This window comes from Streptomyces sp. A2-16, from assembly GCF_018128905.1.
Taxonomy (GTDB): Bacteria; Actinomycetota; Actinomycetes; order Streptomycetales; family Streptomycetaceae; genus Streptomyces.
This window is the reverse complement of record NZ_CP063808.1, coordinates 6,490,984-6,720,587: the sequence shown is the minus strand read 5'-3', so window position 1 is coordinate 6,720,587 and position 229,604 is coordinate 6,490,984. Positions and strand designations below refer to the sequence as shown.

Here is a 229,604-nt window from a genome sequence, read left to right as displayed (position 1 = left end):
AGCTGAAGGCGCATCTCGACTTCCTCGCCGAGGCGGAGAAGCGCGACCACCGCAAGCTGGGCTCCGAGCTCGACCTGTTCTCGATCCCCGAGCAGATCGGCTCCGGCCTCGCCGTCTTCCACCCCAAGGGCGGCATCATCCGCCGGGTCATGGAGGACTACTCGCGCCGCCGCCACGAGGAGGAGGGCTACGAGTTCGTCTACACCCCGCACGCGACGAAGGGGAAGCTCTTCGAGCAGTCCGGGCACCTGGACTGGTACGCCGACGGCATGTACCCGCCCATGCAGCTCGACGAGGGCGTGGACTACTACCTCAAGCCCATGAACTGCCCGATGCACAACCTGATCTTCGACGCGCGCGGTCGCTCGTACCGTGAACTGCCGCTGCGCCTCTTCGAGTTCGGGACCGTGTACCGGTACGAGAAGTCGGGCGTCGTGCACGGCCTCACGCGCGCGCGTGGCTTCACGCAGGACGACGCGCACATCTACTGCACCCGCGAGCAGATGTCGGAGGAGCTCGACAAGACGCTCACCTTCGTCCTCGGCCTGCTGCGGGACTACGGTCTGACCGACTTCTACCTGGAGCTGTCCACCAAGGACCCGGAGAAGTTCGTCGGCTCCGACGAGGTCTGGGAGGAGGCGACCGAGACCCTGCGCCAGGTCGCCGAGAAGCAGGGGCTGCCCCTGGTCCCGGACCCGGGTGGCGCCGCCTTCTACGGCCCGAAGATCTCCGTCCAGACCAAGGACGCCATCGGCCGCACCTGGCAGATGTCGACGATCCAGCTGGACTTCAACCTGCCGGAGCGCTTCGAGCTGGAGTACACCTCGCCCGACGGCTCCAAGCAGCGTCCGGTCATGATCCACCGCGCGCTGTTCGGCTCCATCGAGCGGTTCTTCGCGGTGCTCCTGGAGCACTACGCGGGCGCGTTCCCGGCGTGGCTGGCCCCGGTCCAGGCGGTCGGCATCCCGATCGGGGACACGCACGTGGAGTACCTCGAGAAGTTCGCGGCCGCGGCCAAGAAGCAGGGGCTGCGCGTCGAGGTCGACTCCTCGTCCGACCGGATGCAGAAGAAGATCCGCAACGCCCAGAAGCAGAAGGTGCCCTTCATGGTCATCGCGGGCGACGAGGACATGGCGGGCGGCTCGGTGTCCTTCCGCTACCGCGACGGCTCGCAGGAGAACGGCATCCCGTTCGACGAGGCCATCGCGAAGATCGTCAAGGTCGTGGAGGAGCGGGCGCAGGTCTGATCTCCGGTACGGCGGGGCCCTCGGGGAGTTCAGCTGCCCGGGGGCCTCTCGTCGTCCTCGCGCGCGAAGACCTGGAGCAGCCAGGAGGCGAAGGTGCCGGTCACGGCGGCGAGCAGGGCGAGTCCGATCACCATCACGCCGACCGCGATCAGGCGTCCCATGGGGGTGACCGGGGTGACATCGCCGTAGCCGACGGTGGTGAGGGTGGCGCAGGTCCACCAGACGGCGGGCCCGAACGTGGGCATGGTCGTACCGGGGGCGTCGCGTTCCTGTTGGTACACGGCGAGGGCGCCGGCGAAGCCCAGCAGAAAGGTCGACAGACCGGAGTAGGCGATCACGCGTGCGTGCAGGGCCAGACGGGGACGTCCGTGCCGGCGCTGCACGGCCTCGTACACCTTCACGATCCTGAGCGGGCGCAGCAGCGGCAGGAGGAGCACCGCGGTGTCCAGCAGATGCGTCCGAACGAAGCGCAGCCGCTGCCCGCTGAGGTACCAGCGCACCGCGTAGTCCACGGCGAACAGCGCCCAGGCGGCCAGGATCACCGCCAGACAGAGGTCGAGCACGGCTTCCGGGAGATGCCGGGCCAGGACTCTCACCGCGTAGGCGGCGAGGAAGACCAAGGCGGCGACGGCGAGGGGGATCTCGGTGCGCTGCTCCCATTGGACCAGACGGTCAGGGCGGTCGGCGCCGCGGCGGGGGGCGGGTCCGGTGTGGTCGGGCTGGTGGTGGGCGGTCCGTCGGTCGGGCACGGGGACCTCGGTGCGGTCGGGCCGACGACGGGCGGCGTCGCGGGCCCGGGCCTCACCGCTGCCGTCGGGCTCGTGACCGTCGCTGCCGGGGCGTGTGCCGCTGTCGTCGTCCACCCGTCCAGCTTGGCCCGGGCTGCTTTTCCCACAACCCCGCCGACACGGCGCGAACGGGCGAAGTCATATGCTGCACTGCATGACGAGTGAGCCGGAGCAGCAGTTGGGAGTGGGGACGCAGGACGCGTTCCAGCGTCTGTGGACCCCCCACCGGATGGCCTACATCCAGGGCGAGAACAAGCCGACCGGCCCCGGTGCCGACGACGGTTGCCCCTTCTGCTCGATTCCGGCCAAGTCCGACGAGGACGGCCTGATCGTCCGGCGCGGCCGGCTGGTCTACGCGGTGCTCAACCTCTACCCGTACACCGGCGGCCATCTGATGGTCGTGCCCTACCGTCACGTGGCCGACTACACCGACCTCACCGAGCCGGAGACCGCCGAGCTCGCCGCCCTGACCAAGCAGGCGATGACGGCCCTGCGGACGGCGTCGGGGGCGCACGGCTTCAACATCGGCATGAACCAGGGGACGGTCGCAGGCGCCGGCATCGCCGCCCACCTCCACCAGCACATCGTCCCCCGCTGGGGCGGTGACACGAACTTCATGCCGGTCGTCGGCCACACGAAGGTGCTGCCGCAGCTGCTGGGTGACACACGGAAGATGCTGTCGGAGGCATGGCCGACGGTTTGATCTCCGCGGGATGCGGCCCTGCATGCCGAAGGTGGGTCCGGGGGCGCGGCACCCAGCAGGGCGCGGCACCCGGACCCACCCGTACGTCGATCCGGCCGAACCGCCGGAGGCCTACGCGTCGTAGACGTCCGCCTTCCGCGGTGACACATCCTGGACCTGCGTGCTCAGGAAGCCCGCCCGCGTGCCGAACTTCTCGGTGTCCACGCCGTTCTCCGACAGGACCCGGATCGCCGCGGAGTGCACGACCCGCAGGACCGGAGTGGCGGCGCGCAGCGCGTCGTCGGCCATGAAGCGGTGCCGCCACGGCTTGTCCGCCCAGGCGTGCCGCAGACCGAACGGCTCGGGCAGGGCGAGCGAGCCGCCGAGCCAGTTGAGCAGCGGCGGATACCAGGTCAGGGGCGCCCGCGCGGTCAGACGCACCACCTCGTCGGCGTCGACCAGCGGCAGCTTGATCTTCTTGGTCTCCCAGAAGCGCAGCTGCTTGGCGACCTCCTTCTCCTTGGCCGCGGGCTTCGAGGTGAACAGCCCGTGCACCGGGCCCAGCGCGTGCCCGGTGACCTCGATGCGCAGCGTCTCGTGCAGCACGGTCACCGTGATCAGCATGGTGAGGACCAGCTGCCCCTCCCACAGCGTCCACTGCACGCCCAGGTAGTGCCGGTCACCGCCGCCGAACTGCTGCTTGTTGCAGATGTCCTGTATCGCGTGCGTCTTGACCTGGTACGCGTCCACGTCCGTGCCCCCGGGCCGGGACACTTCCTTGGAACCCTCCGCGATCGGGGTGACGACCCAGTGGCGTATGGACGGCTTGGGGAAACCGCCGGTGTTGATCGTGTTGCGTTCCAGCATGCGCAGCTGGTCGTGGATGGAGCGGATGACGTCCCAGCTGCGGAAGGGGTGGATCTCCCGGGTGGGGTCGGCCGACACCAGGTCCTCGGCCAGCTGCCAGCTGCCCCACCGGGTGCCCATGCCGAGTATCCCCTTGGGGCCGGCGTAGAAGACGGAGTTGGACTGCTGCTCGGCGCTGAGCGTGGCCAGGGCCTGGCGCAACTGCTCGGCCGCGGTCTCGCCGGGGTTGCTCGGCACGGCCTCGGGCACCTTGGCGCCCACGCTGCTGCCGGCCAGCAGACTGGACCACCGCTCCCGCAGATCCCGCGCGGTGCGCTCGCAGATCTGCTTGGCCCAGAACCAGCCGACCACGGGCAGGACGACGCACGCGCGTGCGTACAGGCCCCAGAACCCGCCGAAGGGCATCTTGACGAGGAAGAGCACGGCGAGCGCGCCCATCGCGACCAGCAGCGCGGTGGCGAGCGCGCCTGCCTGCTTGTCCTCGCGCTTGGCGATGGTGGTGCGCAGGGTGAAGACCAGCAGCCAGACCAGGAGGCCGGGCAGGAACAGCACACCGCACAGCACCATGACGGCGGTCAGCCAGTTGTCCCGGTCCCGGCGGATGTTGTTCGCCGCGAGACAGTGCTCGACCACGACCTGCGGCTCCGCGCCGAAGGACTGGATGAGCGGCTTGCGGCCCTTGCCGAGCATGCGGGTGATCACGGCCGTGGAGAAGGCCTCGCCCAGGTTGGGTCGGAAGATCTTCGCCCACTTGCGGCCGCCCTTGACGGCCGACGCGTGCCACTCGTTGTTGGCCTTGAGGATCTCCTCCACCGGATTGTCCCGATAGGCCGCCGAGGCCAGGGCGAACGTCGCCGTCTGCGCCTCGTCGCCCGTACGCGGCACTTGCGGACCGAAGATGTCCGCGTAACCGCCGTCAACGGTCATTCCCGCCCCCGATCGCCGCCGGACTCACCCACTGCGGCCTTCCCGACTTCCTTGCTTCGCACACCTGTTGATCAGGTCATCAGCGTATCCGTACGCACGGACATTAATCGGCGGACGGCCGAAGCCGCCCGCCGATTCGGAGGGGAGCCTTCCACAAACGTCACCAACGGGGCTCAGGACGCCACTTGCGCGGCGCCCGGCCCCAACTACGAGGCGACCCGCGCCTCTTCACGGATCCTCTCGGCGATCTGCGACGGCATGGGTTCGTGCCGGGCGTAGGAACGGCTGAAACGGGCGGTGCCGTGCGACAGGGACCTGAGGTCCACCGCGTACCGTCCGATCTCGATCTCGGGCACCTCGGCCCTGATGAGCGTGCGCCCGCCGTTGGTCTGCTCGGTGCCGAGCACCCGGCCGCGCCGCCCGGACAGGTCGCTCATCACGGGGCCCACGTAGTCGTCGCCGACCAGCACGGACACCTCGGCGACCGGCTCCAGCAGATGGATCTTCGCGTCCGCCGCCGCCTCCCTGAGGGCCAGCGCCCCGGCCGTCTGGAACGCGGCGTCCGAGGAGTCCACGGAGTGCGCCTTGCCGTCCAGCAGCGTCACCCGCACGTCGACGAGCTGATGGCCGGAGGCGACCCCCTTGGCGGCCTGCGCGCGTATGCCCTTCTCGACGGACGGGATGAACTGCCGCGGTACCGCCCCGCCGACGACCTTGTCGACGAACTCGATGCCCGAGCCGCCGGGCAGCGGCTCCACCTCGATCTCGCAGATGGCGAACTGCCCGTGCCCGCCGGACTGCTTCACATGCCGCCCACGCCCGGCCGACCTGTCCGCGAACGTCTCCCGCAGCGAGACCCGGTGCGGTACGAGGTCCACCTGCACGCCGTAGCGGTTGCGCAGCCGCTCCAGCGCCACGTCGGCGTGAGCCTCGCCCAGGCACCACAGGACGACCTGGTGGGTGTCCTGGTTCTGTTCGAGCCGCATGGTCGGGTCCTCGGCGACCAGCCGGGACAGACCCTGCGAGAGCTTGTCCTCGTCCGCCTTGCTGTGCGCCTCGATGGCCAGCGGCAGCAGCGGGTCGGGCATCTCCCACGGCTCCATGAGCAGCGGGTCGTCCTTGGCGGAGAGAGTGTCGCCGGTCTCCGCGCGGCTGAGCTTGGCCACGCACGCGAGGTCGCCCGCGATGCAGTGCGAGAGCTGGCGCTGCTGCTTGCCGAAGGGCGCGGACAGCGCGCCGATGCGCTCGTCGACGTCGTGGTCCTCGTGCCCGCGGTCGGCGAGCCCGTGCCCGGAGACATGGACCGTCTCGTCGGGGCGCAGGGTCCCGGAGAAGACCCGCACCAGCGAGATCCGGCCGACGTACGGGTCGGACGCGGTCTTCACGACCTCCGCGACCAGCGGCCCCTCGGTGTCGCACGCCTTGATCTCGCGCGGCTTGCCGTCGATGGTGGTCACCCCGGGTGTGGGGTGCTCGAACGGAGTCGGGAAGCCGCCCGTGATCAGTTCCAGCAGCTCGACCGTGCCGAGCCCCTGCTTGGCGCCGTCGGCCGCCGGGGCGGCGGCCAGGACCGGATGGAACACACCGCGCGCGACGGCCCGTTCCAGGTCCTCCACGAGCGTCTTGAAGTCGATCTCCTCGCCGCTCAGATAGCGGTCCATGAGGGTCTCGTCCTCGCTCTCCGAGATGATCCCCTCGATCAGCCGGTTACGGGCCTCCTCGATCCCCGGCAGCAGGTCCTCGCCCGGTTCGGACTCCTTGCGCTCGCCCGACGAGTAGTCGAACACCTTCTGCGACAGCAGCCCGGTCAGCCCGGTCACGGGCGCGTGCCCGTCGGGTCCTTGCGGGCCGTGCAGCGGCAGGTAGAGCGGGAGCACGGCGTCGGGATCGTCGCCGCCGAAGGTCTCCGCGCAGATCCGCGTCATCTCCTCGAAGTCCGCCCGCGCGGCCTCCAGATGCGTGACGACGATCGCCCGGGGCATCCCGACGGCCGCGCACTCCTCCCACACCATGCGCGTGGAGCCGTCCACCCCGTCCGAGGCCGAGACGACGAAAAGGGCCGCGTCCGCCGCTCGCAGACCGGCCCTGAGTTCCCCGACGAAGTCGGCGTATCCGGGGGTGTCCAGAATATTGATCTTGTACCCGTCCCATTCGACGGGCACCAGGGAGAGCTGTACCGAGCGTTGCTGCCGGTGCTCGATCTCGTCGTAGTCCGAGACGGTGCCGCCGTCCTCCACGCGGCCCGCCCGGTTCACTGCTCCCGCCGTCAGCGCGAGAGCTTCCACCAATGTCGTCTTGCCCGAACCGGAGTGGCCGACCAGCACCACATTCCGTACGGACGCGGGGTGGTCGGCCGCTGTTGCCCTGCCGGCGGCTCCGGGGTGTGCGTTCGCCTTGTCGCCCATGGCCTTGCCTCCCGTGCACGGTGAGGTCTCTGTGGGCGCGGACGTATGGACCCGCGTGCGGTGCGGCTCCGGTGACGCCCGCGGTTCTTCGAGCTTTCCACTCCCGTCACGGTGCGTCCATACAAAGGACGCGATCGCGCCGTGACCCGGATGCCGCGACCCCGTGACACGGGCTCCGGGTGCCCGCCCGTCGCCCACGCGCGCGCGTGGCTACGATGGGCCAGCCGGTGGCCAGCAGGGGCCGCGCGGCGACACCGACCCTCGGGAAGGCCATGCTGAACAAGTACGCGCGTGCATTCTTCACGCGTGTCCTCACGCCGTTCGCCACGTTTCTGATCAGAAGGGGCGTCAGCCCCGACACGGTCACGCTTCTCGGCACCGCCGGGGTCGTCGCGGGCGCGCTGGTCTTCTACCCCATGGGCGAGTTCTTCTGGGGCACGGTCGTGATCACGCTGTTCGTGTTCTCCGACCTCGTCGACGGCAACATGGCCCGCCAGCTGGGCCGCACCAGCCGCTGGGGCGCCTTCCTGGACTCCACGCTCGACCGGGTCGCCGACGGCGCGATCTTCGGCGGCTTCGCCCTCTGGTACGCCGGTGGCGGCGACGACATCACCCTGTGCGCGGTCTCCATCTTCTGCCTGGCCAGCGGCCAGGTGGTGTCGTACACCAAGGCCCGTGGCGAGTCGATCGGGCTGCCGGTCGCCGTCAACGGCCTCGTCGAGCGCGCCGAGCGCCTGGTGATCGCCCTGACGCTGGCGGGCCTCGCGGGCCTGCACAAGTTCGGCGTGCCCGGCATCCAGTACCTGCTGCCGGTCGCCCTGTGGGTCGTCGCCGTCGGGAGCCTGATCACGCTGATCCAGCGGGTCGTCACGGTCCGCAGGGAGTCCGCGGAGGCCGAGGAGGCCGCCGCCCGGTCCGGCGCCGCCGACGCGGACGCCATCGACGCGGACGCCGCCGAGCAGGACGTCGTCACGAAGGACGACTCCGGGCCGGCCGGCACCGAGCCGGACCCCGTCGAGGGGAAGCCGCAGGCGCAAGGGAGCGAGGCCGCGAAGTGAGCGCCCAGGAGCGGCTGACGGACGCGCTGTACGGCCTCGGCTGGGGCGTGGTCAAGAAGCTCCCCGAGCCGGTCGCCGTCCGCCTCGGCAGGAGCATCGCCGACCTGGCCTGGAAACAGCGCGGCAAGGGCGTCCTGCGGCTGGAGAGCAACTACGCGCGCGTGGTGCCCGACGCGAGCCCCGAGCGCCTCGCCGAGCTCTCGCGCGCGGGCATGCGGTCGTACCTGCGCTACTGGATGGAGTCCTTCCGGCTGCCCGCCTGGAGCGAGGAGCGCATCAAGGCCGGTTTCTGCCCCAAGGACCTGCACCATCTCACCGACGGGCTCGCCGCCGGCAAGGGTGTCGTCCTCGCGCTGCCGCACATGGCCAACTGGGACCTCGCCGGCGCCTGGGTCACCACCAAGCTGGAGACGCCGTTCACCACGGTCGCCGAACGGCTCAAGCCGGAGACGCTGTACGACCGTTTCGTCGCCTACCGCGAGGGCCTCGGCATGGAGGTCCTCCCGCACAGCGGCGGCACCGCGTTCGGCACCCTGGCCCGTCGGCTGCGCGACGGCGGCCTGGTCTGCCTGGTCGCCGAGCGGGACCTGTCCTCCTCCGGCGTCGAGGTCCGGTTCTTCGGCGAGGCCACCCGCATCCCCGCGGGCCCGGCCCTGCTGGCCCAGCAGACGGGCGCGCTGCTGCTGCCGGTGACACTCTGGTACGACGACTCGCCCGTCATGCAGGGCAGGGTGCATCCACCGGTCGAGGTGCCCGAGACAGGTACCCGGGCCGAAAAGACGTCTGTCATGGCACAGGCGCTGGCCGATGCCTTCGCCACCGGGATCGCCGACCATCCGGAGGACTGGCACATGCTGCAGCGTCTGTGGCTCAAGGACCTCGAACCGCGCCCGTCGGACGGGGCCCGATCGTGAGAATCGGCATCGTCTGCCCGTACTCCTGGGATGTGCCGGGTGGCGTCCAGTTCCACATCCGCGATCTCGCCGAGTACTTCATCCGCCTCGGCCACGAGGTGTCCGTCCTCGCCCCGGCCGACGACGACACCCCGCTGCCGCCCTACGTCGTCTCGGCCGGGCGTGCGGTCCCGGTGCCGTACAACGGCTCGGTGGCCCGGCTGAGCTTCGGCTTCCTGTCGGCGGCACGGGTGCGCCGCTGGCTGCACGACGGCGAGTTCGACGTGGTCCACATCCATGAGCCGTCCTCGCCGTCGCTCGGCCTGCTGACCTGCTGGGCCGCCCAGGGCCCGATCGTCGCCACCTTCCACACCTCGAACCCGCGCTCCCGGGTCATGGTCGCCGCGTACTCGATCCTCCAGGCCGCCCTGGAGAAGATCAGTGCCCGGATCGCCGTCAGCGAGTACGCGCGCCGCACGCTCGTCGAGCATCTGGGCGGCGACGCGGTGGTGATCCCCAACGGCGTGGACGTCGACTTCTTCGCCAAGGCCGAGCCGAAGCCCGAGTGGCAGGGCGGCACGATCGGCTTCATGGGCCGCATCGACGAGCCCCGCAAGGGCCTGCCGGTGCTGATGAAGGCCCTGCCGAAGATCCTCGCCGAGTGCCCGCAGACCCGGCTCCTGGTCGCCGGGCGCGGCGACGAGGAGGAGGCCGTGGAGTCCCTCCCCGAGGAGCTGCGTGCGCGCGTGGAGTTCCTCGGCATGGTCAGCGACGAGGACAAGGCCCGCTTCCTGCGCAGCGTCGACCTGTACGTCGCCCCCAACACCGGCGGCGAGAGCTTCGGGATCATCCTCGTCGAGGCCATGTCGGCGGGGGCCCCGGTGCTGGCCTCGGACCTGGACGCCTTCGCCCAGGTTTTGGACCAGGGCGCCGCGGGCGAGCTCTTCGCCAACGAGGACGCGGACGCGCTCGCGCAGGCGGCGGTACGGCTGCTCCGAGACCCGGCGCGACTGGCGGAGCTGCGTGAACGCGGCAGCGCGCACGTCCGCCGGTTCGACTGGTCGACTGTCGGGGCCGACATCCTGTCCGTCTACGAGACGGTGACGGCAGGCGCGGCGGCGGTGGCGGCGGCGGACGAGGACCGGGGGCCGGGGCTGCGGGCCCGGCTGGGGCTGGCGCGGGACTGAGCGCGGCGGCGGCCTGATCGGCGGGGCGTGGGACTGAGTAGGGCGGCGGTCTGTCCGGCGGGGCGTGGGACTGAGTATGGCGGCGGTCTGTCCGGCGGGGCGTGGGACTGAGTACGGCGGCGGTCTGTCCGGCGGGGCGTGGGACTGAGTACGGCGGTGGCCCAGATCGGCGAGGCGCGGGAAGGCGGGCCGTCGGTGGGGTGCCCCGCCCGCGTCCGCCGGCTCCGTCCGAGCAGCGCCGCCCCCCGTTCCTTACGCGCACTCGCCCTTGTCCGAGCAGCGCCGCCCACCCGTTGCTCACGCGTACGCGCCCCTGCCCGAGCATCGCCGCAACCACCCGGCACGGGTCCCCGCCCCGCCCCGATAGCCTTGCTGCCCGTGACTCCCACCCTCATCTGGATTCTCGTCGCGCTCGTCGCGATCGGGCTGTATCTGAGCTGGACCGCGGGCCGTCTCGACCGGCTGCACGCGAGGATCGACGCCACGCGCGCGGGCCTGGACGCGCAGTTGCTGCGCCGGGCCTCCGTGGCCCAGGAACTGGCCACCTCAGGTGTGCTGGACCCGGCCGCGTCGATCGTGCTCTACGAGGCCGCGCACGCCGCCCGGCAGGCCGAGGAGGAGCAGCGGGAGTTCGCCGAGAGCGAGCTGAGCCAGGCCCTGAGGGCCGTGTTCGCCGAACCGGCCCAGGTGGAGGCGATCCGCGAGGCGCCCGGGGGAGAGGCGGCCGCCCACGAGCTCACCGAGGCGGTACGCCGGGTGCCCATGGCCCGCCGCTTCCACAACGACGCCGTCGGCGCCGCCCGCCGGCTGCGCCAGCACCGCAAGGTCCGCTGGTTCCGCCTGGCCGGCCACGCCCCCTTCCCGATGGCCTTCGAGATGGACGACGAACCGCCCGCCGCACTGGTGGACCGGGCCGCGTAGGCCGACGCAGGATGGTGGACCGGGCCGCGTAGGCCGACGCAGGACGGGCCGCGCAAGGACGAGAACGGCAAAACGATCCACCGGCTCCCTATTGGCCCTTGCTGTGGCCTGGTCCGGTGGCGTTTCCTCGGGGCTGCAGTAATCCCTTTTCACTTCAGCGAGGTCAACCCGTGTCCAGCACCGAGAACCAGGCTCCCGAGACCGGCACCGCGCGCGTGAAGCGCGGAATGGCGGAGCAGCTCAAGGGCGGCGTGATCATGGACGTCGTCACGCCGGAGCAGGCGAAGATCGCGGAGGACGCGGGCGCCGTCGCCGTCATGGCCCTGGAGCGGGTCCCGGCCGACATCCGCAAGGACGGCGGCGTGGCCCGGATGTCCGACCCGGACATGATCGAGGGCATCATCGAGGCCGTCTCGATCCCGGTCATGGCCAAGTCCCGCATCGGCCACTTCGTCGAGGCCCAGGTCCTGCAGTCCCTCGGCGTCGACTACATCGACGAGTCCGAGGTCCTCACCCCCGCCGACGAGGTCAACCACTCCGACAAGTGGTCCTTCACCACCCCGTTCGTCTGCGGTGCCACCAACCTGGGCGAGGCCCTGCGCCGCATCGCCGAGGGCGCGGCCATGATCCGCTCCAAGGGCGAGGCCGGCACCGGCAACGTCGTCGAGGCCGTCCGCCACCTGCGCCAGATCAAGAACGAGATCGCCAAGCTGCGCGGCTTCGACAACCACGAGCTCTACGCCGCCGCCAAGGACCTGCGCGCCCCGTACGAGCTGGTCAAGGAGGTCGCCGAGCTCGGCAAGCTCCCGGTGGTCCTCTTCTCCGCCGGTGGTGTCGCCACCCCCGCCGACGCCGCTCTCATGCGCCAGCTCGGCGCCGAGGGCGTCTTCGTCGGCTCCGGCATCTTCAAGTCCGGCGACCCGGCCAAGCGTGCCGCCGCCATCGTGAAGGCCACCACCTTCTACGACGACCCGAAGATCATCGCGGACGCGTCCCGCAACCTCGGCGAGGCCATGGTCGGCATCAACTGCGACACCCTCCCCGAGACCGAGCGCTACGCCAACCGCGGCTGGTAACCACTCATGAGCACTCCTGTCATAGGCGTCCTGGCCCTCCAGGGCGACGTCCGGGAGCACCTCGTCGCCCTGGCCGCGGCCGACGCCGTGGCCAGGCCGGTGCGGCGCCCCGACGAACTCGCCGAGGTGGACGGCCTCGTCATCCCCGGCGGCGAGTCCACCACCATCTCCAAGCTGGCCGTCCTGTTCGGCGTGATGGAGCCGCTTCGCGCGCGCGTGCGGGACGGCATGCCCGTCTACGGCACCTGCGCGGGGCTGATCATGCTGGCCGACAAGATCCTCGACCCGCGCTCGGGCCAGGAGACCATCGGCGGCATCGACATGATCGTGCGCCGCAACGCCTTCGGACGCCAGAACGAGTCCTTCGAGGCGGCGGTCGACGTCAAGGGAGTCCCGGGCGACCCGGTGGAGGGTGTCTTCATCCGCGCCCCCTGGGTGGAGTCCGTCGGGGCCGAGGCCGAGGTGCTCGCCGAGCACGACGGCCACATCGTCGCGGTCCGCCAGGGCAACGCGCTCGCCACCTCGTTCCATCCGGAACTGACCGGCGACCACCGCGTGCACTCTCTCTTTGTCGACATGGTGCGCGCGTACCGTACGCGGGAGTCCTTGTAGGATCTCAGGCGTTGGTTGCAGAGATGGGTTACGCGAAGGAGACAGGCAGATGTCCGGCCACTCTAAATGGGCCACGACGAAGCACAAGAAGGCCGTGATCGATGCCAAGCGCGGCAAGCTCTTCGCGAAGCTGATCAAGAACATCGAGGTCGCGGCGCGCATGGGCGGCGTGGACCTGGACGGCAATCCGACGCTGTACGACGCCGTGCAGAAGGCGAAGAAGTCCTCTGTCCCGAACAAGAACATCGACTCCGCGATCAAGCGTGGCGGTGGTCTCGAGGCCGGCGGCGCCGACTACGAGACGATCATGTACGAGGGCTACGGCCCGAACGGCGTCGCGGTGCTCATCGAGTGCCTGACCGACAACCGCAATCGCGCCGCCTCCGACGTGCGTGTCGCCATGACCCGCAACGGCGGCAACATGGCCGACCCCGGTTCGGTGTCGTACCTCTTCAACCGCAAGGGCGTCGTCATCGTCCCCAAGGGCGAGCTCTCCGAGGACGACGTCCTCGGTGCCGTCCTGGACGCGGGCGCCGAGGAGGTCAACGACCTGGGCGAGTCCTTCGAGGTGCTCAGCGAGGCCACTGACCTGGTCGCCGTCCGCACCGCCCTCCAGGACGCCGGGATCGACTACGACTCCGCCGAGGCCAACTTCGTCCCGACCATGCAGGTCGAGCTGGACGAGGAGGGCGCCCGGAAGATCTTCAGGCTGATCGACGCTCTCGAGGACAGCGACGACGTGCAGAACGTCTTCGCCAACTTCGACGTCAGCGACGAGGTCATGGAGAAGGTCGACGCGTAGCGCTGCCGCGAACGGAGCGGATCCGGCGGGCCGGTGGGACACACCCCACCGGCCCGCCGCCGTTGTCGGTGGCAGCAGATAGCCTGCACAAACAGGCGATCGAAGGAGGGGGAGCGTGCGCGTACTCGGGGTGGACCCCGGACTGACGCGGTGCGGTGTCGGTGTGGTCGAGGGGGTCGCGGGCCGGCCGCTCACGATGATCGGCGTCGGGGTCGTACGCACGCCCGCGGACGCCGAGTTGGGGCAGCGGCTCGTCGCCGTCGAGCAGGGCATCGAGCAGTGGCTGGACGAGCACCGGCCCGAATACGTCGCCGTGGAGCGGGTGTTCAGCCAGCACAACGTTCGGACCGTGATGGGCACCGCTCAGGCCAGTGCCGTGGCCATGCTGTGCGCCGCCCGCCGCGGCATCCCCGTCGCCCTGCACACCCCCAGCGAGGTCAAGGCCGCCGTCACCGGCAGCGGCCGCGCCGACAAGGCCCAGGTCGGGGCCATGGTCACCCGCCTGCTGCGGCTCGACGCCCCGCCCAAACCGGCCGACGCCGCCGACGCCCTCGCCCTCGCCATCTGCCACATCTGGCGCGCCCCCGCCCAGAACAGACTCCAGCAGGCCGTCGCCCTGCACACCGCCGGCGCACGGACCACAGCACGGAAAGGCCGTACGGCATGATCGCCTTTGTGAGCGGCACGATCGCCGCCCTCGCTCCCGACGCCGCCGTGGTCGAGATCGGCGGGGTCGGCATGGCGGTGCAGTGCACGCCGAACACGCTCTCGACCCTCCGCCTCGGCCAGCCGGCCAAGCTCGCCACCTCCCTGGTCGTGCGCGAGGACTCCCTCACCCTCTACGGCTTCGTCGACGACGACGAGCGCCAGGTCTTCGAACTGCTCCAGACCGCCAGCGGAGTCGGCCCGCGCCTTGCCCAGGCCATGCTGGCCGTGCACGCGCCGGACGCACTGCGCCGGGCGGTGGCCACGGGCGACGAGAAGGCACTCATCGCCGTGCCCGGCATCGGCAAGAAGGGCGCCCAGAAGCTGCTCCTGGAGCTCAAGGACCGGCTGGGCGAACCGATCGGCGCCCCCGCGATCGGCGCACCGGTCACCCAGGGCTGGCGCGACCAACTGCACGCCGCGCTGATCGGCCTCGGATACGCCACGCGCGAGGCCGACGAGGCGGTCACCGCCGTGACCCCGCAGGCGGAGGCGGCCGAGGGCACGCCCCAGGTCGGCCAACTGCTGAAGGCGGCCCTCCAGACCCTGAACCGCGCCCGCTGACCCACCCGACATTGAGGCACACCACATGAACTGGGACGACACCACCGACGAGACCGCCGCCGAGCGGCTCGTCGGTGCGTCCGCCGACCGCGAGGACCAGGCCGTCGAGGCCGCCCTGCGCCCCAAGGACCTGGACGAGTTCATCGGCCAGGAGAAGGTCCGCGAACAGCTCGACCTGGTCCTGCGGGCCGCACGCGCGCGAGGCGCCACCGCCGACCACGTGCTGCTCTCCGGAGCCCCCGGCCTCGGCAAGACCACCCTCTCGATGATCATCGCGGCCGAGATGGGTGCCCCGATCCGCATCACCAGCGGCCCCGCCATCCAGCACGCCGGCGACCTCGCGGCGATCCTCTCCTCCCTCCAGGAGGGCGAGGTCCTCTTCCTCGACGAGATCCACCGCATGTCGCGGCCCGCCGAGGAGATGCTCTACATGGCGATGGAGGACTTCCGCGTCGACGTCATCGTCGGCAAGGGCCCCGGCGCCACCGCCATCCCGCTGGAGCTGCCCCCGTTCACCCTGGTCGGCGCCACCACGCGCGCGGGCCTGCTGCCGCCCCCGCTGCGCGACCGCTTCGGCTTCACCGCCCACATGGAGTTCTACGAACCCGCCGAGCTGGAGCGCGTCATCCACCGCTCGGCCAACCTCCTCGACGTCGAGATCGGCTCCGACGGCGCCGCCGAGATCGCGGGACGCTCCCGCGGCACGCCCCGTATCGCCAACCGCCTGCTGCGCCGGGTGCGCGACTACGCCCAGGTCAAGGCCGACGGAATCATCACCCGCGACATCGCCGCGGCAGCCCTCAAGGTCTACGAGGTCGACGCCCGCGGCCTCGACCGCCTCGACCGCGGAGTCCTGGAGGCCCTGCTCAAGCTGTTCGCCGGCGGCCCGGTCGGCCTGTCCACGCTCGCGGTCGCGGTGGGGGAGGAGCGGGAGACCGTCGAGGAGGTGGCCGAGCCCTTCCTCGTACGGGAGGGGCTCCTCGCCCGCACCCCGCGCGGACGCGTCGCCACTCCCGCCGCATGGGCCCACCTCGGCCTCACCCCGCCCCGCTCGGCGTCCACAGGAAACGGACAACAGGACCTGTTCGGGACGTGATGCCTTTGTGACGGCCAAGCATTGGCCGGGTCCGGAACCCAGGTGCGATGCTGAGCGTTGTTCCATGCGCGCGGACTCGCTTAGACTCCGCCGATGCCGCCTTTGTCGGCGGCGTACACACCCCCAACCATCAGGCCGCTCACCATCGCGGTCGCGTGAAGGAAGTTCCGACCCGTGAGTCTCGTGACCCTCCTCCCGTTCATCGTGCTCATCGGGGCCATGTTCCTGATGACCCGGTCGGCCAAGAAGAAGCAGCAGCAGGCCGCCAACATGCGGAACGACATGCAGCCCGGCAGCGGCGTCCGCACGATCGGGGGTATGTACGCCACGGTCAAGGAGGTCAACGACGACACCGTCCTCCTCGACGCGGGCCCGGGCGTGGAACTGCTCTTCGCGAAGAACGCCATCGGTGCCGTCCTGACGGACGACGAGTACAACCGCATCGTCCACGGCATCGAGCACGACCTGAAGTCCGACTCCGACGTCGTCCCGGACGACGCCTCCTCTCTTGCTGGTCCCACCGACACCGACGAGTCCGCCGACGAAGCTGCCGCCGCCTCCGACGAGAAGTCCGTCGACCTCGGTAAGAAGGACACGGCCGAGGAGCCCGCCGTCGACGCGCCCGCCAAGGCCGACGCCGAGACCGAGGCCCCCGAGGCGAAGTCGGACGACGAGCCGAAGAAGACCGACGGCGACTCCGGCGCGAAGTAGTCGCACTCCAGGGCGCGCGGACCAGCTCCGCGCGCCCCGGACCTGCGCGGCTCGCACGGGATCCCGACACCAGTCATGGCCGCCCGCCCGCCGATCCGGCGCGAGAGCGGCCCGAGAGGGAGTACGAGAAGGTGGCAGCACCTAAAAGGGGCCGGAGCGCGAGTGCCCAGAGCAAGCCAGGGCGCACGCTGGCCCTGATCCTGATCGCCATGGTGGCGCTGACCGGGGGAATGTTCCTCTCCGGGCACACCACCCCCCGTCTCGGCATCGACCTTGCCGGCGGTACCAGCATCACGCTGGGGGCGAAGGCCGACCAGGGGTCGGCGATCAACAAGGCCAACATGGACACCGCGGTCGACATCATGAACCGCCGTGTCAACGGCCTGGGCGTCTCCGAGGCGGAGGTGCAGACCCAGGGTGATCGCAACATCATCGTGAACATCCCCAAGGGCACCAACTCCAAGGAAGCCCGCGACCAGGTCGGCACCACCGCCAAGCTGTACTTCCGCCCGGTCCTGGCCCAGGAGGCCACCGGCAGCGCCGCGGCCACCTCGCCGAGCCCGTCCGCCAGCGGCTCCTCGAGCGCCTCGCCGAGCCCCTCCGCGAGCAAGTCCGGCTCCTCCGGCGAGAAGGCGACCTCGTCGTCCTCCCCGTCGGCCTCCGCCACCTCGCAGGGCCGTGCGGTCACCGACGCGCTGAAGGCCGACTCCACGCCGTCCGCCTCGGCGAGCGCGTCGAGCCCCGCGTCCCCGTCGGCCTCCGCGAGCACCGGCGCCTCCACCGGCGACGCCAAGCTCCAGGCCGCCTATGCCGCCCTGGACTGCTCGAAGAAGGCGCAGCGCAACACCGCGGGCGAAGGCGCCAAGCCGGGCGAGACCACCGTCGGCTGCGGCGAGATCTCCGGCGTCTGGTACAAGTACCTGCTCGGCCCGGCCGCCGTCGACGGCACCGAGGTCAAGAAGGCCCAGGCGGTCTTCGACACGCAGACCGCCGCCGGCTGGCAGGTCACCATGACCTTCAACAGCAAGGGCGCCAAGAAGTTCGCCGACGTCACCGGCAAGCTTGCGCAGAACACCCAGCCGCAGAACGAGTTCGGCATCGTCCTCGACGGCCAGGTCGTCTCCAGCCCCTACGTCAGCTCCTCGATCACCGGCGGCAACGCGCAGATCTCCGGCAGCTTCACCCAGGAAGAGGCCCAGAACCTCGCCAACATGCTGTCGTACGGCGCCCTCCCGCTCTCCTTCCAGGAGGAGAGCGTGACCACGGTGACCGCGGCACTCGGCGGTGACCAGCTGCGCGCCGGTCTCCTGGCCGGTGCCATCGGCCTCCTTCTGGTCGTCGTCTACCTGGTGGCCTACTACCGGGGCCTGTCGCTCGTCGCGATGGCCTCGCTGCTCGCCTCCGGCATCCTCACCTACGTGATCATGTCCCTGCTCGGCCCGACGATCGGCTTCGCGCTGAACCTGCCGGCCGTGTGCGGAGCCATCGTCGCCATCGGTATCACCGCGGACTCGTTCATCGTGTACTTCGAACGCATCCGGGACGAGATCCGCGAGGGCCGCTCGCTGCGCCCGGCGGTGGAGCGGGCCTGGCCGCGTGCCCGGCGCACCATCCTGGTCTCCGACTTCGTGTCGTTCCTCGCCGCCGCGGTCCTGTTCGTCGTGACCGTCGGCAAGGTCCAGGGCTTCGCGTTCACGCTGGGCCTGACCACCGTGCTCGACGTCGTCGTGGTCTTCTTCTTCACCAAGCCCCTGATGACGCTCCTCGCCCGCCGGAAGTTCTTCGCGAACGGCAGCAAGTGGTCCGGCCTCGACCCGAAGAGCCTGGGCGCACAACCGCCGCTGCGGCGCACCCGCCGTCCCGCCCCCGCCCAGACGAAGGAGGCGTGAGCATGTCGAAGCTCGGCAATCTCGGCGCCCGACTGCACCGTGGCGAGATCAGCTACGACTTCATCGGTCACCGCAAGCTCTGGTACAGCATCTCGATCCTGATCACCATCACGGCGATCGTCGGCCTCGCGGTACGCGGCCTGAACATGGGCATCGACTTCCAGGGCGGCGCGGTCTTCACCACGCAGAAGACCAGCGTCTCCGTCTCCCAGGCCGAGGACTACGCGAAGGAGGCCTCCGGCCACGACGCGGTCGTCCAGAAGCTCGGCAACGGCACGCTGCGCATCCAGATCGCCGGCATGGACACCCAGCAGTCCGACCGGATCAAGACGGATCTGGCCAAGGACTTCAAGGTCGACCCGGAGACCATCGCCGCCGACCTGGTCGGACCGAGCTGGGGCGACCAGATCGCCAACAAGGCCTGGCAGGGTCTGGCGATCTTCATGGTCCTCGTCGTGATCTATCTGGCGATCGCCTTCGAGTGGCGCATGGCCATCGCGGCGCTCGTCGCACTGATCCACGACATCACCATCACCGTCGGCATCTACGCCCTCGTCGGCTTCGAGGTCACGCCGGGCACGGTGATCGGTCTGCTGACCATCCTCGGTTACTCGCTCTACGACACGGTGGTCGTCTTCGACTCCCTCAAGGAGCAGACGAAGGACATCACCAAGCAGAGCCGCTGGACCTACAGCGACATCGCCAACCGCTCGATCAACGGCACCCTGGTCCGCTCGATCAACACCACGGTGGTCGCGCTGCTGCCGGTGGCGGGCCTGCTGTTCATCGGTGGCGGCTTCCTCGGCGCGGGCACGCTCAACGACATCTCGCTGTCGCTGTTCGTCGGTCTCGCCGCCGGTGCGTACTCCTCGATCTTCATCGCCACGCCGCTCGTCGCCGACCTCAAGGAGCGCGAGCCGGCGATGAAGGCCCTCAAGAAGCGGGTCCTCGCCAAGCGCGCGCAGGCCCCCGTCGAGGAGGAGCACATCGAGAGCCGGGGCGAGCAGATGGACGACGGTGAGCCGGAGGACGCCGCCCACGCGGTCGTCGGCCCGCGCACCCAGCCCGCCTCCCGTGGCCGTGGCCGCGGCCGTCCCTCGGGGAAGCGCCGATGAGGGAACTCGTGGACATCACGGCGCTGCTGCTCAGCCGTATCCGTGATGTGGCCGACTACCCGGAGCCGGGCGTGATGTTCAAGGACATCACCCCGCTCCTGGCGGACCCGGCGGCGTTCTCGGCGCTCACCGACGCGCTGGCCGCGGTCGCCGCGGACACCGGTGCCACGAAGGTCGTCGGTCTTGAGGCCCGGGGCTTCATCCTCGGTGCCCCGGTCGCCGTCCGCGCGGGGCTCGGCTTCATCCCGGTACGCAAGGCGGGCAAGCTCCCCGGGGCGACCCTCAGCCAGGCCTACGACCTGGAGTACGGCTCGGCGGAGATCGAGGTGCACGCGGAGGACCTGTCCGCCGACGACCGCATCCTGATCGTCGACGACGTCCTGGCCACCGGCGGCACCGCCGAGGCCTCGATCGAGCTGATCCGCCGCGCGGGCGCCGAGGTCGCGGGCCTCGCGGTCCTGATGGAGCTGGGCTTCCTGGGCGGCCGGGCCCGCCTGGAGCCGGCCCTGGCGGGAGCCCCGCTGGAAGCGCTGCTGGTGGTCTGAGCGCCGACCGCACCGCGCACCATCTCGAGACGGCCGTCCCGGAACCCCGGGGTGGCCGTCTCGTGCGCAGGGAGCGAGAGGGGCCGCCCCGAACGCCCGGAATGCCGACGGCAGCCCCTCGCGTTGCAGAGCTGTACGTCTCTCACATCGGTCCGAAGGCGATCCCGGGGCGCGGGATCGCTACCATGGGTTCTCCGGAGCCTGACCTGGGGACCCGGATCGCGCACGAGGAGTCCTCTTGCCAGACGAGGCCCAGCCACTGACCGCCGCCAAGCCCGAGCCCGGCTCGGCGCCCGCGGCGAAGCCCGCGCCGGACGCGAAGACCGCGACGAACGACGCCCGCGGGCCGGTCGAGCACGCCCAGTCCGCGCCCGTCGACAAGCCGGCCGAGTCGGCCCGGCCCAAGCCGGCCCCGGCCGAGGACCCCGCACAGTCGGCCCCCGCGCCCCGCCCGAACGCGGGCCAGCCCGCCCGCACCGGCTCCTCCAACCGCGTCCGCGCCCGTCTCGCCCGCCTCGGCGTGCAGCGCTCCAACCCGTACAACCCGGTCCTGGAGCCGTTGCTGCGGATCGTGCGCAGCAACGACCCGAAGATCGAGACCGCGACCCTGCGCAAGATCGAGACGGCCTACCAGGTCGCCGAGCGCTGGCACCGCGGCCAGAAGCGCAAGAGCGGCGACCCGTACATCACGCACCCCCTCGCCGTGACCACGATCCTCGCCGAGCTCGGCATGGACCCCGCCACCCTCATGGCCGGTCTCCTGCACGACACCGTCGAGGACACCGAGTACGGCCTCGACCAGCTCCGCCGCGACTTCGGCGACTCGGTCGCCCTGCTCGTCGACGGCGTCACCAAGCTGGACAAGGTCAAGTTCGGCGAGGCCGCGCAGGCCGAGACCGTGCGCAAGATGGTCGTCGCCATGGCCAAGGACCCCCGCGTCCTGGTCATCAAGCTCGCCGACCGGCTGCACAACATGCGCACCATGCGCTACCTCAAGCGCGAGAAGCAGGAGAAGAAGGCGCGCGAGACCCTCGAGATCTACGCGCCGCTCGCCCACCGCCTCGGCATGAACACCATCAAGTGGGAGCTGGAGGACCTCGCCTTCGCGATCCTCTACCCCAAGATGTACGACGAGATCGTACGACTGGTGGCCGAGCGGGCACCGAAGCGTGACGAGTACCTGGCCATAGTGACCGACGAGGTGCAGTCCGACCTGCGCGCGGCCCGGATCAAGGCCACCGTCACCGGCCGCCCGAAGCACTACTACAGCGTCTACCAGAAGATGATCGTCCGCGGTCGCGACTTCGCGGAGATCTACGACCTGGTCGGCATCCGCGTCCTGGTGGACACCGTCCGCGACTGCTACGCGGCGCTGGGCACCGTCCACGCCCGCTGGAACCCGGTTCCGGGGCGGTTCAAGGACTACATCGCGATGCCCAAGTTCAACATGTACCAGTCGCTGCACACCACGGTCATCGGGCCCAACGGCAAGCCGGTCGAGCTCCAGATCCGGACCTTCGACATGCACCGCCGCGCCGAGTACGGCATCGCCGCGCACTGGAAGTACAAGCAGGAGGCCGTCGCCGGCACCTCCAAGGTCCGCTCGGACCAGCCGAGGACCACCGGCAAGGACGACCACCTCAACGACATGGCGTGGCTGCGCCAGCTCCTCGACTGGCAGAAGGAGACCGAGGACCCCGGCGAGTTCCTGGAGTCCCTGCGCTTCGACCTCTCGCGCAACGAGGTCTTCGTCTTCACGCCCAAGGGCGACGTCATAGCGCTGCCGGCCGGGGCCACCCCGGTGGACTTCTCCTACGCGGTGCACACCGAGGTGGGCCACCGCACCATAGGAGCCCGCGTCAACGGCCGTCTCGTACCGCTGGAGTCGACCCTCGACAACGGCGACCTCGTCGAGGTCTTCACCTCCAAGGCGCCCGGCGCCGGACCGTCCCGGGACTGGCTGAACTTCGTCAAGTCGCCGCGGGCGCGCAACAAGATCCGCGCCTGGTTCTCCAAGGAGCGCCGCGACGAGGCGATCGAGCAGGGCAAGGACGCCATCGTCCGCGCGATGCGCAAGCAGAACCTGCCGATCCAGCGCATCCTCACCGGCGACTCCCTCGTCACGCTCGCGCACGAGATGCGGTACTCCGACATCTCCGCCCTGTACGCGGCGATCGGCGAGGGCCATGTCTCCGCGCAGAACATCGTGCAGAAGCTGGTCCAGGCGCTCGGCGGCGAGGAGGCGGCCACCGAGGAGATCGACGAGTCGGTCCCGCCGACCCGCGGCCGCAGCCGCAAGCGGCGCTCCAGCGCCGACCCGGGTGTCATCGTCAAGGGCGTCGAGGACGTGTGGGTCAAGCTGGCCCGCTGCTGCACCCCCGTCCCCGGCGACCCGATCATCGGCTTCGTCACCCGCGGTAGTGGCGTATCGGTTCACCGCAGCGACTGCGTGAACGTGGAGTCACTGTCCCGCGAGCCCGAGCGCATCCTCGAGGTCGAGTGGGCGCCCACGCAGTCCTCGGTCTTCCTGGTCGCCATCCAGGTCGAGGCCCTGGACCGCTCCCGGCTGCTCTCCGACGTCACCCGCGTCCTGTCCGACCAGCACGTCAACATCCTCTCCGCGGCCGTCCAGACCTCCCGCGACCGCGTCGCCACCTCCCGCTTCACCTTCGAGATGGGCGACCCGAAGCACCTGGGCCACGTCCTGAAGGCGGTCCGGGGCGTGGAGGGCGTGTACGACGTGTACCGCGTGACGTCGGCGCGGAACCGCACCTAGACAGTCGTACGACGAGAAGGGCCCCGTACGTCGCGTACGGGGCCCTTCTCGTCGTGGCAGAGGCTGATCAGCCGCCGAACTCCTGCAGGCCCTTCAAGGCCTGGTCCAGGAGCGCCTGGCGCCCCTCCAGCTCGCGCTCCAGCTTGTCGGCCCTGGCGTTGTTGCCCTGGGCGCGGGCCTGCTCGATCTGGCCCTTGAGCTTGTCCACGGCGGCCTGGAGCTGGCCGGTCAGACCCGCGGCACGCGCGCGTGCCTCCGGGTTCGTCCGGCGCCACTCGGTCTCCTCGGCCTCCTGGAGGGCGCGCTCGACGGTGTGCATCCGGCCCTCGACCTTCGGCCGGGCGTCCCGCGGGACGTGACCGATGGCCTCCCAGCGCTCGTTGATCGTGCGGAACGCGGCACGGGCGCTCTTCAGGTCGCCGATCGGAAGGAGCTTCTCGGCCTCCTCGGCCAGCTCCTCCTTCAGCTTGAGGTTCTCGGTCTGCTCGGCGTCGCGCTCGGCGAAGACCGAGCTGCGGGCCGCGAAGAACACGTCCTGGGCGCCGCGGAAGCGGTTCCACAGGTCGTCCTCGTGCTCGCGCTGGGCGCGGCCCGCGGCCTTCCACTCCGCCATCAGCTCGCGGTAGCGCGCGGCCGTGGGACCCCAGTCCGTCGACCCGGACAGCGCCTCGGCCTCGCCGACCAGCCGCTCCTTGGTCTTGCGGGCCTCCTCGCGCTGCGCGTCCAGCGACGCGAAGTGGGCCTTGCGGCGCTTGGAGAACGCCGAGCGGGCGTGCGAGAAGCGGTGCCACAGCTCGTCGTCCGACTTGCGGTCCAGGCGCGGCAGACCCTTCCAGGTGTCCACCAGGGCGCGCAGCCGCTCACCGGCGGCCCGCCACTGGTCGGACTGGGCCAGCTCCTCCGCCTCGACGACCAGCGCCTCCTTGGCGTGCCGGGCCTCGTCGGACTGCTTCGCGCGCTGCTGCTTGCGCTCCTCGCGGCGCTTGTCGACGGTCTCCACGAGCTTGTCCAACCGCACCTTGAGCGCGTCCAGGTCGCCGACCGCGTGATGCGCGTCGACCTGCTCGCGGATGTGGTCGATGGCTGCCTGAGCGTCCTTCGCCGACAGGTCGGTGGTCTTCACTCGCTTCTCGAGGAGGCCGATCTCGACAACCAGGCCCTCGTACTTGCGCTCGAAGTAGGCCAGGGCTTCCTCGGGGGAGCCGGCCTGCCAGGAACCGACGACCTGCTCGCCGTCGGCCGTACGCACGTACACGGTCCCCGTCTCGTCGACGCGGCCCCACGGGTCGCTGCTCACAGCGCCTCCTCCACATGATGCCTGCGGAAGGCTTCAGCGCCCCCGGGCATCGTCCACAGTTTCGTCACGGCCAACATAGGCGACCGGCGGGTTGCCTGTCCGCATCCCGCGCGACCGAAATTTCGCAGTTGGCGGTCAGGATTTGGTGACGGTTGCCTTGTTGATCACGACGGTCGCGTTCGGCGCGCCGTCGCCCGCTCCGGTGCTCTCACCGGCCGCGGCGATCTTCTTCAGCACCTTCATACCGGATTCCGAGATGGTGCCGAACGGGGTGTAGCTCGGGGGGAGCTGGCTGTCCTGGTAGACGAGGAAGAACTGGCTGCCGCCGGTGTGCGCCTGACCGGTGTTCGCCATCGCGACGGTGCCCGCCGGGTAGACGTTGCTCTTGAGGCTCTTGTCCTTCAGGTTCTCGTCCGGGATGGTGTAGCCCGGTCCGCCGCTGCCGGAGCCCGTCGGGTCGCCGCACTGCAGGACGTAGATGCCGTTGGTGGTGAGCCGGTGGCACTTGGTGTGGTCGAAGAAGCCCTTGCCCGCGAGGAAGTCGAACGAGTTCACGGTGTGCGGGGCCGCCGACGCCTTCAGCGCGATGTCGATCTTGCCGCACGTCGTCGCGAGGTCCAGGGTGTACTTGGCCGACTTGTCGATGGACATCGCCGGCTCCTTCTTCCAGGTCTCCGTCTTGACCTTGCCGGCGGCGGGCTTCGCGCACGGGTCCGGCGCCTTCTTGGTCGCCTCGGCGCTCGGGGTGGCCTCCGCGCTCGCGTTGGCCTTGTCGTCGTCCTTCATGACCCCGGACGTGTAGAGCGCCAGGCTGCCCACCAGGATCACGCCGAGCACCGATGCGATCACAGAGTTGCGTACACGGGCCTTGCGGCGCGCGGCCGTGCGCCGCTGCTGCTGCCGCAAGAACTTCTCCCGCGCGAGCTGCCGCTTCCGCTGTTCCTGGGTGACCACGGGGTTCTCTCCTCATGCGTCTCGTCCGCCGACCGGTACGCATGCGTCCTATGAGCCGACCGCCTGCGTGTGCCCCGTACCGTATATGGGTTCGCTGAGGAATCGGCAGCGCCGGTAGGCTCTGACCACTGGGGCAGCCGCCCGGAAGACCGCCCGTACCCACACAAACCGAGGACGATCGTGCTCATTGCCGGGTTCCCCGCCGGGGCCTGGGGGACGAACTGTTATCTCGTCGCCCCCGCCGCCGGTGAGGAGTGCGTGATCATCGACCCGGGCCACCAGGCCGCCGAAGGAGTCGAAGAGGCGCTCAGGAAGCATCGGCTCAAGCCCGTCGCCGTCGTCCTCACCCACGGCCACATCGATCATGTGGCCTCGGTCGTCCCGGTGTGCGGCGCGCACGACGTGCCCGCCTGGATCCACCCCGAGGACCGGTACATGATGACCGACCCCTCGATGGGTCTCGGGCGCTCGATCGGCATGCCGCTGATGGGCGAGATCACCGTGGGCGAGCCGGACGACGTCAGGGTGCTGACCGACGGCACGAAGCTGGAGCTGGCGGGCCTGGAGCTGTCCGTCGCGCACGCGCCGGGCCATACCAAGGGGTCGGTGACCTTCCGGATGCCCGAGACCGCGGAGATCCCCTCCGTGTTCTTCTCCGGGGATCTGCTCTTCGCCGGCTCCATCGGACGCACCGACCTGCCCGGCGGTGACATGGCCGAGATGCTCGACTCGCTGGCCCGTGTGTGCCTGCCGCTCGACGACTCGACCGTGGTGCTGTCCGGCCACGGCCCCCAGACGACCATCGGCCAGGAGCGCGCCACCAACCCGTATCTGCGGGACGTGGCCGCCGGCCAGGGAGAGGGTTCGCACACCTCTCCCCGACGAGGAATGTGACGAGAGACTTCCGTGAGCACCTTTCAGGCCCCCAAGGGCACGTACGACCTGCTGCCCCCCGACTCGGCCAAGTACCTCGCCGTCCGTGAGGCGATCGCCGCTCCGCTGCGCAACTCCGGCTACGGCTACATCGAGACGCCCGGTTTCGAGAGCGTCGAGCTGTTCGCGCGCGGGGTCGGCGAGTCCACCGACATCGTGACCAAGGAGATGTACGCCTTCGAGACCAAGGGCGGCACCAAGCTCGCCCTGCGCCCCGAGGGCACCGCCTCCGTGCTGCGCGCGGCACTGGAGGCCAACCTGCACAAGGCCGGCAACCTGCCGGTCAAGCTCTGGTACTCCGGCTCGTACTACCGCTACGAGCGCCCCCAGAAGGGCCGTTACCGCCACTTCTCCCAGGTCGGCGCCGAGGCGATCGGCGCGGAGGACCCGGCTCTCGACGCGGAGCTGATCATCCTGGCCGACCAGGCGTACCGCTCGCTGGGCCTCAGGAACTTCCGCATCCTGCTCAACAGCCTGGGCGACAAGGAGTGCCGGCCGGTGTACCGGGCCGCCCTCCAGGACTTCCTGCGCGGCCTCGACCTCGACGAGGACACCCTGCGCCGGGCCGACATCAACCCGCTGCGCGTCCTCGACGACAAGCGCGAGTCGGTGCAGAAGCAGCTCGGGGACGCGCCGCTGCTGCGCGACTACCTGTGTGACGCCTGCAAGGCGTACCACGAGGAGGTCCGTGAGCTGATCACCGCGGCGGGCGTGACCTTCGAGGACGACCCGAAGCTGGTGCGCGGCCTCGACTACTACACCCGTACGACCTTCGAGTTCGTCCACGACGGTCTGGGCTCCCAGTCCGCGGTGGGCGGCGGCGGCCGCTACGACGGTCTCTCCGAGATGATCGGCGGCCCCGCGCTGCCGTCCGTCGGCTGGGCGCTCGGCGTCGACCGCACGGTCCTCGCCCTGGAGGCGGAGGGCGTCGAGCTCGAACTCCCCTCCACGACCAGTGTGTTCGCGGTCCCGTTGGGGGAGGAGGCCCGCCGGATCCTGTTCACCAAGGTCACCGAGCTGCGCAAGGTGGGCATCGCGGCGGACTTCTCCTACGGGTCCAAGGGCCTCAAGGGCGCCATGAAGAACGCCAACCGCAGCGGCGCCCGCTACACGATCGTGGCCGGTGAACGCGACCTCGCCGAGGGCGTCGTACAGCTCAAGGACATGCAGTCCGGCGAGCAGTCGGCGATCGGGGTCAACGAGATCGTGGCGGAGCTGGAGTCGCGGCTCGGTTAGGGAGCGGGCGGGCAAACGCCTGGCGATGTTCTCGAACGAGCGTGTGTCGCGTTCGTAGGCTCCGCGCAGGAGACTCTTCCGGTCGCGGGGCCGAGACCACGACGTGCGCAGGGTGAGACCCGCTCTCGTCCCGGCCGTGCTCCGGCTCCGGGCCGGGCAGTACGCCGAGGCGGAGGCCGCGGCCCGTGCCGTGGCCGCGGACCGTCCCGCGGACGCCCCACTGGCGCTCGCCGTCGCCGCGCTGTCGGGGGCGCCCAAGGCCGTCATGCCGAGGCCCTCGTCGAGTACGACGCGCTGCTGCCGGTCTTCGGCAGGGACTTCGGGGCCGAGCACCCGCAGACCCTGTTGCTGCGCTCGAACCGTGCCCAGACGCTCATCGCGCTCGGCAGGCACGCCGAGTGCGAGGCGGAGTGCGCGGCCGTCGCCCGGGCCGCGGACCGGGTCAGGGGACCGGAGCGGCCGCGCATGACGGCCGCCGCCCGCAACGGACAGATCTACGCCGTCAACGCGCAGGGCCGCCACCCGGAGGCCGAGCGGCTCGCCCGTGAGGCCCTCGACGCCCACCGCACCGCGGACCGGTTCACCCTGGCCCTGCGGCTGGGACCGGCGCGCAGCCTGAACGGCCAGGCCCGTCACGAGGAGGCGCTCGCCGAGGCGGAGCGTGCCGGCAAGCTGAGCCGGCGCCTGCCCGAGGAGCAGCGCCGCGCGGAGACCGGCGCCGTCGAACTGGCCATGGCGGGCGCCCTCCTGGGGCTGGGCCGTGACACGGAGGCCCGTTCCCGGGCCGTGGTCGCCCACGACGCCTGCGTGGCCGCCTTCGGTCCCGGGTACTGCCGCACCGCCGAGGCCCGCGCGCTGCTCGACCGCATCGGCGGCGCCTGACGGCACGCGTCACTGGTCGAGCAGCCCGTGCCGCATGGCGCTGGTCACGGCGGCCGTCCGGTCGTCGACGCCCAACTTGGCGAAGACGCGCAGCAGATGGGTCTTCACCGTCGACTCGCCGATGTACAGCCTGCGGCCGATCTCCGCGTTCGTGCAGCCCTCCGCCACCAGCCGCAGCACCGCCGTCTCGCGCTCCGAGAGCCGCGGCCGTTCCGGCCGGGTGCGCAGCCGGTCGACCAGACGGGCGGCGACCGTCGGGGCCAGGACCGTCTCGCCGCGCGCGGCGGCCCGCACCGACTCCGCCAGTTCGGCCCGGGGAAGGTCCTTGAGGAGATAACCGGCGGCTCCCGCCTCCACGGCCCGCAGGATGTCCCGGTCCGTCTCGTACGTCGTCAGCACGATCACCCGGCAGGGCAGGCCGGCCTCCGTCATCCGAACGATCGACTCGACGCCCGAGCCACCCGGCATCCGCAGGTCCATCAGCACGATGTCGGGTCGCAGTTCCGCCGCCAGCGCCTCCGCCTGCGGTCCGCTGGACGCGTCGGCGACCACCTCCAGGTCCGGTTCCGCGGTCAGCATGGCCCGCAGACCCTCCCGTACGACGGGATGGTCGTCGGCCAGGACGATCCGGATCATGAACAGCTCCTCGGGGGAGGTACGGGCAGACGGACGGTGACCGTGGTGCCGCCGCCGGGCACGCTGTCCACCCGGACCGTCCCGCCTGCCTCGGCGGCGCGGGCGCGGAGCCCCGCCAGACCGTAGCCGTCACGGACGGTCCCGGGATCGAAGCCCCGGCCGTCGTCCCGTACGGACAGGGTGAGGCTCTCGTCGCCGTAGGCGAGGCCGATCCCCACCGTCACCGAACTCCCTGCGTGCTTACGGCAGTTCGTGAGCGCCTCCTGGCACGAGCGCAGGGCGACGACCTCGGGTCCCGCGGGCAGCGGACGGACCGGACCGGTCACGTCGAGCTTCGCCGAGTGGCGTGCCGCCAGCCGGCCCAGCGCGTCCGGCAGCGAGGAGCCGTCCAGATCGGCGGGGGTGCCGTCGGCCACCAGGGCCCGTGCCTCGGCGAGGTTCAGCCGGGCCGTCTCGTCCATCAGGGCCAGATGACGGCGGGCCTGCGGCACATCGTGGTCGAGCTCGGCCTCGACGGCCTGGACCAGCATCAGCAGGCTGGTGAAACCCTGCGCCAGGGTGTCGTGGATCTCCCGGGCCATCCGCTCCCGCTCGGCCAGCGCCCCGTGCGCCGCCGACAGCCGCGCGACCTCGTGCCGGCTCGAGTCCAACTCGGCGATCAGGGCCGCCCGTTCCTGGCTCTGCTCGATGATCCGGACGACATAGCTGCCGACGGCCACCGAGAAGACCAGGGTGACGACGGCGAACAGGCCGTTGTAGAAGACGTCCTGGTCGCTCGGCCACCACACCAGGGCCCAGCCCACCACGGGCACGACATTGATCACGGCCACGGCGGTCAGCGCCCAGCGCATCCGCAGGGTCATGAAGCACTGGGGCACGAGGGCGAAGGTCATCAGCCGGGTCTCGCCGACCAGGATCGCCGACGGCAGGAACAGCGCCATCATCGCGCCGAGGTAGGTGAGGGCCTCGCGCGCGTCGGGCGGATCCTGTCTCAGCAGGGGACGCCCGACCCGGACGAAGAGCGGGACCAGCGGCACCAGCAGCGCCGCCGCGATCACCCGGACCGGCCACCCGGGGTGTCCCGTGCCCAGCACGAAGACCAGGGTGGCCAGCCAGATCAGCGCGAAGTAGGTGTCCCAGAGCCGGAAGGAACGGTCCCAGGAGTACGCGCCCCCGGCGTCCGCCGGACCGTTCACCCGTCGCGCCGGTGCTTCCACCGGAATGTCAGCAGACACAGCAGCAATCCTCCGACGCACCACGCCCCCAGCACCAGGGCGGTGCGCCCGAACTCCCAGCCGCCCGCCTGCTCCAGGACCTGCGCCGAGTCCGGCAGGAACACCCCGCGCAGCCCCTGGCACATCCACTTCAGCGGGAACAGGGCGCCGATGTTCAGCATCCAGTCGGGGATCGTGTCGATCGAGATGTACACCCCGGAGATGAACTGCAGGACCAGGAAGGGCAGGACGACCACGGAGCTCGCGCTCTTGCCGGACCTGGGCACCGAGCTGATCGCGATGCCGAGCAGCGCGCACGCCGTGAGCCCGAGCACGAAGATCCAGGCGAAGGCGAACCACCGGCCGGCGTCCGACGGCAGCTCGACGTCGTACAGCGTGGTTCCGACGAGCAGCAGGATCGCCGTCTCCAGGACGCCGGTGACCAGAACCAGCCAGATCTTGCCGAGGAAGTACGCGGCCGGCGGCATCGGCGTGCCGCGCAGCCGGCGCAGCACCTTCTCGTCCCGCTCGACGGCGATCAGGACACCCAGCGACTGGAAGCTCGTCGACATGATGCCCGCGGCCATCATCGCCGGGACGTACAGCTGCGAGGCCTTGATGCCCGCACCCTCCACGTCGTCGCTGAAGATCGACGCGAACAAGAACAGCAGGACCATCGGGAAGGCGAAGGTGAACACCACCTGGTCGCGCTGGCGGAAGAACTGCCTCATCTCCAGGGCGCCCCGCCGCAGCCCGAGCCCCCAGACACCGGGCAGCCGCGTCGCGGGGGCATCGGTCCGGGACCGTACGGCGGTCGAGGTCATCGCGCGTCCTCCTGTCCGGTGAGCCGGAGGTAGACGTCCTCCAGCGTGGGGCGGCCGACCCGGAGCCCCGGGATCTCGCCGTCGAAGCGGCGCATCAGCTCGGCGACCGTCCTGGTCGGGGTGTCCGAGTGCTCCGCGCACGGGGCGCCGTCCGGCCCGGTCCACTCGACGGTGGCGCCGGTGCCGTACCGCTCCCGGAGCGCGGCCGGTTCGTCCACGGCGACGACCCTGCCCCGGCAGATCACGGCCAGCCGGTCGGCGAGCGCCTCGGCCTCCTCCAGGTAGTGCGTGGTGAGCAGGATGGTCGTGCCCTCGACGGACAGCTTGCGGATCAGGTCCCAGAACCGGCGCCGGGCCGCCGGGTCGAAACCGGTCGTCGGCTCGTCCAGGAGCAGCAGCTCGGGACCGCCGATCACGCCGAGCGCCACGTCGAGCCGCCGGCGCTGACCGCCGGACAGGGCCTTGATCCGGCTGCCCGCCCTGGCCTCCAGGCCCACCAGTGCGATGACCTCCTCGGGGTCCCGCGGCCGCGGGTAGTAGCGGGCGAAATGCCGGACGGTCTCCGCGACCGTCAACTCGGCGGGGGCGGATTCGTCCTGCCAGACGATTCCCACACGGGATCGCCACGCGCGCGTGGCGTGCGCGGGGTCCGAACCGAGCACGGACACCTCGCCCGCGTCCCGGTCCCGGTTGCCCTGGAGGATCTCCACCGTGGTGCTCTTGCCCGCGCCGTTGGGTCCGAGCAGGCCGAAGACCTCGCCCCGGCGGATGCCGAGATCGATCCCGTCGACCGCGGTCACGCCGCCGTACCGCTTGCGCAGTCCTCGAACGTCCACCGCGAGTTCGTTCGCGTGTGTGGTCATGTCGACGAGCCTCGGCCGGAACCGAACGCTCAGGGACGACCGTGCGTACTTCCTTATGTCCACCGAACGGTGGACAAGCCCCCGCGTGCGGCACAATGGCCCCTGCCCGAAGAAGGTCCAACTCTCAAGCAGACGGATCGGCGTGATGAGCAAGACCACAGTGAAAGACGTCTCCACGGAGCCCGAGCCCTCGTCGGCGAGGTCCGACGCCGCGCCCCGGACGGTGGGCGGCAGCCGTGCCTTCGCGCTGCTGATGGTGATCACCGGTGCCGCCGGACTGCTCGCCGCTTGGGTCATCACGATCGACAAGTTCAAGATCCTCGAGGGCAAGGTCAGCGGCAAGACGTTCACGCCGAGCTGCTCCCTCAACCCGATCGTCTCCTGCGGCAGCGTGATGGAGAGCAAGCAGGCCGCCGCCTTCGGGTTCCCCAACCCGATGCTGGGCCTGGTCGCCTACGGCATCGTGATCTGCGTCGGCATGAGCCTGCTGGCCCGCGCCACCTTCCCGCGCTGGTACTGGCTCACCTTCAACTTCGGCACGCTCTTCGGCGTGGTCTTCGTCACCTGGCTCCAGTTCCAGTCGCTGTACCGGATCAACGCGCTGTGCCTGTGGTGCTCGCTGGCCTGGGTCGCGACGATCACGATGTTCTGGTACGTGACCTCGTTCAACGTCCGCAACGACCTGCTGCCGTCCCCGGGCTGGCTCAAGCGCTTCCTCTCCGAGTTCACCTGGGTCCTGCCGGTCACGCACTGCGGCATCATCGCGATGCTGATCCTGACCCGCTGGGGCGACAAGCTCTGGGCCTGACCGACGGCCGGCGGCGTTGTCAGTGCGGTGACATAGGGTTTTGAGCGTGGAGCCCGATCTGTTCACCGCGGCGGCGGAAGAGCGCCAGGAGAAGGACCCGGCCGGCAGCCCCCTGGCGGTCCGGATGCGCCCGCGCACCCTCGACGAGGTGGTGGGCCAGCAGCACCTGCTCAAGCCGGGCTCACCGCTGCGCCGACTGGTCGGCGAGGGCAGCGGCGGCCCCGCCGGACCCTCCTCGGTGATCCTCTGGGGCCCGCCCGGCACCGGCAAGACGACTCTGGCCTACGTCGTCTCCAAGGCGACGAACAAGCGCTTCGTGGAGCTCTCCGCGATCACCGCCGGCGTCAAGGAGGTCCGCGCGGTCATCGAGGGCGCACGCCGCGCCACCGGCGGCTTCGGCAAGGAGACCGTCCTCTTCCTCGACGAGATCCACCGCTTCAGCAAGGCCCAGCAGGACTCCCTGCTTCCCGCAGTCGAGAACCGCTGGGTGACCCTGATCGCGGCGACCACCGAGAACCCGTACTTCTCGATCATCTCCCCGCTGCTGTCCCGGTCGCTGCTGCTCACCCTCGAACCCCTCACCGACGACGACCTCAGAGGGCTCCTGAGGCGGGCGCTGAGCGACGAGCGCGGTCTCAGGGACGCCGTCGCCCTCCCCGAGGACACCGAGGACCACCTCCTGCGGATCGCCGGAGGTGACGCCCGCCGCGCCCTGACCGCCCTGGAGGCCGCGGCCGGAGCCGCGCTCGACAAGGGCGAGCCGGAGATCTCCCTCACCACACTGGAGGAGACGGTCGACCGCGCGGCCGTGAAGTACGACCGCGACGGCGACCAGCACTACGACGTGGCCAGCGCCCTCATCAAGTCCATCAGGGGCTCCGACGTGGACGCGGCCCTGCACTACCTGGCCCGCATGATCGAGGCCGGCGAGGACCCCCGCTTCATCGCCCGCCGCCTGATGATCTCCGCCAGCGAGGACATCGGCCTCGCGGACCCCAACGCCCTGCCCACAGCCGTGGCCGCCGCCCAGGCCGTCGCCATGATCGGCTTCCCCGAGGCCGCCCTGACGCTGAGCCACGCCACCATCGCGCTCGCCCTGGCCCCGAAGTCCAACGCCGCGACCACGGCGATCGGCGCCGCCATGGAGGACGTACGCAAGGGACTGGCCGGTCCCGTGCCGCCGCACCTGCGCGACGGGCACTACAAGGGCGCCGCCAAGCTCGGGCACGCCCAGGGGTACGTCTACCCGCACGACCTGCCCGAGGGCATCGCCGAGCAGCAGTACGCCCCGGACGCCATCAAGGACCGCGAGTACTACGAACCCACCCGGCACGGCGCCGAGGCCCGGTACGCGGACGCGGTGGAGTGGACCAGGAAGCACCTCGGTCGGAAGCGGTCCTGAGCACCCTGTAGAATCCCTCGAAGTGCTGTGTCCCGTGCAGTCAGAACGGGACGGTCAGCCGGAACCCCCAGTGGGTTCCAGGAGCGTCGCGCACCGTTCGAATGGTGTCGCGGGCAGCCCACCACCACTCACCGCACGGTGAGACCGGTCGGTGGGCCACTCGCGTGCTGCACGTATGTGCCCAGACCAGGGGAGCGGCTGCCCATCGGGCCCTTTCGAGGACCCGGCGGGTTTCCCCGGCTGCGGATGCGACCTCCCATAACTCTGACGAGCCGAACACTGAGAAATGAGAGATTGTGGCGAACCAGTCCCGCCCCAAGGTCAAGAAGTCGCGTGCCCTCGGCATCGCGCTGACCCCGAAGGCCGTCAAGTACTTCGAGGCCCGTCCCTACCCCCCGGGTGAGCACGGCCGTGGCCGCAAGCAGAACTCGGACTACAAGGTCCGTCTGCTCGAGAAGCAGCGTCTGCGTGCGCAGTACGACGTGTCCGAGCGCCAGCTCGTCCGCGCCTACGAGCGTGCCTCCAAGGTTCAGGGCAAGACCGGTGAGGCCCTGATCATCGAGCTCGAGCGTCGTCTCGACGCGCTGGTCCTGCGTTCGGGCATCGCCCGCACGATCTACCAGGCCCGCCAGATGGTCGTCCACGGCCACATCGAGGTCAACGGTCAGAAGGTCGACAAGCCGTCCTTCCGCGTCCGTCCCGACGACGTCGTGATGGTCCGCGAGCGCAGCCGCGAGAAGACCCTCTTCTCGATCGCCCGTGAGGGCGGCTTCGCCCCCGACGGCGAGACCCCGCGCTACCTCCAGGTGAACCTCCGCGCCCTGGCCTTCCGCCTGGACCGCGAGCCGAACCGCAAGGAGATCCCGGTGATCTGCGACGAGCAGCTCGTCGTCGAGTACTACGCCCGCTGATCACCGGCAGGCCGTAGCACCCGCACCACCTCAGCCCGCCGTCTCCCCGCCCTTCCGGGTGGGCGAGGCGGCGGGCTGCTGCATGCCGGGGCCCGCTTCGGCGGGCCGCGCGGAACCCCGCGGCGCCGGCAGCCCGTCGACCGGACGCGCGCGGCCCAGTGCCCGGCACACCGCCGCGTCCCGGCCGAGCGCCCGGCCCTGCCGTACGCCCTCCTCGTACCGTTCGTCGCCCAGCCGCTCCCGGACCGTCGCCTCGCACAGTTCGTGCGGGGCGTTGTAGTAGGCCGAACCGAACAGGGGCAGGCCCACCGACGGCCACAGCGAGGCCGCCGCGCCCTGGAGGACGGCGGCCTCGACCGCGTCGCCCTGGGTCACCGTGACCAGGGCGAGGAGCTCGATCGACAGGACCGAACCGAGCAGGTCGTGGAAGGCGTGCGCGCAGGCCAGACAGTCGGTGAGCAACTCACGCGCGCGTGCCGCGTCGCCCTCGCTCCAGGCCGCGTACGCCAGGACGTACAGGGCGTACGACCGCGCCCACCGCTCGCCGTGGTCCTCGCACACCCGGCGCACGTCCTCGCACAGCCGCACCGCGTCCGGCAGATCGCCCAGGAAGGCACGGGCCATCGCCAGCTCGACCTGACCCATCAGCACATTGCTGTTGAGCTCGCCGATCTCCTGGTAGCGCGCCAGCGACGAGCCCAGCAGGGCCTGCGCACGGGGCATGTCGTCCGAGACGAGCGCCAGACAGCCGGTGCGGTGCTCGGCGTACGCCGCCGCTGTCGGGTTCGCCGACCGCTCCGCCTCCTCCCGGCACTCCTGGAGCGCCGCCAGCGCGGGCACCGTGTCGCCCTGGAGGATCGCCACATAGCCGAGGACCCACAGGGCCTTGAGGCGTGCGTGCTCATGGCCCGGCTCCAGTTCGACGCTGCGCTCCAGCCAGTGCCGGCCCTCCGAGAGCCGGCCGCAGCCCACCCAGCAGAACCACAGGGAGCCCGCGAGATGCTGGCCCAGCTCCGCCCCGTCGGGCTCGGTCAGGCAGTACTCCAGGGCGCAGCGCAGGTTCGGCAGCTCGGCCTCGATCCGCGCGGCCACCTCGTTCTGGCGCGGCGAGAACCAGTCCAGTTCGCACCAGGTCGCCAGGCCCACGTACCAGTCGCGGTGCCGCCTGCGCAGCCGTACCGAGTCACCGGTCGCCTCCAGCCACTCGGCGCCGTAGGCCCGGACCGTGTCGAGCATCCGGTAGCGCACGCCGGTCGCCGTCTCCTCGCGGGCCACCACCGACTGGGCGAGCAGCGCGGACAGCACGTCGAGCACGTCGTCGGAGTGCAGACCGCCGCCGCTGCACACGTACTCGGCGGCCTCCAGGTCGAACTGCCCGGCGAACACCGACAGCCGCGACCACAGCAACCGCTCCTCGGACGTGCACAGTTCATGGCTCCAGCCGATCGCCGTGCGCAGCGTCCGGTGCCGGGGGAGAGCGTCCCGGCCGCCGCCCGTCAGCAACCGGAACCGGTCGTCGAGCCGCTCCAGCAGCTGGGCGGGGGCCAGCGCCCCCAGCCGCCCCGCGGCCAGCTCGATCGCCAGCGGGATGCCGTCGAGGCGCCGGCACAGCTCCCGTACGTGCGGATCGTCCCCGGCCGTCACCCCCTGCCGCCCGGCCCGCTCCGCGAACAGCTCCACGGCCTCGTCCTCGCCCAGCGGGCCCAGTGCGAGGACCTGCTCGCCGGCGACGGCCAGCGGCCGTCGTCCCACAGCGAGCACGGAAAGACCCGGCAACTGTTCCAGCAGGTCCACGACCAGGGCGGCGCAGGCGTCCACCAGATGCTCGAAACCGTCGAGGACCAGCAGGAGTCGACGTCCGGTCAGATGGGCCAGGAGCGTCTCGCGCGGCGCCCGCACGGTGTGGTCCGTCAGGCCCAGCGTCTCCACGACCGCGTAGTCGAGGAACTCCGGATCGCGGACGGCGGCCAGCTCGACACGCCACACCCCGTCGGGCGGCGCGCACCGGGCGCCCGCCACGCGCGCCGCGAGCCTCGACTTCCCGATGCCGCCGGGGCCCGTCACCGTCACCAGCCGCGAGGTGTCGAGCGAGCGTGCCAGCCCCGAGAGCTCCGCGCGCCGGCCGACGAAGCCGTCGAGCTCCAGCGGGATGTTGCCGTTCGCCTCGGTGCCGTCGGGCTGATGACTGTGCATGGAACACGGAGCGTACTTAAGTGTGTTCACTCCGTACAATCGTCAAGGACAACTCGGGTGCGGGCGAGGGGTAATCCGGTGCGGAGCGCCGTCCCCGGCGCGATAGGCTCGGCGGAGACTTTTTCCATAGACAGCACGTTTCAGGGAGCGGGTGCACACAGTGTCCGGTGGAGAGGTTGCCGGGATCCTGGTGGCCGTCTTCTGGGCGATCCTGGTCTCCTTCCTCGCCGTCGCGCTGGCGAGGCTGGCCCAGACGCTCAAGGCGACCACCAAGCTCGTCGCGGACGTGACCGACCAGGCCGTCCCGCTGCTGGCCGACGCCTCCACCGCGGTGCGCTCCGCGCAGACCCAGATCGAGCGCGTCGACGCGATCGCCTCGGACGTCCAGGAGGTCACGTCCAACGCCTCCGCGCTGTCCACCACCGTCGCCTCCACCTTCGGTGGCCCCCTGGTCAAGGTCGCGGCCTTCGGCTACGGCGTGCGCCGCGCGATGGGCGGGCGCAAGGACGACGTGCCCGCGAAATCCTCCCGGCGTACCGTGATCGTGGGCCGGGCGGTTTCCCGGGGCCGAGGCAAGAAGGACTGAGGCTCAAGAGATGTTCCGCCGTACTTTCTGGTTCTCCACGGGCGTGGCCGCGGGTGTCTGGGCCACCACCAAGGTGAATCGCAAGCTGAAGCAGCTGACTCCCGAGAACCTCGCCGTCACGGCGGCCAACAAGGCGATCGAGACGGGCGGCCGACTCAGGGACCGCGCGGTCGGCTTCGCGCTCGACGTCCGCGACAACATGGCCCAGCGGGAGGCCGAGCTGACGGACGCCCTGGGTATCCGGGAGGATCCCGAGCTTCCCGCCCCCAGGCGCATCGCCGCCATCGAGAACACGACGCACACCACGCATTCGTACAACCGGAATGAGGACCACTGATGGAGTCGGCCGAGATTCGCCGCCGCTGGCTGAGCTTCTACGAGGAGCGCGGTCACACCGTCGTCCCTTCGGCGTCGCTCATCGCGGACGACCCGACTCTGCTCCTGGTCCCCGCCGGCATGGTGCCCTTCAAGCCTTACTTCCTCGGTGAGGTCAAGCCGCCGTGGGCGCGCGCCACCAGCGTGCAGAAGTGCGTGCGCACCCCCGACATCGAAGAGGTCGGCAAGACCACCCGGCACGGCACCTTCTTCCAGATGTGCGGCAACTTCTCCTTCGGCGACTACTTCAAGGAAGGCGCCATCAAGTACGCCTGGGAGCTGCTCACCAGCCCCCAGGACAAGGGCGGTTACGGCCTGGAGCCGGAGAAGCTCTGGATCACCGTGTACCTGGAGGACGACGAGGCCGAGCGCATCTGGCACGAGGTCGTCGGGGTGCCGAAGGAGCGCATCCAGCGCCTCGGCATGAAGGACAACTACTGGTCCATGGGCGTCCCCGGACCCTGCGGCCCCTGTTCCGAGATCAACTACGACCGCGGCCCCGAGTTCGGCGTCGAGGGCGGCCCCGCCGTCAACGACGAGCGGTACGTGGAGATCTGGAACCTCGTCTTCATGCAGTACGAGCGCGGCGAGGGCATCGGCAAGGACAACTTCGAGATCCTCGGCGAGCTCCCCAGCAAGAACATCGACACCGGCCTCGGACTCGAGCGCCTGGCGATGATCCTGCAGGGCGTGCAGAACATGTACGAGATCGACACCTCCATGGCCGTCATCAAGAAGGCCACCGAGCTGACCGGTGTCGCGTACGGCGACGCCCACGACTCCGACGTCTCCCTGCGCGTGGTCACCGACCACATGCGCACGTCCGTCATGCTCATCGGCGACGGCGTCACCCCGGGCAACGAGGGCCGCGGTTACGTCCTGCGCCGCATCATGCGCCGCGCGATCCGCAACATGCGCCTGCTCGGTGCCACCGGGCCGGTCGTGCTCGACCTGATCGACACCGTGATCGCCATGATGGGCCAGCAGTACCCCGAGCTCGTCACCGACCGCGAGCGCATCGAGAAGGTCGCCGTCGCCGAGGAGAACGCGTTCCTCAAGACGCTCAAGGCCGGCACCAACATCCTCGACACCGCGGTCACCGAGACCAAGCAGGCCGGTGGCAAGGTCCTCGCCGGTGACAAGGCGTTCCTGCTCCACGACACCTGGGGCTTCCCGATCGACCTCACCCTCGAGATGGCCGCCGAGCAGGGCCTCTCCGTGGACGAGGACGGCTTCCGCCGCCTGATGAAGGAGCAGCGGGAGCGCGCCAAGGCCGACGCCCAGGCCAAGAAGACCGGCCACGCCGGTGCCGGTGCCTACCGGGAGATCGCCGACAAGGTCGGCGAGACCGACTTCATCGGCTACAGCGACACCGAGGGCGAGTCCACGATCGTCGGCATCCTCGTCGACGGCACCTCCTCCCCGGCCGCCACCGAGGGCGACGAGGTCGAGATCGTCCTGGACCGCACCCCGTTCTACGCCGAGGGCGGCGGCCAGATCGGCGACACCGGGAAGATCAAGGTCGACTCCGGTGCCGTCATCGAGATCCGCGACTGCCAGAAGCCGGTCCCGGGCGTCTACGTCCACAAGGGCGTCGTCCAGTTCGGCGAGGTCACCGTCGGTGCCAAGGCGCACGCCTCCATCGACAGCCGCCGCCGCACCGCCATCGCCCGCGCCCACTCGGCCACCCACCTCACCCACCAGGCGCTGCGGGACGCGCTCGGCCCGACGGCCGCCCAGGCCGGTTCCGAGAACCAGCCCGGCCGTTTCCGCTTCGACTTCGGTTCCCCGTCCGCCGTACCCACGGCCGTGATGACCGACGTCGAGCAGAAGATCAACGAGGTGCTCGCCCGCGACCTCGACGTCCGTGCCGACGTCATGGGCATCGACGAGGCCAAGAAGCAGGGCGCCATCGCCGAGTTCGGCGAGAAGTACGGCGAGCGGGTCCGGGTCGTCACCATCGGCGACTTCTCCAAGGAGCTGTGCGGCGGCACCCATGTGCACAACACCTCGCAGCTCGGCCTGGTCAAGCTGCTCGGCGAGTCGTCGATCGGCTCCGGTGTCCGCCGTATCGAGGCGCTCGTCGGTGTCGACGCCTACAACTTCCTCGCCCGTGAGCACACGGTCGTCGCCCAGCTCCAGGAGCTGATCAAGGGCCGCCCGGAGGAGCTCCCGGAGAAGGTCTCCGCCATGCTCGGCAAGCTGAAGGACGCCGAGAAGGAGATCGAGAAGTTCCGCGCCGAGAAGGTCCTGCAGGCCGCGGCCGGTCTCGCCGAGTCCGCCAAGGACATCCGCGGCATCGCCGTCGTCACCGGGCAGGTCCCGGACGGCACCACCGCCGACGACCTGCGCAAGCTGGTCCTCGACGTGCGCGGCCGCATCCAGGGCGGCCGGGCCGCGGTCGTGGCCCTCTTCACGGTCAACAACGGCAAGCCGCTCACGGTCATCGCCACCAACGAGGCCGCCCGCGAGCGCGGTCTCAAGGCCGGTGACCTGGTCCGCACCGCGGCCAAGACCCTCGGCGGCGGCGGTGGCGGCAAGCCGGACGTCGCCCAGGGCGGCGGCCAGAACCCGGCCGCGATCGGTGAGGCCGTGGACGCCGTGGAGCGCACGGTCGGGGAGACGGCCAAGTAATGCGCCGAGGCCGCAGGCTCGCGATCGACGTCGGGGACGCCCGTATCGGGGTCGCCTCGTGCGACCCCGACGGGATCCTCGCCACCCCGGTGGAGACGGTCCCGGGCCGGGACGTCCCGGCAGCTCAGCGCCGGCTGAAGCAGCTGGTCGAGGAGTACGAACCGATCGAGGTCGTCGTCGGTCTCCCTCGCTCCCTCAAGGGGGGCGAGGGCCCGGCCGCCGTGAAGGTCCGCGGTTTCGTCCAGGAGCTCGCCCGGGGGATCGCGCCCGTTCCGGTCAGGCTCGTCGACGAGCGGATGACCACGGTGACGGCCAGTCAGGGACTGCGCGCATCCGGAGTGAAATCCAAAAAGGGCAGATCGGTCATCGACCAGGCAGCGGCCGTGATCATTCTTCAGCAGGCCCTGGAATCCGAACGGGTGTCAGGTAAAGCACCCGGCGAGGGCGTCGAAGTGGTCATCTGATCGCGATACGGTAACGTTCCGCGCGATGCGGCGACATTCGAACAGTCACCGCACAGAAAGAGGCGGAGCGGTAGCCGAATCGTGGAAGCAGGTGACCGCCGCCTCGCGGCTCTAGGGGATCGATGACTGAGTATGGCCGGGGCCAAGGCTCCGAACCGTGGCATCCGGAGGACCCGTTGTACGGGGACGACGGATGGGGTGGACAGCAGGCCCCTGCGGGTCAGCAGTCCCCCTACGGCGGCCAGCCGCAGCACTATCCGCAGCAGCCGCAGCAGCAGGCCCAGTACGACAACGGTGGCTGGGGCGACGGCCAGCAGGCAGCCTACGGTCAGGCGCAGCAGCAGTACCCGCAGCAGCACGACGGCCAGTACGACCAGCACCAGCAGTACAACCACCAGTACGACCAGCAGCAGTACGGCCAGCAGCAGTACGACCAGCAGGCCTATCAGGGCCAGCCGCAGCAGCCGTACGACCAGGGCGGCTGGGCGGCCGGCGCCCAGGGGCAGGTTCCCTACCCTGCCGACCCCTCGGATCCCTACGGTCAGCAGGCCGGCGCGTACGGCGCCGAGCAGCAGGACTACTACGGCAGCCCCGACGCCTACCCGCCGCCGGAGCCGCCGAGCCGTCGGAGCGCCGAACCGGAGGCACGGACCGACTGGGATCCCGGCCCCGACCAGGGCGAACACGCCTTCTTCGCGGGCGGTGACGACGAACCGGACGAGTCGGACGACCCGGAGAGCGGCCGCGGTGACCGGCGGGGCCGGGGCGGCAAAGGGACCAAGAAGCGCAAGAGCGGCTGCGCCTGTCTGGTGGTCCTGCTGGTGTTCGGCGGCGGTACCGCGGGCGTCGGTTACTTCGGGTATCAGTTCTACCAAAATCGTTTCGGCGCGGCTCCGGACTATGCCGGGGACGGCACGAGCGAGATGGTCACCGTCCAGGTCCCCAAGGGCGCGGGCGGCTATGCGATCGGCCGGCTGCTGAAGGACGCGGGCGTCGTGAAGAGCGTCGACGCCTTCGTGTCCGCCCAGGAGCAGAACCCCAAGGGCAAGGCGATCCAGGCCGGTGCCTATCTCCTGAAGAAGGAGATGTCCGCCGAGAGCGCCGTCGTGATGATGCTCGACCCGAAGAGCCAGAACAATGTGCTGGTCGCTCCGGGTGTGCGGAACATCGTCGTCTACAAGAGGATCGACGAGAAACTCGATCTCGCTTCCGGTGCCACGCAGAAGGTCGCCGAGCAGAAGTACAAGAGCCTCGGGCTGCCGAGCTGGGCGAACGACAACGAGGACATCAAGGACCCGCTGGAGGGCTTCCTCTATCCGGGCACCTATCCGGCGGCGAAGGGCATGAAGCCCGAGACGGTGCTGAAGGAAATGGTCACCCAGGCCGCCTCGCAGTACGGCAAGTACGACCTGGAGGCGAAGGCCAAGGCGCTCAAGCTGGACAACCCGCTGCAGGTCATCACGGTCGCGAGCCTCGTCCAGGCCGAGGGGAAGACCGAGGAGGACTACCGCAAGATGGCGGAGGTGGTCTACAACCGCCTCAATCTCGCGAATCCCGAGACCTACGGCCTGCTCCAGTTCGACTCGACCTTCAATTACCTGAAGAACGAGAGCAACATCCACATCGGCGAGTCGGAGATCAAGAGCAACAAGGACCCGTACAACACGTACACGAACAAGGGTCTGCCGCCCGGTCCGATCGACAATCCGGGCGATGTCGCGCTGAAGGCGGCACTGAATCCGACCGACCAGGGCTGGTACTACTTCGTCGCCACCGACGGTGTGAAGACCACCGAATTCGCCAAGACGCACGCTGAATTCCTGAGGCTCAAGGACAAGTTCGATGCAAGCACGGGCAGTTGACGCCCGCCGGGCCGCCGTCCTCGGCAAGCCCATCACCCACTCCCTGTCACCGGTCCTGCACCGGGCCGCCTACCAGGAGCTGGGACTCACAGGCTGGTCGTACGACCGCTTCGAACTCGACGAGGCCGCCCTGCCCGGGTTCGTCGAGGGGCTCGGCCCCGAGTGGGCCGGACTGTCGGTGACCATGCCGCTCAAGCGGGCGGTCATCCCGCTGCTCGACGAGATCAGTGAGACGGCCGCCTCGGTGGAGGCGGTCAACACGGTCGTGTGCACCGAGGACGGCCGCCGCGTCGGCGACAACACCGACATCCCGGGGATGGTCGCCGCCCTCGGGGAGCGGGGCATCGAGCAGGTCGACTCGGCGGCCGTCCTCGGCGCCGGCGCCACCGCCTCCTCCGCGCTCGCCGCGCTCGCCCGGATCTGCACCGGCGAGGTCGTCGCCTACGTCCGAAGCGAGGCCCGGGCCGCCGAGATGCGGCAGTGGGGCGAGCGCCTCGACGTCGAGCTCCGCACCGCCGACTGGGCCGACGCCGCCGAGGCCCTGCGCGCCCCCCTGGTGATCGCCACCACCCCCGCAGGAGCCACGGACACGCTCGCCCACGCCGTACCGGAGCGCCCCACGGTCCTGTTCGACGTGCTCTACGACCCCTGGCCGACCGAACTGGCCGCCCGCTGGTCGATGACCGGCGGGGCCGTGGTCGGCGGCCTTGACCTGCTGGTGCACCAGGCGGTGCTCCAGGTCGAGCAGATGACGGGCCTCGGCCCCGCACCTGTGGAGGCCATGCGGAAGGCGGGGGAGCACGCGCTGGCGGCCCGCTGACGTCCGTCTGCTGGACCTGTGACCGGTCGTCGCCGCAGGACGTGGGAGGATCGGAGGTGGCCGGCCGGGGCCGCGCACCTGGTCGCGCCGTTGCCGTACGCGAGGACGCGCGTAAGCAGGGCAGTACCAGGGCGCGAGCACTGAGGAGCACCGTTGAGCAGGTTGCGCTGGCTGACCGCGGGGGAGTCCCATGGTCCCGCACTCGTGGCGACGCTGGAGGGGCTTCCCGCCGGTGTGCCGATCACCACGGAGCTGGTGGCGGATCATCTGGCGAGGCGTCGGCTGGGTTATGGCCGCGGTGCCCGGATGAAGTTCGAGCAGGACCAGGTCACGTTCCTCGGCGGTGTCCGCCACGGTCTCAGCCTCGGTTCCCCGGTCGCGATCATGGTGGGCAACACCGAGTGGCCGAAGTGGGAGCAGGTCATGTCGGCCGACCCCGTCGACCCGGAGATCCTGGCCGGCCTCGCGCGCAATGCGCCCCTGACCCGTCCGCGCCCCGGCCACGCCGACCTCGCGGGCATGCAGAAGTACGGCTTCGACGAGGCCCGGCCGATCCTGGAGCGTGCCTCTGCGCGGGAGACGGCGGCCCGGGTGGCGCTGGGCGCGGTGGCCCGCTCGTACCTCAAGGAGACGACCGGCATCGAGATCGTCTCGCACGTCGTCGAGCTGTGCTCTGTGAAGGCCCCGGCCGGGGTGTACCCGACCCCGGCGGACGTCGAGAAGCTGGACGCGGACCCGCTGCGCTGCCTGGACGCGGACACCTCGAAGGCGATGGTGGCCGAGGTCGACCAGGCCCACAAGGACGGCGACACCCTCGGTGGTGTGGTGGAGATCCTGGCCTACGGCGTGCCGGTGGGCCTCGGCTCCCACGTGCACTGGGACCGCAAGCTGGACGCCCGGCTCGCCGGTGCGCTCATGGGCATCCAGGCGATCAAGGGTGTCGAGCTGGGTGACGGTTTCGAGCTGGCGCGGGTGCCGGGCTCGAAGGCGCACGACGAGATCGTGAACACCCCCGAGGGCATCCGCCGCGTCTCCGGCCGCTCGGGCGGGACCGAGGGCGGTCTGTCCACGGGTGAGCTGCTGCGGGTGCGGGCGGCGATGAAGCCCATCGCGACCGTGCCGCGCGCCCTGCAGACCGTCGACGTGACCACCGGTGAGGCCACGCAGGCACACCACCAGCGCTCCGACGTCTCCGCGGTCCCCGCCGCCGGCATCGTCGCCGAGGCCATGGTCGCGCTCGTCCTGGCGGACGCGGTGGCGGAGAAGTTCGGCGGCGACTCGGTGCCCGAGACCCGCCGCAACGTGCGCTCGTACCTCGAGAACCTGGCCATCCGATGAGCCCTCTGGTGGTGCTCGTCGGTCCGATGGGTGTGGGCAAGTCGACGGTCGGGCAACTGCTGGCCGACCGGCTCGGCACGGGCTACCGGGACACCGACGAGGACATCGTCGCCGAGCAGGGCCGCACGATCGCGGAGATCTTCGTCGACGAGGGCGAGCCGGTCTTCCGGGCCATCGAGAAGGCCGCGGTGGCGCGGGCGCTCGCCGAGCACGACGGCGTCCTGGCGCTGGGCGGCGGCTCGATCCTGGACGCGGACACCCGCGCCCTGCTGGCCGGGCAGCAGGTGGTGTACCTGTCGATGGACGTCGAGGAGGCGGTCAAGCGCACCGGCCTGAACGCCGCGCGGCCGCTGCTCGCGGTCAACCCGCGCAAGCAGTGGCGCGAGCTGATGGAGGCCAGGCGCTCGCTGTACGAGTCGATCGCCACGGCGGTCGTGGCAACCGACGGCCGTACGCCCGAAGAAGTCACCCAAATCGCGCTGGACGCACTGGAGTTGAAGGAAGTATGAGCGAGGCAGTGACGCGCATCCAGGTCGGCGGCACCGCGGGAAGCGAGCCCTACGAGGTCCTGGTGGGACGTCAACTCCTGGGCGAGCTCGGCGCGTTGGTCGGGGAGAAGGCGCAGCGGGTCGCTGTCATCCACCCCGAGGCGCTCGCGGACACCGGGGACGCGCTGCGCGCCGACCTCGCCGAGCAGGGCTTCGAGGCCGTCGCCATCCAGGTCCCGAACGCGGAGGAGGCCAAGACCGCCGAGGTCGCCGCCTACTGCTGGAAGGCGCTCGGCCAGTCCGGCTTCACCCGCTCCGACGTCGTGGTTGGCGTCGGCGGCGGCGCGACCACCGACCTCGCCGGTTTCGTGGCCGCGACCTGGCTGCGCGGGGTGCGCTGGATCGCCATCCCGACCACCGTGCTCGCCATGGTCGACGCGGCCGTCGGTGGCAAGACGGGCATCAACACCGCTGAGGGCAAGAACCTCGTCGGCGCCTTCCACCCGCCGGCCGGAGTCCTGTGCGACCTGGCCGCGCTGGACTCGCTGCCCGTCAACGACTACGTCTCCGGGCTCGCCGAGATCATCAAGGCCGGGTTCATCGCCGACCCGGCGATCCTGGAGCTCATCGAGTCCGACCCCGAGGCCGCGCGCACTCCGGCGGGCCCGCACACCGCCGAGCTCATCGAGCGCTCGATCCGGGTCAAGGCCGAGGTGGTCTCCTCCGACCTCAAGGAGTCGGGCCTCAGGGAGATCCTCAACTACGGCCACACGCTCGCCCATGCCATCGAGAAGAACGAACGGTACAAGTGGCGGCACGGCGCCGCGGTGGCCGTGGGCATGCACTTCGCCGCCGAACTGGGCCGTCTGGCGGGCCGGTTGGACGATGCGACCGCCGACCGCCACCGCACGGTCCTGGAGTCGGTCGGACTGCCGCTGCACTACCGCTACGACCAGTGGCCAAAGCTCCTGGAGACCATGAAGGTCGACAAGAAGTCCCGCGGCAACCTGCTGCGGTTCATCGTCCTGGACGGACTGGGCAAGCCCACCGTCCTGGAGGGCCCGGACCCGGCGGTCCTGCTCGCCGCGTACGGCGAGGTCGGCCAGTAAGTCCCGCGACGGGCGTTCCGCCGGATTCGCCTTGCGGCAGGGGCACTTCGGGGCGCCCCCGGTCGTTTCACCAAACGCGGGCCGGGGGCGGTACCGTTCGGTGGCGAGCGGGGTGTGCACCACCCCGTAACCAGCGCCGATCAGCCTGACGCGAGTGAGCCGGAGGGGCGCGTCGGAGACGAGAGGACGAGCGGGCGGCGGGCCTTCGGGCCGCGCGCGGTCGGACTCCCGGCACCGACGCTGGCGTCCCGGAGGCGAGCGAGCCGAAAAAGACGAGACGGAGTGGCACCGGATGCAGCACGCAGTGGGTTCTCCGCTGCCGCCGCCCCACCAGCCGGGGCACGGATCGGCCGAAGGCTGGTCGCCGGCCGCACACCACCCGGGACCGCATCACCCGGGTGCGCACCAGGGCTCTGCCCCGGTGCCCCCACCGCCCCCGGCACCGGGCTTCACCCCGGCTCCGGTACCGCAGACGCCACCGCACTCCCAGATACCGCCGGCGCCGCAGCACTCCCCGGTCCCACCCGCGCCGCCGCATTCACCGGGGCCGGTGCCTGACACCACCGGCCATGTGCCGCTGCCGCCCGGCGCCCCCGTGGGCGCCCCCAGCAGCCCGCCCGCCGCCACGCCCGACCCCGCGGGCACCACCCTCGCGGTGCTGCTCATCGGTCCGGCGGGCGCCGGAAAGACGAGCGTCGCCAAGTACTGGGCCGACCATCGCCGGGTCCCCACCGCCCACATCAGCCTCGACGACGTGCGCGAGTGGGTCCGCTCGGGCTTCGCCGACCCGCAGTCCGGCTGGAACGACCACTCCGAGGCGCAGTACCGCCTCGCCCGCCGCACCTGCGGCTTCGCCGCCCGCAACTTCCTTGCCAACGGCATCTCCTGCATCCTCGACGACGCGGTCTTCCCGGACCGGCCGGTGGTCGGCCTCGGCGGCTGGAAGCGGCACGTGGGCCCCGGGCTGCTGCCGGTGGTGCTGCTGCCGGGCCTGGAGATCGTCCTGGAGCGCAACGCGGAACGGTCCGGCAACCGCCGTCTGACGGACGAAGAGGTCGCGCGGATCCACGGCCGGATGGCGGGGTGGTACGGCTCGGGCCTGCCGATCATCGACAACAGTCAGATGGACGTACCGCAGACGGCGAGGGTCCTGGACGACGTGCTGGCGAGGTCGATCGCAAGCCCGCCGAGCTGGTAGCGGGGGCGGACCCGGACCCACGCAGGGGCCTGGGGAACTGCGCGACCAGCCCCACCGGGCCCGGAGACGACGACCGGCCCCCGCCGAGCCTTGTAGACAACGACCAGTCCCCACCGGGCCCGGAGACGACAACCAGCCCCCGCCGAGCCTGTAGACGACGACCGGCCCCCACTCGGCCTCTCCCGAACGGCGCCGCACCGAGATGACTCCTACGCTCGAGTCATGTCAGAGGTGTACGCCACCCGCAGAGCCCGCTTGCGCGACCGCTGCCAGGCCGGCGGCAGCCAATCCGCGCTGATCTCCCGCCCGGCCAACGTCCGCTACCTCGCGGGAGCGGCTTCGCGGGGCAGCGCCCTGCTGCTCGGCAGGACCGAGGACCTGCTGGTGTGCACCAGCCCCCCGGACGAACGTCCCGGCATCGGCCGCCCCGACGAGTTCCTGCGCGTCCACACCCTCCCCGGTGCCGCCGGCGACCCCGCGGTGGCCGCGGCGGACCTCGCCGCCGAGCAGGGCGCCGACTCGCTCGCCGTGGAGGAACAGCACCTCACGGTCGCCCGGCACCGGGCGATCCGCTCCGTCGCCCCACGCCTGCGCCTCGCCGACCTCGGTGGTGCGGTCGAACAGCTCCGCGTCATCAAGGACGAGGAGGAGATCTCCAGCCTGCGCATCGGCGCCGAGATCGCCGACCAGGCCCTGGGCGAACTCCTGGAGTCCATCCTCGTCGGCCGCACCGAGCGACACCTCGCCCTCGAACTGGAGCGGCGCCTGGTCGACCACGGCGCCGACGGCCCGGCCTTCACCACCTCCGTCGGCACCGGCCCGAACTCCGGCCGCCGCGGCCACCGACCCACCGACCGCCGCGTCGAGGAGGGCGACTTCCTCTCCGTCTGCCTGGGCGCGAACTACCGCGGCTACCGCTGCGAGATCGGCCGGACCTTCGTCATCGGGACGTCCCCCGCCGACTGGCAGATCGAGCTGTACGACCTCGTCTTCGCCGCTCAGCGGGCCGGACGCGAGGCGCTGGCACCCGGCGCCGCCTACCGTGACGTGGACCGGGCGGCCCGCCAGGTACTGGAGTCCGCGGGGCACCACGAAGGCCTCCCGGCCCTCACCGGACACGGTGTCGGACTGGAAATCGACGAGGACCCGCAGTTGGCCCCCGCGGCCATGGGTAAACTGGACGCTTGCGTGCCGGTCACCGTCGAACCGGGGGTCCACCTCCCGGGACGGGGCGGCGTCCGGATCGATGACACGCTCGTCGTACGCCCCGAGGCGGACGGCGGACCCGAGCTACTCACCATCACGACCAAGGAGCTGCTCGCCCTCTAGACAAGGTGCGTGCGCCGGGGTCGTCCACGTCAGTCCAGGAGATTCCGCAACCGTGGCTTCCACGAACGACCTCAAGAACGGCCTGGTGCTCAAGCTCGAAGGCGGCCAGCTCTGGTCCGTCGTCGAGTTCCAGCACGTCAAGCCCGGCAAGGGCCCCGCATTCGTGCGCACCAAGCTCAAGAACGTGCTGTCCGGCAAGGTCGTCGACAAGACGTTCAACGCCGGCGTCAAGGTCGAGACGGCCACTGTCGACAAGCGCGACATGCAGTTCTCGTACATGGACGGCGAGTACTTCGTCTTCATGGATATGGAGACCTACGACCAGCTGATGATCGACCGCAAGACGGTCGCCGACGCCGCGAACTTCCTCATCGAGGGCTTCACCGCGACCGTCGCGCAGCACGAGGGCGAGGTGCTCTTCGTCGAGCTGCCTGCCGCCGTCGAGCTGACCATCCAGGAGACCGAGCCGGGCGTCCAGGGCGACCGCTCCACGGGCGGCACCAAGCCCGCCACCCTGGAGACCGGTCACCAGATCCAGGTCCCGCTCTTCATCACCACCGGTGAGAAGATCAAGGTCGACACCCGCACGAGCGACTACCTCGGCCGGGTGAACAGCTAACCGTGGCTGCCCGCAACACGGCCCGCAAGCGCGCCTTCCAGATCCTCTTCGAGGGCGACCAGCGCGGCGTCGATGTCCAGACGGTCCTCGCGGACTGGATCCGGCTCTCCCGGGACGACACCCGGCAGCCGCCGGTGAGCGAGTACACGATGCAGCTGGTCGAGGGCTACGCGCAGCACGCGAAGCGCATCGACGAGCTGATCGCGCAGTACTCGGTCGGCTGGACGCTGGACCGTATGCCGGTCGTCGACCGCAACCTCCTGCGTCTGGGCGCCTACGAGCTGATCTGGGCCGACGAGACGCCGGACGCGGTGGTGCTCGACGAGATGGTGCAGCTGGCCAAGGAGTTCTCCACGGACGAGTCGCCCTCGTTCGTGAACGGCCTGCTGGGCCGGCTCAAGGACCTGAAGCCGTCGCTGCGCCGGGACGAGGCCTAGAACCGCGCCGCCACGAGGCGTCGGACTGTGCCGCGACGAGGCGCGAGACCGTGCCGCGACGAGGCGTACGAGACGTGAAACGCCTGAGGGCCCGCAGCGAGACCGCAGCGGGCCCTCAGGCGTATCCGGTACGGCTGGGACCCGCAGTGGTCGCAGAACGCCGCCGGGGTGGCCGGAACCGTGAAGTTCCGGCCACCCCGGCGGCACGTTTCTGCTGAGGCTGGGAGCGGCTCAGCTCTCCTCGTGGGACACCGCGCGACGCGCGTCGGCGTCCAGCACACCCCAGCTGATCAGCTGCTCGGTGAGGACCGAGGGCGACTGGTCGTAGATGACGGCGAGTGTGCGCAGGTCGTCCTGGCGGATCGAGAGCACCTTGCCGTTGTAGTCGCCGCGCTGGGACTGGATCGTCGCGGCGTAGCGCTGGAGGGGACCTGCCTTCTCGGCCGGGACATGGGCCAGCCGCTCCAGGTCCAGGACCAGCTTCGGCGGGGGCTCGGCGGCCCCGCCCGGAGTGGTGCCGGGCAGGAGTTCCTGCACCGGAACGCCGTAGAAATCCGCCAACTCGGCAAGGCGCTGCACGGTCACCGCGCGGTCGCCGCGCTCGTACGAACCGACCACGACCGCCTTCCAGCGTCCCTGGGACTTCTCCTCGACACCGTGGAGGGAAAGGCCCTGCTGGGTGCGGATGGCCCGAAGCTTGGCCCCGAGCTGTTTGGCGTATTCGCTGGACATATAGCTCCCCGGACACTGGATCGACGCGGCCGCAGTGGTTTCGAGCCGCGCGTCTGGTAACTCACTGTGAGGTTACGCAGCGTGACTCTTCTGCGTCAAGCCGAATGGTCCACACCGACTCTTCCGCGAGAGTGGTGGCCGATTGGGCCAAGGGGGTGATCGGGGGGCTCGTATCGGCCTGCTACGGTGGATGGCGCAAATCCGACGTCCTTTAAGGTCCGTCCCGTGAGGCGGAGAAGGAGGTCCGTTTCTTATGGACAAGCAGGACAATTCCGCCAGCCCCGCGTCCGATGCCCGGCCCGTTCTCGAGGGCCCCGACATCGCACGCGTACTGACCCGCATCGCCCACGAGATCGTCGAACGCGCCAAGGGCGCCGACGACGTGGTGCTCCTCGGCATCCCCACCCGGGGCGTCTTCCTCGCCCAACGGCTCGCCGTGAAGCTCGAGGAGATCACCGACCGCAAGATCCCGGTCGGCTCGCTCGACATCACCATGTACCGCGACGACCTGCGCATGCACCCGCCGCGTGCGCTGGCCCGCACCGAGATCCCCGGTGACGGCATCGACGGCCGCCTGGTCGTCCTCGTCGACGACGTGCTCTTCTCCGGCCGCACCATCCGCGCCGCCCTGGACGCCCTGAACGACATCGGGCGCCCCCGCGCGGTGCAGCTCGCGGTCCTCGTCGACAGAGGGCACCGCGAACTGCCCATTCGCGCCGACTACGTCGGCAAGAACCTCCCCACGTCGTTGCGGGAGACGGTCAAGGTCCAGCTCGCCGAGGAGGACGGTCGCGACACCGTGCTGCTCGGCGTGAAGCAGACCCAGTAGCGAGCCCCGGGGCACGTCCTTCCTCGGCGTGCCCGAGCTTGCCCGGAATCTCCCTCTGAACTGCCTTACGGAGCCTGACAGATGCAGCGTCATCTCATCTCGGCCGCCGACCTCACCCGCGACGACGCCGTCCTGATCCTCGACACCGCCGAGGAGATGGCCCGGGTCGCCGACCGGCCGATCAAGAAGCTGCCGACCCTGCGCGGCCGCACGATCGTCAACCTCTTCTTCGAGGACTCCACGCGCACGCGTATCTCCTTCGAAGCCGCCGAGAAGCGCCTCTCGGCGGACGTCATCAACTTCACCGCCAAGGGCTCCAGCGTGTCCAAGGGCGAGTCCCTCAAGGACACCGCCCAGACCCTGGAGGCCATGGGCGTCGACGCCGTCGTCATCCGGCACGGAGCCTCGGGGGCGCCGTACCGCCTCGCCAACTCCGGCTGGATCGACGCGGCCGTCATCAATGCCGGTGACGGCACCCACCAGCACCCGACCCAGGCCCTGCTCGACGCGTTCACCATGCGCCGCCGGCTGGTCGGGCGGGACGCCGGGATCGGCCAGGACCTCGCAGGCAAGCGCATCACGATCGTCGGGGACGTCCTGCACAGCCGGGTCGCCCGCTCCAACGTCGACCTGCTGCACACCCTCGGCGCCGAGGTCACCCTCGTCGCCCCGCCCACCCTGGTGCCGGTCGGCGTCGAGACCTGGCCCTGCGAGGTCTCGTACGACCTGGACAGCACGCTGTCCAAGGCGGACGCGGTGATGATGCTGCGCGTCCAGCGCGAGCGCATGAACGCCGCGTTCTTCCCGACCGAGCGCGAGTACTCGCGCCGCTACGGCCTGGACGGCGACCGCATGGCCCGGATGCCGGAGCACGCCATCGTGATGCACCCCGGCCCGATGGTCCGCGGCATGGAGATCACCGCCGAGGTCGCCGACTCCGACCGCTGCACCGTCGTCGAGCAGGTCGCAAACGGAGTCTCCATCCGGATGGCCGTCCTGTATCTGCTGCTCGGGGGAAACGAGCCCGCCGTCAGCCACACCCGTATCGAGGAGAAGTAAGTCACATGAGCAAGATCCTGATCCGCGGTGCGAAGGTCCTCGGCGGCGAGCCGCAGGACGTGCTGATCGACGGCTCGGTCATCGAGGCGGTCGGTACGGGGCTCCCGACGGAGGGCGCCGAGGTCGTCGAGGCCGTCGGCAAGGTGCTGCTGCCCGGCCTGGTCGACCTGCACACCCATCTGCGCGAGCCGGGCCGCGAGGACTCCGAGACGGTTCTCACCGGCACCCGCGCGGCGGCGAGCGGCGGCTACACGGCCGTGTTCGCCATGGCCAACACCTTCCCGGTCGCCGACACCGCCGGTGTCGTCGAGCAGGTCTACCGGCTAGGCCAGGAGCACGGTTACTGCGACGTGCAGCCCATCGGCGCCGTGACCGTCGGCCTGGAGGGCAGGAAGCTCGCCGAGCTCGGCGCCATGCACGAGTCGGCCGCCGGCGTGACCGTCTTCTCCGACGACGGCAAGTGCGTAGACGACGCCGTGATCATGCGCCGCGCCCTGGAGTACGTGAAGGCATTCGGCGGGGTCGTCGCCCAGCACGCCCAGGAGCCGCGGCTGACCGAGGGCGCCCAGATGAACGAGGGCATCGTCTCGGCCGAGCTGGGGCTCGGGGGCTGGCCCGCGGTTGCCGAGGAATCGATCATCGCCCGGGACGTCCTGCTCGCCGAGCACGTCGGTTCCCGCGTCCACATCTGCCACCTGTCGACCGCCGGGTCCGTCGAGATCGTCCGCTGGGCCAAGTCCCGCGGCATCGACGTCACCGCCGAGGTCACCCCGCACCACCTGCTCCTCACCGACGAGCTGGTGCGGACGTACAACCCGGTCTACAAGGTGAACCCGCCGCTGCGCACCGAGCGGGACGTGCTCGCCCTGCGCGAGGCCCTGGCCGACGGCACCATCGACATCGTCGCCACCGACCACGCCCCGCACCCGCACGAGGACAAGGACTGCGAGTGGGCCGCGGCCGCCATGGGCATGGTCGGCCTGGAGACCGCGCTGTCAGTGGTGCAGGAGACCATGGTGGACACCGGGCTCCTCGACTGGGCCGGGGTCGCCCAGCGCATGTCCGTCACCCCCGCCCGCATCGGGCAGGCCGCCGGACACGGGCGTCCCGTCTCGGCTGGTGAGCCCGCCAACCTCACGCTGGTCGACACGGAATACCGTGGCTCCGTGGACCCCGCGGGCTTCGCCTCGCGCAGCCGCAACACTCCCTACGAGGGGCGTGAGCTGCCGGGCCGTGTCACGCACACGTGGCTCCGGGGCAAGGCCACGCTCGTCGACGGGAAGCTCACGTGACATCTGAAATCCTGCTGGCCGCCGGTCTCGCAGCCGAGAAGAAGTCCGCCGAGGTCACCGACTGGGCCGCCCGCGTCGGCTGGCTCGTCGGCCTCGCCCTCTTCGTCGCGCTCGTCTACTGGCTGATGCGCGAGGGCTGGAAGTGGCGCGGCACGCTCCAGGGCGACCTGCCCGAGCTGCCCGCCGCGCCGGACGACCCCGGCCCGGCGAGACTGGGCATGAGCGGCCGCTACCACGGCTCCACCACCGCGGGTCAGTGGCTCGACCGGATCGTGGCGCACGGCCTCGGCACCCGCAGCCGGGTCGAGCTCACGCTGACGGACGCGGGACTGGACGTCGTACGCCCCGGCGCGAGGGACTTCTTCATCCCGCGCGAGGCCCTGCGCGAGGCCGTGCTCGGCAAGGGCATCGCCGGAAAGGTCCTGACCGAGGGCGGGCTCCTCGTGGTGACCTGGGCGCACGGCGAGCGGCTGATCGACTCGGGCTTCCGCTCGGACCACGCGGCCGAGCACACCGAGTGGGTCGACGCCATTAACTCCATGATCAACAAGACGGAAACGGAAGGCGCACGATGACGACCTCCACGAAGGGGAACGCCTCGCAGAGGAAAGAGGTGTCTCCCGCGGTACTCGTCCTGGAGGACGGCCGGATCTTCCGCGGCCGTGCCTACGGGGCCGTGGGGGAGACCTTCGGCGAGGCCGTGTTCTCCACCGGCATGACCGGCTACCAGGAGACCCTGACCGACCCCTCGTACGACCGCCAGATCGTCGTCGCGACCGCCCCGCAGATCGGCAACACCGGCTGGAACGACGAGGACGACGAGTCCCGCCGCATCTGGGTCTCCGGCTACGTCGTGCGCGACCCCGCGCGCGTGCCGTCCAACTGGCGGGCCAAGCGCTCCCTGGACGACGAGCTGGTCGCGCAGGGCATCGTCGGGATCTCCGGCATCGACACCCGCGCCCTCACCCGCCATCTGCGCGAGCGCGGCTCCATGCGCGCCGGGATCTTCTCCGGCGAGGCGATCGCGGTCGAGCCCGAGCTCGTCGCGCGCGTGCAGGCCCAGCCGCACATGAAGGGCGCCTCGCTGTACGAGGAGGTCGCCACCAAGGAGGCGTACGTCGTCCCCGCGGTCGGCGAGAAGAAGTTCACCGTCGCCGCGATCGACCTCGGCATCAAGGGCATGACCCCGCACCGCATGGCCGAGCGCGGCATCGAGGTGCACGTCCTGCCCGCCACCGCGAGTGTCGAGGAGGTCTACGCCGTGAATCCGGACGGCGTGTTCTTCTCCAACGGCCCGGGCGACCCGGCCACCGCCGACGGCCCCGTCGCGCTGATGAGCGCCGTGCTGGAGCGCAGGACGCCCCTGTTCGGCATCTGCTTCGGCAACCAGATCCTGGGCCGCGCCCTCGGCTTCGGCACCTACAAGCTGAAGTACGGCCACCGGGGCATCAACCAGCCCGTGCAGGACCGCACGACCGGCAAGGTCGAGGTCACCGCGCACAACCACGGGTTCGCCGTGGACGCGCCGCTCGACAAGGTCAGCGAGACGAAGTTCGGCCGCGTCGAGGTCTCCCACGTGTGCCTGAACGACAACGTCGTGGAGGGCCTCCAGCTGCTCGACCAGCCGGGCTTCTCCGTCCAGTACCACCCCGAAGCGGCAGCCGGCCCGCACGACGCCGCCTACCTGTTCGACCGCTTCACGTCTTTGATGAGCACAGTCATGGAGGGCCAGCGTGCCTAAGCGCACCGATATCCAGTCCGTCCTGGTCATCGGCTCCGGCCCGATCGTCATCGGCCAGGCCGCCGAGTTCGACTACTCCGGCACCCAGGCGTGCCGGGTCCTCAAGGCCGAGGGCCTGCGCGTCATCCTGGTCAACTCCAACCCGGCGACGATCATGACCGACCCGGAGATCGCCGACGCCACCTATGTCGAGCCGATCACCCCGGAGTTCGTCGAGAAGATCATCGCCAAGGAGCGCCCCGACGCCCTGCTGCCCACCCTGGGCGGCCAGACGGCCCTCAACACCGCGATCTCGCTGCATGAGGCCGGCACCCTCGACAAGTACGGCGTCGAGCTGATCGGCGCCAACGTCGAGGCGATCAACAAGGGTGAGGACCGCGACCTCTTCAAGGACGTCGTCGAGGAGGTCCGCAAGAAGATCGGGCACGGCGAGTCCGCCCGCTCGGTCATCTGCCACTCCATGGACGACGTCCTGGGCGGCGTCGAGACGCTCGGCGGCTACCCGGTCGTCGTCCGCCCCTCCTTCACCATGGGCGGCGCCGGCTCCGGCTTCGCGCACGACGAGGAGGAGCTGCGCCGCATCGCCGGCCAGGGCCTCACGCTCTCCCCGACCACCGAGGTGCTCCTGGAGGAGTCCATCCTCGGCTGGAAGGAGTACGAACTGGAGCTGATGCGCGACAAGCACGACAACGTCGTGGTCGTCTGCTCCATCGAGAACTTCGACCCCATGGGCGTGCACACCGGCGACTCGATCACCGTCGCGCCCGCCATGACGCTCACCGACCGCGAGTACCAGGTCCTGCGCGACGTCGGCATCGCGATCATCCGCGAGGTCGGCGTCGACACCGGCGGCTGCAACATCCAGTTCGCGGTGAACCCCGAGGACGGTCGTGTGATCGTCATCGAGATGAACCCGCGCGTGTCGCGCTCCTCGGCGCTGGCCTCCAAGGCGACCGGCTTCCCGATCGCCAAGATCGCCGCGAAGCTCGCCGTCGGCTACACGCTCGACGAGATCCCCAACGACATCACCGAGCAGACCCCGGCCTCCTTCGAGCCGACCCTCGACTACGTCGTGGTCAAGGCCCCGCGGTTCGCCTTCGAGAAGTTCCCGTCCGCCGACTCCACCCTCACGACCACCATGAAGTCGGTCGGCGAGGCCATGGCGATCGGCCGCAACTTCACCGAGGCCTTCCAGAAGGCGCTGCGCTCGCTGGAGAAGAAGGGCAGCCAGTTCACCTTCGTGGGCGAGCCCGGCGACAAGACCGCGCTCCTGGAGGAGTCCGTACGGCCCACCGACGGCCGCATCAACGCCGTCATGCAGGCCATCCGCGCGGGCGCCACCCCCGAGGAGGTCTTCGCGTACACGAAGATCGACCCCTGGTTCGTCGACCAGCTCTTCCTGATCAAGGAGACCGCGGACGAGCTGGCCGGGGCGTCCGAGCTGACCCGCGAGCTGCTCGCCGAGGCCAAGCGGCACGGCTTCTCCGACCAGCAGATCGGCGAGATCCGCGGCCTGCGCGAGGACGTGGTGCGCGAGGTCCGGCACGCGCTCGGCGTGCGCCCCGTCTACAAGACCGTCGACACCTGCGCGGCCGAGTTCGCCGCGAAGACGCCGTACTTCTACTCCTCCTACGACGAGGAGAACGAGGTCGCGCCCCGGACCAAGCCCGCGGTCATCATCCTGGGTTCCGGTCCCAACCGCATCGGCCAGGGCATCGAGTTCGACTACTCCTGCGTGCACGCCTCCTTCGCGCTGTCGGACGCCGGGTACGAGACGGTGATGGTCAACTGCAACCCGGAGACCGTCTCCACCGACTACGACACCTCCGACCGGCTGTACTTCGAGCCGCTCACGCTGGAGGACGTCCTGGAGATCGTCCACGCGGAGCAGCAGGCGGGGCCGATCGCGGGCGTCATCGTGCAGCTCGGCGGCCAGACCCCGCTGGGCCTGGCACAGGCGCTCAAGGACAACGGCGTGCCGATCGTGGGCACCTCGCCCGAGGCCATCCACGCCGCCGAGGACCGCGGTGCCTTCGGCCGCGTCCTCGCCGAGGCGGGCCTGCCGGCCCCCAAGCACGGCACCGCGACCACCTTCGCCGGCGCCAAGGCCATCGCGGACGAGATCGGCTACCCGGTCCTCGTACGGCCCTCCTACGTCCTCGGCGGCCGCGGCATGGAGATCGTCTACGACGAGACCCGCCTGGAGTCCTACATCGCCGAGTCGACCGAGATCAGCCCCTCGCGGCCGGTCCTCGTCGACCGCTTCCTGGACGACGCCATCGAGATCGACGTCGACGCGCTCTACGATGGCGAGGAGCTCTACCTCGGCGGCGTGATGGAGCACATCGAGGAGGCCGGCATCCACTCCGGCGACTCGGCGTGCGCGCTCCCGCCGATCACGCTCGGCGGCTTCGACATCAAGCGCCTGCGGGCCTCCACGGAGGCCATCGCGAAGGGCGTCGGGGTCCGCGGGCTCATCAACATCCAGTTCGCGATGGCCGGCGACATCCTCTACGTCCTGGAGGCCAACCCGCGCGCGTCCCGCACCGTCCCCTTCACCTCGAAGGCGACCGCGGTGCCGCTCGCCAAGGCCGCCGCCCGGATCTCGCTGGGCGCGACCGTCGCCGAACTGCGCGCCGAGGGCCTGCTCCCGGCCAACGGCGACGGCGGCGAGCTGCCGCTGGACGCGCCGATCTCCGTCAAGGAGGCCGTCATGCCGTGGTCGCGGTTCCGCGACATCCACGGCCGCGGCGTCGACACGGTCCTCGGCCCGGAGATGCGCTCCACCGGCGAGGTCATGGGCATCGACTCGGTCTTCGGCACGGCGTACGCCAAGTCGCAGGCGGGCGCCTACGGCCCGCTGCCCACCAAGGGCCGCGCGTTCATCTCGGTCGCCAACCGCGACAAGCGCTCGATGATCTTCCCGGCCCGTGAGCTGGTCGCGCACGGCTTCGAGCTGCTCGCCACCTCCGGCACCGCCGAGGTCCTCAAGCGCAACGGCATCAACGCCACCGTCGTGCGCAAGCAGTCCGAGGGCACCGGCCCGAAGGGCGAGAAGACCATCGTCCAGCTCATCCACGACGGCGAGGTCGACCTCATCGTCAACACCCCCTACGGCACCGGCGGCCGCCTCGACGGCTACGAGATCCGTACGGCGGCCGTGGCGCGGTCGGTCCCGTGCCTCACGACGGTTCAGGCGCTCGCCGCCGCCGTCCAGGGCATCGACGCACTCAACCACGGTGACGTGGGTGTGCGTTCACTCCAGGAACACGCGCAGCACCTGACCGCGGCCCGCGACTAGCAGCCCTGAGGGGGACACCGGAAACGGTGTCCCCCTCTTCGTGAAGACCCCCATGTCTTCGTGAGGACACCATGTACAAGATCTTCTTCAATCTCGTCTTCCAGCGCATGGACCCCGAGAAGGCCCACTACCTGGCCTTCCGCTGGATCCGGCTCGCCGTCCGCGTCCCCGTGCTGCGCACCTTCGTCGCGGCCGCCCTCGCACCCCGCCACAAGGAGCTGCGCACCGAGGCCCTCGGGCTGCGCATGCACGGCCCCTTCGGCCTCGCCGCGGGCTTCGACAAGAACGCCGTCGCCATCGACGGCATGGCGATGCTGGGCTTCGACCACATCGAGATCGGCACGGTGACGGGGGAGGCCCAGCCGGGCAACCCCAAGAAGCGGCTCTTCCGCCTCGTGCAGGACCGCGCGCTGATCAACCGTATGGGCTTCAACAACGAGGGCTCGCTGGCCGTGGCGGCCCGCCTGGCCTCCCGTGAGCCCGTCTTCAAGACCGTCGTGGGCGTGAACATCGGCAAGACCAAGGTCGTCCCGGAGGACGAGGCCGTCGCCGACTACGTGAAGTCCGCGGAGCGGCTCGCGCCCTTCGCCGACTACCTCGTCGTCAACGTGTCGTCGCCCAACACGCCCGGTCTGCGCAACCTCCAGGCCGTCGACCAGCTGCGTCCGCTGCTGACCGCGGTCCGCGAGGCCGCCGACCGGATCGTCGCGAACCGCCGGGTCCCGCTCCTCGTCAAGATCGCTCCCGACCTGGCCGACGAGGACGTCGACGCGGTCGCCGACCTGGCCGTCGAACTCGGCCTGGACGGCATCATCGCCACCAACACCACCGTCGCGCGCGACGGCCTGCGGTCGGAGGCCTCGCTGGTGAAGGAGACCGGCGGCCTCTCCGGCGCACCCCTCAAGGAGCGCTCCCTGGAGGTCCTCAGGCGCCTGTACGCGCGCGTGGGCGACCGGATCACCCTGGTGGGCGTCGGGGGCGTCGAGAACGCCGAGGACGCCTGGCAGCGCATCCTGGCGGGCGCCACGCTGGTCCAGGGCTACAGCGCCTTCGTCTACGAGGGTCCTTTCTGGGCCCGGGCCATCCACAAGGGCCTCGCCGCGCGCCTGCGCACGAGTCCGTACGCCACCCTCGCCGACGCGGTCGGCGCCGACGTGAGGAAGACGGCATGACCTCGTACGAGCCTTTCGGCGCCCGGCTGCGCCGTGCCATGGACGAGCGCGGGCCGTTGTGCGTCGGGATCGACCCGCACGCCTCGCTGCTCACCGAGTGGGGTCTGGACGACGGTGTGGCCGGCCTGGAGCGCTTCAGCCGGACCGTCGTCGAAGCGCTGTCCGACCGGGTCGCCGTGTTCAAGCCGCAGAGCGCGTTCTTCGAGCGCTTCGGCTCGCGCGGGGTCGCCGTGCTGGAGAAGACCGTCGAGGAGGCCCGCGCGGCCGGTGCGCTGGTCCTCATGGATGCCAAGCGGGGTGACATCGGCTCGACCATGGCCGCGTACGCGGAGGCGTTCCTGCGCAAGGACTCGCCGCTCTTCTCGGACGCGCTGACCGTGTCGCCGTACCTCGGCTACGGCTCGCTCTCACCGGCGATCGCGCTGGCGCGCGAGAGCGGCGCGGGCCTGTTCGTGCTCGCCCTGACCTCCAACCCGGAGGGCGGCGAGGTCCAGCACGCCGTCCGCGCGGACGGCCGGAACATCGGCGCGACCATGCTGGCCCATCTGGCCGCCGAGAACACCGGGGAGGAGCCCCTGGGGTCCTTCGGCGCCGTCGTAGGGGCCACCCTGGGCGATCTGTCGTCGTACGACCTGGACATCAACGGTCCGCTCCTCGCGCCCGGCGTCGGCGCGCAGGGAGCCACTCCGGCCGATCTTCCCCGGGTCTTCGGCAGCGCGATCCGCAATGTCGTTCCGAACGTCAGCCGGGGAGTGCTGCGGCACGGTCCGGACATCGGTGCGCTGCGAGCGTCCGCGGACCGGTTCGCGGAGGAGATCCGGTCCGCGCTGCCGACGGATTGAGCCGGCCGTCGGAGGACCGGCCGGCGCGTTCGCAACGGTCGTCGCGGATGTTCGACGCCGCCGTTCGAGTCCTCCGACGCGGGGTTCGAGGCCCGCTTGAGTCTGAATACATCCTCAAATCCGGGGCAGTATGTCAGAAATGTCCGGCCTGACGGAGGCTGACCAGGACTTTTCCGCTGTTCTCGCTGACTCTGGCGGACTTGGCCGCTAGTCTCCGACGCAGAGTCAACGGGCGAGCGTGTTGCTCGTGGCTCCCCAGGTGTGGGGCGACTAGGTTCCTCACCGGTCCGTATCCGACAGTTCGACATCCGAGGTGACGTAGGCGTGGCTCTTCCGCCCCTTACCCCTGAACAGCGCGCAGCCGCGCTCGAAAAGGCCGCCGCGGCTCGCCGGGAGCGGGCCGAGGTCAAGAATCGACTCAAGCACTCCGGCGCCTCTCTCCACGAGGTCATCAAGCAGGGCCAGGAGAACGACGTCATCGGCAAGATGAAGGTCTCCGCCCTGCTCGAGTCCCTGCCGGGCGTGGGCAAGGTCCGCGCCAAGCAGATCATGGAGCGACTCGGTATCTCCGAGAGCCGTCGTGTACGCGGCCTCGGCTCCAACCAGATCGCTTCGCTGGAGCGTGAGTTCGGCAGCACCGGTTCCTGAACCGGGTCACTCCGGGAAGGGGAGTCCCGGGCACTCCGGGATTGCTGGAATAATCGCTGCATGGCTGCAACATTCCGGGGGACGACCCCCGAGCCCCCGGACGTACGTCCGCGGCTGACCGTGCTCTCCGGCCCCTCAGGGGTCGGCAAGAGCACGGTCGTCGCCCATATGCGCAAGGAACATCCCGAGGTCTGGCTCTCGGTGTCGGCGACGACCCGCAAGCCCCGCCCCGGCGAGAAGCACGGCGTCCAGTACTTCTTCGTCACCGACGAGGAGATGGACAAGCTGATCGCCAACGGCGAGCTGCTGGAGTGGGCGGAGTTCGCCGGCAACCGCTACGGCACGCCGCGTGCGGCCGTGCTGGAGCGGCTGGAGGCGGGTGAGCCCGTCCTGCTGGAGATCGACCTCCAGGGTGCCCGGCAGGTCCGTGAGTCCATGACGGACGCCCAGCTGGTGTTCCTGGCTCCTCCCTCCTGGGAGGAGCTGGTGCGCAGACTCACCGGACGGGGCACCGAGCCGCCCGAGGTGATCGAGCGCCGCCTGGAGGCGGCGAAGATCGAGCTGGCGGCTGAACCCGAGTTCGATGTGACCTTGGTCAACACCTCCGTCGAGGACGTGGCGCGCGAGCTGCTAGCCTTGATGGATGTTGTGTGATCGTGCCTGCTCATCGAGGCTTGATCATCCGCACTGATTCTTTCCCATCCATCGGAAGGTAGAGCGTGTCCTCTTCCATCTCCGCGCCCGAGGGCATCATCAACCCGCCGATCGACGAGCTCCTCGAGGCCACCGACTCGAAGTACAGCCTCGTGATCTACGCGGCCAAGCGGGCCCGCCAGATCAACGCGTACTACTCGCAGCTCGGCGAGGGTCTGCTTGAGTACGTCGGTCCGCTGGTGGACACCCACGTCCACGAGAAGCCGCTCTCGATCGCCCTGCGCGAGATCAACGCGGGTCTGCTGACGTCCGAGGCCGTCGAGGGCCCGGCGCAGTAGTACGTTCAGATTGCAGTTGGCTTTTCCACAGGCCCGGCAGCGCGACTGTCGGGCCTGTGGTGTGTCATGGAGTCGTTGCTTCGAGGAAGGGGAGACCTGGTGGACAAGCCGAAGGTCGTGCTGGGGGTCAGCGGCGGCATCGCCGCGTACAAGGCCTGCGAGCTGCTGAGACGGCTCACGGAGTCCGGCCACGACGTCCGCGTCGTCCCCACCGCCTCCGCGCTGCACTTCGTCGGCGCGGCCACCTGGTCCGCCCTGTCCGGCCATCCTGTCTCCACCGAGGTCTGGGACGACGTCCACGAGGTCCCGCACGTCCGCATCGGACAGCACGCCGACCTGGTGATCGTGGCTCCGGCGACCGCCGACATGCTCGCCAAGGCGGCGCACGGCCTGGCGGACGACCTGCTCACCAACACCCTGCTCACGGCCCGCTGCCCGGTCGTCTTCGCGCCCGCCATGCACACCGAGATGTGGGAACACCCGGCCACCCAGGAGAACGTGGCGACGCTTCGGCGCCGCGGCGCCCTCGTGATCGAACCGGCCGTCGGCCGGCTGACCGGCGTCGACACCGGCAAGGGACGGCTGCCGGACCCCGCCGAGATCTTCGAGGTCTGCCGGCGCGTACTGGCCCGCGGTGCCACCGAGCCCGACCTCCGGGGCCGGCACGTCGTCGTCAGCGCCGGCGGCACCCGCGAGCCCCTCGACCCGGTCCGCTTCCTGGGCAACCGCTCCTCCGGCAAGCAGGGCTACGCCCTCGCCCGCACCGCCGCCGCGCGCGGCGCCCGGGTCACGCTGATCGCGGCGAACACCGGCATGCCCGACCCGGCCGGCGTGGACGTGGTCCCGGTGGGGACGGCCGTACAGCTGCGCGAAGCGGTTCTGAAGGCGGCGGCCGACGCCGACGCGGTCGTCATGGCGGCGGCGGTCGCGGACTTCCGGCCCCAGACGTACGCGGCCGGAAAGATCAAGAAGAAGGACGGCCAGGACCCCGAGCCCATCGTCCTGGTGCGGAATCCGGACATCCTCGCCGAGATCTCGGCCGAGCGCGCCCGCCCCGGCCAGGTGATCGTCGGCTTCGCCGCCGAGACCGACGACGTGCTGGCCAACGGCCGCACGAAACTGGAACGCAAGGGCTGCGACCTCCTCGTCGTCAACGAGGTGGGCGAGCGCAAGACCTTCGGGTCCGAGGAGAACGAAGCGGTGGTGCTGGGCGCCGACGGCAGCGAGACGCCGGTGCCGCACGGACCGAAGGAGTTCCTGGCCGAAACCGTGTGGGACCTGGTGGTGAGACGCCTGCACTGAAGGTTTCATTCGCTTCTCGGTCCCAGGAACCTCCGGCGCCCAGGCGTGGCGCCCCTGGCCAAGTCCGCTCGGAATTGGGCACAATGCGGGTGCCGCAGGTCACAGCCCTCCCGAGAGGCGAGACAGGGGGGCCGCTGACCGAGCACGACCGATAAACTGTTCTCGGACGACGCCGGGCGCAGCCCCCGAGCTCGTCCGCCAATGATCAGCCAGCAGCCGCTGCAACCCCAGGGAGCGTTGTGTCCCGTCGCTTGTTCACCTCGGAGTCCGTGACCGAGGGCCACCCCGACAAGATCGCTGACCAGATCAGTGACACCATCCTCGACGCGCTCCTCAAGGAGGACCCGACCTCCCGGGTCGCGGTCGAGACGCTGATCACCACCGGTCTGGTGCACGTGGCCGGTGAGGTCACCACCAAGACCTACGCGCCGATCGCCCAACTGGTGCGCGACAAGATCCTGGAGATCGGTTACGACTCCTCCAAGAAGGGCTTCGACGGCGCCTCCTGCGGTGTCTCGGTCTCCATCGGCGCGCAGTCCCCGGACATCGCGCAGGGCGTCGACACGGCGTACGAGAACCGGGTCGAGGGCGACGAGGACGAGCTGGACCGCCAGGGCGCGGGCGACCAGGGTCTGATGTTCGGCTACGCGACCGACGAGACCCCCACCCTGATGCCGCTGCCGATCTTCCTGGCGCACCGTCTGGCGAAGCGCCTGTCGGAGGTCCGCAAGAACGGCACCATCCCCTACCTGCGTCCGGACGGCAAGACGCAGGTCACCATCGAGTACGACGGCGACAAGGCCGTCCGGCTCGACACCGTCGTGGTCTCCTCGCAGCACGCCTCGGACATCGACCTGGACTCCCTGCTGGCTCCGGACATCCGTGAGTTCGTGGTGGAGCCGGAGCTGAAGGCGCTCCTGGACGAGGGCATCAAGCTGGACACCGACAGCTACCGCCTGCTCGTCAACCCGACCGGCCGTTTCGAGATCGGCGGCCCGATGGGCGACGCGGGTCTGACCGGCCGCAAGATCATCATTGACACGTACGGCGGCTACGCCCGCCACGGCGGCGGTGCGTTCTCCGGCAAGGACCCGTCCAAGGTGGACCGGTCGGCCGCGTACGCGATGCGCTGGGTCGCCAAGAACGTGGTCGCCGCGGGTCTGGCCTCCCGCTGCGAGGTCCAGGTGGCCTACGCGATCGGCAAGGCCGAGCCGGTGGGTCTGTTCGTGGAGACCTTCGGCACCGCGAAGATCGACACCGAGAAGATCGAGAAGGCGATCGACGAGGTCTTCGACCTCCGCCCGGCCGCCATCATCCGCGATCTCGACCTGCTGCGCCCGATCTACTCCCTGACGGCGGCGTACGGCCACTTCGGCCGTGAGCTCCCGGAGTTCACCTGGGAGAAGACGGACCGCGTGGACGCCCTGCGCAAGGCCGCGGGTCTGTAGGTCCGCTTCCGCTCCGTACGAGGCCCGGTCCCCCGAGGGGGCCGGGCCTCGGGCTTGCCCGGAGACCTGCTGGAGCGCGACGGTCGCGGCCGTCTGTCAGTGGGGTCTGGTACCAATGATGCTGTGAGCAGCGAGGATGAGGCGGCACAGCGCTCGGGGGAGGCCGGGGCGCCGGAGCAGCTTGCGCTCATTCGGGAGAGCGTGCGCAAGGCCAAGGTGCCGCGGGCCAAGCCCCGGACCTGGCGAGGGGCCGCGCTGGCCAAGGAGCTGCCGGTCGCGCGGGTGCTGGTCGACAAGGGCGTGCTCCACCTCGACCGGTACTTCGACTACGCCGTGCCCGAGGAACTGGACGCGGACGCGCAGCCGGGGGTGCGGGTGCGGGTGCGGTTCGGGGCCGGGCGCGGGCGGGTCAGGGAAGGACGGCGTGAGGGCGGCGGGCTGATCGACGGGTTCCTGGTCGAGCGGCTCGCCGAGTCGGACTACTCAGGACCGCTGGCCGCGCTCGCCCAGGTCGTCTCGCCCGAACCGGTGCTCAGCGAGGAACTCCTGGGGCTCGCACGGGCCGTCGCCGACCGGTACGCGGGAAGCCTGGCGGATGTGCTGCAGCTCGCCGTCCCGCCGCGCAGCGCTCGGGCCGAGCAGCGGCCCTCTCCCGAGCCGTTGCCGCCCCCCGCGCCACCGGAGACGGGATCCTGGGGCCGGTACGAGCGTGGGGGCGCGTTCCTGGAGTCGCTGGCCTCGGGAGGCGCGCCGCGCGCGGTGTGGAACGCCCTGCCCGGGCCGCAGTGGAGCGAGGAGCTCGCGCGGGCGGTTGCCGCGACCCTGGCCTCCGGGCGGGGGGCGCTCGTCGTCGTGCCGGACGGGCGGGCCGTCGCCCGGGTCGACGCCGCTCTGACGTCGGTCCTGGGGGAGGGGCGGCACGCGGTCCTGACCGCGGATGCCGGGCCCGAGAAGCGGTACCGGGAGTGGCTGGCCGTACGGCGGGGGGCCGTGCGGGCCGTCGTCGGGACGCGGGCCGCCATGTTCGCGCCGGTGCGGGACCTGGGACTCGTCGCGCTCTGGGACGACGGCGACGACAGCCACAGTGAGCCGCACGCCCCGCAGCCGCATGCGCGCGAGGTGCTGCTGTTGCGGGCCGCGCAGGACAAGTGCGCTTTTCTGCTGGGGAATTGGAGCTGCACCGTGGAGGCCGCGCAGCTCGTGGAGAGCGGGTGGGCGCGGCCGCTCGTGGCGTCCCGGGAGCAGGTGCGGGCCGTCGCCCCGCTGGTGCGGACCGTCGGGGACCAGGATCTCGCGCGGGACGAGGCCGCGCGGGCGGCCCGGCTGCCGACGCTCGCCTGGCAGGCCGTAAGGGAGGGCTTGCGGCACGGGCCGGTGCTCGTGCAGGTCCCGCGACGCGGGTACGTGCCGCGGATGGCCTGCGCCAACTGCCGGGAGCCCGCGCGGTGTCGGCACTGTGCCGGGCCGTTGGAGGGGCAGGAGTCCGCGGCGGCGCTGCGGTGCGGGTGGTGCGGGCGCGAGGAGGGGGCCTGGCACTGTCCGGAGTGCGGGGGATTCCGGTTGCGGGCGCAGGTGGTGGGGGCGCGGCGCACCGCGGAGGAGCTGGGGCGGGCGTTTCCCGCCGTTCCGGTGCGGACGTCCGGGCGTGAGCATGTGCTGGACACCGTGCCTGCGGCGCCGGCGCTGGTGGTGAGCACCCCGGGGGCGGAGCCGGTCGCCGAGGGCGGGTACGCGGCCGCGCTGTTGCTGGACGGATGGGCCATGCTCGGGCGGCCGGATCTACGGGCCGGGGAGGACGCGCTGCGGCGGTGGATCGCGGCGTCGGCGCTGGTGCGGGCACAGGGGGCGGGGGGCACGGTGGTCGTGGTCGCCGAGCCCACGTTGCGGCCCGTGCAGGCGTTGGTGCGGTGGGATCCCGTGGGGCATGCCGTGCGAGAGCTGGGGGAGCGTGCGGAGTTGGGGTTTCCGCCGGTGTCCCGGATGGCGGCGGTGTCGGGGGTCGGGGAGGCGCTCGCCGAGTTCCTGGCGGCTGTGGAACTGCCCGGTGAGGCCGAGGTGTTGGGACCTGTGCCGGTGCCGGTGACGACGCCGGGAGGGCCTCGGAGGACGGGGGTGCCACCGGTCGGCGAGCGGTGGGAGCGGGTGCTGGTGCGGGTCCCGCCGGGGAAGGGCGCCGCGTTGGCCTCCTCGCTCAAGGCCGCGCAGGCCTCCCGGATGGCTCGGGGCGGAGGGAGCGGGAGCGAGGGGGCGATCTGGGTGCGGATCGATCCGCCGGACATCGGGTGACGGCTGAGGGGTGGGCCGGGCCGTCGGAGGTCGAATGGTGGTCGGGGCGAGGCGGGTTGCTGCGCTGATGGTCGGGCCGGAGTGGGGCGGGTTGCTGCGCTGATGGTCGGGCCGGAGTGGGGCGGGTTGCTGCGCTGATGGTCGGGCCGGAGTGGGGCGGGTTGCTGCGCTGATGGTCGGGCCGGAGTGGGGCGGGTTGCTCCGCCGATGGTCGGTTCGGGGCCTGGCGGGTTGCTCCGGGCCCCGGCCCTCGGCGCGCTGGTCGAGTCGGGCGGCAACGCCCTGCGGGCCGCGCGGGGCGGCGGGGGCGGGGCTCGGTGGTCCGGTGCGCGGTGGTCCGGTGCGCGGTGGTCCGGTGCGCGGTGGTCCCGCGGTGGAGCCGTGGACCTCGCGATACGTGGTCGTGGTCGTGTCCGGTGGACGTGGTGCAGGGGGTCGGGACATGCGTCTGCCCTCCCGGTCGGGGTGGGAGGGCAGAGAGAGGAGACGCGGGTCAGCCGTTGCGGGGGCCGGGGAATGCTGTGGGTCTTGCCTCGTCGCGCAGGGCGGAGCTGCCCGCGGTGGGCTGGGTCGGCATGGAGCGGGCCGCGGGGACCGTGGGGACCGCCGGCACCGAGGGGATACCGGTGTTGACGCCGACCGCGCGGGTTCCCGACGGCTCCGTGGCGCGCTCGGCGTCGGCTGTCGCCTGGGCCGCGGCGCGGCGGGCGCCGTACCGACGGTGGACCGCCTGCTTGGTGACGCCGAGGGCGGAGCCCACCGCGTCCCACGAGAAGCCGAGCGAGCGGTCGAAGTCGACCGCGGCCGTCACCAGGGTCTCGACGCTGTCCCGCAGTTCCTGCGCGAGACGGACCGTGGGGGCGGGGGCGCGTCCGTAGACGACGAAGCCCGTGGAGGGACCGGAGCGGCGCGGGCGGTAGACGTTGCCCAGCTGGGCGGTCAGCGTGCGCAGTGCGTCCACCTGCCGGCGGACCCGCTCGATGTCCCGCACCAGCAAGTGCAGGCTGGCCCGAGCCTGGGCGTCGTGGGTTGCGTGGTCGGCCATGAACAAGCCTCTCGAACCGGCGTTGAAAAGGATGGGGCCGCGATCGCGGCCCGTTGTGGTCAACTCTTTCTTGACCAACGCGTCTACGCTCCGCTGGTCACGCAGTGGGGGCGTAACGGCATATGCGTGCGCCGGGGGTGGGGGGTTCGCGCCTTGACCGGGAGGCGGCCTCGCCCTGGGGCCGCTCCGCTCCGGGCTGCTCCGGCCGTGCGGTGGTGCTGCCTCGCCATAGACTTGTGTGCTGCCCGTCGTCACCCGTCCGAGAGGCCCTGTCCACCCATGAAGCTCGTCTTCGCCGGTACCCCCGAGGTCGCCGTTCCCGCTCTGGACGCTCTCATCGCCTCCGGGCGGCACGAGGTCGCCGCCGTCGTCACCCGGCCGGACGCGCCGGCCGGGCGGGGGCGCAGGCTGGTCGCGAGCCCGGTGGCGGAACGGGCCGAGGAGGCGGGGATCGAGGTGCTCAAGCCCGTCAAGCCGCGCGACCCGGAGTTCCTCGAGCGGCTCCGCGAGATCGCCCCGGACTGTTGTCCCGTCGTCGCCTACGGCGCCCTCCTGCCGCGCGTGGCCCTCGACGTCCCCGCCCACGGCTGGGTCAACCTGCACTTCTCGCTGCTGCCGGCCTGGCGTGGGGCCGCTCCCGTGCAGCACTCCATCATGGCGGGGGACGAGATTACGGGCGCCTCGACCTTCCTCATCGAGGAGGGACTGGACTCCGGGCCCGTCTACGGCACCGTCACCGAGGAGATCCGGCACACCGACACCAGCGGTGACCTGCTGACCCGGCTCGCCTTCGCCGGCGCGGGGCTGCTCGCCGCGACCATGGACGGCATCGCCGACGGCACGCTGAAGGCCGTACCTCAGCCGACCGAGGGCATCACCGTCGCCCCGAAGATCACCGTCGAGGACGCGCGGGTCGACTGGGCCGCGCCCGCGCTGCGGGTGGACCGGGTCGTCCGGGGCTGCCACCCGGCGCCCGGAGCCTGGACGACCTTCCGCGGTGAGCGACTCAAGCTCATCCAGGTCCAGTCGGTTCACGGCCGGACGGACCTCGCCCCCGGCGCGCTCGCCGTCGGCAAGAACAGCGTCCACGTCGGTACCGGGTCGCACGCCGTGGAGCTGCTCTGGGTGCAGGCGCAGGGGAAGAAGCCGATGAAGGCCGCGGACTGGGCGCGGGGTGTCAGGATCTCGGACGGCGAGACCGTCGGCACGTGAGGCGGACCGGCTGCGCGGGTCCGCCGGCGGCCGGTGAGGTGGGTTCCCGGGGTGCCGGTCCCGCGCCCTGATGCGGGGACGGCCGCAGTCGGTGCGGTGGTGGCCCCGAGCGTCCCTGGGAGGGAGCCCGGACCGCCGTTCAGCACGTCGGGTGGGTGCCCGTCCGCGGAGCGGCTCTCGGCGGGCTGTGCAGGGCGCGTACGCGGTTGGAGGGCACGCCTCTCGCGTGCCTGACGGCAGGGCTCGGCCCTCGTGACCGCGGCAGCCGGGCTCGACCTTCGTGACCGCGGCAGCCGGGCACACTCCTGGCGCCCCTCACGGCGGGACCCGTCCTCGCGCCCTTACGAAAGGGCCCCGCCCTCGTGTGCGGCCCGCTTGCCCGCGACGGCACCCTCGGTACGTGAGGTCCGCCTCGGGATCACCCCGGCCCCCTCGGAGGGGCCCCTGGGCTTCGGCGGACGTACGCTTGGGGCCTGTCCAGACCTTGAACCCGGAGCACCTTTTTCGTGAGCGACCAGCCCCGTCGGCCCCACAAACCCGGCAAGCCCTACCGTCGGCCCCAGAAGGACCCCGTCCGCATCCTCGCCTTCGAGGCGCTGCGGGCCGTGGACGAGCGGGACGCGTACGCCAACCTCGTCCTGCCGCCGCTGCTCAGGAAGGCGCGGGAGAAGGGCGGCTTCGAGGCGCGCGACGCGGCGCTGGTTACCGAGCTCGTGTACGGGACACTGCGGCGGCAGGGGACGTACGACGCGATCATCGCCGAGTGCGTGGACCGGCCGCTGCGCGAGGTGGATCCGCCGGTGCTCGACGTGCTGAGCCTCGGGGCGCATCAGCTGCTCGGCACCCGCATCCCGACGCACGCCGCCGTGTCCGCCTCCGTCGAACTCGCGCGGGTCGTGCTCGGGGACGGACGGGCCAAGTTCGTCAACGCCGTGCTGCGCAAGGTCGCGCAGGACGATCTCGACGGCTGGCTCGCGAAGGTGGCGCCGCCCTACGACGACGACCCCGAGGACCATCTCGCCGTCGTGCACTCGCACCCCCGCTGGGTCGTGTCCGCGCTGTGGGACTCCCTCGGCGGCGGACGGGCCGGCATCGAGCGGCTGCTGGAGGCCGACAACGAGCGGCCCGAGGTGACCCTCGTCGCCCGTCCCGGTCGTGCCACCGCAGAGGAGCTGCTGCGCGAGGAGTCCGCCGTGGCGGGGCGCTGGTCGCCGTACGCCGTACGGCTGTCCGAGGGTGGCGAGCCCGGGGCCGTGGACGCCGTACGGGAAGGCCGGGCCGGGGTGCAGGACGAGGGCAGTCAGCTCGTCGCGCTGGCCCTCGCGAACGCACCCCTCGAGGGGCGGGACGAGAAGTGGCTCGACGGGTGCGCGGGGCCGGGCGGCAAGGCCGCCCTGCTCGCCGCGCTCGCCGCCGGGCGCGGGGCGATGCTGCTCGCCTCCGAGAAGCAGCCGCATCGGGCCGGGCTCGTCGCCAAGGCGCTCGCCGGGAACCCGGGGCCGTATCAGGTGATCGCCGCGGACGGGACCAGGCCGCCGTGGCAGCCGGAGAGTTTCGACCGGGTGCTGATGGACGTGCCGTGCACGGGGCTCGGGGCGTTGCGGCGGCGGCCGGAGGCCCGGTGGCGGCGCCGGCCTGAGGACCTGGAGGGGTTCGGGCCGTTGCAGCGGGCCTTGCTGAGCACGGCCTTGGATTCCGTCCGGGTGGGCGGGATCGTCGGGTACGCCACGTGTTCGCCGCACCTCGCGGAGACCCGGGCGGTCGTGGAGGACGTGCTCAAGCAGTGGCCGGCCGCCGAACTCGTCGACGCGCGGCCGTTGTTCCCCGGTGTGCCGGAGCTCGGGGAGGGTCCGGACGTGCAGTTGTGGCCGCATCTGCACGGGACCGATGCGATGTATCTGGCGTTGATCCGTCGGACCGGGTGACTGGTCGTTCGTCCGACGGGGACTAGTCGTTCGTCCGAGAGGCCGTCGTGGCCGGTCGCGCGGTTCCCCGCGCCTCCGGGTCGGGCTCCTCGGCCTTGGCCAGGCTGTGCGGCCACCACACCTTGGAGCCCACGTCCAGGAACAGGGACGTGACCAGGACCGAGCGGACGATGAACGTGTCCAGCAGGACCCCCAGCGCCACCGCGAAGCCGATCTCCGCGAAGGCGACCATCGGGAGGGTGCCGAGGGCGGCGAAGGTGCCGGCCAGGACCAGTCCGGCGGAGGTGATGACCGCGCCGGTCGCGGCCAGGCCGGTGATCACGCCCGGCCGGGTGCCCTGACGGGCCGCCTCCTCGCGGATACGGGTGGTCAGGAAGATGTTGTAGTCGATGCCGAGGGCGACCAGGAAGACGAAGACGAACAGCGGGAAGTCCGTCGACTCGCCCGCGTAGTCGAACACGTGGCGGAAGGCCAGCGCGCTGAGGCCCAGGGCTCCCGCGAAGGACAGGATCACCGTCCCGATCAGCAGCAGCGGGGCGACCAGGGCGCGCAGCAGGGCGCACAGGATCAGCGTCACCACGACCAGCACCAGCGGGATGATCAGGATGTTGTCGTGCGTGGTGGCCCTGTCCATGTCCAGCAGTGCGGCCGTACCGCCGCCGACCTGGGCGTCGGCGTCCGGGACCGCGTGGACGGCGTCGCGGACCCGCTCCACCGTCTGCTTCGCGGCCTCGCTGTCGGCAGGGGCGGTCATCGTGGCCTCGAACAGCACCTTGCCCTCGTACGCGGGTTTCGTGCCCGGCGGCAGGCCCAGCGACTGGGGCACCACTCCGCGGGTGCCCGCGACCGCTTCGCCCACCTGCCGTGCCTGGGCCTGGTTGCTGACGACGACCAGGGGGTCTCCGCTGCCGGCCGGGAAGTACTTCGCGGACACCTCCTGGCCGACGATCGAGTCCGGTTTCCCGGTGAACGCGTCCGCGTTGCCGATGCCCTCGGCGCGCAGCTGGATCAGGCCGAGCGAGCAGACGCCGAGGGCCAGGGCCGTGGCCACCCAGATCATGCGGGGGCGGCGGGCGATACGGCGGCCGGTGCGGGCCCAGATGCCGCTCTCGATGCGGTCGGGGTCGCCGAAGTGCGGGATCGCCGGCCAGAAGATCCACCGGCCGAAGATCACCAGCAGGGCAGGGAACAGCGTCACCATCGCCAGCAGGGCGACCGCCACCCCGATCGCGGCGACGGGGCCGAGGCCGCGGGTCGAGTTCATCTCGGCGGCCAGCAGGACCAGCATGCTGAGGATCACGGTCGCGCCGGAGGCGACCACAGCCGGTCCCGCGCGGTGCAGGGCGAGGGCCATCGCCTCGTGGCGGTCCTCGTGGCGGTGCAGCTCCTCCCGGTAGCGGGCGACGAGCAGCAGGGCGTAGTCCGTCCCCGCGCCGAAGACGAGGACCGTGAGGATGCCCGCGCTCTGGCCGTTGACCGTCAGCCCCGCGTGCTGCGCGAGCAGATAGATGAAGGCCTGTGCGGTGAACAGTGCGGCGATCACCGAGAGCAGCGGGACCAGGAGCAGAGTGGGGCTGCGGAAGGTGATGAGCAGCATGACCACGACGACCGCCATGGCGGACAGCAGCAGCGTGGAGTCGATGCCCTCGAAGGCCTCGGAGAAGTCCGCGGAGGTGCCGCCCGGGCCGGTGATGTGCACGGCGAGACCGTCGCCGCCCTTGCCCACGACGTCACGCAGGGAGTCCACCGCGGGCGCGATCTCCTCCCAGCCCTTCTCGTCCATGGTGATCGGGACGAGGATCTGGGCGGCGCGCGGATCGCTCTGCCGGTCGTAGATCGGGCCCCGGGTCTCCGCGCCGCGGATGCCGTGGGCCGTCAGCTGCTTGATCTCGGAGACGTCCTTGGCGATCGTGGCCCGTTCCTGCGCCGTCAGGCCGCTCTCGCGCGCGTAGACGACGACCGCGGGGATCTGTTCCGGCCTGAAGTCCTCCGAGATCTGCAGGACTTGGGTGGACTCGGCGGAGCCGGGCAGCCAGGAGGCCGCGTCGTTGTCCTGGGCGTCGGTGAGCTTCGAGGCCAGGGGTGCCGTCAGGAACAGCACCACCAGCCACAGCGCCAGCACCAGCCACTTCGCACGCCGTCCGCAGACGAGATGCGCGATGCCCCGATTTCCGCTCATGGCCACCCCCGGTGCCATCTCTCGAGCCGATCGGCCGCCCAGCATGACACGCGCGGCCCGTCCACAACATCCGATGAACGGCTTAGGTCCGGACCGGCGCGCCCCTCCGCCCCCCGGCATGGGAGGCTTGGGGTATGGCCGCGCAGATCAATCCCAGCATCCTGTCCGCCGACTTCGCCCGCCTCGCGGACGAGGCGAAGGCGGTCGGGGGAGCCGACTGGCTCCATGTCGACGTCATGGACAACCATTTCGTTCCGAACCTCACGCTCGGCGTGCCGGTCGTAGAGTCCCTGGCCCGTGCGACGGACACCCCGCTGGACTGCCATCTGATGATCGAGGCCCCCGATCGCTGGGCGCCCCAGTACGTAGAGGCGGGGGCCTCTTCCGTCACCTTCCATGTGGAGGCGGCCGCCGCTCCGGTCCGGCTCGCCCGGGAGATCCGGGCCAAGGGCGCCCGCGCCTCCATGGCGCTGAAGCCCGCGACGCCCATCGAGCCGTACGAGGACCTGCTCCCCGAGCTCGACATGCTGCTGATCATGACGGTCGAGCCCGGTTTCGGGGGACAGGCGTTCCTCGACATCATGCTCCCCAAGATTCGCCGGACCCGCGAGTTGATCAGCAAGCACGGCCTTGAGCTGTGGCTCCAGGTCGACGGCGGAGTCTCGGCGTCCACCATCGAGCGCTGCGCGGACGCGGGCGCCGACGTCTTCGTCGCCGGGTCGGCGGTGTACGGGGCGTCCGACCCGGCCGAGGCGGTACGTGCATTGCGCAAGCAGGCGGAGGGGGCGACCGCGAAGGCTTCGTGGGCGTGCGACCACTGAGCGTCAGGAACGTGAACGGCTCTGATCAGGGCTGATCAAGTGCGCCGGATCTGCAAGGATGAACGGCGAATCCAGAGTGTGAACAGCAGTGAGGAGATCGCCGTGTCGGGTATGTCGGCGGGCCGGTCAGCCATGCGGATGGGACCCGCTGAGCTGGTGCAGGCGGCGGCCATGGCCCGCCGCTTCTACCTCGAGGGCAAATCGAAGATCCAGATCGCGGAGGAGTTCGGCGTCAGCCGCTTCAAGGTGGCCCGGGTCCTCGAGACCGCTCTCGAACGGGATCTCGTGCGGATCGAGATCCGCGTGCCGGCCGAGCTGGACGCGGAGCGCTCCGACGCGCTCCGCGCCCGCTACGGCCTCAGGCACGCCGTCGTGGTCGAGTCCCCGGCCGAGGCCGAGGAGACACCTGACCCCGAGAACCTGGGAGAAGTGGCCGCCGACCTGCTCGGCGAACTGGTCAACGAGGGCGACATCCTGGGCCTGGCCTGGGGCCGCTCCACCATCCACATGGCGGCTGCCCTCGACCGGCTCCCACCGTGCACGGTGGTGCAGTTGACGGGTGTGTACGACGCCGGGACCGCCGAGCGCGGTTCGGTGGAGGCGGTGCGGCGGGCCGCCCAGGTGTCCGGCGGGGACGCCCACCCCATCTACGCGCCGATGCTGCTGCCGGACGCGGCCACCGCGGCCGCCCTGCGCAACCAGACCGGGATCGCCCGGGCCTTCGAGTACTTCGACAAGGTCACGGTCGCCTGTGTCTCCATCGGCTCCTGGGAGCCGGGCATCTCGACGGTGCACGACATGCTCAGCGACGAGGAGCGCGGCCACTACGCCTCGCTCGGTGTCGCCGCCGAGATGTCCGCGCACCTCTTCGACGCCGAGGGCCGCAGGGTCGGTCGGGACCTGGGCGAGCGGTGCATCACGGTCAAGGCCGACCAGCTCCGCCGTATCCCCGAGGTCGTCGCGATCGCGGGCGGACAGCGCAAGGCGGCCGCGATCGACGCGGTGCTGCGGTCCGGACTCGTCACCAGCCTGGTGACGGACACCTCCGCCGCGGACTACCTGATGACGGCGGGGACCACGCCGAAGCCGGCGCTCAACAGGGCGGACCCGGACGGGGCCTGACGGACTGCCCCGAGGAGGCGGCCGTGGCAGCATCGAGCGCATGCTGCTGCGGTTCGTCTCCCGAGTGCTTCTGTGCCTGCTGGTCCTGACGGGGTGTTCGGCCACCGGCGCCGACCCGTCGACGGGCGACGGCCCGGCCACCGTCCAGGAGTCCCGGCTCCCGGCCGAGGCCCGGCAGACCCTCGAACTCATCGACAGGGGCGGTCCGTTCCCGTACGCCAAGGACGGCTCGGTCTTCGGGAACTTCGAGCGGCTGCTGCCCGCGCACCGGCGCGGCTATTACCACGAGTACACCGTCCCCACCCCGGGCTCGCACGACCGCGGGGCCCGGCGGATCGTCACCGGGCAGGGCGGGGAGATCTACTACACCGATGATCACTACGACTCGTTCAGGGCGGTACTGAGATGACGGCACGCGTGGTCACGCTGGACCTCGAAGGGGTCGTGGACAAGGCGGGCCTGATGGACCGCTGCGCCCGTGACCTACGGCTGCCGGACTGGTTCGGCCGCAACTGGGACGCGCTGGCCGACGTCCTCGCCGATCCCGGCATGTGGGCCGGGAACGCCGGGGACCCCGCCGGGACGGAGACCGTCGTCCTCGTACGGCACTGGGACCGGTACGCGCAGGCGCGGCCCGAGGAGTGGGCCACCGCCCGCGAGGTGTTCTCGCAGACCTCCGCACTCACCGTGGCGCTCGCCCTTGGAGGTTCGTCCTAAGGCCCCTCCGGCCGGTCTGGACGTTTCGCCCGTGGGTGGCATTCCGCCCGACATGGGAGAATGAAGTACGTGCTCTTTCCCCCTGGCTGACCTGTCCGGGGGCCACCTCTGATCGACTGGGATGTGCAGCACGTGCGTTTCCTCAACGACATCCAGCCCCCGTACGACCTGACGTACGACGACGTCTTCATGGTCCCGAGTCGCAGCGCCGTCGGCTCGCGGCAGGGCGTGGACCTCAGCTCCCCGGACGGCACGGGCACCACGATTCCGCTGGTCGTGGCCAACATGACCGCCATCGCCGGGCGCCGCATGGCCGAGACGATGGCCCGGCGCGGTGGTCTCGTGGTCATCCCGCAGGACATTCCGATCGAGGTCGTCACCGAGGTCGTCGGCTGGGTCAAGAGCCGCCACCACGTCCTGGACACCCCGATCGTGCTGGCCCCGCACCAGACCGTCGCCGACGCCCTCGCCCTGTTGCCCAAGCGCGCGCACAACGCCGGGGTGGTCGTCGACGAGGAGGGCCGGCCCGTCGGTGTCGTCACCGACAGCGACCTGTCCGGAGTCGACCGTTTCACGCAGCTCGCCGAGGTCATGTCCCGCGATCTGCTGCTGCTCGACGCCGACATCGACCCCCGTGAGGCCTTCAACCGGCTCGACGCGGCCAACCGCCGGTACGCCCCCGCCGTGGACCGGGACGGCCGCCTCGCCGGCATCCTCACCCGCAAGGGCGCCCTGCGCGCCACCCTGTACACCCCGGCCGTCGACGCGCAGGGCAAGCTGCGCATCGCCGCCGCCGTGGGCATCAACGGCGACTTCGCACAGAAGGCCAAGCAGCTGCTCGACGCGGGCGTCGACACCCTCGTCATCGACACGGCGCACGGCCACCAGGAGTCGATGATCACCGCGATCAAGGCGGTCCGGGCGCTCGACCCGCAGGTCCCGATCGTGGCCGGCAACATCGTGGCCGCCGAGGGGGTGCGGGACCTGATCGAGGCCGGCGCGGACATCATCAAGGTCGGCGTGGGTCCCGGTGCCATGTGCACCACCCGCATGATGACCGGCGTCGGCCGGCCGCAGTTCTCGGCGGTCCTGGAGTGCGCGGCCGAGGCGAGGAAGTACGGCAAGCACGTGTGGGCCGACGGCGGTGTCCGGCACCCGCGCGATGTCGCCATGGCGCTGGCCGCCGGCGCGTCCAACGTGATGATCGGGTCCTGGTTCGCGGGCACCTTCGAGTCCCCGGGCGACCTCCAGCAGGACGCGAGCGGACGGCTCTACAAGGAGTCCTTCGGCATGGCGTCCGCGCGGGCGGTGCGCAACCGCACGTCCGAGGAGTCGGCGTACGACCGGGCCCGCAAGGCTCTCTTCGAGGAGGGCATCTCGACCTCCCGGATGTTCCTCGACCCGGCCCGCCCGGGTGTCGAGGACCTGATCGACTCGATCATCGCGGGCGTCCGCTCCTCCTGCACCTACGCCGGCGCGGGCTCCCTGGAGGAGTTCGCCGAGAAGGCGGTCGTGGGCATCCAGAGCGCGGCCGGTTACGCGGAGGGCAAGCCGCTGCACGCCAGCTGGAGCTGAGTCCGCCGGGTGCGGCCCCCGTCGAAAACCGGGGGCCGTGCGCGTGCGCGGTCCGTACCGTCGTCGGTATGGACATCACCGTCTGCCGGAGCTGCGACATCGAGCTGCTGGACCGGTACATGGGCTCGCCCGGAGCCACCTCCTTCCACGCCCGGCGGTTCGCCCGCCAGGAGGCGGGGCAGAGCACCTACCTCGTGGCATGGGTGGACGGACGGCCCGTCGGGCACACGGAGCTGCGCTGGACCGGGTGTGCCGCGCCCGAGATCACCGCGGACTGCCCCGAGATCGGCTCTCTCGCGGTGTGGCCCGAGGAACTGCGGTCACGCGGGATCGGCAGCGCGCTGGTCCGGGCCGCCGAGGAACTGGCCCGGGGCCGGCGCCTGGGTGTCGTGGGCATCGGCGTCGGCAAGGACAACGAGCGCGCGGGCGCCCTGTACACGCGGCTCGGGTACCGGGCCGTGGCCGACTATCCGGACCGCTACTCGTACGAGGAGCACGACGGCACGGTCCGCGAGTGCGTCGACGCGTGCACCTTTCTCGTCAAGGAGCTCTCGCCGGGCCACCTCGACGTCGAACCGGCTTGAGGCGCCCCGGACCGGGGTGCTGACGAGGGTCGCGGAGGGCCTGCAGGGGGGGCGCGCAACGAACGCCCACCCAGCGGCGCGGAACGCAACGATCTTGCGAGTGCGTGCAAGGTTGCTGCATTACGACTGTGACGTCCGGCCTCGTAGGGTGCTGCGCTGTACTCACCTGCAGCGACGAAGGAGTCAGCGCGTGCTCGACCAAGGTGCACCCTCGCACCAACGCACCCAAGAAGCCCCCGCCTCCCCGGGGCTCGGCGCGCGCCTCATGCGGCGCAAACCCGTGGAACGCCTCGTCGCCGAGGGCGGCCAGGGCGAGGGAGGAGCCCTCAGGCGCTCCCTCGGGCTCTGGCAGCTGACGATGATCAGCATCGGCGCCACGCTCGGCACCGGCATCTTCGTCGTCCTCGGCGAGGCCGTCCCCAAGGCCGGGCCGGCCGTCACGCTCTCCTTCGTGATCGCCGGCCTCACCGCCCTCTTCTCGGCGCTCTCCTACGCCGAGCTGGCCGGCACCATCCCGGTCGCCGGGTCCTCGTACTCGTACGCGTACGCAACCATGGGTGAACTGATCGCCTGGATCTGCGGCTGGTGCCTGGTCCTGGAGTACGGCGTCTCGGTCGCCGCCGTGGCCGTCGGCTGGGGCGAGTACCTGAACGAGCTGCTCGACGGGACCATGGGCGTCACCATCCCGGACGCCCTGTCCGCCCCGCCTGGCGACGGCGGCGTCTTCAACCTCCCGGCGCTGATCGTCGTACTCCTCGCCATGGCCTTCCTGCTGGGCGGGGCCCGCGAGTCCGCCCGCGCCAACACCGTCATGGTGGTTGTGAAGATCGCCGCGCTGGTGATGTTCTGCGCGATCGGCGTCCAGGGCTTCCGCTCGGGCAACTACGAGCACTTCATGCCGCTCGGCATGGCCGGGGTCAGCGCGGCCGGTGCCACGCTGTTCTTCTCGTACATCGGCTTCGACGCCGCCTCCACGGCCGGTGAGGAGGCGAAGGACGCCCAGCGCGACCTGCCCCGCGCGATCATGCTGTCGCTCGTCATCGTCACCGCGCTGTACGTCCTGGTCGCGGCCGTCGCCGTCGGTGCGAAGCCCTGGCAGCATTTCGGCGACTCGGAGGCCGCGCTCGCCCAGATCATGCGCGAGGTCACCGGGCAGGGCTTCTGGGGCACCCTCCTGGCGTTCTGCGCGGTCATCGCCATCGCGAGCGTCGTCCTGACCGTGCTCTACGGCCAGACCCGCATCCTCTTCGCGATGTCCCGCGACGGGCTGGTGCCGAAGGTGTTCGGCCGGGTCCACCCGAGGACGGGCGCGCCCCGCGCCAACACGGTGATCGTGTCCTTGTTCTGCGGGGTCCTGGCCGCCGCGATCCCGCTCGGTCAGCTCGCCGACGCCACCAGCATCGGCACGCTCTTCGCCTTCGCCCTGGTCAACATCGCCGTCGTGGTGCTGCGCAGGACCCGTCCGGACATGCCCCGCACCTTCCGTGTCCCGCTCTCGCCGGTGTTCCCGGCGCTGGGCTTCGGCTTCTGCGTGTGGATGATGGGCAGCCTGTCCACCGTCACCTGGGTGGTCTTCGGGGTCTGGATGGCCGTCGGGCTCGTGTTCTACTTCGTATACGGCCATCGCCGTTCCCGACTCGCAACACCCGAAGGCTGATCCACCCACCGTGCTGAACGATCTCGACGAACGCATCGTGCACGCCCTCGCCGAGGACGCCCGCCGCTCCTACGCGGACATCGGGCAGATCGTCGGTCTGTCCGCGCCCGCCGTGAAACGGCGGGTGGACCGGCTGCGTGCCACCGGGGCCATCACCGGATTCACCGTGCGGGTGGACCCGGCGGCCCTCGGCTGGGAGACCGAGGGGTTCGTCGAGATCTACTGCCGGCGCAACACCTCCCCGGAGACCATCCAGAAGGGCCTGGAGCGCTACCAGGAGGTCGTGGCCGCCTCGACCGTCACCGGCGAGGCGGACGCGGTCGTGCAGGTCTTCGCCTCCGACATGCGGCACTTCGAACGCGTCCTGGAGCGGATCGCGGGAGAGCCGTTCGTGGAACGGACCAAGTCGGTCCTCGTCCTCTCCCCGCTGCTGCGCCGCTTCTCCTCGGGCTCGCCTACCTGACCTGTCCGGCGCGGTGCCGGACCCCTTCCAGCAGGCGGCGGGTGAGCAGGGCGTGCGCCCCCGAGGAGACGACCAGCAGCCGGTAGAGGGCGCCGAACGGACCGGGGAACCTGGCCCGGGTCTCGGCCCGCAGCCGGGTGCCGCCGCCCTCCGCCTCCAACCGGAAGACGAGCGCGTACGTCGAGAAGTGGTGCCGTCCGACGAGGACGAGCTCACGGCCCGGCGTCGCGCCGGTCACCCTGAACCCGGGCAGGACGGACCCCTCGGCGAGCGGCCGCGGCCCGGACGCCGTACGGTCGGCGACGCCGACGAGACGTGCGTAACGGGCGGAGCGGGGGCGGCCGAACGACCGCACCAGACTCTCGCCGAGCGCGTCCCAGACCTCGAGAGGCGCCGCCGGGACGACCACCGCGTGCTCGTCGACACCGGGCAGCACAGTGATGTCCATCAGAACCTCCGGCCGGGTGCGAGCCCTACTCCGCGGTCTTGCGGGCCAGGGCGTTGTTGTCGATCGAGTTGTGCACGCTGAAGCTCACCGCATCCGAACGGTACCGGTCGTCCGACCACTCCACCGGACGCCCTTCCCGGGTCGTGGTCACCCGGCGAACCCGCAGCAGCGGACTCGTCCGGCGGATCCCCAGCAGCTCCGCGTCCTGCGCGCCCGCCGCCACCGCGTCGATGACGTGCTCCCCGTAGGCGAACACCAACCCCGTGTCCTCGTACAGGCGTTGAGTGACCGAGGGGCACTCGGGCTCGATGGCCGCCACGGTCGGGGAGATCCAGTCGGCGTACACCGTCCGCTCCAGCAACACCGGTTCGCCGTCCAGGCCGCGCACCCGCAGGACGTGCAACACCGGGGTGCCGGAGGCGAGTTGGAGGCGTATCGAGTCCTCCTTCGAGGCCGGCCGGTACTCCTGCACGACCACCCGCCCGGTCGCCTCCCGGCCCATCGCCCGCGCCCACTGGGCGAAGCTCCGCAGTTCGGCGAAGCTCTGGCTGCGCCGGCTGGCCAGCACCACCCGCCGGGCGCCCTGGCGGGAGCCGATGAGCCCCTCGGCCGTGAGCGCCGCGACCGCCTGGCGGACCGTTCCGCGAGAGACGCCGTAGTGCGCCGCGAGCTCCGTCTCGGGGGGCAGCAGACTGCCGACGGTGTACTCCTCGCGGTCGATCGCCCGACGCAGTTCGTCGGCGATCTCCTCGTGTCGCGCCGCCATGCTTCCCCTCTGAGTCGAATGCTGTGCACAGCGTGACCAGCGTAGTCGACAGCAGGGGCGGTTCCGAGGGAGCTCTTGTTGTGCTGAATTCGGGGGTCAGCGTTTCTCCAGTGTTTACGAGCAGGACACCAGCGGCAGCCTTACTGAGGCCAACTTGTTCAGACAAGTTCTCTCCCTTTGGCTCCTGCACCCTCGCGCGTCCCCTGGAGAAGCCGTGACCGTGTCCCTGCCGAGAACAGCCGCACTCGGTGTCCTCGCCACCCTCGCCGCCCTCGCCCTGAGCGCCTGCGGCGCCGCCCCCGACACCGCGTCGACCACCGCCGACGGCAAGAACGCCGCCACCGCGACCTCCGCCGCCGACTTCGGCGGCCTGGACAAACTGGTCGCCGCGGCGAAGAAGGAGGGCACGCTCAACGCCATCGCGCTGCCCCGCGACTGGGCCAACTACGGCGCCCTCATAGACGGCTTCACGAAGAAGTACGGCATCAAGATCTCCGTCGAGAACCCCGACGGCACCAGCCAGGACGAGATCAACGCCGTCACCTCCCGCAAGGGCCAGGACCGCGCCCCCGACGTCCTCGACCTCGGCAGCTCCTTCGCGATCAGCGCCGCCCAGCAGGGCCTGCTCGCCCCGTACAAGGTGGCCTCGTACGACGACATCCCCACCGGGCAGAAGGACGCACAGGCCCGCTGGTACAACGACTACGGCGGCTACATCTCCATCGGCTGCGACGCCAAGCGGGTCAAGACCTGCCCCACCACCTTCGCCGACCTGCTCAAGCCGCAGTACAAGGGCCAGGTCGCCCTCAACGGCAACCCCACCAAGTCCGGTTCGGCCTTCGGCGGTGTCTACGCGGCCGCCCTCGCGAGCGGCGGCTCCTTCGACGACATCCAGCCCGGCCTCGACTTCTTCGCCAAGCTGAAGAAGAACGGCAACTACACCCCCGTCGAGTCGACCCCGGCCACCGTCGAGAAGGGCGAGACGCCGATCAGCATCGACTGGGACTACCTGAACGCCGGGTACGCCGACGAGTTCAAGTCCAAGGGCGTCGACTGGAAGGTCACCGTCCCCAGCGACGGCCAGTTCTCGCAGTACTACTCCCAGGCCGTCAACAAGGACGCCCCGCACCCGGCGGCGGCCCGGCTGTGGCAGGAGTACCTCTACAGCGCCGAGGGCCAGAACCTCTGGCTCAAGGGATACGCCCGCCCGGCCCTGATGACCGCCATGGAGAAGGCCGGCACCCTCGACAAGGCGGCCGCCGCCAAGCTGCCCGAGGTCACCGGAACGCCCAAGTTCCCGACCGAGGCCCAGCAGGACAAGGCCAAGACGGTCATCTCCCAGGGCTGGGCGAAGGCGATCTCCGGATGACCTCCACCCTCCCGAGGGTCGACACGGCGACCGTCGCTGCCCCGCGGCGGCGGCGCCGTGCGCCGGGCTGGCTCGCCGTCGTCCCGCTGCTCGTCGTCACCGCGATCGCCTTCGGCGTCCCGGCGCTGGCCATGCTCAACGGCGCGTTCACGGCCAAGGACCAGGCCACGGGCGCCACGTCCTACACAGTGGCGAACCTGACCGACTCCCTGCAGGGCGCCTACCTGACGGCCCTGCTCGGCAGTGTCGAGCTGTCCGCCCTCTCCGCGGCCCTCGCGACCGTGCTCGGCCTGTTCCTTGCACAGGCCGTGGTGACCTCACGCTTCCGGGGACTGCGCGAGGCCGTGCTGACCGCCTCCGGGGTGCTGGCCAACTTCGGCGGTGTGCCGCTCGCGTTCGCCTTCGTCGCCACCCTCGGCAACTCCGGCGTCCTCACCCAGCACCTCGGTCTGAAGGGCGCCAGCTGGGACCTCTACGGCTTCTGGGGCCTGACTCTGGTCTACCTGTACTTCCTCATCCCGCTGATGGTGCTCACCATCACCCCGGCCCTGGAGGGGCTGCGCGTCCAGTGGCGCGAGGCCGCCCAGAACAACGGTGCCACCGGCGCCCAGTACTGGCGGCACGTGGCCCTGCCGGTGCTCACCCCGTCCCTGCTCGGCGGGTTCGTGCTGCTCTTCGGCAGCGCGTTCGCCGCCTACGCGACCGCCGCCGCCATGGTCGGGAGCTCCGTCCCGCTGGTCACCCTCCAGATCGCCGACGCGCTGTCCGGCAACGTCCTGGTCGGACAGGAGAACGTGGCGCTCGCCCTCAGCCTCGACATGGTGCTGGTCGCGGGCCTGGTGATGGCCGTCTACCTGCCCCTGCAACGACGGAGCGCGCGATGGCTCGCCTGAACCTGTGGCGGTGGGCGGTGTTCGCCCTCGCCGGTCTCTACTTCCTGGTACCGCTGGGCGCGTCCGTGATCTTCTCGGTCGACGTGAACGACCAGGTCGATTTCGCCGCCTACAGCCAGATCGTCGGCACCGCGGGCTTCGTCCACAGCCTCGTGCTCGCTCTCGAACTGGCGGCCGCGACCATCGCCCTCGTGCTGCTGCTCATGCTGCCCGCGATGGTGGCCCTGCGGCTCGGCGCGCCCCGGCTGCGGCCGGTCGTCGAGGTGGTCTGCTCGCTGCCGTTGGTGGTGCCGCCCATCGCGTTCGTCGCCGGGATCGTCACGGTCCTGAAGTGGGGTCCCGACCATTTCTCCCGCACGCCGTTCTTCGAGACGTTCGTGGCGATCCAGAACCCGGACTTCCCCTTCGTCCTCGTCCTGGCCTACGTCGTGATGGCGCTGCCCTTCGTGTACCGGGCCCTGGACGCCGGGCTCCGCGCGATCGACGTGCCCACCCTCGTCGAGGCCGCCCGCAGCTGCGGCGCGGGCCCGCTCCAGGCGCTGCTGCGGGCCGTCCTGCCGAACCTGCGCGGGGCGCTGCTCAACGCCTCCTTCCTGACCCTCGCCCTGGTGCTCGGCGAGTACACCGTCGCGCACCTCCTGGGCTTCCAGCCCTTCGCGGTGTGGATCGTCGACATCTCCGGCTCGCAGGCCCAGATGTCCGTCGCCGTCTCCGTGCTCAGCCTGCTCGTGACCTGGGCACTGCTGCTGGCCCTCGCCGCTCTCGGCGGCCGGCGCCCCTCCTCCCGTACCGTCTCCCGAGGGAAGGCAACGCCATGACGCTCACAGTCCCCGAGAACGAAGTCCCCGAGAACGACAGGGCCGTCCGGGACGGTGCCGCCACTGTCGAGTTCCGCGCCCTGCACCGCAGGTTCGGGGCGACGGTCGCCCTCGACGGCCTCGACCTGACCGTCCGGCCCGGTGAACTGCTCGCGCTGCTCGGCCCCTCCGGCTGCGGCAAGACCACCGCGCTGCGCATGCTCGCGGGGTTCGAGGCGCCCGACTCCGGCGCGGTGCTGGTCGACGGAGCGGACGTCACCGGCGTACCGGCCCACCGGCGCGACGCCGGCATGGTCTTCCAGTCGTACAGCCTCTTCCCGCACCTGAACGCCCTGGACAACGTGGCCTTCGGACTGCGCATGCGCAAGGTCGCCACCGCCGAACGGCGTTCGCGGGCGGCCGAGTTGCTGGAACTGGTCGGACTCGCCGACAAGGGCGAGCGGTTCCCGCACCAGCTCTCCGGCGGTCAGCAGCAACGCGTTGCGCTCGCCCGCGCGCTCGCCCTGCGCCCCCGGGTCCTGCTGCTCGACGAGCCGCTGTCGGCCCTGGACGCCAAGGTGCGCACCACGCTGCGCGAGGAGATCCGCCGCCTCCAGCAGGAACTCGGCATCACCACGCTGTTCATCACCCACGACCAGGAGGAGGCCCTCTCGACGGCCGACCGGGTCGCCGTGATGCGGGCCGGCCGGGTCGAGCAGTGCTCCACGCCCACCGAGCTCTACTCCCGCCCCGCCACCGCGTTCGTCGCCGAGTTCGTCGGGACGAGCAGCCGGATCCCCGGGGTCATGAGTGCGCCGGACACGGTCGAGGTGCTGGGGCGCCGGCTTCCCGCGAGCGGCGAGGGCGTCACCGCCGGCGCGGACGTCGACGTGGTGCTGCGGCCGGAAGGAGTGGACGTCACGCCCGATCCGGCCGCCGGGGCACGGGTGGTCGCCGCCGCCTTCCTGGGCGCGACCACCCGCGTCACGGTTCGGCTGCCGGACGGTGCGGAGGTCAAGGCCGACGTGGCCACCCGGCGCGCCGGCGAACTGCCCGTCGGCGCGCCGGTGGCCGTCGGACTCCCGGACCAGGAGGTCCTGGTGGTCCGGCGGCAGCGGACGACTACTTGAAGATGCCGCAGTACAGATCGACGGACGGCGTCTCCCAGCGCGTGCCGGCCTCCCGGAGCCAGACGGTCTGCCAGGTCTTCAGGCTCGCCCCCGAATTCGGGTAGTCGAATTTGCACTGGTGGGTGATGCTCCATTTCGCCGACTTCTTCGCACTGAAGACGTAGTCCTTCTTCTCGTAGAAGTCGCGTCCGAACGCAGGGTGGGCGTAATTGATTTCAGACGTCATATGGAACGTGTGATTGGACGGGCACGTCCACGAGCCGTTCACGGTGATGGTCTGGTCGTCGCGGCCGTAATAGTGATGCACCGGGACCCCTACGGAGAACGTACATCCGCTGAACTTCCAGGTGACTGTCGTCGCCCCGGCTTCGGGGGCCTCCAGGACGCCCAGCGCGGCGATCGAGAGCAGCGCCGCGGAAAGAGCGGCGAGGCGGGAGCGGGAAAGCATGGAAAAACCCCGTTTCGTTGTGGTCGGTGCACGTCAACCTAGCAGCCGGACAAGGGTTGGAAACGCTTCCGCCGGGGCTTTACCGATCATTTCCGGACTTGGTGAAGAAGAAAGAGAAGGTTTCCGTGGAAAGCCTTGCGGGTCATCATTCCGACGCCTTGTTGGCGGCCGTCCTGTTCGACATGGACGGCACGCTCGTCGACACCGAGCGGCTCTGGTGGGAGGCGGTGGAACAGGTCGCCGGACGGGCCCTGACCGAGGCGGACCGGCCGGACGTGCTCGGCCGCCCGGTCGAGCACACCGCCGCCTGGCTGGCCGTGGCCACCGGCGCCGCGGCCGCCGACCTCGCCGAAACCCTGCACCGGGAGTTCGCCGACCGCGTCCGCTCCGGGGTGGTGCCCCGCCCCGGAGCGCTCGACCTGCTCGACGCCCTGGCCGCGGAACGGATTCCCACCGCCCTGGTGACCGCCTCCCCCCGCTCCGTCGCCGACACCGTCCTCGAAGTCCTCGGCGCACACCGCTTCGCCGTCTCGGTCACCGCCGACGACACCGAGCACACCAAGCCCGCCCCCGACCCCTACCTCGCCGCCTGCCGTGCCCTCGGTGCCGACCCCGCCGCCTGCGTGGCCGTCGAGGACACCGCGACCGGCGTCGCCTCCGCCGAGGCGGCCGGCTGCACGGTGCTCGCCGTGCCCTCCCTCGCCCCCATCGAGGCGGCACCCGGCCGGGCCGTCGAGGACAGCCTCGAGACCGTGACCCCGTCCGCACTGCGCGCCCTGCTGCCCCGCCGGCTCCGCGTGATGAGCTGGAACCTCTGGTACGGCGGCACCAAGGTCCACGACCACCGCGCCAAGCAGCTCAAGGTCATCGCCGAGACCGACGTGGACGTGGTCGGGCTCCAGGAGACGTACGGCAGCGCCGCCGAGGAACTCGCCGAGGCGCTGGGCTGGCACCACCACCGGGCCGGGACCAACCTCGGCATCATCAGCCGCTTCCCGGTCACGGCCCCGCTCGGTGACCCGGACGTCGGGTTCTACGGGGCGGCCGGCGCGCGGATCGCCGTGGGGGAGCGGGAGGTCGAGGTCTGGACGGCCCACCTCGACTCCGAGCACTACGGGCCGTACGAGTCCGAGCCGCTCGCCCGCGAGGAGGTGCGGCTCGCCCAGATGCGGGACACCCTGCGCCGCATCGGCGACACCGTGCCGGTCGTCCTTGTCGGTGACTTCAACTGCCCCTCCCACCTGGACTGGCCGGACACCGAGTGGCCGGTGACGAGGGCGGCCGAGGAGGCGGGCTTTCGCGACTCCTACCGGGAGGCCCACCCGGACCCCGCGCGGGACCCCGGGCACACCTGGTCGCCGGTGCACGCCCACCCGGAGCCGCAGGACCGGATCGACTTCGTGCTGCACCGGGGCCTCGGGGTCCTCGACTCGCGGACCTACGTCTGCGGCACCCCGCGGACCTTGCCGGACGTGGCGGACAACGACTGGCCGTCCGACCATGCCGCGGTGATCACCACATTTTCGCTGGGCGGCGGGGCTGGAACTGTCTAGCATCGGTGTCATGACCTGGCGACATTGATCCACCAGCCGTGCCTCCCGAGGGCCGCCTCGGACGCCGTTCCGACGACGTCCGAACCGCCCTTCCGGGAAGGCCCCATGACACTCTCACCCGCACGTGTGCCCGCGACCGGCGTCCGCCGGCTGACGACCACGCTGTACGGCTACGCGTTCCTCGACGACCTCGTCCTGCTCTACCCGGTGTACGCGCTGCTGTTCGCCGACACCGGTCTGCCGCTCTGGCAGATCTCCTCGCTGTTCGCCCTGTGGTCCCTCACGGCCGTCGTCATCGAGGTGCCCTCCGGCGCCTGGGCGGACACCGTCTCGCGGCGCCGGCTGCTGTGGATCGGCCCGCTGCTCACGGCCGTCGGCTTCACGCTCTGGGTGACCGTGCCGTCGTACGGCGCCTTCGCGCTGGGCTTCGTCCTGTGGGGAGCCGGCGGAGCGCTCGGCTCCGGCTCGCTGGAGGCCCTGGTCTACGACGAGCTGGAACGGCTCGGGGCCACCGAGCGGTACGCGCGCGTGATGGGGCGGACCCGGGCGGCACGGCTGCTGGCCACGGTCGCGGCGATGGGCCTGGCCGGACCGGTCCTCGCCCTCGGCGGCTACCCGGCCGTGGGCGCCGCGAGCGTCCTGGCCTGTCTGCTGGCGGCGGCGACGGCGACCCGGCTCCCGGAACACCGGGTACCGGCCGGGAAGGGGAACACACGCTGGTCGGCGACCCTGCGGGCCGGACTCGACGAGGCCCGCGGCAACCGGGCCGTCCAGGGCGCCCTGCTGCTGGTCCCGGCGGTCGCCGCGGTGTGGGGCGCGCTGGACGAGTACGTCTCGCTGCTGATCCGCGACCTCGGAGTGGCCGACGCGACCGTGCCGTACCTGGTCCTGCTGGTCTGGGCGTCGGTGACCGTCGGCAGCCTGTTCGCCGGGCCGGCCGAACGCCTCGGCACCCGGGGGCTCGCCGTCCTGATCGCGGGCGCCGCGCTCGCCCTGGCCGTGGGCGCCGGTGTCCGCAGCCCGGCCGGCATCGCCCTCGTGGGCCTCGCCTTCGCCGGCTTCCAGCTGGCCGAAGTGCTGGTCGACGTCCGCCTCCAGCACCGCATCGACGACGCCCGCCGCGCCACGCTGACCTCGGTGGCGAGCCTGGGCACGGAGCTGGTCACGGTCGCCGTGTTCGGTCTCTACACCCTGCTCGGGGCGTCCCTGGCACACAGCACGGTGTTCGTGGTCCTGTCCGTGCCGTATCTGGTGACGGCGGTGGTGGTGGGGGTGCGGGGGGCGACCAAGCCGGGCGCGGCGACAGCCCGGGATGCCGTCCCGCCGAGCCGTGCGCGGTGATCGCCCGGTGCGCGGCCGGGGCGTACGCAATGAATCGCCGGTCGGCGGCCCCTACACGCAACAAAGCGCTTACCGGCGCGCAACGGCTTCTCCTTGTCCGCCCTGGTGAGGCGCCCGTACCGTCTACATGGCCCCTCCAACGGCCCCCCACATCCACCTCCGCCCGGTGAGGATCACGCATGCGCACCGCCCTGCTCCAGAGCTCCGGCCGCCCCGGCTCCGTCGAGGGGAACCTCAAGGTTCTCGACGAGGCCGCGGGCCGGGCCGCCGCCGCGGGCGCCGCGCTGCTGACCGCACCCGAGATGTTCCTCACGGGCTACGCGATCGGCGACGACATCGCCCGCCTCGCCGAAGCGGCCGACGGCGAGTCGGCGGACGCGGTCGCGGAGATCGCCGAGCGGCACGGGATCGCGATCGCCTACGGGTATCCCGAGCGCCAGGCCGACAAGGTCTTCAACTCCGTCCAGCTGATCTCCGCGGACGGCGCCCGGCTCGCCGGCTACCGCAAGACGCACCTCTTCGGCTGCTTCGAGCGCGACCACTTCGAGCCCGGTGAACAGCCGGTGGTCCAGGCCGAGTTGGGCGGACTCACGGTCGGCCTCATGATCTGCTACGACGTCGAGTTCCCGGAGAACGTCCGCGCCCACGCCCTCGCCGGCACCGACCTCCTGATCGTGCCGACGGCCCAGATGCACCCGTTCCAGTTCGTCGCCGAGTCCCTCGTGCCCGTGCGGGCCTGGGAGAACCAGATGTACGTCGCCTACGTCAACCGGGTCGGCCGGGAAGGGGAGTTCGAGTTCGTCGGGCTCTCCGTGCTCGCCGGCCCCGACGGGGTGGCCCGCGCCCGCGCCGGGCACGGCGAGGAGCTGGTGTTCGCCGACGCCGACCCCGCTCTCCTGGCCGCGTCCCGCGCCGCGAACCCGTACCTCACGGACCGCAGGCCCGGCCTCTACGGGTCCCTCGCCCGACCGACGTCAATGCCTGACGCCTGACGCCCGACGCCCGAGCCCGACGTCTGAACCACCCTCACCGCTTCTAGGAGTCCGTACCCCATGACGTCCACCGTGCCCAACGCCGTCGAGCACGCAGACGAGCAGCAGCCGCCGATCACCATGTTCGGACCGGACTTCCCGTACGCCTACGACGACTTCCTCGCCCACCCGGCAGGCCTCGGCCAGATCCCGGCGACCGAGCACGGCACCGAGGTCGCGGTGATCGGCGGCGGCCTCTCCGGGATCGTGGCCGCGTACGAGTTGATGAAGATGGGCCTCAAGCCGGTCGTGTACGAGGCCGACCGGATCGGCGGCCGGTTGCGGACCGTGGGCTTCGAGGGCCAGGGCACCCAGGGCCTCACCGCCGAGATGGGCGCCATGCGCTTCCCGCCCTCCTCCACCGCCCTCCAGCACTACATCGACCTCGTCGGTCTCGAGACCCGCCCCTTCCCCAACCCCCTTGCGGAGGCGACCCCTTCGACGGTCGTCGACCTCAAGGGCGAGTCGCACTACGCGGAGACCGTCGCCGACCTCCCGCAGGTCTACCGCGATGTCGCCGAGGCCTGGAACAGGTGCCTCGAAGAGGGCGCCGACTTCACCGACATGAACCGCGCCCTGCGCGAGCGGGACGTGCCGCGGATCCGTGAGATCTGGGCGCGGCTCGTCGAGAAGCTCGACAACCAGACCTTCTACGGCTTCCTCTGCGACTCCGAGGCCTTCCGGTCCTTCCGGCACCGCGAGATCTTCGGCCAGGTCGGCTTCGGCACCGGCGGCTGGGACACCGACTTCCCGAACTCCATCCTGGAGATCCTGCGCGTCGTCTACACGGAGGCCGACGACCATCACCGCGGGATCGTCGGCGGCTCGCAGCAGCTGCCGCTCAGGCTGTGGGAGCGCGCGCCGGAGAAGATCGTCCACTGGGCGTACGGCACCTCGCTGGCGAGCCTGCACACGAACGGCGAGCCCCGGCCCGCCGTCACCCGGCTGCATCGCACCGCCGGCAACCGGATCACCGTGACGGACGCCGGAGGGGACATCCGCACCTACGCGGCGGCGATCTTCACCGCCCAGTCCTGGATGCTGCTCTCCAAGATCGCGTGCGACGACTCGCTCTTCCCGATCGACCACTGGACGGCGATCGAGCGCACCCACTACATGGAGTCGAGCAAGCTGTTCGTCCCGGTCGACCGGCCGTTCTGGCTCGACAAGGACGAGGAGACCGGCCGGGACGTCATGTCGATGACGCTCACCGACCGCATGACGCGCGGGACGTACCTCCTCGACGACGGCCCGGACAGGCCCGCCGTCATCTGCCTCTCCTACACCTGGTGCGACGACAGCCTGAAGTGGCTGCCGCTGTCCGCGAACGAGCGGATGGAGGTCATGCTGAAGTCGCTCGGCGAGATCTACCCCAAGGTCGACATCAGGAAGCACATCATCGGCAGCCCGGTGACCGTCTCCTGGGAGAACGAGCCCTATTTCATGGGCGCGTTCAAGGCGAACCTGCCCGGCCACTACCGCTATCAGCGGCGCCTGTTCACCCACTTCATGCAGGACACGCTGCCCGAGGACAAGCGGGGCATCTTCCTCGCCGGCGACGACATCTCCTGGACGGCCGGCTGGGCCGAGGGCGCGATCCAGACAGCGCTGAACGCGGTGTGGGGCGTCATGCACCACTTCGGCGGCGAGACCGACGCGACCAACCCGGGCCCGGGGGACGTGTACGAGGAGATCGCGCCGGTCGAACTCCCCGAGGACTAGCTCCCGGCGGCCCGCGGCCGCTCCAAGTCGGCTCAGTCCGGCAGCGGCGTGAGCAGCATGCGGCCCGCGAACCCCACCGCCGTGTCCAGGCGCTCGGTGAACTCCCCGGCCACGTCGGGCAGTCCGCGCAGCGCCCACAGAGCGCGGGCCGCGGTCCAGGTCGCGTCGCGGGCGCGCTCCAGGCTCCAGGAGCCCAGCAGATGGGTGAGCGGGTCGGCGATCTGGAGGAGGTCGGGGCCCGGCATCAGATCCTCGCGGATGCGCTCCTCCAGCGAGACGAGGAGATCACCCACGCGGTCGAACTCGTCCTCCACGTCGGCGGGTTCGCAGTCGAGGCTACGACAGGTGTCCACCACCGCGAGCGCCAGGTCGTGCCCGATGTGCGCGTTGATGCCCGCGAGCGCGAACTGAAGCGGTCGTACGCCGGGATGACGACGGAACTGGAACAGCGGGCGCCAGCAGGCCGGCGGACGGTGCTCGCGGGCGACCGCGTCCACCGCCGCGAGATAGCGCTCGGCGAACCGCACGTCCAGCGTGATCGCGGCCCGCGCGTCCGCGAACCGGCCCCCGTCCACGCACCGGTCGACCGCCTCGGTGACGGCGAGGTAGACGCGGTTGAAGACCGCTACGCCGTCCCGCGCGGGAAGTTCCTCGTCCAGGGCGCGCATACGGGAGACGACCGCGTCGAGGGGAGTGGTGAACTGTTCCAATTGCGCCATGTCGGCAGGGTCCCAGTCCTACGCTGGCCGGGGTACCGGCGGGCCCGAGGCTTCCCCAGAACGGGGGAACCCGACGCCCGCCGCGCGAGGGGGGAGCGAGAGGGTGTCAGGCTTACGTGCCCAGCGGCTGGCCGCGCGTCGCGCCGCACGCAGACGTGCCCTGGGCCGTGGCGCGATGGTCGCGGCCGCCTCCGTGGTGGTCGCCGTCGGCACCGCGACCGGGATGCACTCCGCGCTCGGCGACCGCGACGGCTCGGACACGGTGCGACCGGCGTCGGCCGACGGCTCCACGGGAGTGCGCACGGCGCCGATGGTGCCGTCGGGGCCCGCGTCGGTGTCGGTGTCCCCCTCCGTCTCCGCCCCCGCCTCCAAGAAGGCGAGCGCCAAGGCGTCGCCGTCACCCCGGAAGGCGAGCCGCCCGCCCGCCGAGGCCCCCTCCACCCGTCTGTACCGCCACCCCTCCTCCCAGGTGCTCGACTGGGTGCAGGGAAACCCGCGCGACTGGCGCGCCGACGTCATCGAGTCCCGCATCGCGGACCGGCCGGCCGCGGTCTGGTTCGCCGACTACGCCCCGGCGAGCATCACCTCCCGGGTCCGCGCGGTCACCTCGGGCGGCGCCGCGCAGGGCCGGGTCCCGGTGCTCGTGGCGTACACGATCCCGGACCGCGACTGCGGCGGCGCCTCCCAGGGCGGGGCCCCGGACCTCGGCGCGTACGACGCCTGGATCGACAGGTTCGCCGCGGGGCTCGGCTCCGCGGAGGTCGTCGTCGTCCTGGAGCCCGACTCCATCGCCCAGTCCGACTGCCTCTCGGCCGCCGGAAGGGCCGACCGCTTCGCCTCGCTGGCCCGCGCGGGCCGCGTGCTGAAGGCCGCGAACCCACGGGCCCGCGTCTACTACGACGCCGGTCACTCCGGCTGGCACCCGGCCGCCAAGCAGGCATCCCTGCTGAAGCAGGCGGGCGCCGCCTCGGCCGCCTCCTCGGACGGGATCTTCAGCAACGTCTCCAACTTCCACGTCACCTCCGCCGAGATCGCCTACGACCGTCAGGTCCTCGACGCCCTCGCCGGACCGTCGGGCCTGGGCGCCGTCATCGACACCAGCCGCAACGGCAACGGCGCCCCGCCCGACGGCGAGTGGTGCGACCCGGCGGGCCGGAAGATCGGCCGGGCGCCGACCCTGAACACCGGCGAGCCGAGGATCGACGCCTACCTGTGGGTGAAGCTGCCGGGGGAGTCGGACGGCTGCAAGGGCACACCGGGCACCTTCAGCCCGTCGTACGCCTATGACCTGGCCTCGCCGTAGGCACACCGGAGGCCGCACGAGCCTGGACTGAGCGACCGCTTAGGATAGTGATCGTTGTCCCATGCACCCAGGAGCCCGCCGTGACCGCCGAAGCCACCCTCGACCCCGCCCTGTCCTGCGGCCGGCTGATCCCGGTCACCGTCCACTTCGACGACCTGGACGCCCTGGGCATGCTCCACAACGCCCGTTACCCGCTGCTCGTCGAGCGGGCCTGGACGGAGTTCTGGGAGGAGCGCGGCATCCGCTTCGACGGTGACTGGGTGAGCGCCGGGGATGCCTGCAACGTCGTCAAGGAGCTGATCATCGGGTACGACGTCCCCGTCACCCGGTCCGGCCCCTACGCCGTCCACCTGTGGCTGGAGCGGCTCGGCACCACCGGCCTGACCTACGGCTTCCGTTTCTGCTCGGCGGACGGGGCCACGACATTCGCGCGCGGCACCCGGGTGCTGGTCCGGCTCGACGCGACGACCCTGCGTCCCGCCCCCTGGAGCGACGGCTTCAGGGCCGCCGCTCGGGAACTGCTGAGGCCGCAGGGCTGAGCCTTGGGCGGTCGCGGTCGCCGGCGCGCAGCACGCCCGCGAAGGCGACGATGCCGCCGGCCAGGACGGTCACCAGGACGAAGGACACCGTCAGGCTGGTGGCCTGGGCCAGCGTGCCGATCGCGCTCGGGGCGACCAGTCCCGAGGTGTAGGTGATCGTCGCGACTCCGGCGATCGCCAGGCTGGGGTTGGACCCGCTGCGGCCCGCGGCGGCGAAGCACAGCGGCACGACCACCGCGATGCCGAGACCCATCAGCGCGAACCCGGCCATCGCCGCGGCCGGACGGTCCGCGAGGACGATGAGCAGGCCGCCGAGCACGGCCAGGGCCCCGCTCGCCCGGACCGAGCGCACCGAACCGAACCGGTCCACGATCCGGTCGCCGACGAGCCGCGCGATCGCCATGGTGAACGTGAAGCCGGTGGTGCACGCGGCCGCGAGCCCGGCCGAGGCCTCCAGCCGGTCCCGCAGGTAGACCGCCGACCAGTCCAGGCTGGCGCCCTCCGCGAACACCGCGCAGAACCCGACCGCGCCGATGAGCAGCGCCGACTTCGGCGGCAGCGCGAACCGGGGCGGCGGCTCCTCGTCCTCGGTGGGCTGGAGGTCCAGCACCCACCGGCAGAACAGCAGCCCCAGCAGGGTGAGCGTGGCCGACGCGAGAGCGTGGTGCAGCCGGGCGTCCGAGCCCAGGTGCGCGGCGAGCGTGCCGGCCGCCGAGCCGATCAGGGCGCCCGCGCTCCACATGCCGTGCAGCCCGGACATGATCGAGCGGCCCAGGCGGTTCTCGATCTCGACGCCGAGCGCGTTCATCGCCACGTCCGCCATGCCGGCCGTCGCCCCGTAGACGAAGAGCGCCAGGCAGAGCGTGAGGAGGTTGGGGGCCAGGGAGGGCAGCACCAGGGCCAGCGTCCACAGGGTGATCAGACCGCGCAGGGCGTTCCGGGCGCCGAAGCGGTGGCTGACGCGGCCCGCAAGGGGCATCGCCACGGACGCGCCGAGCGCGGGGAAGGCCAGTGCGAGCCCCAACTGCCCGGCGCTCACCGAGGAATGGTCCTGGATCCACGGCACCCGTGTCGCGAACGAACCGGTCACGGCCCCGTGCACGGCGAACACGGCGGCCACGGCGTACCGGGCCCGCCGTACCTCTGCCGACGCCTGAACCACATCGCTCATTGTCGGGCCCCTCCCCGGATCCTCGTCGTTCCGCTGCTGCCGCCGTAAACTATCAGGAACCCTGCCTGTTAGATAGCGCCTATTCGGCAACGTGGATCTGAGAGGATTCCCGGCATGCCCGCATCCCCGAGCACCGCCCGGGCCATCAACGACCGGCTCGCCCTGCGTCTGCTCCAGCAGGAAGGCCCGCTGACGGCAGGGCAGTTGAAGCAGCTCACCGGACTGTCCCGGCCGAGCGTCGCCGACCTCGTCGAGCGCCTCGCCGCCGCCGGGCTGATCGGCGTGGTCGGGGAGTCGGGCGAACAGCGCCGCGGCCCCAACGCCAGGCTGTACGGCATCGTGGCCGACCGCGCCCACTTCGCCGCCCTCGACGTCCGCACCGAGGGCGTCTCCGTCGTCGTCTGCGACCTGCTGGGGAGGGTGCTGACCGAGGCGTCGGTGCCCATCGGCGGGGACACCGGGACCGGGCCCGCGGTCGAGCAGGCGGTCGCGCTGGTCGAACGCGCGGCGAAGGAGGGCGGGGTGGCCGAACTCCACACCCTCGGCATCGGCGCCCCCGGACTGATCGACCCGGCCAGCGGTGAACTCCGCGACTCCGGCGGCCTGCCCGCATGGCACCGGCGGCTGGTGCTGGCGCTGCAGGAGCGGCTTCCGGCGACCCGGGTCCACGTCGAGAACGAGACCAACCTCGCGGCGCTGGCCGAACAGCGCGAGGGGGCGGCCCGGGACCGGGACACCTTCGTCCTGCTGTGGCTCGGCCACGGCACGGGCGCGGCGGTCGTCCTGGACGGCAGCCTGCGCCGGGGTGCGTCGGGCGGCACGGGGGAGATCGGTTTCCTTCCGGTGCCGGGCACGGCCGTCCTGCCGTCGGCGACGGACTGCGAGGGAGGCTTCCATTCCCTGGCGGGCTCGGCGGCGATCGCCGCTCTTGCCACGGAGCACGGTCTGACGGCCGAGGGCGACGGATACGAGCCGGTGGCCGCCGGGCTGGTGCGGCAGGCGGTGGCCCAGGCCTCGGCGGCCTTCCTCGACGCGCTCGCCGACCGCCTCGCCGTGGGAGTCGCCTCCGTCGCCGCGGTCCTGGACCCCGGTTGCGTGGTGCTGGGCGGCGAGGTCGGCGAGGCGGGCGGCCCCGACCTCGCGGCGAGGGTGGAGCACCGGGTCCGCCGGATGTCACCGCTGCCCACCGAGGTCCGGGCCGGCGTCCTGGGAGGCGGGGCGGTGCTGCGCGGAGCCCTGCTGACGGCGAGGGACCGCGCTCAGGACGACGTGTTCGCGCCTCGCTAGAGGCGTGCCTCACCCGGGAAGGAGACCCGGCGGCGGGCAAGGGCCGTCATCACCGCCGCCGGGCCCGTCTCTACGGGTGTCCACGTACAGCGACCCTAAAAAGGACTAGACCATTTCGTCAATGGATCTGCGTCATCCGCCCGTTGGGAGGCCGGTCCGCACAAGTCCATCGATACGGTCTGTGAGCCACCCCACACCCTTCGCCTCTTTGGACGTCGATCGGGCGTGGCACACTGGCTCTGTACCAGAAGCAGCGCACTCCGGGGTCGGTGAAAGTCCGAACCGGCGGTTACAGTCCGCGACCCGGCCGCTTCCAGCGGCCGGTTGACCAGGTGAAATTCCTGGACCGACGGTTAAAGTCCGGATGGGAGGCAGTGCGCGGCGGGCGGGCATTCGTGCGCGCCGCCGTATCCGTTCGTCCTGAGGGACGAGTGCGTCCGGCGTCGCCCCCGGTGTTCCCGCTCGTTCATTCTGTCGTCATCGACAGCCCCGGAGTCCGTGCCCGAATGAGGCAGGGAGGACCCGGGAAGTGTTCACCGGAATCGTCGAAGAGCTGGGCGAGATCACCGCCGTCGAGAACCTCGGCGACGCCTGTCGCTTCCGACTGCGCGGCCCCGTCGTCACCGAGGGCGCGAAACACGGGGACTCCATCGCCGTCAACGGCGTCTGCCTCACCGTCGTCGACCACGAGGGCGACGAGTTCACCGCCGACGTCATGGCCGAGACCCTCGACCGCTCGAGCCTCGGCGCCCTGGGCGTCGGCTCCCGCGTCAACCTGGAGCGCCCCACCGCCGTCGGCGCGCGCCTCGGCGGGCACATCGTCCAGGGGCATGTGGACGGCACCGGCGAGGTCCTGGAGCGCAAGCCCTCGGAGAACTGGGAGATCATCAAGATCTCGCTGCCCGCGGACCTCTCGCGCTACGTCGTCGAGAAGGGCTCCATCACGGTCGACGGCATCAGCCTCACCGTCGTGGACGCCGGGCCCGACTACTTCACGGTCAGCCTGATCCCCACCACCCTCGCCCTGACCACGCTCGGCCTCAAGCAGCCCGGCGCCCCGGTCAACCTCGAGGTCGACGTCGTCGCCAAGTACGTCGAGCGCCTGCTCGCGAGCAGCCAGGGGGCGGGACAGTGAACTCCCTCAACACCGAGGCCTTCACCCTGTTCGGCCAGCACATCCTCTGGTCCGACATGATCGGCAACATCCTCGGCCTCATCGCCCTCGCCCTCGGCTGGCGCCGCAACCTGTGGAGCTGGCCGGTGCAGTTCGCCTCCGGCCTCATCCTCTTCGGCGCCTTCTACGGGCACCTCACCGGCAGCGCCGGCAAGCAGGCCGTCGTCATGCTCGTCGCCCTGTACGGCTGGTGGCAGTGGAACCGCAACAAGGGGCGGGCCGAGGACGGCGGGGACGGGCACATCACCCCCCGCTTCGCCACCTGGCGCGAGCGCGGCGCCCTCGTCGGCGCCGCCGCCGTCGGCACCGTCGCCGTCGCCCTGCTCTTCAAGGCCTACCCGAGCCTGTCCTGGGACCCCTGGCCGGACGCCTACATCTTCGTCGGCACCGTCGTCGCCATGTACGCCCAGGCCCGCGGCATGGTCGAGTTCTGGTTCGCCTGGCTCCTCGTCGACCTCGTCGGCGTCCCGCTGAACTTCGCCAACGGCTACGCCTTCTCCGGTTTCGTCTACGTCATCTACGGCGCGCTCGTCCTGTGGGGCATGCGCGACTGGTGGCTGCGCTCCCGCGAGTCCGCGCGGCCCGTCATGGAAGGAGCGCCGGCATGACCGCCGCACCCATTCTGTACAGCACCGACGGGTTCGAGGACTTCGCGCTGGACCCCGTCGAGCAGGCCATCGCCGACATCGCGGCCGGCCGCCCCATCGTGGTCGTCGACGACGAGGACCGCGAGAACGAGGGCGACCTCGTCGTCGCCGCCGAGAAGATCACCCCCGAGATCGTCGCCTTCATGATGAGCGAGTGCCGCGGCCTGATCTGCGCCCCCATGGAGGGCGACGAACTGGACCGGCTCAAGCTGCCGCAGATGGTCGACGACAACACCGAGTCGATGAAGACCGCGTTCACCGTCTCCGTGGACGCGTCCGGCGCCCACGGTGTGACCACCGGGATCTCGGCATCCGACCGCGCGACGACGCTCCAGCTCCTCGCGAGCGGCGACGCCGAGCCCACCGACTTCGTCCGCCCCGGCCACATCTTCCCGCTGCGCGCCAAGGACGGAGGCGTCCTCACCCGCAACGGCCACACGGAGGCCGCCGTCGACCTGGCCCGCCTTGCGGGACTGCGCCCGGCCGGCGCGATCGTCGAGATCGCCGGCGAGGACGGCCGGATGCTGCGGCTGCCCGAGCTGATCCCCTTCGCCCGCAAGCACGGCCTGACGATCATCTCCATCGAGGACCTGATCGCCTACCGCCGCACCAGCGAGCCCACGGTCCGCCGCGAGGCCGAGACCCGGCTGCCCACCGCCCACGGCACCTTCACGGCGTACGGCTACCGCTCGATCGTCGACGGCGTCGAGCATGTCGCGCTCGTCCACGGAGAGATCGGCGACGGCGAGGACGTCCTGGTCCGCGTCCACTCCGAGTGCCTCACCGGCGACATCTTCGGCTCCCTGCGCTGCGACTGCGGCCCCCAGCTCGACGCCTCCCTGGAGCGCATCCAGGAAGAGGGCAGGGGAGTGGTGGTCTACCTGCGCGGCCACGAGGGGCGCGGCATCGGCCTGCTGTCCAAGCTGCGGGCGTACGAACTCCAGGAACAGGGCCGCGACACCCTCGACGCCAACCTGGAGCTCGGCCTGCCCGCCGACGCCCGGGACTACGGCGCGGGCGCGCAGATCCTCGAGGACCTCGGCGTCCGCAGCCTGCGCCTGATGACCAACAACCCCGACAAGTCCGACGCCCTCCTCCGGCACGGCCTCAAGGTCACAGGGCGGGAGCCGATGCCCGTGCAGGCGGGCGAGCACAACCTCCGCTACCTGCGCACCAAGCGGGACCGGATGGGCCACGACCTTCCCTGGCTGGACACCAACCCGGTGTCCACCTGCAGCAACCAGTAAGCACTTCGAGGAGAGTTCGAGAACGTGAGCGGCAAGGGTGCACCGGAGCTGTCCGTACGCAACGTGGGTGACCTGAGGGTCGCCGTCATCGCGGCGCAGTGGCACGAGAAGGTGATGGACGGACTGGTCGACGGCGCCCTGCGCGCCCTGCACGACCTGGGCATCGACGAGCCGACCCTGCTCAGGGTCCCCGGCAGCTGGGAGCTCCCGGTCGTCGCCAAGGTCCTCGCGGGCCGCGGCTACGACGCGATCGTCGCCCTCGGTGTCGTCATCCGCGGCGGCACCCCGCACTTCGAGTACGTGTGCCAGGGCGTCACCCAGGGCCTCACCCAGGTCTCGGTCGAGACCGGCGTCCCCGTCGGCATGGGCGTGCTGACCTGCGACACCGAGGAACAGGCCCTGGACCGGGCCGGCCTCGAGGGCTCCAACGAGGACAAGGGGCACGAGGCGGTGACCGCCGCGGTGGCCACCGCGGCCACCCTCCGCTCAGTATCTGAACCGTGGCGTTAGGTGGTCCGGGCTTACGCGTAAAGTGGGCGCCACCATGTCCAATAAGACGTTCGAGGAGCTCTTCACCGAGCTCCAGCACAAGGCCGCCAACGGCGATCCCGCCACCTCCCGCACCGCAGAGCTGGTCGGCAAGGGCGTCCATGCCATCGGCAAGAAGGTCGTCGAAGAGGCCGCCGAGGTCTGGATGGCCGCCGAGTACGAGGGCAAGGAGGCGGCCGCCGAGGAGATCTCGCAGCTGCTCTACCACGTCCAGGTGATGATGGTCGCGCGAGGGATCTCCCTCGACGACGTCTACGCCCACCTGTAAGCCAGTCGCCGAAACCACCCCTGAGAGCAAAGGAAGCCGACCTCATGCTGCGCATCGCCGTCCCCAACAAGGGTTCCCTGTCAGGCCCTGCGGCGGACATGCTGCATGAGGCCGGCTACCAGCAGCGCCGCGAGTCCAAGGAACTGCGGATCGTCGACCCGGTCAACGACGTGGAGTTCTTCTACCTCCGCCCCCGGGACATCGCGATCTACGTCTCCTCCGGTCAGCTCGACATCGGCATCACAGGCCGTGACCTGCTGATCGACTCCGGGGCCGACGCCGAGGAGATCCTCCCGCTCGGCTTCGCCCGCTCCACCTTCCGCTTCGCCTCCAAGCCGGGCACCGCGAACGGCGTCGAGGACCTCAAGGGCAAGACGGTCGCCACCTCCTACGAGGGGATCGTCGCCGGACACCTCGCCGACAACGGCATCGACGCCGCCGTCGTCCACCTCGACGGTGCCGTCGAGACCGCGATCGAGCTCGGAGTCGCCGAGGTCATCGCGGACGTCGTCGAGACCGGAACCAGCCTGCGCAACGCGGGCCTGGAGGTCTTCGGCGAGCCCATCATGAAGTCCGAGGCCGTCGTCATCCGCCGCACCGGCGCCGACGCCGACGAGGCCGCCGAGTCGAAGGTCCAGCAGTTCCTGCGCCGCCTCCAGGGCGTCCTCGTGGCCCGGACGTACGTGATGATGGACTACGACTGCCGCGTCGAGCAGCTCGAGAAGGCCGTCGCGCTCACGCCCGGCCTGGAGTCCCCGACCGTCTCCCCGCTGCACAACGAGGGCTGGGTCGCCGTCCGCGCGATGGTCCCCGCCAAGGAGGCGCAGCGGATCATGGACGACCTGTACGACATCGGCGCGCGGGCCATCCTGACGACGGCCATCCACGCCTGCCGTCTGTGAGGGGTGTGCCGCACATGTCCTCCGAACCGCCCACTCTTCCCGTCACCTTCCGGCCGGGCCGCACCCGGGCCGTGCTGCTCACCGCGGGTGTCGCGATCTTTGTGACGATCACGGTGATCGCGCTGCTCCTGGAGCAGCTCGGCCCCGGCGAGCGCCTCAGCTTCATCTTCACCGCGGCCCTGCTCGCCGGAGTGCTGTTCCTGCTGGCCAGGGTGAAGGTCGTCGCCGACGAGTCCGGGGTCACCGTCCAGAACATCGCCGGCAGGCGGCATCTGGAATGGGCCGAGATCATCCAGGTGAACCTCCGCCCGGGCGACCCCTGGGTCTTCCTGAACCTGAGTGACGGCACCAGCCTGCCGGCCCTCGGCATCCAGCCGGGCATCGCGAAGCAGCAGGCCATCGCCGACGCGAAGGCCCTGCGCGCGCTCGCCGAGGCCCGCTCCACAGCCCGCTCCGACGAAGATCAGGGCTGACTCGGGGGCTTCCACCCTGCCGCAGTCGGCCCTGTCTTGATTAATCTGTTGGCGGAGGCGTTTTCCTTGCGCCTCCGCCTCTCGTTGTTCCTGCTACCCGAGGAGTGACTCCCTCCAGCGATGGACGGATCGTCCTGTAGTACCTGCGCCGCCCCCTCCCGGCATATCGAGGCGGCGGCATGACCATCCCCTTGCTGCTCCTCGGAGCGGCGTTCCTGCTGATTCTCGCCAACGGCTTCTTCGTGGCGGCCGAGTTCGGACTCGTCACCGTCGAAGCCACGGACGCCGAGAAGGCGGCCGCGGAAGGCGACCGACGTGCCCGCAGGGTCGCCGAGTCGCTCAAGGAGCTGTCGTTCCAGCTCTCCGGCACCCAGCTCGGCATCACCATCACCTCCCTGGTCGTCGGCATGCTCGCCGAACCGGCCCTCGCGGAACTGCTGCACGGCCCGTTCACGGCCATCGGCATCCCCGAGGGCGCGGTCTCCGGCGTGGCCGTCGTCGTCGGCATGCTGCTGGCCTCGGCCGTGCAGATGGTGATCGGCGAACTCGTGCCCAAGAACTGGGCGGTGTCCAAGCCGATGCAGGTCGCTCGCTTCGTCGCCGGCCCGCAGCACGTCTTCGCCCGGCTGTTCCGGCCGGTGATCGCCGCCCTGAACGCGGTCGCCAACCGGCTCGTGCGCGCGCTCGGCATCGAGCCCGCCGACGAACTGGCCTCCGCCCGCACCCCCGGCGAGCTCGTCTCCCTGGCCCGGCACTCGGCCCAGGCCGGCACCCTGGAACAGGACACCGCGGACCTCTTCGTGCGCACCCTGTCGCTCGCCGAGCTGACCGCGCAGCACGTCATGACCCCGCGTGTGAAGGTCAGCTCGCTCCAGGCCTCCGCCACCGCCGAGGACGTCGTCAACCTCACCCGCGCCACCGGCCTGTCCCGCTTCCCGGTCTACCGCGAGAAGATCGACGAGATCGTCGGCATGGTGCACCTCAAGGACGCCCTGGCGGTCCCGGTGCAGGACCGGCTGCGCACCCCCGTGGTCCGTATCGCCCGCCCGGCGCTGCTGGTGCCCGAGACCCTCCCCGTCCAGCCCCTCCTCGCCCAGCTGCGCAGTGAGCAGCCCATCGCCGTCGTCGTCGACGAGTACGGCGGCACGGCCGGCGTGGTCACCCTGGAGGACATCGTCGAGGAGATCGTCGGCGAGGTCCGCGACGAGCACGACGGTCAGGACGTCCCCGAACTCGCCGCCGCCCCGCCGGAGGACGGCCGCCTCACCTGGGACGCCGACGGCAGCTGCCGGGTCGACATCCTCCAGCGCATAGGACTCGACGTGCCCGAGGGGCCGTACGAGACCGTCGCCGGGCTGGTCGCCGACCTGCTCGGCCGTATCCCCGCCGTCGGCGACCGGGCCGAGCTGCCCGGCTGGCGGCTCACCGTGCGCCAGGTCGGGCACTACCGCGCCGAGCGGGTCCGCCTGGTCCGTCTGGTCCCCGCGGTCAACGTCATGGAGGCCGCCCGATGAGCGTGCTCCAACTCCTCTTCGCCGGGCTGCTGGTGCTCGCCAACGGCTTCTTCGTCGGCGCCGAGTTCGCCCTCGTCTCCGTGCGCCGCAGCCAGATCGAACCGCTCGGCACGGCACGCGCCCGCCAGGTGCTGTACGGCCTCGAGCGGCTTCCCCAGATGATGGCGGCGGCCCAGTTCGGCATCACGGTGTGCTCGCTGACGCTCGGCGCGGTCGCCGAACCGACGGTCGCGCAGCTGCTGGAGCCGGTCTTCGAGTGGATCCATCTGCCGCACGGCATGATCCACCCGCTGGGGTACGTCATCGCCCTGGCCGCGGTGGTCTTCTTCCACCTCGTCATCGGCGAGATGGTCCCGAAGAACCTCGCGATGGCGGCCCCGGAGAAGGTCGCGCTGTGGCTCAGCCCCGGGCTGGTCTGGTTCGCCCGCTTCTGCAAGCCGATCACCATCGCCCTCGGCGCCTGTGCGACGGCCATCCTGCGGCTCTTCCACGTCGAGCCCAAGGACGAGGTCGAGGCCGTGTTCACCAGCGAACAGCTGAACCGGCTGGTCGAGGACTCCGGCCAGGCCGGCCTCCTGGACCCCGAGGAGCAGGAACGCCTGGAGGACGCGCTGGAACTGGGCTCCCGCCCCGTGACGGACGTCCTGCTGAAGCGCGACTCCCTCGTGACGGTCCGCCCCTCGGTGACCCCGGGCCAGATCATCGAACTCACCGGCCGCACCGGGTACTCCCGCTTCCCGATCGCCGCGGAGAACGGTGCGTTCATGGGATACCTGCATGTGAAGGACGTACTGGACCTGGAGGACTCGCAGCGGGCGGTGCCCCAGCAGATCTGGCGCCCGATGACGAAACTGCGGTCCGATCTGCCGCTGGACGACGCGCTCACAGTGATGCGGCGCGCGGCGACCCACCTGGCCCAGGTGGCGGACGGGTCCGGGAAGGTGCTGGGGCTGGTGGCCCTGGAGGACGTACTGGAACTGCTGGTCGGCGAGGTACGTGACCCTGCGCACCGGGAGCTGCCGGAGGTACGGGTGACCGAGCCCCGGAGCAGCGAGGGGGCGTTGGCGTCGTAGGGGTCGTCCTACGGCTGCGGGCCGGTGGGGACTGCCTTCAGGGGCGCGGGGAACTGCGCCAGAAGCCCCACCGGCCCGCAGCCGGACGACTCACATCGCCGACGGATCCTGCGGCCCCCGCCCCGACAACACCTCTCCGTACGCCTGCATGAGATCCGGCAGCCGAAGTGTCGACAAGTCGTCTCGGCTCAGCATCCCCGGATACACGGACAACCGAAGATCCCGGTACGCACAGCTCTTCTCGTACAGCGTGCGCAGGAACCGCCCGTTGCCCAGTTCGTCGATCCACCCCTGGTCCACCACGTGCCCGGCGATGGAGCGCAGCTCGTCCAGGGCCTCCTCGTCCCAGACGTCCCCGTTCTCGCTCGCCAGCACCTCACCGATGGAGGTGAGTTCGAGGGGGCGGTACGAGGGGAAGTCCACGCGGGTCGTGAAGCGGGAGGACAGCCCGGGGTTCGCGGCGAGCAGGCGGTCCATGCCCTCCGGGTAACCCGCCAGGATCACGACCAGGTGATCCCGGTTGTCCTCGGCCCGCTTCAGCAGCACCTGGAGCGCCTCGTCGCCGTACGCGTCCCCCTTGCCGTAACCGGAGTTGGAGAGCGAGTACGCCTCGTCGACGAAGAGGACGCCGCCCAGGGCCGAGTCGATGAGCTCGTTGGCCTTCACGGCCGTCTGGCCGAGGTACTCCCCGACGAGATCCGCCCGCTGCGCCTCCACGAGATGGTCGCCGCCGAGCAGGCCGAGGGCGTAGAAGACGCGCCCGAGGATGCGGGCCACCGTGGTCTTGCCGGTGCCGGAGGGCCCGGAGAAGACGAAGTGACGTTTGGGCGGCTGTACCGGCAGGCCCTGCCCGGCGCGCAGGCGCGCCATGTTCAACTGCGCGGACAGGGCCTTGACCTGGCGCTTCACCGGCTCCAGGCCCACCATGCGCTCCAGCTCGGTGAGCGCCTCCTCCAGTAAGACCGGATCGGTGGGCCCCGCGGGCAGCGGCCCCGCCGGTGCGCCCGACCTCTCGCGTCCGGCCGGGTCGCTCAGCGAGGGCAGCGGACCGGTGGGCGGCTCCGGATCGGAGAGCTTCAGCTCGCGCCCCTCCATGCCGAACAGCGGATCGATCCCGTCGGGCCCCTCCAGCACGTCCTGCCCGAACCCGGTGAGCGTGATCGACGCGAGGTCGGCCGGGTCGTCGTACCCGTCGCCCTCGGCGATCGCGGCGAGCCGGGCCGAGGTGTCCATGAAGGCGGGGTCGACGCGGTGCACGGCCCGGTACAGGGGGAGCGCGGCGGCGGACCGGCCCGTGCCCTCGTGGGCCCGGGCCAGCCAGTACCGCAGCTCCTTGCGCTGGGGCTGCTCGCTGCGACAGCGCATCAGGGCCGCCGAGAGCAGGGGTTCGGCCTGGCCGTACATCTCCAGGCGGACCCGGGCCATGCCGCCGAACAGACCCGCCTCGATGCCGAGCATGGCGTCGTCGATCAACGGGTCGGTGTGCCGGACCAGTTGCTCCCAGTCCTTGACGAGATAGGCCCGGCAGGCGTGCAGGAAGCGGACCTGGTGGTCGGTGTCCACCGGGGGCAGGCCCGCGAGGGCCCGGTCCAGCTCGGGGACATGGCGGCCGTCCAGCCAGTGCGAGGCGTGCGCGAGGAGCAGGTCACGCGGGCTCTCCAGGACCGGTTGCACCCACCAGCCCAGCCAGTACCAGGAGTTGAGGGAGCGCCGGTGCCGGGCGCGCTGTTCGCCGAAGCGCTCGCGGTGCCGGAACATCCTGAGCAGCGCGGTCGTCGTGTCGACGCGCAGCGCGTGCAGTCCGAGCCATCCGTCGGCCATCCCGGGATCGATCCGCACCGCGGCCCGGAACTCCTCCTCCGCCTGCGGATAGGCGCCCATCGTGTAGGCGTCCACACCTCGCAGCCAGGCGAGGTCGGCCGGGGCCTCGGGGCCCTGCGTGCCGAAATCCATCACGTCCCCCACAAACCGTGCCCCCGTGGTGTCACCACCGGGCCGACGCCCGGTGGCCGCCTTCGTCCAACCGCTGTGCCGCGGACCGCAGTTGCAACGGTGCGCAGAGCAGTCGTCCGTAGGTCGCACCGAGGGCATCGTACCTGCGGTGGTGTCGCCCGCCGTAGGGTGCCGCACAGGCCGTTTGACGAGGTGGGAGCAGATGAGGCGCACCGCGGGCGGTGACCGAGGGTGAGCGAATCGCGCCTCACGGCGTCCGAAAATCCGTGTGAGGGCAGAACGAAGCCCCCGATCACGGGGGAACAACCGGGGGCTTCGCGACTGCGGGCGGCTTCGAACGGCCGCACATTGAGAACGTAAGACCTGTACGGCCCCTCGGTCAAGCGGAGTTGGGCGACTCAGGCAAGTTCCTACCAGTGGGTCTTCACAGGTTCAACACATCGATGCCGGGCCGTCACCGTGCGTGACATCGCGGTCCGGTCCAACGGTCTCGGGGGCCCCTGTGGCGATCTCGTACCCCTCCCGGCGCTGCCGCACCAGGAGATCGGCGAAGGGCCGGGACGGGTCTTCGGCGAAATGCCGCTGTTCCGCCTCGACCCATCCCTCCCAGAATTCCCGCAGCTCCGCCCCGTCCCGCACACGGCCCCGCGTCCAGGACTCCTCGCGGGGCAGATCCATCCACAGCAGCAGTGCCAGATACGGCCTCAGTGCGCGCCGGCCCGCGCCGACCCCCTCCAGGAGGATCACCGGGGCGGGCGGCAGGGCGCGGGGCGGGCCGAAGCGGCGGGCGTGCCAGTCGTAGACGCCGTACCGCGCGGTCTCGCCGCGGCCGAGCGGTGTGATCACCTCGCTCAGCAAGCGCCCGGTCCAGTCGAAGAGTTCGTCGTGACTGGCGATGTCGTCGAGGTGCAGCACCGGTGCGCCGCCGAGGGCGTCCGCCAACTGCCCGGCGAACGTGGACTTTCCGGATCCGGCGTGCCCGTCGATTCCGACCAGACGGACCGGGCCGCAGGACGGGGACAGACGGCGGAGCCGGGAGGCGAGGTCGCGCACGGTGTTCCTGAGGGCTGGGCGGGCGGGGCGCGGCCAGTCTAGTGACGGCCCGCCCCCGGTCGCGGAACCACAGGTTCCCAGGTCATGCCAGTGGACGAGACCAATATTCGTGGGCGTGGCATGGCCCGAAGTGCTGGCAGGAGCATGTCGCCTCATCCATAGTTGGGCCCACAACCGTGCATTGGAACCGCCCCGACTCGGACACCACCTGGGGGTTTGCCCACCCATGAGCAGAGCCGAACAGCCGTCCCGCAGAACCGTTCTGGCCGTCGCGGTCGCCGCCGCGGTGGCCGGTGGCGCGGGCCCCGCGGCCGCCGCCGCAAGCGCGGCCGACGCGGTGCCCGACGAGGCCGCCGACCGCCCGGTCGACAACCACGCGTGGATCACGTACAGCGACTGGCGCGCCGGCGCCGCGAAGGGCACCCGTGCCGTCGCAGGCAGCCGCCCCGGTGTCGTGATCAGCGCCCCCGCCGGCACCACCGAGTACACTGACCCGCACACCGGGACCTCCGCCACCTGGGAGTACGCGACCTGGACCTCCCCGGTCCACCGGCTCGCGGTGCCCTCCACCGAGGTGATCGCCTCCTGGAACGCCCACACCCCGGCCGGCACCTGGATCCAGATCGAACTGCAGGGGACGTACTCGGACGGCACGGCCACCCCCTGGTACGTGATGGGCCGCTGGGCGGCCGGTGACGGGGACATCAGGCGGACCTCGGTCGACGACCAGACCGACGACAAGAGCACCGTCTGGACGGACACCTTCGCGATCGACGACCCGTCGACCGGGCTGCGCCTGGCGTCGTACCGGCTGCGGCTGACCCTGTACCGCAAGCCGGGCGCCAAGAACACGCCGACCGTCTGGCGGCTCGGCGCGATGGGCTCCGACGTCCCGGACCGTTTCACCGTCCCGGCCTCCGCACCCGGCCTCGCCCGGGAACTGATCGTCCCGCGCTACTCGCAGGAGATCCACAAGGGCCAGTACCCGGAGTACGACAACGGCGGCGAGGCCTGGTGCAGTCCCACCTCCTCGCAGATGATCATCGAGTACTGGGGCGGCCGGCTCACCAAGGAGCAACTGGCCTGGGTCGACCCGTCGTACGCCGACCCGCAGGTCTGTCACGCGGCCCGGTACACCTACGACTACCAGTACGCGGGCTGCGGCAACTGGCCCTTCAACGCGGCCTACGCGGCGACGTTCAAGGACCTCCAGGGCGTGGTCACCCGGCTCGGCTCGCTGACCGACCTGGAGACGCTGATCGCGGCCGGCATCCCGGCCATAACGTCCCAGTCGTTCCTCAAGGAGGAGCTCACCGGGGCCGGCTACGGCACTTCGGGCCACCTCATGACCGTGATCGGCTTCACCGCCGAGGGCGATGTGATCGCCAACGACCCGGCCTCGCCGAGCGACGAGGAAGTGCGGCGCGTCTACAAGCGGCGCGAGTGGGAGAACGTCTGGCTGCGCACCAAGCGGTACAACGCCAGCGGCAAGGTCGTCTCCGGCACCGGAGGCGTCTGCTACCTGTACTTCCCCGCCTGCCCCAGCCCTCGCCAGCGCAAGGCGCTCGAGGCGGTGGGCGTGCGCTGAGACGTCCTGGACCGGCCCCCGGCACCCGTCGGGGGTCGCTCGCTGTGACCAAGCTCTCGGCCGCAAAAGCCGCCGAGGGTGGCAAGGTGGACGGATCGGCGGGGGGACTCCGACCAGTACATCCGAGATCAGCGAGACGCCATGACCGCACACTCCGCCAGCGCCGCCCGCACCCGTACCGGGGGACCCGACGACGGTCCGAAGATCCTCGAGCATGTCGCGGGCTGGACCCTCGTCGCGGTGATCGCGATGCTCGTCACCCAGCTCGGACTGCTGTGACCTGATCCAGGCGACCTGACATACTGCCGGTGTTCCGACGCCAGCCCGAGACCAGGGTCGAAATTTGAATATCAGTGATCAGCGTGAAGCCGCTCGGCCACGGGCCCGCGGTACCGAGCGCTCGGTTGCGCGCCGCGCCGAACTCATCGCCATCGGGCGGAAGTTGTTCGCGGACACGTCCTACGACGCGCTCTCCATGGACGACATCGCCAAGCAGGCGCATGTCGCCAAGGGGCTGATCTACTACTACTTCCAGTCCAAGCGGGGCTACTACCTGGCGATCATCCAGGACTCCGTCGCCGACCTGGTCACCTACGCGGCGAGCGGTCTCGAGATGGAGCAGGTCGACCGCGTCCAGCGCACTCTGGACAGCTATCTGCGGTACGCCGAGCACAACCAGGCGGCCTACCGCACCGTCGTCAGCGGCGGTGTCGGTTTCGACGCGGAGGTGCACGCCATCCGGGACGGGGTGCGCGCGGCGATCGTGGCGACCATCGCCGAAGGGGCCTACGGCCGTACCGACATCTCCCCGCTGGCCCGCATGGGACTGCTCGCCTGGGTGTGCAGTGTCGAGGGTGCCACCCTCGACTGGATCGACGGCCCGCCCCAGCTCTCCCGCGACACCATGCGCGACCTCCTGGTGAAGACGCTCGGCGCCTCGATGCGCGCCATCGAGGAACTGGACCCCGCCTACCCGGCCCCGGAACCGGCCCGCCGCGACGGCTGACGAGCGCCGGGCGCGGGCCCGTGCAGCCGGGGCGGAAGCCCGTGCAGCCGGAGCGGAAGCCCGTGCGGCCGGAGCGAAGGGGCGCGGAGTCGGAGCGGAGGGCGTGGAGTCGGAGCGGAGGGCGTGGAGTTGGGGCGAAGGCTCGTGGTCCCCCGCCCCAAGTCCCCCGTGGGACCGGCCGGTTCACGGCCTGATCCCGGCTAGTTGATCGCCTTGATCAGCTCGCCGCCCGAGGTGTCCCCGCTCAGTTCCCAGAAGAAGGTGCCGCCCAGACCCTGCTGGTTCTTGTACGTCATCTTCGTCGCGATGGTGGCGGGGGTGTCGTAACTCCACCAGTTGTTGCCGCACTTGGCGTAGGCGGTGCCGCCGACCGTCCCCGTCGCCGGGCACTTGGTCCTGAGCACCTTGTAGTCGTCGATGCCCTGTTCGTAGGTGCCCGCCGCCGGACCCGTCGCGCTGCCACCCGGCGCCGACTGCGTGACACCGGTCCAGCCGCGGCCGTAGAAGCCGATGCCGAGCAGCAGCTTCGAGGCCGGGATGCCGAGGCCCTTGAGTTTGGCGATGGTGGCAGAGGTGTAGTAACCGGCCTTCGGGATGCCGGAGTAGGAGTTCAGCGGCGAGTGCGGGGCCGTCGGCCCGGACGCGTCCCAGGCGCCGAAGTAGTCGTACGTCATCGGGTTGTACCAGTCGACGTACTGGGCCGCCCCCGCGTAGTTCGCGGCGTCGATCTTGCCGCCGGCCGTGGCGTCCGCGGTGATCGCGGCGGTGACCAGCGCGCTGCCGCCGAACTTCGCACGCAGTGCCGCCATCAGGTTCTTGAACGCCTCCCTGCCACTGGTGTCACAGGTGTTGCCGCAGGCGTTCGGATACTCCCAGTCGATGTCGATGCCGTCGAAGACGTCGGCCCACTTGGAGTTCTCGACCAGGTCGTAGCAGGACTGTGCGAACGCGGCGGGGTTGCGGGCCGCCTCGCCGAAGCCGCTCGACCAGGTCCAGCCGCCGAACGACCAGATGACCTTCAGACCCGGGTGCTTCTTCTTCAGCTCGCGCAGCTGGTTGAAGTTGCCCCGCAGCGGCTGGTCCCAGGTGTCGGCGACGCCGTCCACGGACTCGGCCGCCGTGTAGGTGCGGTCGGTCGCCGCGTAGGCGTCGCCCATCGCGCACTTGCCTCCGGTGACGTTTCCGAAGGCGTAGTTGATGTGGGTCAGCTTCGCCGCGGAGCCGGAGGTCTCGATGTTCTTGACGTAGTACTTGCGGTCGTAGGTGCCCCATTCGGTGAAGTAGCCGACGACCTTGGAGCCGGCCGCCTTCACCTGCGGAGCCTGGGGAGTGCCGGAAGCCGCGGAAGCTGCAGCAGCCGCGGAAGTCGCAGCAGCCGCGGAAGCCGCGGGGGTCGCCGTCGCGCTGCTCGCGCCGGCCAGCAGGCCCGCGCCGAGGACCGCGCAGCACGCGGCGGAGATCAGCGCCCGGAAGCGGGCGCGCTGAGGAAGGTGCATCGGTGTCTCCTCGTGGGGGAGAGGGGAACGCCAGCGGATTGGCATGAACGCGGTGAAGCGTTGCCGGAACAGTAGGAGGACTAGACCACCTCGTCAATGGTTCGGACCAATCCGGGCGCGATTCGAGGTCGGCTGTCGGTGCGCCGGTATATCTTGAAGTAAGCGGTCGTTAACCAGTGACCGGGTGTCTCCTTTCGGGCATACTCACAGGGCGCCGCTGGTCAGCAGCTTCCGTGACCCGGGAGACGCGAGCAGCGCCGGCGCCCAGTGAGACCGCGGAGCCGCCCCACCCCACGGCGTGCGCCCGCCAGCGCCCTACAGGGAGGAGAGCGTCGCCATGCCCGACCGCGCCCCGCAGCCGGTGGACCGGCAACTGCCCACGGACGAGGCCCGGGATCTGATCTCGCTCGTCCGCGACATCGCGCAGCACGAGATCGTCCCGCGGGCGGCCGAGGAGGAGGACGCCGGGCACTTCCCGCGCGAGGTCTTCACCCTGCTCTCCCGGACCGGCCTGCTCGGCCTGCCCTACGACTCCGAACACGGCGGCGCCGACCAGCCGTACGAGGTCTACCTCCAGGTCCTCGAAGAACTCGCCGCGGCCCGCCTCACGGTCGGCCTCGGCGTCAGTGTGCACACCCTCGCCTCCTACGCCCTCGCCGCCTACGGCACCAAGGAGCAGCAGGTCGAGCACCTGCCCGCGATGCTCGGCGGCGGACTGCTCGGCGCCTACTGCCTCTCCGAGCCCTCGTCCGGCTCGGACGCGGCCTCGCTGCGCACCCGAGCGGTCCGGGACGGCGACGACTGGGTGATCACCGGCACCAAGGCGTGGATCACCCACGGAGGGGTCGCCGACTTCTACACCGTCATGGCGCGCACCGGCGAGGAGGGCCCCCGCGGGATCACCGCGTTCCTGGTGCCCGCCGACGCGGACGGCGTGAGCGCCGCTGCGCCGGAGAAGAAGATGGGCATGAAGGGCTCGCCCACGGCACAGGTCCACTTCGACGGTGTGCGCGTCCCGGACGGGCGGCGCATCGGCGACGAGGGGCAGGGCTTCGCGATCGCCCTGTCCGCGCTGGACTCGGGGCGCCTCGGCATCGCGGCCTGCGCGATCGGAGTGGCCCAGGCGGCCCTCGACGAGGCGGTCGGCTATGCGACCGGGCGGCAGCAGTTCGGGCGGCCGATCGCCGACTTCCAGGGACTGCGCTTCATGCTCGCCGACATGGCGACCCAGATCGAGGCGGGCCGCGCGCTGTACCTCGCGGCGGCGCGGCTGCGCGATGCCGGACGCCCCTTCGCCAAACAGGCTGCCATGGCCAAGCTGCACTGCACCGACACCGCGATGAAGGTCACCACCGACGCCGTCCAGGTCCTCGGCGGCTACGGCTACACCGCGGACTTCCCGGCCGAGCGGTACATGCGCGAGGCCAAGGTCCTGCAGATCGTCGAGGGCACCAACCAGATCCAGCGGATGGTCATCGCCCGTCATCTAGCGGGTCCGGAGACCCGCTGAACTGGCCCGGCCTGACCTGCGGCGCCGCGAGCCGTACCCACTCCGGGTCGTGGCGCCCCGGCAGGGTGCGGCCACCGCTCGCCCAGGTGCGCATCAGGTCCCGGTAGATGGGCGGGTCCTGGGGTGGCGGCGGTGCGGGACGGTAGGGAGGCGCAACCGATTCTGCAATCGGGGTGTAGGTAAGGGCCATACCGGGGCAACGCGGGAGTCGGCGGCCGGGTCACCGGTCCCGGCAATCGGGCGTGAGTTCGCGGCCGTCCGGGTCGGACATCTGGCCACCTACGGCGAGCTGACGTACCGTCAGCCCCCACCGCAGGCAGACCGGCAGGGAGGCCGGCCATGACCGACGACCGTCCCGTACCGCTCGACGAGTACCCCGTGCACCAGGTGCCCCTGTCCATGAAGTACGTGGCGACGGGCGACCGCAACGCCTACGACCGCTGCATCTTCCACGTCCTGGACCACGACGGACGCGCACTGCTGATCCTCGGGCTCGGTGTCTACCCCAACCTCGGCGTGATCGACGCCTACGCGACCCTGCGCCTCGGCGACACCCTGCACGCGGTGCGCGCCTCGGACGCCTTGCGCGACGACTCCCGCACCGACCTCACCGTCGGCCCGCTGCGCATCCTGGTCGAACGCCCCCTGCGTGACTTCGTGCTGCGCTGCGAGGCGGCCCCGGACGACCCGGACGGGCTGTCGTACGAGATCAACTGGAGCGCCGACTTCCCGGCCCTGTGGGAGCCGCACCACCTTCAGCGGCGGGGCGGCAGGCTCACCCTGGAGGGCAGACGTTTCGTGCAGGCCGGTCACTGCGACGGCTGGATCCGGGTGGGTGGGCGCGAACTGCGGGTGCAGGGCTGGACGGGGGCGCGGGATCGCAGCTGGGGGGTGCGGCCGGTGCCGGGGGAGGAGGGGGGCCGGCTCGCCGAGGAGCATCCCACGTCGGGCTTCCACTGGATCTGGTGCCCGGTCCGCTTCGAGGACCGCTTCCTCATGGTCATCGTCCAGGAGGACGCCGACGGCCACCGCTCGCTCAACGACGCGACCCTGGTGCGGCCCGGTCACCGCGACCGCCAACTCGGCTGGCCCCAGGCCGAGATCACCTACCGCTCCGGTACCCGTCACCCGGAGCGGGCCCTCATCCAACTCGGCGACCCCCGCAAGCCCATGGAGCTGGAGGTGGAGGTCCTCACCTCCACGCCGCTCGCGATCGGCGCCGGCTACCCGCCCGCCGACGACTGGCAGCACGGCACCTGGCAGGGCCGCGACTGGGTCGACCGCCGTACCTACGACCTGACCGAGCCGCACCCCCTGGCCGCCTTCGGTGTCACCGACCATGCCGCCCGCTTCCGGCTGGACGGCCGGACCGGCCACGGCATCTTCGAGCACGGCTCGATCGGACGGCACGACCCGAGCGGCTTCACCGGCTTCGACTCGGTGGCCCCGTAAAGGAGTTCGGGCAGCTCGGCAAGGGAGTCGACGACATGGCCATGGCACCGCGCCCCCGCACCACCACCCGCGACCCGGAGGAGCTCGCCCACCGCCTCACCGTCTGGCTCGCCGCCCGCCTGCCCGGCGCGAAGGCAGTCGACGTCACCGTCCCCGCCTCGAACGGCCTGTCCAGCGAGACCCTCCTCTTCGACATCGAGCACCCCGAACCGCCCCTGAGGGCCTGCGCGTTGAGACTGGCCGCGGACCCCTCGGCGTACACGGTCTTCCCGGTGTACGACATGGTCCGTCAGTACCGCACGATGCGGACGGTGGCCCGCTGCACGGACCTCCCCGTCCCCGAGGTGCGATGGCTGGAGGAGGACCCCGGCCCGCTGGGGGCACCCTTCTTCGTCATGGAACGCGTGGCGGGCCGCGTACCGCCGGACGTCATGCCCTACACCTACGAGGGCAACTGGCTGCATGCCGCCGGCGATGCCGAGCGCGAGCACCTGGAAGCGGCCACGATCGGACTGCTGGCCCGCCTGCACGACCAAGTCCCCGTGACGGAAGCCGAGTTCCTGCGGCTGCCCGGCGAGGGCGACGCGCTGCGCCGCCATGTCACCGCCCAACGCGCCTACTACGAGTGGGTGGTCGACGGACTCGCCCGCTCACCCCTCATCGAGCAGGCCTTCGACCGGCTGGAGGACCTGTGGCCGCGTGATCCCGGCCCGCCCGTCCTCAACTGGGGCGACGCCCGCATCGGCAACGTGATCTACGACGGCTTCGACCCCGTCGCCGTACTGGACTGGGAGATGGCGGCCCTGGCCCCGCGCGAGGTCGACCTCGGCTGGACCGTCTATCTGCACCGCTTCTTCCAGGACTTGACGGTCGCCTTCGGCCAGCGCGGGCTGCCCGGCTTCCTGCGCCGCGACCGGATCGAGTCCCGCTACGCCGAACTCACCGGTCACACCCCGCAGGACATGGACTTCTTCACGCTGTACGCCGCGCTGCGGCACGCCATCGTCATGCTGCGCATCGCCTACCGCCAGGCCCACTTCGGCGAGGTGGCCGTACCGGCGGATCCGGACACACTGATCCTGCACCACGGCAGCCTGCGAGCCATGGTGCAGGGCAGCTACTGGGACTGAGGCCGGGCGAGGGGGCTCAGGCGGCCTGACGGCGCATCACCGGCACGCGCATGGGGCGCGAGCCCGGGCCACCGACGTGCGAGAACGGCTGGGTCCGCCAGTCGAGCCCCTGAGGGAGCGTCAACAGCAGGGCCGTGTCCTGCTCCTGGGGCTCAGCCGACTCGTCCGCCGACCGGGCCTCGGCGGCCTTGCGGCCGGTACCGGCGCACACCGTGAGGCCGAACGGATTCCACGGCGAGGCGCACAGCGCGTGCTCCGGCAGCACCTCCTCGTCCGCCAGCAGGGCGATGGGCTGCGCGCAGTCCGGGCAGATCACCCGGTACATCTCGAAGGTGTCGTACGCGTCGAACTCGTCGTCGAGAGCGTCGGGTTCGACGCCCTCCGGCTCGGACTCGACGACTGAGAGGCGCTTGGGCGCGGTACGACCAGGGCGCTGAAGACTCTGCATTGGGTTCTCCCCCTCGGGCTGGGCCGTGAAGGCACTGCGGCCTCGACCACAGCAAGCACTTCCCGTCCCGTCGTGGCGGTAATCACGAGACCATCACGGAGGCTCCCGGAGGGGTGTGGCCTTCGTCACATGCCGCTCGCAGATGCCCGTGGCGGTCGCTTTGTCCCTCAGACGGCGCACAGGCACCCCTCGCTCACATCACGAACCGGGCATGACCTGGGGCGCTCAGGTATCCGCGGGGATCAGGCGCACTGTAGGTTCTTGCGCCATGGAGGAGCTGGACCGACAAATCGTGCAGCTGCTCGTCAAGGACGGGCGGATGAGTTACACGGACCTGGGCAAGGCCACGGGCCTGTCCACCTCGGCCGTGCACCAACGGGTGCGACGGCTGGAGCAGCGCGGTGTCATCCGCGGGTACGCCGCGGTGGTCGACCCCGAGGCGGTGGGCCTGCCCATGACCGCGTTCATCTCGGTGAAGCCGTTCGACCCCAGCGCCCCCGACGACATCGCGGACCGTCTCGCCGGCGTCCCCGAGATCGAGGCGTGCCACAGCGTGGCCGGCGACGAGAACTACATCCTGAAGGTGCGGGTGGCGACTCCGCACGAGCTGGAGGAGCTCCTGGCCCGCCTGCGGTCACTGGCGGGCGTCTCGACGCGCACGACGGTGGTTCTCTCGACCCCGTACGAGGCTCGCCCCCCGCGCATCTGATCCCACCGTCCGACCCACGGGGACCGCGCCCGCCCAGGGGCGCGAGGCCATGGCGACATGCGGCCCCGCCGCCCGGGCGCGACCGGCCGCAACGGGGCAGGCGTCCGGCAGCGCACCCGCACCCCCAGGGGCGCGCGGCCCCCTGCGAAACTGTCCCCATGAGCGAACCGAAGACCGTCCTCCTGCGCCGAGGCGAAGTCCACAGCCCCGCCGACCCCTTCGCCACCGCGATGGTCGTCGAACGCGGACAGGTGGCCTGGGTCGGTTCCGAGGGCGCCGCCGACGCCTTCGCGGAGGGCGTCGACGAGGTCGTGGACCTGGACGGCGCTCTGGTCACACCGGCGTTCACCGACGCACATGTGCACACCACCGCGACGGGCCTCGCCCTCACGGGCCTCGACCTGTCCGACGCGCCTTCTCTGGACGCGGCCCTGACCCTCGTACGAGAGTTCGCGGCCGCCCGCCCGAACGACCAGGTCCTCCTCGGCCACGGCTGGGACGCCTCGCGCTGGCCCGGCAACCGCCCGCCCACGCGCGCCGAACTCGATGCGGCCACCGGCGGCCGTCCCCTGTATCTGAGCCGCATCGACGTCCACTCGGCGGTGGCGACGACGGCACTGCTCGACATGACGACCCTCGGAGCGGTGGACGGACCCCTCACGGCCGACGCCCACCACGCGGTCCGCTCGAAGGCCCTCGCCTCCGTCTCCCCGGCCCAGCGCGCGCAGGCCCAGCGCGCCGCCCTCGCCCACGCCGCCTCCCTGGGCATCGGGACCGTTCACGAATGCGCAGGGCCCGAGATCTCCTCGGAGGACGACTTCACCGGCCTGCTGCGGCTCGCCGCGGAGGAGGCGGGCCCACGGGTCGTCGGCTACTGGGCCGAGCAGGCCGATGAAGGCGTTGCCAAGGCACGCGAGCTCGGCGCGCTCGGCGCCGCCGGGGACCTCTTCGTCGACGGCGCCCTCGGCTCCCACACCGCGTGCCTGCACGAGCCGTACACCGACACCGACCACACCGGCATCGCCTACCTTGACGCCGACGCCGTCGCCGCCCATGTCACGGCCTGCACCGAGGCGGGCATCCAGGCCGGCTTCCACGCGATCGGCGACGCGGCGCTGACCGCCGTGGTCGAGGGTGTCCGCGCGGCCGCCGAGAAGCTCGGCCTCGCCCGCGTCCGCGCCGCCCGGCACCGCGTCGAGCACGTGGAGATGCCCACCCCCGAGACGATCGCCGCGTTCGCCGAACTCGGCCTCACCGCCTCCGTCCAGCCCGCCTTCGACGCCCTGTGGGGCGGCGAGGACGGCATGTACGCCCGGCGCCTGGGCCGGGAGCGGGCGAGCCGTATGAACCCCTTCGCGGCCCTCCTGCGCGCCGGTGTCCCGCTCGCCTTCGGATCCGACAGCCCCGTCACCCCGCTCGACCCGTGGGGCACGGTCCGCGCGGCCGCCTTCCACCGCACCCCCGAGCACCGCGTCTCCGCGCGGGCCGCCTTCACCGCGCACACCCGCGGCGGCTGGCGGGCGGTCGGCAGGGACGACGCGGGGGTCCTGGTGCCCGGCGCGCCCGCCGACTACGCCGTGTGGCGCACCGACGAACTGGTCGTGCAGGCCCCCGACGACCGGGTCGCCCGCTGGTCCACCGACCCCCGCTCCGGCACCCCCGGCCTGCCGGACCTGACGCCGGGGCGCGAGCTGCCCGTCTGCCTGCGCACCGTGGTCGGCGGACGGACGGTCTTCGTACGGCCGGGCGAGTGATCTCCTGGGGTGGCGCGTGTGCGATCGCCCGCCGCCCCGCTGTCGCGCGACCTGCGCATCCTCCGCACTGACCAGGGCATTGACGGAAGAGGCGCAGGTCAAACGGCTGTTGACAGCCGACGGCAGGAGACGGGTAGGTTCGGCCGGGTCCACCACCGGACGCCCGACCGGGGAACCTCCGCCCAGTCGTCGCAGCGCCGCTGGGTCAGGGACGGTGTGCCGCACCGGAACACCGCCACTGGGAGCCAGGCTCAGCGCTCGCGCCACGGCGAGGGAACGTTCCGTCCGGCCGGGGAGGTGTGACCCGGGTGGGGCCCGGGCGTTCAGTAGACAACGGCTCTCGGTCGACCCGCAGCCAGCGGGCCCCAGGTCGGCCCGAAGGGCGCCGGGCCCCCATCCGCAGCGAAGGCGGATTTTCAGCCATCGCGGCCGAAATATCTAGTCTTACCCCGCTCTTGTGGAAACGACACCAGCATACGAACGCCTTGTCACGTCATCGCAGGCCGTGCGCACTATGGTGGACGCCTGCGGATTGACTCGAAGGGGCAGCGGTGAACGACGGCGACGGGACCCACACGGGCCAGGAGAGGCGATTCGGCCCGCTCGGCACGGCGTTGGTGATCATTCCGACCTACAACGAGGCGGAGAACATCAAGGCGATCGTGGGCCGGGTGCGCAAGGCCGTCCCGGAGGCGCACGTCCTCGTGGCCGACGACAACAGCCCCGACGGCACCGGCAAGCTCGCCGACGAACTGGCCGTCGAGGACGACCAGGTCCAGGTCCTGCACCGCAAGGGCAAGGAAGGCCTGGGCGCCGCCTATCTCGCCGGCTTCCACTGGGGCCTCGAGCACGGCTACGGCGTCCTGGTCGAGATGGACGCCGACGGCTCCCACCAGCCCGAGGAACTACCCCGTCTGCTGACCGCGCTCAAGGGCGCCGACCTGGTCCTCGGCTCCCGCTGGGTGCCCGGCGGCCGGGTCGTGAACTGGCCCAGGTCGCGCGAGTTCATCTCCCGCGGCGGCAGCCTCTACTCGCGCGTCGCCCTCGACCTGCCCCTGCGTGACATCACGGGCGGCTACCGCGCCTTCCGCCGCGAGACCCTCGAAGGCCTCGGCCTCGACGACGTCGCCTCCCAGGGCTACTGCTTCCAGGTGGACCTCGCCCGCCGCGCCGTCAAGGCCGGCTACCACGTCGTTGAGGTGCCGATCACCTTCGTCGAGCGCGAACACGGCGACTCCAAGATGAGCCGCGACATCCTCGTGGAGGCCCTGTGGCGCGTCACCACCTGGGGTGTGGGGGAGCGGGTCGGCAGGATCACGGCACGGGGAAAGCGCTCACAGCCGTAGCCCTACGAGCTCACAGGCGCGGTTGATCGTCCCCTTATGCCGTGTTGAGCCGCGCCCAGGCACACTGGACGCATGACGACAGGCGCTCCGACCCCCACGTACCCCGCCCGGCCCCGCCGCTCCCGTACGCGCACCTTCCTGCCGCTGGGCGTCGCCGCCTGGCTGGTGCTGGAGATCTGGCTGCTCACCGTGGTCGCGGGCGCGGCGAGCGGATTCGCGGTGTTCCTGCTCCTGGTGGCCGGCTTCGTGCTCGGCTCGGTGGTCATCAAGCGGGCCGGCCGCCGCGCCTTCCGGAACCTGAACGAAGCGCTCCAGCGGGGCGGCGCCCCCTCGAGCTCCGGCAGCGGTGGCAACGGCCTGATGATGCTGGCCGGCCTGCTCCTGATGATCCCCGGCCTGATCTCCGACGCGGTCGGCCTGCTCCTGCTGGTCCCGCCGGTCCAGAAGGCCGTCGGCCGGTACGCCGAGCGCACCTTCGACCGCAGGCTCCGCGCCGCCGGCCCCGGCACCCTCGGGGACGCGTTCCAGCAGGCCCGGATTCGGCGCCCGGACGGCAAGGTGGTGCAGGGCGAGGTGATCGTCCGGGACGAGCCGGGCGACGACACCCCGCGGGACCAGCGCCCGCCGCTCACCCGCTGAGCCCGCGTGGGGACGCTGAGCCCGCACGGGGACGCTGAGCCCGCACGTGGACAGCACAAACCGCGGGCGCGGTACGTGAATCACGTACCGCGCCCGCGGTTACTTGTATGCGCTGTGTTCCCGCTCAGGCCGACTTGCGGCTGTCCCGGGGATGAACAGCGATGTTCATCGCGCCGGAGCGCAGAACCGCCAGACGCTCCTCGAGGACCTCTTCGAGTTCCTCACGGGTGCGTCGCTCCATCAGCATGTCCCAATGTGTACGCGCGGGCTTGGCCTTCTTCTCTTCAGGGCCGTCGCCGTCCACGAGGAGTGCCTGGGCCCCGCAGACCTTGCACTCCCACTCCGGCGGAATCTCCGCCTCGACCGAGAAGGGCATCTCGAAGCGGTGCCCCTTCTCGCATGCGTACTCCACGGCCTGGCGCGGGGCCAGGTCGATACCGCGGTCCGTCTCGTAGCTGGTCACCACGAGGCGCGTGCCGCGAAGAGCTCGCTCACTCATGAATCGTGCCTCCCGGGCTTGTCGCCCACAGGACAGGTGTCGCTGTCGTCGTCATACCGGTCAACGTCCGGTCGGCGGTAAAGATTCCCGTTCCGGGTCCCGTCCCGGGCAATGCGTCGCCGTCGTAGCCGCCCCTTGTTGTACCCACCAGTGCCCGGTTTGTCACATCTGCTAGCAGATGTCACCCAGCGTTTCGGCATCTTTGACGCGCAGTAACGGTACGCCTGGCAGGCCAAACGCGTACACTACAGCGCTTTGGTGTTGAACGCTAAATCCTTTCGGGTACGGGATTGCCCGCGTCGCTGATCGCCCGCCGCACCGGAACCCTTGCGAGCAGGGCGAACCCGATGACGAAGAAGGCCACCAGCGAGATGATCGCGTCCCGATAACTTCCCGTCAGCTGGTAGGTGATCCCGAACAGCAGCGGGCCCAGCCAGCTCATCCCGCGGTCGCTCATCTCGTACGCCGAGAAGTACTCGGCCTCCTTGCCGGGCGGCACGAGATGGGAGAACAGGGAGCGCGACAGGGCCTGGCTGCCGCCGAGGACGAGCCCGATGCCGGCGGCCAGGACGAAGAACCACACGGGCGCGCCGGCGGGCAGGAAGAAGCCTGCCCCCAGGATCACCGCCCAGGCGACCAGCGAGCCGAGAATCGTGCGTTTGGCCCCGTGGGTCCGGGCGAGTCGGCCGAGCGCCAGCGCGCCCGCCACCGCGAGCACCTGGACCAGGAGCACGGCCACGATGAGCGTGGACTGCCCGAGATCCAGTTCCTCGGAGCCGTAGACCGAGGCCTGGGAGATCACGGTCTGGATGCCGTCGTTGTAGATCAGGTACGCCAGCAGGAAGGCGAGCGTGTGCGGGTGGCGGCGCATGTCGCGGACGGTGGCCGCGAGCTGCCGGAAGCCCGGGGCCGTCGATTCCTTGGTGGCGGAACTCCGGTCGCGCAGCCTTCGGAGCGGAATCAGCGTGAAGGCTCCCCACCACAGCCCGGCCGAGGCCAGACAGACGCGGACCGCGGCGCTCTCGGAGAGGCCGAACGAGTCGTGCCCCATGTAGAGAACGAGGTTCGCGACCAGTACCAGGGCGCCCGCCGCGTATCCGAAGGCCCAGCCCTTGGAGGAGACCGTGTCGCGCTCCTCGGGCGCGGCGATCTGGGGGAGGTAGGAGTTGTAGAGCATCATCCCCACGGACTGTGCCGCGTTCGCGACGACCAGGAGGGCGCCACCGAGGAGATAGCGGTCGCCGCCGAGGAAGAACATGCCGGTCGTCGCGGCAGCCCCGGTGTAGGCGGCGGCCGCCAGCAGGGGCTTCTTGCGGCCGCCGCGGTCGGCGGCGGCACCCACCAGGGGCATCACCAGCACCGCCACGATCACCGACAGCGACACCGAGTACGCGAAGAAGGAGCCGGCCCGCACCGGGATGCCCAGGGGATGGACATAGCCGTCCGCGTCCGCCGCGTTCTTCGCGACCGAGGTCAGATAAGGCCCGAGGAACACGGTGAGCACGCTCGTCGAGTAGACGGAGCACGCCCAGTCGTAGAAGTACCAGCCGCGTTGCTCACGCCGCCGGTGGGCGGCCTCGTCCGCCGCGCCCGCCTGCACGGTGTCGGTGCCCACCCGTGCCCTCGCTTCCCCGTGAAGGTGCCGTGCGCGGCCCGGGGGACGGGCGGGCCGGTCGTGGTCAGACCCAGACGCCCCGGTCCTCCATGACCTTGCGCAGTGTGTCGATGTGATCGGTCATGATGCCATCGACTCCCAGGTCCAGAAGCCGGTGCATGCGATCGGGTTCGTTGACGGTCCACACGTGCACCTGCAGCCCGCGCGCGTGGGCGGTGCGCACGAAGCGGTGGTCGACCACCTGGATGCCGGACTGGGCCTCGGGCACCTGGGCGGCGACGGCCGAGCGGCGCAGCGCCGCCGGGACTCCCCAGGACCGCAGCCGGAGGTTCAGCACGCCCCGGGTGCCGTACGAGGTCGCCAGGCGCGGTCCGGCCAGCCGCTGGGCGCGCATCACCCGCGCCTCGGAGAAGGAGCCGACGCAGATGCGGTCCCAGGAGCCGGTGCGCTCGACCAGGTCCAGGAGCGGCTGGAGGGCCGGCTCGGCCTTGACGTCGACGTTCCAGCGCGCTTCGGGAAAGGCCTCCAGGAGTTCCTCGAAGAGTGGCACCGGCTCCTTGCCGGCCACGCGCGCGTGCCGTACCCGCGCCCAGGGCAGCTCCGCTATCCGGCCCGCCCCGTCGGTCACCCGGTCCAGGGTGTCGTCGTGGAAGGCGACCAGCTTGCCGTCCGCGGTGGCGTGGACGTCGGTCTCCAGGTACCGGTAACCCGCCTCGATCGCCCGCCGGAACTGGAGCGCGGTGTTCTCCAGGCCGTCCGCGGCCCCGCCCCGGTGGGCGAAGGGGATGGGACCGGGGTGGTCGAGGTAGGGGTGGCGTATCGGCGAGGTCACGGACGCAGTATCGCTCTCCGCGGTTGCCCTTCGGCAACGACCGTGCTGCCGTCGGATGCCGGGGGGACGGCGAACACGCGCAGGAAGAGCTGGGCGAGCGGGCCGATGGACACCGCGTAGAGGACGGTTCCTGCGCCGATGGTGCCGCCGAGCACGAACCCCGTGACCACGACTGCCACTTCGACCGCGGTCCGCATCAGCCGGATCGAGCGCCCCGTCCGCCGGTGCAACCCGGTCATCAGGCCGTCCCTGGGGCCCGGGCCGAAGTTCGCGGCGATGTAGAGACCGGTCGCCACGCCGTTGAGCACGATGCCGGCCAGCAGCAGCGGGATCCGTACGGCGAGACCGTGCGTCTCGGGGACCGCGGCGAGGGTGGCGTCCATGGCGATGCCGACCACGAAGACGTTGGAGACCGTGCCGAGGCCCGGCCGCTGCCGCAACGGGATCCACAGGAGCAGCACCGCCGCGCCCACGACGATCGACACGACACCGATCGACAGGCCGGTGAGCTCGGCCAGGCCCTGGTGCAGCACGCCCCACGGCTCCAGGCCCAGGCCCGCCTCCACGAGCAGCGCGGAGCTGGCTCCGTACAGGGCGAGGCCGGTGTAGAGCTGGATCAACCGTCGCCCGAGACGGCTCTGTGCAGACAAGGCGGGTCCTCCCGTTGGGGTCGTACTGCGATGCGAAGGTGGTGCTGGTGGCCTGATGCATGACACCCTGTGGCTTGGGATGACACGCCATCCATGGCCAATTCGGGGAAGGTGGACTGATTTCAGTGGCGCAGTGGACCTCGGCGGTGGGTGCGGCGCAGCTCGCCCGGCTGCTCAACTCCCAGCAGGACCGCCCGGCCGGCCCCGGCACGCGTCGCCCGCCGGCCTACCGAGGACTCGCCGACGGCATCCGGCTGCTGGTCCTGGAGGGGCGAGTTCCGGTGGCCGCCCGGCTGCCCGCGGAACGCGAGCTGGCCCTCTCCCTGTCCGTCAGCCGTACGACCGTCGCGGCGGCCTACGAGGCGCTGCGGGCCGAGGGCTTCCTGGAGTCCCGGCGCGGCGCGGGCAGCTGGACGGCCGTACCGGCCGGGAACCCGCTCCCCGCGCGCGGCCTGGAACCCCTCCCGCCCGAGGCCCTCGGCTCGATGATCGACCTGGGCTGCGCGGCACTGCCCGCCCCCGAGCCGTGGCTGACGCGGGCCGTGCAGGGCGCCCTCGAGGAGCTGCCGCCGTACGCCCACACCCACGGTGACTACCCGGCGGGTCTCCCTGCCCTGCGCGCGATGATCGCCGAGCGGTACAGCGCGCGCGGGATCCCGACCATGCCCGAGCAGATCATGGTCACGACCGGTGCGATGGGCGCGATCGACGCGATCTGTCATCTGTTCGGGGGCCGGGGCGAGCGCATTGCGGTGGAGTCCCCCTCCTACGCGAACATCCTCCAGCTGATGCGGGAGGCGGGCGCCCGGCTCGTGCCCGTCGCGATGGCGGAGGGGCTGACCGGCTGGGACATCGACCGCTGGCGCCAGGTGCTGCGGGACGCGGCGCCGCGGATCGCCTATGTCGTCGCCGACTTCCACAACCCGACCGGTGCGCTGGCCGACGAGGACCAGCGGCGGCAGCTGGTGGAGGCGGCGCGCTCCGCGGGGACCGTGCTGGTCGCCGACGAGACGATGACCGAGCTGTGGCTGGACGAGGACGTCTCGATGCCGCGGCCGGTGTGCGCCTTCGACCCGGCCGGATCCACGGTGGTCACCGTCGGCTCCGCCAGCAAGGCGTTCTGGGCCGGGATGCGGATCGGCTGGGTCCGGGCGGCACCGGACGTGATCCGCAGCCTGGTCGCTGCGCGGGCCTACGCCGACCTGGGCACGCCGGTCCTCGAGCAGCTGGCCGTGAACTGGCTGTTCAGCACGGGCGGCTGGGAGCAGGCCGTGGAGCTGCGGCGGACCCAGGCCCGGGAGAACCGGGACGCGCTGGTGGCGGCGATGCGCAAGGAACTGCCCTCCTGGGAGTTCGAGGTGCCGCAGGGCGGCCTGACCCTGTGGGTGCGGGCGGGCGGGCTGTCCGGCTCCCGGCTGGCCGAAGTCGGCGAGCGCGTGGGGGTGCGCGTCCCGTCGGGGCCGCGTTTCGGGGTGGACGGCGCCTTCGAGGGCTATGTGCGCCTGCCCTTCACGGTGGGCGGCGCACTGGCCGAGGAGGCGGCGGTACGACTGGCCGCCGCGGCGAGGGTGGTGGAGAGCGGAGGGTCCGGCGGCGGGGAGGCGCCGCGCACTTTCGTGGCCTGAGATCGCCGGCCGGACCTGCCCAGGGGCGCGGGGGCTGCGCGACCGGCCCTCGCCGGCCCGCAGCCGCCCCGACCGTCACTCCTACGGCGCTTCCGCGACCACCGCTCCCGAGGGGACCGCTTCCGCATCGGCCGGAGTCGTCCGCTCCGGAAGCAACGCCAGCACCGCCTGCCGGTCCGCCTCGCTCGTGGCGTCGTCGTACGGATCCGGAGTCGCCGGTACCTGGAGGCGGTGGACCGGCCCCGCGCCCAGGCGGGCGTACCCCCGTCCGGGCGGCACCTGTGAGACCGGGGTCGACTGCGGGGGCGCCCCCAGCACGGCCTCCAGTTGCTCCGCCGTCGCGGGGCCCAGGACGACACGCGCGCGCGTGTGCTGTCGTACCGGATCGCTCAACGCCTCCGCGCTGTCGAACTGATCGGCCACCACCACCGTGACGTTCGCCGCGCGCCCGTGCCGCAGGGGGACCTGGAGCAGGGACTGCGGATCCTTGCGGCCGTCCGCGGCGGCCAGGTGGGTGAAGGCGCTCGGACGGTCGAGGAGGATCCACAGTGGACGCTTGGTGTCCTCGGGCGGCGGATGCCCCGCCTGCCGGGCCCGGTTGGTGGCGATGAGGCGGCGCTCGGTCTCGGTCGCCGCCCACTCCAGGCTGGCCAGCGCACCGGTGAGCCCGCACTCGACCGCCAGGACCCCGTCCCGGCCGGTCAGGCACGCGTACTCGCCGGTGCCGCCGCCCTCGAGGATGACGACGTCGCCGTACTGAAGGGCCTGGAGAGCGATCGAACGCAGCAGCGTGGAGGTGCCGCTGCCCGGCTGGCCCAGGGCCAGCAGGTGCGGCTCGGTGGAGCGGATGCCGGTGCGCCAGACGACCGGCGGGACGTCGCGCTGCTCGTCGCCGTAGCCGAGCGGGAGGGTGCGCTGGACCTGGGTGGGGTCGGTGAAGCCGAGGACCGTCTCGCCCGGGGCGGTGACGAATCGCTGGGCGGCGATGTCGGTGGGCAGCGGGGCGAGGACGGTGACCGTGAGCTGGTTGCCCTCCTCGTCCCAGGTGAAGTGGTACTCACGGCCGCGGCCCGACTTGGCGTGCAGCAGCTGCTCGATGCGGGCCCGGGACTCGGCCTCGCCGTCGGTGAAGTACGCCGGATAGCGGATCAGCAGATGGGTGATGCGGCCGGTGCCGTCGAAGTCGTACTCGGGGAAGGCCTGCTCCCACTCGCCGCCGTGCGTGTACAGCGGGGCCGGGTCCTCGGCCGCCGAGAAGTACGGGACGAGTGCTTCGTACAGCGACTGCAGGCGCTGTGTCTGCGACTCGTCCGGTCCTTCCTGTTCCGGCGGCCTGCGGTCCCGGCCCTGCCAGGCAGCCGCCGCCATCAGGCTGATGACGGCGAGCAGCGGGCCGTACGGAACGAGCGCCACGACCAGGACCACCGAGGCCACCAGGAAGAGCAGCGGGCCGCGCCTGTCCTTGGGGGTCTCGGCCCACTTGCGCCGCCCGGCCGAGGCCAGCCGGCGCAGACCGCGGGTGATCGTGATCAGTGGATGGAGGACGTCGGTGGCGCTGTCGGCCGCCGTCCGGGCCAGCTCCCGGCTCCGGGCGATCTGCGCGCTGCCTGTGCTCAGGATGCGGGGGAGGGGGCGGCGGGCCACTGCTGTCTCCTGGAGGTGCGTACGGACGGGAGGGGCGGCGTCAGAACTTGATGCCGCCGAGGAGGCTCGCCAGGCTCTCGCCGCCGGCCTTGATGCTCGGGGCGATGGCCGTGCTGGCCAGGTAGAAGCCGAACAGCGCCGAGATCAGGGCGTGCGAGGCCTTGAGCCCGTCCTTGCGGAAGAAGATGAAGACGACGATGCCGAGCAGCACGACGCCCGAGATGGAGAGGATCATTTGGGTGCTCCTGGTTCGTGGGGACAGTCACCATGAGTACTTCCAGGATCACAGCATGTATCCATACGACAAAAGGTGCAAATGGATGAATTTCTCAGGATTTCACTGGGTTGGCAGAGCCGCAGTGATCCTTACCTCCGGCACTTCGGGTCATGTGCCGCGCGAGCCAGTACCCTTGCGATTCACCTGAACGGTTGTATGAGAGGCGGTCCGGCCGATGACTGAAGCCCCCGACCCCGAGGTCGTGGAGCTGGCGACCAAGATCTTCGATCTGGCCCGCCAGGGGCAGACCGAGGCGCTTGTGGCGTATGTCGACGCGGGTGTTCCCGCGGGCCTCACCAACGACCGCGGGGACTCGCTCCTGATGCTCGCCGCCTACCACGGCCACGCCGACGCGGTACGCGCGCTCGTCGCCCGGGGAGCGGCGGCCGGCGGGGTCAACGACCGGGGGCAGACGCCCCTCGCCGGGGCCGTCTTCAAGGGCTCCACGGACGTCATCAAGGCCCTGCTGGACGGCGGCGCCGATCCGGCCGAGGGCACCCCCTCGGCCCTCGACACGGCCCGGATGTTCGGCAGGACAGAACTGCTCGAATTGTTCGCCGCACACTGACACACCTGTTCTGACCAGCGAAAACACAGACAACGGGGGAGGCGGTACAAGGCCGCCGAAATTTCGGTCGCGGCAGATGGAAGTGCCGAGTCATCATGACGTCGTGGTTCACGGACGTGATGGCTGGGCAGGTGATGCCGCACCGCGCGGACCGTGACACGGTCCGCATGGGCCACCGACGAGAGGCAGAGGAAGATGGCTTACAGCAAGCAGGAAACGGCGGGCGCCCCGACGTGTTGTCACGCGGCCAGGTAATGCACGTCCCCGGTTGCGTCGACGCTTGATGTGAGGCTGTTTCCCATGTTCGATCCGGTCATAGCGCCCAGCGGTACGCTGCTCGGCCTGCTCCAGCGGGGCCGCGGCGACGGCACACTGCACGCGCTCACCGCCCCGCGCGCCGAGGCGCTCGCGGCTCTCAACCACTGCGTGCTGCGCGATCCCCGCCACGACTGGCAGGTGGAGAACCGCTCCCTCTACTACGCCCGTCTCTTCCTCGACCTGAACGGCGAGCTGGACGAGATCGAGGCGCACCTCTTCGAGGTGGACGACGTCTTCGACGACGAGGAGTCACGCACGGGCCTCGCCCTCGCCGTCCTCGGCCACCTCGCCTCCTACGGCAGGCGCGACGCGCTCGAACTGCTGCGCAGGTACGCCGCGTCGGGCTCCAACTGGGCCTGGGCGCTGGACGAACTGGCGCTGCGGGACGACGACGCCGGTCTGCGTGCCCTGGCCGTACCCGTCCTTGCGCGGTTCGGCACCGACCCCGAGGGCGAGGCCGCGCTGGCCACCGCCGTGCGGGACGCCTTCGAACCGCGGCCATGGCGGCTGTGGGCCGACGATCCGCGCGAATCCGTCTCCACGCGTGTGCGTGCCGCTCAGGAGGCCGGCTGTTTCGACCTCTGGCAACGCCAGATGCGGCCCGCCGGACCCCGCCCGGGGTGGAGCGTGCAGGCCGTCCTCGAATGGGCCCAGCAGGGCGTCGAGCGGGGTGCCGCGCTCCATGTGCCCGCCGCCCGCTGTCTGGCCGCCGTGGCGGGCCCCGAGGACCGGCCCGAGATCCTCGCGGCCGCCACGGACGGCACCGACGGGGCCCGCTCCACGGCTTTGCGCTATCTCGCCGACGGCAATGATCCCGACGCCTTCGATCTGATCGAGTTGGCCGTCGCCACCGGCTCCCCGGCCGTCGTGGAAGCCGCCCTCGACTCGTTCGAACGCATGCGCAGCATCGCCGCGGTGGACCGTGCGCGTGGCTGGGCCCGACGGCCCGATCCGCTGGGCGCCGCCGCCGGCCGCGTGCTCGCCTGCCTCGGCGGAGCCCAGGACCGGGACCTCGTGCTCGCCGCCCTCCGGGAGGCCGTGCGGGGCGAGGGCCCCGACGCGCCCACCCTGTGGACCCTTGTCGACGGCACCGGGCGGCTGGGCATCGCCTGTGCCGCGCCCGTGCTGCGCCATATTTACCGGGAGACCGCCTCCTCCCACCTCCGCGGCCGCGCCGCCCGTGCGCTCGCCGCCACCGATCCCTCGTTCGCCACCGGCTTCGCCGTCGAATGCCTGTGGGACTGCGAGGAGACCACCCGCGAGATCGCCGCCCGGCACGCCGAGACCGGCGACGCCCGGGTCGTGGAGCGGCTGCGCCGACTGGCCGCCGATCCGGCCGAGGAGGCCGAGGTCCAGACGGCCGTCCGCAGCCGTATCGGACCGGACACCGCAGCCATGTGAAACCACCCTCGGGTGTGAACCTCCGGGGCCCGTCACACCCGCCGGATGAACACGGGACGACCCGCGGGTCAGGTCCGCATGGACGTGACCTGACCTGCCCGGGTGCGCAGCGGAACGCTCATGGGACGTTCCTCGTTCGGAAAGATCCACGTTGACGCGGCCACGTCCAGCACGGCGAGAACACTCGTATGCGTGTCGTCATAGTGACCGAATCCTTTCCCCCCGACGTGAACGGCGTGGCCCACTGCGCGCTCCAGACCGCCCGGCACCTCGTGGATCGCGGTCACCTTCCGCTCGTCGTCGCGCCGGCCACCGCGTCCGGCCCCGGGTCCGGCGCGGACGCCCCCGCGCCGTGCCCCGTCGTCCGTGTCCCCTCCCTCCCGCTCCCGGGCTACCCCCAGGTCCGCGTCGCCCTCCCCAGCAGGCGCGTGGCCGCGGCGATCGCCGAGCACCGTGCCGACGTCGTCCATCTGGCCAGCCCCTTCGTCCTCGGCGTCCGCGGCATGGCCGCCGCCGCCCGGCTCGGCATCCCCGCCGTGGCCGTCTACCAGACCGACCTCGCCGGATACGCCCGCACCTACGTGCACGCGGGAGAAGCCGCCGCCTGGCGCCGTATCCGCTCCGTCCACGCCGCCGCCGACCTCACCCTCGCCCCGTCCAGCGCCTCCCTGAACGATCTGGAGGCGCACGGTGTGCCCCGGGTCAAACTGTGGCCGCGAGGCGTCGACACCGTCCGCTTCCGCCCCGACCTGCGCGACGAGACACTGCGCCGGCAGCTCGCCCCGAACGGCGAGATGATCGTCGGCTACGTCGGCCGGCTCGCCCCCGAGAAGCACATCGAACTGCTCGCCGACACCTGCCGCCTGGAGGGCGTCAAGGTCGTGGTGGTCGGCGACGGACCGAGCCGGCCCTCGCTCGAGGAGGCGCTGCCGGGCGCGGTCTTCCTGGGCCGTCGCATGGGCGACGAACTGGCCCGGATCTTCGCCTCCTTCGACGTCTTCGCGCACACCGGGCCCTTCGAGACCTTCTGCCAGACCGTCCAGGAGGCCATGGCAAGCGGCGTGCCCGTCGTCGCCCCCGCCGCCGGCGGACCGCTCGACCTGGTCGCCCACGGCCGCACCGGGTTCCTCGTCCCGCCGCGCGACCCGGCCGCCGTACGGGACGCGGTGTGGTCCCTGGCGGCCGACCCCGAGATGCGTGCCTCGTTCGGCCTGGCCGCGCGGGCCATGGTCGAGGGACGCACCTGGGCGGCCGTCGGCGACCAGCTCATCGGCCACTACGCCGCCGTGCTCAGCGGCCGGAAGACGGCGGTGGCGGCATGAGCGCCCCGTCGCTGCGAATCGTCCGGCTCGCCAACTTCGTCGCACCCGCCTCGGGCGGCCTGCGCACCGCCCTGCGTGAACTCGGCAAGGGTTATCAGGCTGCCGGACACGAGTCCGTGCTCGTCGTTCCCGGCCACCGCACGAGCGACCGCCGCACCGAACAGGGACGGATCATCACCCTGCCGGGCCCGCTGCTTCCCGGCACCGGCGGTTACCGGGTCCTCGCCGACAAGCGGCGCGTGGCCCGGCTCCTGGAGGAACTCGCCCCGGACCGCCTGGAGGTCTCCGACCGTACGACCCTCAGATGGACCGGCAAATGGGCCCGCCGCGCCCGCGTGCCCGCCGTGATGGTCTCCCACGAGACCGCCGACGGCGTGCTGCGCACCTGGGGCCTGTCGGAGGGCGCGGCCCGGCGCGCCGCCGACGCCCTCAACGTCCGTACGGCGCACACGTACGCGCGCGTGGTGTGCACCACCGAGTTCGCCGAACGGGAGTTCGTGCGGATCGGCGCGCGCAATGTCGTACGGGCCCCGCTGGGCGTCGATCTGGTCGAGCGGCACCCGGCGTTGCGCGACGCCGGACTGAGGGCCCGGTACGCGCGCGAGGACCAGACGCTCCTCGTGACGTGCACCCGGCTGTCCGTGGAGAAGCGGCCCGGCACGGCGCTGGACGCTCTGGAGTCCCTGGTACGCCGAGGTCGGCGGGCTGTGCTCGTGGTGGCCGGGGACGGGCCGCTGCGGCCGCGCCTCGAACAGCGGGCACGGGAGCGCGGGCTGCCGGTCACGTTCCTCGGGCACGTCTCCGACCGCGGGCTGCTCGGCGCGCTCCAGGCCTGTGCCGACGTGTGCCTGGCCCCCGGCCCGGCCGAGACCTTCGGGCTGGCCGCGCTGGAGGCCATGGCGTGCGGCACGCCGGTGGTGGTGAGCGCCTCCTCCGCGCTGCCGGAGGTCATCGGCTCCGCCGGCGCCGTCGCCGCCGACCGCGGGGACGCCTTCGCGGACGCCGTGGACATGCTGCTGGAACGCTCCGAGGCCGAGCGCCGGGAGAGCGCACGCGCGCGTGCGGAGTGCTTCGGGTGGGACACGGCGGTCCGGGCGTTCCTCGCCGCGCACGACGCGGAGGCCTTCGTACGGCGTTCGGTGCGCTCGGTGCCCGGAGGCGTGGCATGAAGCGGGGGCACGTCATGAGCGGAGGCACGTCATGAGCGGAGGCGCGTGATGTGCGGGGGCGTGGAATGAGCGGGGGCGCGTCATGAGAGGCCTGCGCTTCGTCGCCCTCGGTGACTCGCTCACCGAGGGTGTGGGGGACCCGGTGGGCGACGGGTGGCGCGGCTGGGCCGCGCTGCTCGCCGGCGGACTCTCCCCGGCGGACGTGGACTTCACCAACCTCGCGGTGAGCGGAGCGCAGACCCGGGACGTGCTGGAACGGCAACTGCCGGCCGGGCTCGCGCTGCGGCCGGACGTCGTGTCCGTGGTCGTCGGTGTCAACGACACACTGCGCTGCACCTTCGACATCCACGCCCTGGCCGCCCGGCTCGACACGATCTACGCGGCCTTCCGCGCGCAGGGGGCCGTGCTGCTCACGGCCTGCCTCCCGGACCCGGGCACGATGCTCGGTCTGCCGGGCGCCTTGGCGCGGCCGCTGGCCAGGCGGCAACGGGCCGTCAACACCGTGGTGCACGCGCTGTCCGAGCGGTACGGGGCGGTGCATCTCCATGCCGCCGAGGGGAGGTGGACCACCGAGCGGGCGATGTGGAGCTCGGACCGGCTGCACCCCAGCGAGCGGGGGCATCGTCAGCTGGCGGTGCGCTTCCATGAGGTGCTGGTGGAACGGGGCGTGGCGACGGGGGCCGTTCCCTCGGCCGAGCCGGAGTTTCCCGTGCCCACCAAGTCGGCGAGTCTGTGGTGGCTGGCCACGGCGGGGACCGGGTGGGTGGTGCGGCGGTGCACCGATCTGCTGCCGCAGTTGGTGACGCTGGCCGTGGACGAGATGCGGCACCGCGCGCGGGGGACCAGTGGGCGGCTCGATCTGCGGGCCGCGCACGCGGTGTCCATGGCCCTGGCCGCGGTGTCCGTGCCGGAGCAGCGGACCGAGATCGCGTAAGGGTGCGGGCCGAGGTGCGGCTGCGGTCGGGTGGGGGCCGGCCGCGCAGTTTCCCGCGCCCCTAGGGACGTTGTCGCCGCCGTACCTCCGCGAAGCGCACGGGGATGCCCGGCACCGCCTGCGCTGCCGCTGCGAGGTCCGGTTCCCGGACCACTCCGATCACCGGGTAGCCGCCGGTGGTCGGATGGTCCGCGAGGAAGACCACGGGCCGGCCGTCGGGCGGGACCTGGACCGCGCCCAGGACCATGCCCTCGCTGGGGAGTTCGCCCGCGAAGGCCCTCTCCAGGGTGGGTCCCTCCGTGCGCAGGCCGATGCGGTTGCTCGCCGAGGACACCCGGAAGGTGCGGGAGGTGAAGGCCCGCACCGCCTCCGGGGTGAACCAGTCCTGCCGCGGGCCGAGTGCGACGCGCAGGACGAGTTCGTCGGGGGGCGCCGGCTGGGGGGCGGTGTCCACGCGCGTGTGAAGCGGCTCCGGCGTGCCAAGGGGCAGGACGGCGCCGTCCGAGAGAGGGGCCGGGCCCAGCCCCGACAGGAGGTCGGTGGAGCGGCTGCCCAGCACCGGCTCCACGGCGACTCCGCCGGAGACGGCCACATAACTGCGCAGTCCCAGGACGGCTCTTCCGACCGTCAGCAGTGCTCCGGCCGGCACGCGCACCGGTGCGCCCCACGCCGCCGGGCGGCCGTCCACGGTGACCCGGCAGGGGGCGCCCGTGACGGCCACGGTGAGCGTCGAACGGGGGCGCAGCGCACAGCCGTCGAGCGTGGTCTCCAGAACCGCCGCCTCGGGGAGGTTGCCAACCAGACGGTTGGCGAGGGCGGCCGCGGGCCCGTCCAAAGCGCCGGAGCGGGGGACACCGAGGTGGGCGTGGCCCGGGCGGCCCCGGTCCTGGACGGTGGTCAGCGCTCCGGCCCGGACGACGGAGAGGGCGCGGTCCGTCATGGTGCCGCCACGAAACGCACCCGCGTCCCCGGCGACAGCAGTGCGGCCGGCACGCGCGCGTGGTCCCACAGGACGGCGTCCGTGGTCCCGATGAGCTGCCAGCCGCCCGGTGACGAGCGCGGGTAGACGCCGGTGTAGGGGCCGGCGAGCGCGACCGAGCCCGCCGGGACGGCCGTGCGCGGGGTGGACCGGCGTGGGACGTCGTAGCGGACGGGCAGGCCGGTGAGATAGCCGAACCCGGGCGCGAATCCGCAGAAGGCGACCGTGAATTCGGTGCCGGCGTGGAGTCGGGCCACCTCCTCGGGGGCGACGCCCCAGTGCGCGGCCACATCGGTCAGGTCCGGGCCGTCGTAGCGCACCGGGAGTTCGACGACCTCACGCGCGCGCGGGGGAGCGTGCGGCACCTCGGACGCGGTGAGTTCGGCGGCCAGGCGGGCCGGGTCGGTGAGGCCGTCGAGGAGGACCGTGCGGGCCGCGGGGACGATCTCGCGGACCGACAGCGAGCCCTCCGCGCGACGGCGCAGCAGTTCGGCGTGCAGCGCCTGCGCCTCGTCGCCCGAGGACACCTCGACGAGCAGGGCGGCGTCCCCGACCGGCAGCGTCCTCATACGAAGGCCTCCACCCGGACACCCGAGGTCTCCAGCCGCTCCCGGACCCGGCGGGCCAGTTCGACCGCACCCGGAGTGTCCCCGTGCAGGCACAGGGAGCGGGCCTCGACCTCGATGCGGGCACCGGCGCGGGCGGTGACCGCGCGGTCCCGGGCCAGGCTCAGGGAGCGCTCCACGACCGCCTCCGGATCGGTGACCACCGCGCCCTCCTGGCCGCGTGGCACCAGCGTGCCCTCCTCGGTGTACGCGCGGTCCGCGAAGGCCTCCGGGACGGCCTCCAGACCCGCCTTGCCGGCCGCCTCCAGAAGACGCGAGCCGGGCAGGCCAAGCACCGGGAGCGTGGCGTCCGCGAGGAGCACACCGTCGACGACCGCCGCGGCCTGCTCCTCGTCGTGGACCACCCGGTTGTAGAGCGCGCCGTGCGGCTTCACGTACGACACGCGTGAGCCCGCCGCCCGGGCGAAGACCTCCAGGGCGCCGATCTGATAGGCCACCTCGGCCGTCAGTTCGGCGGACGGCACGTCCATGGCGCGCCGCCCGAACCCCGCGAGGTCCCGGTAGGAGACCTGCGCGCCGATCCGGACCCCGCGCGCGGCCGCCAGCTCGCACACCCGCCGCATGGTGGCCGCGTCCCCGGCGTGGAACCCGCAGGCCACGTTGGCGCTGGTGACGACGGACAGCAGTTGCTCGTCGTCGGTCAGCTGCCAGCGGCCGAAGCCCTCGCCGAGATCGGCGTTCAGATCGATCGAGGCCATGGAGGTCTCGTGTCTCCTTTCGTGGATTTCCAGGGACCCCAGGGCAGTTCAGCCCAGGTCCTCCAAGGGACTCCAGTGGTCTCAGGCCACTCTGTACTGCTCGTCGCGGGCGTCCGTCAGGAACATCTGCCCCGGTGCGTGGGTGATGGCGAAGGGCGGGCGCGAGGCCATCACCGCGGCCTGCGGGGTCACCCCGCAGGCCCAGAACACCGGGATGTCGTCCGGTTCGGCGGTCACCGGATCGCCGAAGTCGGGGCGGCCGAGGTCGTCGATGCCGAGCGCCGAGGGGTCGCCGCAGTGCACAGGGCTGCCGTGCACCGCCGGGAGCAGGCTGCTCTCCCTCAGTGCCGCCGCCAGGTGCTGCGGCGGCACCGGACGCATGGACACCACCATGGGTCCGTGCAGCCGCCCCGCGGGACGGCACTGTCGACTGGTCACGTACATCGGAACGTTCCGGCCCTGCTGAATGTGCCGGATCGGGACGCCCGCCTCGGAAAGAGCCCACTCGAAGGTGAAGCTGCACCCGATCAGGAACGAGACGAGGTCGCCGCGCCAGTGCGCGCGCACGTCCGTCGGCTCGTCCACCAACCTGCCGTTCTCCCACACCCGGTAGCGCGGGAGATCGGTGCGCAGGTCGGCGCCCTCCGCCAGGACGGTGGTCCAGTCGCCGGCGTCCGTGACGTCGAGGACCGGGCAGGGCTTGGGATTGCGCTGACAGAACAGGAGCATGTCGTACGCCCAGTCGGCGGGCACCGAGATCAGGTTGACCTGGGTGTGGCCGGCCGCGACCCCGGCGGTGGGGCCGGCCAGGCCCGCGCGGAAGCGGGTGCGCGCCTGGGCCGGGCTCCACGCGTGCGCGTGCTCGTCGAGGAGGGTCAGGGGACGGTCTTCCGTACGGTTCACGCCAGTTCCTTCCCACGGGTCTCCGGCAGTCCGAGCAGGGCCAGTGCGGCGATGCCGTAGCCGATGGCGCCGAAGACCAGCGCCCCGCCGACACCCCAGCTGTCGGCGAGGAAGCCGACGGTGGTGGGGAAGACCGCGCCGACCGCGCGGCCCGCGTTGTACGTGAAGCCCTGTCCGGAACCGCGCACCGCCGTCGGGTAGAGCTCGCTCAGGTAGGACCCGAAGCCGCTGAAGATCGCCGACATGCAGAACCCCAGGGGGAAGCCGAGGACCAGGAGCCAGGTGTCGGCACCGCTCGGGATGTTGCCGTACGCCACGATGCAGACGGCCGACAGCAGGGCGAAGAGCCAGATGTTGCGGCGCCTGCCCAGCCGGTCGGTGAGGTAGCCGCCCGTCAGATAGCCGAGGAAGGCCCCGGAGATCAGGAACGTGAGATAGCCGCCGGTGCCGACGACCGACAGCCCGCGGTCGCTCTTCAGGTAGGTGGGCACCCAGGTGGCGAGCGTGTAGTAGCCGCCCTGGACGCCGGTGGACAGCAGCCCCGCGAAGATCGTCGTACGCAGCAGGTCCGGTTTGAAGATCGCCGCGAAGGATCCCTTGCCCGCACCCTTCTCGCGCACCGCGACCGCCTCGGGGGCGTCCTGGACCCGGCGGCGCATCCAGACCACGAGCAGCGCGGGCAGCGCGCCGGTCCAGAACATCACGCGCCAGGCCGTGCCGTCGTCGAAGACCGAGAAGACCAGCGTGTACATGATCGCGGCCAGGGCCCAGCCCACGGCCCACGAGCTCTGGATCGCGCCCAGCGTGCGCCCCCGGTGCCTGGCGCTCGCGTACTCGGCGACCAGGATCGCGCCGACCGCCCACTCGCCGCCGAAACCGAGCCCCTGGAGGGCGCGGAAGACCAGCAGCGACTCGAAGTTGGGGGCGAAACCACAGGCCACGGTGAAGATCGCGTAGGTGACCACTGTGATCATCAGCGCCCTGACCCGGCCGACCCGGTCGGCCAACACCCCTGCCAGGGCGCCGCCGACACCGGAGGCCAGCAGGGTGACGGTGGTGAAGAGGCCGGTCTGGCCGCTGTCCAGGCCGAAGTACGCGGCCAGCGCGACCATGCTGAGCGGGAGCGTGAAGTAGTCGTAGGAGTCGAGGGCGTAGCCGCCGAACGCGCCGGCGAAGGCACGCCGACCGCGCGTGCCGAGCGCTCGATACCAGCCCAACGCCCCGTCTTCGGCGGGGCGTTCGGTCTCTGTGGGGTGGTCGGTCAGGGCCTGTGGGGGCGGGGTCGTGCTCATGGGCACCTCGCAGTGGGAGGACGGAGGTAGCGGAGCTGAACCGTGCGGTGCCGAGTACCGTAGAGGATCGTTGAACGATCCTTCAATACCCGTGTTGTTTCGTTCTTGTGTCTGCGGTTGAATTCCGGGCATGGCAGAGCAGCTGAGCGGACTGGCCGACGACCGGGCCCTCCTGGGCCGCACCAGTACGGCCGAGCGGGTCTCGGACATCCTCAGGAGCCGGATCGCCGAGGGCTACTTCCCGCCGGGCACCCGGCTGTCGGAGGACAGCATCGGTGGGGCGCTGGGGGTCTCCCGCAACACCTTGCGCGAGGCGTTCCGGCTGCTCACGCATGAGCGGCTGCTCGTCCACGAGCTGAACCGCGGTGTGTTCGTCCGGGTCCTGGCGGTCGAGGACGTCGAGGACATCTACCGCACCCGCGCGCTGGTGGAGTGCGCGGTCGTCCGGGGGCTGGACGAACCGCCGTACGCCCTGGACGCACTCGCCGAGGCGGTCGAGGAGGGGCAGCGGGCGGTCCGCGAAGGTGACTGGAAAACGCTGGGCACGGCCAACATCCACTTCCACCGCGAACTCGTCGCCCTTGCGGGCAGCGAGCGCACCGACGAACTGATGCGCAGTGTCTTCGCCGAACTGCGGCTCGCCTTCCACGTGGTGGACGACCCCAAGGCCCTGCACGAGCCGTACCTGGCGCGCAACCAGCAGATCCTCCAGGCGCTGGAGGCGGGCGACAAGGCCGAGGCCGAAAAGCTGCTGGGGGTGTATCTGCGCGATTCACTGGAACGCGTGGTCGATGTCTACCGGCGGAGGGTGAGCGCCCCTTAGGGGCGCGAGGCTGTGTCGATCTGCGGCTCCGCCGCGCGGGCGCGACCGGCCGAAGGCGGTCCGCGGACGGAACGCGACCGGTCGTGCCCCGTCCCACCGCCGGAGGCGATCCGTGCCGTTTGGGGAGTTGTCAGACCGAGGACCTAGTCTGTGCACCGTGACTTCGCCTGCGACGACGGACAGCGTTCCGCCCCAGTTCAGCGCGGGGCCGCGCCCCGCACCGGGCCCGGCCGCCGACGAGGGACTGGCGCGGCGGCTGCGCGCGCTCGCCTGCACCGCGCCGTTGCACGACCTCGACGCCCGCAAGGCCAACCTCGCGGGCGAGTACTCGGTGTACGGCATGGCGGAGGTGGCCCTGGCCGCCATCGACCTGGTCACCCTGAACATGGACTTCGACACCGGCGCCGACCACGACCAGATCGTCGCCCGCCTCATCCCGCGCATCGCCGCCCAGGCCCCGCAGCGACCCGTCGCCGAGCACGAGCGCGTGGCCCGCTGGGTCCTGGAGAACCTGATCAACGTCGGCAGCGTCGACCGCGGATTCCGGGCGGTCTACGGCACTTTCGCACCGGACGGCACCTATGTCCGGCGTGACTACGACTTCAAGCTGATCGAGGAGGTGCCGGGGCCCGGCGGCTCGGTGTACCTCCGGACCACCGACGAGGCGGTCAACGTCCTCGTCGGCGCCCTCGACACCGACGTCACCAGCGCCCAGATCGCCGCCGAGGTCAAGCTGGAGGTGCTGATCAGCCGCGGCCGCCTCGCCGACGCCCAGCTCGCCGCCGAGCAGGCCAGGTACCGGACCGTGCAGTACTCCGAGACCCTGCGCAGGGCGCTGGACGCCACCCGCCGCAATGTCCGGGCCGTGGACTGGCTCAACTCCGTGCCCGACATGATCGCCGAGGCCCTCGACCACGTCGCCGACCGGTACCGCCACGAGAACGCGATCCTGACCAACATCCGCAAGGCCCGCGACGAGTCGGAGGACGCCGAGCAGAAGCGGCGCGCCGCCGAGCTCGTCGACATCGTCAAGGACTGCATCCGGCGCCACACCCAGCTCCAGTCCCGGCTCCTGGAGGCGGGCCCGTTGTTCCGCGCCGAGCAGGACCGGCAGGCCTTCGCCACACCCATGACGACGTCGGGGATAGATCTGTACGGCCACCTCGTCGCGCCGGTGCTGCCGTTGCCGCTGGAGCAGGCGACCCGGGTCACCGACGCGTTCTTCGCGCGCGGCACCGGCCTGCGCACACCAGTGTCGGTCCGGGTGGGCGACCTCGTCGACATACTGCTGACACCGCCGATGGAGCGGGAGCACCTGGGCGCGGAGATGCCGGAACCGGACCTCATCGCCACCCCGGACGACAGCCGGTTCAGCGAGGAGCAGCTGGCCTCCGCGAAGCAGCTGCTGGACCTGCAGGCGGACGCACCGCGACGGCTCTCGGGACTGCTCGCGGAGGCGCGCAGGACCGGCGGGTTCGATCTCGCCTACCTGGTGGCCCTGATGTCGATCCACGCGGCCAGCCCCGCCGTCGGCACCGCCTACCGCCAGGGCGAGGAGAAGCTCCTCTTCGCCGTGGACGACGGCACGGAACTGGACGATCCGGACTTCGGCGGCGCCGACCTCATCGTCGGCACGGCCCTGCTGGACGCCGCGGGGATGGCGGCGGACCGGACGGAAGCAGCATGACCGAGCAAGAGCGTGACAAGGAGCCGCAGCCGTGAGTGAGCATGTCGAGTGGAGCGACCCGGAGGTCCCGACCCCGTCGGCGCCCGCCGCCGTCACCCCCGCCGACGCCGCCGACGCCGCTCGGCTCGTCGCGTTCGGGCTCCAGCCCAAACTGCAGCCCGCGCGGGACCAGGAGTACGCCGAACTGCTGCGGCGCTACCGCGAGGACCCGCCGTTCGCACGGCTCGCCGACGCCGTCGCCGCCGGACTCGGGCTGGTCGTCCTGGAGGTCTCCCCGCGCGCGGGGATGGCCGTGACCGCCGCCGAGGACTCGGTGTTCGCCGTCCGGATGGGGGACTACGCGCGTCGTACGTCCGCCGACGGCGGCGACCGGTTCCTGCACGGCCTCGCCCATCTCGCGGTCGCCGCCATGGCGTTCCCGCGGCCCGAGGACCTCGCCGACGACGGATACATCGGCCGCGTCTCGGTCAACGGCGTCGACGCCTTCGTACGGCAGGCCTGCCGGCGTCTGGAGGAGCGGGCCGAGGAGGTCGGCGAGAACACCGACCCGGCCACCGACGCGCCGGGTCTCGAGGCCGCCTGGCGGATCTGGGCCAGACGCAGCGCGGCCGGCGCGACCAAGGACGCCCGCAGGCTGGCCGGGTCCACGACCGGCATCGTGGGCAAGGCGGCCGCCTTCCTCACCGACTCCGGCTTCCTCCAGCGCACCGGGGACGACAACGGCGGTACCTACCGGACCACCGCTCGTTACCAGCTCCAGGTGCGAGACATGGCCGGAAGCGCCGCCATGGCGGAACTGCTGGAGCTGGGCGTCGTCCCGGTCACCGACGGCACGCCGACGCTGCTGCCGCCCGAGGACGGCGACGACCTGGAGCTGGCGGCCGACGCCGGACTGCCGTTCCACTCCTGAACTTCCCTGACCTGCCGAAGATTTACGAGAGTCCGCCATGTACGAGCTGTCCCGGGTCCGCCTCTACTCCATCGGCCCTGCCGGTGCGCGCTACGCCGACACCGTGCTTGACCTGCGCGGCGTCGGCGCGGAAGTGCCCGACCCCGCGCCCACCCAGGCGGAGTTCTTCGAGGAGGAGCCCGTCGGCCCGCCGCGCCGGCCCGCGCCCGCCGGGGTGCTCTTCCTGGAGAACGGCGGCGGCAAGTCCGTCCTGCTCAAGCTGATCTTCTCGGTGATGCTGCCGGGCCACCGCAACACCCTCGGCGGCGCCAGCTCCGGTGTGCTGCGCAAGTTCCTGCTGGCCGACGACTGCGGGCATGTCGCCCTGGAGTGGCAGCACACCCTCACCGGCGAGTGCGTCGTCGTCGGCAAGGTCAGCGAGTGGCGGGGACGTCAGGTCTCCAACGACCCGCGGAAGTTCGCCGAGGCCTGGTACTCCTTCCGGCCCGGGCCGGGCCTCTCGCTGGACAACCTGCCCGTCGCCGAGTCCACCGGCGTACGGACCCCCGTGGAGGGCCAGTCCGCCGCGCAGGGCCGGCGCCGCACCATGAAGGGCTTCCGGGACGCCCTCACCGAGGCGGGCAAGGCGTATCCGCATCTGGAGGTGCACTGGGAGGAGATCCACGACCGGTGGATCGAGCACCTCGGCGACCTCGGCCTGGACCCCGAACTCTTCCGCTACCAGCGGGAGATGAACGCCGACGAGGGCGAGGCCGCAGGTCTCTTCGCGGTGAAGAAGGACTCCGACTTCACCGACCTGCTGCTGCGCGCGGTGACCGACACCCGCGACACCGACGGGCTCGCCGACCTGGTCAGCGGATTCGGCAACAAGCTGGGGCGCCGCGCCGAACTCATCGCCGAACGGGACTTCACCGCCGGGTCGGTGGACCTGCTCGGCCGCATCGTCGAGGCCGCCGAGGCCCGTTCACGCGCGCGTGACATCCACGCCGGCGCCGAGCGCCGTACCCGGACACTGGCCCGCCGACTGTCCGCACGCGGTGTCCAGGAGCGGGTACGGGCCGCGGACCTGGCCCAGCGCGTCACCGCCGCCGCATACGCCGTCACACACGCCGAGGCGGGCCGGGAGCGCAGTGCGCTGATCGCCGCCCAACTCGCCTACCGCCACGCATCCCTGGCGCTCGCCGCAGCGGAGAAGTCGGCCGCCGCCCAGAAGCGCGAGCTCACCGAAGCACGCACCCTGCACTCCGCCTGGCAGGCCGCCGAGGCCGTCCTGCGCCACCGTGCCGCCGCCGACCGGGTCGCGCGCGTGGCCGCCGCCATCCAGGAGGCCGAACGGGACGCGGCCCCCGCGCTCGCCGCCCGCGCCAGGGCCGCCGTCGATCTCGTACGGGCCCTGCACGCGGCCGCCGAGGGCGCCGAGACCCTCGCCAACGAGGAGGAGGAGCGCTCCGCCGCTCTCCAGGAGGTCGGCGAGTCCGCCTACCGGGACTCCACCGCGGCCGCCACCGAGGCACAGCGCGCCCGCAGCGAGATCGGCCATCTGCGCCAGCGGCTGAGCGAGGTCGAGCAGGAGACCGCCGAGGCGGTGCGCGCGGGGTGGCTCGACGACAGCGCCCCCGACGCCGATCCCGCGCGCGCGGCCCTCGCCGCGAGCGACGCCGAGAAGACGGCGGTCGCCGCCTGGGACACCGCCCGCGAGGCCTCGCACCGAGCCGGCGAGCACGCCCGTGAGGCGGCCTCCACCGAGTCCCGCGCCGAACTCACGGCAGCCCGCGCCGAGGACGCGGCCACCGCGGCCGCGCGGTCCTACGAGGCCGAGCGGCGCCTCGCCGAGGGACTGGCGGGGGAGGAGCGGCTCGCCGAGCTGCTCAGCCTGACCGGGACCTCCGCGGGAGTGCCGGGTCCGCGTGCCGGGGCCGACGGCACGCGGAAGGACGCCGCCGCCGGGCGTGAGGGCCCCGGTGCAGGCAGCGCCACCGACCCGCACACCGGCTCCGCGGACGTCGTCACGGACGGCGGACTCACCCCCGAGGACCTCGACCGGTTTGCCGACGAACTGCGTGAGCTGCTCGACGACTCCGTCTCCTCGGCCGAACGCCAGCTCTTCGAGCTGCGGACGGCCGCAGCCGACGACTCCCGGATCCTCGGCGCGCTCGGCGACGGCGGACTCCTGCCACCGGGACCCGACGTGCTGGCCACCGTCGAGTTCCTCGGCGAGAACGGCATCCCGGCGCTGCCCGGCTGGCGCTATCTCGCCCAGGCCGTCGACCCCGCCGACCACGCGCGCGTACTGGCCGCAAGGCCGGAACTGGTCGACGGCGTGATCATCACCGACCCCGACACGCACGCGCGTGCCCGCGAGGCGCTGAACGACGCGGCCCTGCTCCCGCGCTCCGCCGTCGCCGTCGGCACGGCCGCCGCGCTGCTGGCGCCGACTCCGGCCACCGATTCCCGGAGCGGTGACGTCTTCCTCGTACCGCCGAACCCGGCCATGCACGACGAACACGCCGCCGACGAGGAGCGCCAGGCGCTGCGGGCGCGGGCCGGTGAGCGGGACGAGGAGATCCGGTCGCTCGCGGCCCGCCTCGGCAAGGACCGGGAACTGGCCGCCCGGCTCGCCTCCTGGCGCACCGGCTGTCCGGCCGGACGGCTCGTCGAGCTCGCGCAGGCCGCCCGCGACACGCGGGCGTTCGCCGAGGAGGCGGAGGCCGAGCTGGCCGAGGCGCGCATGGTGCGGGCCGAGGCGGACGAAGCCGCCGCCGAGGCCGCCCAGACGCGCGACGAGCGGCAGGAGGCAGCCCAGAAGGCCCGGCGTGCCGCCGACGCCCTCGCCGGGCTGGCCTACCGGCTGCGCGAGCGGGCCGGCTGGCAGGCCAAGCTGCGCGAACTGGCCGACGAGGCCACCGAGTCGGAGGCCCGGGCCCAGACCTGCCTGGAGCGGGCCCGCGCCGCCGACGAGGACCGGCGCGGGGCCCAGCGGGCCGCCGACGACGCCCGCCGCACCGCGCGTGCGCTGCGTGCCGAGCGCGCCGAGATCGCCGGCGCCCCCGACGACGTACCCGACAGTGCCCCGGATGCCTCCAGGGCGTCCCTGCCCGCGCTCCGCGAGGCCTACCGGGCCGCCTCCCAGCTGTACGAGAAGGTGGGTGTCGGTGCCGACCTGCGGGCCGAGCAGGCCCGGTCGGAGAGCGACGAGAGCGCGGCCCTGGCCGAACTGGACCGGCTGAGCAACAAGGTCCGCACCCGCGCGGAGCAGTTGCTGCGGTCACCCGACGGGTCCGACGGGCCCTCCCGGCAGGCCGCGGCCGCGCGTGCGGAGGAGCTGGTGCAGCTCCTGGAGACCCGGATGTCGACCGCGAGCGAGCAGCTCGGGCGGTTGCGCGGTGAGGCCGAGCGGCACGCGCCCGAGGACGGCGAGGCACACACCGAGCTGTCGGCCGAGCTGGAACCGCGCGACGCCGAGCACGCACAGGCGCTCCTGCGTACGGCCACCACCGAACTCTCCTCCCGCACCGAGGCGTTGGCGCAGGCCCGGGAGGCGCACGCGGAGCTGCTCGACTCCCACCGGGCTGCGGAGGACGCCGCGGGCGGCTTCGACGAGATCGCCGCGATGCTGCGCGACCTGCTGCGCGAGCACGCCATGGAGGACGAGCAGGAGGAGCCGGAGCCCTACCCGGGCAGCCCCGAGGAGGCCCGGCAGGCCGCCGCCGAGGCCCGCCGGTCGCTGCGTGGCTGCGCCGCCGACCTCTCCGCCGCCGAGGCCGCCGTGCGCGAGGCCAGCGATGTACTCGTCCGGCACGCCAACTCCACGCGCTACGAGCAGGTCCGAACCCCCGCGCGGCAGCAGATCCGGGAGCTGCCCGCGTCCGCGCTGCCCGAGCACGCGCAGAAGTGGGCGGACGCCTTCGCACCCCGACTGCGGGTGCTGACCGACGAGTTGGCGCAGCTGGAGCGGAACCGGGACTCGATCGTGGACCGGCTGCGCGGGCTCGTGGAGTCCGCCCTCGCCACGCTCAGGTCCGCCCAGCGGCTGTCCCGGCTGCCCGAGGGGCTCGGCGAGTGGTCCGGGCAGGAGTTCCTGCGGATCCGCTTCGAGGAACCCGACCAGGCGACGCTGACCGAGCGGCTCGGCGAGGTCATCGACGAGGCGACCCGGGCCGCGGTGAAGAAGAACTCCGACCTGAGGCGGGACGGAATGTCCCTGCTCCTGCGGGGAGTCGGGGCGGCGCTCCAGCCCAGGGGCGTGGCCGTGGAGATCCTCAAGCCGGACGCCGTACTGCGCGCCGAGCGGGTGCCTGTCGGGCAGATGGGCGACGTGTTCTCCGGCGGCCAGCTGCTCACCGCGGCCATCGCGCTGTACTGCACGATGGCGGCCCTGCGCTCCAACGACCGGGGCCGGGACAAGCACCGGCACGCCGGCACGCTGTTCCTGGACAACCCGATCGGCCGCGCCAACGCGACGTATCTGCTGGAGCTGCAGCGGGCGGTGTCGGATGCGCTGGGTGTCCAACTCCTGTACACCACAGGCCTGTTCGACACGACGGCACTCGCGGAGTTCCCGCTCGTCATCCGGCTGCGCAACGACGCGGACCTCCGGGCCGGCCTGAAGTACATCAGCGTGGAGGAACACCTCCGCCCGGGCCTGCCGCAGCAGCCCCAGGCGGGCGAGGCGGGACACAGCGAGATCACGGCGACGCGGATGTTCAAGCGCCCGACGCCTGCGACTCCCTGAGGGACGCGGGGCGGTGACCGATGCGCCGCCCCGCCGGGCTCACGGGTGCGACAACTGGCCCGTGCCGCCGCCCTGGCGCCGTATCCGCTCCTGAGCCCGCTCGGCGATCCGTTCCTGCCGACGGGCCTTGCGCCGCTCGCGACGCAGCGCACGCGCCGTGCTGCTCGGGGTCGACACCACGCCGTGGCGCTGGTTCCACACCTGGCGGGTGACCCAGACGTCCAGGGCTCCCCAGGTGGCCACCACGGTGCTGGCCACGCTGCTCACCACCATCGGGAACGCCAGCCAGGAGCCGGCCAGGGTGCACAGGAAGGCCACCATCGCCTGAAGCAGGGTCACGGCGATGATCAGGACCGCCCGCACCGCGGAGGTCCGCACCGGGTCCGGCAGCCGGCGCCTGCGCGCGGGTTCCTCGACCCACAATGGCCGGTACGGCTCCTCCCTGGCCGCGCCACGCCCGCTCGGCACGTCCGACCCCGCCCGTATGCCGGGAGCACGTGGCTCGGGGCGCCTCGCCGCCGTCGGACTCGCCGTCTCCACGCCGATTCCCGGCGCCTCCTGCCGTTCCGCCGTGCCCATCACCGTGTCACTCCCCACCGCCGGCAGCTTCCTGGTCCCGGTGTCCGTGGACCGGGTTTCAAGGTGGCTGCCCGGCTTGCGCTGCTTTACGCCGCCCAGTTGCAGATGCGGCTCCTGTGGCCGAATCCACCGCCATTTCCCGAAGAGAAGGACGAACAAGACCCCTTCAAGATTCCCCGAGGACGTCAAAGAAACGAAAAAATCCAGCCAACTCCCCGGCGTGACCGATCGGTTCCGATCCGACACGGAGCAGCTGATCGCAGGAGGCAATCTCCCGCAATGGGAGGACAACTGCCCATGTCTCGACACCGGAGCGGAAGTTCGTGTTCCGGACGCAACTTCAAGTTACGGGTGCGTCGGTAGTAGGCTCGCGCCGTTTGTTGACGTACATGTGTACCCCCGGCCGGCGGGGGTCGAGCTGGGGGAGGCCATGCGCTTTCGCGGGAAGTCGATCCGCCGGAAGATCGTGGCGCTGCTTCTCGTGCCGCTGGTGTCCCTGATCGCGGTGTGGGGCTTCGCCACGGTACTGACGGGTCGTGAGGTCGCCCAGCTCTTCCAGGTGTCGACCGTGACGGAGAAGCTCGGTTATCCCATCGAGGACACCGTGCGCGTACTCCAGCAGGAACGCCGCCAGACGCTCGTCTACCTCGCCGACCCGCGCGCGTCGGACGCCCTGTCCGCGCTGCGCAGCACGCGGAACGCCTCCGACGACGCCATCGCCAAGTTCCGCCGCAACGCCCGCGATCCCGATGTCCGCGACGGTCTCGACCAGGACGACGACGAGCGCCTCACCGCCGTCCTGGACGCCTTCGACGGCATCGACTCGCTGCGCCGGACCGTCGAGGAAGGCACCGTCTCCCGGCTTCAGGCCCTCGACCAGTACAACCGCCTGGTCGACCCCGCCTACGCCCTCCTCGCCACGCTCGACGGCATCGACAACGTCGAACTGGACAAGCAGTCCCGGGCGCTGGTCAACATCACCCGGGCCCGCGAACTGCTCTCCCGCGAGGACGCCCTCCTCGGTTCCGCCCTCGTGGTGGGGAAACTGACCCGCGAGGAGATCCGCGACGTCTCCGACCTCGTCGCACAGCGGACCATGATGTACGAGGTCAGTCTGGGCGTACTTCCGGCCGCGGAGCGTGAGCGCTACGAGCGCTTCTGGAAGAACGCCGGCACCGCTCCGCTGCGCTCCGCCGAGCAGTCCGTCGCCACCGCGCAACCAGGCACGGACGGCAGTGTCAGCGCCAAGAGCTGGGACGCCGCTGCGGGCAGCGTGCTCGACGAACTCGCCAGGCTCGACGACCAGGCGGGCGACCGCCTTCAGGACCGGGTCCGGCCGGACGCGATCGGCGTCATCGTCAAGGCGGCCGTGGTCGGCGTCCTCGGCCTCATCGCCCTGCTCTTCTCGCTGGTCCTGTCCGTCCGCGTCGGCCGCGGCCTCATCCGCGACCTGCGCCAACTGCGCCTGGAAGCCCATGAGGCCTCCGGCGTGCGACTGCCCAGCGTGATGCGCCGCCTCTCGGTCGGCGAACAGGTCGACGTGGAGACCGAGGTCCCGCGCCTGGAGTACGACAAGAACGAGATGGGCGAGGTCGGCCAGGCCCTCAACACCCTCCAGCGGGCCGCCGTCGAAGCCGCCGTCAAACAGGCCGAGTTGCGCGCCGGGGTCTCCGAGGTCTTCGTCAACCTCGCCCGCCGCAGCCAGGTCCTGCTGCACAAGCAGCTCACCCTGCTCGACACCATGGAGCGCCGCACCGAGGACACCGACGAACTCGCCGACCTGTTCCGCCTCGACCACCTGACGACCCGTATGCGCCGGCACGCCGAGGGCCTCGTCATCCTCTCGGGCGCGGCACCCTCCCGGCAGTGGCGCAAGCCGGTCCAGTTGATGGACGTCGTCCGCGCCGCCGTCGCCGAGGTCGAGGACTACGAGCGCATCGAGGTCCGCAGGCTGCCCCGGGTGGCCGTGACCGGCCCGGCCGTCGCTGACCTCACGCACCTCGTGGCCGAACTCCTGGAGAACGCCACGGTGTTCTCCCCGCCGCACACCGCCGTCCAAGTCCTGGGCGAGCGGGTCGCCAACGGCTTCACCCTGGAGATCCACGACCGCGGACTCGGCATGGCCGCCGACGCGCTGCTGGACGCCAACCTCCGGCTCGCCGAGACACCCGAGTTCGAGCTGTCCGACACCGACCGGCTGGGCCTGTTCGTGGTCAGCCGGCTCGCCCAGCGGCAGAACGTCAGGGTCTCGCTGCAGCCCTCGCCGTACGGCGGCACCACGGCGGTCGTCTTCATCCCCGACGCGCTGCTGACCGACGACGTCCCCGACACCAACGGCATCGGCTTCCGTCTCGACCGCCCCCGGCCGTCGAAGGAGGCCGAACTGGAGGAGGCGCAGCGCGTCTCGCTCACCCGGGGACCGGCCCAGCTGCCGGCCATGCCGCCCGCGATCCTCGACGGCCCGGTCGAACTGGAGGCCCCCGTCGACCTGGACGCCCTCGACGACCTCCCGGGTGTGCTCGACTCCGAGGACAGCGAACGCGGCGGACTGTTCCGCCCGCGCCGCTCCCTGGCCCAGGTCGACGACGACGCCCCGGCGACCGACGGCGCCGACGACGGGCCGGACGCCCCGGTGTCACTGTCCCGCCGCCGCACCCCCAAGCTGGTCAGCTCCCACGGGCGCCCGGTCACCGACGAGCGGACGGGACGCGGGGAGCCGGACCAGCCACCGGCGATCGGCCCGGGCGCGTCCCGGTCCCGGACGACCCCCTCGGTGGGGCCGGGGCCTGCCCACACCGAACCTCCGACCCTGCCGAGCCGCCGCCGTGCCGCGGCCCTGCGCCGGAGCACCGGTGTGGCGGACCGCCTCGACGAGCTGACGGAAGCACCGGCGTCTCCGGCGTCCCCGAGTCGCGAACTCGGCGGGGCCCCGGGATCCCCCGCCCTGCCCCGACGCACCCGGCGTGCCGAAATCGCGTCGAGCGGACCGGCGCCGGACGACCCCGCCACCGGTCCCACCGGTCCCACCGGCGGCTCCACCTCGGGTACGGCCCCTCTCGGCTCCCTGGGTTCGGCCGCGGACGCCCTCGGCAGGAACGGCTCGGCCGGCTCCCTCCCGGGCGGCGCCGCACGGCCCGGCTGGGACGAGTCCGCACGCGGCGTCTCCGGCTCGGGCCGACCGCCCCTCGGCACCACCCGCGGGCCCCTCGACACCGGCCCCGGCAGTGCTCCGCTGCCCCGCCGTGTCCGGCAGGCCAACCTGGCCCCGCAGCTCAAACAGGCCCCGGCGCGGCGCCCCCAGAACCAGGCGGAGCCCGCCGAACGGGACGCCGACGAGGTACGCAGCCGTATGGCCTCGCTCCAACGGGGCTGGCAGCGTGGCCGTGAGGAGAACGCCGTGGACGACGACACGTCCGGCGGCACAGCACCACAACGAACGACTAAGGGGGACGGTCGATGACCGCACCGAAGGCGACCGACAAGTCCGGCGAGCTCAACTGGCTCCTCGACGACCTGGTGGAGCGCGTCGCGAGCATCCGCAAGGCCCTGGTGCTCTCCAGCGACGGCCTCCCGACCGGCGTGTCCCAGGACCTGACCCGCGAGGACAGCGAGCACCTCGCCGCCGTGGCGTCCGGGTTCCACAGCCTGGCCAAGGGCGTGGGCCGGCACTTCGAGGCGGGCAACGTCCGCCAGACCGTCGTGGAACTGGACGACGCCTTCCTGTTCGTGACGGCCGCGGGTGACGGCAGCTGCCTCGCCGTCCTCTCGGACGCTGACTCGGACGTGGGCCTCGTCGCCTACGAGATGACGCTCCTGGTCAAGCGAGTCGGTGCGCATCTGGGTGCCGCCCCGCGCACCGATCTGCCTCAGGGCGGGTAGTGAGATGGCATGAGCACAGACGGTCAGGGAAGAAGCCACTGGTTCGACGACGAGGCCGGACCGGTGGTCCGTCCGTACGCCATGACGCGCGGCCGCACCACGAGTGCCGGCCAGCACCGTCTCGACCTCATCGCGGTCGTCGTGGCCGAACCCCATACGGACGATCCCGAAGGGGACCACTCGCTCTCCCCCGAGCACGTGGACATCGTCGACCTGTGCCGGGACACCCCCCAGTCGGTCGCCGAGCTGTCCTCGGAGCTCGACCTGCCCATCGGTGTCGTGCGAGTCCTCATAGGCGACCTCGTCGCCTCGGAGTGGGTCCATGTGAACCGGCCGGTGCCGCCCGCCGAGCTTCCGGACGAGAGCATCCTGCGTGACGTGATCAACGGCCTGCGGGCCCTGTGACGGGCCGATCCGCCCGCCCGGGGCCCGCCCCCACCCTCGCCTGACCTGGGCGAACGCCGGCAAGAGGCCGGGCCCGCACACCGCAAGGCCCCACCGGTCCGCGGCAGGCGCCGGAGCACCCCTGCCGATATGATCTGACTGATCGTCGACGACCATCCGCGGACGGTCCGCCACCAGCCCGCGGACACGGCTGCGAGCAGTGCGATCGGGGAGACGGATGTGACGACAGGCTGGCAGTTCTGGGTCGACCGGGGCGGTACCTTCACCGACATCGTCGCGCGACGCCCCGACGGCCGCCTGCTCACCCACAAGCTCCTCTCGGAGAATTCGGCGCGCTACGCCGACGCCGCAGTCGCCGGAGTCCGAGCACTCCTGGACGGCTCCCGGGAGCCCGTCGACGCCGTCCGCATGGGGACCACCGTGGCCACCAACGCCCTCCTGGAACGCAAGGGCGAGCGCACCCTCCTTGTAATCACCCGCGGTTTCCGCGACGCCCTGCGCATCGCCTACCAGAACCGGCCCCACATCTTCGCCCGACGCATCGAACTCCCCGAACTGCTCCACGAACGGGTCGTGGAGGTCGACGAGCGCATCGCCGCCGACGGCACAGTGCTGCGCGCCCCCGACCTCGACGCCCTCGCCGGGCCCCTCCAGGAGGCGTACGACGACGGGATCCGCGCCGTCGCCGTGGTCTGCATGCACAGCCATCTCCACCCGGCCCACGAGCAGGAGATCGGACGGCTCGCCGCCCGTGTCGGCTTTCCGCAGATCTCGCTCTCCAGCGAGGTCAGCCCGCTGATGAAGCTCGTCCCGCGCGGGGACACCGCCGTCGTCGACGCCTACCTGTCGCCGGTGCTGCGCCGCTACGTCCAGCACGTCGCCGACGAACTCGACGGCGTGCGGCTGATGTTCATGCAGTCCAACGGCGGCCTCGCGGAAGCCGGCCAGTTCCGCGGCAAGGACGCCATCCTCTCCGGACCCGCCGGCGGCATCGTCGGGATGGCCCGCATGTCCCGGCTGGCCGGATTCGACCGGGTCATCGGCTTCGACATGGGCGGCACCTCCACCGATGTCTCGCACTTCGCGGGCGAGTACGAACGCGTCTTCACCACCCGGATCGCCGGAGTCCGGCTGCGCGCGCCCATGCTGGACATTCACACCGTCGCGGCCGGCGGCGGCTCGGTGCTGCACTTCGACGGCTCCCGCTACCGCGTAGGGCCGGACTCGGCGGGCGCGGACCCGGGACCCGCCTGTTACCGGGGCGGCGGCCCGCTCGCCGTCACCGACGCCAACGTGATGCTCGGCCGCATCCAACCCGCCTTCTTTCCCCAGGTGTTCGGCCCCGGCGGCGACCAACCCCTCGACGCGGAGCTCGTCCGCGACCGCTTCACCGACCTCGCCCACGAGATCCGTGAGCGGACCGGCGACGACCGCACGCCCGAACAGGTCGCCGAGGGCTACCTCCAGATCGCGGTCGCCAACATCGCGGGCGCCGTCAAGCGGATCTCCGTCCAGAAGGGCCACGACGTCACCCGCTACGCGCTCACCACCTTCGGCGGGGCGGGCGGCCAGCACGCGTGCATGGTCGCCGACTCCCTCGGTATCCGCACGGTCCTGGTGCCGCCGATGGCCGGTGTCCTCTCCGCCCTCGGCATCGGCCTCGCCGACACGACGGCCATGCGCGAGCAGTCCGTCGAGGTCCCCCTGGAGCCCGCCGCGATGCCCGGCGTCCTCAAGACCGCCGAAGACCTGGAGAGCGCCGCGCGCGCCGAACTCCGCGCCGAGGACGTCCCCGAGGACCGCATCCGCGTCACCCGCCGCGCCCAGCTCCGCTACGACGGCACCGACACCCCCCTCACCGTCGAGCTGACCGAGCCCGCCGCGATGAGGCACGCCTTCGAAGAACGTCATCGCGCCACGTACTCCTTCACCCTCGACCGCCCGCTCGTCGTCGAAGCCCTCTCCGTCGAAGCCACCGGCATCACCGAACCCCCCGATCTCTCCGCCCTGGCCACCTACCAGGGCCGGCCCGCCGCCCCCGACACCGTCCGCCTCCACACGGCCGGCGCCTGGCACGACGTCCCCCTCCACCGCCGCGAGAACCTGCCCCCCGGCGAGACGGTCACCGGACCCGCGATCATCACCGAGGCCAGTGCGACGACCGTCGTCGACGACGGCTGGCGGGCCGCGACGACCGACGACGGGCATCTGGTCATGGAACGCACGGCGATTACGGAGAGTTCCGATCTCGACACGAAAGTCGACCCGGTTCTGCTCGAGGTCTTCAACAACCTCTTCATGTCCATCGCCGAACAGATGGGCGCTCGACTGGAGTCGACGGCCCAGTCCGTCAACATCAAGGAACGCCTCGACTTCTCCTGCGCCCTCTTCGACCCGGACGGAAACCTGGTGGCCAACGCCCCGCACATCCCCGTCCACCTGGGCTCGATGGGCACCAGCGTCAAAGAGGTCATCCGCCGCCGCGGCCCGTCCATGCGCCCCGGAGACACCTACGCGGTCAACGACCCGTACCACGGCGGCACCCACCTGCCCGACGTCACCGTGATCACCCCCGTCTTCGACACCGAACGCACGGCGGGCACGGAGAGTGACCAGATCCTCTTCTACGTCGCCTCCCGCGGCCACCACGCCGAGATCGGCGGCATCGCCCCCGGATCCATGCCCGCGAACAGCCGCACCATCGAGGAGGAGGGCGTCCTCCTCGACAACTGGCTGCTCGCCGAGAACGGCCGCTTCCGCGAGCAGGAGACCCTCCGCCTGCTCACCGAGGCGCCGTACCCCTCCCGCAATCCGCAGACCAACCTCGCCGACCTGCGCGCCCAGATCGCCGCCAACAACAAGGGCGTCGACGAAGTCGGCCGGATGATCGAGAACTTCGGCCTCGACGTCATCCAGGCGTACATGAGGCACGTCCAGGACAACGCCGAAGAGGCCGTGCGCCGGGTGATCGACGCCCTGGACGACGGGGAGTACGCCTACGAGACCGACTCGGGCGCCGTCATCCACGTACGCGTGCGCGTGAACCGCGAAAACCGGTCCGCCACCGTCGACTTCACCGGCACGTCGGACCAGCTGACCACCAACTTCAACGCCCCCTTCGCCGTGGTCAACGCGGCCGTCCTGTACGTGTTCCGGACCCTCGTCGACGACGACATCCCGCTCAACGACGGCTGTCTGCGCCCGCTCGACATCGTCGTACCGCCCGGTTCCATGCTGGCACCCGAGCCTCCGGCCGCCGTGGTCGCGGGCAACGTGGAGACCTCACAGGCCATCACCGGGGCGCTGTACGCGGCCCTGGGAGTCCAGGCCGAGGGGTCCGGCACCATGAACAACGTGACCTTCGGCAACGACCGTCACCAGTACTACGAGACCGTGGCCTCCGGATCCGGAGCGGGAGACGGCTTCCCCGGTGCGTCCGCCGTCCAGACCCACATGACCAACTCGCGGCTCACCGACCCCGAGGTCCTGGAGTGGCGACTGCCCGTCCAGCTCGACGAGTTCGCGCTGCGGCCCGGTAGCGGCGGCGCAGGACAGTGGCACGGCGGGGACGGTGTCGTACGCCGCATCCGCTTCCACGAGCCCATGACGGTCTCGACCCTGTCCCAGCACCGTAGGGTTCCCCCGTACGGCATGGCGGGCGGCGAGCCCGGTGCGACGGGCGCCAACCGCGTGGAGCACGCGGACGGCACGGTCACCCGACTCGGTGGCCGGGACACGGCGGACGTCGGCCCCGGCGACGTACTCGTCATCGAGACCCCCGGAGGCGGAGGCTACGGCCCGCCGTCGACCCAACACCCCCAGCAAGCAGGAGAAGAGACCAATGATCTTCGGGCGTTCTGAGCGCGGCAAGCCCCCGGTCGAGCCCGTCACGCTCAAGATCCTGGTGGCCGGCGGCTTCGGCGTGGGCAAGACCACGTTCGTGGGCGCGGTCAGCGAGATCAGACCGCTGCGCACCGAGGAACTGCTCACCGAGGCAGGACGCCCGGTCGACGACACGAGCGGTGTCGAGGGCAAGCGGACCACCACCGTCGCCATGGACTTCGGGCGCATCACCCTGCGCGAGGACCTGGTGCTGTACCTGTTCGGCACACCCGGACAGGAACGGTTCTGGTTCATGTGGGACGAACTCTCCGAGGGCGCTCTCGGAGCCGTCGTGCTCGCCGACACGCGTCGCCTGGAGGACTGCTTCGCCGCCGTCGACTACTTCGAGCGGCGTTCCATACCGTTCCTCGTCGGCGTCAACTGCTTCGAGGGGGCCGCCCGTTATCCCGAGGAGGAGGTGCGGCAGGCCCTCGACCTCGACGAGGACGTACCGATCCTGCTGTGCGACGCCCGGGACAAGCAGTCGGTCAAGGACGTCCTCGTGGGCGTCGTCCAGCACGCGATGGCGTACTCGGCGCGGCGCCGCCAGACCGTCACCACCTGAGCCCGGAGAGCGGCCCGTACCCCCGCCGACAGGGGTACGGGCCGCGGCTCGGCGGCACTACGCGCGCGTGCCCGGTTCCCGCCGGCCTTGCACGCGCGTGCCTAGTTCTCGCCGTCCTCCTCCCAGCCGAAGCTCTTCTCCACGGCCTTGCGCCAGTTGTGGTACTGGCGGTCCCTCACGGACGCCTCCATGTCCGGCGTCCACTCGACGTCCTTCTGCCAGTGGGACTTCAGTTCGTCGAGGTCGTTCCACACGCCCGTGGCGAGCCCGGCCGCGTAGGCGGCGCCCAGGCACGTGGTCTCGGAGACCTTCGGCCGTACCACCGGCACGTCGAGCACATCCGCCTGGTGCTGCATCAGCAGGTTGTTCTTGGTCATGCCGCCGTCCACCTTCAGGGTGGTGATCTGCACCCCGGAGTCCTGGTACATGGCGTCCACGACCTCGCGCGTCTGCCAGCTCGTCGCCTCCAGCACCGCGCGCGCGAGGTGCGCCTTGGTGACGTACCGGGTCAGGCCCGTGACGACCCCGCGCGCGTCCGAGCGCCAATAGGGCGCGAACAGGCCGGAGAAGGCGGGCACGATGTACGCGCCGCCGTTGTCCTCGACACTCGCTGCCAGGGGCTCGATCTCGTCGGCGGTACGGATGATGCCGAGCTGGTCGCGGAACCACTGGACGAGGGCGCCCGTGATGGCGATCGACCCCTCCAGGCAGTAGACCGGCGCCTCGGAGCCGATCTTGTAGCCCATCGTCGTCAGCAGGCCGTTCTTCGACGGGACCGGCCTGTTGCCCGTGTTGAGCAGCAGGAAGGAGCCCGTGCCGTACGTGTTCTTCGCCGTGCCCACGTCGTAACAGGCCTGCCCGAACACCGCGGCCTGCTGGTCGCCCAGTGCCGACGCCACGGGCACGCCCGCGAGTTGGCCGACCGCGGTGCCGTAGACCTCGGCGGACGACCTGATCTCGGGCAGCACGGCGTCGGGCACGTTCATCGCGGACAGGATCGACTGGTCCCACTGGAGGGTCTCCAGGTTCATCAGCATGGTCCGTCCGGCGTTGGTCACGTCGGTGACGTGCTGCCCGCCGTCCGTGCCGCCGGTGAGGTTCCAGATCAGCCAGGAGTCGATGGTGCCGAAGGCGATCTCGCCGTTCTCGGCACGTGCGCGCAGCCCGGGCACGTTGTCGAGCAGCCAGGCCGCCTTGGGTCCCGAGAAGTAGGTGGCCAGCGGCAGTCCGGTCTGTTCGCGGAACCGGTCCTGCCCGTCCGAGCCGCCGAGCTGGTTGGTCAGGGCCGCTGTGCGGGTGTCCTGCCACACGATCGCGTTGTGCACGGGCTTGCCCGTGGCGCGGTCCCACAGGACCGTCGTCTCGCGCTGGTTGGTGATCCCCAGCGCGCTGACCTGGTCGGCGCGCAGGCCGGCCTTGGCGATCGCCCCGGCGACCACGGCCTGCACCTTGGACCAGATCTCGGTGGCGTCGTGCTCCACCCAGCCGGGCTTGGGGAAGATCTGGCGGTGCTCGCGCTGGTCGACGGCCACGATCGCGCCGTCCTGGTTGAAGATGATGCAGCGGCTGGAGGTGGTGCCCTGGTCGATAGCGGCGACGAACTTGTCCGTCATGACGTCCCCTTCGTCGGTTCCTGCACAAGGCTGTGTTTCAGAAGGCTGCGTTGAAGATCACCCCGGACAGAGCCCCGCCGATCAGCGGTCCGACCACCGGGATCCACGCGTAACCCCAGTCCGAGGTGCCCTTGTTGGGAATCGGCAGCAGGGTGTGGACGATGCGCGGTCCGAGGTCACGGGCCGGGTTGATGGCGTAGCCGGTGGGCCCGCCGAGCGACAGACCGATGCCGACCACCAGGAACGCGACGACGAGGACCGCGGTACCGGACTCGCCGAGTCCCTTGGTGAGCCCGAAGGCCAGGATGGGCAGGACCAGGCCGACGGTCGCGATGATCTCCGTGATCAGGTTGGCCACGGGATTGCGGATCGCGGGACCGGTGGCGAAGATCCCGAGCGTGGGCTGGGCGATCTCCTCCTCGGCGTTGGCCTGGAACTGCGCGTAGTAGACCAGCCAGCACAGCACCGCCCCGAGCATGGCGCCGACCATCTGCCCGGCGATGTAGACAGGTACCTGGTCCCAGTCACCGGTGTCGACGGCGATCCCGAGGGTCACCGCGGGGTTGAGATGCCCGCCGGACAGCGGAGCGGCGGTGTATGCCCCGGCCAGCACGCCGAAGCCCCAGCCGAACGCGATGACGACCCAGCCCGAGTCCTTTGCCTTGGAGTAGTTGAGTACGACGGCGGCGACCACGCCGGCGCCGAAGAGGATCAGAATCGCCGTACCGATGACCTCGCCGAGAAATACGTCTCCGTTGCTCATGGCGGCTCCTAGGCCCTGGCCCGGGACGTTCCCGCCCCGGTCCTCCGTGCAGGGTTGCGGTTCCCTTGGCGAACTGCCGTAGGGCAGGGAGGAACCCGCGCCCCGCCCGGCGTCCGCGACGAGCGTGCCGTCGCAGCCGAATCGCCCGTGGGGGTATGGGCCTGGACTCGTGGGGGCCCGCGCGGCGTGGTGCCTGGATACGCCGAGAATGTACGGCGATGTCGACTGACACCGGAAGTGTTCACCGGGCCCCGGGGGGCGTCAAGGTCGCCGACGGCAACGGTTGGAGCCGGTCCCGGACAGCCCGCCCGACGACCGGGACGCGCCTCGATCCGAACGACGCCTCACGGGACGGGCCTCGGGTGGGACAGGGTCGCGCCGAGCAGTGCCTCACGGGACCGGTCCCGCGCGGTGCATGGCCGCGCCGAGCAGCGCCTCACAGGACCGGCCCCGGCAGGACATGGCCGAGCCGGACGATGTCCTGCCGGGACCCGCCCGTCCTGGACACGGTCGAGCGGAACGGCGCTCTGCCGGGGACCCGCCCTCAGCCCCTCCCCGGCTCCGCCACCGCGTACCCCGCGGAAGCCCCCTGGGGCCCCGTCCCGCGCCTGATCTCGTGCCCCGGCAGCCCGGCTCGCCCCACTACCCAACTCGCCCCGCTGAGGGCCTTCGCGGCCTTCTTCAGCGGTGCCAGACACGCGGCCGCCTCCCGGTGGTCCGCCGCACTGCCCGGCGGGCACACCACGGTGGCCAGGGACAGCGTCACGGGCCGTCCGCCCGCCGCCCAGGGGGCGTCCAGCACGGCAGCGGCCAGCGGAGCCAGCTCCACCGGTTCCGTCAGCACCAGGAAGTCGTCCCCGCCGATGTGCCCCACGCGCGCGGTGCCGGTCGCGGCGCGCTGGAGCGCCTGCCCCACCGCGCGGATGAGCTCGTCGCCCGCAGCGAACCCGGCGCTGTCGTTGACCTGTTTGAAGTGGTCGACGTCCAGCCAGCTCAGCGCGAACGTCCGCCCGGCCGCGAGGCGCCGATCCACCTCCGCCGTGATCGCGTCCGAACCGGGCAGCCGCGTCAGCGGGTTGAGACCGGCCGCCTCCTCCACCCGGGTCTCGCTCAGCGCCCGTACGAGATCCGCGAGCCGTACGACTCCCACGCAACGGCCGTGGCGGTCGACCACGGCCACGTCGTCCGAGGTGCGGTCCCGGTCCCCGACGGCGACCACGTCCAGGACCTCCCACGCGGTGGCGTCGATCCCCACCGTCCGCGGTGGATCGCCCAGTTTGGCCGCGGGACGGTCGGCGTACAGAGCGTGTCCGTAGCGCCCAGACATCGACAGCAGGAAGCGCGAGCGGTGCACCGACCGGAACGGCACCCCGTCCCGGTCCACGAGCAGTACCCCGGACACGTCCGGCGACCCGGTCAGCAGCGCACGGACCTGCCCCGCGGACGCCGTGGCGGGCAACAGCGCGGCGGGGCGCACGAACTCCCGCACGGAAGGGCCGGAAGGCAGGGGCGCCGCGTCGACGGGGGAGCGGGGCGGAACGTACACCTCCGCCGCCGGAAGCCGGGACGGCGGGGCGAACAGCGTGCCCTGGGCCAGCTGCGCGCCGGCCGAGAGCGCGGCCCCGTACTGCAGTTCCGTCTCCACTCCCTCGGCGCACAGGAGCGCTCCCAGCTCGTCGCACAGGGTCCGCATCGCCCGCACCGCCGACGGCCGGACGAGCAGGGACGCGTCGAGCTTCACGACGTCGGGCGCCATGTCGACCAGCAGTCGCAGCGGTACGTCACCGTCCCCGACGCCGTCCGCACTGATCCGGAAGCCCTGTCCCCGCAGCTCGGCGAGCGCCTCCAGGAGCGCCTGATGCGGTACGTGCGTGTACGGCGGCACCACGTCGATCGTGACCTCCCACGGCAGCCGCCCCACCTCACGCACCGCGTGGTGCAGCGGGGTGAGGCCGCCGAGGTCGGCGAGCGTGGCCGCGAACACGTTGACGTGCAGCGGCAACAGCGACTCCCTGCGCGCGGCCGCCCGAACGGCCAACACGGCGAGCCGCCCGTCGAGTTCGGGATCGCGCCGAGCCTCCGCCAGGACGTCACCCGTTTCCGGGCGGGCGAGTATCTCCAGCCCCGCGACTCCGCCGGTGGCCAGATTGACGACTGGTTGGAAGGCGAAGCGGAGAGTGTCCGTCCAGGAGCGCACGGGAGCATGATGGCTCCCTTCGTGCACGCCCAAGCGCAGTTCATGAGACGTTCACGCAGGATTCCGGAGCCCTCACACAGCGTAGGCGCAAGCCCTTTCGGCGAAACCCCTCTCCCTCCCGTCACTTCACGGCGATCACCGCCGAGCCGTGCCCGAACAGCCCCTGGTTCGCGGTGATCCCCACGCGCGCGTGAGCGACCTGCCGGTCACCGGCATCGCCCCGCAACTGCCAGGTGAGCTCGCACACCTGGGCGATCGCCTGGGCCGGCACCGCCTCGCCGAAGGAGGCGAGTCCGCCGCTCGCGTTGACGGGTGTACGCCCGCCCGGAGCCGTCGCCCCCTCGCGCAGGAGCTTCGCGCCCTCGCCCTCTCCGCACAGCCCGAGGTCCTCGTACCACTGCAACTCCAGGGCGGTGGACAGGTCGTAGACCTCGGCGAGGGAGAGATCCTCCGGCCCGACCCCGGCCTCCTCGTAGGCCGCGCGCGCGATCGACGCCCGGAACGTCTCGCCGGAGGGCTCGACGGCGGCGGCGGAGTCCGTCGCGATGTCCGGCAGGTCGAGCACCGTGTTCGGGTACGTCGGCGTCACCGTCGACACCGCCCTGATCCGCACGGGCTCGGCGACGCCGCTGCGGCGCGCGAACTCCATGCTGGACAGCACCAGTGCCGCCCCGCCGTCCGATGTGGCGCAGATGTCGAGCAGCCGCAGCGGATCGGCCACCACGGCGGAGGCCGCGACCTCGTCCGCGCTCACCCGCTTGCGATAGCGCGCGTTCGGATTCAGTGCGCCCATGGTCGAGTTCTTCACCTTGACCTGCGCGAAGTCCTCCACCGTGTCCCCGTGGACGGCCATCCGGCGACGCGCGTACAGCCCGAAGTACGTCGGGTTGGTCGCCCCGAGGACCCGGAACCGCAGCCAGTCCGGATCGTCGGGCCGGTCACCGCCTGCGGGCCGGAAGTACCCCTTGGGTGCCGCGTCGGCACCCACCACGAGCACCACGTCGGCCAGTCCCGCCAAGATCTGCGCCCGTGCCGCGGCCACCGCCTGCGCGCCGGACGCGCACGCCGCGTACACGCTGGCGACACGGGCCCCCTGCCAGCCGAGGGCCTTGGCGAAGGTCGCCCCCGCCACATAGCCCGGATAGCCGCCCCGCACGGTGTCGGCACCGACGATCGAGCCGACGTCCCGCCACTCCAGACCGGCGTCGGCCAGCGCCGCGCGGGCCGCCGCCACGCCGTACTCGACGAAACCGCGCCCCCACTTGCCCCAGGGGTGCATGCCCGCACCGAGCACCGCCACCTCTGCCGTCATGCCCGCACCCCCGTCGGCCGCCACTGCCACGTCGTCCAGACCGTCTCGCCGTCCTCATGGAGCACACCGGGGACGACCTCGACCTCCGCGCCGACGGTCAGATCGGCGACGGTGACCCCCGGAACCGCCTGCCCCAGCACCACGATCCGCTCGGCGGTCAGCTCCACAGCGATCAACGTGTACGGCTCCCACGGAAGTTCCGGATCGGTCACATACGGTGACGGCGGCCGGTACCTGCTGTCGGTGTAAGACCAGACGCGACCGCGCCGCGAAAGGGGAATCTCCGCCAGATCGCCACCGGTGCATCCCGGGTTGCGGCAATGGCCGTCCTCGCGTGGGAAGAAGACCGAGGCGCAGGCCGAGCAGCGCGTCCCGAGCAGCGTGAAATCGTCTCCGTCACCGGCGAACCACCCGGTGACCACAGGTGTGCGCGTGTGCGGCAAAGCCCCTCCCCGGGCCGGATCTGACGGAACGTCAGAAGTGTCGCACGGGCCGCCGCAAAGAGGCAGAGGGCCCGGCGGAACCGCGGCACCCGATGATCGGATACAGTCCGCGGCGTGTCCGAAACTCAGCACTCCACCCCCAACTCCGCTCCCGGCTCCCACTGTTCGAGCTGCGGAGCGTCCTACGGAGAGGGTGTCGCGGGCTGGCCCCGCACCTGTCCCGTCTGCAACGCCGTGGCGTACCGCAACCCTCTGCCGGTCGCCGTCGCACTCCAGCCCGTGTACGACACACAAGGCACCGCCCTTGTCGTCATCACCCGGACCGTGGCTCCCGCGCGCGGAGGCATCGCGCTGCCCGGCGGGTACATCGACGACCGCGAGGACTGGCGGCACGCCCTGGTCCGTGAACTCAGGGAAGAGACCGGTATCGAAGCGGCGGCCCGTGACGTGCGGCTCGTCGACGTGCTGAGCTCGCCCGACGGCCACCTGCTGCTGTTCGGCGTGCTGCCGGAGCGCCCCGCCGACGGCCTCCCGCAGTCCGCGGCCACGAACGAGACGGAGGGCTGGCACCTCCTGCGCAGGCCCGAGGAACTCGCCTTCCCCCTGCACACGCTGGCCGTAAGGGCCTGGTTCGAGGGCCGCTACGTCTGAGTCTCAGCGCGCTCCCAGCCCGCGCAGCCGCACGGGGTGGGACGGCTCGCTCAAGCCGTCCTCGCCCTCCCGCTGAACGACCACCTTCCGGCCCACCCAGCGGGCGACGTAGCGTTCGATCTCCGGTTCGTCCCAACCGTCGCCCGCGTCCTCGACGACCAGTCCGCCCCCGCTCCGTCCGCGGGCCGGTGCCCACACTTCCAGTTCGATGCCGCCGTCGTCCCCCCGTACCGGTATGACAGCGCCCGCGCGCGCGAGCACCGGGATCCGCGACAGCGGAGCGTCGACGAGGACCTGCCCCGGCCCCTCGTAGACCTGTTCCGTCGTCGTGTCGTACCAGCGCCCCCGCGGCAGCTGCACCGCACGCCGGTTGCCGCCCGGATCGAGCACAGGTGCCACGAGCAGGCAATCACCGAGCAGAAAGGCGTCCTCGCAGTCCCGCAGGGCGCGGTCCTCGGGCGCGGACCACCACAACGGCCGTACGTAAGGCGCTCCGGTACGTCGCGCCAACTGGGCGAGCGTCATGAAGTACGGCAGCAGACGCCGACGCTCCACGAGCGCCACGCGCGCGTGCTCCAGCACCTCGGCTCCGAACTCCCAGGGCTCCCTGCGCCCCGCCCGCAGACTCGCGTGGGTACGGAACAACGGCAGCCAGGCGCCCAGCTGGAACCAGCGCAGATACAGCTCGGGCGACGGGTGCCCGTCGTAGCCGCCCACATCCGGCCCCGAGTACGGCACCCCGCACAGCCCCAGCCCCATCACGAGCGCCAGCGAGGCCCGCAGGCCCGGCCAGCCGGTCGCCACGTCACCGGACCAGGTGCCGCCGTATCGCTGCATGCCGGCCCATCCGGAGCGCGAGAACAGGAAGGGCCGTTCCTTGGGCGCCAGTTCGCGCAGGCCCTCGTACCCGGCCTGGGCCATGCACAACGCGTAGACGTTGTGCGCCTCCTGGTGGTCACCGCCGCGCCCCTCCAGGGAGTGCCTGGCCGACCGCGGCAGGGTGGACTCCCCGAACGCGGTGAAGGACGTGGGCTCGTTCATGTCGTGCCAGAAGCCCGTGAACCCCGCCGTGAGCCTCTCCTGGTAGAGGCGACCCCACCACGCACGCACGCGTGCGTGCGTGAAGTCCGGAAAGACCGCCTCACCGGGCCAGACGACCCCTTCAACGATCCGCCCGGACCCGTCACGCACGAAGGCGTCCTCGGCCGTCCCGCTGTCGTGGACCGCGTTGCCGGGGGCTGCCTTGACGGCCGGGTTGACGATCGACACCAGCCGGATCCCGTCCCGGAGCAGTTCCTCGGCCAGTTGGGGCAGCTTCGGGAAGCGCTCCTGGTCGACCGTGAACACCTGGTGCTCGTCGTAGTGGTCGATGTCGAGGTGGACGGCGTCGAGCGGCAGACCGCGTTCCTGGTACCCGGCGACGATCCGCCGCACCTCCTGCTCACTGCCGAAGCCCCAGCGCGCGTGATGATGGCCGAGCGCCCAGGACGGCGGCAGCGCGGGGGCACCGGTCAGCGAGGCCCAGGCGAGCAGCACGCGCGCGGGGGTGCCCACCATCACCCAGCAGCGCAGCGGACCGCCGGCCATCCGCAGCTCGGACATCCCCGTCCGGTCGTGCCCGGAGCCGGCTCCCTCCTCGCCCTCCCGCAGCGTCACCGTGCCGTCCCAGGAGGTGTCGTGGAACACGAGATGGGTGGCGGCGTCGGCCACCACCAGCTGCACCGGCATCGTGACGTACAGCGGATCGTCCCCCGGCCCGAACGCCCGGCCGGGGTCGGTGTTCCACAGCCGGTACGTCCCGTCCCGCAGCCGAGGGCCCGAGGCCCGTCCCCCGAGCCCGAAGAACCGGGCGTCGGCGGCCACCTCCGACCGCTGCATCCAGCGCGCCGCACCGCCGCCCACCGGCTCCCACCAACGGGGCGGCAGATCCCGGCGCAGGGTCACCCCGCCGGGCGTACGCACCTCGACCGCTCCGTGCCGTGACACCACGATCGTGGCCCGCTCGGACACGACCTGCCAGCCGCCGTCCTTGTCCGGCTCGAGGAGGGCCCGTGGATCGGGCTCGGGGCAGCGGCCCGCGAGCGCGTACGACGGCTCGGGTTCTGCGCCGTCCCAGCCCCAGAAGACCGCCCCGTTCACGCAGACGACGATCCGCAGCTCCGAGCGGCTGAACCGGAGGACGCCCCCGCCGGGAGCCGGCTCGACGTCCTGGAGCGGTCCCGGCACCCGCGCCCGCTCGGCTCCCCGCGCCGGCAGCCCGACGGCGTCGACGCGCCTCCTGCGCCACGCGGCCCGCACGGTACGCAACCCCTGGGGCGCCCCCGCCGAACCGACCGCCTTCACCGAACGCACCAGGTCACGACCGTTCATGCTGCTCACCCTGCCACTCACTGCCCCACCCGCGCGTGCCGTTCAACTGCCGTTCACCCGTGCCAGGACCACATCTTCACGACACGGACTATGTGGGGCGCGCCCTGGCGTAGAAGTTGATCACATGGCATCGTCCCTGTCAGCCGCGTCACGCGCACACCCCTGGCCCGTGCGCGGGAGACGCACACGACGCGCACAGTCCGGGAGCCCCCATGTCGACCGTGAATCCCCAGCCGCTCTGGCAGCCAGATCCGCAGCGCATCGCCCGGTCCCAGGTCACCAGGTTCCAGGCATGGGCGGCAGAACACCACGGCGCCCCGGCCGACGGAGGCTACGCGGCACTGCACCGCTGGTCCGTGGACGAGCTGGAACCGTTCTGGGAGGCCCTCACGCAGTGGTTCGAGGTTCGGTTCTCGACGCCCTACGCGCGCGTGCTGGGCGACCGCTCGATGCCCGGTGCCGAGTGGTTCCCCGGAGCCACCCTCAACTATGCCGAGCACGCCCTGCGCGCGGCCGAGACCCGCGCGGACGAACCGGCCCTTCTGTACGTCGACGAGACCCATGAGCCCCTGCCGGTGACCTGGGCCGAGCTGCGCCGCCAGGTCGGGTCCCTGACCGCCGAGCTGCGCGCCCTCGGCGTCCGGCCCGGAGACCGCGTCAGCGGCTACCTCCCGAACATCCCGCAGGCCGTCGTCGCGCTCCTCGCCACGGCCGCCGTCGGGGCCGTCTGGACGTCCTGCGCCCCCGACTTCGGCGCCAGGAGCGTTCTGGACCGCTTCCAGCAGGTCGAACCGGTCGTCCTGTTCACCGTCGACGGCTATCGCTACGGAGGCAAGAAGCACGACCGCCGTGAGACGGTCGCCGAGCTCCGCCGTGAACTGCCCTCCCTGCGCGCTGTCGTCCACATCCCGGTGCTCGGTACCGAAGCTCCCGAAGGTGCCCTGGACTGGGATGCCCTCACGCGCGCGGACACGGAACCGGTCTTCGAGCAGGTGCCCTTCGCGCACCCCCTGTGGGTCCTCTACTCCTCCGGCACCACAGGCCTGCCCAAGGCGATCGTCCAGTCCCAGGGCGGCATCCTCGTCGAGCACCTCAAGCAACTCGGCCTGCACTGCGACCTCGGCCCCGAGGACCGTTTCTTCTGGTACACCTCCACCGGCTGGATGATGTGGAACTTCCTCGTCTCCGGCCTCCTCACGGGCACGACCGTCGTCCTGTACGACGGCAGCCCCGGCTATCCCGACACGGGAGCCCAGTGGAGGGTCGCCGAACGCACGGGCGCCACCCTCTACGGCACCTCGGCCGCGTATGTCATGGCCTGCCGCAAGGCCGACGTGCACCCGGGACGGGACTTCGACCTCTCCAAGGTGCAGTGCGTGGCCACCACCGGCTCACCCCTGCCGCCCGACGGCTTCCGCTGGCTGCACGACGAGGTCCGCGACGATCTGTGGATCGCCTCCGTCAGCGGTGGCACGGACGTGTGCTCCTGCTTCGCGGGAGCGGTGCCGACCCTGCCCGTGTACATCGGTGAGCTCCAGGCACCGAGCCTGGGCACCGACCTGCAGTCGTGGGACCCCAGCGGCAAGCCCCTGACCGACGAGGTGGGCGAGCTCGTCGTCACCAACCCCATGCCGTCGATGCCGATCCACTTCTGGAACGACCCCGACGGAAGCCGCTACCACGACAGTTACTTCGACACCTACCCCGGAGTGTGGCGGCACGGCGACTGGATCACCGTCACCTCGCGCGGCTCGGTCGTCATCCACGGCCGCTCCGACTCGACGCTCAACCGCCAGGGCGTCCGTATGGGGTCGGCCGACATCTACGAGGCCGTGGAGCGACTCCCCGAGATCAAGGAATCCCTGGTCATCGGCATTGAACAGCCCGACGGCGGCTACTGGATGCCGCTGTTCGTCCAGCTGGCCCCGGGAGCCGTCCTCGACCAGGCCCTCCTCGACAGCATCAAGCGGACCATCCGCGAGAACCTCTCACCGCGCCACATCCCGGACGAGGTCATCGAGGTCCCGGGCATCCCGCACACCCTCACCGGGAAGCGCATCGAGGTCCCCGTCAAGCGCCTCCTCCAGGGCACTCCGCTGGAGAAGGCGGTCAACCCGGGCTCCATCGACAACCTCGACCTGCTGCACTTCTACGAGGATCTGGCCCGCAAACGCGCCTGACGGAGCGGTCAACCCCCGTAGGTGGCCTCGGACTCACCGAGCACGCCGGCGAAGTCCGAGGCCAGCCGTGCCGCCTCGGCCGGCTCCAGCTCGGCGGCGGTGATCCGCACGCCCGGCCCTGCCGACAGCCGGAACCGGGCTCCGGCCGCGACCCACCAGCCGTACGACCGCAGCCCGTTCACCACGGCCGACTCGTCCCGGACGGGCACCCACACATTCATCCCGCTCGCCCCGTGCGCCTCGATGGACCGGTCGCCGAGCTCCCGCACAAGGGCGTTCCTGCGCACCGCGTAGGTCTCCTCGGCACGAGCGACCAACGCGCGCGTGCTCTCGTCGCCGAGAAGGCCGTACACCGTTTCCTGGAGCAGATGACTGACCCAGCCGGACGTCAGCAGCAGTCGCCCGTCGTGCCGGCCCAGCGTGATCGGATCGCATGCGGCGGCCGCCCAGCGCAGGTCCGTCCCCAGGAACTTGCTCACCGTCCGCACGTGCACCCAGCGCGACAGCCCCGCTTCGGTCAGGGTCCGCAAGGGGGCGTCGGCGACGGCGGAAGCGTGGTCGTTCTCCACGACCAGCACCTCGGGGTGTTCCCGGAGCACACCCAGCAGTGCCTCCTGGCGCTCGGCGGAGAAGCTGCCGCCGTACGGATTCTGTGCCCGCGGACTGCACACCAGCGCCCGCGCCCCCGCCCGCAGCGCCGCGCGCACGGCCTCTGGCGACACGCCCTCGTCGTCGACGGCCACGGGGATCATGCGCAGCCCCAACGCCGTGACCAGATCCAGCAGATGGTGGTACCCCGGATCCTCCATCGCCACGGCATCCCCGGGCCGTAGTTCGACGGAGAGCAGCCTCCCGATCAGATCCAGCGCTCCGTGCGCGAAGGTCACATGCTCCACCGGCACGCCGTCGGACCCCAGCCACGCGCGTACGGCGTCCTCGAGCCGTGCCAGCCGGGGTGTCGAACGGTGCGAACGAGCACCGGGGGACAGCCGCGAAGGGGGCACCAGACCGGGGGACAGCCGCGAAGGGGGCACCAGACCGGGGGACAGCCGCGAAGGGGGCACCAGACCGGGGAGCAGCCGCGGATCGGGGTGACCGCCCGCCAGGTCCCGCAGGCCCTCGGGCACTCTCGGCGGCCGACGCGACGCCACCGCCGGGGCCGGTGCCACCACGGTCCCGCCCCGCCCCCGGGTGACCACGATCCCGCGCTGCCGCAGTTCCTTGTATGCCGTGGCGGCCGTACCCGGACTCACTCCCAGGTCGTCCGCGAGACGCCGCACAGGAGGCAGCGGGGCCCCCGGCGCCAAGGAGCCCTCGGCCACGGCCCGTTCGACGGACGCCGCAATGTGCTTGGCCGTCGTACCAGTGATCTCATATTGTGTTGCCACGTTGGCAAGTATGTATCAGTACATAAATGAAAAGCAAGCAGGCAAGGGGGAGCAGTGCATCCGATACGGCGCGCCGCAGCATGGTCGAGAAACATCCCGGGAGGCAGAGACGGGCGCGGAATGCTCGCCATCGCCCTCGTCGACCGCATCGGCAGCGGACTGTGGGCCTCCGTCTCGGCCCTCTACCTCACCTACGTCTCCGAGCTTTCCCTCACCCAGGTCGGCACCCTCGCCGCTGCCGCCGGAGCCATAGGCATCGCGGGCGCCCCGCTGGGCGGCAAGCTCGCCGACCGGTTCCCGATCACAAGAGTCCTGCTGATCGTCCAGCTCACCCGTGCCATCGCCTCCTGCGCACTGCTCACCACGAACAACTACGCCCTGCTCATAGCCTTCTCGGCAGTGGGCAGCCTCGGCGACCGCGCCGCCAGCATCCTCACCAAGCTCTACGCCACCCGGGTCGCAGGCCCGGACCGCGTCCGCTACCAGGCCTTCCAGCGAACCGTCGCCAACGCGGGCTGGGCCCTGGGAGGCCTGGCCGCCGCAGCGGCCCTGGCCCTGGGAACCACCACCGCCTACCAGTGGCTCCTCGCCGGAGACGCCCTGTCCTTCGTCGCCGCGGCACTGCTCACCCTGCGCTGCGCCGAACCCCCGTCTCCCTCCCGCACCGTCACCACCTCGAAGCACCCCGCCCCCACGACCAGACCGGCGAGCCCCTGGCGCGACCGCACCTATCTCGCCTACGTCGCCACCGAGACCGTCCTCTTCCTCGACGACGCGGTGTTCAAGGTCGGCCTGCCCCTGTGGATCGCCCACGAGAGCAACGCACCGAACGGGCTCGCGCCACTCCTGATGGTCCTCAACAACGTCATGGTCGTGGGGCTCCAGGTCCCCCTTGCCCGATTCGGCGCCACCACAGCCGCTGTCCGCAAACTGCTCCTCCCGCTCTCCGCCACCTTCGCCCTCGGAGGCATCGCCATGGCATTGGCGGCCACGGGCGGAACCGTCACCGCCACAGCCCTCCTCGCCGCCGCGGCAGCCGCCTTCACCGTGGCCGAGATGCTCCACGCCACCATCTCCTGGGAACTCTCCGTCGCCCTCGCCCCCGACACCGCCCAGGGCGCCTACCTCGGCGTCCACGGCCTGGCCCAGTCCGTGCAACGCACGCTCGGACCACTCACGGTCACTGCGGCCATCGCCACCGGCCCAGCGGGATGGGCCACCTTCGGCACAGCCATCGCCCTGACTTGCGCAATCCAGCACAGACTGGTCCGACGGCGCCTCGCCCAGCCCCCGTTGTCAGTGCTGCCGGTTACTGTGAGTGAGCATTGATCGACTGCGCACAGGGGGAAACATGGCGCACACCGACCACCAGACGATGCGACGCGTCCTGCGCCGCGAAATCGCCGGCACCATCGGGCTGCTCACCGACGAGCACGACTTCCGTGCCATGCGGCGCTACCGCAGCTTCACCTTCGACGACCACACGACCTACCTGAAACAGGTCGAAGACCTCCTGAGGACCCGCGCCGCCCAGGGCAGCCACACCACCGTGGCCCTCTTCGACCCCCAGGAGTACGCCGAGTTCTGCGAGGAATCGGGCCTCAACCCGGACATCCCGGCGAGCCGCACACGCTTCACGGCCGAACTCGCCCACACCGGACCGACCCTCCCGTACGAGGGCCAGCCCCTCACCGATCTCGTGCCCGCCCTCGTGGACGAGGCCGTCCGCCAGGCCACCTGGGAGTACGCCACCACCCTCCTCGCCCGCCTCGGCACCTGCGGTTCCTGCGGAGAGGACATCGGCCGCGCAGCCTTCACCCGCGCCTCCGACCTGCTCGTCCGGATCCTCGACACAGCCATGCCGGGCGAACACCACCTTGTCTGCAGCGTCACCGGCACCCCGGAAACCCTCGTCGCCGTGCTCCACTCCGACGAGAACACCGAAGGAGCCGTACAACTCGACGAGGCCGAGGCCCTCGGATTCACCACGGTCCTCGCACTCGGCATCGCCACCCAGAGCCCCGGCGGACTCGTCATGCGCACCAGCGCCCCCGGAACCACCGACCGCATCTACGGCTGGCGCCTTCGCGGCGACGGCCTCGAACCACTCACCGCAGGAGAGGTCTTCGACGCCTACTGCACCGATCTCGACTCCGGCGACCTGATCTCCCCGGAATCGGATGTCGACTACTGCGTACCCCCCGACCTCGGACCGGAAGGACAGACGTCGCACCACAGCCACTGAACACGAGGAGGGCGCCCCACCCACAGGTGGAGCGCCCTCCGGAGAACCTCAGCCGGCCGATCCGCGCCGACTACTCGCCCGACAGCACCGCCTGAGCCGCGGCGCGCGCCTCTTCCGCACTGTCGGCAGCCCGCGCGGCAGCGGCGGCCCGCTCGCACTGCGCCAGCGTGTACTTCGCCAGCGTGGCCCGGACATAAGGAAGAGAGGCCGCACCCATGGAAAGAGAGGTGACCCCGAGACCGGTCAGCACACAGGCGAGCAGCGGGTCGGAAGCGGCCTCACCACAGACACCACAGCTCTTGCCCTCGGCCTTCGCCGCCTCGGCGGACAGCGCGACCAGGTCGAGCAGCGCGGGCTGCCACGGATCCTGCAGCCGCGACACCGCACCCACCTGACGGTCGGCGGCGAAGGTGTACTGCGCGAGATCATTGGTCCCCAGCGACAGGAACTCGACCTCCTGCAGGATCGACCGCGCCCGCAGAGCAGCCGAGGGGATCTCCACCATCGCGCCGAACTTCGCCCGCAGCCCAGCGGCACGGCACGCGTCGGCGAACGCCTTGGCGTCGGCACGGTCCGCCACCATCGGGGCCATGACCTCGAGGTACACCGGCAGCCCCTCGACAGCCTTCGCGAGCGCCGTCAGCTGGGTACGCAGCACCTCGGGGTGGTCCAGCAGCGTCCGCAGACCACGCACACCCAGCGCCGGGTTCGGCTCGTCGGCCGGCGTCAGGAAGTCCAGCGGCTTGTCCGCGCCCGCGTCCAGCACACGCACCACGACGCGCCCCTCGGGGAACGCCTCGAGCACCTGGCGGTAGGCCTCGACCTGCTTCTCCTCCGACGGGGCGTTCTTGCTGTCGTCGAGGAAGAGGAACTCCGTACGGAAGAGACCGACACCCTCGGCCCCCGCCTCGACCGCTGCGGGCACGTCCGCCGGACCACCGACGTTGGCCAGCAGCGGCACCTTGTGGCCGTCGGCGGTGGCGCCGGGCCCCGTCGACGCGGCGAGCGCGGCCTTCCGCTCGGCGGCAGCCGCCTGCAGTTCGGCCTTCTTCTCGTCGGTCGGGTTCACGAAGATGTCACCGGTGCTGCCGTCGACAGCGATGACCGTGCCCTCGGCGATCTCACCGGCCCCCGGCAGCGCCACGACGGCCGGCACACCGAGCGCCCGCGCGAGAATCGCGCTGTGGCTGGTCGGCCCGCCCTCCTCCGTGACGAAACCCAGGACGAGCGTGGGGTCCAGCAGGGCGGTGTCCGCGGGCGCGAGATCGCGCGCCACCAGAACATAGGGCTCGTCGCTGTCCGGGACACCCGGCATGGGCACCCCGAGCAGCCGGGCGACGATACGGTTCCGCACGTCGTCGAGGTCCGCGACCCGGCCGGCCAGGTACTCACCTGCGCCCGCCAGCAGCTCGCGGTACGCGGCGAACGCGTCGTACACGGCACGCTCGGCCGTGCTGCCGACGGCGATCCGCCGGTCCACGTCCGCCATCAGCTCGGGGTCCTGGGCCATCATGGCCTGCGCCTCGAGCACCGCCTGTGCTTCGCCCCCGGCCAGATTGCCGCGCGCCATCAGGTCGGCCGCCACCGCCTCCACGGCCTTGCGAGCGCGCCCCTGTTCACGCTCCGCGTCCTCCGCCGGAATCTGCTTGGCAGGCGGCTCAAGCACCGCCGTTCCCATGTGCCGAACCTCGCCGATCGCCACACCGTGGCTCACGCCGACGCCTCGCAGCGTTGTCTCCATCTCACCCGTCTCCGATAGTGCGGCGGGTCCCGCCGCCGCGGTGGTTGTCGTCCCTGCCCGCCGTCCGGGGACGGCGCTGACGTCACTTCCAGACGAAGAGACTGTCTCCGGCCTTCACGTCGCCGTCTTCACGGAGTTCGGAGAGGACCTCTGCGGTGGCCTCCAGAGCCACGACCGGGCAGACCGCGGACTTGCCGGCTGCCTCGACGGCGGCCGGGTTCCAGCGCACGATCGCCTGACCGCGCGTGACGGTGTCGCCCTTGTTGACCAGCAGCTCGAACCCCTCACCGTTGAGCTGCACGGTGTCGATGCCGAGGTGGACGAGCACGCCGTGTCCCTGCTCGTCCACTACGACGAACGCGTGCGGGTGGAGAGAGACGATGACGCCGTCGACGGGTGCGACGGCCTCGGACGGTTCACGCACGGGGTCGATCGCGGTACCCGGGCCGACCATGGCCCCGGAGAAGACCGGATCCGGCACTGCGGCCAGTCCGATGGTGCGTCCGGCAAGAGGGGACGTCACGGTGGTCATGGGAAGCCTCCCAGGGGTGGAGCTGCGTATATGGGCCGTCACTTGGTGCGTCCGGCAAGAGGGGACGTCACGGTGGTCATGGGAAGCCTCCCAGGGGTGGAGCTGCGTATATGGGCCGTCACTGCCTGTCTCGGACGGCTCTGTCCAGCAGCGTATGTCAGATGAACTGAGGGTTCCGCACGGAAGATACCCGCTGGTGGTCTAGACCACCAGCGCCAGGCGATTTGCTCCCCCTTCGGGGCCCCGTGTACAGTCGTACTCCTGCTTGGGGCTGAGCGGCGCGATCGAGTGCCCTGACCCGGCAGCATCCAACTTGTCAGATCCAATCTTTGGATCACCTCTGCATGTCTGCAGAACGGTGGTCAGAGGGTCGGAAAAACACTGATAGGGTTTGGAACACCGAAGGGAAGCGCCTGGAGGAAAGCCCGAGAGGGTGAGTACAAAGGAAGCGTCCGTTCCTTGAGAACTCAACAGCGTGCCAAAAATCAACGCCAGATATGTTGATACCCCGTCTCTCTCGGTTTCGAGAGGGCGAGGTTCCTTTGAAGAAAACACAGCGAGGACGCTGTGAACGACCGCCTTATTCCGGTGGTTGTTCCGCTCTCGTGTGTGTGCACCCGATTACGGGTAAACATTCACGGAGAGTTTGATCCTGGCTCAGGACGAACGCTGGCGGCGTGCTTAACACATGCAAGTCGAACGATGAACCACTTCGGTGGGGATTAGTGGCGAACGGGTGAGTAACACGTGGGCAATCTGCCCTTCACTCTGGGACAAGCCCTGGAAACGGGGTCTAATACCGGATACCACTACCGCAGGCATCTGTGGTGGTTGAAAGCTCCGGCGGTGAAGGATGAGCCCGCGGCCTATCAGCTTGTTGGTGAGGTAATGGCTCACCAAGGCGACGACGGGTAGCCGGCCTGAGAGGGCGACCGGCCACACTGGGACTGAGACACGGCCCAGACTCCTACGGGAGGCAGCAGTGGGGAATATTGCACAATGGGCGAAAGCCTGATGCAGCGACGCCGCGTGAGGGATGACGGCCTTCGGGTTGTAAACCTCTTTCAGCAGGGAAGAAGCGAAAGTGACGGTACCTGCAGAAGAAGCGCCGGCTAACTACGTGCCAGCAGCCGCGGTAATACGTAGGGCGCAAGCGTTGTCCGGAATTATTGGGCGTAAAGAGCTCGTAGGCGGCTTGTCACGTCGGGTGTGAAAGCCCGGGGCTTAACCCCGGGTCTGCATTCGATACGGGCTAGCTAGAGTGTGGTAGGGGAGATCGGAATTCCTGGTGTAGCGGTGAAATGCGCAGATATCAGGAGGAACACCGGTGGCGAAGGCGGATCTCTGGGCCATTACTGACGCTGAGGAGCGAAAGCGTGGGGAGCGAACAGGATTAGATACCCTGGTAGTCCACGCCGTAAACGGTGGGAACTAGGTGTTGGCGACATTCCACGTCGTCGGTGCCGCAGCTAACGCATTAAGTTCCCCGCCTGGGGAGTACGGCCGCAAGGCTAAAACTCAAAGGAATTGACGGGGGCCCGCACAAGCAGCGGAGCATGTGGCTTAATTCGACGCAACGCGAAGAACCTTACCAAGGCTTGACATACACCGGAAAGCATTAGAGATAGTGCCCCCCTTGTGGTCGGTGTACAGGTGGTGCATGGCTGTCGTCAGCTCGTGTCGTGAGATGTTGGGTTAAGTCCCGCAACGAGCGCAACCCTTGTTCTGTGTTGCCAGCATGCCCTTCGGGGTGATGGGGACTCACAGGAGACCGCCGGGGTCAACTCGGAGGAAGGTGGGGACGACGTCAAGTCATCATGCCCCTTATGTCTTGGGCTGCACACGTGCTACAATGGCAGGTACAATGAGCTGCGATACCGTGAGGTGGAGCGAATCTCAAAAAGCCTGTCTCAGTTCGGATTGGGGTCTGCAACTCGACCCCATGAAGTCGGAGTTGCTAGTAATCGCAGATCAGCATTGCTGCGGTGAATACGTTCCCGGGCCTTGTACACACCGCCCGTCACGTCACGAAAGTCGGTAACACCCGAAGCCGGTGGCCCAACCCCTTGTGGGAGGGAGCTGTCGAAGGTGGGACTGGCGATTGGGACGAAGTCGTAACAAGGTAGCCGTACCGGAAGGTGCGGCTGGATCACCTCCTTTCTAAGGAGCATCTAGGCCGCCAAGCGTGCTTGGTGGTCCAGGGCCATTACGCAGGCAAACGTTCTGCGGTGGTTGCTCATGGGTGGAACGTTGATTATTCGGCCGGTTTCACGGGTCGGAGGCTGCAAGTACTGCTCGCAAGAGCGTGGAAAGCATGATCTCCGGACGGGATCTGGTCGGGCACGCTGTTGGGTGTCTGAGGGAATGAACCCCCTCGATGCCGGCCCCAGTGAACTCGGAGTGTTGCTCCGGGGTGATGGGTGGCTGGTCGTTGTTTGAGAACTGCACAGTGGACGCGAGCATCTGTGGCCAAGTTTTTAAGGGCGCACGGTGGATGCCTTGGCACCAGGAACCGATGAAGGACGTGGGAGGCCACGATAGTCCCCGGGGAGTCGTCAACCAGGCTTTGATCCGGGGGTTTCCGAATGGGGAAACCCGGCAGTCGTCATGGGCTGTCACCCATACCTGAACACATAGGGTATGTGGAGGGAACGCGGGGAAGTGAAACATCTCAGTACCCGCAGGAAGAGAAAACAACCGTGATTCCGGGAGTAGTGGCGAGCGAAACCGGATGAGGCCAAACCGTATGCGTGTGAGACCCGGCAGGGGTTGCGCATGCGGGGTTGTGGGATCTCTCTTTCACAGTCTGCCGGCTGTGAGACGAGTCAGAAACCGTTGATGTAGGCGAAGGACATGCGAAAGGTCCGGCGTAGAGGGTAAGACCCCCGTAGTCGAAACATCAGCGGCTCGTTTGAGAGACACCCAAGTAGCACGGGGCCCGAGAAATCCCGTGTGAATCTGGCGGGACCACCCGCTAAGCCTAAATATTCCCTGGTGACCGATAGCGGATAGTACCGTGAGGGAATGGTGAAAAGTACCGCGGGAGCGGAGTGAAATAGTACCTGAAACCGTGTGCCTACAAGCCGTGGGAGCGTCGGAATGAAAGCTTGCTTTCATTCTCGTGACTGCGTGCCTTTTGAAGAATGAGCCTGCGAGTTTGCGGTGTGTTGCGAGGTTAACCCGGGTGGGGTAGCCGTAGCGAAAGCGAGTCCTAATAGGGCGTTTGAGTAGCACGCTCAAGACCCGAAGCGGAGTGATCTAGCCATGGGCAGGTTGAAGCGGAGGTAAGACTTCGTGGAGGACCGAACCCACCAGGGTTGAAAACCTGGGGGATGACCTGTGGTTAGGGGTGAAAGGCCAATCAAACTCCGTGATAGCTGGTTCTCCCCGAAATGCATTTAGGTGCAGCGTCGTGTGTTTCTTGCCGGAGGTAGAGCACTGGATAGGCGATGGGCCCTACCGGGTTACTGACCTTAGCCAAACTCCGAATGCCGGTAAGTGAGAGCGCGGCAGTGAGACTGTGGGGGATAAGCTCCATGGTCGAGAGGGAAACAGCCCAGAGCATCGACTAAGGCCCCTAAGCGTACGCTAAGTGGGAAAGGATGTGGAGTCGCAGAGACAACCAGGAGGTTGGCTTAGAAGCAGCCACCCTTGAAAGAGTGCGTAATAGCTCACTGGTCTAGTGATTCCGCGCCGACAATGTAGCGGGGCTCAAGCGTACCGCCGAAGTCGTGTCATTGCAGCAATACGCCCAACGGCGGCTGTGATGGGTAGGGGAGCGTCGTGTGCCGGGTGAAGCTGCAGCGGAAGCTAGTGGTGGACGGTTCACGAGTGAGAATGCAGGCATGAGTAGCGATACACACGTGGGAAACGTGTGCGCCGATTGACTAAGGGTTCCTGGGTCAAGCTGATCTGCCCAGGGTAAGTCGGGACCTAAGGCGAGGCCGACAGGCGTAGTCGATGGATAACCGGTTGATATTCCGGTACCCGCTGTGAAGCGTCAAACATCGAACCAGGCGATGCTAAGTCCGTGAAGCCGCCCCGGAGCCTTCGGGCAAAGGGGAGTGGTGGAGCCGACGAACCAGACTTGCAGTAGGTGAGTGATGGGGTGACGCAGGAAGGTAGTCCAGCCCGGGCGGTGGTTGTCCCGGGGTAAGGGTGTAGGCCGTGCGATAGGCAAATCCGTCGCACTTGTGGCTGAGACCTGATGCCGAGCCGATTGTGGTGAAGTGGATGATCCTATGCTGTCGAGAAAAGCCTCTAGCGAGTTTCATGGCGGCCCGTACCCTAAACCGACTCAGGTGGTCAGGTAGAGAATACCGAGGCGTTCGGGTGAACTATGGTTAAGGAACTCGGCAAAATGCCCCCGTAACTTCGGGAGAAGGGGGGCCATCACCGGTGATTGAATTTACTTCATGAGCTGGGGGTGGCCGCAGAGACCAGCGAGAAGCGACTGTTTACTAAAAACACAGGTCCGTGCGAAGCCGTAAGGCGATGTATACGGACTGACGCCTGCCCGGTGCTGGAACGTTAAGGGGACCGGTTAGTCACATTTCGGTGTGGCGAAGCTGAGAACTTAAGCGCCAGTAAACGGCGGTGGTAACTATAACCATCCTAAGGTAGCGAAATTCCTTGTCGGGTAAGTTCCGACCTGCACGAATGGCGTAACGACTTCTCGACTGTCTCAACCATAGGCCCGGTGAAATTGCACTACGAGTAAAGATGCTCGTTTCGCGCAGCAGGACGGAAAGACCCCGGGACCTTTACTACAGTTTGATATTGGTGTTCGGTTCGGCTTGTGTAGGATAGCTGGGAGACTGTGAAGCTTGGACGCCAGTTCAGGTGGAGTCGTCGTTGAAATACCAGTCTGGTCGTGCTGGATGTCTAACCTGGGTCCGTGATCCGGATCAGGGACAGTGTCTGATGGGTAGTTTAACTGGGGCGGTTGCCTCCTAAAGAGTAACGGAGGCGCCCAAAGGTTCCCTCAGCCTGGTTGGTAATCAGGTGTTGAGTGTAAGTGCACAAGGGAGCTTGACTGTGAGACCGACGGGTCGAGCAGGGACGAAAGTCGGGACTAGTGATCCGGCGGTGGCTTGTGGAAGCGCCGTCGCTCAACGGATAAAAGGTACCCCGGGGATAACAGGCTGATCTTCCCCAAGAGTCCATATCGACGGGATGGTTTGGCACCTCGATGTCGGCTCGTCGCATCCTGGGGCTGGAGTCGGTCCCAAGGGTTGGGCTGTTCGCCCATTAAAGCGGTACGCGAGCTGGGTTTAGAACGTCGTGAGACAGTTCGGTCCCTATCCGCTGCGCGCGTAGGAATATTGAGAAGGGCTGTCCCTAGTACGAGAGGACCGGGACGGACGAACCTCTGGTGTGCCAGTTGTTCTGCCAAGGGCATGGCTGGTTGGCTACGTTCGGGAGGGATAACCGCTGAAAGCATCTAAGCGGGAAGCCTGCTTCGAGATGAGTATTCCCACCCCCTTTGAGGGGTTAAGGCTCCCAGTAGACGACTGGGTTGATAGGCCGGATCTGGAAGCCCAGTAATGGGTGGAGGTGACCGGTACTAATAGGCCGAGGGCTTGTCCATATTTGCTCGCGTCCACTGTGTTAGTTCTGAGGCAACGACCGTGTTGTGTTTCCGGTCTAACTTCATAGTGTTTCGGTGGTCATAGCGTGAGGGAAACGCCCGGTTACATTCCGAACCCGGAAGCTAAGCCTTTCAGCGCCGATGGTACTGCAGGGGGGACCCTGTGGGAGAGTAGGACACCGCCGAACTCCTTTTAGAGCTCTGGCTCTTGGGCACACAGCCCAGGAGCCAGAGCTTTTTTGCGTTGAGGTAGGGTCAGGGAGCATCGTTCGCACGTTTCCCACAGGAGGCCCCCGGGTGGAGGTCCAGGAGACCCGGGTCCAGACGGACCGGGTCCTCACCATCCCCAACATCCTCAGCATGGCGCGGCTCCTTGGCGTGCCGCTCTTCCTGTGGCTGATCCTCAGGCCTGAGTTCGGAGGGCCCAAGAGTGACACCTGGGCGTTGCTGGTACTCGCTCTGAGCGGTATCAGCGACTACCTGGACGGCAAGCTCGCCCGGCGGTGGAACCAGATCAGCAGCCTCGGCCGGCTGCTCGACCCCGCGGCCGACCGCCTCTACATTCTCTCGACTCTGGTCGGCCTCACCTGGCGCGAGATTCTGCCAATCTGGTTGACCGCTGCACTGCTCTTGCGAGAGCTGGTTCTCCTGGTGATGGTGGGCATCCTCAGGCGTCACGGTTATCCGCCGCCGCAGGTGAACTTCCTCGGCAAGGCCGCCACCTTCAACCTGATGTACGCCTTCCCGCTGCTCCTGCTCAGTGACGGAACTGGATGGATCTCGTCACTCGCTGCTATTTTCGGATGGGCGTTCGCCGGATGGGGTACAACGCTGTATTGGTGGGCAGGAGTGCTCTATGTGGTACAAGTCCGCCGCCTGGTCCGTGCGGACGCCAAGGCCGACTGAACTCGCCCATTGGCACGGCCGTAGCGGCTCGATGGCCCCTGGCGGAAAAGTGCGGGACAATCTGGACGGGTGAAGTCGGCTAGACCGTCGTCTCTTAAGGAGGACGCTTCCGACATGAAGGCCGTCGTGATGGCCGGAGGCGAAGGCACACGCCTTCGTCCCATGACCTCGAGCATGCCCAAGCCGCTCCTGCCGGTGGTAAACCGGCCGATCATGGAGCACGTTCTGCGGCTGCTCAAAAGGCATGGGCTCAACGAGACCGTCGTCACCGTCCAGTTCCTGGCCTCACTGGTCAAGAACTACTTCGGTGATGGGGAAGAGCTCGGAATGGAGCTCTCCTATGCCAATGAGGAGAAGCCACTCGGTACCGCCGGAAGCGTCAAGAACGCCGAAGAGGCGTTGAAGGACGATGCCTTCCTCGTCATCTCCGGCGATGCCCTGACCGACTTCGACCTCACCGAGCTCATCAACTTCCACAAGGAAAAGGGCGCGCTGGTCACCGTCTGTCTGACGCGTGTGCCCAATCCTCTCGAATTCGGTATCACGATCGTCGACGAAGAAGGCAAGGTCGAGCGCTTCCTGGAGAAGCCGACCTGGGGCCAGGTCTTCTCGGACACCGTGAACACCGGCATCTATGTCATGGAGCCCGAGGTCTTCGACTACGTCGAACCCGATGTGCCCGTGGACTGGTCCGGCGACGTCTTCCCGCAGCTGATGAAGGAAGGCAAGCCGATCTACGGCTACATCGCGGAGGGCTACTGGGAGGACGTCGGCACGCACGAGAGCTATGTGAAGGCGCAGGCCGACGTGCTGGAGGGCAAGGTCGACGTCGAGATCGACGGCTTCGAGCTCTCCCCGGGCGTCTGGGTGGCCGAGGGAGCCGAAGTGCATCCCGATGCCGTGCTCCGAGGTCCCCTGTACATCGGTGACTATGCGAAGGTCGAGGCCGGCGCCGAGATCCGCGAGCACACCGTCGTGGGCTCCAACGTGGTCGTCAAGAGCGGGGCGTTTCTGCACAAGGCCGTCGTGCACGACAACGTGTATGTCGGGCAGCAGAGCAATCTTCGTGGCTGTGTCGTCGGCAAGAACACCGACATCATGCGGGCGGCTCGTATCGAGGACGGCGCGGTCATCGGTGACGAGTGCCTCGTCGGCGAGGAATCGATTATTCAGGGGAATGTGCGGGTCTACCCGTTCAAGACCATCGAGGCCGGCGCCTTCGTCAACACCTCGGTCATCTGGGAGTCCAGGGGGCAGGCGCATCTGTTCGGCGCCCGTGGGGTCTCCGGCATCCTCAACGTCGAGATCACCCCGGAACTCGCGGTCCGGCTGGCCGGTGCCTACGCGACGACCCTCAAAAAGGGTTCGACCGTCACCACGGCCCGCGACCACTCCCGTGGCGCGAGGGCACTGAAGCGGGCGGTCATCTCCGCTCTCCAGGCCAGCGCGATCGACGTACGCGACCTCGAGAACGTACCGCTGCCCGTGGCGCGTCAGCAGACCGCGCGGGGGAGCGCCGGCGGGATCATGATCCGGACCACGCCCGGGGTGCCGGATTCCGTGGACATCATGTTCTTCGACGGGCGGGGAGCGGACCTTTCCCAGGGCAGCCAGCGCAAGTTGGACCGGGTGTTCGCGCGGCAGGAGTACCGGCGCGCGTTCCCCGGCGAGATCGGTGACCTGCATTTCCCGGCGAGCGTCTTCGATTCGTACACCGGATCGCTGCTGCGGAACGTCGACATCACAGGAATCGCCGAATCCGGGCTCAAGGTGGTCGTGGACGCGTCGAACGGCAGCGCGGGGTTGGTGCTGCCCAGTCTGCTCGGGAAGCTCGGGGTGGACTCGCTGACCATCAACCCGGGACTCGACGAGTCGCGTCCGACCGAGACGGCGGACGCTCGTCGCTCGGGTCTGGTCCGGCTGGGAGAGATCGTGGCGTCCGCGCGGGCCGCGTTCGGTGTGCGGTTCGACCCCGTGGGCGAGCGGCTGTCCCTCGTTGACGAGAAGGGGCGGATCATCGAGGACGACCGCGCCCTGCTCGTCATGCTCGACCTGGTCGCCGCTGAGCGGCGCAGCGGCCGTGTCGCGCTGCCGGTGACGACCACGCGGATCGCCGAGCAGGTGGCGGCGTATCACGGGACGCAGGTCGAGTGGACGACCACCTCGCCCGACGACCTCACCCGGGTCGGACGCGACGAAACCACGATCTTCGGCGGTGACGGCAAGGGTGCCTTCATCGTGCCGGAGTTCAGCAGTGTCTTCGACGGTGCGGCGGCCTTCGTACGGCTGATCGGGCTGGTGGCGCGTACGCAGCTCACGCTCAGCCAGATCGACGCGCGGATTCCGCGGGCGCATGTCCTCAAGCGCGATCTGGCGACCCCGTGGGCCGTCAAGGGGCTGGTCATGCGCAGGGTCGTGGAGGCGGCGGGCGATCGCTTCGTCGACACGACCGACGGTGTCCGGGTCGTGGAGACCGACGGACGGTGGGTGATGGTGCTGCCTGACCCGGCGGAAGCGGTCACCCATCTGTGGGCCGAAGGCCCGGACGACGCGTCCGCGCAGGCCCTGCTGGACGAGTGGTCGGCGGTCGTGGACAGCGCGGGCCGCTGAGTCACGCACACGCGCGTGCCGGACATGTGTCCCCAAGGGGGGCCTGTCCGGCACGCCGATGGGGCCATTCGGAGGTAGGGGCCGCGACGTGCGACGATGTGCGGCATGCCGCAGCAGCCCCCCATTCGGAGCACCCCCACGCGCCCGTCGCGCCCGGACGCCTCCATGTCGCTGCTCACCAACGTCATGGACCACAGCCTCGACGACGGGTACGCCGAGGCGGCGGCCCGCAAGAAGGCCGCCGGTTCCGGAGGACTTCCCAAGACCTTGCGGGCGAAGCTGGGTCTGGCCGTGGGCCTTGTGCTCGCCGCTCTTGTGGTCACCGTGGGGGCCGCGCAGGCGCGGGTGGCCGCACCGGTCGTGGCCAAGGAGCGCGAGGAGCTCATCGACCGTATCGACCGCGAGACCGAGACGGCGGACAAGCTCGAGAAGAGCGTCGACCAGCTGCGCGACGATGTGAGCACGAGCCAGCGTGAGGCGCTCAAGCAGAGCGGCGACAGCGGCCAGGCCGATCTCGTCGGCATTCTGTCGGGCGCCGTGGAGGTGCACGGCCCTGGCGTCAAGCTCGTCGTGAACGACGCCAAGGAGGCCACTACCGGTGGCGACGGCAACCCGCGTGAGACGTCCGGGTTCTCCGACACCGGGCGGGTCCGGGACCGTGACATGCAGCGAGTCGTCAACGGGCTGTGGCAGTCGGGCGCCGAGGCCATCTCCATCAACGGGCAGCGGCTGACCGCGCTGTCCGCGATCAGGGCCGCGGGTGACGCGATACTGGTCGACAACAAGCCGCTGGTTCCGCCGTATACGGTGCTTGCGGTGGGGGACGGTCAGCGGCTGAGCACCAGGTTCCAGGACAGTGCCGACGGGCTGTATCTGCACGCCCTGGAAGAGAACTACGGCATCCGGACCGCCATCTCCGTGGAGGACGACCTCCGGCTGCCGGCCGCACCGAGTGTGATCGTACGTACAGCAGAGCCGAGAACTGAGAAGGGCACATCGTGATCGCCGTACTGGGCCTCGTCGTGGGAGTCGTGGCCGGCCTGTTGGTCCGGCCTGAGGTTCCGGCGGTCGTCGAGCCGTATCTGCCGATCGCCGTGGTGGCGGCGCTCGATGCCGTCTTCGGTGGGCTGCGGGCCATGCTCGACGGCATCTTCGACGACAAGGTCTTCGTCGTGTCGTTCCTGTCGAACGTGGTCGTGGCCGCACTGATCGTGTTCCTGGGCGACAAGTTGGGCGTGGGCGCCCAGTTGTCGACCGGTGTCGTCGTCGTGCTCGGCATCCGGATCTTCTCGAACGCCGCGGCCATCCGCCGGCACGTCTTCAGGGCGTGACGCCGATGAGCGAGCGGGATGAGACGCCGGACAACAGGCTGCGCAAGGAGCTCCCCGAGGAACTCCCGGCGACGCCTGCCGAGCCTGAGGAGGTCCCGGCGGCGGAGCCCGGGCTGACCGGGCGTCAGAGGCTTGTGCAGGGTCTGTGGCCGCCGCGCGTGACCCGGGCCCAACTCATCGTCGCGGTCCTGCTGTTCGGCCTCGGATTCGGCCTCGCCGTCCAGGTGGCGTCGAACAGCGACAGTGACAGTGCGCTGCGAGGGGCGAGGCAGGAGGATCTCGTACGCATCCTCGATGAACTGGACGACCGTACTCAGCGTCTTGAAGACGAGAAGCAGGGCCTCGAGAAGCAGCGGGACGAGCTGGAGAACAGCTCCGACCAGGCGGAGGAGGCCCGCAAGCAGACGGTCGAGAAGGAGCGGCAACTCGGCATCCTCGCGGGCACGGTGGCCGCGCAGGGGCCGGGCATCACGATGACGATCGAGGACAACAAGGGGACGGTCGAGGCGGACATGCTGCTCGACGCGATCCAGGAGCTGCGGGCGGCCGGCGCGGAGGCGATCCAGGTGAACGGCGTGCGGGTCGTCGCGGGCACCTATCTGTCGGACTCCGGCAAGAGCGTGAGCGTCGACGGGAACAAGATCAACGCTCCGTTTCGTTTCAAGGTCATCGGCAATCCGCAGGACCTCGAACCGGCGCTCAACATCCCTGGAGGCGTGGTGCAGACTCTCGAGAAGGAGCAGGCCACCGTTACCGTCGAGCGGTCGGACAAGATCGTCGTGGACGCCTTGCGAGCAGCGAAGCAGCCTGACTACGCTCGGTCGTCCTCCCAGTGAACCGGGGGTGCATGGGGGGCGTCGGGCCAGGGCATGAGGTTGCGGGGGGTCGGCGCACCGAATGGGTGGTGCGTGGTGGAAACTGTCTGGTGGAAACGGACGTTGTGAGGATGTCCGGGTCGACCGGTGTGTTCAATCAGGGTTCGTCCTGCCCCACGGGCGGGTCTGTTTCGGTCAAGGGGAATCGCCCGTGAAGTTGTTTCAGAAGTTGTTCGGCAAGAGCGCGCGAGAGGGCAGTGAAAATGCCACCGCTCGCCATCGCGCACAGCCCGACGCCGAGGGCCAGCGCCCGCTGTTCCGGGACCAGGTCGACGGCCCTGGGGGCGACATTTCCGGAGGTCAGGGCGCGCCGTCTGTTGACCCTGCCCAGTCCGGCGGCATAGGTTTCGGGCAGCCGTCAACCTCAAGTACGGGTGGAGGGTTTTCCCCTATGTCGGCCCAGGTGTGTACGAGGTGCGGTAACCGCAACGCGGAGAACAGCCGCTTCTGCTCCAACTGCGGCGCCCCGCTGCGGCCCGGGGCCGTGCCCGAGCGCCCCTCGGAGACGACCTCCACGATCTCCATCTCGGGACTCGAGGCCTACGACTCCGAGGTCACCGGCCAGACGCAGATGCCGGCGCTCTCCCCGGAGGCGCAGGCGGCCGTCGACGCGCTGCCGCTGGGCTCCGCGCTCCTGGTGGTGCGCCGTGGCCCGAACTCGGGCAGCCGCTTCCTGCTGGACGGCGAGCTGACCACGGCCGGCCGTCACCCGCAGAGCGACATCTTCCTCGACGACGTCACCGTCTCGCGCCGGCACGTGGAGTTCCGCCGCGGCCAGGACGGCTCCTTCACGGTGTCCGACGTGGGCAGTCTCAACGGCACGTACGTCAACCGCGAGCGGATCGACTCGGTCGCTCTGAACAACGGCGACGAGGTGCAGATCGGCAAGTACCGGCTGGTCTTCTACGCGAGCCAGCGGGGCTACTGACCCTCCCAGGGATGGTCCATGCTTCAAACACCGGGCGGCGGTGTCGGACACGGCACCGCCGCGACGGACAGTGGGCTGATGAGCATCGGCACGGTGCTGACCGTGCTGCGTGACGAGTTTCCCGAAGTCACGATCTCCAAGATCCGTTTTCTGGAGTCCGAGGGGCTCATCGAGCCGCAGCGGACCCCCTCCGGCTACCGCAAGTTCAGCAACCGGGACGTCGAGCGCCTCGGCCACGTCCTGCGGATGCAACGGGACCACTATCTGCCGCTCAAGGTGATCCGGGAGCACCTGGACGCCATGGAGCGCGGCGAGGCCGTCGCGCTGCCCACGGTGGGCCGCCAGCGGGACGGAGAAACGGTCCTGGAGGTCTCCGAAGGCCCCACGGCGGCCCGTATCGGCCGGGACGAGCTGCTCGCCGCCGCCGAGATCGGCGAGCCGGAGCTGGCGGAGTGGGAGTCCTACGGGCTCATCACCCGGCTGCCGGACGGGGCCTACGACGCCGAGGCGGTGACGGTGGCCGCGCTCGTGGCGGAGCTCGGGCGGTTCGGGATCGAACCGCGGCATCTGCGGGCGATGAAAGCCGCGGCCGACCGTGAGGCCGGGCTCGTGGACCAGGTGGTGGCCCCGCTGAAGCGCCACCGCAACCCGCAGACCCGTGCGCACGCCGAAGCCCGTGCGAAGGAACTGGCGGGGCTCACGGTGAAGCTGCATGCCGCGCTTGTGCAGACCGCCCTCGGTGTGCGGCTGCCCTGAGGGCGGCCGGTACAGGAACTGCCACCCGTTTCCTGCCCGACTACCCAAACGTCCCGGGCACGGCCTAGGGTTGCTGTGTGAACGAGCTCGATGTCGTAGGTGTCCGGGTCGAAATGCCCTCCAACCAACCGATCGTGCTTCTGCGTGAAGTGGGAGGCGACCGCTACCTCCCCATCTGGATCGGGCCGGGGGAGGCGACCGCGATCGCCTTCGCACAGCAGGGCATGGCCCCCGCACGACCGCTGACCCACGACCTGTTCAAGGACGTGCTGGAGGCGGTCGGCCAGGAGCTCACCGAAGTGCGCATCACGGACCTGCGTGAGGGCGTCTTCTATGCCGAGCTGGTCTTCGCCAGCGGGGTCGAGGTGAGCGCGCGGCCGTCCGACGCCATAGCGCTGGCGCTGCGCACCGGGACGCCGATCTACGGCAGCGACGGAGTGCTCGACGACGCCGGAATCGCGATTCCGGACGAGCAGGAGGACGAAGTGGAGAAGTTCCGCGAGTTCCTCGACCAGATCTCCCCCGAGGACTTCGGCACCAGCAGTCAGTGAGCAAACCGCGGCCGATCCGGCGGATCAGTGATCCGTGACGGGTCGGCCGTGTCCGGTCCTCACTGAAATGCTGGCATTTGCCACCGGCGCGTGAGAGCGTCGTGCGGCCCGCTCGGAGCGCATTCGGCTAGCCTTTCCCCGCGGTGGGGTACGGGAAACCACTCCTAGGGTGATTATCACTCGGCGTGCCGAGTGTGGCGATCGTTGACGCACCCCTGGTGACTGCCTACCGTCGAGAAGGCAGGTCAAGGACGGAGGTCGGCGTGAGAAGCAGCGGCGACGGTACGGCTGGGGGTGCCCCCGGACGGAGTCTCGGGGCGAGCGGCCCGTACCCGCTTCACGGCAGCCCGTTTCAGGGCAGCGCGGCCGATCACGTTCCGCAGCGACCGGCGGCCGTGCCGAGCAGCGGAGGGGCGACGTCCATGACGTCCGAGCAGATCGGCTATCGCGGGCCTACGGCATGTGCGGCGGCCGGCATCACCTACCGGCAACTCGACTACTGGGCACGCACCGGCCTCGTCGAGCCGAGCGTGCGGCCCGCCCACGGGTCGGGGACCCAGCGGCTCTACAGCTTCCGGGACGTCGTCGTCCTGAAGATCGTCAAGCGGTTCCTCGACACGGGTGTGTCGCTGCAGAACATCCGCACCACGGTCCAGCACCTGCGGGAGCGCGGTTTCCAGGATCTGGAGCGCATGACGCTCATGAGCGACGGTGCCACGGTCTACGAGTGCACCTCGCCCGACGAGGTCCACGCGCTGCTCCAGGGCGGCCAGGGAGTCTTCGGGATCGCCGTGGGTGTCGTGTGGCGGGACGTCGAGAGCGCCCTTTCGCAGCTGCACGGGGAGCGCATCGACACCGGGGAGACGCTCGTCGGGCACAACCCTGCGGACGAGCTGGCCAGGCGCCGCAACCGGGCGGTCTGAAGCCTGTCCCGCCGTCTCGGGCGGGGCATTGTCAGTGGCGTAGGGCAGCATCGGACATGTGAGAAAAGCGCCCACGATCCTGCATCTCGACATGGATGCCTTCTACGCCTCGGCGGAGCAGGCGTCCAAGCCGAGTCTGCGTGGGAAGGCCGTCGTCGTGGGCGGGCTGGGGCCGCGGGGTGTGGTGGCCACCGCGTCCTACGAGGCCCGGGTGTTCGGGGTGCACTCGGCGATGCCCATGGGCCAGGCGAGACGGCTCGCGCCGAACGCCGCGTATCTCGTGCCGCGCTTCGGGTTCTACAAGGCGATCAGCGAGCAGGTGATGGGTCTGCTGCGGGAGCTCTCACCCCTGGTGGAGCCGCTCAGCCTGGACGAGGCGTTCGTGGACCTGGAGGCCGGTGGAACGGCCTGGGACGAGGCGTCGGCGCGGCTGGCCGGGGCGAAGCTGCGGGCCGACATACGGGCCGTCACGGGGCTCACCGGATCGGTGGGGCTCGCCGCGTCCAAGATGCTCGCGAAGATCGCCTCCGAGCAGGCCAAGCCGGACGGGCTGGTGGTGATCGAGCCGGGGACCGAGCGGGCGATGCTCGGGCCGATGTCGGTGCGGACCCTGCCGGGGGTGGGGCCGGCGACCGGGGACCATCTGCGCCGGGCCGGGATCCACACGGTCGACGAGATCGTCGAGGCGGGGGAGGACGAACTCGTACGGCTGCTCGGGAAGGCGCACGGGCACGGGCTGTACGCCATGGCGCTGGCGCGGGACGAGCGGGCCGTGGTGGCGGAGCGGGAGACGAAGTCGGTGTCGGTGGAGGACACGTACGACGTGGACATCCATGACCGGGTTCGGGTGGGGCTCGAGGTGCAGCGGCTGGCGGACCGGTGTGTGCGGCGGTTGCGGGGGGCCGGGTTGTCGGGGCGGACGATCGTGCTGAAGGTGCGACGGTACGACTTCTCGACGTTGACGCGGTCCGAGACGTTGCGGGGGCCCACGGACGACCCCGCGGTGGTGCGGGAGGCCGCCTTGCGGCTGCTGGAGGGGGTGGATTCCACGGGGGGTGTGCGGTTGCTGGGGGTGGGGGTTTCCGGGCTTGCCGACTTCACTCAGGAGGACCTGTTCGCCCAGGCCGCGGGGGAGGGAGTGACCGACGCGGTCGAGGAGGTGGGCGATGACGTCCCGGCCGAGGAGCGGGACGTGGTGGTCGAGCGGCGGTGGGTGGCCGGGCATGACGTGCGGCATGCCGAGTACGGGCACGGGTGGGTGCAGGGGAGCGGGCTGGGGCGGGTGACCGTGCGGTTCGAGACGCCGGACTCCGAGCCGGGGCGGGTGCGGACGTTTCCCGTCGACGATCCTCGGCTGGAGCCGGCTGAGCCGTTGCCGTTGGTCGAGGCGTTGGGTTCCCACCCGCAGCACTCATGACCGTTTCGTTGTCGGGTTGGTTCTGATGGGCGCGAGGTACGAGCTGTTCGAGGAGGACGACTTCACGTGGGCCTTGGTCAGGCCTCTATGTCCTCCGTGCCTGCCAGCTTGCCGAAGTTTCGGTCCGGGAGTGGGGGTGGGGCTGCTACGTCGAGGCCGTAGTGGTGGTAGAGCTGGAGTTCCTGGTCGGGGGAGAGGTGGCGGCCCACGCCGAAGTCGGGGGCGTCCTTGATGAGGGCGCGGTCGAAGGGGACGTGCAGGGTGCCCTCGACCAGTTCGCTCGGCTCGAGGGGGACGAAGGCGTCCCGGGAGAAGAGACCGGTGCGTATCGCGGCCCACTCCGGCACACCGGTCGCGTCGTCGAGGTAGACCTCGTCGATGGTGCCGATCTTGGTGCCGTTGCGGTCGAACGCCTTGCGGCCGATCAGGTTGCGCGGATCGATGTCGGTCTGCACGGGCCCTCCACTTGGTCGCAACTCATCCGAAGCGGTCGTAAGCACTACGAAAGAGCACATCGGGGTGTGCGGCCACTCGAAGACTCGTGCGTTGACCTCGCTGGTAGGCTTGCCAGCGGCTGCTGACCCCGTGCGGGAGAGTCCTCCAGACATCATCGGAGGCGCCGAAGGAGCAAATCCTCCCCGGAATCTCTCAGGCTCACGTACCGCATGGACGAGGTCACTCTGGAAAGCAGAGCGGGTGTCGACGGCTTCCGCTCTCACCGACGGTGAAAGCCGGCGACCCTCGGGCGCCGGTGAAGCTCTCAGGTTGAGATGACAGAGGGGGAGGCCGTCGGGGTACCCGCGCCGGGGTATCCCTCGAAGGTCGTGTCAGACCAGGAGGCCTCCGCAATGACCGCCCATCGCATTCCGCTCTCCGAGCTCGAACAGGGGATTCCCTTCGAGCAGCGTCACATCGGCCCTGATCATGAGGCTCGGGCCAAGATGCTCGCGCAGGTCGGCTACGGCTCGCTGGACGAGCTGACCGCCGCCGCCGTACCGGATGTGATCAAGAACGCCGATGCGCTGGAACTGCCCGGTGCGCGCACCGAGGCCGAGGTGCTGGCCGAGCTGCGGTCGCTGGCCGACCGGAACCAGGTGCTCGACTCCATGATCGGGCTCGGGTACTACGGCACCTTCACTCCGCCCGTCATCCTGCGCAACGTCATGGAGAACCCGGCCTGGTACACGGCCTACACGCCGTACCAGCCGGAGATCTCGCAGGGGCGGCTCGAAGCCCTGCTGAACTTCCAGACCATGGTCGCCGAGCTCACCGGGCTGCCGACCTCCGGCGCCTCGCTGCTCGACGAGGGCACCGCGGCGGCCGAGGCCATGTCCCTGTCCCGGCGCATGGGGAAGAACAAGAAGGGCCTCTTCCTCGTCGACGCCGACGTGCTGCCGCAGACCATCGCCGTGATCGAGACCCGCGCCGAGCCGACCGGGGTCGAGGTCGTGGTCACGGACCTGAGCCAGGGCATCCCGGCCGACATCGCCTCGCGGGAGATCAACGGGGTGCTCGTGCAGTACCCCGGCGCCTCCGGGGTCGTACGGGACATCAAGCCGCTGATCGACCAGGCTCATGAGCTCGGCGCGCTCGTGACCGTCGCCGCCGATCTGCTCGCGCTGACCTTGCTGAGGTCGCCGGGTGAGCTCGGGGCGGACATCGCGGTCGGGACCACGCAGCGGTTCGGTGTGCCGATGGGGTTCGGTGGGCCGCACGCCGGTTACATGGCCGTGCACGAGAAGTTCGCGCGGAGCCTGCCAGGGCGGCTCGTGGGCGTGTCCGTGGACGCCGACGGCAACAAGGCCTACCGGCTCGCGCTGCAGACGCGCGAGCAGCACATCCGCCGGGAGAAGGCGACCAGCAACATCTGCACCGCGCAGGTGCTGCTCGCCGTCATGGCCGGCATGTACGCCGTCTACCACGGGCCCGAGGGGCTCAAGGGCATCGCCCGGCGGACGCACCGGTACGCCAACCTCCTCGCGGCGGGACTCCGCGCCGGTGGGGTCGAGGTCGTGCACGGCTCCTACTTCGACACGCTGACCGTGCGGGTGCCGGCGAAGGCCGCCGAGATCGTCTCCGCGGCGCGGCGGAACGGCGTCAACCTGCACCTTGTCGACGCCGACCACGTGTCCTTCGCGTGCGACGAGACCACCGCGCGGGCCCAGGTGGCTGCCGTGTGGAACGCGTTCGGGGTCGAGGCCGACATCGAGGCGCTGGACGCGGCCACCGAGGAGGCGCTGCCGGACGCACTGCTGCGTGACGACGACTTCCTCACCCACCCCGTCTTCCACCAGCACCGCTCCGAGACCGCGATGCTGCGCTACCTGCGCCGGCTCGCCGACCGCGACTACGCGCTCGACCGCGGCATGATCCCGCTGGGCTCCTGCACGATGAAGCTCAACGCGACCACGGAGATGGAGCCGGTCACCTGGCCCGAGTTCGGGCAGCTGCACCCCTTCGCGCCCGCCGAGCAGGCGCAGGGCTATCTGACGCTGATCCGGGAGCTGGAGGAGCGGCTCGCCGAGGTCACCGGGTACGACAACGTGTCGCTTCAGCCGAACGCCGGGTCGCAGGGCGAGCTGGCCGGGCTGCTCGCCGTGCGCGGGTACCACCGGGCGAACGGTGACGAGCAGCGGACCGTGTGTCTGATTCCGTCGTCCGCGCACGGGACCAACGCCGCCAGTGCCGTGATGGCCGGCATGAAGGTCGTCGTCGTGAAGACCGCCGAGGACGGCGAGATCGACGTCGAGGACCTGCGGGCGAAGATCGAGCAGCACCGGGACGAGCTCGCCGTGCTGATGATCACGTACCCCTCGACGCACGGTGTGTTCGAGGAGCACGTCGCCGACATCTGCGCGCAGGTCCACGAGGCCGGCGGGCAGGTGTACGTCGACGGGGCCAACCTCAACGCGCTGGTGGGGCTGGCCAAGCCCGGGCACTTCGGCGGCGACGTCTCGCACCTGAACCTGCACAAGACCTTCTGCATCCCGCACGGCGGCGGTGGCCCGGGCGTCGGGCCGGTGGGTGTGCGGGCGCACCTGGCGCCGTATCTGCCGAACCATCCGATGCAGCCCGCGGCGGGCCCCGAGACGGGCGTGGGCCCGATCTCGGCCGCGCCCTGGGGTTCCGCGGGCATCCTGCCGATCTCCTGGGCGTACGTCCGGCTCATGGGCGGCGAGGGCCTCAAGCGGGCCACGCAGGTGGCGGTGCTCTCCGCCAACTACATCGCCAAGCGGCTGGAGCCCCACTACCCCGTGCTCTACACCGGTCCCGGCGGGCTGGTCGCGCACGAGTGCATCATCGATCTGCGGCCGCTGACCAAGGCGACCGGGGTGAGCGTCGACGACGTGGCCAAGCGGCTCATCGACTACGGCTTCCACGCGCCGACCATGTCGTTCCCGGTGGCCGGGACGCTGATGATCGAGCCGACGGAGTCCGAGGACCTGATCGAGCTCGACCGGTTCTGCGAGGCGATGATCGCCATTCGCGGGGAGATCGAGAAGGTCGGCACCGGGGAGTGGGCGGCCGAGGACAACCCGCTGCGGAACGCTCCGCACACCGCCGGGGCGCTCGGTGGGGAGTGGGAGCACGCGTACACGCGCGAGGAGGCCGTCTTCCCGGGCGGTGTCTCGGTCGCGGACAAGTACTGGCCGCCGGTGCGGCGGATCGACCAGGCGTACGGTGACCGGAACCTGGTGTGCTCGTGCCCGCCGTTGGACGCGTACGAGGACTGACCCGAGGCGATGAGGGCCCCGTTTCGGCGGGGCCCTTTTCCGTGTCGCGTCAGTCGGTCGCCAGTGACACCTCGGTCGACTTGACGAGGGCGACCACGGGGGTGCCGACGGTCAGGGCGAGGTCGGTCGCGGAGTCCGCGGTGATCGCGGAGGTGAGCTCGCCGCCCTCGATCGCGATCTTCACGGTGGCCATGGCGGCGCCGATGGTCACGGCGGTGACCGTGCCCGGGAGCTGGTTGCGGAGGGACACGCCCCGGACCGGGGCGGTGGCGAGGGAGATCTCCGTCGACTTCACCAGGGCGCGGACGGGCGTGTCCCGGGTGAGGGCGAGTTCCTCCACGGCGTCGAGAGTGATCGCGGCCGTGAGGTTCTGGCCGCTGTCGAGGCGGATCTTGACCGTCGCCATGGCCTCGCCCGGGGTGACGGTGGTGACGGTGCCGGGGAGCTGGTTGCGGATGCTCAGGTTCATGGGCAGCAACCTAGGGCCGTATGCGGCTGATGTCGGGTATGTGCAGGTCAGCCGGTGTGGACGCGGGGACGGCGGGCGCGGTCGGGTTCCGCTTCGCGGAGGACCTCGCGGGTGACCGGGGCGACCTCGCCCTGGCCGAAGAGGAAGAAGCGCAGGAAGTTGGCGAAGGGGCTGCCCTCGGTCCACTCGAAGTAGATGTGGGGGGTGCAGCCCGTGGTGTCGCGGACGTGCAGGAGCAGGGCGGCCAGGGCGTTCGGGATGGAGGAGGACTCCAGGGTCAGGACCCGGTACCGGTTGTGGAGGACCTCGCCCCGGACGGTCAGGCCCGCCTCGAACTCCGAGGGGTCCAGGACCGTGACCTCGACGAAGACGAAGTCGTCGCCGGGGAGGTCGTTGTCCTCGCGGATCTGCTCGATCTTGTCCCGGTACTCGGCCTTGTCGCGCTGGTCGGGCTCGTTGGCGATGAAGCGGATCTTGCGGCTGGCCATGTCCCGGATGAAACGTTCCGCCATGGTGTCGAGCGTCACGCTGGTCACGCGCAGCTCGAAGGCGCGGGCCAGGCGCGAGAGGAGGGAGACGAGGATGATGCCGGCGATGAAGCAAGCGCCGATCTTGACGCCGTCGGGGCGTTCGATGACGTTCGCGACGGTGACGTAGAGGAACACCGCCGAGATGACCGCGAAGCCGATCGTCCAACCCCGCTGGCCGGCCTTGCGGGCGGCGATGGTCACCGCGATCGCCGCCGAGCTGATGAGGACGAGGACGCCGGTGGCATAGGCGCCGCCCTGGGCGTCGACGTCGGCGTCGAAGATCCAGGTGACCAGGAAGCCGATGAGGGTGAAGACGATGACCATGGGGCGGACGGCGCGGGCCCAGTGCGGGGCCATGCCGTAGCGGGGCAGGTAGCGGGGCATCAGGTTGAGCAGGCCGGCCATCGCGGAGGCGCCGGCGAACCACAGGATGGCGATGGTCGAGATGTCGTAAACCGTGCCGAAGGCATTGCCCAGGTATTCGTGGGCCAGGTAGGCGAGGGCGCGGCCGTTGGCCGGGCCGCCGGACTCGAAGTCCTTCTCCGGGATCAGCAGGGTGGTGATGAAGCTCGTGGCGATCAGGAAGACGCTCATGATCAGGGCGGCAGCGGTGAGCAGCTTCTTGGTGTCGCGGATGCGGCCGGCGGGACGTTCCTCGGTGTCTCCCGGGTCCCCCTTGACGTGCGGCATGACGGCGACGCCGGTCTCGAAGCCGGACAGGCCCAGCGCGAGCTTGGGGAAGACGAGCAGGGCCACTCCGACCATGGCGAAGACGTTGCCGTGCTCGGCGGTCAGGGCGTTGGACCAGTCGGTGACGACATGGCCCGCGGTGATGACGTGCCACAGGCCGACGATCACGACGACCACGTTGAGGGTCAGGTAGACGCCGACCAGGGCGACCGCGACGCCGACGGCCTCCAGGAAGCCCTTGAGGAACACCGCGCCGAGCAGGGCGACCAGGACGAGGGTGATCAGCATCTGCTGGTCGTGCAGGGTGCCGGTGAGGTGGGGGTTCTCGACCAGGTGGGTGGAGGCGTCGGCGGCGGAGAGGGTGATGGTGATCAGGAAGTCGGTGGCGGCGAAGCCGAGCAGCGTCAGCACGAAGAGTTTGCCCTGCCAGAAGGACAGGAGGCGTTCCAGCATCGCGATGGAGCCCTCGCCGTGGGGGCTTTCCTCGGCCACGCGGCGGTAGACGGGCAGGGCGCCGACCAGGGTGACGAGGACGAGGACGATGGTGGCGACGGGGGAGAGCAGGCCGGCCGCCAGTGCGGCGATGCCCGGCTGGTAGCCGAGGGTGGAGAAGTAGTCGACTCCGGTCAGACACATCACCCGGTACCAGGGCTGTCCCTGGTGCGGGGGTTCGGGTTCGGCGTGCGGGCCCGTGTGGCCGCCGCCCTTGCCCATGTCCGACAGGCCTTCCAGCATCCAGGAGCGCAGACGACTCGGGGGAGGGTGCTCGGTGGTGGCCATCGGGGGGTGCTCCTCGGTGCGGCTCAGCTCGGATCAGGCCGCCTCCGCGGCGGCGGGATCAGCGTAAGCGGAGAGTGACGCCGGGGCCTGTGGATGGAGGCGGTGGAGGCGTCAAACTTCCGTTAAGACTCGGGCCGGCGGCGTCGACGGTGGGTGACGAGGCAGCTTGGGGGGTCGTACGGCCTCGTTCGAGGCGTGGGCGTGGGCCCGGCGGGGTGGACACGTAGCGTCATGTCGCGGCCGGGACGCCGCCGAGGAGTGGCCGGGGCGAGGTGGCAGCGGGCCTCGCCGGTACGGCGTGGATGCGCTGCGGGAGGCACGGGGTTCGGGGGCAGCGGGAGGGACATTTCCGGGTCTGCGTCGCGCATTCGGCGAAGGGGCATACCGGGAAGCGCGATGATCGCACAGCCGGCCGTCCACCGGAACCTTTCAGCACCATCCGGTTAAGGGCTCATAGGGCGGGCGTGACTCATTCCTTGGAAGGGATGCCCTGGAGCCACCACGGAGGCACTGCACGAGGCGCGGGCCGCGGGTGGCAGCGACGCGGCGGCGGCCCGCCGACTGACCGACCCCGGTACGGCCTCGGGGCTGAGCCACGCCGTGACCGGCGCCTTCGTCTCGGCTCAGCGCACGGCCATGTGGACGGCGGCCGGCATCGGCGCGCTGGGCACGGTGGCCGCGCTGGTGTGGCTGCCGGGACCGGTACGGCGGCCGGCGGCGGAGGCGCCGAAGCCGAAGAAGAACGCGTCGCAGAGCGCCTGACCTCGTGTCATCCCTCCGGGTCACCTGGGGCCCGGAGGGATGACCAGGGCGGGAGGACATGCACAGGGCCTGAAGTGGTCACCCCCATCCTCACGCCCAGACCGTCCCTCACCGTGACCTCGGACCGAGTCCTGAGCTGCCCGCAGCCGCGCCCCGGCGCCACCGTGCGACTCGTCTGCCTCCCGCTCTCCGGTGGAGGGCCGGCGACCTTCCGTGACTGGCACCTCGGTGCCAGTGCCGGAACCGAGGTCCGGACCGTCGTCCTGCCCGGCCGGCCGGCCCGCTCGGGCGAGCCCTTCGCCGCCGACCCTCTGCGGTCGCACAGTCCCGCCCACGTCGTTCTGTTCGAGGGAACGGCGACGCTGCTGCACACGGACGCGGACGCCACCGCCGGGCACCTCGACGCGCTGTTCGGCCGACGAAAGGAGCTGACCTCGCGGATCAGGTAGCGGTGCGGGCCCTGACTCCCGGGCCGAAGTGAGGCGGTCCGTGCGGATTCCCCGCGTGGACCGCTTCGTAATGTTCGCAGATGGTGGCGAATGTTTCGTCGATCCAGAGAGGTCGGCGGGCCGGGCGGTGCCGCGACCCGGCCGGTGGAGGTTGTCCCCGACCTCGGGTGCCGCGAGCGGATCCGGCCGCCCGATCAACTGCCCTGCGCGCGAACGGGACGCGTCTCCCGAGCCTCGGCGCCCTGTCGTCGGCGAGGGGCGAGTGGGACGCTGGGTCCTGTCGGGGGAGTCGGCGGCGCAATTCGCGAACATTCCCCATGCACAGGGGGTTGCCACCGTTTAGTAGCTGTCTCTAGGGTGCGGCAGCAACGAAGCTTTCTGGATCTCTTCCGAAACTTTCGAACCGCAGGACGGACAAGGACGGCTCCGTCCCGTACCCAAGGAGCGCATCATGGGCGACCCGGCACTGTCCCGCCGTGGTTTTCTGGCGGCGTCCGCCGCGGCCGGTCTGGGCATGACGGCACTGACCGGTTGTGGCGGCGACTCGGACGGAGGATCGTCCGACGGGACGACCACGGTGGAGTGGTGGAACATCTCGACCACCGAGCCGGCGAAGAGTGTCTGGGCGAGCCTCGCCAAGAAGTTCGAGGCACAGAACCCCAAGGTGAAGATAAAGATCGTCCAGCTGGAGAACGACGCCTACAAGTCGAAGATGACGGCGCTGACCGCCTCCGGGAAGCTCCCCGACATCTTCCACACCTGGGGCGGCGGCGTTCTCAAGCAGCAGGTCGACGCGGGCCTCGTCGAGGATCTGACCGACCGGACCAAGCCGTGGGCCGACGGTCTGCTGAAGGTCACCAAGGAGCCGTACATCCTCGACGGCAAGGTCTACGGCATTCCGTTCGACATGGGCATGATCGGCTTCTGGTACAACAAGAAGCTCTTCAAACAGGCCGGCGTCAGCGAACCCCCCACCACCTGGGGCGGCTTCCTGGAGGCCGTGAGCAAGCTGAAGGCGAAGAACATCACGCCCATCGCCCTCGCCGGCAAGGAGAAGTGGCCGGGCATGTACTACTGGGCCTATCTCGCGATGCGCACCGCCGGCATCGCCGCCCTCCAGAAGGCCAGTGAGGACAAGGACTTCACCGGCGCCGGGTTCGTCGAGGCCGGCCGGCACCTCAAGGAACTCGTGGACCTCCAGCCCTTCCAGAAGGGCTTCCTCAACGCCGCCTACTCCACCCCGACGGGCCAGGCGGCCGCCGTGGGCAACGGCAAGGCGGCCATGGAGCTCATGGGCCAGTGGGCCCCGTCCGTGCAGGCCGACTCCGGCAAGGGACTCGGCGCCGACCTCGGGTTCTTCCCGTTCCCCGCGGTCGAGGGCGGCAAGGGAGCCATCACCGAGGTGTTCGGCGGAGGCGGCGGACACGCCCTGCGCCGGGGTGCCCCGCAGGCGGCCGTCGACTTCCTTAAGTTCTTCGCCTCCGAGGCCACCGAGCTGGAACTGGTCAAGAAGACCAGCGTCCTTCCCGTGCTGCCGAACGCGGAGAAGGCCATGACCGACCCCAACCTCAAGCTCGTACAGGCCCAGTTGAAGGCCGCCACCGGCTTCCAGCTCTATCTCGACCAGGCGTACGCGCCCGCCGTCGGCCAGGAGGTCAACGACAGCGTGGCCGCGCTGATCGCCGGCTCCAAGTCCCCCGAACAGGTCGCTCAGTCGATCACGCAGACGGCGAAGGAAGAGCAGTAGCCCGCGATGACCTCCACGTTCCTCGCAGACAAGCGGAGCGGTCCGGGCACCGATCTCCCGCCCCCGGAAGTCAGGGCCCGGGGGCGGGGCCGTCGGCGCGTACTGCACTGGCTCACCGCGGTCGGCTTCCAGCTGCCCGCCCTGGTGCTGTTCATCGGCATGGTCCTGCTGCCGATGCTGTTCGCGCTGTACGCCGCCTTCTTCCGCTGGGGCGGCTTCGGCATGCCCTCCGACTACGTCGGCACGGACAACTTCACGGATCTCTTCGACAACCCGGTCTTCCTGGGCGACCTGTGGCGCTGCCTGGTCCTGGTCGTGCTCTCCCTCGTGCTCCAGCTGCCGTTCGCTCTCGCCATGGCGGTCCTGCTCAACCAGAGGCTGCGCGGCCGGGCCGTCTACCGGATGCTGTTCTTCGCGCCCTACGTCCTGTCCGAGGCGATCACGGGTGTGCTGTTCAGCATGGTCTTCGCCCCGGACGACGGTCTCGCCGACCACGTCCTGGGCGCGGTCGGGCTCGACGGCGTGGGCGGACTGTGGTTCGCCGACCCGACGTACGTCATGGCGACGCTCTTCCTCGTCATGACCTGGAAGTACTTCGGCTTCCACATGATGCTCTACCTGGCCGGACTCCAGTCGATCCCACGGGAGTTGACCGAAGCAGCGCTCATCGACGGCGCCGGCGCCTGGCAGCGGTTCCGCAACGTCACCCTGCCGCTGCTCGCGCCCACGCTGCGCATCAGCGTCTTCCTGTCCGTCATCGGAGCGATCCAGCTCTTCGACCTGGTCTGGGTGATCACCCAGGGCGGGCCCGACCATCACTCCGAGACGATGGCCGTGACCATGTTCCAGTACGGCTTCAAGCGCTACCAGGTCGGCTACGCCAGCGCGATCAGCGTGGTCATGTTCGGCATCTGCCTCGTCTTCGCCCTCGCCTACCAGCGGTTCGTGCTCCGCCGCGACCTCGAAGGGGCCACCACGACGATGAGGGGGGACGGCAAGTGACCAGCCGTACAAGGGGCGTTCGGACCCTGCCGCTGCACGTGATCCTCGTCGCCGTCGGCGCGGTGATGGTCGTACCCCTCGTGTATGCCGTCCTGTCCGGGTTCAAGTCCACCGACGAGCTCTCCAGCAACCCCTTCGGCCTGCCGAAGCACTGGCTGACCGGCAACTACACCGACATCCTCGGCGGCGGCGAGTTCTGGCGGCTGCTCGGCAGCAGCACCCTGATCGCGGTCGGTACGACGGTGCTGGTGGTCGCCCTGTCCGCGCTGGCCGCCTTCTCCTTCGCCCGGTTCGCCTTCCGTGGCCGGGAAGCGCTGTTCACGCTCTTCACGATGGGGCTGATGTTCCCCTTCGCGGTGGCCGTGCTCCCGCTGTTCCTGCTGTTGCGCTCGCTCGATCTGCTGGACAACCCGCTGGGCGTGATCCTGCCGCAGGCCGCCTTCGGGCTGCCGATGACGATCATCATCCTGCGGGCCTTCTTCCGGGAGATCCCCGGCGAGCTGGAGGAGGCGGCCACCCTCGACGGGTGCAGCTCCTTCGGCTTCTTCTGGCGGGTGTTGCTGCCCATGGCACGGCCGGCGCTCGGCACGGTCTCGGTGCTCGCCGTCGTCACCAGCTGGAACAACTTCATGCTCCCGCTGCTGGTGTTCACCGACAACACATGGTGGACGCTGCCCATCGGTGTGCAGCAGTTCCAGGGGCAGTACTCCGCGGAGTACGCCCGGGTGTTCGCCTATCTCGTCCTGGCGATGGTTCCCGCCCTCGCCTTCTACTCGGTCGCCGAGCGTCAGCTCGTCGGCGGCCTCACCGCCGGTGCCACGAAGGGCTGACACCGGCGCTTTCCAGTTCAGTACGGCTCACCCACCCCCGCACGTGAGGAGTCGCACCATGCGCAGGAACCGTCTCAGACTCGTCGGAGTGCTCGCCGCGGTCCTGGTCGTCACCGGGCTCGGCGCACCCGCCCAGGCCCATGGGAAGCCCGTCACACTGGCCGACCTCGCTCAACGTCACGGCCGTTACTTCGGCAGCGCCACGGACAACCCCGAGCTCGTCGACGAGCCGTACAAGAAGATCCTCGGCAGCGAGTTCGACCAGATCACGCCGGGCAACGGCATGAAGTGGTACGCCACCGAACCCCAGCAGGGCGTCTTCGACTTCGCCAAGGGCGACGAGATCGTCAACCTGGCCCGCGCGCACCACCAGAAGGTGCGCGGCCACACCCTCGTCTGGCACAGCCAGTTGCCCGACTGGATCACCTCGCGCGAGTGGACGGCGGCCGAGCTGAGGCCCGTACTGAAGAAGCACATCCAGACCGAGGTGCGGCACTACCGGGGCAAGGTGTTCGCCTGGGACGTCGTCAACGAGGCGTTCAACGAGGACGGCACGTATCGCGAGAGCGTCTTCTACAAGACCCTCGGCCCCGGCTACATCGCGGACGCCCTGCGGTGGGCCCGGCAGGCCGACCCCAAGGTCAAGCTGTACCTCAACGACTACAACATCGAGGGGATCGGGGCGAAGAGCGACGCCTACTACAACCTGGCCAAGGAGCTGAAGGCGCAGGGCGTCCCGCTCGACGGCATCGGTCTCCAGGCGCACCTGGCGCTCCAGTACGGCTATCCGACCACGCTGGAGGACAACCTTCGCCGCTTCTCGAAGCTGGGCCTGGACACCGCGCTCACCGAGGTCGACATCCGGATGATCCTGCCCGCGACCGAGGAGAAACTGGCCCAGCAGGCCGAGTGGTACGCGGACCTGACGGACGCGTGCCTCGCGGTGCGCCGGTGCGTGGGCATCACGGTGTGGGACTACACCGACAAGTACTCCTGGATTCCGGCGTTCTTCGACGGCCAGGGGGCGGCGCTGCCCTGGGACGAGCAGCTCCAGCCGAAACCGGCGTACCACGCGATCCGGGCGGCGCTGAAGTAGTAGGGGGCGGCGCGATCGGGCGGGCTCCTGCCGGACCGGCGGGGCGCGTCCGACGGGCCGCGGTCGGCGAAGCCTGCCGTGGGCGACCTGGAGCGACGGAGCCCCTGTGAGGGCTTCGAGGGGCAGGGCCGCGTCCGTTTCGGACGCGGCCCTGCGTCTGTTTCGGTGGACGGCCTTGTGGTGCGTCGGGCGGTGGCCGGTCCGCTGAAGGCGAGGCTGTGGCGCGGGCGGTGGCCGTGATTCCCTGTCGGGCGAGCTGTCGCCAGGGCGGGGCGGGGGCTCTGGCCCGGGACGTCGTAGCGGCGAGGCTCGTCAGAGGGTCCTCGGTGGTGCGGTGCTCGAGCGGATCACCAGGTCCGTGCCCAGTTCCACGCGCGGGGTGTCCGGGCGTTCGTCGCGGGCCAGTTTGAGGACCGTGCGGACGGCCAGCTTGCCCATGTCGGCGAGGGGCTGGCGGATGGTCGTGAGCGGGGGCGCGGACCAGCGGACTTCCGGAAGGTCGTCGAAACCCACCACGCTCATGTCCTCGGGGACCCTGAGCCCGCGTCGCCGCAGGGCCTCGATCGCGCCCAGGGCCATCTGATCGCTGGCCGCGAAGACGGCGGTCGGCGGCTCGGGCAGCGCGAGGAGCTTCTCGCAGCCCGCGAAGCCGGACTCCGGATGGAAGTCGCCGGGCACCACCAGTGACTCGTCGAAGGTGAGACCGGCACCCTCCAGAGCGGCACGGTAGCCGTCGAAGCGGGCCCGTGAGCACAGCAGCCGGGGCGGTCCCGCGATCAGGCCGATCCTGCGGTGACCCAGCGACAGCAGATGCTCGGTGGCCGCGAGCCCTCCCGACCAGTTGGCGGCGCCGATGGTGGGGGCGTCCAGCGCGGGGGAGCCGGCCGGGTCGACGACCACCAGCGGGACGCCCAGCATGCGCAGCTCGGCGTGGAGGACCGTGTCCAGCGCCGAGGTGACCAGGATGACCCCGTCGGAGGCCCGGGCGCGCAGATTGCGCATCCACTCGCGGGCGTCGCCCGAGCGGCCGTGGATCGCGGAGACGACGGTGCCGACACCTTCCGCGTGGGCGACCTCCTCGACCCCGCGGATGATCTCCACGGCCCAGGGGCTGTCGAGGTCGTTGAAGACCAGGTCGAGCAGGGCGGCGCGAGTGCCGGGGGCCGCGGGGCGTTTGCGGTAGCCGTAGCGCTGGAGCAGTTCCTCGACCCGGGCGCGGGTGTGCGGGGAGACGTCGGAGCGGCCGTTGACGACCCGGGACACCGTCGGCACCGAGACTCCGGCCTGCCGGGCGATCTCCGTGATGGTGACTCTGCCCCGGGGTCCGGCGTCGGCCTCGCCTGCTGTCACTTGCCACCTCCGTGTCGGAGCCTCGGAACTTCCAGGAGTCTTCCGGAAAACCGGGCCCATACACAAGGCGTCACAGGGAGTGATCGCCGTCGGACATGCGTCGGGGCCGGTGCGCAGACGGTCGCTGCGAGCCGGCCCCTCAAGGTCTCCGGGCGGTACGGCGGCCGCCCGGTCGTGCTCAGGCGGCTGTCGCCCCCGCGAGCGGGCGGTGCGGTGCGATGACCCGGCCGTCGGGCAGGAGCTCACCGGTGTCCTCGAAGAGCAGAACGCCGTTGCACAGCAGGCTCCAGCCCTGTTCCGGGTGGTGCGCCATGAGGCGGGCGCATTCCCGGTCGGTGGAGTCTGCGGTGGGACACGGTGGCTGGTGCTGGCACATTGGTGGGATCTTTCGCTGTGTTGTGGTCATGACGTCCCCCGTTGCGATAACTCAGTCCGAACCAGTGTTGCCCTACGGGCGTCAATCCGCAGGGATTTCGCATCACCACTTCTTCACAGATTGGAGACGCATCACCCAGGCGGATGGTTCATCCCAACTGCACTGCCCCTTCGGGTGGTTCGAGGTGGTCGAAAAGGGCTAGTCCACCTGAGTCGACCCGATGGTCGGCTCGTCCGAGCGATTGGTTGCTCGTACGAGCGAATGGATTCTGTGCGATCCCTGCGGATTTTGTACGACCTTAATGGCACCCGAAACGACGGCGTACCCCGCTACCCGGAATTCGGGGCGGGGTACGGGCGTGCCGGGTGAGGCCGGAGGCGGCCGGTTCTCAGGCGGGCGAGCCGAGCAGCGGGGCCGGCGACACCCGGTGGGTGAGTACCGGAAGCAGTTCGGCCGCCCGGTGCGGGCGGTGGGCGGCGATGCCGGGCGGGGCCGGTGCCAGCGGGACGAGCAGGTCGGTGGCGGCGAGGCGGCCCGTGCCGGCGTCCGCCGCGCAGTCGCCGTGCAGCCACAGCGCGAGCATGTACAGGCCCGGGATCGACAGCAGGCGCGGCTGGTACGGCTGCTGCATGACCTCCGCCTGGCGCAGCGCCCGCTCGGTGGACGCGATGTAGGGGCCCTCGAAGAAGTGCGAGAACGCCCAGCCGTCCGGGGTCAGCATGGAATCCGCCGCGGCCACGGAGCGCTCGCCGCAGCGGATCAGGAAGCGCCACCCGGCCAGCCTGGTCGCGGTGCCGTCCAGGATGTGCACGGGCAGGGGGAGCTCGGGTGTGACGGGTCCCTGGGCACGGAGCAGGGAAGGCGTCCGGGCCTCACGGACGGCGGTGGGCGAACCGAGTGCGGTGAGGACGGAGCGAAGTGCTGGGGCGGGAGCCGGGGGGACATGCAAAGGCATGGTGGGTCGCCTCTCATTCGACAGGCACGATGGCGCGAGGGCGGGGGCGGACGGCGCTGTCAGCTCACGGGGTCAGAGAGGCGGGGGCCGGGGTCCGGTGACGCGGGGGCGAATGAGGCTGCCGTACGTCACCTGACGGCAGGATCCAGGACCGCGGGTGCCAACCCTCTGCCTTGTTCGCGGAGTTTATACGACAAGTGTTCACACGGTGTTTCGTCTAGCCGTTTCCGTCGCGCGGGGCAAGGGCCCAATCGGTCGGCGATACGCGGGAATCATCCCGATACCGTGTCTGCTTCGCCGCGGTGACCTCGCAGAATGTGCGGGAGGCGGTCGGCCAATTCTCGTCGGCGTTTTTCACGAGTTCTTCGGGGCACTCGAAACTGCTGACAGCCCCATGCCGAGTGAATGTGCCACCGGTCACATCCGACAGGGTAGCGGGCTCGGGGCCGCGGCGGGACGTTATCGATCGTTCCGGCTGGGCATCATCCCACCTGACTCATGAAGCGACGAGGAGGGCCCTTCGATGGGGGAGAAGGTCGTGGCAGGCCAGTTCGACCTGTCCGATCGCCAGCGCTACCGCGACAAGCTCCGAAGGTGTCTGACGGGGCTGGAGCGGCTCCTGGCGGAGCAGCGGTTCGACCGCCCCAAGAACCTGATGGGGCTGGAGATCGAACTGAATCTGGTCGGCAGCGACGGCATGCCGAGAATGTTGAACGGAGAGGTCCTCGAACGTATCGCAAGCCGAGATTTCCAAACAGAACTCGCCATGTTCAATCTGGAAGTCAACATAGCCCCACACCGGTTGGGAGGGCGGGTATTCGACCGGCTCGCGGAGGAAATCCGTACCTCGCTGGCATATGCCGACCGTAAAGCGGGCGAGCTCGACGCGGGAATCGTGATGATCGGCATTCTGCCGACCCTGGACCGGGACGACCTGGTCTCCTCCAACCTTTCCGACGTCGACCGCTACACCCTGCTCAACGACCAGATCGTGGCCGCGCGCGGCGAGGACTTCGTCCTCGACATCGAGGGGGTGGAGCGCCTCACCTGCACCTCGAAGTCCATCGCCCCGGAGGCCGCCTGCACCTCCGTGCAACTGCACCTCCAGGTCACCCCTGGCCGTTTCGCCGACGTGTGGAACGCCGCGCAGGCGGTGGCCGGCGTGCAGATAGCCGTCGGCGCCAACTCGCCCTTCCTGTTCGGCCGTGAGCTGTGGTGCGAGTCCCGGCCGCCGCTCTTCCAGCAGTCCACGGACACCCGCCCGCCGGAGCTCCAGGCCCAGGGAGTGCGGCCGCGCACCTGGTTCGGCGAGCGGTGGATCTCCTCGGCGCACGACCTCTTCGAGGAGAACCTGCGCTACTTCCCGGCCCTGCTGCCGATCTGCGACGACGAGGACCCGCTGGAGGTCCTCGACGAGGGCGCGGTGCCCTCGCTCGCCGAACTCGTCCTGCACAACGGCACGGTGTACCGCTGGAACCGGCCCGTCTACGGCATCGCGGACGGGGTCCCGCACCTGCGCGTCGAGAACCGCGTGCTGCCCGCCGGCCCGACCGTCACGGACGTCATCGCCAACGCGGCCTTCTACTACGGCCTCGTCCGCGCCCTCGCCGAGGAGCCGCGGCCGGTGTGGACCCGGCTGCCCTTCGAGGCGGCCGCGGCCAACTTCGACGCGGCCTGCCGCCACGGCATCGACGCGCGCATGACCTGGCCCCGGCGCGGTCGCTACGGCGGCACGGTCGAGGTCGACGCGGTGAGCCTCGTACGCGACGAACTGCTGCCGCTGGCCGAGACGGGGCTCGCGGCGTGGGGCATCGAGCCCGCCGACCGGGACCTGTATCTCGGGGTGATCGAGGAACGGTGCCGGCGCCGGACCAACGGGGCGTCCTGGCAGACGGCGACCTTCCACCGGGCACTGGAGGCGGGGCTGTCACGGGACGCGGCCCTGGCGGCCACGACACGGCGGTACGGCGAGCTGATGCACCTGGGAGAGCCGGTGCACACCTGGCCGGTGGGGCTGCCCGAGCCCGCCCCGCTGGGGTGACGCGCCGAGTCAGCCGCCGCTGCCGCCCTGTGCTCCCGCCGCCACGATGGCCTTCAGGATGACCGTGTGGATCTGGGCGGGGTCGTTGACCTGCTGGCCGGAGCCTCCGGTGGCCTTGGCGAGCTGCTCGGCCTCCGCACGGTCGGCGTCCGGGCCCACCGCGATCACGATGAGGGGGACCGGGCGCTCGGGGCTGGAGAGCCTCTCCAGCTCCGAGGTCAGCGCCCCGCGCGAGATGCTGCCGGGATCCTGATTGACGCCGTCGGTCAGCACCACCAGCGCGTTGAACTTGCCCTCGGCGTAGGAGGACGTCGCCGCCTTGTACGCGGCGAGCGTGGTGTCGTACAACCCCGTCGCGCCGCCCGCGACCGGCTCCAGGTCGCCGAACGCCGCCGACAGCCGCTCCCGTTGGGTGCCGCCCGTGCCCGTGCTGTCGCCCAGCCGGTCCGTCGGCACGAGGATCTTGTAGTCCTTGTCGCCGTCGAGCTTCGTGGAGAACTTCCACAGACCGATCTCGTCCTCCTGGGTGAAGGTGGCGAGCGCCTGGAGGAGGGACGCCTTGGTGACGTCCATCCGGGAGCGGTCGGTGCCCGGCACGGTTTCCGACATCGAGGAGGAGGCGTCGACGACCGTGGTGATCCGGGCGCTCTGCACGGTGATCGTCCAGGTGCCGAGGGCCTCCTGGAGCGCTGTCGCGGAGGCGGGCTCATCGGCCGCCGCCGCGTACGGCTGCGGCACCTTGCCGCCGGCCTTCGCGACCAGCGAGGCCGACACCTGGTCGTCGGAGGTCCTGAACCCCCGGTCCGTCAGCAGCTGCTCCTGCTCGGGCTTGCGCAGATACGTCATGAAGCGGATCGCCGCCCGGCTCTCGTCCGTGCTCAGCTTGGTCTCGTCGACGAGCGCGTACGGGTAGTCCAGCCGCGGTGAACCGTCCTTCGGGTAGAAGAAGTCCAGACCGTCCCCGGACTCCGCCGAGGAGTTGTGCGCGAAGGCCGCCTGCTCGGACAGGACCAGTGCCTGGTTGCGCTTCGGATTGCCCTGCTCGGTGCCGGAGGAGTCCCGCGGCAGCGTCTCCACGAGCTGGCCGTCGCTGTCGGAGATGCGCTGCGAGAGCGTCTTCATCATCGCCGCGGCCTGCGTCGCCCCGCCCTCCACCCGGCCCGCCGCGCTGCTGAGCCGGGTCAGGGCGAGCAGCCCGGACGCGCTGCGCGCGGGGTCGGCGGCGCCCAGCTTGACGGAGTCGCCCCCGAGGGTGGCGCCCGCCAGCTCGAGCCAGCCGTACGTCTTCTTCGGCCAGCCCAGCGACTGCGCGGCGGCCGGCACCATGGCCATCCCGACCGGGCTGGAGGCCACGTTGCCCACCCGGGCCACCTTCGTCGCGCCGCCGTCCGCGGAGATCTGCTCCAGCCACACGTCCGAGTCCGGCACCCACACCTGCGCACCCGGGTCCTTGCCGGCCGCGAGCGTGTCCCTGACCTTGTACGACTCGCGCGCCGTCACCGTGATGTCGACGCACCGCCCGTCGGAGGTGAGGTTCTCGTCGTGGGCCCGCTCGGCCGCGCTGCGCAGTGCGGGGGCCACGTCGGGGGAGGCGGCGACCTCGAGCCGTACCGCCTCGTCCTGGCAGGAGGAGCCGAAGGAGAGCAGACCGCCCTGGACGGCGGCGGCCGTACCGCCGGCGACGGTCAGGACGAGCACCGTCGCGATGGCGACGGTGCGGCGGCGGGCTCGTGGGCGGGGGTCGCTGCCGCCCGCCCCATACTGATCGGGCAAGCTGTGACGTCCCATGACGGTGGTGCCCCTCCCTGTCGACTCCCCGCGCCCGGACAGCTGTATCCGGCAGGAAAAGGTGGGAGGTACGCCCCGTACGGCGTCCGTCCCCCCGACGGCCTGTCGCGCACGAAATTCGTAAGTGCTCACGATCTTCGTAAGTACTTTCGAAGGACCCTAGCGGGGTGGGGAGGGGGATGAGGCTGGATTACTCAACTGGAGGCAGGTGTGCAGGCGGAGGAAGGGGCAGTGGCCGATTCTTTTCCGCAGAAGGCGCTCTCGCGGAGATTCTTCCGTGACGAGACGCTGCTCGTTCTGGGGCTTTCGCTCGGTGCGAGCGGTGTGTCCGCGCTGATCAGTTTTGTCGGATCGGTCACCAAACCTGGGGGTCTCAAGGATCAGGCGGCGACTCTCAATGCCTCGGCCGCGCCCGGCCGTCCCTGGCTGGATCTCGCCTGGCAGCTCTTCGGGATCGCGTCGGCCCTGGTCCCGGTCCTGCTGGTCGCGCACCTCCTGCTGCGCGAGGGGCAGAGCCTGCGGACCCTCGGCTTCGACCGCACCCGGCCCGGCCCCGACCTGGCCCGCGGAGCCGGGATCGCCGCTGTGATCGGCAGCACCGGAATCGCCTTCTACCTGGCCGCGCGCGGCCTCGGCTTCAACCTCACCGTGGTGCCCGAGGCGCTGCCCGACGTGTGGTGGAAGTACCCCGTGCTGATCCTCTCGGCCCTGCAGAACGCGATCCTCGAAGAGGTCATCGTCGTCGGCTACCTGCTGCGCCGGCTGCACCAGTTGGGCTGGACCCCGGGCACCGCCCTGGTGGCCAGTTCCGTACTGCGCGGCAGCTACCACCTGTACCAGGGGATCGGTGGCTTCATCGGCAACATGGTGATGGGCGTGGTGTTCGTCTACCTGTACCGGCGGTGGGGCCGGGTGGGTCCCCTGGTGGTGGCGCATTCCCTGCTCGACATCGGTGCCTTCGTGGGGTACGCGCTGCTCGCCGGGAAAGTGGGCTGGCTGCCCACGGCCTGATTCAGGCGAGCAGCTCGCCCTCGATGACCGTGACCGCCCGGCCCGTCAGAAGCGTGCGCTCGCCGAGCAACCGCGTACGCACCCGGCCGGAGCGGGGCGAGGCCTGGAGGCCGGTGAGTTCGGCACGGCCGAGCCGCTCCGACCAGTAGGGCGCCAGTGCCGTGTGGGCGCTGCCGGTGACCGGGTCCTCGTCGATCCCGACGTTCGGGAAGAAGCAGCGGGAGACGAAGTCGTGGCCCAGGTCCGGGTTCTCGGCGCGCGCCGTGGCGATGACGCCGCGCGTGGAGTACGCGGCCAGGGCCTTGAGGTCGGGGCGCAGGGCGTGGACGGTCTTCTCGTGGGCCAGTTCGAGCAGCAGGTCGCCGATGTTCGGGCCGGTGTCGAAGGCCGTGAGCGGCTCGGCGCCCAGCGCCTCGGCGACGCCCTCGGGCAGCGCGACCGGCGTCAGCGGGGCGGTGGGGAAGTCCAGGGTGATCGAGCCGTCCTCGCCGGGCATGGCGACGAGGACCCCGCTGCGGGTGGCGAACCGCACCGGACCCTCGTGGGCACCGGTGGTGCGCAGGACGTGGGCCGTGGCGAGCGTCGCGTGGCCGCACATGTTCACCTCGGTGGTGGGCGTGAACCACCGCAGCGCCCAGTCGGCCTCACCGCCTTCGGGGAGCCGGTGGGCGAAGGCCGTCTCTGCGTGGTTCACCTCCAGCGCGATGTTCTGGAGCCGGTCGTCGTCCGGGAAGGCGTCGTCCAGGAGCAGAACCCCGGCCGGGTTGCCGGCGAAGGGACGGTCGGTGAAGGCGTCGACGATTCGGATGCGCATGGGCCGACGGTACGGCGTGCTCCTGCGGCCGGGACAAGGCCAATCCGGGGTCGCTGGACCGATTTTCCGTGGCGTGGGTCGAGTGCCCGGGCGCAACCCGGCCCGCGTCGCGTTGGAAGGTTGCGCAGGCTCTGGGCCGGCGTCGGAGCCGCAGTCGTGCTTCGCCCATTGCGCTCGCGCCGACGAGCATCCATTATCAGGAATCCTGTTACTTTAACCTTGTAACGATGGGTGCCCAGTCATGCCGTTCAGCTCCGGAATCAAGGCCAGGGCGATTCAGCTCCTGCTCGGCCGCGTGATGTCCCGTGTGCACGAGGACCTGCGCTTCACCGACATTCCCGCGCGCACCGAGACCCTCCGGGTGGACACCGGCGCCGGGCCGGTGACGTGCACCGTCTACCGTCCGTCGGCCACCACCGACACGCCCGCCCCCGTGTACGTCAACTTCCACGGCGGCGGTTTCGTGGTCGCCCGCTCCCAGCAGGACGACCACATCTGCCGCTGCATCGCCGCCACGGCCGGCTGCGTCGTCATCAACGTCGACTACGCGGTCGCGCCGCAACGGCCGTACCCCGCAGCCGTCACCCAGGCCTACGACGTCACCCGGTGGGTCGCAGAGAACGGCGCCGCCGGTGGCTGGGACGGTTCACGGCTCGCCGTGGGCGGACACAGCGCCGGGGCCAACCTGACCGCCGCGGTGTGCCGCCTGGCCAGGGAGCGCGGAACCTTCCGGCCCCGGCTCCAGATCCTCGACTCGGCGCCGCTGGACCAGGTCGCGGACCCGGCCACCAAGCCGTCCCCCGTCGCCAAGCCGCTGCTCACCCCGCAGCTCATGCGGATCTTCACCGCCGCGTACGTCCCCGACCCCGCCGACCGCGCCCACCCTCTCGTCTCGCCCGCCCTCGCCGACGACCTCGCGGGCCTTCCGCCCGCCCTGGTCATCACCGCGGAGAACGACCGGCTGCGTGAGGAGGGGGACGCCTACGCCAAGGCTCTGGAGGCGGCCGGTGTCCCGGTCACCCACCGCGTCTTCGAGGGCGTCGACCACTACTTCACCCACACGGGGCCGGTGCCGGCGGGAAAGGAGGCCATCGACCTGATGGCCACCGCGCTGCGTGACGCCCTGAGGTGACGTTCCTGCCCCCGTCGAGGTCGGTCGTCCGGGGCGGTGTCACTCCATCGACGCCAGGATGCGGTCGAGTGTCCGGCGCCCCATCGCGCTCATCGTCGGATTGCTCTCGACGTAGTACCAGACGACACCCATCGCCTGTTCGAACGCCCAGGCCTTGCCGCGCTCCCACTCCAGATCGTCGCAGCCGAGGGTCCGCCGGAGCACTTCCCGCGGGCCCGGCTGCAACAGGTGCCAGGCGCCGACCAGATCCAGTGCGGGGTCGGCCGGGCCGAAGCCGCCGGTGTCGAGAACGCCGCCGAGCCGGCCTCCCGCGACCAGGACATTGCCGGGAATCAGGTCGCCATGGCTCATCACGTCGGCGCCCGTGCGGGGCAACTCCCGGAAGTGGCTCCACAGCCGGCGCAGCCGGGGCACGTCGAGCAGTCCCGTGCTCTCCGCGAAGCACTTCGCCATCCACTCGTCGTGGTCGGTGAGGACGCCGCCGCGTTGGTCGCCGCTGAAGAGCCGCCCCCGTGTCTCGGCGTCGCGCAGGGCTGAGATGAAGACCGCGAGGTCCTCGGCGAAGGCCTCCGACCCGCTCGGGTCGGCGTCGGAGGCGATGGTCCCCGGCAGCCATGTCTGGACCGACCACGGCATGGGGTAACCGGCTCCGGGCTTTCCCAGGGCGACGGGTTCCGGGGCGGGGAACAGAGACACCTGTGCCAGCTCCGCGCTCGCCCGGGCCTCCTGCTCCAGCACGGCGAGCGCCTCGGCGGCATCCGTCGGACGCAGTGGGAAGCGCGCCGAGAGGTCGTCCCCGATGCGGAAGATGGCGTTGACCGTCCCGGTCGACCGCAGGGGACGGACCGCCCTGCCGCTCCACTGAGGGAACTGGTCCCGGATCAGGGTCGCGACGATGTCGGCGGTCACGTCCACCTGGTCGTCGTGCATGGTCATCCGCGCAGGCCCTTCTCCACCGGTCCCCCGCGAAACGCCGGAAGCGGACCGGATCCACTGTGACGAGAGCCAGTATTCGGATGCCGGGGCCCGGATCAAATGAGATTTTCTTCCCTTGGCGCCTTGCCGCCATCGCGGCGGAGTCCATCGTTCACGCCCGCCGGCGCCCGTCCGAGACCAACCCGTAAGTCGGATGCACTCATCCCCACACCGGAGGTTCCATGCCCAAGGGCTACTGGGTCAGCGTCTACCGCACCATTTCGGACCCCGAGAAACTGGCTGCATACAACGAACTGGCTGCTCTGGCCGTCCAGGCCGGCGGCGGTCGGACCTTCGTCCGTGGCGGTCGGGTCGTGGCGCATGACGCCGGAATCGCCGAGCGCACCGTCCTGGTCGAGTTCGACAGCTTCGAGCAGGCCGTCGCGACGCACGAGAGCGCGGCCTACCAGGAGGCGCTGGTCGCCCTCTCCGACGGCGTCGAGCGCGACTTCCGCATCGTCGAAGGCATCGACTGACCGACCAGACGGACGGTGGTGCCCGGGCCCACCCCCGTGTGGGCCCGGGTCGGAGGTTCGCGGAGGACGGGCTGACGGAAGGCGGCGGGGGCCTCGCAGCTCGCCGCCTCGCACGCGGCGCGCGTACCGGCGAACCCGGCAGGGTCCCGCGGCCTGCTCCGGCGACTTACGACAGGGCCTTGTCAGGCGATCGGTTCCGATATATCGTTGAGGCATCGCGACAGATCAACGATGAATGGAGTGATTGCGATGCGTTCCCACGGATTCGAGCGTGGACATGGTGGAGCCGGTCGTCGGGGCCGTGGTGGTCCCGAGAGCCTGCGAGGTGCCTTCGGGCCCTTCGGTCCGGGCGGTCCCGGTGGTCCCGGCTTCGGGGGGCCGGGCTTCGGCCCCGGGCCCTGGGGGCCGAGGGGGCGGGGCGGACCCAGGGGGAGGGCGCGGCGCGGCGACGTGCGTGCCTCGATCCTGGCCCTGCTCAAGGACCGGCCCATGCACGGTTACGAGATGATCCAGGAGATCGCCGAGCGCAGCGGCGGGGCGTGGAAGCCCAGCCCCGGCTCGGTGTACCCCACCCTCCAGTTGCTGGAGGACGAGGGGCTGATCGCCAGCGAGAGCGAGGGCGGCAAGAAGCTGTTCTCGCTCACCGAGGCCGGCCGCACCGCGGCCGACGAGGGCCCCGACGCGCCCTGGGAGGAAGCCTCCCGCGGCATCGACTTCGAGGCGCTCGGTGAGATCCGGCAGGCCGGCTTCGGTCTGATGGAGGCGTTCGGGCAGGTCTGGAAGACCGGCAGCAAGGAGCAGCGCGACAAGGCGGTCGCCGTCATCAACGAGGCCCGCAAGAAGCTGTACCTCATCCTCGCCGACGAGGACTGATCACAGGTCCACGGCAGGACAGGCGCCCCGGGAAGGGATTCCCGGGGCGCCTTCGTGCGTGCCGGGGGTCAGGTCACCAGGCCGGTCAGCTTGCGCAGAGACTCGTTCAGTGCCGCGGTCCCCGAGTCCTTCAGCTTGCCCGCCATCAGGGAGACGGCGGCGCCGGTGAACTCGCCGTCGATGCGGACCGTGGTGGCGTCGCCCTCGGGGGTCAGGGTGTAGCGCGTGGCCACGCTCACCGCCATCGGGCCCTTCCCTCGGATGGCGAACAGCCGGGCCGGCTCCACCTGGTCGATGGTCCACTCGACCTCGGCGGGGAAGCCCATCAGCTTCATGTTCTCCTGGAAGGTCCCGCCCGGTTCGAGAACCGTCGGGCCGCCCTTGGGGAAGCTCGTGTGGGTGGCGTTCCACTCCCCGTACGACGGCCAGTCGGTGAGCTGGGCCCAGACCTTCTCCGCGGGCGCCGGGATGCGTGCCTCCGCGCTGATTTCCGCCATGCGGCCACCTCTTCGTGTCGGGCTGTGGTGTCGCGGAAAGTAGCCGCAGGGGGCGCAACATTCAATACTGATGAACCGTCAGAAAACGTGGAGGGTCTCAGGCCCCGGACTCGCAGGCTCCCGGACTCACAGGCCCCCAGCCTCGCAGGCCCTCAGCCCACCCGCCGTATCACCGCCGCGTCGAACAGGTCCCACGCGCGCGGGAACGCACTCTCGTCGTGGCAGTGCCACGCCTCCCAGAACAGGTCGGCGAGCAGTGCGTCCTCCGGGGCGTACACCCGGTACACGTACTGCTTGCCGTCCACCGCCGGCAGCGCCACCAGCCAGCTCCTGCTCTCCACGCCTGTGTGGGACGAACGGCGTCGCGGGGTGGTTGCGCGAGGGGCGCATGGCAAGGCGGCGCGCGCCCACCGGCCCGGAAAGGCGTGATGTCATCCGCAAGGAGGAGATTCCGGCCCCGGGGTCCGCTCTCCGTGGGACGCGAAGATGCTTCCCTTCGAGGATGTGCCGATTCGGTGGGGACTGATGGGGTGGGGGATGTGCACCCCCGTATCCCCCGGCAGTCGGCCCGCGAACCGAGCGGTCCGCCGCCGGTCAGTCCGGACGACGATGTCAGGCTCAGCGCGGAACTGACAGCGGTGGTGTCCGGCGCCCGCAGGCGCGCGCTGAGGGACGGGGACCGGCAGATCGACACGGCGCATCTGCTGCACTCGCTCCTCGACGCCGACGCCGAGGCGTACGCCGTCCTCGAGGCGGAACCCCAGCTGCCGCGGCTCCTCGGCTATCTCGTGCAGCGCAGCATCGGCTACGGACTGCGCTGGCAGGGCACCGTCGAGGACTCCGGCGCCGTCCCCGTGGTCACGGCGGCCGAGGGATTCTCACCGCTCGCCGCGGGCGCGATGGACCACGCCTGGGCCCGGGCCGAACGGCGTGCCGACGGACCCGCCCGCGGGACCGACCTGCTCGCGGCCATTCTGGTGGACCCCGGGTCCCGGGCCGTCGAGGTGCTGACCCGCGCCGGGATCGACGCCCGGGCGGTGCTCGCCCGGGTCGACGAGCCGAGCGAACCCGAAGGCCTGTGGGGCGGCCCCCCGCGGTCCAGCCGCTGAGACAGGAGTCAACGGGGGTGACGCTCATGTCGTCCCCTGTCATCATGGGCCGGTGCATACGTCTGAGAGCAGCAGGGCGGCCGGAGACGGCAAGGGAGTCGGTTCCGGTGACGGCAAGGGCGTCGGTCTCGGTCTCGCGCTGGTGTCCGCGCTCGCCTTCGGCGGATCCGGGGTCGCGGCCAAGCCGTTGATCGAGGCGGGCCTCGATCCGCTCCACGTGGTGTGGCTGCGGGTCGCGGGCGCCGCCCTGGTGATGCTGCCGCTCGCCGTCCGCCATCGCGCGCTGCTGCGCAGCCGTCCCGCCCTGCTCGCCGGTTTCGGGCTGCTGGGTGTGGCGGGCGTGCAGGCCTTCTACTTCGCGTCGATCTCCCGGATCCCCGTCGGTGTCGCCCTGCTCGTCGAGTACCTCGCCCCGGCCCTGGTGCTCGGCTGGGTGCGGTTCGTGCAGCGGCGGCCGGTCACCCGCGCCGCCGCGCTCGGGGTGGTCCTCGCGGTCGGCGGGCTCGCCTGTGTCGTCGAGGTCTGGTCGGGCCTGAGCTTCGACGCCCTCGGACTGCTCCTCGCGCTCGGCGCGGCCTGCTGCCAGGTCGGCTACTTCGTCCTGTCCGACCAGGGCAGCGACTCCGGCGAGGTGCCGGACCCGCTCGGCGTGATCGCGTACGGCCTGCTCGTCGGCACCGCCGTCCTGACCGTCGTGGCCCGCCCGTGGACCATGGACTTCTCCGTCCTCGGCGAGCGCGCCGACATGAACGGCACCCCGGTCGCGGCCGGACTGCTGCTCGGCTGGATCGTCCTCGTCGCCACCGTCCTCGCCTACGTCACCGGCGTGGTCTCGGTGCGCAGGCTCTCGCCCGCGATAGCCGGGGTGGTGGCCTGCCTGGAAGCGGTCGTCGCGACCGTCCTCGCCTGGGTGCTGCTCGGCGAGCACCTCTCGGCGCCGCAGATCGTGGGCGGCGCGGTGGTCCTGCTGGGCGCCTTCATCGCGCAGTCCTCGACCCCGGCCAAGGGGTCCGCGGAGCCGGTCGCGGCCGGCGGCGCCGAAAGTCGGTTGTCCGCCCGGGAAAACGCCGCCTAGGCTCCCGGATCATGCACACGCAGACACGCATCGTCTCTCCGCCCGCCGCCTGAGGCGGGCCCTCCGGACACCGCGCCCGGCCATGCCGCCGGGCCGAACGGTGCTGCCCGCAGACGAAGTCCGCGGACCCCGCCGCCGGGCGGGCGTCCTCTTCCGAACTTCCGCGCTTTCGCGCGACTGCGGAGAGAACACGTGTCGCATGCTTCCTCAGGCCTGCCCGTCGGGCGAGGCCTCGTCTATCTGATCGTCGCCGGTGTCACCTGGGGCACCGCGGGGGCGGTCGCCTCCGTGGCCTACCGGACCAGTGACCTGGGCCCGGTGTCCCTGTCCTTCTGGCGCTGCGCGGCCGGGCTGGCGGTGCTGCTCGCCGTCCGTCCCCTCCGGCCACGCGCGCGTACGGCCGTCTCGGAACCGCTCAGCCGCAGGGCCCTGAGGGTCGGCGCCTCGGGTGTCGCGCTCGCGGTGTTCCAGACGGCCTACTTCGCGGCCGTACGGTCCACCGGGCTCGCCGTGGCCACCGTCGTCACCCTGGGCGCGGGACCCGTCCTCATCGCGCTCGGGGCACGTATCGCCCTGGGAGAACGGCTCGGACGGGGCGGAGCCGTCGCCGTCGCCGGGGCGCTCGCCGGACTCGCCGTGCTGATGCTGGGGGGTGCGGAGGCGTCGGTACATCCCCTGGGCGTGCTGCTCGGGCTGCTCTCGGCGGCGGGCTGCTGTGTGATGACCCTGATCACGCGAGCCGCCAGGGCGGAGTCCTCCGGAACGTCCGTGGCGGTGTTCGCGGTCACCAGCCTGTGTCTGCTGCCCCTCGCACTGGCCGAGGGACTGCTCCCGCACACGGCCCGACCCGCCCTGCTCCTGGCCCTGTTGGCCTACCTGGCGACCGTCCCGACGGCCCTCGCCTACGCCCTCTACTTCGCGGCCGCCGCGGTCGTCCGCTCCACCACCGTCTCCGTGATCATGCTGCTCGAACCGGTGAGCGCGGCAGGGCTGGCCGTCGTGCTGTTCGGCGAGCGCCTCACCCCGGCCGTCCTCATCGGCACCCTGCTGATGCTGGGCGCGGTCGCGGGGCTCGCGGTGACGGAGACGCGAGTGCCCGCCTGACGGGCGGAGGGGCCCTTCACCGTGAAGGGCCCCTCCGCTCAGGCGCCTTGCCGCCGCAGCAGGTGCTCGCGTGCCGCCGCGTCCCCCGGGCCGCCCCGGTCCGCCAGCCTGTCCGCGATCCGGTCCCGCACCTCGGAGGTGCGCTTGCCGGCGTACTTGAACTTCGCCCGTACGGCGGTCACTTCGAGCCGCAGCCCGCGAATCCCCGACAGCATCCGTCCGTACGGCGCCTCGCCCACCGCCACCGCCGCGGAGCCGCCCTCGGGCTGGAAGTGGCCGAGCTGGTGGTTCAGGAGTACGGCCTTCTCGGCCGGGTCGTCCACCAGATGGGCCCGGCACCGCAGTTGGACCGCCGCGTAGAAACTCGTGGGCGTGCCGTGCTCGGCGGGGCCCTCCGGGTCGGCCTGCCACGGGCCCGGGATGTACGCGTAGTCGTCGACGACGCTCAGCAAGCAGTCCGGACTCGCCTCCAGCGCACCCCACAGCGGGTTCGGCCGCGCGAGGTGGGTGAGGGCCTCGCCCCGCGCCGGGTCGTAGGCGAAGTGCAGCGGCTGGACGAACGGCGGCTCGCCCGCAGGGCCGTTGACGGCCAGCTGCCCGAAATCGTGGACGGCGAGCCACTGTTGCCACTCGGCGTCGTCGCGGACCGCGTCCCAGGGGTGGATCAGCATCACAGCACCGCCAGGTAGTCCGGGAGCTCGGTGCCGGGCGCCAGATCGCCGTCGGCGACCGGGGTGCCGTAGCCCTTGTGCAGCGGGACCACACCGGCCCAGTGGGGGAGGGCGAGGTCCTCGGGCTCGTCGTTGACGCCGCCGGTGCGGAGCTTCGCGGAGACCTCGCCGAGGTCGAGGCGGATGACGGCGGTGGCGGCGAGTTCCTTCTTGTTGGCAGGGCGGGAGTCGACGGCGCGCCCGGGGACCACATGGTCGACCAGGGCGTCGAGGGCGAGACGCTTCTCCTCGGGGTCCGTGACGTCGTACGCGAGCCCGTGCACCACCACCGACCGGTAGTTGATCGAGTGGTGGAAGGCCGAGCGGGCCAGGATCAGCGCGTCGACATGCGTGACCGTCAGGCACACCGGCAGCCCGGGGTCCGCCTGGCCGGTCATCCGCAGCGGGCGCGAACCGGTCGAGCCGTGGACGTAGAGCCGCTCGCCCACCCGGCCGTACAGCGTGGGCAGTACCACCGGGGCGCCGTCGCGGACGAAGCCGAGGTGGCAGACGTAGCCCTCGTCGAGTATCGAGTGCACCAGGTCCCTGTCGTACGAGGCCCGGTCGGCGGAGCGCGTCGGGACGGTGCGGTCGGTCGGTGCGTAGGCGGTCGGCTCCGGCGTGGTCGCGGTGGTCCCCTGCATTGCGGTCTCCATTGCACTAGTGCATAATCTTCTTTGTGCTAGGAGAATATCGGATCGAAGGCCGGCGCGCATCGGAGATTGCGGCGAGCGTCGAGCGCGCGGTGGGTTCCGGAGAGCTGGAGCCCGGACAACTGCTGCCTCCCATGCGGGAGTTGGCGGCCGAGCTGAGCGTGAATCCCAATACGGTCGCGGCCGCGTACCGCACCCTGCGGGAACGCGGGGTCATCGAGACCGCCGGGCGCAGAGGCAGCAGGGTGCGGTCGAAGCCGGCGACCACGGGACGCGAGTACATCCGGGTGGAGGTCCCGGAGGGTGTGCGGGACGTGGCGAACGGCAACCCGGACCCGGCGCTGCTGCCCCCGCTGGCACCGGCCTTCGCGGCCGCCGCGGAACAGGGCGACCGGGAACCGGTCCTGTACGGAGGGGAGACCGTGGACCCGGAGCTGGCCCGCCTGGCGCGCGGAGCGCTGGACGCGGACGGCGTCCCGGCCGGCCCCCTGGCCGTCGCCTCCGGTTCCCTCGACGTGATCGAGCGCGTCCTGGCCGCCCACCTCAAGCCCGGCGACACGGTCGCCGTGGAGGACCCCGGCTGGGGCAGCCTCCTGGACCTGGTCCCGGCGCTGGGCCTGCGGGTCGTCCCGGTGGGCGTCGACGACGAGGGACCCCTGGTCGAGGACGTGCGCCGCGCCCTGGAGTCGGGCGCCAGAGCCCTGATCGTCACCGACCGGGCCCAGAACCCGACCGGCGCCTCGGTGACCGCCACGCGTGCGCGTGCCCTGCGCGCGGTCCTCGGGGACCACCCGGAGGTCCTGCTCGTCGAGGACGACCACGGCCACGGAATCGTCGACCTGCCCCTGCACCCCCTGGCCGGGGTCACCCGCCACTGGGCCTTCGTCCGCTCGGTGGCCAAGGCCTACGGCCCCGATCTGCGCCTGGCCGTCCTCACCGGCGACGAGGTCACCGTCGACCGCGTCCACGGCCGCCACCGCCTTGGTCCCGGCTGGGTCAGCCGCATCATCCAGCGGGCGGTGGTGGAGCTGTGGGCGGACGGCGTGCTGGACATCAGGAAGGTGGCGGACGCCTACCGCGAGCGCCGCGACCGGCTGATCGGCGCCCTGGCGGAGCGCGGAGTCGAGGCCCACGGGTGCAGCGGCCTCAACGTGTGGATCCCGGTCCCGGACGAGACGGGCGCGGTCTCCCGCCTCCTGCACGCGGGCTGGGCGGTGGCTCCGGGAGCCCGCTTCAGGATGAGCGCTCCGCAGGGGATCCGGGTGACGGTGGCGACCTTGACGGCACAGGAGGCGACGGCCCTGGCGGACGCGATCGCGGGGGCCCTGGGTCCGGCACCCACCAGGAATCACGTCTGAGGGCCACGTGATTCTCGTAGCGCGAGCGACCTATCGGGTGTGACATCTCGTAGCATTGCTTATGTGTTGAACCTGGAGCGCCTGCGCACCCTCGACGCCCTCGCCCGGCACGGCTCGGTCAGTGGTGCGGCGGAGGGCCTGCACATCACGACCTCGGCCGTCTCGCAGCAGCTGTCCAAGCTGGAGCGCGAGGTCGGCCAGCAGCTTCTCGCCAAGAACGGCCGGGGGGTGCGGCTCACCGACGCCGGGCGGCTCCTCGCCGATCACGCGGCCCGCATCCTGTCCCAGGTGGAACTCGCCCAGTCCGATCTCGAGGCCCAACGCGGCCAGGTGGTGGGGGAGTTGCGGCTCGCAGCCTTCCCGACGGCGGCGCGCGGGCTGTTCCCGGCCGCGATCGCCGGGCTGCGGTCGGCGCATCCGGGCCTGCGGATCGGCTCGCGCGAGATGGAGCCGGAACCCGCGGTCCTCGCCGTGCTCCGCGGCGACCGCGACCTCGCGGTCGTCCTGGACTGGTACAACAAGCCGCTGCCCATGCCCGACGGACTGGTGAAGGCCTCGATCGTGGACGACACGGCCGACGTGGCGATGCCCACGAACCACCGCCTCGCACACCGAGACGAGGTCGAACTGGAGGACTTCGCCGACGACGACTGGGTCACCTGGGGCGAGAACGAGTTCTGCCACGAGTGGCTGATGCACACCCTGCGCTCCAAGGGCATCGAACCGCGCGTCGCGCACCGCGCGGAGGAGCACGCGACCCAACTCGCCCTGGTCGGCGCGGGACTGGGCGTGTGCGTGGCACCCCGGCTCGGACGCGGACCGGTACCGGAGGGTGTGCGGACCGTGCCCCTGCGGCAGTCGGTCAGCCGGCACATCTACGCCGTGTGGCGTGCGGACGCGGACCGCCGCCCGTCGATCCGGGCAGCGGTCGAGGCGCTGAAGTCGGCGGCGAACAAAGCCGTCTGAGTCAGGCCGAGCCCAGCTTGCGGAAGTCCCAGGAGACGATCTTCTCCGGGGTCAGCCGTATCCACGCGTGCCGTCCGTCGTGCGGCATCTCCTCCAGGCGGAAGTTCTTGCGGGCGAACAGCGTCTCGGGGACGTCGAGTTCGGCGCGGAGCTCTCCGGTGCGCGGGGCCTCGCCCACGAAGTCCACGGTCCCGGACAGCTCCACGCCGCGCAGTTCGTCGTACTCCTCACCCGTGTCGACCACGATGGCGACCCGCGGATCGCGCCGCAGATCCGTCCAGCGCTTGCTGCGCACGACGGAGTACAGCCACATCGACGTGCCGTCCCAGGCGAACCACAGCGTGCTCACGTGCGGCGCGCCGTCCCCGGACACGGTGGCGACCCGGCAGGTGCGCTGGCTGGTGAGGAACTCGTCCAGCTCTCCCGGCGTCATCATGATCTTCCGGCCCCGGCGCTGAGTGACGGTCATGCATCCCCCTCTTTCTCTCACGTCGTGTCAGAGGAGAGATCCTCTGACATCACGTCAGAAAAGGATGGGTCGTCTTCCGTCCGCACGCAATGGTGGCTACTGTCACCGGCTCCGGACCACCTGCGACGAGGGGGAACCGTGCCGTCGTACGAACAACTCAGCGAGCTGCTGGCTCCCGAGCACACGGTCCTGCTCACCGTCGAGTGCCAGCAGGGCGTCGTCGGACCGGACAGCGCCCTGCCCGAACTCGCCCGTGAGGCAAGGGCCTCGGGCGCTCTCTCCAACGTCGCCCGACTGGTCGCCGCTGCCCACGAGAGCGGGGTCCAGGTGATCCACGCGATCGCCGAACGCCGTCCGGACGGGCGCGGCGCCAACCGCAACGCCCGTCTCTTCCGCGCCGCCGAGCGCCTGCCCGTCCAACAGCTGACCGGGACCACCGCGGTGCGGGTGGCGGCCCCGATCGAGGTGAGCGAGGAGGACTTCGTCGTACGGCGGCTGCACGGCCTGTCACCGATCCAGGGCACCGAGGTCGACGCGCTGCTGCGCAACCTCGGCTGCCGCACCCTGGTCGTGACCGGGGTCTCCGCCAACGTGGCTGTCCCCAACGCCGTGTTCGACGCCGTCAACCGTGGCTACACCGCCCTGGTGGTGACCGACGCCGTCGCCGGGGTGCCCTCCGACTACACCCCGGCGATGATCCGTCACACGCTCGCCCTCGTCGCCACCCTCGCGACCACGGACGAGGTGCTGGGCTGCCTCAAACGGTCGCGCGGTGCCTGACATCTCATGCGAGCGTGATCGAGTCGCCGCTGACGGTGATCTTCTCCTCGGGCAGCGGCTGGGTCGCCGGACCCTTCTTCACGCTGCCGTCGGCCACCGAGAACTCGCTCTTGTGGCACGGACAGGTGATGACCCCGTCGGTGATCCCCGTCACCGCGCAGCCCTGGTGGGTGCACTTCGACGAGAACGCCTTGAACTCGCCCGCCGTGGGCTGGGTGACCACCACGCCCGAGTCCTTGAAGATCTTGCCGCCGCCCTCGGGGATGTCCGAGGTCTTGGCGAGGACACTGCCGCCGGCGGCAGTGTCCGACGACGACGATGACGAGGAGTCGTCCTCCGACCCGCACGCGTTCAAGGTGAGGGCGAGTCCTGCCGCGCCGACCGCCGCGACGACGACCCGACGACTGGGGGCCGATGCGGGATGAATCGATTCGCTGGCCATGCTGACGTCCCCTTCCACGGAATCTCCGAACTGCCCTGAGGTACGGGCCCGGAGTGCGGGTTGTTCAGACACCCCCCAGTAACCTGGGGCGATGCTCAAGGAAGCCATCGCGACCCGCTACATCACGCCCCTGCGTGAGGGTGGCTCGCTGCCGGGGCTCGTCGAGGCCGACGACCGCGGGACGTACGTCATCAAGTTCACCGGCGCGGGACAGGGCCGCAAGACGCTGGTCGCCGAGGTGGTGGCCGGGGAGCTCGCCCGCCGGCTCGGCTTCCGGGTGCCCCGGCTGCTGACCCTCGACCTCGACCCCGACCTCGGGCTCGGTGAGCCCGACGAGCGGGTGCAGGAGCTGCTGAGGTCCAGCGGCGGCACCAATCTCGGCATGGACTTCCTCTCCGGAGCGCTCGGCTTCGACCCGCTCGCCTTCCCGGTGGACCCGGCGGAGGCCGGCCGGATCGTCTGGTTCGACGCGCTGGTCAACAACGTCGACCGCTCCTGGCGCAACCCCAACCTGCTGTGGTGGAAGCGCGAGGTGTGGCTCATCGACCACGGCGCGACCATGATCTGGCAGCACAACTGGCCCGGCGCCGAGAAGTCGGCCGCCCGTCCCTACGACGCCTCGGACCACGTCCTCGCGCCCTTCGCTCCGGAGGTCGCCGCGGCCGCCGCCGACCTCGCCCCCCGGGTCACCGAGGACCTGCTCGCGGAGGTCACCGCCGAGATCCCGGACGCCTGGCTGGCGGACGAGCCCGGCTTCGACACCCCGGACGAGCTCAGAAGGGCGTACGCCCGGCCCCTGCTGCTGCGGGCCGCCGCGGTCCACGAACGCATCACCGGCATCGAGGGGGACAAGTGAGCGAGCGCCACATCCACATGGCCGGAAGCGTGGTCGAGCGCCATGTCATCAGGGGAGGCCGCAGCAGCGAGCGTGACGTCTTCGAGTACGTCCTGCTGCGGGTCGTCCCCCGGATCGAGCGCGGCGAGTGCATCAACGCCGGAGTGCTCGTGTACTGCCGTGCCAAGGCCTACGTCGGCGTGCGCACCCACCTCGACGAGGACCGGCTGCGGGCGCTCGACCCGGACGCGGACGCGGCCGGTGTCCGGGCCGCTCTGCGGGCCGTCGAGGCGGTCTGCGAGGGCCGGGAGGCCGCCGGACCGGCCGCGCGGGACGACGCCGGACGCCGCTTCCGGTGGCTCGTCGCCCCCCGCTCCACGGTCGTCCAGCCGGGCCCCGTGCACACCGGACTCACCCTGGATCCGGCGGCCGAGCCGGAGCGCCTGCTCGACCTGCTGGTGAGGTAATGGATCACACCGGTCCCGTGGGACGTTGACACCGCGTGCCAGGGCTTCTAGCGTCACGTCTGCCGAAGGTACTAAGCGGTCGCTCACCGACCCGGTCGGGCCGAACGTTCTCAAGGGCGAGGAGAATCAGCAATGTCCACCACTGAGCAGCGGGTAGCCGTCGTCACCGGTGCCGCGCGCGGCATCGGCGCCGCCACCGCCGTACGACTGGCGGCCGAAGGGCGCGCGGTCGCCGTGATCGACCTCGACGAGGCCGCCTGCAAGGACACCGTGGAGAAGATCACCGCGGCCGGCGGCAAGGCGATCGCCGTAGGCGCCGACGTCTCCGACGAAGCCCAGGTCGAGGCGGCCGTCGCACGGGTCGTCGCCGAGCTCGGCGCCCCGACGATCCTCGTCAACAACGCGGGCGTGCTCCGCGACAACCTGCTGTTCAAGATGAGCGTCTCGGACTGGGACACCGTCCTCAACGTCCACCTGCGCGGCTCCTTCCTGATGACGAAGGCCGTCCAGAAGCACATGGTCGACGCCGGCTTCGGCCGCGTGGTCAACCTGTCCTCCTCCTCGGCGCTCGGCAACCGCGGCCAGGCCAACTACTCCGCCGCCAAGGCCGGTCTTCAGGGGTTCACCAAGACCCTCGCCATCGAGCTGGGCAAGTTCGGCATCACCGCCAACGCGGTCGCCCCCGGCTTCATCGCCACCGACATGACCGCCGCGACCGCCCAGCGCGTCGGCATGGGCTTCGAGGAGTTCAAGGCCGCGGCCGCCACCCAGATCCCGGTCGCGCGCGTGGGCGAGCCCGACGACATCGCCAACGCCATCGCCTTCTTCACCGGCGAGGCGGCCGGATTCGTCTCCGGCCAGGTGCTGTACGTCGCCGGCGGACCGCTCGACTAGGGAAACGGGACCATGACTTCGCAACTCCCCGAGCTTTCGGGCAAGGTCGCGCTCATCACGGGCGCCAGCCGCGGTATCGGCTACGGCGTCGCCGAGGCCCTCGTCGCGCGCGGTGACCGGGTGGTCATCACCGGCCGCACCGAGGACGCGCTCAAGGAGGCCGTCGAGCAGCTCGGCGCCGAACGCGCCCTCTACGTCGCCGGCAAGGCGCACGACGAGGAGCACCAGAGGGTCGCCGTCGAGCGCGCCATGGAGGCCTTCGGCCGCGTCGACTACCTGATCAACAACGCCGGTACCAACCCGGTGTTCGGGCCGATCGCCGACCTCGACCTGAACGTGGCGCGCAAGGTCTTCGAGACCAATGTGATCTCCGCGCTCGGCTTCGCCCAGAAGACCTGGCACGCCTGGCAGAAGGACAACGGCGGCGCGATCGTCAACATCGCCTCCGTCGCGGGCCTCGCGCCCTCGCCCTTCATCGCCGCCTACGGCGTCAGCAAGGCCGCGCTGATCAACCTCACCCAGCAGCTCGCGCACGAGTTCGCGCCCGGGGTGCGGGTCAACGCGATCGCCCCGGCCGTCGTGAAGACCAAGTTCGCGTCGGCCCTGTACGAGGGCCGCGAGGCGGAAGCGGCGGCGTCCTACCCGCTGGCCCGGCTCGGGGTGCCCTCCGACATCGGCGGCGCCGCGGCCTTCCTCACCTCGTCGCAGTCCGACTGGGTCACCGGCCAGACGCTCGTCGTCGACGGCGGCATCTTCCTCAACGCCGGCGTGGGCTGACCCCCGCCGTCTCGGCACGGGCGTCCGTTGACAGTGACGGCGCCCGTGTCGATGCACAAAAGCCACACAAAGGTATTACAGGGTCATCACCGGCGCGATGGGTGAGCCGCCTGTGGACGAACCGGTTGAGTGTGCGTGGCGCTGCGGTATGTTTTGCCGACTCTCGGCACGGCATTTCGAGGAGCGAGCGCGTGTTCATGCGGAACCGATACCTGCCGCCTTTCGCGGCCCTCGTGTCCATATCCACGGTGGCCGGATGCGGTGTGTTCTCCTCCGACTCCTCGGACGACGGCAAGGCGATCGTCGTGGGAACCACCAGTGCCCCGGCCACGCTGGACCCGGCGGCCTCCTGGGACAACTCCTGGGAGCTGTTCCGCAACGTCTACCAGACGCTCCTGAACTACTCGCCCGGCGGCTCCGACCCCGAACCCGACGCCGCCGAGCACTGCGAGTTCACCGACTCGTCCAGCACCGTGTACAGCTGCACGCTGCGCGAGGGCCTGAAGTTCTCCGACGGGGACACGCTGGACGCCAAGGCCGTCAAGTACTCCTTCGACCGCATCAAGAAGATCAACGTCAACGGCGGCCCCGCGGGCCTGCTGGGAACCCTCTCCCGGGTGCAGGTGAAGGGCGACCGCGAGATCGTCTTCCACCTCAGCCAGCCCGACGCCACCTTCCCCCTGGTCCTCACCACGCCCGCCATGTCGATCGTGGACCCCGACGAGTACTCCGCGAACGCGATCCGCAAGGACGGGAAGATCACCGGCTCGGGGCCCTACCGCCTCGACGCCTACCAGGAGGGCCAGAAGGCCGAGCTCGTCCGCAACGACAACTACAAGGGCATAGCGGACCTCAAGAACAAGGCCGTCACCATCCGCTACTTCCCGCGGTCGGACGAGATGGTCAAGGCCCTCAAGGACAAGGAGATCTCGGTCGTCTACCGCGGTCTCGGCGCCTCCGACACCGTGGACATCGAGGTCAACCAGCAGAAGGAGGGGCTCCAGCTCGTAGAGAACCCCACCACCGAGATCAGCTACCTGGTGTTCAACCCCCGCGACCCGTGGTCCGCGAAGCCGGCCGTCCGCAAGGCCGTCGCCCAGATCGTCGACCGCCCGGCGCTCGTGCACTACGTCTACAAGGACACCGTCGAGCCGCTGTACTCGATGGTCCCGGCCGGACTCACCGGCCACACCACGGGCTTCTTCGACAACTTCGGGGACCCCAGCGTCGCCAAGGCCAAGAAGTTCCTCACGGAAGCGGGGATCACCGAGCGGGTCCCGCTGACCCTCTGGTACACCAGCGACCGCTACGGCTCGACGACCAAGCCCGCCTTCGAGGAGCTGAAGAAGCAGCTGGAGGCCTCCGGCCTGTTCACCATCACCCTCAAGAGCCGTCCGTGGAAGACCTACGTCGAGGGCTACCAGAAGGGTGAGTACCCGGTGTTCGGGCGCGGCTGGTTCCCCGACTTCCACGACGCCGACAACTTCATCGCCCCCTTCGTGGGCAAGCAGAACGCCCTCGGCACCCCGTACGACGCCCCCGAGATCACCGGCAAGCTGCTGCCGGAGTCCCGCGCGGAGAGCGACCGCGGGGCCGTGGGGCCGCAGATCGAGGAGGCCCAGCAGGTCTTCGTGGACGACGCCCGGCTGGTGCCGCTGTGGCAGGGCAAGCAGTACGTGGCCGCGAGCGAGGAGATCGCCGGCCTCGAGAAGGTCATCGACCCGGCGACCATGATGACGATGTGGGAGCTGTACTGGAAGACGAGCTGGTAGGTGCCCTCGCGGCGGCGATTGTCAGTGGGCGCCTGTAGGTTCTGAACCCTGCAAGTGACCGCACATCGTGAGGAATTGACGTGACCGACATCGCCATGCTGCCCGAGTCCTGGCGCGGGGTTCTGGGCGACGAGCTGCAGCAGCCGTACTTCAAGGAGCTGACGGAGTTCGTCGAGGACGAGCGGGCGAAAGGTCCCGTCTACCCGCCGCGCGAGGAGGTCTTCGCCGCCCTCGACGCGACACCGTACGACCGGGTGAAGGTCCTGATCCTCGGCCAGGACCCGTACCACGGCGAGGGCCAGGGACACGGCCTGTGCTTCTCGGTCCGCCCCGGCGTCAGGACCCCGCCCTCCCTCCGGAACATCTACAAGGAGATGAAGGAGGAGCTGGGCCTCGAGATCCCGGACAACGGCTACCTGATGCCCTGGGCCCAGCAGGGCGTCCTGCTGCTCAACGCGGTGCTCACGGTGCGCTCCGGCGAGGCCAACTCCCACAAGGGCAAGGGCTGGGAGAAGTTCACCGACGCGGTGATCCGCGCGGTGGCCGAGCGGCCCGACCCGGCGGTCTTCGTGCTGTGGGGCAACTACGCCCAGAAGAAGCTCCCCCTGATCGACGAGAGCCGCCATGTGGTGGTCAAGGGCGCGCACCCCTCCCCGCTGTCGGCGAAGAAGTTCTTCGGCTCCCGCCCGTTCACGCAGATCAACGAGGCGATCGCCCAGCAGGGCCACGAGCCCGTCGACTGGACGATCCCGAACCTCGGCTGACCCCTCCACCGGGCCGGCACCGCACCGACCGGCCCCGCCCGACCCTCCCCCGCGCACGGGCGTGGGGGAGCCGACAACCGGCCACGCCGCAGATGGGCGTACCGGACCACGCGCCGCCGACGTGAACCGTCGGACAGGCCCTAGCGTCGGAAGAGACAGCGACCCAGCCGACGAACGCCCGGAGGACGCGTGACGGAGCGACAGGAGCAGACGGCGCCGGATGCCGTGATGACGCGGATCGGGCAGGTCGTCATGCTGTGCCACGCGGGGGACCGCGAGGAGGCCCGGCACCGCTTCCTGGAGCTGTGGGCGGAGCTAGGCGAGGACGGCGACCCGCTGCACCGCTGCACCCTGGCCCACTACATGGCCGACGCCCAGGACGACCCCTGCGACGAACTCGCCTGGGACCTGAGGGCGTTGACGGCGGCCGAGGAGCTCACCGACGACCGGCTCACCCGGCGCGAGGGCGCGCTCGCGGTGCGCGCCCTGTATCCCTCGCTCCACCTGAACCTGGCCGCCGACTACGTGCGGCTGGCCCGCACGGACGCCGCCCGCACCCATCTGCGCCGGGCCCGCAGGGCGGCGGACGCCCTGGGGGAGGACAACTACAGCGACGGGGTGCGGGCGGCGATCAGCAGGCTGGAACTCCGGCTCGGCGAACACGGATCCGCCGGCGACGGAGGGTGGGGGCCGCCGCGGCAGCGGCCCTGAGACCCGGGCGCCTCAACGCCCGTAGGTCTGGTCGCAGATGGCCGACTCGGGGCTGCCCTCCTGCCAGCGTCCGTACTTCCTGCCCAGCGCGCAGACGTCCTTCGGCCCCCTGGGAACCGCCGTGGGGACCGACTTGGCCACGTCCGGGATCTCGACCCGGGGCTGCCCGTGGTGCGGGGCGTCCGGGCGCCGCGGCTCGGGACGGGCCGGGTGCGCCGGGTGCTGCGGGTGGACCGGTCGTGCGTCGGCCGGCTGTCCGTCCCGCGGCTGCGCCGGAGCCGCCGCGGTCCCCGGCGCCCTGTCACGGGACGCGGTCCCACCCGGCTTCGAGGACCGGGACGGGTCGATCATGGAAAGCGCCTCCTGGGCAGGGGCCTGCACGATCTGCGGTTGCGCCTGACCGTCCGGGCGGGCGTCCCCCGGCCCCGGCGGCTGCGAAGGTGCCGTCGTCGGCGGCGGCCCGGACACGGGTGGACGCTGGATCGTCACACAGCCGGTGAGGGCCGAGACAGCCACGGTGACCAGGAGCGTTGCG

Annotated in this window: 204 protein-coding genes, 3 rRNA genes and 2 riboswitches (1 of these 209 running past the window's edge); of the genes, 146 read left to right on the top strand and 61 right to left on the bottom strand. The window is 70.7% G+C overall.

Annotated features, from left to right (window positions below; translation table 11 throughout):
• A protein-coding gene (thrS, locus tag IOD14_RS30150) for a threonine--tRNA ligase (RefSeq protein WP_212672044.1) crosses the window boundary here: on the top strand, window positions 1-1,247 show its 3' portion. Its footprint begins 730 nt before the window's first position; only the last 1,247 of its 1,977 coding nucleotides appear in the window; its start codon lies off the left edge, out of view; its stop codon occupies window positions 1,245-1,247.
• Between the two features lie 29 nt (window positions 1,248-1,276).
• Here the strand turns inward: thrS and IOD14_RS30145 are convergent, their stop codons facing one another.
• Window positions 1,277-1,915: a potassium channel family protein gene (locus IOD14_RS30145; RefSeq protein WP_123992547.1), complete on the bottom strand. Its 639-nt coding sequence runs from the start codon at window positions 1,913-1,915 to the stop codon at window positions 1,277-1,279.
• Between the two features lie 262 nt (window positions 1,916-2,177).
• Between IOD14_RS30145 and IOD14_RS30140 the strand changes: the two genes are divergently transcribed.
• A complete protein-coding gene (locus tag IOD14_RS30140; protein ID WP_123987969.1) occupies window positions 2,178-2,738 on the top strand; it encodes an HIT domain-containing protein in 561 nt (186 codons plus the stop codon).
• A gap of 111 nt (window positions 2,739-2,849) precedes the next feature.
• Here IOD14_RS30140 and IOD14_RS30135 read toward each other — a convergent pair whose 3' ends face one another.
• Window positions 2,850-4,511: a hypothetical protein gene (locus IOD14_RS30135; protein ID WP_123987968.1), complete on the bottom strand. Its 1,662-nt coding sequence runs from the start codon at window positions 4,509-4,511 to the stop codon at window positions 2,850-2,852.
• Between the two features lie 206 nt (window positions 4,512-4,717).
• On the bottom strand, window positions 4,718-6,916 hold the full coding sequence (locus tag IOD14_RS30130) for an elongation factor G-like protein EF-G2 (RefSeq protein WP_123987967.1): 2,199 nt from the start codon (window positions 6,914-6,916) through the stop codon (window positions 4,718-4,720).
• Window positions 6,917-7,131: 215 nt separating this feature from the next.
• Here IOD14_RS30130 and pgsA point away from each other — a divergent pair, with 215 nt between their 5' ends.
• From pgsA to IOD14_RS30055, 15 genes are all read left to right on the top strand, one after another.
• Complete coding sequence (gene pgsA / locus IOD14_RS30125) at window positions 7,132-7,974, top strand: phosphatidylinositol phosphate synthase (protein ID WP_249126308.1); 843 nt, start codon at window positions 7,132-7,134, stop codon at window positions 7,972-7,974.
• The gene (locus tag IOD14_RS30120; RefSeq protein WP_123987966.1) at window positions 7,971-8,888 is read left to right on the top strand and encodes a phosphatidylinositol mannoside acyltransferase; all 918 of its coding nucleotides are present in this window, start codon (window positions 7,971-7,973) and stop codon (window positions 8,886-8,888) included. Before pgsA ends, IOD14_RS30120 begins: the two co-directional genes overlap by 4 nt.
• Window positions 8,885-10,054, top strand: a complete 1,170-nt coding sequence (locus tag IOD14_RS30115; RefSeq protein WP_123987965.1) for a glycosyltransferase family 4 protein — start codon at window positions 8,885-8,887, stop codon at window positions 10,052-10,054. The genes IOD14_RS30120 and IOD14_RS30115 overlap by 4 nt, the downstream gene beginning before the upstream one ends.
• Before the next feature lie 378 nt (window positions 10,055-10,432).
• A complete protein-coding gene (locus tag IOD14_RS30110; RefSeq protein WP_123987964.1) occupies window positions 10,433-10,975 on the top strand; it encodes a hypothetical protein in 543 nt (180 codons plus the stop codon).
• A gap of 170 nt (window positions 10,976-11,145) precedes the next feature.
• Window positions 11,146-12,051 carry a pyridoxal 5'-phosphate synthase lyase subunit PdxS gene (pdxS, locus tag IOD14_RS30105; RefSeq protein ID WP_123987963.1) on the top strand — a complete coding sequence of 302 codons (906 nt, stop codon included), beginning with the start codon at window positions 11,146-11,148 and terminating at the stop codon, window positions 12,049-12,051.
• A gap of 6 nt (window positions 12,052-12,057) precedes the next feature.
• A complete protein-coding gene (gene pdxT / locus IOD14_RS30100) occupies window positions 12,058-12,663 on the top strand; it encodes a pyridoxal 5'-phosphate synthase glutaminase subunit PdxT (protein ID WP_123987962.1) in 606 nt (201 codons plus the stop codon).
• A 49-nt stretch (window positions 12,664-12,712) separates the two neighbouring features.
• Complete coding sequence (locus IOD14_RS30095; protein WP_123987961.1) at window positions 12,713-13,465, top strand: YebC/PmpR family DNA-binding transcriptional regulator; 753 nt, start codon at window positions 12,713-12,715, stop codon at window positions 13,463-13,465.
• Between the two features lie 115 nt (window positions 13,466-13,580).
• Window positions 13,581-14,132 carry a crossover junction endodeoxyribonuclease RuvC gene (gene ruvC / locus IOD14_RS30090; RefSeq protein WP_123987960.1) on the top strand — a complete coding sequence of 184 codons (552 nt, stop codon included), beginning with the start codon at window positions 13,581-13,583 and terminating at the stop codon, window positions 14,130-14,132.
• Window positions 14,129-14,734, top strand: a complete 606-nt coding sequence (ruvA, locus tag IOD14_RS30085) for a Holliday junction branch migration protein RuvA (protein WP_123987959.1) — start codon at window positions 14,129-14,131, stop codon at window positions 14,732-14,734. Before ruvC ends, ruvA begins: the two co-directional genes overlap by 4 nt.
• A gap of 25 nt (window positions 14,735-14,759) precedes the next feature.
• On the top strand, window positions 14,760-15,830 hold the full coding sequence (gene ruvB / locus IOD14_RS30080) for a Holliday junction branch migration DNA helicase RuvB (protein ID WP_212672043.1): 1,071 nt from the start codon (window positions 14,760-14,762) through the stop codon (window positions 15,828-15,830).
• A gap of 174 nt (window positions 15,831-16,004) precedes the next feature.
• Window positions 16,005-16,541: a preprotein translocase subunit YajC gene (yajC, locus tag IOD14_RS30075; protein WP_123987957.1), complete on the top strand. Its 537-nt coding sequence runs from the start codon at window positions 16,005-16,007 to the stop codon at window positions 16,539-16,541.
• A gap of 131 nt (window positions 16,542-16,672) precedes the next feature.
• Window positions 16,673-18,430 carry a protein translocase subunit SecD gene (gene secD, locus IOD14_RS30070; protein ID WP_212672042.1) on the top strand — a complete coding sequence of 586 codons (1,758 nt, stop codon included), beginning with the start codon at window positions 16,673-16,675 and terminating at the stop codon, window positions 18,428-18,430.
• 2 nt (window positions 18,431-18,432) lie between these two features.
• A complete protein-coding gene (gene secF, locus IOD14_RS30065) occupies window positions 18,433-19,545 on the top strand; it encodes a protein translocase subunit SecF (RefSeq protein WP_212673431.1) in 1,113 nt (370 codons plus the stop codon).
• Window positions 19,542-20,090, top strand: coding sequence for an adenine phosphoribosyltransferase (locus IOD14_RS30060; protein WP_123987955.1), 549 nt, complete (start codon window positions 19,542-19,544; stop codon window positions 20,088-20,090). Before secF ends, IOD14_RS30060 begins: the two co-directional genes overlap by 4 nt.
• 238 nt (window positions 20,091-20,328) lie before the next feature.
• Complete coding sequence (locus IOD14_RS30055) at window positions 20,329-22,866, top strand: bifunctional (p)ppGpp synthetase/guanosine-3',5'-bis(diphosphate) 3'-pyrophosphohydrolase (RefSeq protein ID WP_123987953.1); 2,538 nt, start codon at window positions 20,329-20,331, stop codon at window positions 22,864-22,866.
• 67 nt (window positions 22,867-22,933) lie between these two features.
• Here IOD14_RS30055 and IOD14_RS30050 read toward each other — a convergent pair whose 3' ends face one another.
• Window positions 22,934-24,163 (bottom strand): DUF349 domain-containing protein, encoded by a 1,230-nt coding sequence (locus IOD14_RS30050; RefSeq protein ID WP_123987952.1) that lies wholly within the window; start codon window positions 24,161-24,163, stop codon window positions 22,934-22,936.
• Between the two features lie 135 nt (window positions 24,164-24,298).
• Window positions 24,299-25,117, bottom strand: a complete 819-nt coding sequence (locus IOD14_RS30045; protein ID WP_123987951.1) for a peptidylprolyl isomerase — start codon at window positions 25,115-25,117, stop codon at window positions 24,299-24,301.
• Window positions 25,118-25,297: 180 nt separating this feature from the next.
• Here IOD14_RS30045 and IOD14_RS30040 point away from each other — a divergent pair, with 180 nt between their 5' ends.
• The 3 genes from IOD14_RS30040 (at window position 25,298) to IOD14_RS30030 (ending at window position 28,168) form a co-directional block, all read left to right on the top strand.
• A complete protein-coding gene (locus IOD14_RS30040; protein ID WP_123987950.1) occupies window positions 25,298-26,011 on the top strand; it encodes an MBL fold metallo-hydrolase in 714 nt (237 codons plus the stop codon).
• Between the two features lie 12 nt (window positions 26,012-26,023).
• A complete protein-coding gene (gene hisS / locus IOD14_RS30035; RefSeq protein WP_123987949.1) occupies window positions 26,024-27,286 on the top strand; it encodes a histidine--tRNA ligase in 1,263 nt (420 codons plus the stop codon).
• Between the two features lie 345 nt (window positions 27,287-27,631).
• The gene (locus IOD14_RS30030) at window positions 27,632-28,168 is read left to right on the top strand and encodes a tetratricopeptide repeat protein (protein WP_249126102.1); all 537 of its coding nucleotides are present in this window, start codon (window positions 27,632-27,634) and stop codon (window positions 28,166-28,168) included.
• 9 nt (window positions 28,169-28,177) lie between these two features.
• Here IOD14_RS30030 and IOD14_RS30025 read toward each other — a convergent pair whose 3' ends face one another.
• The 4 genes from IOD14_RS30025 to IOD14_RS30010 are packed head-to-tail and all read right to left on the bottom strand — an operon-like array spanning window position 28,178 to window position 31,705.
• Window positions 28,178-28,804 carry a response regulator transcription factor gene (locus IOD14_RS30025; RefSeq protein WP_212672041.1) on the bottom strand — a complete coding sequence of 209 codons (627 nt, stop codon included), beginning with the start codon at window positions 28,802-28,804 and terminating at the stop codon, window positions 28,178-28,180.
• Window positions 28,801-30,039, bottom strand: coding sequence for a sensor histidine kinase (locus tag IOD14_RS30020; protein ID WP_249126101.1), 1,239 nt, complete (start codon window positions 30,037-30,039; stop codon window positions 28,801-28,803). The genes IOD14_RS30025 and IOD14_RS30020 overlap by 4 nt, the downstream gene beginning before the upstream one ends.
• Window positions 29,997-30,842: an ABC transporter permease gene (locus IOD14_RS30015; protein WP_212672040.1), complete on the bottom strand. Its 846-nt coding sequence runs from the start codon at window positions 30,840-30,842 to the stop codon at window positions 29,997-29,999. The genes IOD14_RS30020 and IOD14_RS30015 overlap by 43 nt, the downstream gene beginning before the upstream one ends.
• Window positions 30,839-31,705 (bottom strand): ABC transporter ATP-binding protein, encoded by an 867-nt coding sequence (locus tag IOD14_RS30010; protein WP_123987946.1) that lies wholly within the window; start codon window positions 31,703-31,705, stop codon window positions 30,839-30,841. Before IOD14_RS30010 ends, IOD14_RS30015 begins: the two co-directional genes overlap by 4 nt.
• A gap of 145 nt (window positions 31,706-31,850) precedes the next feature.
• On the opposite strand from IOD14_RS30010, the gene IOD14_RS30005 reads away from it, so the two are divergent.
• The 3 genes from IOD14_RS30005 to rpsD all read left to right on the top strand — a co-directional run bounded on the left by IOD14_RS30005 (window position 31,851) and on the right by rpsD (window position 34,826).
• Window positions 31,851-32,513 (top strand): vitamin K epoxide reductase family protein, encoded by a 663-nt coding sequence (locus IOD14_RS30005; RefSeq protein ID WP_123987945.1) that lies wholly within the window; start codon window positions 31,851-31,853, stop codon window positions 32,511-32,513.
• 46 nt (window positions 32,514-32,559) lie between these two features.
• Entirely contained in the window at window positions 32,560-33,915 is a 1,356-nt protein-coding gene (locus tag IOD14_RS30000; RefSeq protein ID WP_123987944.1) for a replication-associated recombination protein A, read from the top strand.
• Window positions 33,916-34,211: 296 nt separating this feature from the next.
• A complete protein-coding gene (gene rpsD, locus IOD14_RS29995; protein WP_123987943.1) occupies window positions 34,212-34,826 on the top strand; it encodes a 30S ribosomal protein S4 in 615 nt (204 codons plus the stop codon).
• A gap of 30 nt (window positions 34,827-34,856) precedes the next feature.
• Here the strand turns inward: rpsD and IOD14_RS29990 are convergent, their stop codons facing one another.
• Complete coding sequence (locus tag IOD14_RS29990) at window positions 34,857-37,019, bottom strand: AAA family ATPase (RefSeq protein ID WP_174269067.1); 2,163 nt, start codon at window positions 37,017-37,019, stop codon at window positions 34,857-34,859.
• A gap of 151 nt (window positions 37,020-37,170) precedes the next feature.
• Here IOD14_RS29990 and IOD14_RS29985 point away from each other — a divergent pair, with 151 nt between their 5' ends.
• The 13 genes from IOD14_RS29985 (at window position 37,171) to nusB (ending at window position 50,278) form a co-directional block, all read left to right on the top strand.
• A complete protein-coding gene (locus IOD14_RS29985; protein WP_174269066.1) occupies window positions 37,171-37,605 on the top strand; it encodes a DUF948 domain-containing protein in 435 nt (144 codons plus the stop codon).
• A 10-nt stretch (window positions 37,606-37,615) separates the two neighbouring features.
• Window positions 37,616-37,942 carry a hypothetical protein gene (locus IOD14_RS29980; RefSeq protein WP_123987941.1) on the top strand — a complete coding sequence of 109 codons (327 nt, stop codon included), beginning with the start codon at window positions 37,616-37,618 and terminating at the stop codon, window positions 37,940-37,942.
• Window positions 37,942-40,614, top strand: coding sequence for an alanine--tRNA ligase (gene alaS / locus IOD14_RS29975; RefSeq protein ID WP_123987940.1), 2,673 nt, complete (start codon window positions 37,942-37,944; stop codon window positions 40,612-40,614). Before IOD14_RS29980 ends, alaS begins: the two co-directional genes overlap by 1 nt.
• Window positions 40,614-41,078, top strand: coding sequence for a Holliday junction resolvase RuvX (ruvX, locus tag IOD14_RS29970; protein WP_031056400.1), 465 nt, complete (start codon window positions 40,614-40,616; stop codon window positions 41,076-41,078). Before alaS ends, ruvX begins: the two co-directional genes overlap by 1 nt.
• Before the next feature lie 122 nt (window positions 41,079-41,200).
• Window positions 41,201-42,940, top strand: coding sequence for an endolytic transglycosylase MltG (mltG, locus tag IOD14_RS29965; protein ID WP_123987938.1), 1,740 nt, complete (start codon window positions 41,201-41,203; stop codon window positions 42,938-42,940).
• The gene (locus tag IOD14_RS29960) at window positions 42,921-43,760 is read left to right on the top strand and encodes a shikimate dehydrogenase (protein WP_123987937.1); all 840 of its coding nucleotides are present in this window, start codon (window positions 42,921-42,923) and stop codon (window positions 43,758-43,760) included. Before mltG ends, IOD14_RS29960 begins: the two co-directional genes overlap by 20 nt.
• Before the next feature lie 153 nt (window positions 43,761-43,913).
• A complete protein-coding gene (gene aroC, locus IOD14_RS29955; RefSeq protein WP_123987935.1) occupies window positions 43,914-45,098 on the top strand; it encodes a chorismate synthase in 1,185 nt (394 codons plus the stop codon).
• A complete protein-coding gene (locus IOD14_RS29950) occupies window positions 45,095-45,607 on the top strand; it encodes a shikimate kinase (RefSeq protein WP_123987934.1) in 513 nt (170 codons plus the stop codon). The genes aroC and IOD14_RS29950 overlap by 4 nt, the downstream gene beginning before the upstream one ends.
• Window positions 45,604-46,695 (top strand): 3-dehydroquinate synthase, encoded by a 1,092-nt coding sequence (aroB, locus tag IOD14_RS29945; RefSeq protein ID WP_123987933.1) that lies wholly within the window; start codon window positions 45,604-45,606, stop codon window positions 46,693-46,695. Before IOD14_RS29950 ends, aroB begins: the two co-directional genes overlap by 4 nt.
• Window positions 46,696-46,987: 292 nt before the next feature.
• Window positions 46,988-47,893, top strand: a complete 906-nt coding sequence (locus tag IOD14_RS29940; protein ID WP_212672039.1) for a Pro-rich N-terminal domain-containing protein — start codon at window positions 46,988-46,990, stop codon at window positions 47,891-47,893.
• 222 nt (window positions 47,894-48,115) lie between these two features.
• Window positions 48,116-49,222: an aminopeptidase P family protein gene (locus IOD14_RS29935; protein WP_212672038.1), complete on the top strand. Its 1,107-nt coding sequence runs from the start codon at window positions 48,116-48,118 to the stop codon at window positions 49,220-49,222.
• Between the two features lie 52 nt (window positions 49,223-49,274).
• Entirely contained in the window at window positions 49,275-49,841 is a 567-nt protein-coding gene (gene efp, locus IOD14_RS29930) for an elongation factor P (RefSeq protein WP_020138098.1), read from the top strand.
• 2 nt (window positions 49,842-49,843) lie between these two features.
• Window positions 49,844-50,278 (top strand): transcription antitermination factor NusB, encoded by a 435-nt coding sequence (nusB, locus tag IOD14_RS29925; RefSeq protein ID WP_123987930.1) that lies wholly within the window; start codon window positions 49,844-49,846, stop codon window positions 50,276-50,278.
• 231 nt (window positions 50,279-50,509) lie between these two features.
• Here nusB and bldD read toward each other — a convergent pair whose 3' ends face one another.
• A complete protein-coding gene (bldD, locus tag IOD14_RS29915; RefSeq protein WP_003956405.1) occupies window positions 50,510-51,010 on the bottom strand; it encodes a transcriptional regulator BldD in 501 nt (166 codons plus the stop codon).
• 253 nt (window positions 51,011-51,263) lie between these two features.
• Between bldD and pyrR the strand changes: the two genes are divergently transcribed.
• The 14 genes from pyrR to IOD14_RS29845 all read left to right on the top strand — a co-directional run bounded on the left by pyrR (window position 51,264) and on the right by IOD14_RS29845 (window position 67,922).
• A complete protein-coding gene (gene pyrR / locus IOD14_RS29910) occupies window positions 51,264-51,839 on the top strand; it encodes a bifunctional pyr operon transcriptional regulator/uracil phosphoribosyltransferase PyrR (protein WP_123987929.1) in 576 nt (191 codons plus the stop codon).
• An 81-nt stretch (window positions 51,840-51,920) separates the two neighbouring features.
• Window positions 51,921-52,898, top strand: a complete 978-nt coding sequence (locus IOD14_RS29905) for an aspartate carbamoyltransferase catalytic subunit (RefSeq protein ID WP_123987928.1) — start codon at window positions 51,921-51,923, stop codon at window positions 52,896-52,898.
• Between the two features lie 5 nt (window positions 52,899-52,903).
• Window positions 52,904-54,190: a dihydroorotase gene (locus tag IOD14_RS29900; RefSeq protein WP_212672036.1), complete on the top strand. Its 1,287-nt coding sequence runs from the start codon at window positions 52,904-52,906 to the stop codon at window positions 54,188-54,190.
• Complete coding sequence (locus IOD14_RS29895) at window positions 54,187-54,765, top strand: hypothetical protein (RefSeq protein WP_123987926.1); 579 nt, start codon at window positions 54,187-54,189, stop codon at window positions 54,763-54,765. The genes IOD14_RS29900 and IOD14_RS29895 overlap by 4 nt, the downstream gene beginning before the upstream one ends.
• Window positions 54,762-55,931, top strand: a complete 1,170-nt coding sequence (gene carA / locus IOD14_RS29890) for a glutamine-hydrolyzing carbamoyl-phosphate synthase small subunit (RefSeq protein WP_123987925.1) — start codon at window positions 54,762-54,764, stop codon at window positions 55,929-55,931. The genes IOD14_RS29895 and carA overlap by 4 nt, the downstream gene beginning before the upstream one ends.
• Window positions 55,924-59,232, top strand: coding sequence for a carbamoyl-phosphate synthase large subunit (gene carB / locus IOD14_RS29885; protein WP_123987924.1), 3,309 nt, complete (start codon window positions 55,924-55,926; stop codon window positions 59,230-59,232). The genes carA and carB overlap by 8 nt, the downstream gene beginning before the upstream one ends.
• A 71-nt stretch (window positions 59,233-59,303) precedes the next feature.
• Window positions 59,304-60,404, top strand: a complete 1,101-nt coding sequence (locus tag IOD14_RS29880) for a quinone-dependent dihydroorotate dehydrogenase (protein WP_123987923.1) — start codon at window positions 59,304-59,306, stop codon at window positions 60,402-60,404.
• On the top strand, window positions 60,401-61,246 hold the full coding sequence (gene pyrF, locus IOD14_RS29875; protein ID WP_123987922.1) for an orotidine-5'-phosphate decarboxylase: 846 nt from the start codon (window positions 60,401-60,403) through the stop codon (window positions 61,244-61,246). Before IOD14_RS29880 ends, pyrF begins: the two co-directional genes overlap by 4 nt.
• A gap of 324 nt (window positions 61,247-61,570) precedes the next feature.
• A complete protein-coding gene (locus IOD14_RS29870; protein WP_003977346.1) occupies window positions 61,571-61,894 on the top strand; it encodes an integration host factor in 324 nt (107 codons plus the stop codon).
• A gap of 60 nt (window positions 61,895-61,954) precedes the next feature.
• Window positions 61,955-62,548 (top strand): guanylate kinase, encoded by a 594-nt coding sequence (gene gmk / locus IOD14_RS29865; RefSeq protein ID WP_123987921.1) that lies wholly within the window; start codon window positions 61,955-61,957, stop codon window positions 62,546-62,548.
• Between the two features lie 65 nt (window positions 62,549-62,613).
• Window positions 62,614-62,886: a DNA-directed RNA polymerase subunit omega gene (rpoZ, locus tag IOD14_RS29860; RefSeq protein ID WP_003988945.1), complete on the top strand. Its 273-nt coding sequence runs from the start codon at window positions 62,614-62,616 to the stop codon at window positions 62,884-62,886.
• A 99-nt stretch (window positions 62,887-62,985) separates the two neighbouring features.
• On the top strand, window positions 62,986-64,188 hold the full coding sequence (gene coaBC / locus IOD14_RS29855; protein WP_212672035.1) for a bifunctional phosphopantothenoylcysteine decarboxylase/phosphopantothenate--cysteine ligase CoaBC: 1,203 nt from the start codon (window positions 62,986-62,988) through the stop codon (window positions 64,186-64,188).
• Between the two features lie 239 nt (window positions 64,189-64,427).
• The gene (gene metK / locus IOD14_RS29850) at window positions 64,428-65,636 is read left to right on the top strand and encodes a methionine adenosyltransferase (protein WP_212672034.1); all 1,209 of its coding nucleotides are present in this window, start codon (window positions 64,428-64,430) and stop codon (window positions 65,634-65,636) included.
• Between the two features lie 123 nt (window positions 65,637-65,759).
• Window positions 65,760-67,922, top strand: a complete 2,163-nt coding sequence (locus IOD14_RS29845; RefSeq protein WP_212672033.1) for a primosomal protein N' — start codon at window positions 65,760-65,762, stop codon at window positions 67,920-67,922.
• 493 nt (window positions 67,923-68,415) lie between these two features.
• Here the strand turns inward: IOD14_RS29845 and IOD14_RS29840 are convergent, their stop codons facing one another.
• Window positions 68,416-68,967, bottom strand: coding sequence for a hypothetical protein (locus IOD14_RS29840; RefSeq protein ID WP_123987917.1), 552 nt, complete (start codon window positions 68,965-68,967; stop codon window positions 68,416-68,418).
• A 279-nt stretch (window positions 68,968-69,246) separates the two neighbouring features.
• Here IOD14_RS29840 and fmt point away from each other — a divergent pair, with 279 nt between their 5' ends.
• Both fmt and IOD14_RS29830 read left to right on the top strand, forming a co-directional pair.
• Window positions 69,247-70,179: a methionyl-tRNA formyltransferase gene (fmt, locus tag IOD14_RS29835; protein WP_212672032.1), complete on the top strand. Its 933-nt coding sequence runs from the start codon at window positions 69,247-69,249 to the stop codon at window positions 70,177-70,179.
• A gap of 506 nt (window positions 70,180-70,685) precedes the next feature.
• Entirely contained in the window at window positions 70,686-72,104 is a 1,419-nt protein-coding gene (locus IOD14_RS29830) for a transcription antitermination factor NusB (protein WP_212672031.1), read from the top strand.
• 22 nt (window positions 72,105-72,126) lie between these two features.
• Here the strand turns inward: IOD14_RS29830 and IOD14_RS29825 are convergent, their stop codons facing one another.
• Window positions 72,127-74,283: an MMPL family transporter gene (locus IOD14_RS29825; RefSeq protein ID WP_212672030.1), complete on the bottom strand. Its 2,157-nt coding sequence runs from the start codon at window positions 74,281-74,283 to the stop codon at window positions 72,127-72,129.
• A gap of 134 nt (window positions 74,284-74,417) precedes the next feature.
• On the opposite strand from IOD14_RS29825, the gene rpe reads away from it, so the two are divergent.
• The 8 genes from rpe (at window position 74,418) to IOD14_RS29785 (ending at window position 81,222) form a co-directional block, all read left to right on the top strand.
• Window positions 74,418-75,104, top strand: coding sequence for a ribulose-phosphate 3-epimerase (gene rpe / locus IOD14_RS29820; RefSeq protein ID WP_123987913.1), 687 nt, complete (start codon window positions 74,418-74,420; stop codon window positions 75,102-75,104).
• 78 nt (window positions 75,105-75,182) lie between these two features.
• Window positions 75,183-76,226, top strand: a complete 1,044-nt coding sequence (locus IOD14_RS29815) for a sugar-binding domain-containing protein (protein ID WP_123987912.1) — start codon at window positions 75,183-75,185, stop codon at window positions 76,224-76,226.
• 40 nt (window positions 76,227-76,266) lie between these two features.
• Complete coding sequence (locus tag IOD14_RS29810) at window positions 76,267-76,635, top strand: ribonuclease domain-containing protein (protein WP_212672029.1); 369 nt, start codon at window positions 76,267-76,269, stop codon at window positions 76,633-76,635.
• Entirely contained in the window at window positions 76,632-76,943 is a 312-nt protein-coding gene (locus IOD14_RS29805; protein WP_212672028.1) for a barstar family protein, read from the top strand. Before IOD14_RS29810 ends, IOD14_RS29805 begins: the two co-directional genes overlap by 4 nt.
• Before the next feature lie 132 nt (window positions 76,944-77,075).
• On the top strand, window positions 77,076-78,518 hold the full coding sequence (locus IOD14_RS29800) for a GuaB1 family IMP dehydrogenase-related protein (RefSeq protein ID WP_212673430.1): 1,443 nt from the start codon (window positions 77,076-77,078) through the stop codon (window positions 78,516-78,518).
• 68 nt (window positions 78,519-78,586) lie between these two features.
• The gene (locus tag IOD14_RS29795) at window positions 78,587-79,102 is read left to right on the top strand and encodes a GNAT family N-acetyltransferase (protein WP_212672027.1); all 516 of its coding nucleotides are present in this window, start codon (window positions 78,587-78,589) and stop codon (window positions 79,100-79,102) included.
• Between the two features lie 190 nt (window positions 79,103-79,292).
• Window positions 79,293-80,759, top strand: a complete 1,467-nt coding sequence (locus IOD14_RS29790) for an amino acid permease (RefSeq protein ID WP_212672026.1) — start codon at window positions 79,293-79,295, stop codon at window positions 80,757-80,759.
• A gap of 10 nt (window positions 80,760-80,769) precedes the next feature.
• Window positions 80,770-81,222, top strand: coding sequence for an Lrp/AsnC family transcriptional regulator (locus tag IOD14_RS29785; protein ID WP_123987907.1), 453 nt, complete (start codon window positions 80,770-80,772; stop codon window positions 81,220-81,222).
• Here the strand turns inward: IOD14_RS29785 and IOD14_RS29780 are convergent.
• Entirely contained in the window at window positions 81,215-81,670 is a 456-nt protein-coding gene (locus IOD14_RS29780; protein WP_123987906.1) for a DUF2867 domain-containing protein, read from the bottom strand. The genes IOD14_RS29785 and IOD14_RS29780 overlap by 8 nt on opposite strands.
• A 25-nt stretch (window positions 81,671-81,695) precedes the next feature.
• Entirely contained in the window at window positions 81,696-82,436 is a 741-nt protein-coding gene (locus tag IOD14_RS29775) for a GntR family transcriptional regulator (protein WP_212672025.1), read from the bottom strand.
• 214 nt (window positions 82,437-82,650) lie between these two features.
• On the opposite strand from IOD14_RS29775, the gene IOD14_RS29770 reads away from it, so the two are divergent.
• From IOD14_RS29770 to IOD14_RS29755, 4 genes are read left to right on the top strand one after another with little or no spacing between them, the layout of a single operon-like run.
• Window positions 82,651-83,805, top strand: coding sequence for an extracellular solute-binding protein (locus IOD14_RS29770; RefSeq protein ID WP_123987904.1), 1,155 nt, complete (start codon window positions 82,651-82,653; stop codon window positions 83,803-83,805).
• Complete coding sequence (locus IOD14_RS29765) at window positions 83,802-84,698, top strand: ABC transporter permease subunit (protein ID WP_212672024.1); 897 nt, start codon at window positions 83,802-83,804, stop codon at window positions 84,696-84,698. The genes IOD14_RS29770 and IOD14_RS29765 overlap by 4 nt, the downstream gene beginning before the upstream one ends.
• Window positions 84,686-85,516, top strand: coding sequence for an ABC transporter permease subunit (locus IOD14_RS29760; protein WP_123987902.1), 831 nt, complete (start codon window positions 84,686-84,688; stop codon window positions 85,514-85,516). Before IOD14_RS29765 ends, IOD14_RS29760 begins: the two co-directional genes overlap by 13 nt.
• Window positions 85,513-86,625, top strand: a complete 1,113-nt coding sequence (locus tag IOD14_RS29755; RefSeq protein ID WP_123987901.1) for an ABC transporter ATP-binding protein — start codon at window positions 85,513-85,515, stop codon at window positions 86,623-86,625. The genes IOD14_RS29760 and IOD14_RS29755 overlap by 4 nt, the downstream gene beginning before the upstream one ends.
• Here the strand turns inward: IOD14_RS29755 and IOD14_RS29750 are convergent.
• Entirely contained in the window at window positions 86,618-87,073 is a 456-nt protein-coding gene (locus tag IOD14_RS29750) for a hypothetical protein (protein WP_123987900.1), read from the bottom strand. The two genes, IOD14_RS29755 and IOD14_RS29750, sit on opposite strands and share 8 nt — an antisense overlap.
• A gap of 125 nt (window positions 87,074-87,198) precedes the next feature.
• Here IOD14_RS29750 and IOD14_RS29745 point away from each other — a divergent pair, with 125 nt between their 5' ends.
• From IOD14_RS29745 to IOD14_RS29730, 4 genes are all read left to right on the top strand, one after another.
• Window positions 87,199-88,626 (top strand): HAD-IA family hydrolase, encoded by a 1,428-nt coding sequence (locus IOD14_RS29745; RefSeq protein ID WP_282959528.1) that lies wholly within the window; start codon window positions 87,199-87,201, stop codon window positions 88,624-88,626.
• A gap of 105 nt (window positions 88,627-88,731) precedes the next feature.
• Window positions 88,732-89,967 (top strand): MFS transporter, encoded by a 1,236-nt coding sequence (locus tag IOD14_RS29740; RefSeq protein ID WP_212672023.1) that lies wholly within the window; start codon window positions 88,732-88,734, stop codon window positions 89,965-89,967.
• Window positions 89,968-90,146: 179 nt separating this feature from the next.
• Window positions 90,147-90,959, top strand: coding sequence for a carbon-nitrogen hydrolase family protein (locus tag IOD14_RS29735; protein ID WP_123987898.1), 813 nt, complete (start codon window positions 90,147-90,149; stop codon window positions 90,957-90,959).
• A 60-nt stretch (window positions 90,960-91,019) separates the two neighbouring features.
• Window positions 91,020-92,720 carry an NAD(P)/FAD-dependent oxidoreductase gene (locus IOD14_RS29730; protein WP_123987897.1) on the top strand — a complete coding sequence of 567 codons (1,701 nt, stop codon included), beginning with the start codon at window positions 91,020-91,022 and terminating at the stop codon, window positions 92,718-92,720.
• A 32-nt stretch (window positions 92,721-92,752) separates the two neighbouring features.
• On the opposite strand, the gene IOD14_RS29725 is transcribed toward IOD14_RS29730, so the two are convergent.
• Window positions 92,753-93,439, bottom strand: coding sequence for a DUF5995 family protein (locus IOD14_RS29725; RefSeq protein ID WP_123987896.1), 687 nt, complete (start codon window positions 93,437-93,439; stop codon window positions 92,753-92,755).
• Window positions 93,440-93,614: 175 nt separating this feature from the next.
• On the opposite strand from IOD14_RS29725, the gene IOD14_RS29720 reads away from it, so the two are divergent.
• Together IOD14_RS29720 and IOD14_RS29715 are read left to right on the top strand one after the other, a co-directional pair.
• Window positions 93,615-94,742: a glycoside hydrolase family 6 protein gene (locus tag IOD14_RS29720; protein ID WP_212673428.1), complete on the top strand. Its 1,128-nt coding sequence runs from the start codon at window positions 93,615-93,617 to the stop codon at window positions 94,740-94,742.
• A gap of 80 nt (window positions 94,743-94,822) precedes the next feature.
• Complete coding sequence (locus tag IOD14_RS29715) at window positions 94,823-95,281, top strand: thioesterase family protein (RefSeq protein ID WP_212672022.1); 459 nt, start codon at window positions 94,823-94,825, stop codon at window positions 95,279-95,281.
• Here the strand turns inward: IOD14_RS29715 and IOD14_RS29710 are convergent.
• Window positions 95,241-96,452, bottom strand: coding sequence for an MFS transporter (locus IOD14_RS29710; RefSeq protein ID WP_212672021.1), 1,212 nt, complete (start codon window positions 96,450-96,452; stop codon window positions 95,241-95,243). The two genes, IOD14_RS29715 and IOD14_RS29710, sit on opposite strands and share 41 nt — an antisense overlap.
• Window positions 96,453-96,566: 114 nt before the next feature.
• On the opposite strand from IOD14_RS29710, the gene IOD14_RS29705 reads away from it, so the two are divergent.
• The 10 genes from IOD14_RS29705 (at window position 96,567) to IOD14_RS29660 (ending at window position 105,586) form a co-directional block, all read left to right on the top strand.
• Window positions 96,567-97,739, top strand: a complete 1,173-nt coding sequence (locus IOD14_RS29705; protein WP_212672020.1) for an ROK family transcriptional regulator — start codon at window positions 96,567-96,569, stop codon at window positions 97,737-97,739.
• A gap of 251 nt (window positions 97,740-97,990) precedes the next feature.
• A riboswitch (FMN riboswitch) is annotated at window positions 97,991-98,121 on the top strand.
• Window positions 98,122-98,268: 147 nt separating this feature from the next.
• Window positions 98,269-98,874, top strand: a complete 606-nt coding sequence (locus IOD14_RS29700) for a riboflavin synthase (protein WP_123987892.1) — start codon at window positions 98,269-98,271, stop codon at window positions 98,872-98,874.
• A complete protein-coding gene (gene pnuC, locus IOD14_RS29695) occupies window positions 98,871-99,521 on the top strand; it encodes a nicotinamide riboside transporter PnuC (protein WP_212672019.1) in 651 nt (216 codons plus the stop codon). The genes IOD14_RS29700 and pnuC overlap by 4 nt, the downstream gene beginning before the upstream one ends.
• Entirely contained in the window at window positions 99,518-100,807 is a 1,290-nt protein-coding gene (locus tag IOD14_RS29690) for a bifunctional 3,4-dihydroxy-2-butanone-4-phosphate synthase/GTP cyclohydrolase II (protein WP_123987890.1), read from the top strand. The genes pnuC and IOD14_RS29690 overlap by 4 nt, the downstream gene beginning before the upstream one ends.
• Window positions 100,808-100,831: 24 nt before the next feature.
• Window positions 100,832-101,317, top strand: coding sequence for a 6,7-dimethyl-8-ribityllumazine synthase (gene ribH, locus IOD14_RS29685; RefSeq protein WP_020128903.1), 486 nt, complete (start codon window positions 100,832-100,834; stop codon window positions 101,315-101,317).
• Window positions 101,318-101,351: 34 nt separating this feature from the next.
• Window positions 101,352-101,624: a phosphoribosyl-ATP diphosphatase gene (locus IOD14_RS29680; RefSeq protein ID WP_020117406.1), complete on the top strand. Its 273-nt coding sequence runs from the start codon at window positions 101,352-101,354 to the stop codon at window positions 101,622-101,624.
• A gap of 44 nt (window positions 101,625-101,668) precedes the next feature.
• Window positions 101,669-102,526, top strand: a complete 858-nt coding sequence (gene hisG / locus IOD14_RS29675; RefSeq protein WP_123987889.1) for an ATP phosphoribosyltransferase — start codon at window positions 101,669-101,671, stop codon at window positions 102,524-102,526.
• A gap of 14 nt (window positions 102,527-102,540) precedes the next feature.
• Window positions 102,541-102,999: a PH domain-containing protein gene (locus IOD14_RS29670; protein WP_123987888.1), complete on the top strand. Its 459-nt coding sequence runs from the start codon at window positions 102,541-102,543 to the stop codon at window positions 102,997-102,999.
• Window positions 103,000-103,178: 179 nt separating this feature from the next.
• Window positions 103,179-104,513, top strand: a complete 1,335-nt coding sequence (locus tag IOD14_RS29665; RefSeq protein WP_212672018.1) for a hemolysin family protein — start codon at window positions 103,179-103,181, stop codon at window positions 104,511-104,513.
• Entirely contained in the window at window positions 104,510-105,586 is a 1,077-nt protein-coding gene (locus IOD14_RS29660; protein WP_212672017.1) for a hemolysin family protein, read from the top strand. The genes IOD14_RS29665 and IOD14_RS29660 overlap by 4 nt, the downstream gene beginning before the upstream one ends.
• Before the next feature lie 90 nt (window positions 105,587-105,676).
• Here IOD14_RS29660 and IOD14_RS29655 read toward each other — a convergent pair whose 3' ends face one another.
• Both IOD14_RS29655 and IOD14_RS29650 read right to left on the bottom strand, forming a co-directional pair.
• The gene (locus tag IOD14_RS29655; protein ID WP_123987879.1) at window positions 105,677-107,539 is read right to left on the bottom strand and encodes an AAA family ATPase; all 1,863 of its coding nucleotides are present in this window, start codon (window positions 107,537-107,539) and stop codon (window positions 105,677-105,679) included.
• Between the two features lie 432 nt (window positions 107,540-107,971).
• Window positions 107,972-108,592, bottom strand: a complete 621-nt coding sequence (locus tag IOD14_RS29650) for a hypothetical protein (protein WP_212672016.1) — start codon at window positions 108,590-108,592, stop codon at window positions 107,972-107,974.
• Window positions 108,593-108,818: 226 nt separating this feature from the next.
• Between IOD14_RS29650 and IOD14_RS29645 the strand changes: the two genes are divergently transcribed.
• The 3 genes from IOD14_RS29645 (at window position 108,819) to IOD14_RS29635 (ending at window position 111,186) form a co-directional block, all read left to right on the top strand.
• The gene (locus tag IOD14_RS29645) at window positions 108,819-110,180 is read left to right on the top strand and encodes a peptidase C39 family protein (RefSeq protein WP_123987878.1); all 1,362 of its coding nucleotides are present in this window, start codon (window positions 108,819-108,821) and stop codon (window positions 110,178-110,180) included.
• 141 nt (window positions 110,181-110,321) lie between these two features.
• Window positions 110,322-110,459, top strand: a complete 138-nt coding sequence (locus IOD14_RS29640; RefSeq protein ID WP_123987877.1) for an SCO1431 family membrane protein — start codon at window positions 110,322-110,324, stop codon at window positions 110,457-110,459.
• A gap of 64 nt (window positions 110,460-110,523) precedes the next feature.
• Window positions 110,524-111,186: a TetR/AcrR family transcriptional regulator gene (locus IOD14_RS29635; protein ID WP_123987876.1), complete on the top strand. Its 663-nt coding sequence runs from the start codon at window positions 110,524-110,526 to the stop codon at window positions 111,184-111,186.
• 200 nt (window positions 111,187-111,386) lie between these two features.
• On the opposite strand, the gene IOD14_RS29630 is transcribed toward IOD14_RS29635, so the two are convergent.
• A complete protein-coding gene (locus IOD14_RS29630; RefSeq protein ID WP_212672015.1) occupies window positions 111,387-112,682 on the bottom strand; it encodes a glycoside hydrolase family 18 protein in 1,296 nt (431 codons plus the stop codon).
• Between the two features lie 337 nt (window positions 112,683-113,019).
• Here IOD14_RS29630 and IOD14_RS29625 point away from each other — a divergent pair, with 337 nt between their 5' ends.
• The gene (locus IOD14_RS29625) at window positions 113,020-114,192 is read left to right on the top strand and encodes an acyl-CoA dehydrogenase (RefSeq protein WP_212672014.1); all 1,173 of its coding nucleotides are present in this window, start codon (window positions 113,020-113,022) and stop codon (window positions 114,190-114,192) included.
• Here the strand turns inward: IOD14_RS29625 and IOD14_RS44545 are convergent.
• Window positions 114,155-114,382, bottom strand: a complete 228-nt coding sequence (locus IOD14_RS44545) for a hypothetical protein (protein WP_123987873.1) — start codon at window positions 114,380-114,382, stop codon at window positions 114,155-114,157. The two genes, IOD14_RS29625 and IOD14_RS44545, sit on opposite strands and share 38 nt — an antisense overlap.
• 149 nt (window positions 114,383-114,531) lie before the next feature.
• On the opposite strand from IOD14_RS44545, the gene IOD14_RS29620 reads away from it, so the two are divergent.
• Together IOD14_RS29620 and IOD14_RS29615 are read left to right on the top strand one after the other, a co-directional pair.
• The gene (locus IOD14_RS29620; RefSeq protein ID WP_212672013.1) at window positions 114,532-115,644 is read left to right on the top strand and encodes a hypothetical protein; all 1,113 of its coding nucleotides are present in this window, start codon (window positions 114,532-114,534) and stop codon (window positions 115,642-115,644) included.
• A 35-nt stretch (window positions 115,645-115,679) separates the two neighbouring features.
• Window positions 115,680-116,774: a phosphotransferase family protein gene (locus IOD14_RS29615; protein WP_212672012.1), complete on the top strand. Its 1,095-nt coding sequence runs from the start codon at window positions 115,680-115,682 to the stop codon at window positions 116,772-116,774.
• A gap of 16 nt (window positions 116,775-116,790) precedes the next feature.
• Here the strand turns inward: IOD14_RS29615 and IOD14_RS29610 are convergent, their stop codons facing one another.
• Window positions 116,791-117,222 (bottom strand): hypothetical protein, encoded by a 432-nt coding sequence (locus IOD14_RS29610; protein WP_123987870.1) that lies wholly within the window; start codon window positions 117,220-117,222, stop codon window positions 116,791-116,793.
• Between the two features lie 268 nt (window positions 117,223-117,490).
• On the opposite strand from IOD14_RS29610, the gene IOD14_RS29605 reads away from it, so the two are divergent.
• The 4 genes from IOD14_RS29605 (at window position 117,491) to fxsA (ending at window position 121,670) form a co-directional block, all read left to right on the top strand.
• Window positions 117,491-117,931: an Lrp/AsnC family transcriptional regulator gene (locus IOD14_RS29605; RefSeq protein WP_004002750.1), complete on the top strand. Its 441-nt coding sequence runs from the start codon at window positions 117,491-117,493 to the stop codon at window positions 117,929-117,931.
• A 158-nt stretch (window positions 117,932-118,089) separates the two neighbouring features.
• Window positions 118,090-119,685, top strand: a complete 1,596-nt coding sequence (locus tag IOD14_RS29600; protein WP_212672011.1) for an amidohydrolase — start codon at window positions 118,090-118,092, stop codon at window positions 119,683-119,685.
• 551 nt (window positions 119,686-120,236) lie between these two features.
• A complete protein-coding gene (locus IOD14_RS29595) occupies window positions 120,237-121,031 on the top strand; it encodes a polyprenol monophosphomannose synthase (RefSeq protein WP_212672010.1) in 795 nt (264 codons plus the stop codon).
• Between the two features lie 72 nt (window positions 121,032-121,103).
• Window positions 121,104-121,670 (top strand): FxsA family membrane protein, encoded by a 567-nt coding sequence (fxsA, locus tag IOD14_RS29590; protein WP_212672009.1) that lies wholly within the window; start codon window positions 121,104-121,106, stop codon window positions 121,668-121,670.
• A gap of 124 nt (window positions 121,671-121,794) precedes the next feature.
• Here the strand turns inward: fxsA and IOD14_RS29585 are convergent, their stop codons facing one another.
• The 4 genes from IOD14_RS29585 to IOD14_RS29570 all read right to left on the bottom strand — a co-directional run bounded on the left by IOD14_RS29585 (window position 121,795) and on the right by IOD14_RS29570 (window position 125,266).
• On the bottom strand, window positions 121,795-122,169 hold the full coding sequence (locus IOD14_RS29585; RefSeq protein ID WP_003977404.1) for an RNA polymerase-binding protein RbpA: 375 nt from the start codon (window positions 122,167-122,169) through the stop codon (window positions 121,795-121,797).
• A 268-nt stretch (window positions 122,170-122,437) separates the two neighbouring features.
• Complete coding sequence (locus IOD14_RS29580) at window positions 122,438-123,784, bottom strand: MFS transporter (protein ID WP_212672008.1); 1,347 nt, start codon at window positions 123,782-123,784, stop codon at window positions 122,438-122,440.
• A gap of 64 nt (window positions 123,785-123,848) precedes the next feature.
• Window positions 123,849-124,616 carry a glycerophosphodiester phosphodiesterase gene (locus IOD14_RS29575; protein WP_212672007.1) on the bottom strand — a complete coding sequence of 256 codons (768 nt, stop codon included), beginning with the start codon at window positions 124,614-124,616 and terminating at the stop codon, window positions 123,849-123,851.
• The gene (locus IOD14_RS29570; RefSeq protein WP_212672006.1) at window positions 124,613-125,266 is read right to left on the bottom strand and encodes a hypothetical protein; all 654 of its coding nucleotides are present in this window, start codon (window positions 125,264-125,266) and stop codon (window positions 124,613-124,615) included. Before IOD14_RS29570 ends, IOD14_RS29575 begins: the two co-directional genes overlap by 4 nt.
• 125 nt (window positions 125,267-125,391) lie before the next feature.
• Here IOD14_RS29570 and IOD14_RS29565 point away from each other — a divergent pair, with 125 nt between their 5' ends.
• Window positions 125,392-126,891 carry a PLP-dependent aminotransferase family protein gene (locus IOD14_RS29565; protein ID WP_123987863.1) on the top strand — a complete coding sequence of 500 codons (1,500 nt, stop codon included), beginning with the start codon at window positions 125,392-125,394 and terminating at the stop codon, window positions 126,889-126,891.
• 81 nt (window positions 126,892-126,972) lie between these two features.
• Here the strand turns inward: IOD14_RS29565 and IOD14_RS29560 are convergent, their stop codons facing one another.
• Together IOD14_RS29560 and IOD14_RS29555 are read right to left on the bottom strand one after the other, a co-directional pair.
• A complete protein-coding gene (locus IOD14_RS29560; protein WP_123987862.1) occupies window positions 126,973-128,535 on the bottom strand; it encodes a hypothetical protein in 1,563 nt (520 codons plus the stop codon).
• Window positions 128,536-128,575: 40 nt separating this feature from the next.
• The gene (locus tag IOD14_RS29555) at window positions 128,576-128,770 is read right to left on the bottom strand and encodes a hypothetical protein (RefSeq protein WP_007380617.1); all 195 of its coding nucleotides are present in this window, start codon (window positions 128,768-128,770) and stop codon (window positions 128,576-128,578) included.
• Between the two features lie 217 nt (window positions 128,771-128,987).
• On the opposite strand from IOD14_RS29555, the gene IOD14_RS29550 reads away from it, so the two are divergent.
• The 5 genes from IOD14_RS29550 (at window position 128,988) to IOD14_RS29530 (ending at window position 134,524) form a co-directional block, all read left to right on the top strand.
• The gene (locus IOD14_RS29550) at window positions 128,988-129,380 is read left to right on the top strand and encodes an ankyrin repeat domain-containing protein (RefSeq protein ID WP_123987861.1); all 393 of its coding nucleotides are present in this window, start codon (window positions 128,988-128,990) and stop codon (window positions 129,378-129,380) included.
• 300 nt (window positions 129,381-129,680) lie between these two features.
• Window positions 129,681-131,099, top strand: a complete 1,419-nt coding sequence (locus IOD14_RS29545) for a HEAT repeat domain-containing protein (protein ID WP_212672005.1) — start codon at window positions 129,681-129,683, stop codon at window positions 131,097-131,099.
• 188 nt (window positions 131,100-131,287) lie between these two features.
• A complete protein-coding gene (locus IOD14_RS29540) occupies window positions 131,288-132,421 on the top strand; it encodes a glycosyltransferase family 1 protein (RefSeq protein WP_212672004.1) in 1,134 nt (377 codons plus the stop codon).
• Entirely contained in the window at window positions 132,418-133,590 is a 1,173-nt protein-coding gene (locus tag IOD14_RS29535) for a glycosyltransferase (protein WP_212672003.1), read from the top strand. The genes IOD14_RS29540 and IOD14_RS29535 overlap by 4 nt, the downstream gene beginning before the upstream one ends.
• A gap of 82 nt (window positions 133,591-133,672) precedes the next feature.
• Window positions 133,673-134,524, top strand: a complete 852-nt coding sequence (locus tag IOD14_RS29530) for an SGNH/GDSL hydrolase family protein (protein ID WP_212672002.1) — start codon at window positions 133,673-133,675, stop codon at window positions 134,522-134,524.
• A gap of 61 nt (window positions 134,525-134,585) precedes the next feature.
• Here the strand turns inward: IOD14_RS29530 and IOD14_RS29525 are convergent, their stop codons facing one another.
• The 5 genes from IOD14_RS29525 to IOD14_RS29505 all read right to left on the bottom strand — a co-directional run bounded on the left by IOD14_RS29525 (window position 134,586) and on the right by IOD14_RS29505 (window position 139,022).
• On the bottom strand, window positions 134,586-135,464 hold the full coding sequence (locus IOD14_RS29525; protein WP_123987855.1) for a biotin-dependent carboxyltransferase family protein: 879 nt from the start codon (window positions 135,462-135,464) through the stop codon (window positions 134,586-134,588).
• Window positions 135,461-136,072, bottom strand: a complete 612-nt coding sequence (gene pxpB, locus IOD14_RS29520; protein WP_212672001.1) for a 5-oxoprolinase subunit PxpB — start codon at window positions 136,070-136,072, stop codon at window positions 135,461-135,463. The genes IOD14_RS29525 and pxpB overlap by 4 nt, the downstream gene beginning before the upstream one ends.
• Window positions 136,069-136,827 (bottom strand): 5-oxoprolinase subunit PxpA, encoded by a 759-nt coding sequence (locus IOD14_RS29515; protein WP_212672000.1) that lies wholly within the window; start codon window positions 136,825-136,827, stop codon window positions 136,069-136,071. Before IOD14_RS29515 ends, pxpB begins: the two co-directional genes overlap by 4 nt.
• An 81-nt stretch (window positions 136,828-136,908) precedes the next feature.
• Window positions 136,909-137,730: a putative hydro-lyase gene (locus tag IOD14_RS29510; protein ID WP_123987852.1), complete on the bottom strand. Its 822-nt coding sequence runs from the start codon at window positions 137,728-137,730 to the stop codon at window positions 136,909-136,911.
• Window positions 137,727-139,022 (bottom strand): MFS transporter, encoded by a 1,296-nt coding sequence (locus IOD14_RS29505; RefSeq protein ID WP_212671999.1) that lies wholly within the window; start codon window positions 139,020-139,022, stop codon window positions 137,727-137,729. Before IOD14_RS29505 ends, IOD14_RS29510 begins: the two co-directional genes overlap by 4 nt.
• A 130-nt stretch (window positions 139,023-139,152) precedes the next feature.
• On the opposite strand from IOD14_RS29505, the gene IOD14_RS29500 reads away from it, so the two are divergent.
• The 4 genes from IOD14_RS29500 (at window position 139,153) to IOD14_RS29485 (ending at window position 147,174) form a co-directional block, all read left to right on the top strand.
• Window positions 139,153-139,845 (top strand): GntR family transcriptional regulator, encoded by a 693-nt coding sequence (locus IOD14_RS29500; RefSeq protein ID WP_123987850.1) that lies wholly within the window; start codon window positions 139,153-139,155, stop codon window positions 139,843-139,845.
• Window positions 139,846-140,002: 157 nt separating this feature from the next.
• Window positions 140,003-141,532 (top strand): hypothetical protein, encoded by a 1,530-nt coding sequence (locus tag IOD14_RS29495; protein WP_212671998.1) that lies wholly within the window; start codon window positions 140,003-140,005, stop codon window positions 141,530-141,532.
• Window positions 141,533-141,563: 31 nt separating this feature from the next.
• Window positions 141,564-142,442, top strand: coding sequence for a hypothetical protein (locus IOD14_RS29490; protein WP_123987848.1), 879 nt, complete (start codon window positions 141,564-141,566; stop codon window positions 142,440-142,442).
• A gap of 37 nt (window positions 142,443-142,479) precedes the next feature.
• Window positions 142,480-147,174, top strand: coding sequence for a hypothetical protein (locus IOD14_RS29485; RefSeq protein WP_212671997.1), 4,695 nt, complete (start codon window positions 142,480-142,482; stop codon window positions 147,172-147,174).
• A gap of 39 nt (window positions 147,175-147,213) precedes the next feature.
• Here IOD14_RS29485 and IOD14_RS29480 read toward each other — a convergent pair whose 3' ends face one another.
• Complete coding sequence (locus IOD14_RS29480; RefSeq protein WP_123992539.1) at window positions 147,214-147,753, bottom strand: hypothetical protein; 540 nt, start codon at window positions 147,751-147,753, stop codon at window positions 147,214-147,216.
• Between the two features lie 430 nt (window positions 147,754-148,183).
• On the opposite strand from IOD14_RS29480, the gene IOD14_RS29475 reads away from it, so the two are divergent.
• The 5 genes from IOD14_RS29475 to IOD14_RS29455 all read left to right on the top strand — a co-directional run bounded on the left by IOD14_RS29475 (window position 148,184) and on the right by IOD14_RS29455 (window position 156,484).
• Entirely contained in the window at window positions 148,184-151,213 is a 3,030-nt protein-coding gene (locus IOD14_RS29475; RefSeq protein ID WP_212671996.1) for a nitrate- and nitrite sensing domain-containing protein, read from the top strand.
• Window positions 151,210-151,632, top strand: a complete 423-nt coding sequence (locus IOD14_RS29470) for a roadblock/LC7 domain-containing protein (RefSeq protein ID WP_123987845.1) — start codon at window positions 151,210-151,212, stop codon at window positions 151,630-151,632. Before IOD14_RS29475 ends, IOD14_RS29470 begins: the two co-directional genes overlap by 4 nt.
• Before the next feature lie 9 nt (window positions 151,633-151,641).
• Entirely contained in the window at window positions 151,642-152,037 is a 396-nt protein-coding gene (locus IOD14_RS29465; RefSeq protein WP_123987844.1) for a DUF742 domain-containing protein, read from the top strand.
• 219 nt (window positions 152,038-152,256) lie between these two features.
• Entirely contained in the window at window positions 152,257-155,898 is a 3,642-nt protein-coding gene (locus IOD14_RS29460; RefSeq protein ID WP_212671995.1) for a hydantoinase B/oxoprolinase family protein, read from the top strand.
• Window positions 155,879-156,484, top strand: a complete 606-nt coding sequence (locus IOD14_RS29455) for an ATP/GTP-binding protein (RefSeq protein WP_123987842.1) — start codon at window positions 155,879-155,881, stop codon at window positions 156,482-156,484. Before IOD14_RS29460 ends, IOD14_RS29455 begins: the two co-directional genes overlap by 20 nt.
• Before the next feature lie 101 nt (window positions 156,485-156,585).
• Here the strand turns inward: IOD14_RS29455 and glpK are convergent, their stop codons facing one another.
• From glpK to IOD14_RS29430, 5 genes are all read right to left on the bottom strand, one after another.
• Window positions 156,586-158,097 (bottom strand): glycerol kinase GlpK, encoded by a 1,512-nt coding sequence (gene glpK, locus IOD14_RS29450; RefSeq protein WP_123987841.1) that lies wholly within the window; start codon window positions 158,095-158,097, stop codon window positions 156,586-156,588.
• Between the two features lie 37 nt (window positions 158,098-158,134).
• Window positions 158,135-158,860: an MIP/aquaporin family protein gene (locus IOD14_RS29445; RefSeq protein WP_123987840.1), complete on the bottom strand. Its 726-nt coding sequence runs from the start codon at window positions 158,858-158,860 to the stop codon at window positions 158,135-158,137.
• A 544-nt stretch (window positions 158,861-159,404) separates the two neighbouring features.
• On the bottom strand, window positions 159,405-161,057 hold the full coding sequence (locus IOD14_RS29440; protein WP_212671994.1) for a GGDEF domain-containing protein: 1,653 nt from the start codon (window positions 161,055-161,057) through the stop codon (window positions 159,405-159,407).
• 121 nt (window positions 161,058-161,178) lie between these two features.
• Window positions 161,179-162,369 carry a lipid-transfer protein gene (locus IOD14_RS29435; protein ID WP_212671993.1) on the bottom strand — a complete coding sequence of 397 codons (1,191 nt, stop codon included), beginning with the start codon at window positions 162,367-162,369 and terminating at the stop codon, window positions 161,179-161,181.
• Entirely contained in the window at window positions 162,366-162,791 is a 426-nt protein-coding gene (locus IOD14_RS29430; RefSeq protein WP_123992538.1) for a zinc ribbon domain-containing protein, read from the bottom strand. Before IOD14_RS29430 ends, IOD14_RS29435 begins: the two co-directional genes overlap by 4 nt.
• Before the next feature lie 135 nt (window positions 162,792-162,926).
• Between IOD14_RS29430 and IOD14_RS29425 the strand changes: the two genes are divergently transcribed.
• Entirely contained in the window at window positions 162,927-163,463 is a 537-nt protein-coding gene (locus IOD14_RS29425; protein ID WP_123987837.1) for an NUDIX domain-containing protein, read from the top strand.
• Window positions 163,464-163,466: 3 nt separating this feature from the next.
• Here the strand turns inward: IOD14_RS29425 and IOD14_RS29420 are convergent, their stop codons facing one another.
• The gene (locus tag IOD14_RS29420) at window positions 163,467-165,833 is read right to left on the bottom strand and encodes a glycoside hydrolase family 31 protein (RefSeq protein ID WP_212671992.1); all 2,367 of its coding nucleotides are present in this window, start codon (window positions 165,831-165,833) and stop codon (window positions 163,467-163,469) included.
• Between the two features lie 212 nt (window positions 165,834-166,045).
• Between IOD14_RS29420 and IOD14_RS29415 the strand changes: the two genes are divergently transcribed.
• Window positions 166,046-168,013, top strand: coding sequence for an acetoacetate--CoA ligase (locus IOD14_RS29415; protein ID WP_212671991.1), 1,968 nt, complete (start codon window positions 166,046-166,048; stop codon window positions 168,011-168,013).
• An 8-nt stretch (window positions 168,014-168,021) separates the two neighbouring features.
• Here IOD14_RS29415 and IOD14_RS29410 read toward each other — a convergent pair whose 3' ends face one another.
• Entirely contained in the window at window positions 168,022-169,401 is a 1,380-nt protein-coding gene (locus IOD14_RS29410) for an aminotransferase class I/II-fold pyridoxal phosphate-dependent enzyme (RefSeq protein WP_212671990.1), read from the bottom strand.
• Window positions 169,402-169,521: 120 nt separating this feature from the next.
• On the opposite strand from IOD14_RS29410, the gene IOD14_RS29405 reads away from it, so the two are divergent.
• Together IOD14_RS29405 and IOD14_RS29400 are read left to right on the top strand one after the other, a co-directional pair.
• Window positions 169,522-170,730, top strand: coding sequence for an MFS transporter (locus tag IOD14_RS29405; RefSeq protein WP_212671989.1), 1,209 nt, complete (start codon window positions 169,522-169,524; stop codon window positions 170,728-170,730).
• 22 nt (window positions 170,731-170,752) lie between these two features.
• Complete coding sequence (locus tag IOD14_RS29400) at window positions 170,753-171,646, top strand: hypothetical protein (protein WP_212671988.1); 894 nt, start codon at window positions 170,753-170,755, stop codon at window positions 171,644-171,646.
• 70 nt (window positions 171,647-171,716) lie between these two features.
• Here the strand turns inward: IOD14_RS29400 and ptsP are convergent, their stop codons facing one another.
• Together ptsP and IOD14_RS29390 are read right to left on the bottom strand one after the other, a co-directional pair.
• A complete protein-coding gene (gene ptsP / locus IOD14_RS29395; protein WP_212671987.1) occupies window positions 171,717-173,387 on the bottom strand; it encodes a phosphoenolpyruvate--protein phosphotransferase in 1,671 nt (556 codons plus the stop codon).
• A gap of 82 nt (window positions 173,388-173,469) precedes the next feature.
• A complete protein-coding gene (locus IOD14_RS29390; protein WP_123987830.1) occupies window positions 173,470-173,919 on the bottom strand; it encodes a PTS glucose transporter subunit IIA in 450 nt (149 codons plus the stop codon).
• A 634-nt stretch (window positions 173,920-174,553) separates the two neighbouring features.
• Here IOD14_RS29390 and IOD14_RS29385 point away from each other — a divergent pair.
• From IOD14_RS29385 to IOD14_RS29325, 13 genes are all read left to right on the top strand, one after another.
• Window positions 174,554-176,079: ribosomal RNA gene (locus tag IOD14_RS29385) — 16S ribosomal RNA — on the top strand.
• A 307-nt stretch (window positions 176,080-176,386) separates the two neighbouring features.
• A 23S ribosomal RNA gene (locus tag IOD14_RS29380) occupies window positions 176,387-179,509 on the top strand.
• Between the two features lie 71 nt (window positions 179,510-179,580).
• A 5S ribosomal RNA gene (gene rrf, locus IOD14_RS29375) occupies window positions 179,581-179,697 on the top strand.
• The 16S, 23S and 5S rRNA genes sit together here, the layout of an rRNA operon.
• 109 nt (window positions 179,698-179,806) lie before the next feature.
• Window positions 179,807-180,415, top strand: a complete 609-nt coding sequence (locus tag IOD14_RS29370) for a CDP-alcohol phosphatidyltransferase family protein (protein WP_123987828.1) — start codon at window positions 179,807-179,809, stop codon at window positions 180,413-180,415.
• A gap of 114 nt (window positions 180,416-180,529) precedes the next feature.
• Complete coding sequence (locus tag IOD14_RS29365; protein ID WP_123987827.1) at window positions 180,530-183,025, top strand: mannose-1-phosphate guanyltransferase; 2,496 nt, start codon at window positions 180,530-180,532, stop codon at window positions 183,023-183,025.
• 105 nt (window positions 183,026-183,130) lie between these two features.
• Complete coding sequence (locus IOD14_RS29360; protein WP_249126100.1) at window positions 183,131-184,027, top strand: DUF881 domain-containing protein; 897 nt, start codon at window positions 183,131-183,133, stop codon at window positions 184,025-184,027.
• A complete protein-coding gene (locus IOD14_RS29355) occupies window positions 184,024-184,356 on the top strand; it encodes a small basic family protein (protein ID WP_003988855.1) in 333 nt (110 codons plus the stop codon). Before IOD14_RS29360 ends, IOD14_RS29355 begins: the two co-directional genes overlap by 4 nt.
• Window positions 184,357-184,361: 5 nt before the next feature.
• Window positions 184,362-185,192: a DUF881 domain-containing protein gene (locus IOD14_RS29350; protein WP_123987825.1), complete on the top strand. Its 831-nt coding sequence runs from the start codon at window positions 184,362-184,364 to the stop codon at window positions 185,190-185,192.
• A 61-nt stretch (window positions 185,193-185,253) separates the two neighbouring features.
• Window positions 185,254-186,159, top strand: a complete 906-nt coding sequence (locus IOD14_RS29345; protein WP_123987824.1) for an FHA domain-containing protein — start codon at window positions 185,254-185,256, stop codon at window positions 186,157-186,159.
• 18 nt (window positions 186,160-186,177) lie between these two features.
• Complete coding sequence (locus IOD14_RS29340) at window positions 186,178-186,915, top strand: MerR family transcriptional regulator (protein ID WP_212671986.1); 738 nt, start codon at window positions 186,178-186,180, stop codon at window positions 186,913-186,915.
• Window positions 186,916-186,992: 77 nt separating this feature from the next.
• A complete protein-coding gene (locus tag IOD14_RS29335; protein ID WP_004002801.1) occupies window positions 186,993-187,466 on the top strand; it encodes a bifunctional nuclease family protein in 474 nt (157 codons plus the stop codon).
• A 263-nt stretch (window positions 187,467-187,729) separates the two neighbouring features.
• On the top strand, window positions 187,730-188,389 hold the full coding sequence (locus IOD14_RS29330) for a MerR family transcriptional regulator (RefSeq protein WP_123987822.1): 660 nt from the start codon (window positions 187,730-187,732) through the stop codon (window positions 188,387-188,389).
• Window positions 188,390-188,447: 58 nt separating this feature from the next.
• Window positions 188,448-189,806, top strand: a complete 1,359-nt coding sequence (locus IOD14_RS29325) for a DNA polymerase IV (RefSeq protein WP_212671985.1) — start codon at window positions 188,448-188,450, stop codon at window positions 189,804-189,806.
• Between the two features lie 77 nt (window positions 189,807-189,883).
• On the opposite strand, the gene IOD14_RS29320 is transcribed toward IOD14_RS29325, so the two are convergent.
• Entirely contained in the window at window positions 189,884-190,261 is a 378-nt protein-coding gene (locus IOD14_RS29320; RefSeq protein WP_174269065.1) for a PRC-barrel domain-containing protein, read from the bottom strand.
• Window positions 190,262-190,384: 123 nt separating this feature from the next.
• A riboswitch (glycine riboswitch) is annotated at window positions 190,385-190,480 on the top strand.
• A gap of 174 nt (window positions 190,481-190,654) precedes the next feature.
• Here IOD14_RS29320 and gcvP point away from each other — a divergent pair.
• Window positions 190,655-193,540 (top strand): aminomethyl-transferring glycine dehydrogenase, encoded by a 2,886-nt coding sequence (gcvP, locus tag IOD14_RS29315; protein WP_212671984.1) that lies wholly within the window; start codon window positions 190,655-190,657, stop codon window positions 193,538-193,540.
• 49 nt (window positions 193,541-193,589) lie between these two features.
• Here the strand turns inward: gcvP and IOD14_RS29310 are convergent, their stop codons facing one another.
• From IOD14_RS29310 to IOD14_RS29300, 3 genes are all read right to left on the bottom strand, one after another.
• Window positions 193,590-194,009, bottom strand: a complete 420-nt coding sequence (locus IOD14_RS29310; protein WP_212671983.1) for a TOBE domain-containing protein — start codon at window positions 194,007-194,009, stop codon at window positions 193,590-193,592.
• Between the two features lie 47 nt (window positions 194,010-194,056).
• Window positions 194,057-196,009 (bottom strand): APC family permease, encoded by a 1,953-nt coding sequence (locus tag IOD14_RS29305; RefSeq protein ID WP_123987817.1) that lies wholly within the window; start codon window positions 196,007-196,009, stop codon window positions 194,057-194,059.
• 623 nt (window positions 196,010-196,632) lie between these two features.
• Window positions 196,633-196,782, bottom strand: a complete 150-nt coding sequence (locus IOD14_RS29300) for a hypothetical protein (protein ID WP_212671982.1) — start codon at window positions 196,780-196,782, stop codon at window positions 196,633-196,635.
• Window positions 196,783-196,884: 102 nt separating this feature from the next.
• On the opposite strand from IOD14_RS29300, the gene IOD14_RS29295 reads away from it, so the two are divergent.
• The 5 genes from IOD14_RS29295 (at window position 196,885) to IOD14_RS29275 (ending at window position 201,895) form a co-directional block, all read left to right on the top strand.
• Window positions 196,885-197,220, top strand: a complete 336-nt coding sequence (locus tag IOD14_RS29295; protein ID WP_212671981.1) for a hypothetical protein — start codon at window positions 196,885-196,887, stop codon at window positions 197,218-197,220.
• Window positions 197,221-197,671: 451 nt separating this feature from the next.
• Entirely contained in the window at window positions 197,672-198,967 is a 1,296-nt protein-coding gene (locus IOD14_RS29290) for an extracellular solute-binding protein (protein ID WP_123987815.1), read from the top strand.
• Window positions 198,968-198,973: 6 nt separating this feature from the next.
• Window positions 198,974-199,969, top strand: a complete 996-nt coding sequence (locus IOD14_RS29285) for a sugar ABC transporter permease (protein ID WP_212671980.1) — start codon at window positions 198,974-198,976, stop codon at window positions 199,967-199,969.
• Window positions 199,966-200,799: a carbohydrate ABC transporter permease gene (locus IOD14_RS29280; RefSeq protein ID WP_123987813.1), complete on the top strand. Its 834-nt coding sequence runs from the start codon at window positions 199,966-199,968 to the stop codon at window positions 200,797-200,799. Before IOD14_RS29285 ends, IOD14_RS29280 begins: the two co-directional genes overlap by 4 nt.
• Window positions 200,800-200,857: 58 nt before the next feature.
• Window positions 200,858-201,895, top strand: coding sequence for an endo-1,4-beta-xylanase (locus tag IOD14_RS29275; RefSeq protein WP_212671979.1), 1,038 nt, complete (start codon window positions 200,858-200,860; stop codon window positions 201,893-201,895).
• A gap of 312 nt (window positions 201,896-202,207) precedes the next feature.
• Here IOD14_RS29275 and IOD14_RS29270 read toward each other — a convergent pair whose 3' ends face one another.
• The 3 genes from IOD14_RS29270 to IOD14_RS29260 form a co-directional block, all read right to left on the bottom strand.
• A complete protein-coding gene (locus tag IOD14_RS29270; RefSeq protein WP_123987811.1) occupies window positions 202,208-203,245 on the bottom strand; it encodes a LacI family DNA-binding transcriptional regulator in 1,038 nt (345 codons plus the stop codon).
• A gap of 178 nt (window positions 203,246-203,423) precedes the next feature.
• The gene (locus IOD14_RS29265) at window positions 203,424-203,621 is read right to left on the bottom strand and encodes a DUF5999 family protein (RefSeq protein WP_123987810.1); all 198 of its coding nucleotides are present in this window, start codon (window positions 203,619-203,621) and stop codon (window positions 203,424-203,426) included.
• A gap of 388 nt (window positions 203,622-204,009) precedes the next feature.
• On the bottom strand, window positions 204,010-204,576 hold the full coding sequence (locus tag IOD14_RS29260; RefSeq protein ID WP_123987809.1) for a hypothetical protein: 567 nt from the start codon (window positions 204,574-204,576) through the stop codon (window positions 204,010-204,012).
• 523 nt (window positions 204,577-205,099) lie between these two features.
• On the opposite strand from IOD14_RS29260, the gene IOD14_RS29255 reads away from it, so the two are divergent.
• On the top strand, window positions 205,100-206,617 hold the full coding sequence (locus tag IOD14_RS29255) for a glutamate-cysteine ligase family protein (protein ID WP_123987808.1): 1,518 nt from the start codon (window positions 205,100-205,102) through the stop codon (window positions 206,615-206,617).
• Window positions 206,618-206,626: 9 nt separating this feature from the next.
• Here the strand turns inward: IOD14_RS29255 and IOD14_RS29250 are convergent, their stop codons facing one another.
• Complete coding sequence (locus IOD14_RS29250; protein ID WP_212671978.1) at window positions 206,627-208,405, bottom strand: substrate-binding and VWA domain-containing protein; 1,779 nt, start codon at window positions 208,403-208,405, stop codon at window positions 206,627-206,629.
• 210 nt (window positions 208,406-208,615) lie between these two features.
• Here IOD14_RS29250 and IOD14_RS29245 point away from each other — a divergent pair, with 210 nt between their 5' ends.
• Window positions 208,616-209,416, top strand: a complete 801-nt coding sequence (locus IOD14_RS29245; RefSeq protein WP_123987806.1) for a type II CAAX endopeptidase family protein — start codon at window positions 208,616-208,618, stop codon at window positions 209,414-209,416.
• Window position 209,417: 1 nt separating this feature from the next.
• Here IOD14_RS29245 and IOD14_RS29240 read toward each other — a convergent pair whose 3' ends face one another.
• Window positions 209,418-210,230 (bottom strand): PhzF family phenazine biosynthesis protein, encoded by an 813-nt coding sequence (locus tag IOD14_RS29240; protein WP_212671977.1) that lies wholly within the window; start codon window positions 210,228-210,230, stop codon window positions 209,418-209,420.
• A 241-nt stretch (window positions 210,231-210,471) separates the two neighbouring features.
• Here IOD14_RS29240 and IOD14_RS29235 point away from each other — a divergent pair, with 241 nt between their 5' ends.
• Window positions 210,472-211,362: an alpha/beta hydrolase gene (locus tag IOD14_RS29235; RefSeq protein WP_123987804.1), complete on the top strand. Its 891-nt coding sequence runs from the start codon at window positions 210,472-210,474 to the stop codon at window positions 211,360-211,362.
• 39 nt (window positions 211,363-211,401) lie between these two features.
• Here the strand turns inward: IOD14_RS29235 and IOD14_RS29230 are convergent, their stop codons facing one another.
• The gene (locus tag IOD14_RS29230) at window positions 211,402-212,298 is read right to left on the bottom strand and encodes an aminoglycoside phosphotransferase family protein (protein WP_212671976.1); all 897 of its coding nucleotides are present in this window, start codon (window positions 212,296-212,298) and stop codon (window positions 211,402-211,404) included.
• Between the two features lie 221 nt (window positions 212,299-212,519).
• On the opposite strand from IOD14_RS29230, the gene IOD14_RS29225 reads away from it, so the two are divergent.
• On the top strand, window positions 212,520-212,813 hold the full coding sequence (locus IOD14_RS29225; RefSeq protein WP_123987802.1) for a DUF1330 domain-containing protein: 294 nt from the start codon (window positions 212,520-212,522) through the stop codon (window positions 212,811-212,813).
• 249 nt (window positions 212,814-213,062) lie between these two features.
• On the top strand, window positions 213,063-213,686 hold the full coding sequence (locus IOD14_RS29220) for a PadR family transcriptional regulator (RefSeq protein WP_123987801.1): 624 nt from the start codon (window positions 213,063-213,065) through the stop codon (window positions 213,684-213,686).
• A gap of 68 nt (window positions 213,687-213,754) precedes the next feature.
• Here the strand turns inward: IOD14_RS29220 and IOD14_RS29215 are convergent, their stop codons facing one another.
• Entirely contained in the window at window positions 213,755-214,183 is a 429-nt protein-coding gene (locus tag IOD14_RS29215) for an SRPBCC family protein (protein ID WP_212671975.1), read from the bottom strand.
• A 152-nt stretch (window positions 214,184-214,335) separates the two neighbouring features.
• Entirely contained in the window at window positions 214,336-214,524 is a 189-nt protein-coding gene (locus IOD14_RS29210) for a hypothetical protein (protein WP_174269018.1), read from the bottom strand.
• A 198-nt stretch (window positions 214,525-214,722) separates the two neighbouring features.
• On the opposite strand from IOD14_RS29210, the gene IOD14_RS29205 reads away from it, so the two are divergent.
• The 3 genes from IOD14_RS29205 to IOD14_RS29195 all read left to right on the top strand — a co-directional run bounded on the left by IOD14_RS29205 (window position 214,723) and on the right by IOD14_RS29195 (window position 217,471).
• Window positions 214,723-215,292 carry a Clp protease N-terminal domain-containing protein gene (locus IOD14_RS29205; RefSeq protein WP_123987799.1) on the top strand — a complete coding sequence of 190 codons (570 nt, stop codon included), beginning with the start codon at window positions 214,723-214,725 and terminating at the stop codon, window positions 215,290-215,292.
• A gap of 52 nt (window positions 215,293-215,344) precedes the next feature.
• On the top strand, window positions 215,345-216,367 hold the full coding sequence (locus IOD14_RS29200; protein WP_212671974.1) for a DMT family transporter: 1,023 nt from the start codon (window positions 215,345-215,347) through the stop codon (window positions 216,365-216,367).
• Window positions 216,368-216,559: 192 nt separating this feature from the next.
• Window positions 216,560-217,471: a DMT family transporter gene (locus IOD14_RS29195; RefSeq protein ID WP_212671973.1), complete on the top strand. Its 912-nt coding sequence runs from the start codon at window positions 216,560-216,562 to the stop codon at window positions 217,469-217,471.
• A gap of 38 nt (window positions 217,472-217,509) precedes the next feature.
• Here IOD14_RS29195 and IOD14_RS29190 read toward each other — a convergent pair whose 3' ends face one another.
• On the bottom strand, window positions 217,510-218,142 hold the full coding sequence (locus tag IOD14_RS29190; protein WP_212671972.1) for an FMN-binding negative transcriptional regulator: 633 nt from the start codon (window positions 218,140-218,142) through the stop codon (window positions 217,510-217,512).
• The gene (locus IOD14_RS29185) at window positions 218,142-218,825 is read right to left on the bottom strand and encodes a pyridoxamine 5'-phosphate oxidase family protein (RefSeq protein WP_212671971.1); all 684 of its coding nucleotides are present in this window, start codon (window positions 218,823-218,825) and stop codon (window positions 218,142-218,144) included. Before IOD14_RS29185 ends, IOD14_RS29190 begins: the two co-directional genes overlap by 1 nt.
• A 35-nt stretch (window positions 218,826-218,860) precedes the next feature.
• On the opposite strand from IOD14_RS29185, the gene IOD14_RS29180 reads away from it, so the two are divergent.
• Both IOD14_RS29180 and IOD14_RS29175 read left to right on the top strand, forming a co-directional pair.
• On the top strand, window positions 218,861-220,192 hold the full coding sequence (locus IOD14_RS29180) for an aminotransferase class I/II-fold pyridoxal phosphate-dependent enzyme (RefSeq protein WP_212671970.1): 1,332 nt from the start codon (window positions 218,861-218,863) through the stop codon (window positions 220,190-220,192).
• Between the two features lie 63 nt (window positions 220,193-220,255).
• A complete protein-coding gene (locus IOD14_RS29175; protein ID WP_123987794.1) occupies window positions 220,256-221,158 on the top strand; it encodes a LysR family transcriptional regulator in 903 nt (300 codons plus the stop codon).
• Between the two features lies 1 nt (window position 221,159).
• Here the strand turns inward: IOD14_RS29175 and IOD14_RS29170 are convergent, their stop codons facing one another.
• Window positions 221,160-221,627 carry a pyridoxamine 5'-phosphate oxidase family protein gene (locus tag IOD14_RS29170; protein ID WP_123987793.1) on the bottom strand — a complete coding sequence of 156 codons (468 nt, stop codon included), beginning with the start codon at window positions 221,625-221,627 and terminating at the stop codon, window positions 221,160-221,162.
• 138 nt (window positions 221,628-221,765) lie between these two features.
• On the opposite strand from IOD14_RS29170, the gene IOD14_RS29165 reads away from it, so the two are divergent.
• On the top strand, window positions 221,766-222,407 hold the full coding sequence (locus tag IOD14_RS29165) for a cysteine hydrolase (RefSeq protein ID WP_212671969.1): 642 nt from the start codon (window positions 221,766-221,768) through the stop codon (window positions 222,405-222,407).
• Window positions 222,408-222,411: 4 nt separating this feature from the next.
• Here IOD14_RS29165 and IOD14_RS29160 read toward each other — a convergent pair whose 3' ends face one another.
• Window positions 222,412-222,849 (bottom strand): Rieske (2Fe-2S) protein, encoded by a 438-nt coding sequence (locus IOD14_RS29160; RefSeq protein WP_123987791.1) that lies wholly within the window; start codon window positions 222,847-222,849, stop codon window positions 222,412-222,414.
• A gap of 91 nt (window positions 222,850-222,940) precedes the next feature.
• On the opposite strand from IOD14_RS29160, the gene IOD14_RS29155 reads away from it, so the two are divergent.
• From IOD14_RS29155 to IOD14_RS29125, 7 genes are all read left to right on the top strand, one after another.
• Window positions 222,941-223,705 carry a HipA family kinase gene (locus tag IOD14_RS29155; protein WP_123987790.1) on the top strand — a complete coding sequence of 255 codons (765 nt, stop codon included), beginning with the start codon at window positions 222,941-222,943 and terminating at the stop codon, window positions 223,703-223,705.
• Window positions 223,702-224,151: a DUF3037 domain-containing protein gene (locus IOD14_RS29150; RefSeq protein ID WP_123987789.1), complete on the top strand. Its 450-nt coding sequence runs from the start codon at window positions 223,702-223,704 to the stop codon at window positions 224,149-224,151. The genes IOD14_RS29155 and IOD14_RS29150 overlap by 4 nt, the downstream gene beginning before the upstream one ends.
• Before the next feature lie 132 nt (window positions 224,152-224,283).
• Window positions 224,284-225,045: a 3-oxoacyl-ACP reductase FabG gene (gene fabG / locus IOD14_RS29145; RefSeq protein WP_123987788.1), complete on the top strand. Its 762-nt coding sequence runs from the start codon at window positions 224,284-224,286 to the stop codon at window positions 225,043-225,045.
• A gap of 12 nt (window positions 225,046-225,057) precedes the next feature.
• Complete coding sequence (locus IOD14_RS29140; protein ID WP_123987787.1) at window positions 225,058-225,822, top strand: SDR family oxidoreductase; 765 nt, start codon at window positions 225,058-225,060, stop codon at window positions 225,820-225,822.
• Between the two features lie 191 nt (window positions 225,823-226,013).
• Window positions 226,014-227,594: an ABC transporter substrate-binding protein gene (locus tag IOD14_RS29135; RefSeq protein ID WP_212671968.1), complete on the top strand. Its 1,581-nt coding sequence runs from the start codon at window positions 226,014-226,016 to the stop codon at window positions 227,592-227,594.
• An 80-nt stretch (window positions 227,595-227,674) separates the two neighbouring features.
• Window positions 227,675-228,358, top strand: a complete 684-nt coding sequence (locus IOD14_RS29130; RefSeq protein ID WP_212671967.1) for a uracil-DNA glycosylase — start codon at window positions 227,675-227,677, stop codon at window positions 228,356-228,358.
• Window positions 228,359-228,547: 189 nt separating this feature from the next.
• A complete protein-coding gene (locus IOD14_RS29125; protein ID WP_123987784.1) occupies window positions 228,548-229,069 on the top strand; it encodes a hypothetical protein in 522 nt (173 codons plus the stop codon).
• Window positions 229,070-229,081: 12 nt separating this feature from the next.
• Here the strand turns inward: IOD14_RS29125 and IOD14_RS29120 are convergent, their stop codons facing one another.
• A complete protein-coding gene (locus IOD14_RS29120; protein ID WP_348540861.1) occupies window positions 229,082-229,420 on the bottom strand; it encodes a hypothetical protein in 339 nt (112 codons plus the stop codon).
• Window positions 229,421-229,604 lie beyond the last annotated feature (184 nt).

Coding starts and splice junctions, on each gene's coding strand:
- IOD14_RS29505 (WP_212671999.1), bottom strand. CDS start 139,022: ATGAGCACGACCCCGCCCCCACAGGCCCTGACCGACCACCCCACAGAG.
- IOD14_RS30140 (WP_123987969.1), top strand. CDS start 2,178: ATGCTGCACTGCATGACGAGTGAGCCGGAGCAGCAGTTGGGAGTGGGG.
- IOD14_RS29725 (WP_123987896.1), bottom strand. CDS start 93,439: ATGGCGCAATTGGAACAGTTCACCACTCCCCTCGACGCGGTCGTCTCC.
- IOD14_RS29390 (WP_123987830.1), bottom strand. CDS start 173,919: ATGACCACCGTGACGTCCCCTCTTGCCGGACGCACCATCGGACTGGCC.
- IOD14_RS29265 (WP_123987810.1), bottom strand. CDS start 203,621: ATGTGCCAGCACCAGCCACCGTGTCCCACCGCAGACTCCACCGACCGG.
- IOD14_RS29290 (WP_123987815.1), top strand. CDS start 197,672: ATGGGCGACCCGGCACTGTCCCGCCGTGGTTTTCTGGCGGCGTCCGCC.
- pgsA (WP_249126308.1), top strand. CDS start 7,132: ATGGGCCAGCCGGTGGCCAGCAGGGGCCGCGCGGCGACACCGACCCTC.
- IOD14_RS29240 (WP_212671977.1), bottom strand. CDS start 210,230: ATGCGCATCCGAATCGTCGACGCCTTCACCGACCGTCCCTTCGCCGGC.
- IOD14_RS29900 (WP_212672036.1), top strand. CDS start 52,904: ATGAGCAAGATCCTGATCCGCGGTGCGAAGGTCCTCGGCGGCGAGCCG.
- IOD14_RS29400 (WP_212671988.1), top strand. CDS start 170,753: ATGGCGCACACCGACCACCAGACGATGCGACGCGTCCTGCGCCGCGAA.
- IOD14_RS29605 (WP_004002750.1), top strand. CDS start 117,491: ATGGAGGAGCTGGACCGACAAATCGTGCAGCTGCTCGTCAAGGACGGG.
- IOD14_RS29990 (WP_174269067.1), bottom strand. CDS start 37,019: ATGCACAGTCATCAGCCCGACGGCACCGAGGCGAACGGCAACATCCCG.
- IOD14_RS29735 (WP_123987898.1), top strand. CDS start 90,147: ATGCGCACCGCCCTGCTCCAGAGCTCCGGCCGCCCCGGCTCCGTCGAG.
- IOD14_RS29435 (WP_212671993.1), bottom strand. CDS start 162,369: ATGACGGCAGAGGTGGCGGTGCTCGGTGCGGGCATGCACCCCTGGGGC.
- IOD14_RS29705 (WP_212672020.1), top strand. CDS start 96,567: ATGCCCGCATCCCCGAGCACCGCCCGGGCCATCAACGACCGGCTCGCC.
- IOD14_RS29485 (WP_212671997.1), top strand. CDS start 142,480: ATGTACGAGCTGTCCCGGGTCCGCCTCTACTCCATCGGCCCTGCCGGT.
- IOD14_RS30095 (WP_123987961.1), top strand. CDS start 12,713: ATGTCCGGCCACTCTAAATGGGCCACGACGAAGCACAAGAAGGCCGTG.
- IOD14_RS29310 (WP_212671983.1), bottom strand. CDS start 194,009: ATGAACCTGAGCATCCGCAACCAGCTCCCCGGCACCGTCACCACCGTC.
- IOD14_RS29230 (WP_212671976.1), bottom strand. CDS start 212,298: ATGACCATGCACGACGACCAGGTGGACGTGACCGCCGACATCGTCGCG.
- IOD14_RS29780 (WP_123987906.1), bottom strand. CDS start 81,670: ATGGACATCACTGTGCTGCCCGGTGTCGACGAGCACGCGGTGGTCGTC.
- IOD14_RS29350 (WP_123987825.1), top strand. CDS start 184,362: ATGAGCGAGCGGGATGAGACGCCGGACAACAGGCTGCGCAAGGAGCTC.
- IOD14_RS29170 (WP_123987793.1), bottom strand. CDS start 221,627: ATGACCGTCACTCAGCGCCGGGGCCGGAAGATCATGATGACGCCGGGA.
- IOD14_RS29480 (WP_123992539.1), bottom strand. CDS start 147,753: ATGGGCACGGCGGAACGGCAGGAGGCGCCGGGAATCGGCGTGGAGACG.
- IOD14_RS29275 (WP_212671979.1), top strand. CDS start 200,858: ATGCGCAGGAACCGTCTCAGACTCGTCGGAGTGCTCGCCGCGGTCCTG.
- gmk (WP_123987921.1), top strand. CDS start 61,955: ATGGCTGCAACATTCCGGGGGACGACCCCCGAGCCCCCGGACGTACGT.
- mltG (WP_123987938.1), top strand. CDS start 41,201: ATGACTGAGTATGGCCGGGGCCAAGGCTCCGAACCGTGGCATCCGGAG.
- IOD14_RS29765 (WP_212672024.1), top strand. CDS start 83,802: ATGACCTCCACCCTCCCGAGGGTCGACACGGCGACCGTCGCTGCCCCG.
- IOD14_RS29825 (WP_212672030.1), bottom strand. CDS start 74,283: ATGAGCGGAAATCGGGGCATCGCGCATCTCGTCTGCGGACGGCGTGCG.
- IOD14_RS29360 (WP_249126100.1), top strand. CDS start 183,131: ATGCCGCAGCAGCCCCCCATTCGGAGCACCCCCACGCGCCCGTCGCGC.
- IOD14_RS29750 (WP_123987900.1), bottom strand. CDS start 87,073: ATGCTTTCCCGCTCCCGCCTCGCCGCTCTTTCCGCGGCGCTGCTCTCG.
- IOD14_RS30005 (WP_123987945.1), top strand. CDS start 31,851: ATGAGCAAGACCACAGTGAAAGACGTCTCCACGGAGCCCGAGCCCTCG.
- ptsP (WP_212671987.1), bottom strand. CDS start 173,387: ATGGAGACAACGCTGCGAGGCGTCGGCGTGAGCCACGGTGTGGCGATC.
- IOD14_RS29305 (WP_123987817.1), bottom strand. CDS start 196,009: ATGGCCACCACCGAGCACCCTCCCCCGAGTCGTCTGCGCTCCTGGATG.
- carA (WP_123987925.1), top strand. CDS start 54,762: ATGACGACCTCCACGAAGGGGAACGCCTCGCAGAGGAAAGAGGTGTCT.
- IOD14_RS29465 (WP_123987844.1), top strand. CDS start 151,642: ATGAGCACAGACGGTCAGGGAAGAAGCCACTGGTTCGACGACGAGGCC.
- IOD14_RS29445 (WP_123987840.1), bottom strand. CDS start 158,860: ATGAGCAACGGAGACGTATTTCTCGGCGAGGTCATCGGTACGGCGATT.
- IOD14_RS29550 (WP_123987861.1), top strand. CDS start 128,988: ATGACTGAAGCCCCCGACCCCGAGGTCGTGGAGCTGGCGACCAAGATC.
- IOD14_RS29645 (WP_123987878.1), top strand. CDS start 108,819: ATGAGCAGAGCCGAACAGCCGTCCCGCAGAACCGTTCTGGCCGTCGCG.
- IOD14_RS30025 (WP_212672041.1), bottom strand. CDS start 28,804: ATGATCCGGATCGTCCTGGCCGACGACCATCCCGTCGTACGGGAGGGT.
- IOD14_RS29720 (WP_212673428.1), top strand. CDS start 93,615: ATGGTCGCGGCCGCCTCCGTGGTGGTCGCCGTCGGCACCGCGACCGGG.
- IOD14_RS29255 (WP_123987808.1), top strand. CDS start 205,100: ATGGGGGAGAAGGTCGTGGCAGGCCAGTTCGACCTGTCCGATCGCCAG.
- IOD14_RS29940 (WP_212672039.1), top strand. CDS start 46,988: ATGCAGCACGCAGTGGGTTCTCCGCTGCCGCCGCCCCACCAGCCGGGG.
- IOD14_RS29960 (WP_123987937.1), top strand. CDS start 42,921: ATGCAAGCACGGGCAGTTGACGCCCGCCGGGCCGCCGTCCTCGGCAAG.
- IOD14_RS29250 (WP_212671978.1), bottom strand. CDS start 208,405: ATGGGACGTCACAGCTTGCCCGATCAGTATGGGGCGGGCGGCAGCGAC.
- IOD14_RS29515 (WP_212672000.1), bottom strand. CDS start 136,827: ATGGCCTCGATCGATCTGAACGCCGATCTCGGCGAGGGCTTCGGCCGC.
- IOD14_RS29300 (WP_212671982.1), bottom strand. CDS start 196,782: ATGACACGAGGTCAGGCGCTCTGCGACGCGTTCTTCTTCGGCTTCGGC.
- glpK (WP_123987841.1), bottom strand. CDS start 158,097: ATGACGGACAAGTTCGTCGCCGCTATCGACCAGGGCACCACCTCCAGC.
- pdxT (WP_123987962.1), top strand. CDS start 12,058: ATGAGCACTCCTGTCATAGGCGTCCTGGCCCTCCAGGGCGACGTCCGG.
- IOD14_RS29670 (WP_123987888.1), top strand. CDS start 102,541: ATGTCCTCCGAACCGCCCACTCTTCCCGTCACCTTCCGGCCGGGCCGC.
- IOD14_RS29500 (WP_123987850.1), top strand. CDS start 139,153: ATGGCAGAGCAGCTGAGCGGACTGGCCGACGACCGGGCCCTCCTGGGC.
- IOD14_RS29585 (WP_003977404.1), bottom strand. CDS start 122,169: ATGAGTGAGCGAGCTCTTCGCGGCACGCGCCTCGTGGTGACCAGCTAC.
- ruvX (WP_031056400.1), top strand. CDS start 40,614: ATGCGCCGAGGCCGCAGGCTCGCGATCGACGTCGGGGACGCCCGTATC.
- IOD14_RS29625 (WP_212672014.1), top strand. CDS start 113,020: ATGCCCGACCGCGCCCCGCAGCCGGTGGACCGGCAACTGCCCACGGAC.
- bldD (WP_003956405.1), bottom strand. CDS start 51,010: ATGTCCAGCGAATACGCCAAACAGCTCGGGGCCAAGCTTCGGGCCATC.
- IOD14_RS29155 (WP_123987790.1), top strand. CDS start 222,941: ATGCTCAAGGAAGCCATCGCGACCCGCTACATCACGCCCCTGCGTGAG.
- IOD14_RS29630 (WP_212672015.1), bottom strand. CDS start 112,682: ATGCACCTTCCTCAGCGCGCCCGCTTCCGGGCGCTGATCTCCGCCGCG.
- IOD14_RS29225 (WP_123987802.1), top strand. CDS start 212,520: ATGCCCAAGGGCTACTGGGTCAGCGTCTACCGCACCATTTCGGACCCC.
- alaS (WP_123987940.1), top strand. CDS start 37,942: ATGGAGTCGGCCGAGATTCGCCGCCGCTGGCTGAGCTTCTACGAGGAG.
- IOD14_RS29730 (WP_123987897.1), top strand. CDS start 91,020: ATGACGTCCACCGTGCCCAACGCCGTCGAGCACGCAGACGAGCAGCAG.
- IOD14_RS29340 (WP_212671986.1), top strand. CDS start 186,178: ATGCTTCAAACACCGGGCGGCGGTGTCGGACACGGCACCGCCGCGACG.
- IOD14_RS29810 (WP_212672029.1), top strand. CDS start 76,267: ATGCTGCTGCGGTTCGTCTCCCGAGTGCTTCTGTGCCTGCTGGTCCTG.
- IOD14_RS29420 (WP_212671992.1), bottom strand. CDS start 165,833: ATGAACGGTCGTGACCTGGTGCGTTCGGTGAAGGCGGTCGGTTCGGCG.
- pxpB (WP_212672001.1), bottom strand. CDS start 136,072: ATGAGGACGCTGCCGGTCGGGGACGCCGCCCTGCTCGTCGAGGTGTCC.
- IOD14_RS29190 (WP_212671972.1), bottom strand. CDS start 218,142: ATGCTGATCCACCCCTGGGACGCGGTCCGCGACGACGCCGAGTGGCAA.
- secF (WP_212673431.1), top strand. CDS start 18,433: ATGTCGAAGCTCGGCAATCTCGGCGCCCGACTGCACCGTGGCGAGATC.
- aroB (WP_123987933.1), top strand. CDS start 45,604: ATGAGCGAGGCAGTGACGCGCATCCAGGTCGGCGGCACCGCGGGAAGC.
- rpe (WP_123987913.1), top strand. CDS start 74,418: ATGGCCGCGCAGATCAATCCCAGCATCCTGTCCGCCGACTTCGCCCGC.
- IOD14_RS30060 (WP_123987955.1), top strand. CDS start 19,542: ATGAGGGAACTCGTGGACATCACGGCGCTGCTGCTCAGCCGTATCCGT.
- IOD14_RS29475 (WP_212671996.1), top strand. CDS start 148,184: ATGCGCTTTCGCGGGAAGTCGATCCGCCGGAAGATCGTGGCGCTGCTT.
- IOD14_RS29935 (WP_212672038.1), top strand. CDS start 48,116: ATGTCAGAGGTGTACGCCACCCGCAGAGCCCGCTTGCGCGACCGCTGC.
- IOD14_RS29455 (WP_123987842.1), top strand. CDS start 155,879: ATGATCTTCGGGCGTTCTGAGCGCGGCAAGCCCCCGGTCGAGCCCGTC.
- IOD14_RS29545 (WP_212672005.1), top strand. CDS start 129,681: ATGTTCGATCCGGTCATAGCGCCCAGCGGTACGCTGCTCGGCCTGCTC.
- IOD14_RS44545 (WP_123987873.1), bottom strand. CDS start 114,382: ATGGCCCTTACCTACACCCCGATTGCAGAATCGGTTGCGCCTCCCTAC.
- IOD14_RS29665 (WP_212672018.1), top strand. CDS start 103,179: ATGACCATCCCCTTGCTGCTCCTCGGAGCGGCGTTCCTGCTGATTCTC.
- hisG (WP_123987889.1), top strand. CDS start 101,669: ATGCTGCGCATCGCCGTCCCCAACAAGGGTTCCCTGTCAGGCCCTGCG.
- IOD14_RS29640 (WP_123987877.1), top strand. CDS start 110,322: ATGACCGCACACTCCGCCAGCGCCGCCCGCACCCGTACCGGGGGACCC.
- IOD14_RS29840 (WP_123987917.1), bottom strand. CDS start 68,967: ATGGCCGACCACGCAACCCACGACGCCCAGGCTCGGGCCAGCCTGCAC.
- IOD14_RS30010 (WP_123987946.1), bottom strand. CDS start 31,705: ATGACCACACACGCGAACGAACTCGCGGTGGACGTTCGAGGACTGCGC.
- IOD14_RS29160 (WP_123987791.1), bottom strand. CDS start 222,849: ATGGCCAGCGAATCGATTCATCCCGCATCGGCCCCCAGTCGTCGGGTC.
- IOD14_RS29415 (WP_212671991.1), top strand. CDS start 166,046: ATGTCGACCGTGAATCCCCAGCCGCTCTGGCAGCCAGATCCGCAGCGC.
- IOD14_RS29220 (WP_123987801.1), top strand. CDS start 213,063: ATGCGTTCCCACGGATTCGAGCGTGGACATGGTGGAGCCGGTCGTCGG.
- fmt (WP_212672032.1), top strand. CDS start 69,247: ATGAAGCTCGTCTTCGCCGGTACCCCCGAGGTCGCCGTTCCCGCTCTG.
- fabG (WP_123987788.1), top strand. CDS start 224,284: ATGTCCACCACTGAGCAGCGGGTAGCCGTCGTCACCGGTGCCGCGCGC.
- IOD14_RS29795 (WP_212672027.1), top strand. CDS start 78,587: ATGGACATCACCGTCTGCCGGAGCTGCGACATCGAGCTGCTGGACCGG.
- IOD14_RS29620 (WP_212672013.1), top strand. CDS start 114,532: ATGACCGACGACCGTCCCGTACCGCTCGACGAGTACCCCGTGCACCAG.
- IOD14_RS29140 (WP_123987787.1), top strand. CDS start 225,058: ATGACTTCGCAACTCCCCGAGCTTTCGGGCAAGGTCGCGCTCATCACG.
- IOD14_RS29880 (WP_123987923.1), top strand. CDS start 59,304: ATGTACAAGATCTTCTTCAATCTCGTCTTCCAGCGCATGGACCCCGAG.
- IOD14_RS29540 (WP_212672004.1), top strand. CDS start 131,288: ATGCGTGTCGTCATAGTGACCGAATCCTTTCCCCCCGACGTGAACGGC.
- pyrR (WP_123987929.1), top strand. CDS start 51,264: ATGGACAAGCAGGACAATTCCGCCAGCCCCGCGTCCGATGCCCGGCCC.
- IOD14_RS29530 (WP_212672002.1), top strand. CDS start 133,673: ATGAGAGGCCTGCGCTTCGTCGCCCTCGGTGACTCGCTCACCGAGGGT.
- IOD14_RS29950 (WP_123987934.1), top strand. CDS start 45,095: ATGAGCCCTCTGGTGGTGCTCGTCGGTCCGATGGGTGTGGGCAAGTCG.
- IOD14_RS29525 (WP_123987855.1), bottom strand. CDS start 135,464: ATGACGGACCGCGCCCTCTCCGTCGTCCGGGCCGGAGCGCTGACCACC.
- pyrF (WP_123987922.1), top strand. CDS start 60,401: ATGACCTCGTACGAGCCTTTCGGCGCCCGGCTGCGCCGTGCCATGGAC.
- IOD14_RS29120 (WP_348540861.1), bottom strand. CDS start 229,420: ATGATCGACCCGTCCCGGTCCTCGAAGCCGGGTGGGACCGCGTCCCGT.
- IOD14_RS29740 (WP_212672023.1), top strand. CDS start 88,732: ATGACACTCTCACCCGCACGTGTGCCCGCGACCGGCGTCCGCCGGCTG.
- IOD14_RS29405 (WP_212671989.1), top strand. CDS start 169,522: ATGCTCGCCATCGCCCTCGTCGACCGCATCGGCAGCGGACTGTGGGCC.
- IOD14_RS29905 (WP_123987928.1), top strand. CDS start 51,921: ATGCAGCGTCATCTCATCTCGGCCGCCGACCTCACCCGCGACGACGCC.
- IOD14_RS29215 (WP_212671975.1), bottom strand. CDS start 214,183: ATGGCGGAAATCAGCGCGGAGGCACGCATCCCGGCGCCCGCGGAGAAG.
- IOD14_RS29235 (WP_123987804.1), top strand. CDS start 210,472: ATGCCGTTCAGCTCCGGAATCAAGGCCAGGGCGATTCAGCTCCTGCTC.
- IOD14_RS29470 (WP_123987845.1), top strand. CDS start 151,210: ATGACCGCACCGAAGGCGACCGACAAGTCCGGCGAGCTCAACTGGCTC.
- IOD14_RS30130 (WP_123987967.1), bottom strand. CDS start 6,916: ATGGGCGACAAGGCGAACGCACACCCCGGAGCCGCCGGCAGGGCAACA.
- IOD14_RS29610 (WP_123987870.1), bottom strand. CDS start 117,222: ATGCAGAGTCTTCAGCGCCCTGGTCGTACCGCGCCCAAGCGCCTCTCA.
- IOD14_RS29185 (WP_212671971.1), bottom strand. CDS start 218,825: ATGCAGGGGACCACCGCGACCACGCCGGAGCCGACCGCCTACGCACCG.
- IOD14_RS29980 (WP_123987941.1), top strand. CDS start 37,616: ATGTTCCGCCGTACTTTCTGGTTCTCCACGGGCGTGGCCGCGGGTGTC.
- IOD14_RS29615 (WP_212672012.1), top strand. CDS start 115,680: ATGGCCATGGCACCGCGCCCCCGCACCACCACCCGCGACCCGGAGGAG.
- IOD14_RS29285 (WP_212671980.1), top strand. CDS start 198,974: ATGACCTCCACGTTCCTCGCAGACAAGCGGAGCGGTCCGGGCACCGAT.
- ruvB (WP_212672043.1), top strand. CDS start 14,760: ATGAACTGGGACGACACCACCGACGAGACCGCCGCCGAGCGGCTCGTC.
- IOD14_RS29660 (WP_212672017.1), top strand. CDS start 104,510: ATGAGCGTGCTCCAACTCCTCTTCGCCGGGCTGCTGGTGCTCGCCAAC.
- IOD14_RS29555 (WP_007380617.1), bottom strand. CDS start 128,770: ATGATCCTCTCCATCTCGGGCGTCGTGCTGCTCGGCATCGTCGTCTTC.
- fxsA (WP_212672009.1), top strand. CDS start 121,104: ATGACGACAGGCGCTCCGACCCCCACGTACCCCGCCCGGCCCCGCCGC.
- IOD14_RS29755 (WP_123987901.1), top strand. CDS start 85,513: ATGACGCTCACAGTCCCCGAGAACGAAGTCCCCGAGAACGACAGGGCC.
- IOD14_RS29535 (WP_212672003.1), top strand. CDS start 132,418: ATGAGCGCCCCGTCGCTGCGAATCGTCCGGCTCGCCAACTTCGTCGCA.
- IOD14_RS29710 (WP_212672021.1), bottom strand. CDS start 96,452: ATGAGCGATGTGGTTCAGGCGTCGGCAGAGGTACGGCGGGCCCGGTAC.
- IOD14_RS29775 (WP_212672025.1), bottom strand. CDS start 82,436: ATGGCGGCGCGACACGAGGAGATCGCCGACGAACTGCGTCGGGCGATC.
- IOD14_RS29760 (WP_123987902.1), top strand. CDS start 84,686: ATGGCTCGCCTGAACCTGTGGCGGTGGGCGGTGTTCGCCCTCGCCGGT.
- IOD14_RS29365 (WP_123987827.1), top strand. CDS start 180,530: ATGAAGGCCGTCGTGATGGCCGGAGGCGAAGGCACACGCCTTCGTCCC.
- IOD14_RS29690 (WP_123987890.1), top strand. CDS start 99,518: ATGACCGCCGCACCCATTCTGTACAGCACCGACGGGTTCGAGGACTTC.
- IOD14_RS29260 (WP_123987809.1), bottom strand. CDS start 204,576: ATGCCTTTGCATGTCCCCCCGGCTCCCGCCCCAGCACTTCGCTCCGTC.
- gcvP (WP_212671984.1), top strand. CDS start 190,655: ATGACCGCCCATCGCATTCCGCTCTCCGAGCTCGAACAGGGGATTCCC.
- IOD14_RS29680 (WP_020117406.1), top strand. CDS start 101,352: ATGTCCAATAAGACGTTCGAGGAGCTCTTCACCGAGCTCCAGCACAAG.
- IOD14_RS30015 (WP_212672040.1), bottom strand. CDS start 30,842: ATGACCTCGACCGCCGTACGGTCCCGGACCGATGCCCCCGCGACGCGG.
- IOD14_RS29345 (WP_123987824.1), top strand. CDS start 185,254: ATGGGTGGTGCGTGGTGGAAACTGTCTGGTGGAAACGGACGTTGTGAG.
- IOD14_RS29655 (WP_123987879.1), bottom strand. CDS start 107,539: ATGGATTTCGGCACGCAGGGCCCCGAGGCCCCGGCCGACCTCGCCTGG.
- IOD14_RS29600 (WP_212672011.1), top strand. CDS start 118,090: ATGAGCGAACCGAAGACCGTCCTCCTGCGCCGAGGCGAAGTCCACAGC.
- IOD14_RS30135 (WP_123987968.1), bottom strand. CDS start 4,511: ATGACCGTTGACGGCGGTTACGCGGACATCTTCGGTCCGCAAGTGCCG.
- ruvA (WP_123987959.1), top strand. CDS start 14,129: ATGATCGCCTTTGTGAGCGGCACGATCGCCGCCCTCGCTCCCGACGCC.
- IOD14_RS29805 (WP_212672028.1), top strand. CDS start 76,632: ATGACGGCACGCGTGGTCACGCTGGACCTCGAAGGGGTCGTGGACAAG.